This is a genomic window from Peribacillus sp. NPDC097197 (genome assembly GCF_050278025.1).
In the GTDB taxonomy this organism is placed as follows: domain Bacteria; phylum Bacillota; class Bacilli; order Bacillales; family DSM-1321; genus Peribacillus.
In genome coordinates, this window is record NZ_JBNNST010000004.1 from 115,343 (window position 1) to 322,152 (window position 206,810).

General features: G+C 42.1%; 193 protein-coding genes, 2 tRNA genes, 1 other RNA gene, 2 pseudogenes, 1 riboswitch and 6 other annotated features (1 of these 205 cut by a window edge). Of the genes and pseudogenes, 31 read left to right on the forward strand and 167 right to left on the reverse strand.

The window, feature by feature from the left end:
* The 7 genes from ACQKL6_RS07225 to ACQKL6_RS07255 form a co-directional block, all read right to left on the reverse strand.
* Window positions 1-576, reverse strand: the 5' portion of a protein-coding gene (locus ACQKL6_RS07225; protein ID WP_402986410.1) for a tRNA threonylcarbamoyladenosine dehydratase. 186 nt of this gene lie to the left of the window's left edge; the window shows 576 of its 762 coding nt (coding positions 1-576); the start codon lies at window positions 574-576; the stop codon falls past the left edge of the window.
* Between the two features lie 110 nt (window positions 577-686).
* The gene (locus tag ACQKL6_RS07230) at window positions 687-1,826 is read right to left on the reverse strand and encodes a M20 family metallopeptidase (RefSeq protein WP_427650903.1); all 1,140 of its coding nucleotides are present in this window, start codon (window positions 1,824-1,826) and stop codon (window positions 687-689) included.
* Between the two features lie 177 nt (window positions 1,827-2,003).
* Window positions 2,004-3,143: a nuclease-related domain-containing protein gene (locus ACQKL6_RS07235; protein ID WP_427650904.1), complete on the reverse strand. Its 1,140-nt coding sequence runs from the start codon at window positions 3,141-3,143 to the stop codon at window positions 2,004-2,006.
* A gap of 67 nt (window positions 3,144-3,210) precedes the next feature.
* Window positions 3,211-3,396: non-coding RNA, 6S RNA (ssrS, locus tag ACQKL6_RS07240), on the reverse strand.
* 83 nt (window positions 3,397-3,479) lie between these two features.
* Window positions 3,480-5,252, reverse strand: coding sequence for an aspartate--tRNA ligase (aspS, locus tag ACQKL6_RS07245; protein WP_402869808.1), 1,773 nt, complete (start codon window positions 5,250-5,252; stop codon window positions 3,480-3,482).
* Window positions 5,253-5,264: 12 nt separating this feature from the next.
* The gene (gene hisS, locus ACQKL6_RS07250) at window positions 5,265-6,536 is read right to left on the reverse strand and encodes a histidine--tRNA ligase (protein ID WP_402986416.1); all 1,272 of its coding nucleotides are present in this window, start codon (window positions 6,534-6,536) and stop codon (window positions 5,265-5,267) included.
* 74 nt (window positions 6,537-6,610) lie between these two features.
* Window positions 6,611-6,847, reverse strand: a binding site (T-box leader).
* Window positions 6,848-6,927: 80 nt separating this feature from the next.
* On the reverse strand, window positions 6,928-7,101 hold the full coding sequence (locus tag ACQKL6_RS07255; RefSeq protein WP_402869812.1) for a hypothetical protein: 174 nt from the start codon (window positions 7,099-7,101) through the stop codon (window positions 6,928-6,930).
* 128 nt (window positions 7,102-7,229) lie between these two features.
* Between ACQKL6_RS07255 and ACQKL6_RS07260 the strand changes: the two genes are divergently transcribed.
* Complete coding sequence (locus tag ACQKL6_RS07260) at window positions 7,230-8,993, forward strand: SH3 domain-containing protein (protein ID WP_402986418.1); 1,764 nt, start codon at window positions 7,230-7,232, stop codon at window positions 8,991-8,993.
* Window positions 8,994-9,079: 86 nt separating this feature from the next.
* Here the strand turns inward: ACQKL6_RS07260 and dtd are convergent, their stop codons facing one another.
* The 6 genes from dtd to ACQKL6_RS07290 form a co-directional block, all read right to left on the reverse strand.
* Window positions 9,080-9,523 carry a D-aminoacyl-tRNA deacylase gene (gene dtd, locus ACQKL6_RS07265; protein WP_402869815.1) on the reverse strand — a complete coding sequence of 148 codons (444 nt, stop codon included), beginning with the start codon at window positions 9,521-9,523 and terminating at the stop codon, window positions 9,080-9,082.
* A gap of 14 nt (window positions 9,524-9,537) precedes the next feature.
* Entirely contained in the window at window positions 9,538-11,736 is a 2,199-nt protein-coding gene (locus tag ACQKL6_RS07270) for a RelA/SpoT family protein (RefSeq protein WP_402869817.1), read from the reverse strand.
* Between the two features lie 317 nt (window positions 11,737-12,053).
* Window positions 12,054-12,566, reverse strand: a complete 513-nt coding sequence (locus ACQKL6_RS07275) for an adenine phosphoribosyltransferase (protein WP_402869819.1) — start codon at window positions 12,564-12,566, stop codon at window positions 12,054-12,056.
* Window positions 12,557-14,932 carry a single-stranded-DNA-specific exonuclease RecJ gene (recJ, locus tag ACQKL6_RS07280; RefSeq protein ID WP_402986421.1) on the reverse strand — a complete coding sequence of 792 codons (2,376 nt, stop codon included), beginning with the start codon at window positions 14,930-14,932 and terminating at the stop codon, window positions 12,557-12,559. Before recJ ends, ACQKL6_RS07275 begins: the two co-directional genes overlap by 10 nt.
* Before the next feature lie 121 nt (window positions 14,933-15,053).
* Window positions 15,054-17,306, reverse strand: coding sequence for a protein translocase subunit SecDF (secDF, locus tag ACQKL6_RS07285; RefSeq protein ID WP_402958227.1), 2,253 nt, complete (start codon window positions 17,304-17,306; stop codon window positions 15,054-15,056).
* 195 nt (window positions 17,307-17,501) lie between these two features.
* Window positions 17,502-17,807, reverse strand: coding sequence for a post-transcriptional regulator (locus ACQKL6_RS07290; protein WP_402869825.1), 306 nt, complete (start codon window positions 17,805-17,807; stop codon window positions 17,502-17,504).
* Window positions 17,808-17,973: 166 nt separating this feature from the next.
* Here ACQKL6_RS07290 and spoVB point away from each other — a divergent pair, with 166 nt between their 5' ends.
* Window positions 17,974-19,536, forward strand: a complete 1,563-nt coding sequence (gene spoVB / locus ACQKL6_RS07295) for a stage V sporulation protein B (protein ID WP_427650905.1) — start codon at window positions 17,974-17,976, stop codon at window positions 19,534-19,536.
* A gap of 20 nt (window positions 19,537-19,556) precedes the next feature.
* On the opposite strand, the gene ACQKL6_RS07300 is transcribed toward spoVB, so the two are convergent.
* Window positions 19,557-20,216: a DUF421 domain-containing protein gene (locus ACQKL6_RS07300; RefSeq protein ID WP_402958222.1), complete on the reverse strand. Its 660-nt coding sequence runs from the start codon at window positions 20,214-20,216 to the stop codon at window positions 19,557-19,559.
* 189 nt (window positions 20,217-20,405) lie between these two features.
* On the opposite strand from ACQKL6_RS07300, the gene ACQKL6_RS07305 reads away from it, so the two are divergent.
* On the forward strand, window positions 20,406-20,777 hold the full coding sequence (locus ACQKL6_RS07305) for a TIGR04086 family membrane protein (protein ID WP_427650906.1): 372 nt from the start codon (window positions 20,406-20,408) through the stop codon (window positions 20,775-20,777).
* Window positions 20,778-20,820: 43 nt separating this feature from the next.
* On the opposite strand, the gene yajC is transcribed toward ACQKL6_RS07305, so the two are convergent.
* The 10 genes and pseudogenes from yajC to safA all read right to left on the reverse strand — a co-directional run.
* Window positions 20,821-21,105, reverse strand: coding sequence for a preprotein translocase subunit YajC (gene yajC / locus ACQKL6_RS07310; protein ID WP_402869833.1), 285 nt, complete (start codon window positions 21,103-21,105; stop codon window positions 20,821-20,823).
* Between the two features lie 39 nt (window positions 21,106-21,144).
* A complete protein-coding gene (gene tgt / locus ACQKL6_RS07315; protein WP_402986425.1) occupies window positions 21,145-22,284 on the reverse strand; it encodes a tRNA guanosine(34) transglycosylase Tgt in 1,140 nt (379 codons plus the stop codon).
* 37 nt (window positions 22,285-22,321) lie between these two features.
* On the reverse strand, window positions 22,322-23,350 hold the full coding sequence (gene queA / locus ACQKL6_RS07320; RefSeq protein WP_427650907.1) for a tRNA preQ1(34) S-adenosylmethionine ribosyltransferase-isomerase QueA: 1,029 nt from the start codon (window positions 23,348-23,350) through the stop codon (window positions 22,322-22,324).
* Between the two features lie 39 nt (window positions 23,351-23,389).
* Window positions 23,390-23,593: a DUF2905 domain-containing protein gene (locus ACQKL6_RS07325; RefSeq protein ID WP_402958217.1), complete on the reverse strand. Its 204-nt coding sequence runs from the start codon at window positions 23,591-23,593 to the stop codon at window positions 23,390-23,392.
* Window positions 23,590-24,591 (reverse strand): Holliday junction branch migration DNA helicase RuvB, encoded by a 1,002-nt coding sequence (gene ruvB, locus ACQKL6_RS07330; RefSeq protein WP_402869841.1) that lies wholly within the window; start codon window positions 24,589-24,591, stop codon window positions 23,590-23,592. The genes ACQKL6_RS07325 and ruvB overlap by 4 nt, the downstream gene beginning before the upstream one ends.
* An 11-nt stretch (window positions 24,592-24,602) precedes the next feature.
* Window positions 24,603-25,217, reverse strand: a complete 615-nt coding sequence (gene ruvA, locus ACQKL6_RS07335; RefSeq protein ID WP_402958215.1) for a Holliday junction branch migration protein RuvA — start codon at window positions 25,215-25,217, stop codon at window positions 24,603-24,605.
* 239 nt (window positions 25,218-25,456) lie between these two features.
* Complete coding sequence (locus tag ACQKL6_RS07340) at window positions 25,457-25,957, reverse strand: BofC C-terminal domain-containing protein (protein ID WP_402986427.1); 501 nt, start codon at window positions 25,955-25,957, stop codon at window positions 25,457-25,459.
* A 128-nt stretch (window positions 25,958-26,085) separates the two neighbouring features.
* Complete coding sequence (locus ACQKL6_RS07345; RefSeq protein WP_402986429.1) at window positions 26,086-26,688, reverse strand: YhcN/YlaJ family sporulation lipoprotein; 603 nt, start codon at window positions 26,686-26,688, stop codon at window positions 26,086-26,088.
* A 108-nt stretch (window positions 26,689-26,796) separates the two neighbouring features.
* Window positions 26,797-27,633, reverse strand: a complete 837-nt coding sequence (locus ACQKL6_RS07350) for a phosphotransferase (protein WP_427650908.1) — start codon at window positions 27,631-27,633, stop codon at window positions 26,797-26,799.
* Window positions 27,634-29,686: 2,053 nt separating this feature from the next.
* Window positions 29,687-29,830: pseudogene (gene safA / locus ACQKL6_RS07355) on the reverse strand (SafA/ExsA family spore coat assembly protein); the annotation flags it as partial.
* Between the two features lie 284 nt (window positions 29,831-30,114).
* Between safA and ypfJ the strand changes: the two are divergent.
* Window positions 30,115-30,960, forward strand: a complete 846-nt coding sequence (gene ypfJ / locus ACQKL6_RS07360) for a KPN_02809 family neutral zinc metallopeptidase (protein ID WP_402986434.1) — start codon at window positions 30,115-30,117, stop codon at window positions 30,958-30,960.
* Window positions 30,961-31,112: 152 nt separating this feature from the next.
* On the forward strand, window positions 31,113-31,646 hold the full coding sequence (locus tag ACQKL6_RS07365) for a transcription repressor NadR (protein WP_402987346.1): 534 nt from the start codon (window positions 31,113-31,115) through the stop codon (window positions 31,644-31,646).
* 44 nt (window positions 31,647-31,690) lie between these two features.
* Here ACQKL6_RS07365 and ACQKL6_RS07370 read toward each other — a convergent pair whose 3' ends face one another.
* From ACQKL6_RS07370 to ACQKL6_RS07420, 11 genes are all read right to left on the reverse strand, one after another.
* Window positions 31,691-32,419 (reverse strand): DUF6944 family repetitive protein, encoded by a 729-nt coding sequence (locus ACQKL6_RS07370; RefSeq protein ID WP_402875768.1) that lies wholly within the window; start codon window positions 32,417-32,419, stop codon window positions 31,691-31,693.
* 328 nt (window positions 32,420-32,747) lie between these two features.
* A complete protein-coding gene (gene pheA / locus ACQKL6_RS07375; RefSeq protein WP_427650909.1) occupies window positions 32,748-33,623 on the reverse strand; it encodes a prephenate dehydratase in 876 nt (291 codons plus the stop codon).
* Between the two features lie 127 nt (window positions 33,624-33,750).
* A complete protein-coding gene (locus tag ACQKL6_RS07380; protein ID WP_402875772.1) occupies window positions 33,751-34,200 on the reverse strand; it encodes an ACT domain-containing protein in 450 nt (149 codons plus the stop codon).
* Between the two features lie 45 nt (window positions 34,201-34,245).
* Window positions 34,246-35,535 (reverse strand): GTPase ObgE, encoded by a 1,290-nt coding sequence (obgE, locus tag ACQKL6_RS07385; RefSeq protein ID WP_402875773.1) that lies wholly within the window; start codon window positions 35,533-35,535, stop codon window positions 34,246-34,248.
* A 48-nt stretch (window positions 35,536-35,583) separates the two neighbouring features.
* Window positions 35,584-36,123, reverse strand: a complete 540-nt coding sequence (locus ACQKL6_RS07390; RefSeq protein ID WP_427650910.1) for a Spo0B domain-containing protein — start codon at window positions 36,121-36,123, stop codon at window positions 35,584-35,586.
* A gap of 549 nt (window positions 36,124-36,672) precedes the next feature.
* Window positions 36,673-36,963, reverse strand: coding sequence for a 50S ribosomal protein L27 (rpmA, locus tag ACQKL6_RS07395; protein WP_402875777.1), 291 nt, complete (start codon window positions 36,961-36,963; stop codon window positions 36,673-36,675).
* A 12-nt stretch (window positions 36,964-36,975) separates the two neighbouring features.
* On the reverse strand, window positions 36,976-37,308 hold the full coding sequence (locus tag ACQKL6_RS07400; RefSeq protein WP_427650911.1) for a ribosomal-processing cysteine protease Prp: 333 nt from the start codon (window positions 37,306-37,308) through the stop codon (window positions 36,976-36,978).
* Between the two features lie 14 nt (window positions 37,309-37,322).
* Window positions 37,323-37,631, reverse strand: coding sequence for a 50S ribosomal protein L21 (gene rplU, locus ACQKL6_RS07405; protein WP_402875780.1), 309 nt, complete (start codon window positions 37,629-37,631; stop codon window positions 37,323-37,325).
* 13 nt (window positions 37,632-37,644) lie between these two features.
* Window positions 37,645-37,729 (reverse strand) — a sequence feature (ribosomal protein L21 leader region).
* A gap of 75 nt (window positions 37,730-37,804) precedes the next feature.
* The gene (locus ACQKL6_RS07410; RefSeq protein WP_402986436.1) at window positions 37,805-39,274 is read right to left on the reverse strand and encodes an Rne/Rng family ribonuclease; all 1,470 of its coding nucleotides are present in this window, start codon (window positions 39,272-39,274) and stop codon (window positions 37,805-37,807) included.
* A gap of 41 nt (window positions 39,275-39,315) precedes the next feature.
* Window positions 39,316-40,182, reverse strand: coding sequence for a M50 family metallopeptidase (locus ACQKL6_RS07415; RefSeq protein ID WP_402875783.1), 867 nt, complete (start codon window positions 40,180-40,182; stop codon window positions 39,316-39,318).
* Window positions 40,175-40,924 (reverse strand): peptidoglycan DD-metalloendopeptidase family protein, encoded by a 750-nt coding sequence (locus ACQKL6_RS07420; RefSeq protein ID WP_402875785.1) that lies wholly within the window; start codon window positions 40,922-40,924, stop codon window positions 40,175-40,177. The genes ACQKL6_RS07415 and ACQKL6_RS07420 overlap by 8 nt, the downstream gene beginning before the upstream one ends.
* A 272-nt stretch (window positions 40,925-41,196) precedes the next feature.
* Between ACQKL6_RS07420 and ACQKL6_RS07425 the strand changes: the two genes are divergently transcribed.
* Window positions 41,197-41,640, forward strand: coding sequence for a S1 domain-containing RNA-binding protein (locus tag ACQKL6_RS07425; RefSeq protein ID WP_402875787.1), 444 nt, complete (start codon window positions 41,197-41,199; stop codon window positions 41,638-41,640).
* 126 nt (window positions 41,641-41,766) lie between these two features.
* On the opposite strand, the gene minD is transcribed toward ACQKL6_RS07425, so the two are convergent.
* From minD to ACQKL6_RS07525, 20 genes are all read right to left on the reverse strand, one after another.
* Window positions 41,767-42,570, reverse strand: coding sequence for a septum site-determining protein MinD (gene minD, locus ACQKL6_RS07430; RefSeq protein WP_402875789.1), 804 nt, complete (start codon window positions 42,568-42,570; stop codon window positions 41,767-41,769).
* A 2-nt stretch (window positions 42,571-42,572) separates the two neighbouring features.
* A complete protein-coding gene (minC, locus tag ACQKL6_RS07435; RefSeq protein WP_402875791.1) occupies window positions 42,573-43,256 on the reverse strand; it encodes a septum site-determining protein MinC in 684 nt (227 codons plus the stop codon).
* A 116-nt stretch (window positions 43,257-43,372) separates the two neighbouring features.
* Window positions 43,373-43,891, reverse strand: a complete 519-nt coding sequence (gene mreD / locus ACQKL6_RS07440) for a rod shape-determining protein MreD (protein WP_402958195.1) — start codon at window positions 43,889-43,891, stop codon at window positions 43,373-43,375.
* Window positions 43,888-44,760 carry a rod shape-determining protein MreC gene (gene mreC / locus ACQKL6_RS07445; RefSeq protein ID WP_402958193.1) on the reverse strand — a complete coding sequence of 291 codons (873 nt, stop codon included), beginning with the start codon at window positions 44,758-44,760 and terminating at the stop codon, window positions 43,888-43,890. The genes mreD and mreC overlap by 4 nt, the downstream gene beginning before the upstream one ends.
* Before the next feature lie 154 nt (window positions 44,761-44,914).
* Window positions 44,915-45,934 carry a rod shape-determining protein gene (locus ACQKL6_RS07450; RefSeq protein WP_402875797.1) on the reverse strand — a complete coding sequence of 340 codons (1,020 nt, stop codon included), beginning with the start codon at window positions 45,932-45,934 and terminating at the stop codon, window positions 44,915-44,917.
* 148 nt (window positions 45,935-46,082) lie between these two features.
* Window positions 46,083-46,757, reverse strand: a complete 675-nt coding sequence (gene radC, locus ACQKL6_RS07455; protein WP_402875860.1) for a RadC family protein — start codon at window positions 46,755-46,757, stop codon at window positions 46,083-46,085.
* 58 nt (window positions 46,758-46,815) lie between these two features.
* Window positions 46,816-47,385, reverse strand: a complete 570-nt coding sequence (locus ACQKL6_RS07460) for a Maf family protein (protein ID WP_407407944.1) — start codon at window positions 47,383-47,385, stop codon at window positions 46,816-46,818.
* Between the two features lie 204 nt (window positions 47,386-47,589).
* The gene (locus ACQKL6_RS07465; protein ID WP_402986441.1) at window positions 47,590-48,573 is read right to left on the reverse strand and encodes a hypothetical protein; all 984 of its coding nucleotides are present in this window, start codon (window positions 48,571-48,573) and stop codon (window positions 47,590-47,592) included.
* 108 nt (window positions 48,574-48,681) lie between these two features.
* The gene (locus tag ACQKL6_RS07470) at window positions 48,682-49,116 is read right to left on the reverse strand and encodes a type II secretion system protein (protein ID WP_402875802.1); all 435 of its coding nucleotides are present in this window, start codon (window positions 49,114-49,116) and stop codon (window positions 48,682-48,684) included.
* Window positions 49,117-49,141: 25 nt separating this feature from the next.
* Window positions 49,142-49,984, reverse strand: a complete 843-nt coding sequence (locus ACQKL6_RS07475) for a hypothetical protein (protein WP_427650912.1) — start codon at window positions 49,982-49,984, stop codon at window positions 49,142-49,144.
* Entirely contained in the window at window positions 49,981-50,616 is a 636-nt protein-coding gene (locus ACQKL6_RS07480) for a PilN domain-containing protein (RefSeq protein WP_402986448.1), read from the reverse strand. The genes ACQKL6_RS07475 and ACQKL6_RS07480 overlap by 4 nt, the downstream gene beginning before the upstream one ends.
* A 2-nt stretch (window positions 50,617-50,618) precedes the next feature.
* Entirely contained in the window at window positions 50,619-51,617 is a 999-nt protein-coding gene (gene pilM, locus ACQKL6_RS07485) for a type IV pilus biogenesis protein PilM (protein ID WP_402986450.1), read from the reverse strand.
* Between the two features lie 24 nt (window positions 51,618-51,641).
* The gene (locus tag ACQKL6_RS07490; protein WP_402986452.1) at window positions 51,642-52,391 is read right to left on the reverse strand and encodes a prepilin peptidase; all 750 of its coding nucleotides are present in this window, start codon (window positions 52,389-52,391) and stop codon (window positions 51,642-51,644) included.
* 2 nt (window positions 52,392-52,393) lie between these two features.
* Window positions 52,394-52,858: a prepilin-type N-terminal cleavage/methylation domain-containing protein gene (locus ACQKL6_RS07495; RefSeq protein ID WP_402986455.1), complete on the reverse strand. Its 465-nt coding sequence runs from the start codon at window positions 52,856-52,858 to the stop codon at window positions 52,394-52,396.
* A gap of 113 nt (window positions 52,859-52,971) precedes the next feature.
* A complete protein-coding gene (locus ACQKL6_RS07500) occupies window positions 52,972-54,183 on the reverse strand; it encodes a type II secretion system F family protein (RefSeq protein WP_402986457.1) in 1,212 nt (403 codons plus the stop codon).
* Window positions 54,184-55,224 (reverse strand): type IV pilus twitching motility protein PilT, encoded by a 1,041-nt coding sequence (locus ACQKL6_RS07505; protein ID WP_402986460.1) that lies wholly within the window; start codon window positions 55,222-55,224, stop codon window positions 54,184-54,186.
* A 10-nt stretch (window positions 55,225-55,234) separates the two neighbouring features.
* Complete coding sequence (locus tag ACQKL6_RS07510; RefSeq protein ID WP_402986462.1) at window positions 55,235-56,893, reverse strand: GspE/PulE family protein; 1,659 nt, start codon at window positions 56,891-56,893, stop codon at window positions 55,235-55,237.
* A gap of 18 nt (window positions 56,894-56,911) precedes the next feature.
* Complete coding sequence (locus tag ACQKL6_RS07515) at window positions 56,912-58,348, reverse strand: VanW family protein (protein ID WP_427650913.1); 1,437 nt, start codon at window positions 58,346-58,348, stop codon at window positions 56,912-56,914.
* 17 nt (window positions 58,349-58,365) lie between these two features.
* Window positions 58,366-59,103 carry a PRC-barrel domain-containing protein gene (locus ACQKL6_RS07520; protein ID WP_402875820.1) on the reverse strand — a complete coding sequence of 246 codons (738 nt, stop codon included), beginning with the start codon at window positions 59,101-59,103 and terminating at the stop codon, window positions 58,366-58,368.
* Between the two features lie 33 nt (window positions 59,104-59,136).
* Window positions 59,137-60,837, reverse strand: coding sequence for a hypothetical protein (locus ACQKL6_RS07525; protein WP_427650914.1), 1,701 nt, complete (start codon window positions 60,835-60,837; stop codon window positions 59,137-59,139).
* 123 nt (window positions 60,838-60,960) lie between these two features.
* Between ACQKL6_RS07525 and ACQKL6_RS07530 the strand changes: the two genes are divergently transcribed.
* The 3 genes from ACQKL6_RS07530 to ACQKL6_RS07540 are packed head-to-tail and all read left to right on the forward strand — an operon-like array spanning window position 60,961 to window position 63,716.
* Complete coding sequence (locus ACQKL6_RS07530; protein ID WP_402986467.1) at window positions 60,961-61,452, forward strand: type II secretion system protein; 492 nt, start codon at window positions 60,961-60,963, stop codon at window positions 61,450-61,452.
* The gene (locus ACQKL6_RS07535) at window positions 61,407-62,060 is read left to right on the forward strand and encodes a PilW family protein (protein ID WP_427650915.1); all 654 of its coding nucleotides are present in this window, start codon (window positions 61,407-61,409) and stop codon (window positions 62,058-62,060) included. The genes ACQKL6_RS07530 and ACQKL6_RS07535 overlap by 46 nt, the downstream gene beginning before the upstream one ends.
* A gap of 12 nt (window positions 62,061-62,072) precedes the next feature.
* Entirely contained in the window at window positions 62,073-63,716 is a 1,644-nt protein-coding gene (locus ACQKL6_RS07540) for a hypothetical protein (protein ID WP_402986471.1), read from the forward strand.
* A gap of 18 nt (window positions 63,717-63,734) precedes the next feature.
* Here ACQKL6_RS07540 and ACQKL6_RS07545 read toward each other — a convergent pair whose 3' ends face one another.
* The 4 genes from ACQKL6_RS07545 to ACQKL6_RS07560 form a co-directional block, all read right to left on the reverse strand.
* Window positions 63,735-64,652, reverse strand: coding sequence for an ankyrin repeat domain-containing protein (locus tag ACQKL6_RS07545; protein WP_427650916.1), 918 nt, complete (start codon window positions 64,650-64,652; stop codon window positions 63,735-63,737).
* 59 nt (window positions 64,653-64,711) lie between these two features.
* Window positions 64,712-68,200, reverse strand: coding sequence for a DUF5057 domain-containing protein (locus ACQKL6_RS07550; protein WP_427650917.1), 3,489 nt, complete (start codon window positions 68,198-68,200; stop codon window positions 64,712-64,714).
* Between the two features lie 247 nt (window positions 68,201-68,447).
* Complete coding sequence (locus ACQKL6_RS07555) at window positions 68,448-70,172, reverse strand: sensor domain-containing diguanylate cyclase (RefSeq protein ID WP_402986477.1); 1,725 nt, start codon at window positions 70,170-70,172, stop codon at window positions 68,448-68,450.
* Window positions 70,173-70,393: 221 nt separating this feature from the next.
* On the reverse strand, window positions 70,394-71,680 hold the full coding sequence (locus tag ACQKL6_RS07560; RefSeq protein WP_402986479.1) for a bifunctional folylpolyglutamate synthase/dihydrofolate synthase: 1,287 nt from the start codon (window positions 71,678-71,680) through the stop codon (window positions 70,394-70,396).
* A gap of 99 nt (window positions 71,681-71,779) precedes the next feature.
* Between ACQKL6_RS07560 and ACQKL6_RS07565 the strand changes: the two genes are divergently transcribed.
* Together ACQKL6_RS07565 and ACQKL6_RS07570 are read left to right on the forward strand one after the other, a co-directional pair.
* Window positions 71,780-72,691, forward strand: coding sequence for an ATP-grasp domain-containing protein (locus ACQKL6_RS07565; protein WP_427650918.1), 912 nt, complete (start codon window positions 71,780-71,782; stop codon window positions 72,689-72,691).
* Complete coding sequence (locus ACQKL6_RS07570; RefSeq protein ID WP_427650919.1) at window positions 72,688-73,533, forward strand: ATP-grasp domain-containing protein; 846 nt, start codon at window positions 72,688-72,690, stop codon at window positions 73,531-73,533. Before ACQKL6_RS07565 ends, ACQKL6_RS07570 begins: the two co-directional genes overlap by 4 nt.
* A 55-nt stretch (window positions 73,534-73,588) precedes the next feature.
* Here the strand turns inward: ACQKL6_RS07570 and ACQKL6_RS07575 are convergent, their stop codons facing one another.
* On the reverse strand, window positions 73,589-76,240 hold the full coding sequence (locus ACQKL6_RS07575; protein ID WP_402958145.1) for a valine--tRNA ligase: 2,652 nt from the start codon (window positions 76,238-76,240) through the stop codon (window positions 73,589-73,591).
* A gap of 43 nt (window positions 76,241-76,283) precedes the next feature.
* Window positions 76,284-76,511: a binding site (T-box leader), on the reverse strand.
* A 276-nt stretch (window positions 76,512-76,787) separates the two neighbouring features.
* Between ACQKL6_RS07575 and ACQKL6_RS07580 the strand changes: the two genes are divergently transcribed.
* Window positions 76,788-76,940 carry a hypothetical protein gene (locus ACQKL6_RS07580; protein WP_402875862.1) on the forward strand — a complete coding sequence of 51 codons (153 nt, stop codon included), beginning with the start codon at window positions 76,788-76,790 and terminating at the stop codon, window positions 76,938-76,940.
* Window positions 76,941-76,997: 57 nt separating this feature from the next.
* Here the strand turns inward: ACQKL6_RS07580 and ysxE are convergent, their stop codons facing one another.
* From ysxE to hemA, 8 genes are all read right to left on the reverse strand, one after another.
* Window positions 76,998-78,068 carry a spore coat protein YsxE gene (gene ysxE, locus ACQKL6_RS07585; protein ID WP_427650920.1) on the reverse strand — a complete coding sequence of 357 codons (1,071 nt, stop codon included), beginning with the start codon at window positions 78,066-78,068 and terminating at the stop codon, window positions 76,998-77,000.
* 94 nt (window positions 78,069-78,162) lie between these two features.
* Entirely contained in the window at window positions 78,163-79,776 is a 1,614-nt protein-coding gene (locus tag ACQKL6_RS07590; protein ID WP_427650921.1) for a LysM peptidoglycan-binding domain-containing protein, read from the reverse strand.
* Window positions 79,777-79,962: 186 nt separating this feature from the next.
* Entirely contained in the window at window positions 79,963-81,252 is a 1,290-nt protein-coding gene (hemL, locus tag ACQKL6_RS07595; RefSeq protein WP_402875844.1) for a glutamate-1-semialdehyde 2,1-aminomutase, read from the reverse strand.
* A gap of 42 nt (window positions 81,253-81,294) precedes the next feature.
* Entirely contained in the window at window positions 81,295-82,287 is a 993-nt protein-coding gene (gene hemB / locus ACQKL6_RS07600) for a porphobilinogen synthase (protein ID WP_402875846.1), read from the reverse strand.
* A complete protein-coding gene (locus ACQKL6_RS07605; RefSeq protein ID WP_427650922.1) occupies window positions 82,284-83,084 on the reverse strand; it encodes a uroporphyrinogen-III synthase in 801 nt (266 codons plus the stop codon). Before ACQKL6_RS07605 ends, hemB begins: the two co-directional genes overlap by 4 nt.
* Window positions 83,084-84,016: a hydroxymethylbilane synthase gene (gene hemC, locus ACQKL6_RS07610; protein WP_427650923.1), complete on the reverse strand. Its 933-nt coding sequence runs from the start codon at window positions 84,014-84,016 to the stop codon at window positions 83,084-83,086. The genes ACQKL6_RS07605 and hemC overlap by 1 nt, the downstream gene beginning before the upstream one ends.
* 9 nt (window positions 84,017-84,025) lie before the next feature.
* Entirely contained in the window at window positions 84,026-84,856 is an 831-nt protein-coding gene (locus tag ACQKL6_RS07615) for a cytochrome C assembly family protein (protein WP_402986494.1), read from the reverse strand.
* A gap of 10 nt (window positions 84,857-84,866) precedes the next feature.
* The gene (gene hemA / locus ACQKL6_RS07620) at window positions 84,867-86,216 is read right to left on the reverse strand and encodes a glutamyl-tRNA reductase (protein WP_402875855.1); all 1,350 of its coding nucleotides are present in this window, start codon (window positions 86,214-86,216) and stop codon (window positions 84,867-84,869) included.
* Window positions 86,217-86,462: 246 nt separating this feature from the next.
* On the opposite strand from hemA, the gene ACQKL6_RS07625 reads away from it, so the two are divergent.
* Window positions 86,463-86,945, forward strand: a complete 483-nt coding sequence (locus ACQKL6_RS07625) for a LiaI-LiaF-like domain-containing protein (protein WP_402875857.1) — start codon at window positions 86,463-86,465, stop codon at window positions 86,943-86,945.
* Between the two features lie 76 nt (window positions 86,946-87,021).
* Here the strand turns inward: ACQKL6_RS07625 and yihA are convergent, their stop codons facing one another.
* From yihA to ACQKL6_RS07715, 18 genes and pseudogenes are all read right to left on the reverse strand, one after another.
* Window positions 87,022-87,603 (reverse strand): ribosome biogenesis GTP-binding protein YihA/YsxC, encoded by a 582-nt coding sequence (gene yihA / locus ACQKL6_RS07630; protein ID WP_402874633.1) that lies wholly within the window; start codon window positions 87,601-87,603, stop codon window positions 87,022-87,024.
* On the reverse strand, window positions 87,600-89,921 hold the full coding sequence (lon, locus tag ACQKL6_RS07635) for an endopeptidase La (protein WP_427650924.1): 2,322 nt from the start codon (window positions 89,919-89,921) through the stop codon (window positions 87,600-87,602). The genes yihA and lon overlap by 4 nt, the downstream gene beginning before the upstream one ends.
* A gap of 224 nt (window positions 89,922-90,145) precedes the next feature.
* On the reverse strand, window positions 90,146-91,816 hold the full coding sequence (gene lonB / locus ACQKL6_RS07640; protein WP_402874629.1) for an ATP-dependent protease LonB: 1,671 nt from the start codon (window positions 91,814-91,816) through the stop codon (window positions 90,146-90,148).
* 181 nt (window positions 91,817-91,997) lie between these two features.
* Window positions 91,998-93,266, reverse strand: a complete 1,269-nt coding sequence (gene clpX, locus ACQKL6_RS07645; protein ID WP_402874628.1) for an ATP-dependent protease ATP-binding subunit ClpX — start codon at window positions 93,264-93,266, stop codon at window positions 91,998-92,000.
* A gap of 419 nt (window positions 93,267-93,685) precedes the next feature.
* On the reverse strand, window positions 93,686-94,978 hold the full coding sequence (tig, locus tag ACQKL6_RS07650; protein ID WP_402958127.1) for a trigger factor: 1,293 nt from the start codon (window positions 94,976-94,978) through the stop codon (window positions 93,686-93,688).
* Window positions 94,979-95,164: 186 nt separating this feature from the next.
* Complete coding sequence (locus ACQKL6_RS07655) at window positions 95,165-96,196, reverse strand: tetratricopeptide repeat protein (RefSeq protein ID WP_402874622.1); 1,032 nt, start codon at window positions 96,194-96,196, stop codon at window positions 95,165-95,167.
* A gap of 166 nt (window positions 96,197-96,362) precedes the next feature.
* On the reverse strand, window positions 96,363-96,962 hold the full coding sequence (gene leuD / locus ACQKL6_RS07660; RefSeq protein ID WP_427650951.1) for a 3-isopropylmalate dehydratase small subunit: 600 nt from the start codon (window positions 96,960-96,962) through the stop codon (window positions 96,363-96,365).
* A gap of 30 nt (window positions 96,963-96,992) precedes the next feature.
* Window positions 96,993-98,402 (reverse strand): 3-isopropylmalate dehydratase large subunit, encoded by a 1,410-nt coding sequence (leuC, locus tag ACQKL6_RS07665; RefSeq protein ID WP_427650925.1) that lies wholly within the window; start codon window positions 98,400-98,402, stop codon window positions 96,993-96,995.
* 68 nt (window positions 98,403-98,470) lie between these two features.
* Window positions 98,471-99,583: a 3-isopropylmalate dehydrogenase gene (gene leuB, locus ACQKL6_RS07670; RefSeq protein WP_402874616.1), complete on the reverse strand. Its 1,113-nt coding sequence runs from the start codon at window positions 99,581-99,583 to the stop codon at window positions 98,471-98,473.
* Window positions 99,584-99,598: 15 nt separating this feature from the next.
* Window positions 99,599-101,134, reverse strand: coding sequence for a 2-isopropylmalate synthase (locus tag ACQKL6_RS07675; protein WP_402874613.1), 1,536 nt, complete (start codon window positions 101,132-101,134; stop codon window positions 99,599-99,601).
* The gene (gene ilvC, locus ACQKL6_RS07680) at window positions 101,121-102,149 is read right to left on the reverse strand and encodes a ketol-acid reductoisomerase (protein WP_402874610.1); all 1,029 of its coding nucleotides are present in this window, start codon (window positions 102,147-102,149) and stop codon (window positions 101,121-101,123) included. Before ilvC ends, ACQKL6_RS07675 begins: the two co-directional genes overlap by 14 nt.
* A 47-nt stretch (window positions 102,150-102,196) precedes the next feature.
* A complete protein-coding gene (gene ilvN, locus ACQKL6_RS07685; protein WP_402874607.1) occupies window positions 102,197-102,709 on the reverse strand; it encodes an acetolactate synthase small subunit in 513 nt (170 codons plus the stop codon).
* Between the two features lie 3 nt (window positions 102,710-102,712).
* On the reverse strand, window positions 102,713-104,428 hold the full coding sequence (ilvB, locus tag ACQKL6_RS07690) for an acetolactate synthase large subunit (RefSeq protein WP_427650926.1): 1,716 nt from the start codon (window positions 104,426-104,428) through the stop codon (window positions 102,713-102,715).
* Window positions 104,429-104,534: 106 nt separating this feature from the next.
* Window positions 104,535-104,794: a binding site (T-box leader), on the reverse strand.
* 226 nt (window positions 104,795-105,020) lie between these two features.
* Window positions 105,021-105,089, reverse strand: a pseudogene (locus ACQKL6_RS07695) (peptidoglycan-binding protein); the annotation flags it as partial.
* A gap of 154 nt (window positions 105,090-105,243) precedes the next feature.
* Window positions 105,244-105,519, reverse strand: coding sequence for a GNAT family N-acetyltransferase (locus ACQKL6_RS07700; protein ID WP_427590581.1), 276 nt, complete (start codon window positions 105,517-105,519; stop codon window positions 105,244-105,246).
* 241 nt (window positions 105,520-105,760) lie between these two features.
* The gene (locus ACQKL6_RS07705) at window positions 105,761-106,120 is read right to left on the reverse strand and encodes a YidH family protein (RefSeq protein ID WP_402874599.1); all 360 of its coding nucleotides are present in this window, start codon (window positions 106,118-106,120) and stop codon (window positions 105,761-105,763) included.
* 108 nt (window positions 106,121-106,228) lie between these two features.
* Complete coding sequence (locus ACQKL6_RS07710; RefSeq protein WP_402874596.1) at window positions 106,229-106,408, reverse strand: hypothetical protein; 180 nt, start codon at window positions 106,406-106,408, stop codon at window positions 106,229-106,231.
* Window positions 106,409-106,572: 164 nt separating this feature from the next.
* Window positions 106,573-106,851, reverse strand: coding sequence for a 2TM domain-containing protein (locus ACQKL6_RS07715; RefSeq protein ID WP_402874593.1), 279 nt, complete (start codon window positions 106,849-106,851; stop codon window positions 106,573-106,575).
* A gap of 316 nt (window positions 106,852-107,167) precedes the next feature.
* Between ACQKL6_RS07715 and ACQKL6_RS07720 the strand changes: the two genes are divergently transcribed.
* A complete protein-coding gene (locus ACQKL6_RS07720) occupies window positions 107,168-107,431 on the forward strand; it encodes a hypothetical protein (protein ID WP_402874590.1) in 264 nt (87 codons plus the stop codon).
* Window positions 107,432-107,503: 72 nt separating this feature from the next.
* On the opposite strand, the gene ACQKL6_RS07725 is transcribed toward ACQKL6_RS07720, so the two are convergent.
* From ACQKL6_RS07725 to ACQKL6_RS07790, 14 genes are all read right to left on the reverse strand, one after another.
* The gene (locus ACQKL6_RS07725) at window positions 107,504-107,704 is read right to left on the reverse strand and encodes a hypothetical protein (RefSeq protein ID WP_402874587.1); all 201 of its coding nucleotides are present in this window, start codon (window positions 107,702-107,704) and stop codon (window positions 107,504-107,506) included.
* Window positions 107,705-108,002: 298 nt separating this feature from the next.
* Window positions 108,003-108,076: transfer RNA gene (locus ACQKL6_RS07730), tRNA-Arg, on the reverse strand.
* A 157-nt stretch (window positions 108,077-108,233) separates the two neighbouring features.
* Window positions 108,234-108,307: transfer RNA gene (locus ACQKL6_RS07735), tRNA-Arg, on the reverse strand.
* 161 nt (window positions 108,308-108,468) lie between these two features.
* On the reverse strand, window positions 108,469-108,981 hold the full coding sequence (locus ACQKL6_RS07740; RefSeq protein WP_427650927.1) for a metallophosphoesterase family protein: 513 nt from the start codon (window positions 108,979-108,981) through the stop codon (window positions 108,469-108,471).
* Window positions 108,982-108,983: 2 nt separating this feature from the next.
* The gene (locus ACQKL6_RS07745; RefSeq protein ID WP_402874582.1) at window positions 108,984-109,595 is read right to left on the reverse strand and encodes an XTP/dITP diphosphatase; all 612 of its coding nucleotides are present in this window, start codon (window positions 109,593-109,595) and stop codon (window positions 108,984-108,986) included.
* Window positions 109,595-109,825: a hypothetical protein gene (locus ACQKL6_RS07750; protein WP_402874579.1), complete on the reverse strand. Its 231-nt coding sequence runs from the start codon at window positions 109,823-109,825 to the stop codon at window positions 109,595-109,597. Before ACQKL6_RS07750 ends, ACQKL6_RS07745 begins: the two co-directional genes overlap by 1 nt.
* Before the next feature lie 132 nt (window positions 109,826-109,957).
* Window positions 109,958-111,028, reverse strand: a complete 1,071-nt coding sequence (locus ACQKL6_RS07755; protein WP_427590586.1) for a GerMN domain-containing protein — start codon at window positions 111,026-111,028, stop codon at window positions 109,958-109,960.
* Window positions 111,029-111,166: 138 nt separating this feature from the next.
* Window positions 111,167-111,970 (reverse strand): glutamate racemase, encoded by an 804-nt coding sequence (racE, locus tag ACQKL6_RS07760; RefSeq protein ID WP_427650928.1) that lies wholly within the window; start codon window positions 111,968-111,970, stop codon window positions 111,167-111,169.
* A 283-nt stretch (window positions 111,971-112,253) separates the two neighbouring features.
* Entirely contained in the window at window positions 112,254-112,478 is a 225-nt protein-coding gene (locus ACQKL6_RS07765; RefSeq protein WP_402874572.1) for a helix-turn-helix domain-containing protein, read from the reverse strand.
* 124 nt (window positions 112,479-112,602) lie between these two features.
* A complete protein-coding gene (locus tag ACQKL6_RS07770; protein ID WP_402874569.1) occupies window positions 112,603-113,067 on the reverse strand; it encodes an acyl-CoA thioesterase in 465 nt (154 codons plus the stop codon).
* A gap of 184 nt (window positions 113,068-113,251) precedes the next feature.
* The gene (locus ACQKL6_RS07775) at window positions 113,252-114,337 is read right to left on the reverse strand and encodes a metallophosphoesterase (RefSeq protein WP_402958105.1); all 1,086 of its coding nucleotides are present in this window, start codon (window positions 114,335-114,337) and stop codon (window positions 113,252-113,254) included.
* Window positions 114,338-114,601: 264 nt separating this feature from the next.
* On the reverse strand, window positions 114,602-115,375 hold the full coding sequence (gene sdhB / locus ACQKL6_RS07780) for a succinate dehydrogenase iron-sulfur subunit (protein WP_402874562.1): 774 nt from the start codon (window positions 115,373-115,375) through the stop codon (window positions 114,602-114,604).
* Window positions 115,376-115,392: 17 nt separating this feature from the next.
* Window positions 115,393-117,144 carry a succinate dehydrogenase flavoprotein subunit gene (sdhA, locus tag ACQKL6_RS07785; RefSeq protein WP_402874559.1) on the reverse strand — a complete coding sequence of 584 codons (1,752 nt, stop codon included), beginning with the start codon at window positions 117,142-117,144 and terminating at the stop codon, window positions 115,393-115,395.
* Window positions 117,145-117,215: 71 nt separating this feature from the next.
* On the reverse strand, window positions 117,216-117,824 hold the full coding sequence (locus tag ACQKL6_RS07790) for a succinate dehydrogenase cytochrome b558 subunit (protein ID WP_402986521.1): 609 nt from the start codon (window positions 117,822-117,824) through the stop codon (window positions 117,216-117,218).
* 373 nt (window positions 117,825-118,197) lie between these two features.
* Between ACQKL6_RS07790 and ACQKL6_RS07795 the strand changes: the two genes are divergently transcribed.
* Entirely contained in the window at window positions 118,198-118,653 is a 456-nt protein-coding gene (locus ACQKL6_RS07795) for a YslB family protein (protein ID WP_402958103.1), read from the forward strand.
* A gap of 310 nt (window positions 118,654-118,963) precedes the next feature.
* On the opposite strand, the gene ACQKL6_RS07800 is transcribed toward ACQKL6_RS07795, so the two are convergent.
* From ACQKL6_RS07800 to ACQKL6_RS07820, 5 genes are all read right to left on the reverse strand, one after another.
* Entirely contained in the window at window positions 118,964-119,905 is a 942-nt protein-coding gene (locus ACQKL6_RS07800; protein WP_402986524.1) for an ABC transporter ATP-binding protein, read from the reverse strand.
* Window positions 119,905-120,948, reverse strand: coding sequence for an ABC transporter ATP-binding protein (locus tag ACQKL6_RS07805; protein ID WP_402986527.1), 1,044 nt, complete (start codon window positions 120,946-120,948; stop codon window positions 119,905-119,907). Before ACQKL6_RS07805 ends, ACQKL6_RS07800 begins: the two co-directional genes overlap by 1 nt.
* 17 nt (window positions 120,949-120,965) lie before the next feature.
* Complete coding sequence (gene opp3C, locus ACQKL6_RS07810; RefSeq protein ID WP_402874544.1) at window positions 120,966-121,994, reverse strand: oligopeptide ABC transporter permease; 1,029 nt, start codon at window positions 121,992-121,994, stop codon at window positions 120,966-120,968.
* Window positions 121,994-122,923, reverse strand: coding sequence for an oligopeptide ABC transporter permease (gene opp3b, locus ACQKL6_RS07815; protein ID WP_427650929.1), 930 nt, complete (start codon window positions 122,921-122,923; stop codon window positions 121,994-121,996). The genes opp3C and opp3b overlap by 1 nt, the downstream gene beginning before the upstream one ends.
* 109 nt (window positions 122,924-123,032) lie before the next feature.
* Entirely contained in the window at window positions 123,033-124,709 is a 1,677-nt protein-coding gene (locus ACQKL6_RS07820; RefSeq protein WP_427650930.1) for a peptide ABC transporter substrate-binding protein, read from the reverse strand.
* Between the two features lie 297 nt (window positions 124,710-125,006).
* Here ACQKL6_RS07820 and ACQKL6_RS07825 point away from each other — a divergent pair, with 297 nt between their 5' ends.
* Window positions 125,007-125,357, forward strand: coding sequence for a DUF3899 domain-containing protein (locus ACQKL6_RS07825; protein WP_403122131.1), 351 nt, complete (start codon window positions 125,007-125,009; stop codon window positions 125,355-125,357).
* A gap of 107 nt (window positions 125,358-125,464) precedes the next feature.
* On the opposite strand, the gene ACQKL6_RS07830 is transcribed toward ACQKL6_RS07825, so the two are convergent.
* The 14 genes from ACQKL6_RS07830 to zapA all read right to left on the reverse strand — a co-directional run bounded on the left by ACQKL6_RS07830 (window position 125,465) and on the right by zapA (window position 141,473).
* Window positions 125,465-126,697, reverse strand: coding sequence for an aspartate kinase (locus tag ACQKL6_RS07830; protein WP_402874533.1), 1,233 nt, complete (start codon window positions 126,695-126,697; stop codon window positions 125,465-125,467).
* A gap of 88 nt (window positions 126,698-126,785) precedes the next feature.
* A riboswitch (Lysine riboswitch) is annotated at window positions 126,786-126,963 on the reverse strand.
* Between the two features lie 61 nt (window positions 126,964-127,024).
* On the reverse strand, window positions 127,025-128,797 hold the full coding sequence (gene uvrC, locus ACQKL6_RS07835) for an excinuclease ABC subunit UvrC (protein WP_402874530.1): 1,773 nt from the start codon (window positions 128,795-128,797) through the stop codon (window positions 127,025-127,027).
* Window positions 128,798-128,896: 99 nt separating this feature from the next.
* Window positions 128,897-129,211, reverse strand: a complete 315-nt coding sequence (gene trxA / locus ACQKL6_RS07840) for a thioredoxin (protein WP_402874527.1) — start codon at window positions 129,209-129,211, stop codon at window positions 128,897-128,899.
* A 207-nt stretch (window positions 129,212-129,418) separates the two neighbouring features.
* The gene (locus ACQKL6_RS07845) at window positions 129,419-130,396 is read right to left on the reverse strand and encodes an electron transfer flavoprotein subunit alpha/FixB family protein (protein WP_427650931.1); all 978 of its coding nucleotides are present in this window, start codon (window positions 130,394-130,396) and stop codon (window positions 129,419-129,421) included.
* A 67-nt stretch (window positions 130,397-130,463) separates the two neighbouring features.
* Entirely contained in the window at window positions 130,464-131,237 is a 774-nt protein-coding gene (locus ACQKL6_RS07850) for an electron transfer flavoprotein subunit beta/FixA family protein (RefSeq protein WP_402874521.1), read from the reverse strand.
* Window positions 131,238-131,380: 143 nt separating this feature from the next.
* Window positions 131,381-132,154, reverse strand: coding sequence for an enoyl-CoA hydratase (locus tag ACQKL6_RS07855; protein ID WP_427590597.1), 774 nt, complete (start codon window positions 132,152-132,154; stop codon window positions 131,381-131,383).
* 111 nt (window positions 132,155-132,265) lie between these two features.
* On the reverse strand, window positions 132,266-132,853 hold the full coding sequence (locus ACQKL6_RS07860) for a TetR/AcrR family transcriptional regulator (RefSeq protein ID WP_402874515.1): 588 nt from the start codon (window positions 132,851-132,853) through the stop codon (window positions 132,266-132,268).
* A gap of 185 nt (window positions 132,854-133,038) precedes the next feature.
* The gene (locus ACQKL6_RS07865; protein WP_427650932.1) at window positions 133,039-134,736 is read right to left on the reverse strand and encodes an AMP-binding protein; all 1,698 of its coding nucleotides are present in this window, start codon (window positions 134,734-134,736) and stop codon (window positions 133,039-133,041) included.
* Between the two features lie 198 nt (window positions 134,737-134,934).
* Window positions 134,935-135,687 (reverse strand): GNAT family N-acetyltransferase, encoded by a 753-nt coding sequence (locus ACQKL6_RS07870; RefSeq protein ID WP_427650933.1) that lies wholly within the window; start codon window positions 135,685-135,687, stop codon window positions 134,935-134,937.
* A 195-nt stretch (window positions 135,688-135,882) separates the two neighbouring features.
* Window positions 135,883-136,290 carry a DUF350 domain-containing protein gene (locus tag ACQKL6_RS07875; protein ID WP_402874507.1) on the reverse strand — a complete coding sequence of 136 codons (408 nt, stop codon included), beginning with the start codon at window positions 136,288-136,290 and terminating at the stop codon, window positions 135,883-135,885.
* A gap of 65 nt (window positions 136,291-136,355) precedes the next feature.
* Window positions 136,356-138,710 (reverse strand): endonuclease MutS2, encoded by a 2,355-nt coding sequence (locus tag ACQKL6_RS07880; RefSeq protein WP_427650934.1) that lies wholly within the window; start codon window positions 138,708-138,710, stop codon window positions 136,356-136,358.
* Window positions 138,711-138,742: 32 nt separating this feature from the next.
* Window positions 138,743-140,461 carry a DNA polymerase/3'-5' exonuclease PolX gene (gene polX / locus ACQKL6_RS07885; RefSeq protein WP_427650935.1) on the reverse strand — a complete coding sequence of 573 codons (1,719 nt, stop codon included), beginning with the start codon at window positions 140,459-140,461 and terminating at the stop codon, window positions 138,743-138,745.
* A 213-nt stretch (window positions 140,462-140,674) separates the two neighbouring features.
* A complete protein-coding gene (locus tag ACQKL6_RS07890) occupies window positions 140,675-141,208 on the reverse strand; it encodes a CvpA family protein (RefSeq protein ID WP_402874498.1) in 534 nt (177 codons plus the stop codon).
* A gap of 4 nt (window positions 141,209-141,212) precedes the next feature.
* The gene (zapA, locus tag ACQKL6_RS07895; RefSeq protein WP_402874495.1) at window positions 141,213-141,473 is read right to left on the reverse strand and encodes a cell division protein ZapA; all 261 of its coding nucleotides are present in this window, start codon (window positions 141,471-141,473) and stop codon (window positions 141,213-141,215) included.
* A 173-nt stretch (window positions 141,474-141,646) separates the two neighbouring features.
* On the opposite strand from zapA, the gene rnhC reads away from it, so the two are divergent.
* Entirely contained in the window at window positions 141,647-142,606 is a 960-nt protein-coding gene (gene rnhC, locus ACQKL6_RS07900; RefSeq protein ID WP_427650936.1) for a ribonuclease HIII, read from the forward strand.
* A gap of 116 nt (window positions 142,607-142,722) precedes the next feature.
* Complete coding sequence (locus tag ACQKL6_RS07905; protein WP_402874489.1) at window positions 142,723-142,926, forward strand: TOBE domain-containing protein; 204 nt, start codon at window positions 142,723-142,725, stop codon at window positions 142,924-142,926.
* Between the two features lie 159 nt (window positions 142,927-143,085).
* Here ACQKL6_RS07905 and pheT read toward each other — a convergent pair whose 3' ends face one another.
* The 3 genes from pheT to ACQKL6_RS07920 form a co-directional block, all read right to left on the reverse strand.
* Window positions 143,086-145,500, reverse strand: a complete 2,415-nt coding sequence (gene pheT / locus ACQKL6_RS07910; RefSeq protein WP_427650937.1) for a phenylalanine--tRNA ligase subunit beta — start codon at window positions 145,498-145,500, stop codon at window positions 143,086-143,088.
* Window positions 145,501-145,528: 28 nt separating this feature from the next.
* Entirely contained in the window at window positions 145,529-146,569 is a 1,041-nt protein-coding gene (gene pheS / locus ACQKL6_RS07915) for a phenylalanine--tRNA ligase subunit alpha (RefSeq protein WP_407408221.1), read from the reverse strand.
* A gap of 60 nt (window positions 146,570-146,629) precedes the next feature.
* Window positions 146,630-146,872: a binding site (T-box leader), on the reverse strand.
* A 44-nt stretch (window positions 146,873-146,916) separates the two neighbouring features.
* Complete coding sequence (locus tag ACQKL6_RS07920) at window positions 146,917-147,675, reverse strand: TrmH family RNA methyltransferase (RefSeq protein ID WP_427650938.1); 759 nt, start codon at window positions 147,673-147,675, stop codon at window positions 146,917-146,919.
* A 123-nt stretch (window positions 147,676-147,798) separates the two neighbouring features.
* Here ACQKL6_RS07920 and sspI point away from each other — a divergent pair, with 123 nt between their 5' ends.
* Window positions 147,799-148,008: a small acid-soluble spore protein SspI gene (gene sspI, locus ACQKL6_RS07925; RefSeq protein WP_402874477.1), complete on the forward strand. Its 210-nt coding sequence runs from the start codon at window positions 147,799-147,801 to the stop codon at window positions 148,006-148,008.
* Between the two features lie 29 nt (window positions 148,009-148,037).
* Here sspI and ACQKL6_RS07930 read toward each other — a convergent pair whose 3' ends face one another.
* The 3 genes from ACQKL6_RS07930 to ACQKL6_RS07940 form a co-directional block, all read right to left on the reverse strand.
* A complete protein-coding gene (locus ACQKL6_RS07930; RefSeq protein ID WP_427650939.1) occupies window positions 148,038-148,841 on the reverse strand; it encodes a general stress protein in 804 nt (267 codons plus the stop codon).
* 171 nt (window positions 148,842-149,012) lie between these two features.
* Window positions 149,013-150,101 carry a YsnF/AvaK domain-containing protein gene (locus tag ACQKL6_RS07935; protein WP_402986567.1) on the reverse strand — a complete coding sequence of 363 codons (1,089 nt, stop codon included), beginning with the start codon at window positions 150,099-150,101 and terminating at the stop codon, window positions 149,013-149,015.
* 374 nt (window positions 150,102-150,475) lie between these two features.
* Window positions 150,476-152,167, reverse strand: coding sequence for an L-lactate permease (locus ACQKL6_RS07940; protein ID WP_402986569.1), 1,692 nt, complete (start codon window positions 152,165-152,167; stop codon window positions 150,476-150,478).
* Window positions 152,168-152,428: 261 nt separating this feature from the next.
* Here ACQKL6_RS07940 and ACQKL6_RS07945 point away from each other — a divergent pair, with 261 nt between their 5' ends.
* From ACQKL6_RS07945 to ACQKL6_RS07960, 4 genes are all read left to right on the forward strand, one after another.
* On the forward strand, window positions 152,429-153,160 hold the full coding sequence (locus tag ACQKL6_RS07945) for a FadR/GntR family transcriptional regulator (protein WP_402957697.1): 732 nt from the start codon (window positions 152,429-152,431) through the stop codon (window positions 153,158-153,160).
* Window positions 153,161-153,327: 167 nt separating this feature from the next.
* Window positions 153,328-154,044 carry a (Fe-S)-binding protein gene (locus ACQKL6_RS07950; protein WP_402874462.1) on the forward strand — a complete coding sequence of 239 codons (717 nt, stop codon included), beginning with the start codon at window positions 153,328-153,330 and terminating at the stop codon, window positions 154,042-154,044.
* Between the two features lie 21 nt (window positions 154,045-154,065).
* The gene (locus ACQKL6_RS07955; RefSeq protein ID WP_402874459.1) at window positions 154,066-155,496 is read left to right on the forward strand and encodes a LutB/LldF family L-lactate oxidation iron-sulfur protein; all 1,431 of its coding nucleotides are present in this window, start codon (window positions 154,066-154,068) and stop codon (window positions 155,494-155,496) included.
* Window positions 155,493-156,194 (forward strand): LutC/YkgG family protein, encoded by a 702-nt coding sequence (locus tag ACQKL6_RS07960; protein WP_402874456.1) that lies wholly within the window; start codon window positions 155,493-155,495, stop codon window positions 156,192-156,194. The genes ACQKL6_RS07955 and ACQKL6_RS07960 overlap by 4 nt, the downstream gene beginning before the upstream one ends.
* Window positions 156,195-156,248: 54 nt before the next feature.
* On the opposite strand, the gene ACQKL6_RS07965 is transcribed toward ACQKL6_RS07960, so the two are convergent.
* Together ACQKL6_RS07965 and ACQKL6_RS07970 are read right to left on the reverse strand one after the other, a co-directional pair.
* Window positions 156,249-157,334: a M42 family metallopeptidase gene (locus ACQKL6_RS07965; protein WP_402874454.1), complete on the reverse strand. Its 1,086-nt coding sequence runs from the start codon at window positions 157,332-157,334 to the stop codon at window positions 156,249-156,251.
* Between the two features lie 63 nt (window positions 157,335-157,397).
* Window positions 157,398-157,886 carry a dUTP diphosphatase gene (locus ACQKL6_RS07970; protein ID WP_402957700.1) on the reverse strand — a complete coding sequence of 163 codons (489 nt, stop codon included), beginning with the start codon at window positions 157,884-157,886 and terminating at the stop codon, window positions 157,398-157,400.
* Between the two features lie 106 nt (window positions 157,887-157,992).
* Here ACQKL6_RS07970 and ACQKL6_RS07975 point away from each other — a divergent pair, with 106 nt between their 5' ends.
* The gene (locus tag ACQKL6_RS07975; RefSeq protein WP_402874451.1) at window positions 157,993-158,373 is read left to right on the forward strand and encodes a sigma-w pathway protein ysdB; all 381 of its coding nucleotides are present in this window, start codon (window positions 157,993-157,995) and stop codon (window positions 158,371-158,373) included.
* A 37-nt stretch (window positions 158,374-158,410) separates the two neighbouring features.
* Here the strand turns inward: ACQKL6_RS07975 and ACQKL6_RS07980 are convergent, their stop codons facing one another.
* From ACQKL6_RS07980 to ACQKL6_RS08100, 25 genes are all read right to left on the reverse strand, one after another.
* A complete protein-coding gene (locus ACQKL6_RS07980) occupies window positions 158,411-158,983 on the reverse strand; it encodes a TVP38/TMEM64 family protein (RefSeq protein ID WP_402874448.1) in 573 nt (190 codons plus the stop codon).
* Between the two features lie 63 nt (window positions 158,984-159,046).
* A complete protein-coding gene (locus tag ACQKL6_RS07985) occupies window positions 159,047-159,319 on the reverse strand; it encodes a DUF1294 domain-containing protein (protein WP_427650940.1) in 273 nt (90 codons plus the stop codon).
* A gap of 67 nt (window positions 159,320-159,386) precedes the next feature.
* A complete protein-coding gene (gene rplT / locus ACQKL6_RS07990; protein WP_402874442.1) occupies window positions 159,387-159,746 on the reverse strand; it encodes a 50S ribosomal protein L20 in 360 nt (119 codons plus the stop codon).
* A gap of 35 nt (window positions 159,747-159,781) precedes the next feature.
* Entirely contained in the window at window positions 159,782-159,982 is a 201-nt protein-coding gene (gene rpmI, locus ACQKL6_RS07995) for a 50S ribosomal protein L35 (protein WP_034309070.1), read from the reverse strand.
* 34 nt (window positions 159,983-160,016) lie between these two features.
* Entirely contained in the window at window positions 160,017-160,517 is a 501-nt protein-coding gene (gene infC, locus ACQKL6_RS08000; RefSeq protein WP_402874439.1) for a translation initiation factor IF-3, read from the reverse strand.
* Window positions 160,518-160,615: 98 nt separating this feature from the next.
* Window positions 160,616-160,752, reverse strand: a sequence feature (ribosomal protein L20 leader region).
* A gap of 284 nt (window positions 160,753-161,036) precedes the next feature.
* The gene (locus tag ACQKL6_RS08005) at window positions 161,037-161,213 is read right to left on the reverse strand and encodes a hypothetical protein (protein WP_402874436.1); all 177 of its coding nucleotides are present in this window, start codon (window positions 161,211-161,213) and stop codon (window positions 161,037-161,039) included.
* Window positions 161,214-161,294: 81 nt separating this feature from the next.
* Window positions 161,295-163,226, reverse strand: coding sequence for a threonine--tRNA ligase (gene thrS, locus ACQKL6_RS08010; protein WP_402874433.1), 1,932 nt, complete (start codon window positions 163,224-163,226; stop codon window positions 161,295-161,297).
* A gap of 439 nt (window positions 163,227-163,665) precedes the next feature.
* Complete coding sequence (gene ytxC / locus ACQKL6_RS08015; protein ID WP_402874430.1) at window positions 163,666-164,502, reverse strand: sporulation protein YtxC; 837 nt, start codon at window positions 164,500-164,502, stop codon at window positions 163,666-163,668.
* A gap of 123 nt (window positions 164,503-164,625) precedes the next feature.
* Complete coding sequence (gene dnaI / locus ACQKL6_RS08020; protein WP_402874427.1) at window positions 164,626-165,564, reverse strand: primosomal protein DnaI; 939 nt, start codon at window positions 165,562-165,564, stop codon at window positions 164,626-164,628.
* Window positions 165,551-166,969 (reverse strand): replication initiation and membrane attachment family protein, encoded by a 1,419-nt coding sequence (locus ACQKL6_RS08025; protein ID WP_402874424.1) that lies wholly within the window; start codon window positions 166,967-166,969, stop codon window positions 165,551-165,553. Before ACQKL6_RS08025 ends, dnaI begins: the two co-directional genes overlap by 14 nt.
* Before the next feature lie 58 nt (window positions 166,970-167,027).
* Entirely contained in the window at window positions 167,028-167,489 is a 462-nt protein-coding gene (gene nrdR, locus ACQKL6_RS08030) for a transcriptional regulator NrdR (RefSeq protein ID WP_402874421.1), read from the reverse strand.
* A gap of 239 nt (window positions 167,490-167,728) precedes the next feature.
* Window positions 167,729-168,109, reverse strand: coding sequence for an adenosylmethionine decarboxylase (gene speD, locus ACQKL6_RS08035; RefSeq protein WP_402874640.1), 381 nt, complete (start codon window positions 168,107-168,109; stop codon window positions 167,729-167,731).
* Between the two features lie 316 nt (window positions 168,110-168,425).
* Complete coding sequence (locus ACQKL6_RS08040; protein ID WP_427590621.1) at window positions 168,426-169,463, reverse strand: glyceraldehyde-3-phosphate dehydrogenase; 1,038 nt, start codon at window positions 169,461-169,463, stop codon at window positions 168,426-168,428.
* A 157-nt stretch (window positions 169,464-169,620) separates the two neighbouring features.
* Window positions 169,621-170,220 (reverse strand): dephospho-CoA kinase, encoded by a 600-nt coding sequence (coaE, locus tag ACQKL6_RS08045; protein WP_402986579.1) that lies wholly within the window; start codon window positions 170,218-170,220, stop codon window positions 169,621-169,623.
* A gap of 23 nt (window positions 170,221-170,243) precedes the next feature.
* Window positions 170,244-170,876, reverse strand: a complete 633-nt coding sequence (ytaF, locus tag ACQKL6_RS08050) for a sporulation membrane protein YtaF (RefSeq protein WP_402874414.1) — start codon at window positions 170,874-170,876, stop codon at window positions 170,244-170,246.
* A 77-nt stretch (window positions 170,877-170,953) separates the two neighbouring features.
* Window positions 170,954-171,784 carry a DNA-formamidopyrimidine glycosylase gene (mutM, locus tag ACQKL6_RS08055; protein WP_402874411.1) on the reverse strand — a complete coding sequence of 277 codons (831 nt, stop codon included), beginning with the start codon at window positions 171,782-171,784 and terminating at the stop codon, window positions 170,954-170,956.
* A 19-nt stretch (window positions 171,785-171,803) separates the two neighbouring features.
* A complete protein-coding gene (gene polA / locus ACQKL6_RS08060; RefSeq protein WP_427650941.1) occupies window positions 171,804-174,431 on the reverse strand; it encodes a DNA polymerase I in 2,628 nt (875 codons plus the stop codon).
* A 128-nt stretch (window positions 174,432-174,559) separates the two neighbouring features.
* On the reverse strand, window positions 174,560-175,489 hold the full coding sequence (gene hflC, locus ACQKL6_RS08065) for a protease modulator HflC (protein WP_427650942.1): 930 nt from the start codon (window positions 175,487-175,489) through the stop codon (window positions 174,560-174,562).
* Window positions 175,486-176,499, reverse strand: a complete 1,014-nt coding sequence (gene hflK / locus ACQKL6_RS08070) for an FtsH protease activity modulator HflK (protein ID WP_427650952.1) — start codon at window positions 176,497-176,499, stop codon at window positions 175,486-175,488. The genes hflC and hflK overlap by 4 nt, the downstream gene beginning before the upstream one ends.
* A gap of 231 nt (window positions 176,500-176,730) precedes the next feature.
* Window positions 176,731-178,509 (reverse strand): two-component system histidine kinase PnpS, encoded by a 1,779-nt coding sequence (pnpS, locus tag ACQKL6_RS08075; protein ID WP_427650943.1) that lies wholly within the window; start codon window positions 178,507-178,509, stop codon window positions 176,731-176,733.
* Window positions 178,506-179,222 (reverse strand): response regulator transcription factor, encoded by a 717-nt coding sequence (locus ACQKL6_RS08080; protein ID WP_402874401.1) that lies wholly within the window; start codon window positions 179,220-179,222, stop codon window positions 178,506-178,508. Before ACQKL6_RS08080 ends, pnpS begins: the two co-directional genes overlap by 4 nt.
* 252 nt (window positions 179,223-179,474) lie before the next feature.
* Window positions 179,475-180,410, reverse strand: a complete 936-nt coding sequence (gene mdh, locus ACQKL6_RS08085; protein ID WP_402957714.1) for a malate dehydrogenase — start codon at window positions 180,408-180,410, stop codon at window positions 179,475-179,477.
* Between the two features lie 123 nt (window positions 180,411-180,533).
* Entirely contained in the window at window positions 180,534-181,802 is a 1,269-nt protein-coding gene (gene icd / locus ACQKL6_RS08090; protein WP_402874397.1) for an NADP-dependent isocitrate dehydrogenase, read from the reverse strand.
* Window positions 181,803-181,957: 155 nt separating this feature from the next.
* Window positions 181,958-183,073 carry a citrate synthase gene (gene citZ / locus ACQKL6_RS08095; protein ID WP_402874394.1) on the reverse strand — a complete coding sequence of 372 codons (1,116 nt, stop codon included), beginning with the start codon at window positions 183,071-183,073 and terminating at the stop codon, window positions 181,958-181,960.
* Window positions 183,074-183,616: 543 nt separating this feature from the next.
* A complete protein-coding gene (locus tag ACQKL6_RS08100) occupies window positions 183,617-184,078 on the reverse strand; it encodes a DUF441 domain-containing protein (protein WP_402874391.1) in 462 nt (153 codons plus the stop codon).
* Window positions 184,079-184,266: 188 nt separating this feature from the next.
* Here ACQKL6_RS08100 and ytvI point away from each other — a divergent pair, with 188 nt between their 5' ends.
* Window positions 184,267-185,409, forward strand: a complete 1,143-nt coding sequence (gene ytvI, locus ACQKL6_RS08105) for a sporulation integral membrane protein YtvI (protein ID WP_427590628.1) — start codon at window positions 184,267-184,269, stop codon at window positions 185,407-185,409.
* Between the two features lie 53 nt (window positions 185,410-185,462).
* On the opposite strand, the gene aceA is transcribed toward ytvI, so the two are convergent.
* From aceA to ACQKL6_RS08160, 11 genes are all read right to left on the reverse strand, one after another.
* Window positions 185,463-186,746 (reverse strand): isocitrate lyase, encoded by a 1,284-nt coding sequence (aceA, locus tag ACQKL6_RS08110; RefSeq protein ID WP_402986592.1) that lies wholly within the window; start codon window positions 186,744-186,746, stop codon window positions 185,463-185,465.
* Window positions 186,747-186,794: 48 nt separating this feature from the next.
* Entirely contained in the window at window positions 186,795-188,387 is a 1,593-nt protein-coding gene (aceB, locus tag ACQKL6_RS08115) for a malate synthase A (RefSeq protein ID WP_402874382.1), read from the reverse strand.
* Window positions 188,388-188,728: 341 nt separating this feature from the next.
* On the reverse strand, window positions 188,729-189,121 hold the full coding sequence (locus ACQKL6_RS08120; protein WP_427650944.1) for an FxsA family protein: 393 nt from the start codon (window positions 189,119-189,121) through the stop codon (window positions 188,729-188,731).
* 81 nt (window positions 189,122-189,202) lie between these two features.
* Window positions 189,203-190,963 (reverse strand): pyruvate kinase, encoded by a 1,761-nt coding sequence (gene pyk, locus ACQKL6_RS08125; protein ID WP_427650945.1) that lies wholly within the window; start codon window positions 190,961-190,963, stop codon window positions 189,203-189,205.
* Between the two features lie 83 nt (window positions 190,964-191,046).
* Window positions 191,047-192,006, reverse strand: coding sequence for a 6-phosphofructokinase (pfkA, locus tag ACQKL6_RS08130; RefSeq protein WP_402874373.1), 960 nt, complete (start codon window positions 192,004-192,006; stop codon window positions 191,047-191,049).
* Window positions 192,007-192,280: 274 nt separating this feature from the next.
* Entirely contained in the window at window positions 192,281-193,279 is a 999-nt protein-coding gene (gene accA / locus ACQKL6_RS08135; RefSeq protein WP_427590630.1) for an acetyl-CoA carboxylase carboxyl transferase subunit alpha, read from the reverse strand.
* A complete protein-coding gene (gene accD / locus ACQKL6_RS08140; RefSeq protein WP_402874367.1) occupies window positions 193,276-194,139 on the reverse strand; it encodes an acetyl-CoA carboxylase, carboxyltransferase subunit beta in 864 nt (287 codons plus the stop codon). Before accD ends, accA begins: the two co-directional genes overlap by 4 nt.
* 91 nt (window positions 194,140-194,230) lie before the next feature.
* The gene (locus tag ACQKL6_RS08145; protein WP_427590631.1) at window positions 194,231-194,860 is read right to left on the reverse strand and encodes a FadR/GntR family transcriptional regulator; all 630 of its coding nucleotides are present in this window, start codon (window positions 194,858-194,860) and stop codon (window positions 194,231-194,233) included.
* Window positions 194,861-194,865: 5 nt separating this feature from the next.
* A complete protein-coding gene (locus ACQKL6_RS08150) occupies window positions 194,866-196,107 on the reverse strand; it encodes an NAD(P)-dependent malic enzyme (protein ID WP_402874363.1) in 1,242 nt (413 codons plus the stop codon).
* A gap of 110 nt (window positions 196,108-196,217) precedes the next feature.
* Window positions 196,218-199,577 (reverse strand): DNA polymerase III subunit alpha, encoded by a 3,360-nt coding sequence (gene dnaE, locus ACQKL6_RS08155; protein WP_427650946.1) that lies wholly within the window; start codon window positions 199,575-199,577, stop codon window positions 196,218-196,220.
* A gap of 85 nt (window positions 199,578-199,662) precedes the next feature.
* Complete coding sequence (locus ACQKL6_RS08160; RefSeq protein WP_402874647.1) at window positions 199,663-199,935, reverse strand: hypothetical protein; 273 nt, start codon at window positions 199,933-199,935, stop codon at window positions 199,663-199,665.
* Between ACQKL6_RS08160 and ACQKL6_RS08165 the strand changes: the two genes are divergently transcribed.
* Genes ACQKL6_RS08165 through ACQKL6_RS08175 form a run of 3 tightly spaced genes read left to right on the forward strand, consistent with a single transcriptional unit; the run spans window position 199,820 to window position 201,002 of the window.
* The gene (locus tag ACQKL6_RS08165; RefSeq protein ID WP_402874635.1) at window positions 199,820-200,098 is read left to right on the forward strand and encodes a YtrH family sporulation protein; all 279 of its coding nucleotides are present in this window, start codon (window positions 199,820-199,822) and stop codon (window positions 200,096-200,098) included. The two genes, ACQKL6_RS08160 and ACQKL6_RS08165, sit on opposite strands and share 116 nt — an antisense overlap.
* Window positions 200,095-200,598 carry a sporulation membrane protein YtrI gene (ytrI, locus tag ACQKL6_RS08170; RefSeq protein WP_402874357.1) on the forward strand — a complete coding sequence of 168 codons (504 nt, stop codon included), beginning with the start codon at window positions 200,095-200,097 and terminating at the stop codon, window positions 200,596-200,598. The genes ACQKL6_RS08165 and ytrI overlap by 4 nt, the downstream gene beginning before the upstream one ends.
* A 20-nt stretch (window positions 200,599-200,618) precedes the next feature.
* Window positions 200,619-201,002, forward strand: a complete 384-nt coding sequence (locus ACQKL6_RS08175; RefSeq protein ID WP_427650947.1) for a VOC family protein — start codon at window positions 200,619-200,621, stop codon at window positions 201,000-201,002.
* A 19-nt stretch (window positions 201,003-201,021) separates the two neighbouring features.
* Here ACQKL6_RS08175 and ACQKL6_RS08180 read toward each other — a convergent pair whose 3' ends face one another.
* A complete protein-coding gene (locus ACQKL6_RS08180) occupies window positions 201,022-201,960 on the reverse strand; it encodes a DHH family phosphoesterase (protein ID WP_402874350.1) in 939 nt (312 codons plus the stop codon).
* Window positions 201,961-202,125: 165 nt separating this feature from the next.
* On the opposite strand from ACQKL6_RS08180, the gene ACQKL6_RS08185 reads away from it, so the two are divergent.
* A complete protein-coding gene (locus tag ACQKL6_RS08185; RefSeq protein WP_402874347.1) occupies window positions 202,126-202,428 on the forward strand; it encodes a YtpI family protein in 303 nt (100 codons plus the stop codon).
* A gap of 27 nt (window positions 202,429-202,455) precedes the next feature.
* Here ACQKL6_RS08185 and ACQKL6_RS08190 read toward each other — a convergent pair whose 3' ends face one another.
* The 3 genes from ACQKL6_RS08190 to ACQKL6_RS08200 all read right to left on the reverse strand — a co-directional run bounded on the left by ACQKL6_RS08190 (window position 202,456) and on the right by ACQKL6_RS08200 (window position 204,925).
* Window positions 202,456-203,775 carry a DRTGG domain-containing protein gene (locus ACQKL6_RS08190; RefSeq protein ID WP_402874345.1) on the reverse strand — a complete coding sequence of 440 codons (1,320 nt, stop codon included), beginning with the start codon at window positions 203,773-203,775 and terminating at the stop codon, window positions 202,456-202,458.
* A gap of 68 nt (window positions 203,776-203,843) precedes the next feature.
* Entirely contained in the window at window positions 203,844-204,071 is a 228-nt protein-coding gene (locus ACQKL6_RS08195) for a hypothetical protein (RefSeq protein ID WP_402874343.1), read from the reverse strand.
* A 173-nt stretch (window positions 204,072-204,244) separates the two neighbouring features.
* Entirely contained in the window at window positions 204,245-204,925 is a 681-nt protein-coding gene (locus ACQKL6_RS08200; protein ID WP_427650948.1) for a metal-dependent hydrolase, read from the reverse strand.
* Window positions 204,926-205,039: 114 nt separating this feature from the next.
* Between ACQKL6_RS08200 and ACQKL6_RS08205 the strand changes: the two genes are divergently transcribed.
* Window positions 205,040-206,137 carry a M24 family metallopeptidase gene (locus ACQKL6_RS08205; protein WP_427650949.1) on the forward strand — a complete coding sequence of 366 codons (1,098 nt, stop codon included), beginning with the start codon at window positions 205,040-205,042 and terminating at the stop codon, window positions 206,135-206,137.
* Window positions 206,138-206,220: 83 nt separating this feature from the next.
* The gene (locus ACQKL6_RS08210; RefSeq protein ID WP_402986602.1) at window positions 206,221-206,673 is read left to right on the forward strand and encodes a universal stress protein; all 453 of its coding nucleotides are present in this window, start codon (window positions 206,221-206,223) and stop codon (window positions 206,671-206,673) included.
* The last annotated feature ends 137 nt before the right edge of the window (window positions 206,674-206,810 follow it).

Consider the following 206,810-nt stretch of genomic DNA (forward strand, 5'->3'; position numbering starts at 1 on the left):
ATCGGAAAATACAACCGGAATTCCTTTTGTGATGCCTTCTTTACGCAATCTTGTGCGGATGACTTTCGCAAGCGGATCGGTATGTGTTTTGGAAATATCGGCAATCTGGAAGCGGGTTGGATCCATTTTATTTGCGGCACCCATACTTGCGATGATCTTGATATTTCGTTTCAGGCACTCTTTCATGACATGCATTTTGTAGATGACCGTATCGGATGCATCGATGACATAATCGAGATTATAACTGAAGAATTCCTCGAAGGTTTCTTCTGTATAAAACATCTTCAAGGCGATGACTTCACAGTCCGGATTAATATCCTGGATGCGCGCTTTCATCAATTCGGCTTTTGGCTGACCCACAGTCGAAAGAAGCGCATGGATCTGTCTGTTTACATTTGTGATGTCCACATCATCTTTATCGACAAGGATAATCCGGCCAACACCTGTACGTGCCAACGCTTCGGCTGAAAAAGAACCGACTCCGCCTACACCAAGGACAGCGACCGTCGTGTTTTTCAACCGGTCCATGCCCTCTTTACCAATCGCTAGTTCATTTCGTGAAAACTGATGCAGCATATATTTTCAACTCCAATAAATTCTGATCTTATTTGTGTTCCCAATTAACAATATATCATAAACATCGGGGATGACAAGCAAATATGACTAGTTTTATCGGAATTGGCAGGCTAGTTCATTCGAGACAATTTTTCGAGCAGGGTGGCTAATAGGAGTGTGCGTTCTAACAGACTTTCTATCTCTAAATATTCATCTTCGCTATGGGCATGGCCTCCAATCGGTCCGAGTCCGTCAATCGTTGCGATCCCTAATTCAGAGGGAAACGACGCATCCGAGCCTCCACCCGTTTCCGTATCGGTGATGGTGATGCCCAATTCCTCACCCGCTTCCCGGATGATTTCCAATAAGACGGTGGTTTTCTCCGTCTTTTCCATGGGCGGCCGGTCCATCTTACCGCTTAGGCTAGTTTTTGTTCCCGCTACAAACGTTTGGGCACAGATATCCTTCATTTGCTTAAAGACGAACTGCGCCTGGTTTCTTTTCGAGATTCGCACATCTATTAAAGCTGATGCATGGGGTGCAACTGTATTGACCGCCACCCCGCCTTCTATGATTCCAACATTTACGCCGATGCCTAGTTGATGATCCGTTAACCGATGCAGGGCGAGAATCTTATGAGCCAATTCTTCAATCGCACTCTGACCTTTTTCCGGTTCAACCCCAGAATGTGCAGATTTCCCTACAACCTCCACCTTGAATTGGCCGCAACCTCTTCTCGCGGTGACAAGTGAACCATCTGCTCTCGCTGGCTCTAACACAAGCGCGAACTTCTTGTCCTTGGCTTTTTCCGAAATGAGCGCGGCAGACGATGGCGACCCTATCTCTTCATCGCTGTTTAGGATGATCTGTATATGTTTATAGCCGGTTTGTCCAGTCAGCTTCATGCAAAAAATCGCATATAGAAGCTCGACCAAGCTTCCCTTCATGTCAATAACACCTGGCCCATATGCACGCGGGCCCACCATTTTGAACGGACGTTTCTTCGCCGTCCCTTCCGAAAAAACGGTATCCATATGGCCAACAATGAGAATATGCGGAGACATTGCTTCACGGTGCTGGATGACTAAATGATCGCCATATTTCTCCTGTTTAATTACCGTCACTAGAAAATTAAGATCCTCAAATTTCTTTTTTAAAATCGCTCCGATTTCATCAATGCCTTTTTTTGCATAAGAACCGCTATCGATATTCACAAGCTGCTCCAATAATTGGAGCATTTCTTTCCTTTTCGCGTGCAATAAGTCCTTCAAAGCCCTCACTACTTTCTATCCTCGCTAAAGATTTATACTCCTACTCATAATTTACGAACGTACATCACGGAATGTTCCATAAATAGTGCGGCTATCAGTCGGTTTAATGTTTTTATCGGTCAATTTTGCACTTTTATCGGTCTAATGTAACATTTATCGGTCAAAACTCACTTTATATCAGTCAACCTCCCATTCAAGAACATATTCTCGCCCTTTATATGATCCGTAATGATCGACATTCATTCCTGACAGGATACGATTGGCAACCGTTCCTGATTCAATTTGCAAAAACGAACGTACATCTTTATTCGTTACCGTAGGACGGACAAGGAGGGCAAAATCATGCAATGCTTGTAAGTGAGCATTCTTTGAGCTATGTGAACATGAAGGGCATATCCATTTTCCCCGCCCGCGTTTCATGGGAAGAGCCATACATTCCGGACATTGGACACCTTTCAATAATTCAGTTTCAGGGATTTGGTACACGTGTAGGATATTCTGATTAAGCGGGGTGTTTTTTTGGAGTAAGCTATTAGAAAGTTTGTTGAATTGCCTTTGCGTCAGTAAATGGGAAGGATACTCATTTTCAAGGGTTCGTATTCTAGCGTTGAGGGTTTCTTTACCAGTAATTTGGTTGAAAATCGAAGTGTGCCCAGGCGTAGTTTTGATGATGGCATTCGGGTTTGCATTGGCAATGAGGGTTTCTATCGGAATCTCCGGGAATTTATGAAGCCTCATCCAATCGGTTAAGCGGGATTTCTGGATATTCACCTGTAGAAGCGGGTCAAGGTAGGCTTGTTCCTGCCCGTCTTTCGTACGGATCAATTGAGGATAAAGTCGATCAAAATAAAGTGAACCGGCAAAGTTTTTCACCTCTATAATGATCATTACGTTTTTGGACAAAAGCAATAGATCCAGTTGAAAAAAACGGGTTGCGTCATGCTGTAAACGAAGATCATGAAAGATGTAAAATTCCCCTGTTAGATAGGCTAACTCAGCACCGATGGCTCGTTCTCCCTTATGGCCCGTGCGTATTTTCCGATAATCACTCGTTATAAGGTATTGCTTAGGATGGTGTTCAGGTAGCCTCCTGGTCAACGCTTCTAGTTTGAGCATCTTAATTGGCTTCTTGCATGGTTTTTTAATCAATTCATCACTCTCCTTACATGCTTTTTTCGACATGTCTGCAGATGAATCCTGCATAAAAGGGTTCTGCACGTCTTTTATCGGTCCGTTTGTGTTTTTATCGGTTAAATCAGCACTTTTATCGGTCAAATGAATACATTTATCGGTCAAAACGCCTCTTTTATCAGTCAAACCAAACCCCATCCAAAGCACACAAAAAAACCCATGTTTTCTCAACATGAGTTACTTTGTTATGAGTAAGAGTCCCAATTGTGCCGTTTATGCCTTTGTTTTGAACCCGCTCTCCGCAGGTGGGTGCTCGGTTCCTTGCATTTGTAAGTCCTCTACGAAGGAGGCATTTACGCGGCCTGGAAACTAGTGCTCCCGGTAACTATAAGTGTTCGGTCAAAACTTATAGGTTAAAGAACGAACACATCAGGACTCTTACTTGTTGAAATCATCATAGCATATCACTTAGCTCTGTTTCAAGAGAAAGCATCTAGGTATAATTTATCATTTTTTACCAATTTACTTACTTTTCTTTGCAGCCAATCTGATGCTTAGTTCTGCTAATTGCTTGTCGCTTACCGGACTTGGAGCATCTACAAGCAAATCGCTAGCGCTAGCTGTTTTCGGGAACGCGATGGTATCGCGAAGGTTTGAACGACCCGCAAGCAACATCACCATACGGTCTAATCCAAGGGCAATTCCGCCATGTGGAGGTGTTCCGTATTCAAAGGCATCCATTAGGAAGCCGAATTGTGCTTTTGCTTCTTCTTCAGTGAATCCAAGTACTTTGAACATTTTTTCTTGAACATCACGTTCGAAAATACGTAATGAACCACCGCCAAGCTCGTATCCGTTCAATACAAGGTCATAGGCTTGTGCGCGGACATTGGCTGGATCGGATTCAAGAATATCCAAGTCTTCACGGAATGGCATTGTGAATGGATGGTGGGCTGCGTAGTAGCGGCCTTCGTCTTCATCATATTCAAATAATGGCCAGTCTGTAACCCATAGGAAGTTGAATTTGCTTTCGTCGATCAAGCCTCTTTCTTTACCAAGCTTGTTACGAAGTGCACCAAGTGCATCCGCTACGATTCCTTTTTTATCAGCAACAAATAGGATAAGGTCTCCTACTTCCGCTTCCACTGCAGCTACTAGTTGTTGTTGATCTTCAGCGAAGAATTTAGCGATTGGTCCTTTTACGCCGTCTTCTTCGACTTTCAACCAAGCAAGGCCTTTCGCGCCGTAAATCGCTGCAAATTCTGCCAATGCATCGATATCTTTACGGGAATAGTCTGCATTTCCGTCCTTAACGACGATTGCTTTTACTTGTCCACCGTTCGCTATAGCTCCTGTAAATACTTTAAAGTCGCTATCTTTCACGATTTCAGATACGTCTTTCAATTCCATTGCAAAACGTGTATCCGGTTTGTCAGAACCAAAACGGCTCATCGCTTCGTTATACGTCATTTGCGGGAATGGAAGGGTAACGTCCATTCCTTTTACGTCTTTCATGACTTTTGCCATCATGTTTTCAGCCGTTTTAATGATATCTTCCTGGCTCATGAAGCTAGTTTCAATATCAATTTGCGTGAATTCGGGCTGTCTGTCAGCACGTAAATCTTCATCACGGAAACAACGGGCAATTTGGTAGTAGCGTTCGAAGCCAGATACCATCAACAGCTGTTTGAATAGCTGTGGAGATTGTGGCAAGGCGTAAAATTCACCATCATGGACACGGCTTGGTACTAAATAATCACGTGCGCCTTCTGGTGTGCTCTTTGTTAAAATCGGTGTTTCGATATCAAGGAATCCTTCTCCGTCCAAGAAATCACGGATTGCTTTAGTCGTTTGGTTACGCATTTTCAACGTTTCGAACATTGCCGGACGACGTAAGTCCAGGTAACGATATTTCAAACGGATATCTTCTGAGACTTCCGTTCTTTCATCAATGATGAACGGAGGTGTTTTTGCTTCATTCAAGATTGTTACGCTTTCCGCTTGAACTTCAATCGTACCTGTTGTCACGTTTGGGTTGATGTTCGCCTCATCACGTTTGATGACCGTTCCTTGGATATCAAGAACGTATTCATTACGGATTTTTTCAGCGGTTGCCAAGGCTGCTGCCGAGATATCCGGATTGAAAACGACTTGTACGACTCCGCTTCTGTCACGAAGGTCGATAAAGATGACTCCACCTAGGTCACGACGTTTTTGTACCCATCCTTTTAATGTAACCTTTTCACCAATTGCTGCTTCTGTTACTTCTCCATTGAAGTATGTTCTGCCAAACATGGTATTTCCCCCTTAAGCCTGTAGCTTTTTAAATTGTTCAACGAATGTAGCTAGGTCCATTTGGACCTGTTCGCCCGTTTCCATGAACTTTAGACTGATTTTATTGTTTGCCAATTCATCGTCTCCGAGAGTCGCCACGTATTTCGCTTCTAAACGGTCAGCTGATTTAAATTGGGCTTTTACTTTACGGTCCTGGTAGTCCTTTTCGACTTTGAATCCAGCATTACGCAATTGATAGGCAAGTTTGACGTTATAATCCTTAGCCGCTTCACCTAATGAAACAAGATAGCAATCGATGCCTTTCTTAATCGGAAGTTGAACATTTTCCGCTGAAAGCGCAGCAATGAGACGCTCGATGCTAAGGGCAAAACCAATTCCTGGCGTTTCCGGACCGCCAAGCTCTTCGGCAAGACCGTTATAACGTCCTCCACCACATAGAGTCGTGATGGCTCCAAATCCTTCGGCATCACTCATGATTTCAAAAGCTGTATGATTGTAATAATCCAAGCCGCGAACAAGTGTTGGATCTTCGATAAACTCGATGTCCAAATTTGTTAAGTGTTGCTTCACTTTTTCAAAATAGATACGTGATTCCTCATTTAAATAATCAATGATGGAAGGTGCCGTTTGCATCAATTCATGATCGTGGTCTTTTTTACAATCAAGAATACGTAGTGGGTTTTTTTCCAGGCGTTGCTGGCAATCACCACAGAACTCGCCGATGCGTGGCTCGAAATGCTGGATTAAAGCATTGCGGTGCGCTGTCCGGCTTTCTTTATCCCCTAAGCTATTAATGACCAATTTCAGTTTTTTCAATCCAAGTGCCTTGTACAGACTCATGGCCAATGAAAGAACCTCTGCATCAATGCCAGGATCCTTACTGCCCAAAGCCTCGATCCCAAATTGAACGAACTGGCGGAAACGTCCTGCCTGTGGTCGTTCGTACCGGAACATAGGTCCGATATAATAAAGTTTGACCGGTTGATTCGCCCAACCAAACATTTTGTTCTCAATGTATGAACGAACGACAGAAGCTGTTCCTTCAGGACGAAGCGTCAGATTCCTTTCGCCGCGATCCTGGAATGAATACATCTCTTTTTGCACGATGTCGGTCGTATCCCCTACACCCCGCAAAAATAATTCCGTATGTTCAAATATCGGCGTACGGATTTCTTTATACTGATAACGTTGACAAATTTCGCGCGCAGTCTTTTCAATATACTGCCAAATCTCCGTTTGTTCAGGCAGTAAATCCTGTGTCCCTCTTGGAATCTGAATCGACATAATTATTTCCTCCTTTACAGCAAACGCCATTTTATCCCAAACAAAAAACTCCCGTCCCTTGTAACATAATCGTTACAAGGGACGAGAGTTGAATATCCCGTGGTGCCACCCTAGTTGAAACACAATAAATACGTGCCTCCGCTTAAAAGCAGTTAACGCCTGCTTACGTCCATCTCCTACTAGTGAAATCGTTCAGAGTGAAACCTACGGAGGGTTCTTTCATTAAGTCATCATGTGGAATGCTTTCAGCCTCGGCATTTCCTCTCTTGTTCATGTGTTTCTTAATTACTCTTCTCCATCATTGGTTGTTACAGTAATAGTTCTGATATTGTATAATCATACGGACGTTGCCTTCAAATGTCAAGATTCCTTGAGAAATTTGTCGAAACTTTCATTGATTGAGATTCTTTTTCAAGTTTTTGATTGTCCGGACGTTCACTTCGAATTCGGATGCTAATTCAACAAGATTTGCAGTTTGTTCCTTTTGGATGAAATCATGAAAATCGACGCCTAATACTTGATTGCCTCCATTTAATGTCGTTTGGGCCTTCTCGCTGAATTTCATTTGTACCCCTCCATCGTTTAGATATGATTTAGTCTTTCCAAAAATAAATCTTTTTTGCATAATAAAGAGGGAAATTTTTTATTGAACGAGAATAGATACAGATAGACGGAAAAGGGAGAGAGACAGCCATGAAAAGGAAACCAGGATTCATTGCCCTTGCCCTGTTGCTGATGATGACGGCTTTTTCACCGGTACAACACGTACTTGGAGAAAGTGAAGGAGAAATTATCGTGACGTCAAAGGTGGTCAATGTCCGTGAAGGTGCGGGCCTTAGTTACCCTATCGTCAAAAGGCTTTCAAAGGGCGACAAATATGAAATCGTAAGTGAAAAAGATGATTGGTACGAAATACGGATTGGTACCGGTAGGACAGGCTGGGTGGCCAATTGGCTTGTGGAAAGAAATACGGAGTCGGGTCAAGTCAGGATGAAAACTGGTCAAGGTACCATTACCGGCGATTCCGTCCGTGTCCGTTTTGGTCCAGGCACCACATTCCAAACGGTAAGTACATTATCAAAAGGTACACCAGTGGACATAATGGAAAAGAATGAAAATTGGGTCCAAATTAAAAAAGGTGACATCGAGGGATGGGTCGCAGCTGACTATATTCAGCTTCCTTCTTCTTCAGCAGAGAACAAGGTGAATCAAGATGTTAAGGAAGAATCGGGAAAGAACCTGAAAACCGGTTTCGTCATGGTCGACAACCTTAATGTCCGTTCAGAACCATCCAAAAACAGTGCCTCATTAGGTAAGCTGAATAAGAGTGCTTCGGTCACCGTTTATCAAATCAATAATGAATGGGCTGAAATTAACTTTCAAGGCAAAAAAGGATGGGTCGCTGAATCATACATAGAAATTGGCAAGGATAAAGACGTTACCAAGGAAATCACGGCAGGCACGGCCATAGCAAGAATAACCGCCACAGGTTTAAATGTGCGGAAAAAAGATTCTTTGAATAGCGAAGTCATCGGTTCGGTCAATAAGGATGAGACTTATCCAGTTCTCCAACAAAAAGGACAAATGACACAGCTTCAACTTTCCGACGCAAAAAAAGGATGGGTCGTCAGCTGGTTCCTAGAAATTGAGAATGAGGAACAAACGTCCAAGGAAACGAACCATCCTATCAAAGGTACTAACATCACAACCATACATGACGGCACCATCCTTAGAAGTAAACCGAATACGGGCTCCGACATCGTTGGACAAGTTAATGCGGGTGAAACCTTCCACGTCCTTGGCATGGAGGGAGATTGGTACTCCATTAAGCTTAAGAATGGGGAAACCGCATATGTAGCAGGCTGGATTGTTAAAGTGGAGGGCAACGCCGATCAAGTTAAACGACCAGGTGTTGAAAAATATTTAGAAGATAAAGTCATCATCATTGATCCAGGCCATGGAGGCCGCGATAGCGGGACAATCGGAGTTGGTGGTACTCTTGAAAAGAACTTGACCATCCAGACGGCTGAGTTGCTTCGGGACAAGCTTCAGGCCGCTGGTGCAAAAGTCATCCTAACAAGAAGCTCCAATACGTATGTGGCTCTTCCATCACGTGTCAACATCTCTCATATTCATAATGCCGATGCATTCATCAGCCTCCATTATGATAGCACCATCGATCAGATCACAAGTGGGATAACCACGTATTATTATCACGGCTATCAGCAGGCCTTGGCCTCTTCCATAGCCCATTCACTCGGTTCCACCATGCAGGTGCCTAATCGCGGGTACCGGTTTGGGGATTATCATGTAATCCGTGAAAACAAACGAGTCGCTGCACTGATTGAATTAGGTTACTTAAGTAACCCTGTCGACGAATTGACGATTACAACGAACGAATACCAAGAAACTGTCACCTCTGCCATCTATAATGGTTTGGCAAGGTATTTTAAATGATGAAAAGCCGAGACTCCAATATGTGGGGCCTCGGCTTTTCCCTTTTCTTGAATACAAAAAAGTAAATCCCTGCACAATGCAGGGATTTACTTTTTACTTTCTAATAGCAACGTTACTGGACCATCATTGGTGAGCTGAACATCCATCATGGCACCGAATTCACCTGTTTCGGTATGGACGCCACGTTTGCGTAGCTCTTCATTGAATAGATCATATAAAGCTTTCGCCTCATCAGGACGGGCGGCGTCCATGAAGTTCGGGCGACGGCCTTTTCGGCAATCGCCGTATAAGGTGAATTGTGAAACGGAAAGGATCGAACCACCAACATCCAGTAGTGAATGGTTCATCTTTTCATTTTCATCTTCAAATATTCTAAGATTGACAATTTTCTCAGCCAATTGGACGGCGTCAGCCACGGTATCCCCATGGGTGACTCCGACTAAAAGCACGAGCCCTTTATCAATTTGACCAATTGTTTTGTCTGCCACAACGACCTTGGCAGCTTTGGAACGTTGTAAAACAACACGCATAGTGATAAAACTCCTTAGTTCATAATCCTTCTTACGGAATAGACATCTGGTATTTGTTTTATACGGACGACGACCTTTTGTAAATGGGCAATGTTATGAATGTAAATGGACATATTGATGGTGGCCACTTTATTACGGTCTGACTTACCTGAAACGGCTGAAATATTTGTCTTAGTTTCATTGACCGCTTGCAGGACTTCATTCAATAAGCCTCGTCGATCATATCCGCTGATTTCAATCTCAACAATGTATTCCTTGCGATCGTTTATGCTGCTTTCCCACTCAACAGGGACCAGACGGTGATCCGATTCGCCACTTTCCAAGTTAGGGCAGTCTCGTCTATGAACGGAGACTCCACGTCCTTTGGTAATATAGCCGACAATTTCATCGCCTGGGACCGGATTGCAACATCTTGATAAACGTATGAGCAGATTATCAATGCCTGGTACACGAACCCCAGAGTCACGTTTTTTCGATGAGCTAGGGAAGGTTTTGAGATCTGAAACCGCTTCTGTGATGTCCGCTTCTTGCTCGACCATTTTCTGCTTACGCCATTTTTCAGTAAGGCGATTGGCTACTTGAAGGGCTGTAATCCCGTTGTAGCCGACTGCTGCATACATGTCCTCTTCATTAAGGAAATTGAATTTATCCGACACGCGCTTAATGTTTTCGGGAGTCAGGATTTCCTTCAGGTCAAATTCCATTTCCTTGATTTCTTTTTCAACCAGCTCTTTGCCTTTTTCAATGTTTTCTTCGCGGCGCTGCTTTTTGAAGAATTGGCGGATTTTATTTTTCGCCTGGGACGTTTGGGTAAGTTTTAGCCAGTCCTGACTAGGTCCATATGAATGCTTCGAAGTCAGGATTTCAATGATGTCACCTGTTTTCAGCTTATAATCCAGCGGTACCATTTTCCCGTTCACTTTGGCACCTATCGTTTTATTACCGATTTCGGAATGGATACGGTAAGCAAAGTCAATTGGATTAGATCCTGAAGGAAGCTCAATTACATCGCCTTTAGGTGTGAAAATGAACACCATATCGGAGAAAAGATCGATTTTCAGGGACTCCATGAATTCTTCGGCATTTGTAGCGTCATCTTGGAATTCTAGGATTTCCCGGAACCATGTCAATTTTTCCTCTAGGGACGGCTGTTCACCGACATCCTTGCCTTCTTTGTAAGCCCAGTGAGCGGCTACCCCGAACTCGGCAATGCGATGCATTTCCGATGTACGGATCTGCACTTCAAGCGGATCGCCTTTTGGTCCGATTACCGTCGTATGCAACGATTGATACATATTCGGCTTTGGCATTGCAATATAATCCTTGAATCGGCCAGGCATCGGTTTCCAACATGTATGGATGATCCCCAGGACTGCATAGCAATCCTTGATACTGTTAACCACAATTCGTACCGCTAATAAATCATAAATTTCACTGAATTGCTTGTTTTGGAGAGCCATTTTCCGATAGATGCTGTAAATATGTTTCGGTCTGCCGGAAAGGTCGGCATTTATATGGACTTCCGTAACATTCTTACGCACTTCTTCAATAACTTCTTCTAAATACTCTTCGCGCTCCGCACGCTTTTTCTTCATGAGATTGACGATGCGGTAATACTGTTGCGGATTCAAATACCTTAGTGCGGTATCTTCCAGCTCCCATTTAATCGTGCTAATTCCTAGACGGTGTGCAAGCGGTGCAAAGATTTCCAGGGTCTCATTCGAAATCCTTCTCTGCTTTTCCTGTGGAAGATGCTTCAACGTCCGCATGTTGTGCAATCTATCGGCTAGCTTGATTAAAATGACCCGAATATCTTGAGCCATTGCAACAAACATTTTCCGATGATTTTCCGCTTGTTGTTCTTGCTGTGATTTATATTTGATCTTCCCTAATTTGGTTACGCCATCGACGAGCATGGCTACTTCAGGACTGAAATTTTCTTCGATATCCTTTAGCGTGATCTCCGTGTCTTCAACAACATCATGTAAAAAACCTGCGGCAATAGTTGCAGGATCCATTTCTAGGTCCACCAGTATACCAGCGACTTGAATCGGATGAATAATATACGGCTCCCCCGATTTACGGAATTGTTCTCGGTGAGCATGCTCTGCATATTTAAACGCTCTATGAATAAATTCAGCTTCTTCCGGCTGAAGATATAAGCTGGCCCGTTCTACAACCTGCTCGGCAGTCAATATTTGATCATTAGCCATTTAATCACCTTAACCCCACTTTAACTGCCACCGGATACTTTTCCGTCCGGATTGAGTATGATTGGTAACACTTTCCTTCTTTCAACAAAAACCTACATTATTTGCTAAAAAAATAAATCCGCCTAAACGGATACATGTGCAAATTGATTTAGTAGAAGAAAAACTCTTTATTATTACTATTATCGAAAAAAAATGCAAGGATGTAAAGGGTTAAACGTGTATTTTCTTTAGAATGCTTCTTTTTTTCATTGGAAATTCGACAAAATCACTGAAAATGATAAAAAAAAGAAGGCACTCTGGTCAGAGCGCCCTTGTTTTTAGAATGTCATTAATGTTAAAACATCATAACCTTCTAATTTATCTTTTCCATCTAGGTCTGTTAATTCAATCAGGAATGCAATTCCCGCTACAATTCCACCAAGTTCTTCTACTAATTTAATCGTCGCTTCGATTGTACCGCCAGTAGCAAGTAAATCGTCGGTGATTAGAATGCGTTGGCCCGGTTTAATAGCATCTTTATGGATTGTCAATACATCCGTTCCATATTCTAAACCATATTCGACTTTGATTGTTTCCCGTGGAAGCTTACCTTCTTTTCGTACTGGTGCAAATCCCACTTCCAAAGAGTATGCGACTGGGCAGCCGATAATGAATCCGCGCGCTTCAGGTCCAACAACTAAATCAATCTTCTTATCGCGGGCGTACTCCACGATTTGATCTGTTGCGTATTTATAAGCGGCACCATTATCCATTAATGTTGTAATATCTTTGAAGATAACACCCGGTTTCGGCCAGTCTTGCACAATCGTTACAAATTGCTTTAAATCCATTGCTTTGTTTCCTCCTCAAGGTCTATTGCCTCATGAATCAATATATGATTGAACCAATCGAATAATTGCTGATAGGAAGAATAAACTAGCTCTTGCTCGAGCTCAAATTGTTCTTTCTTTCTTATAAACGAAACAGATTCACTGAAATCGCGTTTTTTCGGGTTGGTCGTGAGCATAATTAATCCATTGTCTATTGTAACAAAATCAAGCTCAAAAAACACCTTAGAAATAAAATCCACTGTATCTCTTGACCAGCCGCGGTATTTGGCAAGGTCATCGCCATACCTTTTTATATCGAGCGGGCCCTTTTTGGAAAGAAATGCATAAAACCATTTGAAGTGGTCACGCGTCGGTAGCGTACTCAAAAAATGATCCTGCACATGAGAAAAATGAGCATAGATTCGTGCTGGTTTTTTATTTTCAACCACCTGTTTCAACAGGTTTCTCAGCGGTGGCATGTCCATGAATACGACATGGCCTTCATGACATTCCAGTTCCAAGGCATCCTTTTCGTCCTCTATATGGACAAGGTCAGGATGTTGTTGTAGAAATGGATAGGCTTTAAGGGTTTCCTCAGAGAAGATAACGATCTTCCGGTTATGTGCCGGAATGTCCGCCAGCCATTTATCAGCTTGTCCCTTGCCTCGATAGTCGAAAAGTTGCCAATGATTGACTTCTATATCTTGCACAAAGATTTGCGGCTTTTTGATGTTATTCCATTCATTGATGGAAAGTTCACCGATAACGGAAACCTTTGCGTGTGGGGCAATCTCTTCCATATAATGTCCAAGGCCGAACCCTACCCCATCCAGTTTATGATTCTCGCTATCCTCAAGCTGAACCTTCAAGTGGTTGTGGTTCGTGCCAATTTTGCGGACGCTCGCAAGCTGAACGGAATCTATTAAAATCTTCGGCTTAGGGTTCGTCACACCGAAGGGAGCAAGCAAACTCATTTCCTGGATCGTTTGAATGGAGGCTTCAGCCAATGTCGTCGCCCCATCCAGATTGGTAATCGGTGTGAAGTCCTCTTCGTTAAGTTGTTCGTTCGCAATCTTATTCATACGGTCCCGAAGCTCTTGAACGTCTTCGATTTTCAATGTCATCCCTGCAGCCATAGGATGGCCACCGAAATGAGGCAATAGTTCCCGACAGGTTGAAAGGCTTGCGAAAAGGTCGAAGCCGGAAATGCTCCGGGCCGATCCCTTTGCAAGTCCTTTTTCCTGGTCAAAACTTAATACGATGGTTGGTCGGTAAAAACGTTCAACGAGCTTAGAGGCTACAATCCCGACAACCCCCGCATTCCACCCTTCCCTTCCAATGATAAGGACACCATTGGTCTCAGGCGGATAGTTTTCCTCCACTTCCCGAATGGCTTCTTCAGCCATCGATGCAACCATCGTTTGCCGCTCTTTGTTAATATCGTTGATTTCCACAGCAAGCTCGGTCGCTTCTTCCAAATTATCCGACATCAGTAAATCGACGGCCGGATCGGCATCTCCAAGGCGGCCAACGGCATTGATTCGAGGCGCCATCCCAAATCCGATTGATTCTTCACTCAATGCCTCCTGCTGGATATTCGCCACTTTCATCAAGGCTACGAGCCCTGGTCGTTTGGTCAACCGCAGCTTTTCGATTCCTTTCGCAGCAATCAGACGGTTCTCCCCTTGTAAAGGGACCAAATCGGCAATGGTACCGATTGCCGCGATTTCCAGCAGATCCTCGGGCATTTCGCCAAGTAAAGCATGGGCCAGTTTGAACGCAACCCCCACTCCTGCAAGGTCTTTAAAAGGATAGGCGCTATCTTCAAGCTTTGGATGGATGATGGCCAGTGCTTCAGGCAGGATAGGACCTGGTTCATGGTGGTCGGTCAAAATATAATCCATGCCTAGCTCAGCTGCCAGCTTCGCTTCTTCCACAGCAGAGATTCCCGTATCGACGGTTATTAACACCTTAACGCCTTGATCTGCAGCCAGGCGGAAAGCCATTGGATTCGGTCCATATCCTTCCGTAAACCTGTTGGGAATGTAAAAATCGACATCAGCACCTAATTTAGTCAATGTCGTCATCATGACCGTCGTGGACGTTACACCATCCGCATCATAGTCCCCGAAAATCCTGATTTTCTCTTTATTTTGTATCGCTTCTCTTATTCTATATACCGCTTTATCCATATCTTTCATTAAAAACGGATCATGGAAAGTTTGATTTTTTACAAATAGAAATGAACGGGCACTTTCAATGGTATCTAGGCCCCTATTCACTAGTAATGTCGCAACCAAAGGTGTGATATGAAGCTCTTCGGCTAGTATAGCTACTTTATTTTCATCGACGGATTTTACGTTCCATCGAGTTTTTGGCTTTAACATGCATTCACCCCTTAACCTACTTATTATACAAAATCACAAGTTTGGTTTCAATTTTATATTATAGACTTTCTTGTTCAGAAAAAAAAGAAGGCCGGCAATTATGCCAGCCCCCTCTTAGTTATTAAACTTGACCTTCCATACTCTGTTTCTTTTCTTTTGCTGTATTCAATGGTCCTTTTTTCTTCAATTCTTTGATTTTTAAATCGAGCCAGAATTGAGAAGCAATCAATAGGGACGAGTAAACGCCACATAATAAACCGATAAATAAAGCAATCGAGAAGTTTCGAATAGCTTCACTTCCGAATATCGCTAACGCCACAACTGTCACAAGAACGGTCAAGACCGTATTGATCGATCTCGTCAACGTTTGTCTTATACTGATATTGGCAATATTCTCAAGCTCTTCGACCGTTTTGACCTTACGGCTAAATCGTAAGTTCTCACGGATACGGTCAAAAGTAACGATTGTATCATTGATGGAATAACCCACAATCGTCAAGACTGCTGCGATGAATGTGATATCCACTTCAAGGCGAAGCAAGCTGAATATCGTGATGATGAAGAATGCATCATGTATTAGGGCTACAACAGCCGGTAAAGCCATCCGCCATTCAAAGCGTACGGATACATAAAGGATGATGCCAAGTGATGCGATCAATAAAGCAATCATCGCATTTTTAGCAAGTTCTTTTCCGACTGTAGGAGAAACGGTGCTGACATTAGGTTCGGCACCATAATCCTTATTGAAGTGGTCCTTCAATTCAGCGATTTCCTGTTTATCAAGGACACCGACCGTACGAACGACAGCATTTTTATCATCTGTACCGGCAAGCCTGATATCCTTCGCTTCAATATCGAACTTGTCCATCTCCGTCTTAATCTGTTCAGTCGTAAGTGCCTCTTTCGAAGCGATTTCAATACGGGTACCACTGGTAAAGTCAATGCCCAGATTCAATCTGAATACGAACAAGAAAATGATCCCGATGAGCGTAACACCGATTGAAATGCTATAAAAGACTTTCCGATGTTTTACGAAGTCGATTTTATCAAAGCGAGTTGGCAATGACATTAAATCGATTTTCTCGGATAGATTGTGAATGTATTTTTTCTTCACGCCAAACCAAGATTTCCGTTTGTCCAGGAACCCACTTTTCACCCATAAGCTCATGAAAAGACGCGTACCATATACGGCGGTGACAAAACTCATTAAGATGGAAATGATCAACGTTGTGGCAAATCCTTTAACCGAGCTTGTCCCATAGAAGAATAGTACGGCTGCGGCCAACAATGTCGTCAAGTTAGCATCCATGATTGTGCCAAGTGAATTTTTCGTACCTTCTGTGTATGCTGCCTTCACAGATCGTCCAAGTTTTAACTCATCCCTGATTCGCTCATAGGTGATGATATTGGCATCGACTGCCATCCCAACACCGAGTACAAGAGCCGCTATACCAGGTAACGTAAGAACCGCATTCATCCAATCAAAGACTAATAGCGTTAAGAAAATGTAAATGCTCAATGTGACGATCGCAATGAAGCCTGGGAAGCGATAATACACAAGCATGAAGATAAAAATAAGTGCAATTCCGATGATGCCGGCAAAAATAGTATCATTCAAAGCCCCTTCACCAAATTGGGCCCCAACGGAAGTGGAGTACACTTCTTTTAAGTCAACGGGCAGGGCACCTGCGTTCAATAACCCAGCAAGCTCTTTTGCCTCTTCTACTGTAAATTGACCCGTTATGAATACTTTATTTGTACTGAAGACTTCACTGACAGCTGGTGCTGAAATCATATTGTCCTGTGAATCTACTTTTTTAATGGAATCTTTTCCTTCTTCAAAATCCAACCAGATAGCCAGTACATTCGTCGGGCTCTCCATGGAAGAAATCTTTTCAGTGATCTCTTTAAACTTGTTTGCATCTTTCAATGTGACTTCAACGACAGGTTTATTATCTTGGAACGTTTGCTTTGCGCCGCCTTCTTTCAGGTCAGCCCCTGTCATCATTTCCTTATCATTGTAGTCACGGAAGGATAGTTTTGCCTGAGTCGAAAGAATTTCCCTGGCATTATTTTGATCTTGGATACCCGCTAGCTGAACACGGATCCGATCATTTCCTTCAATTTGAATGATAGGTTCGTTGACCCCCAATACATTGACACGCCGATCGAGCGCGCTCGCTGTACTGCTCAAAACATCCTGGGTGATTTTTTCACCGGCAAGCGGTTTTACTTCATATAACACTTCAAAACCGCCTTGAAGATCAAGACCAAGCTTGATGTTCCCAAGGATTCCTTTTGAAGTCGTTCCCATCGCTGCGGCAATCAAAAGAACAATTAGAAAAAACGCAACGATTCTGCTTCTTTTTACCATTATGTAGTAGGCCCCTTTCTTTATTACGCCTGTTCTTGGAGTATAAATAACTGTTTATTTTTTCATGAATGATCTTGTTTGCTCTTTAGTTTGAGAAAAAAGGCACAGTTCTTTATGCTTTTTTCCAAAAAAAAGCATAACCATATCTATTATGATTCATTTACAAACGGCTGTCAATTTAAGTATATATCTCTTTTATTCTTTCAAAAGCTCTTTTAACTCTTCTTCAGAAAGGGGGGCGAATAGATTGGGTGATTTAAAAGCTTGGACCATTTGGAACGACATGAACTGATTGCTTGAAAACGTAACGATGTCAGCGACCAATTCGTGAAGATGGACGCTTTCCTGCGGTCGTTTCCATTTCATGTCTGTCAATGTACTCCAAAGGTCCTCCTCGGTAACAGCTTCTAATCCAATCATTTCGAACTCCTCGCATTTGCTTTTCAGGAATGGTCGTACCTTTAAATAATACCGCTGATACGGATGATTTTTTTTCTTCATCACTTTGCCTCCATTAAAATGATTCTCAATTGGATGCGTACATTTCTTAGAAGAGACTCAATCATTTGAGAGAACACAAACACTTTTGTCATGCTTTGTCCAAGTACAAGCATATAGATAATTGTATAGTATAACCGCTTTTTTGAGAAGGCAGGGAGGGAGTTCAATGTCTAAATTTTTGAAAGGGACGCTGATTTTATTAATAGCAAGCCTGATTACAAAGGTTCTTGGATTCATCAACCGCATCGTCATCGCCCGTTTCATCGGCGAAGAAGGCGTTGGTTTATATATGATGGCACTGCCGACATTATTTCTTGTTATCAATATGACTCAATTGGGTCTGCCGATTGCCATATCCAAATATGTAGCCGAAGCGAACGCCAGGGGCGATGAACGGAAAATCAAGAAAATTCTCGTTGTTTCTTTGGCATGCACATTTGGTTTATCGATGATTTTCACCCCGGCCATGCTCCTGTTGGCACCCGTTCTTTCTGAACACTTGTTCACGGACGGACGAACGGTTTGGCCACTTATGGCGATTGCCCCTATTGTTCCGATCATCGCCATTTCATCTGTCCTGCGCGGATATTTCCAAGGTAAGCAAAATATGAAACCATTTGCGTTCTCACAAGTGATTGAGCAGGTGGCCCGGATTACCTTCATCGCGGTGCTGACAAAAGCCTTTTTACCGTATGGAATTGAATATGCCGCAGCCGGTGCCATGTTTGCCTCAATCATTGGTGAACTCGTTTCTCTCGCATACCTTTTAACAAGCTTTAAATTCAAGAAGCATTTCAGATTCAGAAAGGGTTTCTTTCAAAATGTTAAATCGGGAAAAGGGACGTTTACCGAACTAATGGGAATTGCCCTTCCTTCGACAGGCAGTCGCATGATCGGTTCCATTTCCTGGTTCCTGGAACCAATCGTCGTTGCTCAGAGCTTAGCCCTGGCAGGCGTGACGGCTGCAGCGGCCACAAGTCAATACGGGGAGCTGACTGGATATGCCTTGCCCCTTCTCATGCTTCCCTCCTTTGTCACGGCTTCACTGGCTACAGCCCTCGTTCCTGCTGTTAGTGAAGCACGGACGACAGGAAATTATCTGCTAGTGGAACATAGGCTTCAGCAAGCACTGAAAATTACCTTCATTACCGGCTGTCTAGCCGTCGTCACTCTCTTCATCTTCGCTGAACCAATCTTACAGGTGATGTATGGTTCTTCTCATGCAGCCGTATTCATTAAGTTCCTGGCACCTTTTTTTATCCTTTTCTATTTTCAATATCCACTTCAGTCCATGCTTCAGGCACTTGACCTTGCAAAAGCTGCCATGTTTAACAGTCTGGCAGGAAACATCCTCAAGATCGGCGTAATCTGGATGCTGGCTTCAAAGGAGAATTTCGGCATCATGGGGGCTGCAATCGGAATAGCGGTAGGGACCATGCTCGTTACGTTCCTCCACTTTTCCACCGTTATAAAAGTCGTTCCATTCACGCTCCATTTCCGGAGCTACATCCTTTCTTTGATCATTGCTTTGATTTCTGGCTTTGGGGGTTATTATGTCTACGAATTCCCTCTCGCCTCTCTGCCATTGGGATCGCGCTTATTGCTCTCCGTTTCAGTATTGTTGGTGCTTTTCATCTTTTTCATGTTAGGGACGGGCAGCATAAAGAAGGTGGATTTGATTCGTATTCCTTTCATCGGTGGTTTCTTAGCAAAGTTTGCTTGGAAATAGAAATAACCAAGTTCCCTTGGTTATTTCCTCACTTCTTTTTTATCAATATAGATCTGACCATTGATGAAACCGCAAATCGAGACTTCTTCAAGCTTCAGGTATCCATGCCTTTTCAACTGATGCAGAAGCCAGTATTTGTCTTTTCCTATGTATGCTAGGTTGTTTTCCTGTATCTTTCCGTCGATGATAAGCGGGTATGGTGTTTCGATACTTTTTGACTTCTTCCCTTGGCTATTTTTAATGACAGAGAGCTTGCCCGAAGATTCAAGTATCGCAAATTGCACTTCATTCAAGTCACTGATTCCCTGTTCGCGGAGCTGCGTCAACAAATCATTAAAATTATACCGTTGCCTTCTCATTACTTTCTCATCTATTTTCCCTTGGTTGATGATGATTTGCGGCTGGCCATCCATGAGATAGCGGAACCTTACACTCTTCAATGAAAAGAATGCCAATATGATTTGAACAACTGCAAGGACCAACATCGGGAAAATCGTTCCAAAAAATGGTTCATCATTTCCTTCTAAGGCTAATACAGCAATGTCTCCTATCATGATGGAAACCACCAAATCCAGGATGCTAAGTTCCCCGACCTCTCGTTTTCCCATCAACCTAAAAAGGAGCAAAATGAATAAATAAACAAATAGGGTCCTTATTCCACTGCTTAAATAATCTTCCATACAAAGCACTTCCTTCACCATTATCATGGCTGGGATGACGAATAATTACTCTTTTTATTTTAAAAATTCACGGAAGGTTCCCAAACCTGGTCTAAAGCGGATAAAAGTGGAATATGCTTGTACAAACACATCAACAGGCTAGTCGATTCAGCCTTTTAAAAAGGGGGAATAAACATCGAAACAAAAAAAATGATCGTCGCCGTACTTTATGGCGTCGGCTCCATCTTTGCCATAGCTGTGATTGCAAGTTTTCTATTTTCGATTCTTCTTCGTTTCACTTCATTGACGGAATCATCCCTGACATACGTAATCATGATCGTGTCCTTTATATCATTATTCATTGGCGGGTTCATTTCAGGGGGCAAAGGTCAGAAACAGGGGTTATTCCTAGGTGGCAGTACAGGATTACTGTATCTCCTTGTCGTGTTCCTTTTTCAATACTTGGGACATGATGCACTGTTTACCTTGAAACAATGGATTTATTACGGATGCTTTGTCATTACCGCTATGATGGGTGGAGTACTTGGAGTGAATATGAGCTCAGAATCACGGACGAATTAATAGAAACAAAAAAACCGGGCACAGGGCCCGGTTTTCGTCTGTCTTATACTTGTGCTTCTCTAGCTGGTGCGCTTTCCGTAATTTCACGGATTGCAGCACGGTCAAACGTTAGTTTTGAACCATCTGTAGATTTAATGACGATTTTTAACTCATCGATAGCATCGATTGTTCCGTGCATTCCACCGATCGTTGCAACCTTGTCGCCTTTTTTCAAGCTCTCTTGCATGTTTCTTGTATTCTTGGCGCGTTTTTGCTGCGGACGGATAAGTAGGAAATAGAACAATACGAACATTAAGATTAACGGAAGTAATTGTGTTAAACCACCCATTTATATTCACTCCTTTCATTTTTTAAAGTATTTATGGAATTAGAAGTTTTTTGCATTTGGCTTATTGAAACCATATTGTTCAAAAAACTCTTCCCTAAAGTCTCCAAGGCGATCTTCTCGGATAGCTTGTCTGACCTGTTCCATCAAGTTTAACAGAAAATGAAGATTGTGATAAGTCGTTAGACGAATACCATACGTTTCTTCGCATTTAATTAAGTGGCGAATGTATGCCCGGCTATAATTTTTACAAACATGGCAATCGCAATTTTCATCGATTGGACCAAAATCACGCGCGTACTTCGCATTTTTTACGACTAATCGGCCAGTACTTGTCATCAATGTACCATTACGAGCGATTCGTGTTGGCAATACACAGTCAAACATATCAACCCCACGGATTGCACCGTCAATCAATGAATCAGGTGATCCAACCCCCATGAGGTAACGAGGCTTATTCGTTGGTAAGAGCGGACTCGTGAACTCTAGCACACGGTTCATGATATCCTTTGGTTCACCCACCGATAATCCACCAATAGCATAACCCGGGAAGTCAAGGGAAACAAGGTCTTTCGCACTTTGTTTACGGAGATGTTCAAACTCCCCACCCTGAACGATACCGAATAATCCTTGATCATTTGGACGTTCATGAGCATTCAAGCAGCGCTCTGCCCAGCGTGATGTCCGTTCGACAGACTTCTTCATGTATTCCTCGGTAGCCGGGAATGGAGGGCACTCATCGAATGCCATCATGATATCTGAGCCTAGTGCATTTTGGATTTCCATTGCCTTTTCAGGAGATAAAAATAGCTTATCACCATTGATATGGTTTCTGAAATGGACGCCCTCTTCCTCAATTTGACGGAATTTGCTTAGGGAGAATACCTGGAAACCGCCGGAATCCGTTAATATTGCACGATCCCAGTTCATGAATTTATGCAGTCCTCCAGCTTCCTTGATGATCTCATGCCCTGGACGTAGCCATAAATGGTACGTATTGCTGAGGATGATGCCTGCCCCCATTTGTTTCAATTCTTCAGGTGACATCGTTTTGACGGTAGCCATCGTCCCAACCGGCATAAATGCTGGAGTTTCGAAAGAACCATGTGGCGTATGAACGCGGCCAAGCCGTGCCCCCGTCTGTTTACATGTTTTGATTAACTCATATCGTATTGCAGTCAACGCAATAACTCCCTTCAAGAGCCTATCACTCTTTATATTACTTGATTAACATTGCATCTCCAAAACTAAAGAACCTGTATTTTTCTTCCACTGCCGTTTCGTAGGCATGCAGAACATGTTCCCTTCCTGCAAGTGCAGAAATAAGCATGATTAACGTTGATTTTGGCAGATGGAAGTTCGTGATCATTGCATCGATTCCCTTGAATTCGAAACCAGGATAGATGAAAATGCTTGTCCAGCCGCTTTCTTCCTTGAAAACCCCGTCATTACGGGATGCAATCGTTTCCAGCGTTCTTGTTGATGTCGTGCCGACTGTGATGATCCTTCCGCCGTTTCCTTTCACTTCATTCAACAACCGTGCTGTGCCTTCGGTCATTTGGTAAAATTCCGAATGCATTTCATGACTGTCGATGTCTTCCACACTTACAGGGCGGAACGTTCCAAGCCCAACGTGTAGCGTGATGAAAGCAATGTGAACCCCCATGTCTTTAAGCTTTTCAAGCAAATGCTCCGTAAAGTGGAGACCAGCCGTAGGTGCTGCTGCCGATCCACGTTCACGTGCATAAACCGTCTGGTAGCGGTCTTGATCTTCAAGTTGTTCTTTAATGTAAGGTGGCAACGGCATTTCGCCAAGTTCGTCCAATATTTCATAGAATATGCCATCATACTGGAATTTCATAATCCGGCCGCCATGATCCAGAATGCCTGTGCAGACTGCACGTAGCTTGCCATCACCAAAAACGATAGTGGATCCTTCTTTAATACGTTTTGCAGGTTTCACCAAGGTCTCCCAAACATCGTCACTCTCTTGTTTTAACAAAAGAACTTCAACTTTCCCGCCTGTTTCCTCTTTACTTCCATAAAGTCTTGCTGGTAAAACCTTCGTATCATTCAATACAAGACAATCACCCGGCTTCACATATTCCGTGATTGAACTGAACACATCATGCTGAATCTCACCGGTTTCCTTGTCCAATACCATCAATCTACTTGCTTCCCTGTTCTTCAAAGGAACTTGGGCAATCAATTCCTCTGGTAAATGAAAATCAAACTCTTCTAATTTCATCTGTTCCACTTCCTAATCTGTGTATCATGTAGTTAGTTATTATTTAAAACGGCTAATTAAATAAAAAATAGCCGACAGCACAATGCTGACGATGATCGAGGTCATGATAGGAAAATAAAAAGTCGTATTTCCCTTCTTGAAAAAGATATCCCCCGGGAGCCTGCCAAGCTGAATGAACTTCATCGCAAATCCAATCACAAAAATAATCACACCTAGAGTCATGATCGTCTTAGGCATATTCATCGCTCAGGCATCTCCATCCCGAAATGCTCGTAAACAAGCGAAGTTGCCATACGACCTCGAGGAGTCCTCTGTAAAAAACCAACCTGCAGTAAATAGGGTTCATACACATCTTCAATCGTATGCGCTTCCTCCCCGATCGTAGCTGCGATCGTCTCCAAGCCCACAGGACCACCACGAAACTTTTCAATGATTCCTTTAAGTAATTTATGGTCAATATGATCCAGTCCTAAACGGTCGACCTGCATTAATTCCAATGCATAATCAGCCAGTTTCGTCGTGATCGTGCCATCCCCGCGAACTTGGGCAAAGTCCCTTACACGGCGTAAAAGCCTATTGGCAATCCTAGGGGTCCCCCGCGACCTTCTCGCAATCTCACCGGCAGCTTGGTCATCCATTTCCGTATCCATGATTTGGGCGGTCCGGAGAACGATGTCGGTCAAGTGATGTTCCGTGTAATATTCCAAGCGGCTCAAGACGCCAAACCGGTCCCTAAGAGGTGCTGATAGTGAACCCGCACGAGTTGTAGCGCCAACAAGGGTGAACGGTGGAAGATCGATTCGGATTGAACGGGCTTCGGGTCCCTTACCGACCACGATATCCAGACAAAAATCCTCCATGGCTGGATAGAGGACTTCCTCCACGACCCGAGGCAAACGATGGATTTCGTCAATAAATAAGACATCCCCTGGTTCAAGGGCACTCAAAATGGCTGCCAAATCTCCCGGTCTTTCAATGGCCGGTCCAGAAGTCGTGCGGATATTGACTCCCATTTCGTTCGCAATGATGACGGCAAGCGTCGTCTTCCCAAGCCCCGGCGGTCCATACAAAAGCACGTGATCAAGCGTTTCTTCGCGCATCCGGGCTGCTTCGATGTACACACTCAAATTCGCCTTCACTTTATCCTGTCCAATGTATTGCTTTAAGTTTTGCGGTCGCAGGCTTTGTTCAAAGGATAGTTCGTTCAAATCGGCTTCCTGATTAAAAACTCTCTCCTCCATTGCGCCACTCCTTATCTTAACATCATTTGCAATGCTTTCTTAATGTATTGCTCGGTCGTCATTTCTTCCACTTGCAGCTTTTTCGCGACCTTCTGTATTTCTTTTTCCGAGTAACCAAGTGCCTTCAGGGCCAGAATCGCTTCGTCCAACTCTTCGGTATACCCATTTTGATTGATTGCCGTCGGAACTCCTTCATTGAATAAGTTCGGGAAAGCATCCGGGATGATATTCTCAAGCTTGCCTTTTAAGTCAAGGATCATTTGGCGCGCTGTCTTCTTTCCGACTCCAGGGAATTTTACAAGGAACGTCTCATCCTCATTTTCGATGGCTTGCACAACCTGATCCACCTGGCCCGACGCCAATATAGCAAGCGCCCCTTTCGGCCCGATTCCCGTCACATTCAATAGTTTCGTGAACAGAGCCTTTTCCTGCCGCGATTGAAATCCGTATAAAGAAATCATGTCCTCACGTACATAATGATATAGAAAAACTTGAGTCTCTTTCTTAAATTGGGCGGAGTAAATAAAAGGATTCGGAGTCAGCACTTGATATCCGATTCCCCCATTATCCACGACTATGTATTCAGGTCCAATATAATCGACCATGCCTTTTATATAATCATACAAATTAATTCTCTCCCTGATTTAGCTGTACCTCTCATTTTATCATAAAAGGAGAGGGAAGTTTATTAAAAGTTATTTAGCAATTGGTGGTGTTCACCTCCTATGCTTATTTATGTTCTTTTGAGATAGGCACCTTTTGCCCCGACCCTGGATATCCTGAATTCCCTACCCGTCAGTTTGGCGTTAAGTCACCCATCAATCCTTGGAAGGCAGACAAATAGGACGGGTGTATTTCTCCCATCCTAGTTAATCGAATACGGCTCATATTCCTTAATAAGCTGTTTATATTGATCCTTATTTACGATTGGAATCCCTTTTTGCAATTCTTCCTGCTTGTACACTTCCAATTTCCCTACATCCAATTGATAGAAAGTATGAATGATTTTGGCATGCTCCGGCTTCCCGATAAAAATGGATAGAGTCCCATCCTCCTTCATCCCAAGATAGCCGTTTGCTTTGAGTAAAGGCGATATATCATTCTCTATTTTATTCAATACAATGTGGTCATCATTTTGATCAACCACATTCCATCCTTGGTATTTCAACCAAAAGTCTTCCATCGTCCAAATCTTTTCCGTCAATTTTTCTTCACTTAATTCCCCATCGAGATACAAACGCTGGAGGATGACTTTTTGTTCGATTGGCTGACTTTCCTCTGGTTTTGCTTCCTCGGCAAAAGCAGTCAAACAGAACGGGATGACGAACAAGGCCAAGAAAAACTGGATTTTCAGTTGATTAATCAATGCGATCACCTCTTAAGGCGTTTACTTTTTACATAGTTTGACCTGAAATTCGATTATTAACCGAAAAAATTCCGTTGGTCTTTTTAAAGAAAAGAAGCTGACTCCATTCGAAGCCAGCTTGGATGCGTTTATTTTATATGATCTTTATGAATATCCAGGTTGTCGAACATATCATTGGCATCCAGGACAATTAATTCTTTTGTATCTCCGTCTCGCAGGTTATTATCGAGTGTCATCGTCCGGTAGTATACACCTTCATCCGTCGTTACATAAAGTGCCCGGCCCTCTGTTAGAGGTTCGATTTTCTTCCACACCGCTTCTTTGACCGCCGTCGCCTGATCATAATCATCTAGCAACAAAGCCACTAGCATTTCATCTTTCATGATGATGGCCCTGGCGTCAATGACATTGTCTACACGATTTGCAATCTTATCCGCTTGGTCGACCAATGTCCCTTCATAGGAGTTATAATAGGATGATTTAGCCCGAAGTGGTTTGCTTTCATGACCATGATAGTTACGGTCCTTCTTGCTGTATGCATCATCTTTTCCATACAAATCCTTTTCCATATCATCAAAATTGATTTGACGAACTAGTGCATTCTTTTCGGTTGTATGGTACCCCGTTTCATTCATAGGATTTTGATTCTCTGCCGTATCATTATTGGCACAGCCAATCAAACCCCCAACGAATACCGTGCAAAGCGGCAGTGCCCAAATTTTGTTCCGCACCAACAATCCCCCCTTTGCTAAAATGGATTGAGCCTATTTTCGCTCATAATTAGCATGGGTGTATTGAAGGGATTTCAATCTGTAAGTTATGCCCATATTAGATACTCATTACCTTTTGGAAATCATGTCCGCCAATTTTTCGTTCATCTCCATTCGCTTCGAAAACCCCTCCACCGTCATTTTCCAAACGGAATGGAATTGTGATGAACTTTTATTATTCCTGTTCCACTCGCGGAATATATCCGTAGGGAAAGCCAAAGCATAAAGAAATGCCCGATCTTTTTGATACTTTTTCAACTGTGGAACTTGCCAAAGCATCGTGGCAGCATCATCGAGATGGGGCGAAATCCGATTGGCATATTGTAAATAATCGATGCATCGTGGTGCCTTCGCCATTAAATCGAAATCGATTAAAGCAAGTGACCCATCTTCTCTTCTCAAAAAATTATGGTGGGCACAGTCACCGTGAATGATGACGTTTTTTTCCTTATCCCATTTTGATTGGTTTTTTTCAAACCCCTCCAAGGACCATTCCCCCCACCTTACCCACTCATTGATGATTTCATCTGAAACATATTGGCGAGTATACGAAATGTTCTTTTTAAATAATGACAATCTTTCTTTCCATTTTCTCACCTGATCAAATAGGGGAGCTTTGATTGACAGGTTTTCAGAAACATCGTGAAATCTTTCCAATAATTCAATGCCCTCCAACCGGTCTTTATGATGGGAAAAACGGAACTTTTTCTTGCTTGGAGGTATATAGTCCATACTGCCATACCATTTCCCTTTGAATTGGAACGGCATTAACTTCTGGTGAATCTGATACGTTTGTTCGAACCCTTTTTGACTTAACAAAGAAGTCAATTCCCTTTGTCGATCCCATTTTTCAAAGCTATCGAATCCTTTAAGAATGATGGGAGCGTCTTTTTTGAATGAAATCATATAGACATTGCTCTGAAGATGATGGACGTTCTTTGGTCGGCGGTTTAAATAAGAGAGGAGACGAGTGTAAAAAACACTGTCCCCCTGATAATTAGTAGTCATCACTTTCGTCCGCATACGTAGGCATTCCAAATGTTTCAGGTGCTTGAACGCCTCCGAATTGACCTGGTTGACCACCCATTTGTCCTGGCATCATTGCTTCAGGGTGACCTCCGAGCTGTCCACGCATCATTCCGGGCTGCCCGCCAAACTGACCTGGCATCGCACCTGGTTGGCCCCCTAGTTGATGGCCATATGGATTCCCCATCATGGCTCCCATTTGGTTGCCGGGCTGGTTCCCCATCATGCCTCCCATCTGGTTGCCGTATGGATTACCCATCATGCCTCCCATCTGATTGCCGGGCTGGTTCCCCATCATGCCTCCCATCTGGTTGCCGGGCTGGTTCCCCATCATGCCTCCCATTTGGTTGCCGGGCTGGTTCCCCATCATGCCTCCCATCTGATTGCCAGGTTGGTTCCCCATCATGCCTCCCATCTGATTGCCGGGCTGGTTCCCCATCATGCCTCCCATCTGATTGCCGGGCTGGTTCCCCATCATGCCTCCCATCTGGTTGCCGGGCTGGTTCCCCATCATGCCTCCCATCTGGTTGCCGTATAGATTACCCATCATGCCTCCCATCTGATTGCCAGGTTGGTTCCCCATCATGCCTCCCATCTGATTGCCGGGCTGGTTCCCCATCATGCCTCCCATTTGATTGCCGTATTGGTGGTTCCCCATCATGTCTCCCATCTGATTGCCAGACTGGTTCCCCATCATGCCTCCAGGAGGTCCTCCTTGATATTCTTGTATTTGAATTTCATCCACCGATTCTACTTCATATTGGATTGGTTGCTGTTTTTCCCCCATTAGACTTTGAATACTAGCTCCCGCATAGGATTCTGAGTATTGTGGTCTGCCTTTATGGAATTGATGATAATCAGGGTGATGGTGCGCCTTGCTTTGCGTTTCTTCCATAGCATAGTATTGGCCCTTCACTTCTTTCTCTGGTCCATATGTTCCTATTTCTCCCTTGTTGCAGCCACAATCCTCACTTTCGGCTTGCATATTGGACTGCATATAGGGCTGCTGTGGATAGTATTGGAAATTCGGAGCATTCGACGATGACGACTCGGAAGATGACTCATAATGGTGCGGCATATACGCACCTGCAACTTGTTGTGGAGTTCCGCCATACATATGATGTGGGACGGGTGCTGAAGCTTGATATGGATAGTATTGTTGACCGGCCTGGTTTTGACTGGCTCCTTGGACGGTACTTTGACCCATTGAATGCATATCAGGAGATTCTCCCCATACGTCTGAACTTTCTTCCATCATTTGATAGCCTTGCATGCCTTGAACACCTTGTTGATAGTGAGGGGCTCCCTGAAAAGCTCCTTGGACTCCATGCATGGGCATGGATGCCCATGGCGGTGGATCGATGCTAAAACCGCTTCCTGGCATGATAGGGGTGATTGGAATGCAATCGTCTACCGGTTCACATATTTCCTGAACAACTGGCTTCTTTTTTGATTTTTTCTTTACCGGTTTTTCTACTGGCTTCACCGCTTCAACCTTTTTTGGGGGAGTTGGCGGAGTTGGTGGCTTCTGTACACTCATGTTGGTCATATTGACCAAATAATAATTATTGATATCTATTTCTGGTATCACTTGTTTCGGTACCTGAACCTCTTTCGGGACAACGATTTGTTTTTCCTTAACGGGCATTTCCTTTATAGGCATTTGCTTTTCTTTAACAGGCAATTGTTTTTCCTTAATAGGCAATTGATATTCTTTTATCACAGGCTGTTGATATTTCTGCTGTTCTTTTATAGGTGCCTGATACTTTTGCTGTTCTTTTATGGGTGCTTGATATTTTTGTTGTTCCTTCATCACGGGTTGCTGTTGAATTTGCTGTTCTTTCATTTGAATCGGTTGAATTTGAGATTCTTTGGATTGATATGTCACTTGTGGCGTGCCCATCTCTTTTTTAATTGATCCCGATGTATTTCCAGGTATATTAATTTTCATGCCCGGCATCATCATATCCGGATTACTTAACTGAGAATTGGATTTTTTCAGTTGTTCATAACTCACGCCATATTTTTTTGCGAGCTTCCAAAGCGTATCGCCTTTTTGGACTATATGAATTTTCACGCTGATAACCCCTCCTGTGCATATGTCCATATATACTATGATGTAGTGGGTAAATTGCCATTATTATTTATCATGAAAACTTATGCTTGATGAAACTAAAATATGAATGAAAGCCACACAGTCAGAAAAACCCGTTCAAATGAGGGGGGTAGCAGGATTGACCGCTTTTTGCCAGCGTGCATCTCTGTCTAATCAATCCGAACTTTGGGTATAGGGTATAGGATTTATAAAATGCTGATTTAGATGGCACTACATAAAAAACAACAGTCTAGGAGGGTATCTGAATGAAATGGAAAGGAAGACAAAAGAGTTCGAACGTTGAGGACAGAAGAGGAATGGGTGGAAAGAGCATCGCCGGGATTGGTGGCGGATTTGGTATAGTTGTCGTTTTGATCGTTATGTTCCTAGGTGGCAACCCAAGTGATCTTTTGAATGGCCTTGGTTCCAATGATACTACAGACAATGACTCCTATGAGGAAACGGACCAGGAGAAGGAGCTCGCTCAATTTGTCTCGGTCGTTCTTGGAGATACCGAGCGGGTTTGGGCGGAAGAGTTTCGTAAGCAAGGTCTAGAATATAAAGAGCCCACTCTCGTTTTGTATACAGGAAGTGTCGACTCGGCCTGTGGAACGGCCGGTTCTTCAGTGGGACCCTTTTATTGCCCCGGTGATATGAAGCTTTATATTGACTTGAGTTTCTATCAGGAACTTCAAGATGAGTATCAGGCACCCGGAGATTTTGCAATGGCTTATGTCATAGCTCATGAAGTGGGACATCATGTACAGACCCTATTGGGCACGTCTAGAAAAGAAATGCCCGACCGGTCAAGGGTCAGTGAAAAAGAATATAATAAATATTCTGTTCGACTGGAACTTCAAGCTGACTATTTAGCAGGGGTATGGGCTCATCACGCTCAAGGAGAGAACTTACTTGAGGAAGGCGATCTCGAAGAGGCTTTGAGTGCAGCCAGTGGAGTGGGAGACGACACCATCCAAAAGAAAGCTCAAGGGTATGTTGTTCCTGACAGCTTTACGCATGGAACCTCCGAGCAGCGAAAGCGCTGGTTTAATAAAGGATTCCAATCTGGTGATATGAACGGGGGCAATACTTTCAAGGCAAGTAACCTATGATTGTACAAGATTAGGGCGGACGTTTCCATGTGCCTCCCTCTTTTTTGCTGCATTCACCCGCATGCATTTAAGGAACACCATGGGTAAATCGACTTTCATTCGATTAGCCCCTTTATTTTATGGTAAACTATTTGTACATAACGAGGTGAAGGATCATGCAAAAAAAGAAATTATTAGGCGAAGAAAGACGAACCAAGCTCTTACATATCCTACAAACAAGTTCACAGCCTGTTACCGGTAGCGAACTCTCCCAAATAACCAATGTGAGCCGGCAGGTCATCGTCGGTGACATTACCCTTCTTAAAGCACGAAATGAGCCGATTATCGCTACTAGCCAGGGGTATATCTACTTGCAAACCGAGACTAGACAAAACCCTGAACGGACCATCGCTTGCCAGCACGAGCCCACGCGAGCCCAGGAGGAATTATTTCTACTTGTCGATATCGGCATAACCGTCAAAGACGTGAAAATAGAGCATCCCGTGTATGGGGACTTAACGGCTTCCATCATGGTCAGTAATCGGAAAGAAGTGGCATCCTTCCTTTCAAAGGTTACTAAAACAAAAGCCACATTATTATCGGAACTGACTAGCGGCATTCACCTTCATACCATTAGTGCCGCTTCAGAAGACTTACTGGACGAAGCAGAAGAAGCATTGAATAAAGCCGGGATTTTAGTTAACTAAAATAGGACACTTCGAAGTAAAGGCATTCGAAGTGTCCTATTTTCTTACGAATCGCTCTCGTTTTCGCCTTCATCTCCACTCTCCCCCTCTTCATTGCTTATTAATTGAGCGATCAGGTTGAGAACGGCTCCTATCGCTTGAATCCAGCTCCCTAACGTTTGTAATGTTTCCGGGTCTAATTGTCCCTCATTATACCCTTGGTTCCCATTCCCTTGGCTTCCGTACCCTTGGTTCCCATTTCCCTGGCTCCCATTTCCTTTGCTTCCGTACCCTTGATTCCCACTCCCTTGGCTCCCATTTCCTTTGCTTTCCAGGCTTGGATTCGTATTTTCTCTTTTCAATTCAATAATCCCAGACAGTGCTTGTAATGAATTTCCCAACAGCTGCATTAAATTACCAACTATATTTATCCCTTCAGCTGGTGCATTTTCGGTTATATCCGCCGCAGATACGCCACCGCCTAAAGCCTGAATAAAATTTCCGTTTATAATCAATAGATCATTCGTGTCATCTGAAAAAGTACCTATCAATCCTGTAATAACCGTCGAATTTCCAATGGCCTGAACTGCACTTCCGATTTGATCTAAAGTGAAAGCTTCCTCTCCATCGGCAATTAAAGCATTACCTGTTCCCTGGAGAGTGTTCCCCACCACATCCAAGTTATTTGCAGAATCGTAATCCGATATAAGGGTTGGTGTATTTGCGATGGCGGATAAAACCGTTCCGATGGCTTGCAGCCAAGATCCGAACGTTTCTTTGAACTCATTACTCATCTTTACCGCACATCTCCCATCCCCTCTTTCATCTTTTTCAGTCTTTTACATTTAAATTCTGTAAGAGGATATTGTAACGATAAATCTGGTTTACCTCTTGGTATGTATTTCTCCCAACCCACTTCATAATTAACCCTATTAAATCCTATTATATGGGCTTAATAGCTTTACGTTCTTTAAAAAAGGCAGAACAATGTGTCACTCCCTATTTTTCTAATTAGATTCAAGGCCTCCTAAAAAAATCTCCTTGGACTTTTATCCAAGGAGATTTTTTAGGAATGTACTTTAAAGACCATTTAACTGTGTTTCCTTCTGTCTACATCTGTCCTTATCGGTGCACCAATCCATTTTGAACGGTAAAGCATGGATAACTGCCCAAGATTGACACGGTACATCCAAGGGCCTCAAGTTCAGAAATCGTGCCTGGGATGAGCACCTCGTCAAGTGCCATTTCTACATCGATAATGAAGAAATAATGACCTAGTCCTGTTTTCATCGGCCGAGATTCAATTTTGGACAGGTTGAGCTTTCTCCATGAGAAAGCGGAAAGGACTTGATGAAGCTGTCCCGAATGATCGGCTGGGAGCTGGATCATCAACGTCGTTTTACTGTCTCCCTCAGTAGTTAAATGCCCACTGAAATCGACTTCGCCGTTGGATACGACAATGAATTTGGTATGGTTATGCTCATAGTCGTGAATATTTCGTTCAAGAATCGTCAACCCATACTCCTGTGCTGCCATTTCGTTCGCGATGGCTGCAATTTTGGCATCCGGATTCTCCATTACCATTTTTGCTGCTGCAGCCGTTGACGTAACATATTCAAATGGGATGCCACTTAGACCTTTATGTAGGAATTTACGGCATTGTGCAATAGCGTGTGAATGGGAATAGACCCTATCCGGTTTAAAGTCAGGATTGGCATGATCCGGATGAACCATGTAATGCTGTTCGATAGGAATCGTGATTTCCCCTTTAATCGGAAGCCTCACTTCATGAACCAGGTAATCCATCGTTATATTTACCGAACCTTCCAACGCATTCTCGATTGGGACCAGCGCATGGCTTACTTCCCCATCGCGGACAGCGTCGAGACTGTCTGGAATCGTACTCATCGGAATTTTACTATCATTAGGAAATAAGCGAGAGACAGCTAAATCCGTGAACGTTGCTTTCGGTCCAAGAAATGCTATTTTTGAAGTCATATTATAATCCCCTTTTCACGGACAATCTATTGTTTATGTTATGCCATTTTCTGATTTATTACAATAGTTAATCTTTAATGACCACACATAAAAAAAAGCCTGTACAATGAACTGTACAGGCTTTATTCTATGCACCATTCCCAAGGATTTCGACCTTTTCGACGAATTCCATTTTACGCAATCTTGTTAAAAGATCATCAATATCCACCGTCATCCCACTCGTGTTGAGCGAGAGAGTGACGTTGGCACGACCCTGTAAGGGAATCGTTTGGTGAATCGTCATGATGTTGCAGCCAGATGAGGCGACCAGTCGTAAGAGCTCCGATAGAGTCCCGGAACGGTCTTCGAGGTAAAAGAACAGAGTGATTAGCTTTTCTTTGACAATCGTATGAAACGGAAAGACCGTGTCCCGATATTTGTAAAAGGCGCTTCTACTCAGATCCACTTTTTGTACCGCTTCCCAAACTGAATCTGCTTTTCCCCGTTCAATCATTTCTTTAGCATCCAGCGTTTTTTTCATCGCTTCGGGGAGGACATCCTCTCGAACGAGGAAAAATTTCTGATCGGCCTTATTCAAAGTCCGCACGCTCCTTTTGCCTACCACCATGGTTTTTACATATTATCAGTCAATAAATTCAAATTCATATTCAAGGATACGAACGATATCCCCGTTTTTCGCACCTTTTTGGCGCAATCCTTCATCGACACCGAATGAGCGAAGTTGTCTAGCAAAACGCTTGATGGATTCTTCACGTGTGAAGTCCGTCATTTTGAATAGACGTTCAATCTTGAATCCTTTAACAGCAAAGCTGCCATCCGATTCACGCTCGATATCAAATTCATCTGAAAGGGCTGTATGTTTATAAAGAACACGATGAACCCCGGTATTCTCTTCTTCATGATCAAGCGGGAATTCAGGTGTTTCTTCGATTTTATCGGCAATTGCATAAAGAAGTTCACGGATACCTTCACGTGTTACAGCTGAAACCGGGAAGACCGGGAATTCCTCTTCAAGCTTTTCTTTGAATGCCGCTAAATTATCTGCTGAATCAGGCATATCCATTTTACTGGCTACGATGATTTGCGGACGTTCAGTCAAACGAAGATTATACTCTTCTAGTTCCTTATTGATTGTCAGGTAGTCTTCGTACGGATCTCTGCCCTCAAGGCCAGACATGTCTATCACGTGAACGATGACTCTTGTTCTTTCAATATGGCGCAAGAATTGATGTCCAAGACCTACTCCTTCAGAAGCACCCTCAATTAGCCCCGGTAAATCGGCCATGACGAAACTGCGGTGATCTTCCGTTTCAACCATACCAAGATTCGGCACGATTGTCGTGAAATGATATTCGGCAATTTTAGGTCGGGCTGCTGATACGACTGAAAGCAATGTAGATTTACCAACACTCGGGAATCCTACAAGGCCTACATCAGCCAATAACTTCAGTTCCATGATAATATCGCGTTCTTGTCCTGGTTCGCCATTTTCACAAATTTCCGGTGCCGGATTGGCTGGTGTCGCAAAACGGGAATTCCCGCGTCCACCACGGCCGCCTTTAGCGATAATGGCACGTTGTCCATGTTCAACTAAATCTGCGATGACTTCTTTCGTTTTTTCATCAATGACAACTGTACCAGGTGGAACTTTAATGACCATATCCTTCGCAGTTGCACCATGCATATTTTTAGACATGCCGTGTTCCCCGCGAGGCGCCTTGAAGTGACGTTGATAACGGAAATCCATCAACGTCCGCAATCCTTCTTCCACTTCAAATACGACGTTTGCTCCATTGCCGCCATCTCCGCCGGCAGGTCCGCCTTTTGGTATGAATTTCTCTCGACGATAAGCAACGATTCCGTTACCACCATCTCCGCCTTTTATATAGACTTTCGTTTGATCGACAAACATGCTATCACTTCCTTGTTTTCTGCAAGTCATTTCTTGCTGTATACTTCTCTAAAACTTAATATCCATCTTAAAGAATAATTCATTCTCACTACAAATACGCATTTCTATTGATTGCTCCGCTGTTAAGGATTTTTCTATAAATTCCACCACCGCGGATTGATCATTGAAACGGCCCTGCAAATGAAAAGAACAACGCATATCACTTATTTCTTTTTTACACATAGAAACAGCCAGTACATTTTCTCCAAAAGGATCGAGATTCTTTTCTAAAACTTTAAAGTAATCGTTCGTCCAACGAGACATCAACTCGTCCAACTCATTGGAGCCCGCAAAAACATCGATAATTTCAAATTCACATTGAAATGTTGAATTACTCCAATTCGACGTCAACAGCATCTCGCTGAACTTTGGCATATTCAAACTAGAGAGCCTTGCCTCATTCTGGGTTTCAATTATGATCTCGTCAATGAATCCTTTGACGCGATCAATTCTATTCAACTCCAAATTCCCTTTTATAATTTGAATTCTATTCAGCCAATCATGTCTAGTCTGACGAAGCGTTTCAATAGTCGTCCAATTTTTATCCATTATTAACACCTTCAATTATGATAAAGAAACTTTTTTTGGCTCTATCATGTTGAATACTTCCATTTGTATCAGTATATCAAAAAACAAAACAAACAGGAAATGAAGCTCGATTCACATGCCTTCATATGAAAGCCCCCGTCCAAAAAATACAGCCACACACCCTGAGTTCTTTGGACGATGGTAGAGCCGTTTGAACTTGCAAAGAGAATGGGCTTATTCATGCAACAATTGGAGATATAATAGTTGAATTGAACAGTCTATTTAAATTCAATCAATGTGTTAGTTAGAGCAATCCAGGATTTTACCCCCTAAAGTATAAGAAAGCCCGCCAAAACTGGCGAGCCTTTTGTGAATCAGAGGTGGTTTTCCATACTAATTGACTAAAATCTCCTGCAAAACGCTGGTTATTCATCATATTTATAGTATAAATAAAGGGCCGGACCCCTTCTACACTATATAAAGCATACCATTATCAATAATGACGCGATATATAGTGTCTCATAGAAGGAATCAGACCCTTTTGAGTCAGCCTCTGTTCAAAGATGCCAATTATGCTTCTTGTGCAACTGGATATACGCTTACTTTTTTACGGTCACGTCCGAAACGTTCGAATTTAACAACACCGTCTATTTTTGCAAATAGAGTATCGTCTCCACCACGGCCTACGTTCTCACCTGGATAGATTTTTGTTCCGCGTTGACGGTAAAGGATAGAACCACCAGAAACGAATTGACCATCTGCACGTTTAGCGCCTAAACGCTTAGAGATTGAGTCACGTCCATTCTTTGTAGAACCTACTCCTTTTTTCGAAGCGAAGAACTGAAGATCTAATCTTAACATTTGTTCCACCTCCTACTGGTTGAGGATAATTTTCATATATTTACCATAATCACGTTCGATGGTTTGTAGCGATATGAGCATTGCGTTCAAGAGCAATTGCACCTTCTCTTCGGATTCCGGCGAAAGATTCCCCGGGATGACGCAGCGAAGGTAGCCGCCGTCTTGCCCTTGCTCTATCTCAGGTTCTACATCCGTTAAGGAAATAATCGCATTGACCGATCCAAAGGATACCGCCGATACGCCTGCACAAACGATATCGGAACCTTTTTTAGCAAAATCAGCATGTCCGCTTAATGTGAACGAAGTGATCCGTTCTTGCGGAGCATCAAAGATAACTTTAATCATCTTGATATCAGCCCTTACGCGTTGATTGCTTCAATAACAACTTTAGTGTATGGTTGACGATGACCTTGTTTTCTACGATTGTTTTTCTTCGCTTTGTATTTGAAGACAGTGATTTTCTTTTGCTTCCCTTGTTTCTCAACAGTACCTGTTACAGTAGCGCCTTCCACTAGTGGAGCTCCGACTTTCACGTCCTCGCCACCTACGAATAAAACTTTGTCAAATGTAACAGTTTCGCCTGCTTCAGCGTTTAATTTTTCAATGTAAACCGCTTCGCCAGCTGCTACTTTAATTTGTTTTCCGCCAGTTTCGATAATTGCGTACATACTTGCACCTCCTTGAATGTCTCAGACTCGCCAATCACAGGCGTTTTGTCCAGAAGACAAAAAACTTAAGACCTGTTGTTGAGCGGTTGTAGCACGGGTGCTACAAACATAACATTAAAATCCTATCATGAAACCTGAATGACTGTCAATACATTTGTTGGATTTCTTGTCCATCACTTTACTGACCGCTTGATTTCTTCATACCTTCCGAAGCGCCTGATGGAATATGTATGGACCGGGCCTGGAACATAAGAGATCACTAGCTTTTTGGATATTAGTTCTTCCAATGTCGCTTTATATGATTCCTTTTCCCCCAACAGGACATCCCCCACTGATTGGCTAAGTTCCACCCAAACGGCCTCATCGTCCGTTTTGCGGTGCTCCAGCAACTCCCGCTCCAAGCGGAAGGCAACGGTTTCAGCGCTTTCCACCTTTCCACTTCCATTGCAGGTTGGGCAAGGAACCGTCATGGTTTCACTAAGCGAAGGGGATGTCCGTTTTCTCGTCACTTGAAGGATTCCTAGTTCAGTAAATCCGACAACCTTCATCCGCATCTCATCTTTCGCGGCTTCCTTTTTAAACAGATCGATGATTTCAAGCCTGTGTTGCGGTTTCTCCATATTGATGAAATCAATCAAGATGATTCCACTAATATTTCTAAGCCTCAGCTGACGGGCGACTTCTTTTGCTGCCGCTGCATTCACTTCAAAAAGCGTCGCTTCCTTTTCCACCTTGCCTGTAAACTTCCCTGAATTGACATCGATTACGGTGAACGCTTCGGTTTCTTCGAAAATCAGATAACCCCCATTATCGAGCCAGACCACTTTTTTCATGGCCTTTTCGAACTGGTTATCTAGATTCCGTTCTGAAAAAATGTTCTTCGCACCAGTCTCATAGGATATACTCCATTCCTTACCATTAGCCAGCACCCACTTTTTCAACTCTTGACTCGCATCAAAATCGTCGATAAAGAGCTGACCTGATACCGTTTTCTCCATTTCAGCGATAACCATCTCCAGGAATGTATCTTTCTCATAGAGGAGGGCAGGTGCCTTCATCGTACCGGACTTTCCTTCCAGTTCTTTATACAGCTGCCTCAGTGTATTCAGCTTGTCGAGAAATGCCGACTCACTTTCCTTCTCCATCGAGGTGCGAACAATCACCCCCTCGTCCTTTTGCTTATATTCTGTTGCTTTTTCTCTCCAATACTTTTGCAAACGTTCATTTTTGAATTTCTTCGACACACCAACATAATCTATTCCATGTATGTAAACGAGGGAATCCGTCGAAAACTCGATCAGCCCCGTCAATTTCGCCCCTTTTGTACCCGTTTCATCACGGCTCACCTGAACGAGCAGCTTTTCACCCTGTTTAACATAATGATTGATGGGTGATTTTCCATCACGCTTCGTCAGTTGATATGCCGGAATTTCATCCCGATGCAGAAAACCATTCTTGTCTGCACCATAATCGACAAACACGGCATCCATTCCTGGCAAGACCTTAGTCACTTTGCCAAGATAAATATTACCTACCGTACTATGTTGATGAGGTGGCATGACTTCGACTTTCCGTAACACTTCATCTTCTAGGACAGCTACTCTCTTCTCACGCGAAGATAGGTTCACAATCACTTTTTTCATCAAAAAAATCCTCTCCTCAATTTGAAGAAAGGATATCATATTTAATAAGAATATAACAGGTCACCAATTTGCCCATTGGTCATTTTCTCGGAAAAATAGGCATGAAGTATTTCCGTCTCATCCAATGAGCCACTCTCTTTCCCATTTTTCATGATGATGACGGGATGCTTGCAGCCACGTTGAAACAATTCCAGCACTTTATAAATCGGTTCATGGGCATCCACCATGATGGGTTTTAATTTGGCCAGATCATTCGTGTTTCCGTAATGGCGCTGCAGAAGAAACCGCATGAACGCATAATATCGCTGTCGCCACTCCATGATTAGAGAAAGACTGATAAAAAAGATGATCAGCCAAATATTCAGGTTAAGCGGTTCGAGAAGAAGCCATGTTAAAAACGCCAATACAGCGAATGCACCAGAAAAATATAAGGTATATTTCTGAGCCTCAAGGAAGGTACAGTATAGGGAAACACCAATGAAGAGTAGCCTTCCCCCGTCCAATGGCCAAATTGGCAGCAGGTTAAAGAACAACAACATAAGATTCATATAGAAGAAGGAATGATACAGATCAGAAGAAACGACAGAAAAGAAATAGAGCAGGTAAGCCGCTCCAATGAGCCATATATGTTGCAGTGGACCCGCCAGTACGACTGCAAGATCTTCCTTCAAACTTTTATTGCCATATTCCTCGGTCTCGACAGCCCCACCAAAGGGGAGGAGCTGAATCGACTTGATCCGCCATTTAAAATACTGTGCACACGCAGCATGTCCCATCTCATGGATAAATACGATGAGTAAAAGCATCATCACTTCAATAAAGTGTGCCGTAAGGATGGCGATTCCTATGACGAACCACAGCGTCGGATGAATCTTGATTTTGGACAGTAAGTTCGCATATTCAGTCAAAGGAAATCACCTTTTTAGGATCGATGAATGCATCATTTTCTTTAATGGCTAAGTAAAACCTGCCTTTGGAACCATCCTCGCTTACGGTGACCTGTCCTACTTCTTTCCCTTTCTTCACCAGATCATAGAGCTTCACATCAATCTTTTCCAACTGGCCATACCATGACTCACTTTTATTGGCATGCTGTATGACCACAGTCTTACCGATTCCTTCTTTTTCTCCTGCAAAAATGACCACCCCCTCATTGATGGCTTCGACCTTGGACCCTAAGCTCGTTTCCATTATGATTCCCTCGCCGTTCGCCTCGAAGGTTTGGGTGATCTCCCCCGATGCAGGCATCGCATATTCTTCACCCGAATCCGCCGTTTCAGTAGTGGATTCAGTCGGTAAAAATGCGATAGGTTTGCCAAATGCATTTTCATACCAACTGGAAACCGATGCAAATTGGAACTCTTGGTTCATGTTTTCCGTAACAAAGCTTCTGGCTGAGTCCAAGCGAACGGAAGGGTGCTTGAACATCACGGCAACCACTAAGAATAGGCAAATGCTCACCAAGATTTTCAAAAAGAAATATTCCTTCTTAAAGAGCGGATGATCTTTTTCTGAATACCCGTCAAAAGATTCGAATTCGTACGGGTTCTCCTTTTCAATCTCCGTCCAAGTACTGTTAACCACTGGGCTATCCTTCACCTTTCGTCTCTTGGCGATACGATTGCGGATATCTTTCCTGCGATCATCCATTCCAAATCTACCCCCTGCTCATATCAAAGCGCTCATATTAAAACTTATGAGCAACCTGTCCAGACTATGACGAGGAATCGTTTTTCTTTACGACAGATGAATGGTTTGCGTTTTAAAAACGAATGGACGAAAGAAAAAAAGACTGATTTTCAAACGTTTTGAAAGCCTTTCCCTTTTAATAATGGAAGAGGTGAAAAATCCAATTGATATTCTCCTACTTTATTTGTTATAATGAAGTTGTTTTAACATTATTGAGGGGGAACAATTTTAATATGTCAATCGAAATAGGCAGCAAAGTACAAGGTAAAGTAACAGGTATCACTAATTTTGGAGCATTCGTAGAATTACCAGGAGGCTCAACAGGTCTTGTGCATATCAGTGAGGTAGCGGACAGCTATGTAAAAGACGTTAATGACCATCTTAAAATAGGCGACCAAATTGAGGTAAAAGTGATCAGCGAGAAAGACGGAAAAACTGCCTTGTCCATCAAAAAAGCTATAGATAGACCCGAAGGACAAACCTCTTCTTATACTAAACGCCCACCACGCCAAGGCGATAATCGTAATAAAGATTTTCGTTCTAAAGGCAATTTTCAACCTAAGGAAAACTTCGAAGATAAAATGGTCCGTTTTTTAAAGACTAGCGAAGAGAATTTATCTACGCTCAAACGTAGTACAGAATCAAAACGTGGCGGTAGAGGCGGAAGACGCGGATAACCTGTTGCATTTTTAATACTTTAGTACAATAGATAAGGTAAGCCTATTATGAGGCTTACCTTTTTTATATCCATTTTTCGATAAAAATAAAAAAAGCGAGGGCATGGAATGCTCCCGCTTACTAAATTAACGCACACTAAAGAATTTTTTCAATTTAGACATGAAACCTTTTTGCTCTCCACCAATTGGAGTCAACGGCACAGATTCACCGAGAATCCGGCGGGCAATGTTCCGATAGGCAATCGAGACCCTGTTGTCCGGATTGTAAGCTATCGGTTCCTTTTTATTCGCAGCCACAATGACCTGATCATCATCAGGTATAACACCGATAAGATCAATTTTAAGGAAATTGGTTACTCCGTCAATATCCATTTCTTCATCTTCATGTAAAAGATGTCCACGGATTCTATTGATGATCAATTGAGGAGGATCGATATGCTCTTCTTTCTCAAGCAGGCCGATGATACGGTCTGCATCACGGACGGCCGGTCTTTCAGCGGTGGTGACGATGATGGCCCTGTCCGCACCCGCTATCGCATTCCTAAAGCCCTGCTCGATACCTGCCGGACAATCGATCACGATGTAATCATAGTCCGGTTTCATATCACTGATCAGTTTCTTCATCTGTTCCTCATTCACAGCTGATTTGTCACTATTTTGTGGAGCCGGAAGCAAATAAAGCAAATCTTCGAAATGCTTATCTTTAATAAGTGCTTGATGAATTTTACAACGCCCTTCGACTACATCGACCAAGTCATAGATGATACGGTTTTCCAACCCCATAATCACATCTAAGTTCCGAAGACCAATATCCGTGTCAATCAAGCAAACCTTTTTGCCTAGAAGAGCTAACGACGTTCCTAGATTGGCCGAGGTGGTCGTTTTGCCGACACCACCCTTACCAGATGTTATAACTATTGCCTCTCCCACGATTAGAGACCCCCTTCTAATCTATTTAAATTAGGTCTATATTTCTTTAAAACTTGCAGTTTATCAATGATGATATTTTCTTCGTCGTCCATGAATGCACATTCCAAGTCATGTCCAAATTTCGTATATTGGTCAGGAGATAAATTCACTTTCCCCGCAATTCTCAATTGTGCAGGTTTCATGATGGATGCAGCGATGATGGCCTTTTTATTCCCCAAATAACCAGCGTGGGCAATGCCTCTCAGCTGTCCCATAATATAGATGCTCCCACCAGCTCGGACAGTACCATCTGGATTGACATCGCCAATGAGCAACAAATCGCCGGGCACTTCAAAAACCTGTCCCGATCTTATCACCCTGGTCAAAGTTGTCACTTGGTTTTCGTCTTTCCACTGTTTCGCATCTTCCTTTGACATGACATTCGAAATCAACTCATCGACGATAAGCTTTTTCTTTTTATGAATAACTTCTTTGATTTTTTCCTTCTGTTCTGCATCTAGATAGCGGTTCCCGGTATGTACTTTAACGGAAATGGACGGGTCGTTCTCTTGAAACTGATAGTTTGCCGAAAGCTTCACTTCTAACTCTTTCAATAATTCGGAAAATGAGCAAGAATCATCGAGATGAAGCATAAACCCGTCCTTTGTCCCCTTAATCATAACATTTTGCTGAATTCTTTTATTCATGACGTTTGTTTCACCTCAATGAAATATAATTCGACATAGGAAAACAATTTACCTTTTTCTACGCACATGTTAAAGAGAAAATACATTTTAGACCGCATCCAACAGTCCAGTGAACGTTATTCCATTTCTCCCTGCAAATCAAACTTTTCAATAAGTCTCTTTAAAGGGTAGCAACTAATAATTATAAAAATGAGATTCAATATGAGTGTTGGAATGAATCTCCGGTCCACAAATTCCCCGAATCCCATATCCGCAAAAGTAAGAATATGATTCATTTGATAAGATACACACTCTACAATTGCCGTAAAGACAAGTGCCATTAAACAGTTAATGAGAATATTGTTTTGAAGGATCTTCATACTTTTGGAAATCAAATATGCTAGAAAAGGTAAAAGGAACATATAAATCCCCAAAATCTCCGTATATACGACATCATAGGTCAGCCCCAAAATGGCTCCATACAACATCCCCAGCTTCCTTGAACCATACATGGTCAGGAAGAAGACGAAAATGATCATGAAACGGGGAACGAGAATGTTATTGCTTCCAAAGACATCCCCCGCGAATAGTTGCGCAAAGATACTTTCAAAAACGAAGAAGAGTAAGGCTACAAAAGAAAGGATGAAATGTTTCACTTAGCTTCATCCTCCCCTTCACTTTCTTCTTCAGCTCCCTCAACTTCACGTTTAACGACCATGACATTATTGATATCATAGAAATCCGTTGACGGCTCAATATATGCGGTTTGGTTCAACCCATATTGATCCACCTTCACGTCAACAACCTTACCGATTAGCAGACCTTTAGGAAAGATCCCGCCATAACCGGATGTGATGACCTTAGAGTTCTTCTTGATCTTTTTATCATAAGGAATCCGTTTCATTAATAGAAGATTCTTCTCATCATCGAACCCTTCTATCAAACCATATGCCTTATCATTACCCTGGACGATAGCTGAGACGCGGTTCGCTTTATCGATTGAACTCAAAAGCTGAACGGAAGCCGTGAATTCAGTCGTGGCTTTAACTTTACCGATCAAGCCATTGGCAGTGATGACAGCCATATTTTTTTCCACACCGTTACGCTCGCCTTTGTTAATTGTTAGCATTTCATGCCAGCGGTCCGGATTACGACCAATGACCGTTGACTGAATAGGTGCATACTTTCGCAAGTCATCTTCTTTTTTTAGATTATCACGAAGCTCTTCATTTTCTTCTTTCAAATCCTGCACCTGCGTTTTCAACAAGACGTATTCATCCAGACGAGCTTTTAATTTCTTGTTTTCATCGTATGTATGCTGAAGGTCTTTTAAATCCCCTACAAAACCTGTAATACCCGATACTGGTTTATTAAACACATTACCAACCCAACCGGTTGTATCCTTCAAGAACTTTTCGGGCCAAGTTAACTCTTCTCTCTCTTTTAATGAAAAACCGATCAATGCCACGAGAACGATAATACTAACGAGCAAGAGAAGGAGCTTTTTATTAAAAAACTGTGGCATGATGATCTGCACCTCTATTTTAATTTACTCTATTTGCATGAAGTATAATAATATCCTCTGTCAAAAAACTACACATTTAAGACAGGTAAAAAAATAGAAAAGCCGGCTCAAAATTGCGATCTTTTGTTGAGCCGGCCTTTTTTATAAGTACCGCTTAGCGAGAATCTCTAGATTTCGTCTTGAATAAGTGAATATGGTCCAAAGCTTTCCCTGTTCCAATCGCTACACAATCAAGAGGGTTTTCGGCAATAATAACCGGCATTTGCGTTTCTTCACTGATGACTTTATCCAAATTACGCAGTAAAGCACCGCCACCTGTTAGTACTATGCCTCTATCCATGATGTCAGCTGCAAGTTCCGGTGGAGTTTTTTCCAACGTGTTTTTGACAGAATCCACAATGGCTGACACTGTATCACGTAATGCTTTGGATATTTCCTCTGCCGTAATTTCAATCGTTTTTGGAAGACCCGTCAATAAATCACGACCACGAATTTCCATGTTTTCGATTCCTTCTGTATCACCTGCAGAACCGATTTCCATTTTAATAGCTTCCGATGTACGCTCACCAATCATCAAGTTGTAGTTTTTACGTATGTAAACGATGATTGCATCATCCATCTCATCACCAGCAATTCGGATTGACTGGCTTGTCACGATACCGCCAAGGGAAATGATGGCCACTTCCGTAGTACCTCCACCAATATCAACAACCATGCTGCCTGTAGGTTCCCAAACAGGAAGATCCGCTCCGATAGCAGCTGCAAATGGCTCTTCAATCGGATAAGCATCACGAGCACCAGCTTGTCTAGCTGCGTCAATCACTGCACGTTGTTCAACAGCCGTAATTCCTGAAGGCACACAAATCATGACATATGGCTTGTTGCCAAATACGCCTTTTTTCTGAGCTTCTTTCATATAATATTTCATCATCGTAGCCGTTGTTTCATAATCAGCGATTACGCCATCTTTCATAGGGCGAAGTGCCACTACATTTCCCGGTGTACGGCCAATCATGTTTTTTGCGTCTTTACCGACAGCAACGATCTGCTTCGTATCTGTCTGCACGGCAACAACCGACGGTTCACGGACGGCAATGCCTTTTCCTTTAACATAAACCAGCGTATTCGCCGTTCCTAAATCAATTCCTATATCTCTTGCGCCAATTCCAAACATTATGGTATCTCCCTTTCGTAAACAAAAATGCCTTTTTATAAGTTCAAATGATAATTTGTCGTTTTTTGACAATAGGTTTTTGAAAAAAGTTCCCTCTTTTAAAAATCATAAACAACATTATATCGTATCGTCAAAAATTTGGATAGTGTCATAAATAACCTTTTTCCTTTAAACTCACATATTTATGCTCCCCGATGATGATATGGTCCAGTACTTCTATCCCCATTATTTTACCACATTCTACTAACCTTTTTGTCACTTCAATATCTTCTCTGCTAGGAGAAGGATCTCCGGAGGGGTGGTTATGAAGACAAATGATAGAGGCTGCCGACCTACGGAAGGCTTCTTTAAATACTTCGCGTGGGTGCACAATCGAAGCGTTGAGGCTGCCTATGAAGACAGTTCGTTTATGAAGGACTTGGTTTTTCGTATTTAAGTAAAGACAAACAAAATGTTCCTGCGACAAAAAACGCATTTCTTCCATGCAATAATTGGCCCCGTCTTCCGGGGAACGGATCACATAGCGGTCTTGATCATTTAATTTATGGATTCGTCGGCCAAGCTCTACCGATGCTAGAATTTGAATTGCTTTCGCTTCCCCGATTCCCTTGATTTCAGTCAATTCCTCTACGGACGCTTCTTTCAAAAGCCGGAATCCCTCAAAAGCCTTGATAAGCCTATTGGAGAGCTGAAGCACAGATTCCTCCTTAGATCCCGTCCTTAACAAAAGCGCAAGTAACTCTTGATTCGAAAGGCTCTGGGGACCATCCTGCAAAAACCTTTCACGAGGCCTCTCTTCTTTCGGATAATCCCTGATTAACATCTTTTCACTCAAAGCATCCACCCTTCCTTAATAAAAGGGAGGAAATCAGTCCGAAATCTTACGTCCACGCGGATTCCATCATCTTTAATTCTCTTGCTAGCCTTGAAACTGGGAGTCCGACTACCGAGAAATAGTCCCCATTGATTTGTTTGACAAGAAGCGAACCCAACCCTTGGATCCCATAGCTCCCAGCTTTATCAAATGGTTCACCACTGTCCAGATAACGTTCGATTTCAGGTTCTGATAGCTCCCAAAAAGTCACTTCTGTTTTTTCTGCGAATATGCTGCTGTGCTCACCATATAGAATGGCCACACCTGTATAAACTTCGTGTGTTCTACCCGATAACATTTCAAGCATTCTTTTTCCATCAGCACGATTGGCCGGCTTTCCGAGGATTTGCCCGTCAAGTACCACGACGGTATCGGAACCGATTACCCAGCTGTCCGGATATCTTGTTGCAATGGCTTCCGCTTTCCTTACAGCTAATTCTTGCACTGCGTCCTCTGCCTGCATGTTTTCGTCAATACTTTCATCGACATTGGAATTCATACTTTCGAAGGGGATTTGTAGGAATTGTAGAAGTTCTTTACGGCGTGGTGATGAAGAAGCTAAAATTAATGAATGCATAATAAAAATTCACCTTTCTTTACTAGGAGAGATACCTTTTCATCCTATCAAATTATGAAGAATTCCACAATTATTGTTTACCAGGAATCGACAAAGATTCAGTCTTATTTCCTGGAAAATAAAAAAAGGTCCCTAATTCAAACAATTTCCTCCTAAAGGGGAACTTTTTCTTTAGAAAACAGCTTCCCCTTCACATACCTGTTCTTAACTCCCCATACTTTGAAAACCCTTTAGAAACTTCAATAGTTTTCCCTGTGCCTCTAATAGCTGTTCATCCTTTTCGGACGTCTCATACTCACTGATCAGCTTGGCTGCAGCCGCTAAATGGGTGTTCATTTGTGAAAGCTCTGATGAAAGTTTCTCATCCTTTAGCTTATCCATATCTTTTTTCAACGTTTCAGCATCCCATTTCGTTTCCTTCCCACGAAGCTCTCCTGATGAAATCTCTGATAGGGATGAATAAATCCCCTTCATGACATCCAGCGTTTTCTCTTCTTCTGCACTTATTCCCGACGCTTTTAAATCAATTTCCTTCCAAAATACTTCCACATCATAGGTCTTTAAAAATAAAGCTAGCTCTTTACTTGAAATCAAGCTTTCAGCTGAACCTAGGAATAAATAATAGCTGTCCTCCATTTTGAATATTTCAGCAGGAACCTGTTTTTCCACGATTTTCTCCTGGATTTGTTTCGCGGCATCCTCGCTACTGAATATCCCACCTTGAACCAGGAACGTTTTCAGTCCCATCCCCTGCCCTTTTTCACCCCCGCTATCATTCTTTACAACTGGGGATGCCGTCGTCGTGATAGCTGTTTCGACCGGAGAATCCGTTGCCTTTTCCTTCGTTATGGTATTTACGGCGATAAGGCCCAGTACCGATCCAAATAAAATCGCACAAAAAACAGCAATCACAAAAGTCTTTAAAGACCTGTTACCAGGACGTTTGCCCGTATGTGTATTAAAACCGATAAGCTTCGGCATTTTCTTCTTAGGTGGTGTAGGAACCAATACAACCTTGTTTTCTACGGAATCATCCGGCAAAATCCACTCGAAACTATCATCCGGTTGTTCCTTACTTGCAGCCTCTGGAATTTCCTCTGTAGACTCCCGCTTATTTTCACCCACAAATATTTTTTCTTCTCCATTTATTTTAATCTTTACCCCTTTACGTTTTTCGGACTTGTCCACTTTTCTTCCTCCTCTCTGCTTCATTTTTTTCATCCTAACATAGGGGCAAAAAAAAATAACAAGACTTTTGTCGTCTTGTCATTAATAGGTTTCGTCATTTTTCTCTTTTCATTTATCTGTCACTAATTCAGGTGATACATCTTCAAAAGGGATAGCTTTCCCATCTCCTTCATCACCGCAAAGTTTACGTTTCTCACCGTATAGACATATTCCTACGACCTTATTATCCAAGGCAGTCACATAGGATTCATTAATTGAAGGGTCCCAGTACTCTTTCGTATCAGGGTCTACCACCTTATCGAGAAATCCAGCTTCGACAAGCTCCTGATAGCTGATTTCTGTCACACGATCTCCACGCATGACTTTATCCTTTAAATAAAAATTCGAAGCATCCCTAAAAGCATAACCATTTGAAACGAACGCATTCGTCCGCGAATTCTGTATCACATTGAAAAAAATCGGGACGGCCACTGCAGCCAGTATCCCTAAGATGACAATCACCGCCAAGACTTCCATCAATGTCATGCCCTTCTCATTATCCACATTCCTATATTTTCGCACCATCTTCCTAATTTCCAGTATCCATATCAGCATCATCTCTTTCATTTGTGCTGAATGGATTTTTCTTTTCACTAGGTTTTGGTGTTGCGACAATCGGGGTCTGGTCTTGCAAATCCGTTAATGAGGGGTAGTAATAGGCAGACACAGTCAGTCCATACTCTAAAGGTTCTTGAATTTGGTCACGGGACCTGACTTCCTTAGCTCCCTCGAAGGTTAAGCTGTCTATCGTAAAAATTCGATTTGTTGCTTGAATGGAATGAATAAATTCCAACATTTCATCATAAGAAGACGATTTTACATTCATCGTCGCTGATAGCTTTTTCAAAATATTCGGCAGTGTTCCTGGTGCCTCAGTTACAATTTGATCCTGAGCTTCGGTCGTTGTTTCTTTTGAATCCGTTGCTTCCCCTTCAACTTCAGGATCTTGGTCATTAGTATCTGTACTTTCGGATGCCTCATCTGTCGCTGCAGGTTCTTTCGCTCCTGGTGCCTCAGTTGGTTCAGGCTCAACCGGAGTTTCTCCATCGGCAAATGCCATATCGACAATAAAGCTATTGGACATGACTTCTGCTTTTTCCAGGTTCAATACAAACTGATCAGTTAAGGGTTGCACAGGCAGTCTTTTTTGCAATTCTGTCGTCGATTCAAAATCAACACCCGTCCCTGTACCAACTTTCATTTGGACCATCTCTAAAATCTGTTCTTCATTTTTTAATTCGGATGTCTTAGAGGCCAGTTCTTTTTTTACCGGATTTAATAGATAAAAGTATAGTAGAATAAAGACCAAGGCAAAGACAAAAAGGGTGCCAGCTAATAAGAATAGTTCCTTTTTATTGAAAAACCTCATCATTCAGAAGCACCACCCTTTTCCCCGGCTTGTTCCTCATCGTCTTTTATAGCTTCTTTTACGGCAGATTTGTCGAGATTAATAGTATACACAGCCAGATAACGCGGAAGAAAGTCATCTGGCTCTTCTAAAGTGTTTTCTATATCTCTATCCATTTCCTCAGTGTTCACTGATACCAATTCAGCGGTACCTATCAGTTTAGACTTAGTCAATTCGCTCAAATAATAAGCAGCTTGCCTTGAGGTATCAAACTGGACGGTTAATTGGATGGATCCATCTTCATTATAGGAAAAAGCATCGAAGAAACCTCGTTCTGGAAGCAGGAATGTTAACTGGTTTAACACAAACACCGTATCGATTGGAAAAGTATCGGCCCAGTCAATGACACTATGTAATTCGGTAACGGAATTTCCAGACTTCTGTGTATTAATCATGTTTTGTTCGACGGTTGCTGTCGCTTCCCTCACTTGTAATATCTGCTTATCCATGCTTCTAATTCGGTCTGATTGCAAAGAATATTGCCAATAAAACAACGTACCCGCCGCTAAAGCCAGTATGAGTAAGAAAATGAAATAAATGAAGAAACGTGGATTTCTTTTTTCTTTCTTGGGGAGTAAATTAATGTCAACTAGCATGATTATTTCACCCCTTTGATGGCCAATCCAACGGCAGAGTGATAACGACGCAATAAAAGAGCATCATTCATTACCATTTCCATGCTCTCATTTAAAATAGTGATAGGAAGGTCCAAATGATCTGATAGTTTTTCGCAAATTTCTTCTAAATATGGATGATCTCCAGTCACTAAAATTGTAGAAACAGAGTCCCGACCACTGTTCAAATTGTATTTATAAAAAGTCAGCAATCGATCAATCTCTACATACGTATCCTCAATCGTTTGAAAATAGCTAGCTCTGTCACCTTGATAAACGAGTGTTTCCACTCCGCTGCTTGATGAGTGATTGACTTCCCATTCGGAAACCTCATCCGGAAGCAAAATATGACGCATAAATACCGGTTTATCTTCAACAAAAATGGTGGCCGTCACTGAAACCACATCTAATTCTAACAACATGAGCTGTTCGCTGGAATCCAGGTCTCTAGATACATCCCATAATCGATAGATTGCCAGTGAAGCGATATCAGCAGCCAAAGGCTCCAGTTTCGTGCTTTCCAGCAAATCACTATATTGCGAGACCAACTCTTCCGAAGCTGCAAACAAGAGAATTTCCTTACCTTCCGAATTATCCTGGAGGGATACCGTATCGAAAATCGGATCCTCAAACGGTAAATGAATGCTTGTGCCCAGCTCCAAATATAAAAATCCTTCGATTTCATCTTCTTTTATTTCTTCTGGAATCATCATTTTTCGAATCACGACAAACGGGTCCGGCACTAAAAAGCGCACTTGTCTTTTCAAAAGACCCCACTCTTCAACACATTGCTCTACAATCATCTGCAACGTTTCATAATCGAGGATTCTCCCTTCTTTAATGATGCCAGGAGGCAGATAACGTTCACCATAAGCATGCACGATAGGTGGATCCACTTGCTTTAGCTCTACATACCGGATTACATAATCTTTGAAGATCAAATTCACTATTCGGTTTTTTCCGCTAAAAAAAGAGAAAGCCATAGATAGATACCCCTTACTTTAAAGTCATCTTAAAAAGTGCAAATACCACTGTAAAATAGAATCGCCCCAAAAATAGGCAGTTAATGTGCCGAAAACAATATACGGTCCAAACGGAATGGCCGTTTTCTTCTTAATCATACCTGTCAGAATCCCGATGATACCAAGAAACGCACCATAGAAGGTGGCAAATAAAAATGATAACAGCACCAGTTTCAACCCTAGTGCAAAACCCAGTACGCCAAAAAGCTTGATATCGCCGCCACCCATGCCACCTTTACTTGCAACGGCAATCAAAAGCAGCAGGCCAAAGCCAACGACCGCGCCTAGAATGGAATCCCACCATGGAGATAGTGGATAAAATACTCGCAAAAATAAAAAAACCACTGCAAAAAAAAGCAGGATCTTATCTGGTATAAGCATATAAGCCATATCGGAAACGAAGATAATCATCAATAAAGAAATCAATGCCCAGGCCATCCATAATTCACTTGTCCATCCTAGGAATAAAGGAGCGACAGCGAACAAAATGCCTGTCAGTAATTCAACAACCGGATAAAGCGGGGAAATCCGGGCTTCACAGCCACGGCATTTCCCGCCTTGTATTACATAAGAAACGACCGGTATTAACTCGAACGGTGACAAGGTTCGTCCACAAGAAGGACAAGCCGAACGCCGATTCGTAAATGATTTGTTTGCCGGTACACTTAAACCGACTACGTTATAGAATGAACCTAGGATTAGACCTAGGATGAAGAGTAAGAGATAGGTAGTCATTTTTATAAGTTAATATCTTCTCTTTTTAATTCACTTGGGGTTTTGGTTCTTTCATCTGATTTAACGTAATTATGGCTGTCTTTTATCAAAGTAACTACATAGGTAAGATTTCCCGTATCAGAATCTTTTGTAATAGTTACTTTTGTTTCGTCATCATCATATTTATCTCCACTAGGATTATCTACATCTTCTATATACCCTTTAGCTTTTAAATCTTCTAGTGTAATTTCTCCTGTTATTGTTGTCGTACCACTAAACTCTATATCATTCCCCGCAACAGCTGTCCGCGCACCACTAACCATCTGCTGTGCATTGGCAATATGTGCATCTTTCTTCGAGTTATTGATCAATCCCCCGATGCTTGGGATGGCGATGGCTGCGATGATTCCCAAGATAACGACAACGGCCAATAGCTCGATCAAGGTAAGACCACGTTCGTTTTTAAGATGTTTTTTAATAAAATTCATATAAATCCTCCTCTTCTTAATTTCCATTTCGTTACTTTACTGCTACTTTTCTATTAGATTACTATATATTTCTAAAAAAATACAGCGTTTAGGGGTAATTATTCTTACATTTTTTACATATTATCCACTTGGTTGAAGATTTCAAACATCGGCACCATGATCGAGATGACGATCGTGCCGACAATTCCCGCAAGGAGGACGATCATAAGCGGCTCGATAAGCGATTTCAAGCGGTCTGTGCTTGCTTCTACTTCCTTCTCGTAAAAGTCCGCCACTTTCCCGAGCATCGCATCCAGGGCCCCTGTTTTTTCGCCAATCGATATCATCTGGGTGATCAATGGTGGGAACGCCCAATGTTTTTTCATCGGGTCCGTGATCGACTGTCCCCGCTCCAAGGAATCATGTGATTCCCGGATGACTCGGCCGACCACTTCATTTTCAACCACCTGTTCGACGATTTTCATCGCCTGTAAAATCGGTACCGAGCTACTGAACAGGGAACTGAGGGTCCGCGTCATTCTTGCCAATACTGCTTTTTGCATCATCTTTCCGAATAGGGGCATTCTCAGCATTGCAAAATCATAATAGTATTTCGTCTTCGGATTTTTCTTCACAGACATAATCGCAAAGAAAATCAAGAGTACACCCAAGATGACAAGGTACCAGGCTTTTTGCATGAACCCGCTCGCCCCTAAAACAAAGCGGGTTATAGCCGGTAATTCGCCACCAAAATCGCTGAACATATCAGCAAACGTTGGCACAACGGACGTTAATAAAAAGATGACCACGAAAAATGCTACAAAAGCGACGACAACTGGATAGGCCATGGCTGATGTGATTTTCTGCCTCGTTGCCTGTTGCTTTTCAAAATGATCGGCCAGCCGGTCCAGGGTGCTGTCCAAATTACCACCAGCCTCTCCAGCCTTGACCATATTGATATACATCGTCGAAAAGATTTTTTTATGCTTGGCACTTGCTTCAGAGAGTGCCTTCCCTTCCTGTAAATCCTGTTCGATGCTTTCTAGCGCTTTGCTTAAAGACTTACTCTCCGTCTGTTGAGATAAAATGCTCGTTGCGTCAACGACTGTGACGCCTGATTGCAATAATGTAGAAAATTGGCGGATAAAGATAACAAAATGCTGTAGTTTCACTGGGTTTCCGATGGAAAGGTCCCTTGTTAAAAATGTTTCGGGTATCATCGTCATTTCGATGACCCGAATGCCTTCCAGCTTTAACTTTTCCATGGCCTCACGCTTTGTATCGGCTATGACGACTCCCGCTTTTTTTCCTGATTTATTCCGACCTGAATATTTAAACCTAGCCATTTACTCCACCTTGTCCTGTAAAAATGCATGGGCGCTTTCTTTGGATATGAGGCCTTCTGCCAATAGTTCCTTAATGCTGCTTTCAAGGGTATGCATGCCTTGTGCCTTGGAAGTCTGCATAACATTGACGATTTGATGGATTTTTTCATTTCTGATCAAATTGGCCACAGCTGCATTATTGACTAGAATCTCGGTTGCTGCTTTCCTGCCTTTTTTATCGACGGTCGGAATCAAGCGTTGCGAGATGATGGAAACAAGGACGTTAGCAAGCTGGATTCGAACCTGAGGTTGCTGTGCCGGTTCAAAGACATCTATGATCCGGTCGATTGTCGTCGGGGCACTCGATGTATGTAATGTCCCAAACACCAAATGACCCGTTTCGGCTGCTGTAATCGCCGTCTGGATGGTCTCTAAATCTCGCATTTCCCCTACTAGAATCGTATCGGGATCCTGCCTTAGAGCGGCTCTCAGCCCATTTGCGAAATTATTCGTGTCGAAACCCACTTCACGTTGGTCAATGATGCAATTTTGATGCTTATGCAAATATTCGATGGGATCTTCCAAGGTTATGATATGCTTACGCATCGTCTGATTCATATATTGAATCATGGACGCGAGTGTTGTTGACTTTCCGCTTCCCGTTGGTCCCGTCAAAAGGACAAGGCCTTGGGGTTTTTCGACGATTTTCTTTAAAATGGACGGTAACTGCAGTTCATCTAAAGTAGGAATTCTTGTCGGCACGATTCGGACGGCCAACGCCACGCAGGACCTTTGCATATACGTGTTGATTCGAAATCTGGAAATCCCAGGAATGCCGTAAGAAAAATCCAGTTCACCATGTTCTTTAAATTGCTCCCACATCTCTTCGGGGATAATCGCTTTAGCCATCCCTTCCGTATCGGATGGAAGCAACAGTTCTTTTCCGTATTTCTTCAACTCACCATTCAAGCGCATAACTGGTGGCACACCCACCGTTATATGAATGTCAGATGCCTTTAGTTCAAAGCCAGCCATTAGTAAACTATCAATTTTAGCTCTCAAACTGACACCCCTATTCCAGAACTGCTACTCGAAGAATTTCCTCGGTAGTGGTCAGTCCTTGTTTGACTTTCAATAAGCCGTCATCCATTAAGAAAATCGTTTTATATTTCATGGCCACTTCACGGAGCTTGTTAAGCGGCTCGCCATTCATGATCAGTTTTCTCATCTCATCATTGATGACCAATATTTCTTGAAGGGCAATCCTTCCTTTATACCCAGTCATATTACAAGACGTACACCCGCGCCCCCGGTTAATGCTTTCGATTTTCATGCCTCGTTTTGCAAAAATATCGATTTCCCGCTTACTCGGCTCCTGTTTTTCGACACAATCCCGGCACACTTTTCTTACTAATCGCTGCGCCATGATTCCGCTCAAGGAAGAAGCGACCAAAAAAGGTTCGACGCCCATATCTATCAATCTAGTGATCGTTCCTAGTGAATCATTCGTATGGATCGTGCTTAATACTAGATGTCCTGTCAAGGATGCACGGATGGCCACCTCTACCGTGTCCTTATCCCTGATTTCCCCCACCATGATGATGTTTGGATCTTGTCGTAGGATGGAACGTAGACCGGTTGCAAACGTCATGCCGACATTCGTATTGACTTGAATCTGGTTCACACCTTCAAGCTGAAACTCAACAGGATCTTCAATCGTAATGATATTGACTTCCTCGGTATTCAGCTGATTTAAGGCCGCATATAAGGTCGAAGATTTCCCTGATCCAGTCGGACCTGTAATCAGGACAATTCCATTTGGCTGGGCAATCATGGATTCAAATCGCTGTAGGTTCAATTTATTGAATCCAAGTTGTTTCAAATCATTCAACTTATTGCCTAAATCAAGAATCCGCAAGACGATTTTTTCCCCAAAGACTGTGGGAAGAGTCGACACCCGTAGATCGACAGGATGATGGCCGAGGTTCACTTTAATCCGGCCATCTTGTGGAACTCTATGTTCGGTAATGTCCAATTTCGCCATGATTTTGATTCTGGCAATTAAAACGTTTTGCATATTCTTGGGTAACACCTTTTCCAACCGTAATACACCATCCACGCGATACCTGACGACCAATTTCTTTTCCTGGGGATCAATATGAATATCACTTGCCTTATGCGTCACGGCATTCGAAAGCAACTGATTGACAAGTCGTACGACCGGTGAATCCTGATCGACTGTTTCCTCTTGATTATTTACATCGCGATTAAGGGTAACCATCAATTCTTCTAGTCCGTCTTCATCCGTGTAATGTTTAGCAATCGCACGCAAAATATCATCTTTTGTCGCTATGGCTGGTTCGATTTGAAAACCGGTTGAGAGCCGTAGATCATCGATGGCATAAAAGTCCATCGGGTCAGCCATGGCGACATATAGTTTTTCGCCTTCTTTTTTCAAAGGAATCATTAAGTTCCGCTTAGCCATATCCTCCGAAATCAAACTGAAGATATTCGAATCGAACGGGTACCGATATAAGCTCACATGGGGGATACCTAATTGAAATTCCAATACTTCAATCAACTGTTGCTCCGTGATATACCCTTTTTGCAGCAATACATCACCAAGCTTTTGTGACTTACTTTTTTCTTCCAAGGCAATTTGCAGCTGGTCCTCAGAGATCAAACCAGCTTCCACCAATAAGTCTCCAAGCCTTTTTCGGGTTTGAGCCATATTTATCCCTGCTTTACCTTATTTTTGGGGAACGTTGGGATCTTCCACATATTTGGGGTATCCACCCGCTTCCTGGATACTATCACCCTTAACTTGATCACCATCTTGTTTACCTTTTTCGATGTCCTTATTGTTTTCTTTCCTATCGCTATTCCCACTGGCATCTTCGGGCGATTCATTCTCTGTTTCCCCCTGATCCTGCTCAGTGTCTTCGTCAATCCCTTGATCGTCTTTTTCCGTGCTCTCATCCTCCGCATCAGAGGCATCTTCATTATTAGAATCAGAAGGAGGTGGAATGACTTTGAGTTCCAATCCATATACTTCAATTCGATGAATCGGTGCATAGAAATCTTCAGATACGGTTTCCGTCTCCAGAAGATCTCCCGCAGAGGACTCGATGCGACGAAGAACCTTGACTGTTATACCGTCTTTGCCATCCTTTTTCACCTGCATGGCAGCAGGGGCCAACTCATCACTATACTGTTTAATCGTTTTCGGCGTGTACCTTTTTTCATCATTCGTCTTTACCTCATAGGAATTCAGGAAAGATTGCCCCTTTAATGTCGCCTTTAATTTCTTTCCTTCTACCTGAAGTTCAACCCGGTATGCATGATCATTCGAATTGGCAAAAACCAGATCATGGCCAATTTCAGAATCGATATGTGCCTCAAATCCCAATTTGGCATAACCAGGAAGTTGATCACTGATATTCCGCTCAAGAATCGTAAAGTTAGTCGGCAGGACCACACCATAAATCGCTGTCGCCAACCGGCTCAATGTGTCTGAGTTATATTTCTTTCCTTCAAGCTCCGACATTTTCTGCAAAAGAGAAAATTGAGTTTCCCCTTTCACTTCCATTGGCTGTATCAAGGGAATCAATTCCTTAATGGCAGTTGCAGCGTCTCCTACATTCACCGTAGCCTCAGCAATTACCTCGTCCTCGCCCACATCTCCATCGATGTAGTTTTCCAGCTCAAGGGTTTTGGTCCCTTCCGTTAAGAACTCCGCACTTACCGCCAGGTCATTGGCAAGTCTATCTATGTCCAACGTAGTAGATGCAAGTGATAAGGACATGTCATATAAATCTTCTAGCAAAGAATCTTTGTCGACCGAGACGACTGCTTTATTTTTCTTGCCTGAAAGCAAAGAAACAACCGTCTTTTCCCTTTGAAAATTGAAAATCCCATTATCTACGGTCATTTGACCTTCCTTATAAGTAATGCCCAAGACCGTATTCTGCGTCCACTTTTCAGTTGCCTCGCTCAGTAGCGTACTTACTTCCCGCTTACTTTGACCCTCTATATCCAGGCTCCCAATCGTCGTGTTTTCACCAAATTGTGCTGAATCTTTGAAAATCTGATTATAAGCCGACGCTCCAAAATGCGAAAAACTAAAAATATATGCGGTTGATAAAATAAAGACCAGAAAAATTTTCAGCATTTGTGGATTCTTCACATAAAGGCAACTCCTTTTTATGCTTCAACATTCATGGAAAGCCCGACCAATACACTCGGACCCGCCGATTGTGCGTTAATAATATCCTCTTTCGAAAGAACGCGACCTTCCGAGAAAAGGACTTTTCCGTCTAGGCCCGTTACATTATTCACCAATCGCTTTCCTTGAAGCAATTCAATTTGCTTATTCCTTAAATCAGCTTCCCCATTGGGGTTTTCTTCGCCGGCAGCCACTTCTGCCTCAGGGACTTGTTCACCCATCAACTGTTCCGCCTGCTCGAGGAAGCGGGATGAAGCATCCTCCGTCACGATCAAAATGTCCTTGCCAAAAGTCAAAACAGTTTCAGATGGGAGAATCACTTCATGATCCCCGACTTTCACCTGCATCCCGATGACTTGACCGTTATCTTCATCCGTAAAATACTCGCGGACGCTTCCTAATAATTCACCTTTTCGGGTCATCACTTTGGCATCGGTAATCTTGATCTTTTTATTCACGAGCTGATTTGCAATCGGGATTTCATTTAAATCGATGACAGAGTTTTCGGTTTCGATCGTTAAAGCGTATTCCCCAATCCCTATTACCTTTTTGAAGGGAATGGCCCTTACACTAACCTGCCAATCTTCATGTTCGATTGTGATAAAATCTAGTGAACCTTTTTCAGGATTGATCACTAATGATTTCACCTTTCCAATTTCCATACCTTCTGAAATGCTGATAATGGGCAAGCCTAAAATTTCTGTACTTTTTTTCATATTTTCACCATACCTATCTTCTGATTTTTCATCTTAACAAAAACGGTTTTCCATGAATGCTAACTCTTCTAGAAGAATTGGGTGCGCGCTGAACTTTTCCTTTAACTGCACGATCAATTCACGAAGCTTTTCCGTCTTTTTCGCTGTGATATACGTTTGAATTAAAAATGATGCAAATATGTAATACTGTTGATCCGGTATTTCCGGATGCAAATGGCTCATAACCAGTTGCTCGAACTCGCTATCATTCAACTGATGCTGTGCGATTTGAATATGGGAAACCATCGTTTGAAACATCTGTTGTTGCAATTCGCTGACATGTTCTGTTGGACTCTCAAGAGTTGTTTCTTCAGGCTTAGCAATGACTGACGACGACTCTTGCTCTTCTTTTGCTTTATCTATTTCTAGGACAAGCGCTTCAGGAATCTCTAGAAGGCTTTCCGGTTCTAAAGAATCTTCTAACTGAATATCTGGTTCTTCCACATTCATTTCCTGACTATCTTCACTACCTGTTTCATCGGACGTATTTTCAAGAGTTCCAGGCTCTTCGGGATTTTCCCCTAAACCATTTGATTCTAAGTAACCATGGAAATCCAGTTTCTCTTCCGCAGTATTCACTTCGATAGTTTCTGTGTCATTTTCCGGCTCTATTACTTCCGTTACCCACTCGCGTTCTTCAGGTAATACAGCCAGTTCTTCCATCTCTTCTAGATGAATAGGGTCACTCTCTTCGTCAATCTCCAGCTCCACATACTCATCATCAAGTAGCTTTTCAATCTCGCTTAAATCGTTTTTCATAGGCATTTCTATTTCTGGGATACTTTCTGTTTCTTCAGTTACCGGCTCCATGAAGTCTTCTTCTAGTAATCTTTCAATATCACTTATTTCACCTTTTACCGGCATTTCAATTTCTGGGATACTTTGTGTTTCTTCGGTCACCGGCTCCATAAAGTCTTCTTCTAATAATTTTTCAATATCACTTATTTCCCTTTTTGCCGGTACTTCTATTTCTGGAATACTTTCTGTTTCTTCGGTCACCGGCTCCATGAAGTCTTCTTCTAGTAATCTTTCAATATCATTTATTTCACTTTTTACCGGGACTTCTATTTCTGGGATACTTTCTGTTTCTTCAGTCACCGGCTCCATGAAGTCTTCTTCTAGTAATTTTTCAATATCACTTATTTCACTTTTTACCGGGACTTCTATTTCTGAAATACTTTCAACTTCTTCTAAGTCATTCGTTCTCGTATCCAAAAACTCTGCCTCAAAAACAACGATCTCATCATCAGCGAATTCTTGCTCTTCCTCCGTTTCTTGAACGCGTTCCTTAGATACCGCAACATGATGCTCGCTGCTCTCATATCCCATTTTTTCTTTCTGTTCCGCCTCTGACTCTTCTATTTTGGATAACGAAGCACGATCTCTCGACGTTTCAATCAAAACGGCAGAATCGTTATACCGTTCATAGAAGTCCGACGCTTCTTCTTGATTCGAGAGCATTAATGGCTCGATTTTTTTACCGATAAGGAATAAAGCGAAAAATAACAGCAAAGTCAAAAGTAATAAAGCCTGCCAAAGAGGATAGTTATTTGCCACAACTAGACCCGCCAGTGAAACGGCAACAGCACCCCCGATTATGACCAGCTTTCCCTTGAAAGTAAGGGACAATGGTAAAACATAAACAATCGGAATCAATAAAACGAGGGATATTCCAGCAAATACGATCGTCTCCAATAAATCACTCCTATACTATTTTATTATATATTTTCCGTTTTTCGAAAATAGCTCCTTAATTTGGGTAATAAATCCTAAAAATATTGTATAATACTTATAGATATTTTGAAAGAAGGGAAAAGTATGGAAGAAAATATTTTTTCGAAAAATCAAAAGGGATTCACCCTCGTTGAAGTACTTGCTTCTATCGCTATATTAGGAATTATTACCATAACGGTAATGACCTTCTTTACACAATCCTATGATTATACAAAAAGGAACCAGAGTAAGACAGTCGGAATAAATGTTGCGAGAAATGTGATCAATTACTTTGACCAACTTGAGTTTAATGAACTTTATAAACAATATGGAATCGCCTCACTAGACTCAGAAGGCATTAAAATATCTCTACCAGACTGCAACACTCGCCCTTCCCTCTATACAACAAGCTGTTCCGAAATCTTGCAACCTACCATAAATAATTACAAATATGATACAGAAATTACCCTTAAAAAATATGAAAATGTAGCAGTGAAGGATACAGGCTATGATCTTAATAAGAATTTGATTAGAATCGAGGTGAAGGTGGTTTGGGAAGACAAAGAAACAGCTGTCACCGGCCTTTTGAAAAAGTAAAAAAATCTCTCTCGAACGAGAATGGCCTGAGCCTGATTGAGATATTACTTGCTGTAACCATTACAACCTTCATCACAGGCGTTATCTATTCACTATTCATCACCGGCCTTAGCCTCTATCAAAAAATCCAAATTGAAGGCCAGCTTAGAGAAGATGCGGATTATATTGCCACCATGATTATGAATGAACTGACAACCAACCAGCCTAAATATGTTACCCCTCTTAATGAAGATGGAAAAAACGGCGTTACGTTGAACGTACAAGAAGAGAAAACGGTAGATGGATTCATCATAGAAGATAGCAAGGGAACGGAACCAGTGGATATTTATTTTAAAGATAGCCAGTTCATCATCGATAATAAAGGCGTGTTGACCACTCTTGATCTTTCCACTTCTTCTTTTATTGATATAAACGAAGGTACACAAACGGAAAAGAAAACGGGCATTAGACTCGATACGGATAGTTCTGACTGCACGAGGGACCCCTCAGGGACCTTATGTACGCATAGTACGATTCATGTCACGATGGTCATTGAAAATAATATTCATGCCAAAGGGTTCTTTGTTACTACTGAACCACTTGTATTAGAAAGCTCGTTTGGATTTTAAGGAGTGAAATTCATGAAATGGAATAACGAAGAAGGATATACCCTTTTATCCGTGTTGCTTTCTTTTTTGATTCTGACCACGCTTGGCATGGTACTTCTTGCTGCGAGCATTAATGGAGCAAAGAGAACGGAAATAAGGGAGACAGAGATTGTGGACGATATCGATGATATTAGTGCCGTAAAAGAGGGGGTTTCGATTATTGAGGATCATGTGGATACAATGGAAACACCTCTCCTTTCTGGTAGTAAGTCAGAATACAATAACGATTTAGCAACATTCATAAACGAGGAAAACTTGAAAGGTATTTTCACAATAGAAGATTTAACGAAAAATTATCCAACGATTGATGACCAACATGATAACACAAGAGTCTTTGAGGTAAGCAGCGGCAAATATCATCAAAAGGTCTACATTACGGCGATGCCAAGCTTTCTAAAGTATGCTCTTGGTGCCGGGAAAGATTTGACCATTAATGGTTCTCCCTTTATTGATGGAAATATCTACGCGAAAGAGCAATTTAATATCAGTAACCAAGCTTTATATATGTATAAATCTTCGCTTCTTTCAAGGAAGACAGAATTGCCAGCGGTCCAAGATTATAGTGAGTTGCATGCGAATCGACAAGGGATGAACATGTGTATATCCGCCCCCTCGTGCTACGGTGGTGCAGGACATGACAAGGAAGAGCTGAGATGGCAGCGATTGACTGTTCCTACCCTGAAAGACGCTTTTTTTTCTGGAAATATCCTTTTCAATGATGTCGACGATACATTCAATGATATTGATATAAAAGAAACGTTTATTGATAAACTATCATCTAGTAGTATTGGGATTCCCGGTCTAAATAAGGATATGTCGATTGAAGCCTTGAATCAATCCATTAATCAAAAAGATTCCCCTACAAATACAGAAGTCAGATTCGATGATTTATCGCAGTATGGTACAATATCGCCGATTATTCATCCAGGTGACGCCTATATAGATAGCTTCGATATCGAGCTTGGGGACAAGCAATGGCTAGTCATTTCCGGTAATGCAACGATTGAAAACTCTTTATTGGAATCTATGGATGTTAAAGGCAATATCTTAATTACGGGTGACTTGACGATTAAAGGGAAAGTAAGTTTTGATTCCGTCATCTATGTACTTGGTTCTACTACCCTAAATAATGCAGATATTCCTTGTTACAAAAACAAATGTGGAAATCAACCAGATGATTCGTCTTTAATCATAATGACACAAGGTAAGCTTAGCATTGCACGGATAAATAAATTTCAAAATGAAACCAATACAATCAATGGTTATTTTTATACAGAAAGTAAATCCTCCTGTGACTATCGCTTTGTTTCTGAATGTGGTTCCAAAGAGGTTTCGAATATAGAAGACCCGACGTCTTCTGAGATTTTTGCAGTGGGATCCATTCTGAATATTAATGGTGGGGTCTTTTCTAAGAGTTATTTAACTGTCAATAGTTATCGTGGAGACGTAGAAGATGATAAGGGTGATGGCGATTTAAGCTTTCCTGCAGTAAAAGAAGACGCCGAGTCAAGGTTGACCATAAAAAACAACAAAAGGCTTTTTCTAAATAAGACGCATGCCCTTCCAAAGGTGGAAGGATTGGATGTCATACCCGATAAGCTGAATAAAGAAAAATAAAACAGGAAGCTCCCTGTTTTATTTTTTCAATAGTTTAATAATCCCTTTATGGTCCCACTCTTTAGCGTAATCATAGGCAGTCTTTCCCTCTTTGCTTTTTATTGATTTATCCGCTTTGGCGTCGAGTAATAACTGGACTTGTTCTTTCTCTCCGAACTCGCTGGCATACATAAGGGCTGTCTTACCCAGCTCATTTTTGCTATCAACCGGAATCAATCCCGTACGAGTAAGCAACTTCACTATATCCGTTCTACCACCAATCACCGCTATAGTTAGTAAAGTATTCTTTTCATGATCCTGTATCTTTGTTAGTTCTTTATCGCTTTCTATCAACGCTTGACTAGCTTCGACATTCCCTTCCTGAACGGCAAGCATGAGCGGCGTTTCTCCTGCTTTATTTTTGGTTCCAGCGTTAGCCCCATACTTGATAAAAAGTCGTGCTAGTACATCATCCCCTTTTAGGGAAACGATATGGAGGGCCGTGTTTCCTTGTTCATCCTTTTCTTTTAGCTTTGCTTCAGCTTTTTTCAGCGCCATTTTAAACATCTCATTTTTAACTTTCTGCTTTTCTTCGACTTGCATCTGCTGGTAATGATCTAAAGAATAAGCAAGCTGAATGAATAGAGGGTTATCCGCTTTTGGACTCACATCTGCCCCTTGTTCTAAAAGTGTCCTAGATAAAGAATAAAGTTGCATGTGTAAGGCGTATTCCAATGGGGTCTCCCCTTCTTCCGATTCTTTATTGATGAATGCCTTCGTCTTATTCTTCTTTAACAGCTTTTCCGCTTTTTCTTCTTCGCCTGATTTTATATAGAAAAGCAACGATTCGTACTGTTCTTTCTTCTCCGCTTTAGCAGTCTTGTATTGATACACTCCACCAGCCACAATTAATATAGTTAAAACCATTGAACTGATGAGTATGATTCTTTTTTTCATAAGATGTCCTTTCCCGTTTAATATAAACGAAAACCGGGTTGCCCCGGCTTGATAAACGATCAGTATTTATCTTGATTGTCATTTGAACCTTCTTCTTTTTTTTGTGTAACGGTAACCTTAACGATAGCGTTATACTTTTTCCCAGTATCATCAGCCACCGTAACAGTAATTTCAGTTTTCCCTACCCTCACTCCATGAACGACTCCATTAGATATGGTTATATAATCATTCTTTAAAGGAGAGAAATCCGTTCTATCCACGTTTGTCGCATCTGCTGGACTATGGTGAACGATAATGGGTTGTGAAGTACCTTTTTGTAGCGTTATCTCTGGCACCCTAATTCCCTCAAGAGGTTGGCCTACTTGAACCTTAATTGTTGCCTTTACCTCAGGATTTGATTTTGAAGTAATTTCTATGTTTGCAGTCCCGGTACTGACCCCTTTTATTTTCCCATTTTCCACCACTTCAACAATACTCTCATCAAGTGATTTCCACTCTACTGTTTTATCGGTTGCGTTACTTGGAACGATAATTACTCGAATATCATTAACTACATCAAATTTATTCATGGTAACCGAGGACCGATCCACTTCAATACCTGTTACGGGTACCTTTCTCACCGTAATAATCGAAGTATGTTCTACTAGATTACCATTTGAATCAATTCCCGTAACAGTCATAAGGGTTTCACCAGTCGTTAACCCTGTTATGGTGAAGTCTTCTTTATTAACACGAGCTATGTCATTGTTACCCAATACAATCTCTAAGCTAGACTTGCCATCCTTTGGTGATATATTACTAACAGGTAATGGTAGTGTCTCGCCAACATGTAATGTTAGGTCCGTTAAAGTAAACGAATTGACCGGAATTCTTACTGTCAGAGGAACTCTCTTTTCAAAAACATTCCCGAAATTGTCCGTAACTTTCACTTTTAAGAATGTATTTCCTTCTTTTATTACTTTAGCCGTTCCTGAAGCAGGATTTAAATCCAAAATATTTCCTCTGCTTTCTTCACTCCATGAAATACTCCTGACTCCTGCATCTGCGGGCAACTTTTTCAAGTCAATCGAAAAGTTTTTTTCTGTACCCTTACTGAGTACGTAAGAATCAGGAAAATCAATCCCAGTTAAGGCGAAATCCGCATTGAACGTTAATGTATTAAACGTTAACTCCTTTTGGATATTAGTTAAATCCTTATATCTCAATATAGAATTAGCCAATATATACTGTTTTTTTGCAGTTGGCGTGACATGGACACTGAACGTCAAAGGACTAGCAACGAAGTCATTGCCCACTTTTTTGTAGACAATACTCAATGTCTTTTCTAGGGATATACCAGTTGATGCTGTCCCACTTTTCGTACCGTCACTAGTGACCTCCAAATCTGCCGGAAAACTTTCTCTCAATGCCATGGCTTCTAGAGTGACGGAATTGCCAGAAATGGCTTGAGCTTCTATTCCAGTGATTTTTTTCGGTGTTACCGTATATTCGATTTCTACAGGTTGTCCGACTTCCACTAAGTTATTTGATTTCAAAATCCTGCTTACTTCAAGATTGGCATTTATTTTTTGTACTTTTACTTTCACTTCTTTTTCACTGACTGCGCCAGATTGGTCTGTTGCTTGGACCTTGATCGTCACAACTTTACTATCCTGTAAATTATGAGGTAGAGACATATTGATTGTCGATCCATTTATCACATCTTTTTCTTCCGATACTTCTTTCTCGTCCATAAACACTTTAGTGGATAGATTTTTATCTTTTAAATCATAATCTTGTAGTGTGTAAGATAATTCGATGTTCTGGTTTAAAGGGATGACCTGATTTTCTGTTGGAGTATGAATGGTAATTTCAGGTGCATGATTCGACCCTAGGAACGCTCTGTACATCGTGTTAACGAATAACTTTTGCTCATCATCAGGGAAGCTATCACTCCCCCCCTTATGACCTGTTCCAGAGTACGTAATGTTCCCTTTCGAGTAGGTATAATAATGATTCCAGCTATCATTTTCATCCCGACTGTTTCCAGTGATATTATACCAAGGAATTATTTCTGGATCCTCCAAGTCAAGCGTGTAATACTGATTATGGGTTAATGCCACTGATAATTCATTTTTCAATGCATATGGATAGGTTGTCATTAAACCATCATTGATTTTTTTCGTCGTTCTCGAAGTATTGGGTGCACCATATCCAAGATTCGTCTGAGGACTGATTTGACCTGTATCATTCATGAAATTATTTACCCAATTATTATTATTTTCGAAAATGGTATCGTGGGTAAACATGATGCTTTGTTTAGAAGCAATAAACCTTTTCAATGAAGCCACTGCATTTGTATTTATATTCGCCGATCTATTATAAGAATCGGCAAATCCAAAGATGACCATGTCATATTTTCCATTGATGACCTCATGCGAATAACTCGTTTCTTCTTTTTTTGACTTATTAAAAGTGTCCATGCTCGTTGCGTCAATTGAGATACTATATTCGTTACTATTTAAATAGGATTGATTCATATTATTCGGGTTGCTATTCCTTTTTAACGAACTTTTTTCATTGGTGTAGACTTGGAGCACTTTTACTTCCACTTTTTTGTCAACGAACTTAATCATCCCTTTTTCATAACTCTTTAAGTTATTACCGGAATCCACAAGCTCCATTTTCCAATAACGTACCCCTGAATAACCTTTTGGTAGTTTGAAAGAGAGGTTCATTGATTTCGAAGTAACATTCTCTTCCAATACAATTTCATCTGTCGTATATTTGTCGTCAAAGTTGGAATCGATATAAAGCTTGGCTTTTAAGCTCCTCGAGTTGAAATCTGAAGGAGCGACTACATTCATCGTGAATTCCATGTTTTCATTTGGCTGATAAATCTTCTCTTTATCAGGAGATTTAGTTAATGTAAAGCGTGGGGACTGCTTGTACTTATCTCCTTTAAGGAAATTATTAAAAGCCTTTTCCATATTATCTTTATCTGTTTGTGTACTTTCATTATTATTTTTCCCACTTCCATACCAGAATTCGTTCCAGCGATCCCAAAAGCTTCCGCTTGAATTAGTACTAGTACTATCATAGTTGATGACATTACTTTTACTTAATAGATTTTGATCGTTAAACTTCGCTTTTAATTTTGAACCGGTCGCTAGACTTTTGGTATTCAGGATAACCGGTTGCCCTTTATTAATGAAGTCATTAATGATCTCATTCGCCTTTAGATTCGTAATATCATTCATGACCGCTGATGTATTATGTTCTTTATTTTTAACCGGATCAGAAGTATAATTCCCCTCCATAATCGCAATAACATCATATTTGCCATCCAGCTCTTCCCGCTGCGCGACAAACTTCTTCATCGTTATCAATGTATACTCATATGAATTCTCACCTAGGATCCCCCTTAACTGCGAATTTCCTGATGCTACAATCTCAAGGATTCTCAGTTTAGGACCAGACGTTTGAACAGCTGCTTCTAAAGGTTTAGGTAGAAATAGAAACGAAAATAGTAATACCAATGATAAGACTAACCCCACTGATTTTTTCATAATTTACACATCACTCTCATTTATAATTTATCTCTCCTCTGCCTTATACGAAGCAGTTCAGTTCCTGGTAATGTAAGTCTATATGTTTCTCTCTATCGATTGCTTATACCATTATTAGTTATATAGTCTTATTACTTAAGCATATTTTATCAAAAAATGCACAAGAATGGGCAATAAATCCATTAATTTTTAATATTGGTAAAATCACCCTTATAAAAAAGACAAGACTCCAAGGAATCCTGCCTTTTTACCCTCCATATACTGCCACTTTATTTCTCCCAGCTTGTTTTGCGCCTGTATACATGGCACGGTCAGCGTGCCTGATTATCGATTGGGCATCTTCGGCATCGACCGGTGCTGTTGCGACCCCGATGCTTGCTGTAATGGAAATGGACTCTTCCCGTCTATTTTCATTTAAATCCGAATGGACGGTGAAGGGTTTGTTGGCAATCGAGAGTCTGATGAATTCTGCGAATTGATAGACTTCTTCTTTTCCAACATTGGGTAAGAGGATAACGAATTCCTCTCCACCGTACCTTGCTGTTACCCCTAAATGACCAACAATGCCCTCTAGACGCTCCGCCAATTCACAAAGGATTTCATTACCGCTTTGATGCCCATATGTATCGTTAACCGATTTAAAATGGTCAATATCAAGAAGGATCAGCGACAAATGATTGAGTGATTGGTTTTGTAAACGTTCGAATTCCTTATGTAACACACATTCAAAATACCGAAAGTTATATAAATGAGTTAATGCGCATCGTTCACTACTATATTTGGTTTTTTGATAATGGCGAGCATTTTCAAGAGCCACCCATAGGTAGGAGGAGAGAATGTCCATAATCTTCGTTTGATGCGTACCATACGCCCTCTTCTTGGAAGATGTAACAATGATTACTCCTGCCACAACGGAGTTTCGAAGAATGGGAATGGCCATGATGCTTTCCACGTCTTCTGGAAAATTCCCATAATTGGACAGATGCTTCCATTCCTTTTTAGAATGAAAGACCTTGGCTTTTTTCAATTGAAAAAGGGTTGCATAGATTCCTTCTTTTATGGAAACAGGTTGAATCCTTTTTTCTATTTGTACGCCATTTTCTGCATAACGTAATATCTGGGCGTTTTCTTTTTCATCGAATATTTCGAAGACCAGCGTGTACTTAGAAAGGATGATTGCTGAACTACCATCAATAAATAGATCCAGTACCTCGTTCGCCTGTAGCCTTTGAGTCAACTGATGACCAAATTCACTTACCTTTTTTAAATGCCTGTTTATTTCCTTAGTAAAATAGTATTGTTTCATGATATAAGCCAAACTGATCAAAGCCGCCCCTACGAGCAAAATGGCCAAGGTCCCCATTTCGATATATAAAATAAATAAAATAATCCCGATTGGCATGGTCATGAGGCTTAAGAAACCGTCCCATAAAGCATCCTTTGTTTTCATCTCCATCTTTTTCCCATATAACAATGAATGGGAGACGGTGACAGCTAAATGATTGAATAAAAAATAAGAACACAGATAAACGACAATCAACAGAATGTCGAAAATATCAATACCGGAAGTGAAATCATGATCTCCACCTAAGCCATAATAGACCAGTCCACTCAATAGGCAAAATATAAATGACGTGATGGAATTAAGCGGAAACCGATACCAATCCTTTTTGGCTAATCGAAGCCTGACTATAATGAACATGAAGGTAACCTGTGTGACCAGAATTTCGATAGCTAATCCGAACACAAGAAAAACCGCGAGCGAAACGCCCTGTACGACTGTGATCGGGATATTGTTAATCATAATCGGCATCAAGGTCAATACACTTATGAGTACGAGAAAAGCAACAATGTCCCCCGTATTCCCACTCGTGATTGGCGGAAATACTTGAAAAGTCCCGACTAAACCAGCGGGTATAATAAGAAACCACATCACATAGACAGCCATTCTTTTTTTTCTAGAAATAATCATTTATTCTCCCCATCCCCATGAGTATCTTGACACATTAATCATACCAGTAATCAGTTACTTTAGCACTATACCCAAATTAAAAAACTTTAAAACTAATAGGTTAAAAGTCTTTGTTTCTTTGTTTTTGGAACCTAAAAAAACCCTTCTGTCTTAAAAGACAAAAGGGTATAAAGCTAAATATGATAGAAAAAATGGCTGCAATAAGTGGCACATGCTGATGATCACTCAGCACTGTATACAAATTTCCGGACAAGAGAAAGGAAATAGAGGGAACCCGTGATGACCAGTACTTCTCGTGCGTTTGTTCTTTGTTTGCCGATTATGATTGCTTTCTGCCAATCCTTCTCCAATTCCCGTTTCTCCTTAGAACAATGTTCATAAAGCGCTTCCGCGTTCGCTGCCCGTTCATGCTTGAATTCAGTAACGGTTATTTGGCTTGCTTCCGTGTCGAGTAGATGAAGCATTGTAGCATAATCCTTATCACGAAACGAACTGAATATAAACCGATAACTATGATCCGGATAGCGTGTCTTTAACGTGTCAAGTAGCACCTCAATACCGGCTGGATTATGCGCCCCATCAATGATGATCAACGGTTCATCGGAAATTATCTCAAAACGGCCATTCCACTGTGCTTCCCCTATCCCCTTCCGAATGCTTTGTTCATGGATGTCCTCTCTTACAATTGTAGCAGCTGCGATGGCCAGTGCCGCATTATTGATTTGATGGCGCCCTAGCATCTTTACCGCTATATTTTCGATGGTGGTATCCTTGAATGAAAAAGAGAAGCTTTGACCGAGTTCATCCTGCTTAATGGCATGTACATGAACGTCTTTATCGATTTGATAATAGGGAACGTCCATGGAACGTGCTTTATCTTCTATCACCTTTGCTGGCTCTTCGGTTGTCACTCCACTGATGATCGGTGCCCCTTTTTTAATGATCCCTGCCTTCTCAAAAGCAATTTCCCCTAGCGTATTACCGAGGATATTCGTATGCTCCAAAGAAATGGAGGTGATGATGGAAAGAAGTGGCTTGACGACATTGGTGGTATCGAGCCTTCCCCCAAGTCCCGTTTCCAGTAAAACCAAATCCGTGCCTTTTTTGCTAAAATAAGAAAAAGCCATCGCTGTCAGGATTTCAAATTGAGTGGGTCCATTTCCTTCACCATCCATCTCTTGTACGATTGGCCACAGTTCTTGAAATCCAGAGACAAAGTCCTCATCGCTGATTTCCTCCCGGTTTATCTTTACCTGCTCATTCAGTCGAATTAAGTATGGGGATGTGAAAGAAGCCACCCGTAGCCCTTCAGCTAAAAGGATTTCCTTTATGAATTGGAGCGTAGAACCTTTGCCATTGGACCCTGCAATATGTATATATTTAAGCCCTACATGGGGGTTTCCTAATTTAGCTAATAATGTTTCCATTCGTGACAAGCCAAAGTTCATACCTAATTGGACCTGTCTTTCTTCAAAAAATCGGTTGATTTCATTCATGTCCGTTACCATTTATCGATAAGCCTCCTCTTTCTTTATACCGCTCTTATGCGTTAAAATTATTTTATCAATATATTAACGATTTACCTAGATGAAAGGTAGTGATTGACCATGAAATCTTCTTCACTCCATTGTTGGATTGTCGTCAACGGCTATTTGCAACATGAAAAGTTTTCTAGCTTGGCTTTATTCATACAAGAGTCCGCTGAAAGAAAAGGGATATCGGCAACACTTGTCCGAAATTCCGACCTGGTTTCCGTTATTGAAAAGGGAACCCCGTATCTAAAAGGAACTGATGGAAAATTACCAGATTTCGTCCTGTTTATGGATAAGGATATTCATTTGGCACGCCATCTGGAACTGCTCGGCCTCCCCGTATATAACAGCAGCTCGGCCATCGATATATGCGATAGCAAGGCCAAAACGCATCAAGCTTTAGCGGGTCACGGCATCCCGATGCCAAAAACCCTGTTTCCCCCGTTTACTTATGAAGGAATAGAAAGAAAGAACCTGGATGCATTCAAAAAAATCGGCAATGAGCTTGGCTACCCCCTCGTTGTAAAAGAAGCATACGGTTCATTCGGGGAACAGGTGTATTTAATTCCTACGGAGGATGAATTTATGGAAACGGTGAAAAAGCTTGGGCACCGGCCTTTTATTATGCAGGAATTCATTGAGCATAGTAAAGGCCGGGATATCCGTGTCAATGTCGTCGGCAATCAAGTCATCGCTTCCATGCAACGGAAGTCCGAGCATGATTTCCGAGCAAACATGACAGCTGGTGGAACAGCCTTCCCCTACACACCCACCAAGGCAGAAAGTGATCTTGCCATCCGTTGCGCTACTCTATTGGGTGCGGATTTTGCCGGGGTAGATTTGCTGTTCGGAGAAGATGGCCCGCTATTATGTGAAGTGAACTCGAACTCGCACTTGCTTAATATTTACGAATGTACGGGCATTAATATTGCTGACAGCATGTTTGATTATGTGATGGATGCATTCGAAAGAAAGGGATTCCAATGAAAAAGCATACAGGCTGGCTGATTTATAACCAAGAAGATGCCGCAAAAAACAGGGGATACATAGATTGGATGCTGGAAGAGGCCAAAAGTCTCGACCTAGATTTGCGTTTATATTATCGCGACCACCTACAAATCGGCCACCGTTCGAATCAATTGTATGTCGTACATAAGCACGAACCGATAGATTTGCCTGATTTTGCGATAGTCCGGACTATCGATCCTTTCTTCACCAAACAATTGGAAAGGCTACATATCACATGCTTCAACTCTTCTTTCATCTCGGAAATCGTGAATGATAAAGCAAAGACGCATCAATATGTGACTTCTATCGGCATTCCAATGTCAGATACAGTTTATTGCTATGGCACTCCCTCAACAAGCGATATGGAATTACCATTCATTGCGAAAGACGTTCATGGACGTGGTGGAAAACAGGTTTACTTGATTGAACATGAAAAAGACTTGAGAGAACTGCCTAACGCAAAATGGATCGTTCAAAAACCGGGTGTATTCGGAAAGGATATCCGTGTCTTTGTCATTGGGAACAGAATCATTGCAGCTGTCCTTAGAGAGTCCTCTTCTAACTTCAAGGCCAATTACACGTTAGGCGGATCTGCTTCGTTATATGAGCTGTCAGCTGCCGAACGGACACTTGTAGAACGGGTAATCGCTGCCTTTGACTTTGGCATGGTCGGGATCGATTTCATTTTCGCCGAAGATGGCAGCCTCATGCTCAATGAAATTGAAGATGTAGTGGGAAGCAGAACGTTAAGTGCGCTCAGTAATCTTAATATTGTAAAAGAGTATCTATTGTTTATAAAAGAGAAACTATCGGTTAAGTAACAAATAAAAGGATGAACCAGCTTCTTACATAGCCGGTTCATCCTTTTTTGTTTTTTTAAAGCTGTTTCAATTCATTGATTCTATGAATGACAGAATCACGTTTCTCACTATAGTCTTTTTCTTTGGCACGTTCTTCTTCAATGACACTTGCTGGCGCTTTTTTGACGAAGCCTTCGTTGCCTAGTTTTTTCTGTACGCGTTCTACTTCTTTATTAAGTTTGTCGAGTTCCTTTTCAAGACGTTTCACTTCTTCGTCGATATTGATCAGTCCTGTTAGTGGAAGGATCAGTTCAACACCCGTAACCACAGCTGTCATGGCTTGTGCTGGTTCTTCGACATCGATGCCGATTGTCAATTGTTCAGGATTACAGAAGCGCTCGATATAGCTGCTGTTTTTTTCTAATGTTTCTAAAATGGACTCATCTTTTGCTTTTAGAATCAAGTTGATTTTTTTGCTTAAAGGCGTGTTGACTTCAGAACGGATATTCCGGACTGAACGGATGATTTCAACAAGCAGTTTCATTTCCTCCGCTGCAGCTGTATCCGTTAACTCTTCCTTCACTTCAGGCCATGCAGCAACCGTGATTGATTCGCCTTGGTGCGGAAGGTTTTGCCAAATTTCTTCCGTTATGAACGGCATGAATGGGTGAAGCAATCTCATCGTGTTATCTAGCACGTATGCAAGAATCGAACGAGTCGTTTTCTTCGCCGCTTCGTCTTCGCCATATAGCGGAAGTTTAGCCATTTCAATATACCAGTCACAGAAATCATCCCAAATGAAATTATAAAGCACGCGACCCACTTCACCGAATTCATAACGGTCCGCAAGTCTTGTCACGTTTGAAATCGTTTCATTCAATCGAGTAAGGATCCATTTATCAGCAACGGACTTTTCACCGCTTAAATCGATTTCATCATAGGTCATGCCATTCATGTTCATTAAGGCAAAACGGGAGGCATTCCAGATCTTATTGGAGAAATTCCATACCGCTTCCACTTTTTCCGTGCTGTAACGAAGATCTTGCCCTGGTGAGCTTCCTGTTGAAAGGAAGTAACGTAGCGAATCTGCACCATATTGGTCGATGACATCCATTGGATCGACACCATTGCCAAGCGATTTACTCATCTTGCGTCCCTGTTCATCACGAACAAGACCATGGATCAGAACGTCTTCGAATGGGCGCTCTCCCGTAAATTCAAGCGCTTGGAAAATCATCCGTGATACCCAGAAGAAAATGATATCATATCCTGTTACAAGTGCTCCGGTCGGATAGTAACGTTTGAAATCGATGCTTTCCTTGTCCGGCCAGCCCATAGTCGAGAACGGCCATAGTGCGGAGCTGAACCACGTGTCCAGGACGTCTGTATCCTGTTCCCAGTTCTGTGCATCAGCAGGTGCTTCCTGTCCCACGTATACCTCGCCTGTTTCTTTATGGTACCAGGCCGGGATGCGGTGACCCCACCAAAGTTGACGGGAAATACACCAATCGCGGATATTTTCCATCCAGTGCAGATATGTTTTCTCGAAACGATCAGGAACGAAGTTGACCTTTTCATCCTCGGATTTCTTTTGAAGGTCAACCGATGCATCAGCAAGAGGCTGCATTTTAACGAACCATTGAGTAGAAAGATATGGTTCTACAACTGCTCCGCTACGCTCTGAATGGCCGACAGAGTGAAGGTGGTCTTCAATTTTGAAGAGTACTCCAGCTTCTTGCAAGTCTTTGACGATTTGCTTACGGCATTCGAAACGGTCCATTCCTTCATATTTACCGGCCTTCTCATTCATCGAACCATCTTCATGCATGACAAGGATGCGTTCTAGATTATGACGGTTTCCGATTTCAAAGTCATTAGGGTCATGAGCCGGTGTAATTTTAACGGCACCCGAACCGAAATCCATATCCACATAATCATCGCCAACGATCGGAATTTCACGACCTGTGATTGGCAGACGAACCATTTTCCCGATTAAATGCTTGTAACGGTCATCTTTAGGATGTACCGCAACTGCCGTATCACCAAGCATCGTTTCTGGACGGGTTGTCGCAATTTCAATTTCTCCCGATCCGTCAACTAGCGGGTATTTCATATGATAGAATGCACCTTGAATATCTTTGTAGATTACTTCGATATCAGAAATGGCCGTTTTTGTCGATGGGTCCCAGTTAATGATATATTCGCCACGATAAATCAATCCTTTTTTATAAAGGGTAACGAATACTTCGTTAACCGCTTTAGAAAGACCTTCATCAAGCGTGAAGCGTTCGCGGGTATAGTCAAGGCCAAGACCAAGTTTTGCCCATTGTTCACGGATATGGCTTGCATATTCCTCTTTCCATTTCCATGTTTCTTCCACGAATTTCTCACGACCTAGGTCATAGCGGCTAACGCCTTCAGCACGAAGCTTTTGTTCCACTTTCGCCTGTGTTGCGATACCGGCATGGTCCATACCAGGAAGCCATAGCACGTCATATCCTTGCATACGCTTCATACGTGTCAAGATATCTTGTAGTGTTGTATCCCAAGCATGACCAAGATGTAGCTTACCTGTTACGTTTGGTGGAGGGATGACGATTGTATACGGTTCTTTTTTATCATCACCTGTTGTTTCAAAGTACTTCCCATCAAGCCACCATTTATAACGGCCTTTCTCTATCGTTTGCGGATCATATTTTGTTGGCATCGAAATTTGGTTTTCTTCCATGTTGTTTTCCTCCTTTTGGGCATAAAAAAAACTTCCATCATCATAAAAGGACGAAGGAAGTTGTTCGCGGTGCCACCTTTTTTCCGAAAAAGAAAGAAATCTTTTCTCGGCTCTCAAATCGGATAACGGCTCTTCACCGGCCTTCGCTACTAACTATTCACGAAGACTGCTCGCGGACGACTTCTGATGCTGCCTGCTTAGAAACCTCGCACCAATGGTTTCCTCTCTGAAAAGGGCATTTCATCTTACTATTTCCGGTCTTTACATTCATTTATATTCATATGTAAAATCATTAATTGCATATAGTATATAGTACAAAAAAAAGGGGGGTCGAGTCAATCATCTTTTCGTTTACTTTCGTAAGTATGGCCCTATTCACTAAGGGAGGCTCACAAGAACAGAGCGATCTTCCTATTATACCATCAACGTTTCATGATGTTCCGCATTTCTCACATGTTTCGCAGCCCTCCCATACAATAAAAGAAGTCCTACAAAGGAAGGTGCAATCTTGAGACGAAAATACTCACCTTATACGTTGCCACCTTGGATGAAAAAGTTCCGCGGTGTTTGTCAGCAATTCATTGTCCCCTTCATTGTTTTTCAAGGAATACGTACGTTAATATTTCCAACTTTCTTCGATATGCTCCTGTTGGTCGCCTTTATTTTCTTAGCCATGTCGCTATATTTAGAATGGATATAATTATTCCCCTACAACAAAAAAATATACATGATTGGATATTCATCCATTCATGTATATTTAGCTTGGGGGCGATTGTTCCTCTTTGGCCGCCTCGGCAGCCGCTTTTTTCTGTTTTTCGACTTCCTCGACCTTCATCACCATATATTCCACATTCTTCAAAAGCCAGAATTGTCGTTGCAGCTTCGTGACATTATACAGTTCCGTCCTTAGACCTTTACCCTCGGAATAGTTCTTCACCACATCCAGTGCTGATCCCGGGAAAGCCAAATAACTTTGCATCAGCAGCATTTCCTCTTCTTTCAAAGGAAAGAAACGAAGATAATTATAAAGCCAATCGACGCAATCATCACATTGGACTGGATAGGTCCTCGCCGTTTTGACGAGAAAAGGTAGTAAGTCAAAATGGGGAGGGGCCGTATTCGAATTCTCGAAATTGATAAAGTAACCATATCCTCGTTCATCATATACAAAGTGCTTCAATGAAACCTTTCCGTGGGTGAGGACGGTCCTTACTTTTTCGCTTTCCTTTGTCTTTTCGAACCATGTTTCAAACTTTTTGATAGAGTAGTTCAATGCCTGGGTGATATCCGTAAAAAAGGTGCAGACCGACATCTCAAATGGAGACATATACCACTTTCTTTCACAGGTGACAATGTACTCCTCCATAAAGTCCTTCTGCGTATTCCACTCACTCAGCGTTCTTTCATAATGAGCTTCCCGCTCCTCTGTATCCACCTCTGTTTCTTTCACAGACAGTGTATGCATCCGTGCAAGTTCCCTGAACATTTGCTTATGTTTCTCATCACGTTCGCCATTTTCTTCATTATTCAACCAAGGCATCAGGTAATATAATCGGCCATTATGAAGCACGGCATAGCGCTGGTCCATCGTTTGGTAAATAGGCACGATTCGGTTATATCCCCGGTGATACAATGTTTGGATATTTCGGATAAAGTCCATTCCATTGTGGGGCGTAATCGATTTCAAGGCAAAGGTTCCACGGTCGCTATACACTTTTTTCACTCGTCCAAAGTCCTCGATATATTGTACATAAAGCGCGTATTCTTTTAAGACATAGGCTGAATCACTATCCTGAATATTCTTTTGTTGATTCTCGTTTTCCCTCACGAGACTCACTCACTTTCTTTTAAAAAAGCTCGCCAATCGTTTGAAATGCAAGATAAAGCAGGAGCAGAGCCAAGGCCCTGCTTACTGCTTGTGATTAGTTTTTGTAAGCAATGGACTTTGGAATGTAAATGACTTGCCCTTCGGTAACGCTCTGATTGCCTTCTAGTTCATTACTAAGAAGCAAGGATTGTACCGTGACGCCATAACGCTGGGCCAGATCATCTATCGTTTCCCCCTGCTGTACAATACAGACCTTCATCCTGACCAATTCTTCTTCCTGCTTTCTTCCGAAAAGATCCATGATGGTGTGTTGCTTATCCGCATTATCCTGGTTTTCTTTTTCACCTTGTTCGGCATTTTGCTTTTTTCTGCCTTTATAATTTTTCATTTCTTTTGCCTGTTTTTCGGGTTTTTCTCTTCTTTTGAATAGATCGGTCAAAGATGAAAGGGATTCCGGATCCTTTTCGAGGCTTGAGGATTCATTCTCATCACTTAGATTGTCATCTTGCCTATTGACGATGACATCCTGTTCTTGATGAGGCGAACCCGGGATTTTAACCACTGGCACATTTTCCACATCGGTCAAATAAACGGAGCCTTCCTTTTCTTCTTCTATTTCAGCGACTTTTCTTTTCACTTCGGTTTCAATACGTTTTCCTTTTTTATCTTCTATCTCAGCCACTCTTCTTTTGACCTGTTCCTCGATGTTTCCTTTGTTCTCTGCATCTTTTTTTGCCTCGATTTCATCCACTCGCCTTTTGACCTGTTCCTCGATACTTTCTCCTTTTCCTCCCTCTATCTCATCCACCCTTCTTTTAACCTGCTCTTCAATTCTTCCTCCTTTTTCTGTCTCAAACGATGCTGGCCACTTTTCCTTGGAAACAGGAGTCTCATTTTTCTCTTCCTCAATTTCAATTACTCTTCTTTTCACTTGCGTCTCTATGTCGTTATCCTGTCTGTTGACCTCGGCTTCCCACTGCATCTCCTCAGGAAATGGGGATACAGGAATTTCAAAAACAGGGGCGTTATGTTGATGATTGCTTAGGTATACCGGTTCCTCTTCTTCATCCTCTTTTGCTTCCGCGACTCGTTTTGCTTCTGCGGAAAATGGCGTGTATAGATCACTTTGCTCGTCATTGCGGAAGACATGATGGAAATCAGGGACGGGTGGTTCTGCAGCCGCATATGGAACGTATGATTCATTTTCTTCATCTGATTCCTCAAGAAACTCAGTCTCCTCGGTCTCTTGATCTACTTCCATGCGCTCTTCCACATAGGAATCATTGTAAATACCGGTTATCAACAAATCCGCCTGTAATTTTAGGCAGTTATGTTCAGGCAGGGCATAGTCAAAACTCTGAATCGTGATATCGATTTCCTCCAATGAGGAGATTCGGTTATTCGGTATCGTTATATCAACCGGAAATCGGTGTGTGAATTCATTGAGACCATCTGGATGCCTCTCAACCTTTTGAACGGCTTTCGGCAAAAAGCTTTGAGGAAATTCCTCATAATCACCGTTTTGCGAGTCTTTGTATTCACCACTTAAATCTAATGAACCCCGGATAAACACATATTGATCGCTTTCCTGGATCGTCACATTTGGATCGAGGGATATGGAATAGAGCTCAGCCACTTCCTGTCCCTTATGAAACCAAACGGACTCTTCCAAAGAAAATCGCAAATACGATTCGTTTTCTTGCGACAAGACAACTCCTCCTTTCAGCTTCAGAAAAACAGTACCTATACCAATAACAATCTATGAGGAAAGGGAAATGATTATTCCTTTAATCAATGGGAAAAATGGATGAATGAATCGAACAAACGGTTGAACGGAGGGGGGAAATCATCACAAATAAAAAAGGGCTTCCCCGGAATGGGGAAACCCTTACGATTATTTTTTCAATGTAGCGAAAGCTTTTTCAGCTGCTGCGATTGTTTTTTCAATGTCTTCATCGCTATGAGCCGTTGATAGGAATAAGCCTTCGTATTGAGAAGGCGGAAGATAAATCCCTTGGTTCGCCATTTCCCGGTAGTACGATGCAAAAAACTCTAAATCAGATGTTTTGGCTGTATCATAGTTCACTACATCTTCATTTGTAAAGAAAAGTCCGATCATTGAACCGGCACGGTTGAATGTATAGGGAATGCCATATTGTTTCGCCGCTTCCCCGATTCCTTTTTCAAGCATATCGCCTTTACGGGTAAACTCATCATACGATTCAGGTGTCAATTGACTCAGGGTTTCAAGTCCTGCTGTCATCGCAAGAGGGTTACCAGATAATGTACCTGCTTGATAAATATTACCGCTTGGGGCTACTTGCTCCATGATTTTACGTTTGCCGCCGAAAGCCCCGACAGGTAAACCGCCGCCGATCACTTTACCTAGGCAAGTCAAGTCCGGATCAACGCCGAAATAACCTTGAGCACAGTTATAACCTACTCGGAAGCCTGTCATGACTTCATCAAAGATCAATAAGGATCCGTATTGGGTCGTCAAGTCACGTAGTCCTTCAAGGAAACCAGGTTGTGGCGGTACGACTCCCATATTCCCTGCAACCGGCTCGACGATTATACAGGCGATATCTTCACCAAACTGTTCGAACGCGTATTTAGTGGCTGCAAGATCATTATATGGTACCGTGATGGTATTCTTTGCAATTCCTTCAGGCACTCCTGGACTATCAGGTAAGCCGAGCGTAGCCACACCAGAGCCGGCCTTAATCAGCAAGGAATCACCATGTCCATGATAAGACCCTTCAAATTTCAGGATTTTATCGCGGCCTGTATAGCCACGCGCCAATCTCAATGCACTCATCGTAGCTTCTGTTCCTGAAGAAACCATTCGGATCATTTCGATTGAAGGGACCCTCTCGATGACTAGCTTAGCCAGTTCATTTTCAATCAGCGTAGAAGTACCGAAGCTTGTACCTGATTCTGCTACCTTTTTCAATGCCTCAACTACACGGTCATTCGTGTGACCAAGAATAAGTGGACCCCATGAAAGAACGTAGTCAATATATTCGTTACCATCAATATCATAGAGTTTGGATCCTTTACCCCGTTCCATGAAAATGGGATCCATATCCACTGACTTGAAGGCACGGACAGGACTATTTACGCCCCCTGGCATCAGGTCTTTAGCTTCGGCAAACGCCTTTTTTGAGTTTTCGTATGAACGCATGTATCCGTCCCCTTTTCTCTAATAAACTATATTATTTTTTCCTCACTTATTATCTTCATCTATCCAACGGGCTACATCTTTTGAAAAATAAGTAATGATCAAGTCAGAACCTGCTCGTTTGAAGCCTGTCATCATTTCCATTACGATTGATTTTTCATCGATCCAGCCGTTTTGGGCGGCAGCCTTCACCATTGAATATTCCCCACTTACGTTATAAGCCACAATCGGAAGTGTGAAGGTATTTTTCATGTCCCTGATGACATCCATGTAGGAAAGAGCTGGTTTCACGATTAAGAAGTCGGCTCCTTCTTCTACATCGGATTCTGCTTCACGGAAAGCTTCTAGACGGTTAGCCGGGTCCATTTGGTACGTTTTCCGGTCGCCGAACTGAGGAGCCCCATTGGCCGCATCACGGAAAGGACCATAAAAAGCGGACGAATATTTCACAGCATAAGACATGATCGGGATATCTTCGTAACCCGCTTCATCTAGTCCTGCACGGATGGCCGCAACAAATCCATCCATCATATTAGAAGGGGCAATGATATCTGCACCTGCTTCTGCTTGGCTGATGGCCGTTTTGGCAAGAAGGTCAAGTGACGCATCATTTAATATTTTGTCTCCCTCAACTACTCCACAGTGACCATGGCTTGTGTATTCACATAAGCATGTGTCGGCAATGACCATGACTTCAGGGTATTGTTTTTTGATGAGTCGGGTCGCTTGTTGGACAAGTCCATTATGATGAAAGGCTCCAGTGCCTTGTTCATCCTTATCATGTTCAAATGGAACACCGAATAAAATGACTGATTTAATGCCAAGACCCACGACCTCATCCATCTCTGCCGCTAGATTATCCATCGAAAGCTGGTAAATTCCTGGCATGGAGGCGATTTCCGTTTTTATGTTCTCGCCGTCGATGATGAAAATCGGGTAGATTAAATCCTCTTTATGTACGTATGTTTCACGGACCAAAGCCCTCATGCCGGCACTTGCACGCAGGCGGCGGTGACGATTGAATAAAATATCTTTCATTTTATGGTTCCTCCTTTAGGATTCTTTTTAATAATATATCGTACTACTTCCTCAACCATCGCTTCTGTTGTATAGACATCAGGACATATAGAAACATGTAAACCATTTCTCGATGCCGTCCTGGCACAAATCGGTCCGATACAAGCAATGACAAGATCTTTTATGTATGTATTCAATTCATATTGTTCAATGATCTGTATAAAGTGATTCACCGTGGAAGAGCTTGTAAAGGTGATGATATCCACTTTCCCGTTCAAGATTAATTGGACCAGTTGTCTTTCGCTCTCTTGTGGAAGTATGGTGTGATAGATAATCATTTCATCACACGATGCACTCGTTTCATTAATGGCCTCCGCTATGACCGTCCTTGCGAGGTTCCCTTTCGCAAGGAGGACACGTTCACCGGGTTCGAGGTGAGTAATAAACTCCGAAACAAAACTTTCTGCAACATATTCGGATGGAACAAAATCCGCTTCATATCCATACGCGTTCAAAGCCTCTTCCGTTTTGGATCCAATGACGGCTATTTTCGGAAGCACCACATGTTGTTGCTTGCCGAGCAGCCTGAACAAAAAATCGACACCATTCTTGCTCGTTAATATGACCCAGTCATAGCTGTTCAATCGATTCAATCGTTCTTGTACCTCTTCCAGATTTTCTGGAAGGGTAAACTCAAGCAACGGCACCATCAGAGGAGTTCCCCCATTTTTTTTCACTAAGGTTTGCAAACCCTCTGCCTGCCCTTTCCCTCTGGTGATTAAAACCTGATAATCTTTAAGAGGCAAAAACGGCTTCATTACTGATCAAGCTCCTCTTTTACACGATCAATCAACTCTTTGCCACCGAATTCACTAATCAGTCTAGCAGCCTCAAGGCCAACTGCTTCAGGATTTGAGCCCTCAGCCATTTCTTTATAAATCACTTTACCATCCGGGGAAGCGACTAAAGCTGTTAAGGAAACATCTCCATTGTCTTTTGCAACTGCCAATCCTGCAATCGGCACCTGGCAGCCACCTTCCATTTTATCTAAAAAGGCACGTTCAGCTTCTACGGTCTTTTTCGTATTTTCACACGTGAATTTAGCAAGCTCAGACAATAAATCATGATCATCTGCACGGCACTCGATGGAAAGGGCTCCTTGGCCAACAGCCGGTAAACAAATGTCTTCATCTAAAAATTCCGTTACGACGTCTTTTTTCCAACCCATTCTAGCAAGACCTGCAGCAGCTAGAATGATGGCGTCATACTCTTCATTTTTTAGTTTATCCAAACGGGTATCAATATTCCCGCGAATCCATTTAATTTCAAGATCCGGTCTTCTTGACAAGATTTGGGCACTGCGACGCAAACTGCTTGTTCCGACAATAGAGCCCGGTTTCAATTCAGAAAGCTTTTCATGATTCTTTGAAATCAATGCATCACGGTGATCTTCTCTTGGTGGAATGCAGCCAATCGTCAATCCTTCTGGAAGCACCGCTGGCATATCCTTCATGCTATGTACAGCCATATCAATTTCCTTATTCAGCATGGCCTGTTCGATTTCTTTAACAAATAGTCCCTTACCGCCTACTTTCGAAAGCGTCACATCTAGGATCTGGTCACCTTTCGTGACTATTTCCTTCACTTCGAACTCGTAGGGAAGGCCAAGTTCCTTAAGTTGATTAATCACCCAATTCGTTTGGGTAATCGCTAGTTTACTACGTCTAGAACCGACAATGATTTTTCTCATAGTTTCCTCCTATGTATTCCAAACATGGAATGATGAAAGACTTCCAAAAAGGAAAAAGTTAATTAATACAATCATGAAGAATCCAATATTCAAAAAGGCCAAAGCCCTGCCATAAACCTGTTTTCGGATTTTCAAGTATAAATAAACACTGTATCCTATCAATATAACAAACGAACCGATAATTTTCATATCCAACCAAGAAACACCTGGTAATTTAAGATTGGCCCACTGAATGCCCAGTATCAAAGATACCCCCAATAACGGAACGCCGATTACAGCGAGAACATACGACAGATTTTCAAGCTTCGTCAAATCACCCAGTCGAAGCAACCGCTTACCCCATTTCTTTCGCTTCAATAAGTCATATTGAATCAAGTAGAGTAAGGAAAACACGAATGAAAGAGTAAAAGCACTATAAGATAGTAAGGCAAACGTGATATGAATAAATAAAAGCTCAGAAACCAGCTGTTGTGCAAGGACTTCCGATTCTATCTGGACAGGGGCAAACGTATGGATAGCCATCACCATGAACCCAAGTAGATTAGTAAAGAATACGATAAAATCGACCCGTAACAACCGGTTAATAATCAATGATAATGAAACGAGGAGCCAAGCATAAAAATATAGCCCTTCGAAAATCGTCAAGATCGGAAATCTTCCCGTTTTCATTACATAAAGAAATAAAAAAATTGTTTGCAGTACCCAAACAATAGAAAGCAACCAGAAGGCGATTTTATTAGCCTTCTGGTTATTATTTAGAAAATCGAAGAAATATAACAGCATACTGACGGCATATAACAATACAGTACCTTCATGTAACCTTGTCATTAGTAATTCCATATCTACCTCATTAATGGACAGGAACTGGATTTAGTAGAGAAGACTTCGCATGTGCCTTTTCAGTTTCATTGTCCTCTACCATCTTTTCTTCAACCAATTCCTCTAAATGAAAGATTTTCACAAAATTATTCAATTGTTCTTTTGCATTTGGTTCCTCTGCCAGTTCTTTGGCATATAAAATCGGATCCCTCAGCATTTGATTAATGATGCTCTTCGTATGTTTGTTCAATACTTTTATATCACGTTCACTCAAGTGTGGGAGCTTTCTTTCAATGCTCTCCATCGTTTCCTTTTGAATCGATAACGATTTTTCCCGTAGGGACGAAATAACTGGCACCACACCAAGCAAATTCATCCACTGATTAAATTCAACAATCTCGAATTCAATCATTAAGCCAATCTTTTCAGCAGCTTTCTTACGTTCTTCGATATTCGCTTGTACGATTCCTTCAAGGTCATCGATGTCGTATAGGAATACGTTTTCCAGTTCAGCCAACGTTGGATCCAAGTCACGTGGAACAGCGATATCCACCATGAAGATAGGACGGCCTTTGCGAAGCTTGTTCACAAATGTCATCATTTCTTTTGTGACGAGAAGGTCTTTCGATCCAGTGGACGTAATTAAGATATCCGCTTCCACCAATGCACATTGCAGTTCCTGAAGCTGTTTTGCATCTCCATTAAATCTCTCAGCTAAATCAACCGCCTTCTGATAAGTACGATTGATGACAGTAATGCTATCCGCACCATTACTGTGAAGATTTTGAATCGCCAATTCACCCATTTTACCTGCTCCGAGAATCAGCACATTCTTGCCACTTAAGCTTCCAAAGATTTTCTTCGCCAATTCAACGGCCGCATAGCTCACGGAAACTGCATTCGTATTGATTTCCGTTTCCGAATGGGCTTTCTTGGCCAGTGTAAGGGCTTGCTTGAAAAGATGATTAGAAACCGTTCCTATTGTATCTTCCTTCTGTCCCAACATATAACTCGAGCGAACTTGTCCCAAAATCTGCGTTTCCCCAAGAATCATGGAGTTCAGGCCACATGTAACTGAAAATAAATGCTCAACAGCAGCGTCCCCTTCATAGAAAAACAGATATTTAGAAAACTCCTCTTTATCGATGTGAAACCACTCAGAAAGGAATTCCTTAATATAGTATCGGCTAGTATGAAGTTGATCACCTACCGCATATATTTCCGTTCTATTGCATGTGGAAATAATGACATTCTCCAAAATACTTTTTTTATTTTTAAGAGCTTTCATTGCCTCGGCAAGTTCGGCTTCATTAAACGACAATTTTTCCCGAATTTCTACAGGGGCAGTTTTGTAATTGATACCAACCGCTAGAATATGCATCTTTTCTTTTGCACCCCCAAAATTTTTCATGTACCTTCATTATACCATGTACAAAAACTGAAACAAAAAAATATATGAACAGTTTATGAACGTATGCTACCATAATAAGAAAGCTTGTTCACCCACTAATATAGTGAATGTATAAGCCGTATTTTTATATTAAATACATATTTCGACATTGTGTACAAAAGAACCATATCAAAAATACCAATAAACTTCAAGTAATCGAATTGATAGGAGGATAAAATGAAAAAGCAACGAATTTTTCCCGGAATCATTTTAATCGGTTTCGGACTTTATTTTTTTCTTGAACATTCACGAATTGAAATTTTCCCAGGTTTCTTTAGCTGGCCTACACTATTATGTATTGTCGGTATTGCCTTTTTAATCCAGGCCTACAGTGGGAGTGAGTATGAATCCATCCTTCCGGGTGTCATCCTGCTCGGATTCGGCGCCCATTTCCATATCGCCAATAACCTCGAGATTTGGCCGGATAGCCTTGGTATCTTTATTTTAATCATTTCTCTAGGTTTTATTCTTAGGACACGTAAAACGAATACAGGCATGATGCACGGGATGATTTTATTCTTCATAGCGATCCTCACTTTGTTTTATGACAAAATCACCTCATCTTTCGGAATACTGGAAACAGGAACCTATAATATAGAAAAATTTTGGCCATTTGTTTTAATCGCAATTGGTGTGTATATCTTACTTCGAAGAAAATGAAAAAGGCCTCCCCGATGGGAGACCTTTTTTCATTAAGAAGAGAAGGGCATTCCACTTAGGGAATGTCCTTTAGCTCTTACATGTATTTCTTCAAAACGCCCCAGACTTGTTCTTTACCTTCTCCGGTTTCACCTGAGAAAAGAAGCAATTCATCTTCTTTTTCCAGATTAAGCGTTTGGCGTGTGATTTTAAGATGTTTTTGCCATTTCCCTTTTGGGATTTTGTCCGCTTTCGTCGCTATCACGATTCTTGGCAAATCGTAATGCTTCAGGAACTCATACATGGCTATATCATCTTTAGTCGGCGGATGGCGTAAATCAACGACCAATATCGCTGCACGAAGCTGTTCACGGGAGGTGAAATATGTTTCAATCATTCTCCCCCACGCATCACGTTCGCTTTTAGAAACCTTTGCATACCCGTAACCAGGTACATCCACAAAATGCATGGCTTCATTTATGATATAGAAATTCAGCGTTTGCGTCTTTCCTGGCTTGGAAGAAGTCCGCGCTAAATTTTTTCGATTGATCAATTTATTGATGAAACTTGATTTCCCGACATTGGAACGACCAGCTAAGGCAAATTCCGGAATGGGGGTGTTAGGATATTGTTCAGGCTTAACGGCACTGATGACAATATCTGAACTTGTTACTTTCATTCGTCCACACCTACCAATGCATGTTCTAGGACTTCATCAACATGTGAAACTGGAACAAATATTAATTCTTTACGGACACTTTCCGGGATATCATCAATATCCTTTTCGTTATCTTGCGGGATGATGATTTTCGTAAGTCCTGCCCGATGAGCCGCTAAGGATTTTTCCTTAAGGCCCCCAATTGGGAGAACCCGTCCGCGTAATGTAATTTCGCCTGTCATGCCTACCTCTTTTCTGATCGGCCTATTAGTTAGAGCCGATATTAACGCTGTTGCAATCGTGATGCCTGCAGATGGACCATCCTTAGGAACGGCTCCTTCTGGAACATGGATATGGATATCATACTTTTCATGGAAGTTCGTATCGATGTGGAGTTTCTCGGTCTTCGAACGTACATAACTGAAAGCAGCCTGAGCTGATTCTTTCATGACGTCGCCAAGTTTCCCAGTCAAAATGAGCTTTCCTTTTCCTGGTGATAGAGATACCTCGATCTGTAACGTATCCCCACCAACGGAAGTGTATGCCAATCCATTAGCGACACCTATTTGGTTTTCTATCTCCGCTTGTCCATAATGGAACATCGTTTTCCCTAAAAACTCCTCGACATTCTTATCAGAAATCACGACTCGTTTTTTATCACCGGAAACGATGATCTTCGCCGTTTTCCTGCAAATACTGGCAAGCTGCCGTTCTAGACTACGGACACCGGCTTCCCGAGTATAATAACGAATGATCTTAGTAAGGGCTTCTTCACGGATTTGCAGTTGTGTCTTCAATAGACCATGATTCTCCAACTGTCTAGGCAGTAGGTGATCCTTGGCGATATGAAGCTTCTCTATTTCAGTATAACCTGCAATCGAAATGATTTCCATACGATCACGAAGCGGTCCTGGAATTGTTGAAAGATTATTGGCTGTCGCAACGAACATAACTTTAGAAAGATTATACGTCTCTTCAATATAATGGTCACTGAAGTTATGGTTTTGTTCCGGGTCAAGCACTTCTAACATCGCGGCCGATGGGTCTCCCCTAAAGTCATTGGACATCTTATCCACTTCATCCAGTAAAAATACCGGATTAATCGTGCCCGCCTTTTTCATCCCTTGGATGATTCTACCTGGCATGGCCCCTACATATGTGCGGCGGTGTCCCCGGATTTCCGATTCATCACGCACGCCACCTAGGGAAATTCGAACAAACTTCCGGTTCAATGATGAGGCAATCGACTTAGCTAAGCTTGTTTTTCCGACGCCTGGAGGACCTACCAAACAAAGAATCGGTCCCTTTAACGAATTAGTCAGCTGCTGGACAGCCAAGTATTCAAGGACCCGTTCTTTGACCTTTTCCAATCCATAATGGTCACGGTTAAGGATTTTTTCCGCTTTATGAATATTAAGATCATCTTTCGTGGCATTCGACCATGGAAGCGATATTAACCATTCGATGTAATTGCGGATAACGGAGCTTTCAGCTGAACTGGATGGTACTTTTTCATACCGGTCGAGTTCTTTTAAAGCCGTTTCTTTAATATGCGCTGGCATATCGGCTTCTTCTATTTTTTCAGTAAGGACGGTGATTTCTCCTGTCTTACCTTCTTTATCCCCTAGTTCCTTCTGGATGGCCTTCATTTGTTCACGTAGATAATATTCTTTTTGTGTTCGTTCCATGGATCGTTTGACACGCTGACCGATCTTTTTCTCCAGGAAAAGGACTTCCTTTTCGTTATTGATGATTTCAATCACCCGGCTTAAGCGCTCTTTCATATCAATGGTCTCAAGCACTTCTTGCTTCTCTTTCAACTTAAGAGGCAAATGGGAGGCGATGATATCAGCCAATCTACCCGGTTCTTCAATATCTGAAGTGGAAGAGAACGTTTCACCGGTTATTTTCTTGGACATCTTTATGTATTGTTCAAAATAATCCAGCAAGGTGCGCATTAACGCTTGATGTTCCGCATCTTTTTCATCGCTGTCTTCATATATTTTAACCTTCGCACCATAGTGTGTCTCATAATCATAAAATTCACTAACCTCTGCCCGGTTTAAACCTTCCACTAAAACACGGATGGTACCATTTGGAAGTTTCAGCATCTGTTTTACTTTTGTTAATGTACCCATGGTAAATAAATCTTCTTCACCAGGTTCATCCAACGTCACATCTTTCTGTGTCGTCAAAAATATAAGATGGTCTTCCACCATTGCTTTCTCAAGGGCTTGTACCGATTTATCTCGGCCCACATCTAAATGAAGTACCATTGTTGGATATACAAGCAGTCCTCTTAGCGGCAGGAGGGGAACGATGATTTCTTGATCAGTCATTTCCTGACACCTCCAAATTTAGTATCGTCGTTGTAAACTAATTACCCAAGTTATCAACCTTTTAACAATTCTATCCTATTTATATAGAAGTGTCTATTTGTTTACCTTAACAGGTATAATTGCTTTTATTATCTCCAATTTCCGAGGAAAAAGCACGCCTGAATTCATGATTATTTTTTTCGGCCAGAAAACGCCCCGGTCTTTTTCAAACCGGGGTTCTCCTGTTATACGCTTTCTTTTTTCGAAGGGTCCAAGGAGGCTAATATCTGATCGGATATTATCTCTTTCTTCAGCGCCCTATCCAATACTTCTTTTACATTCGTAACAGGAATGATCTCGATATCTTTTATTTCCAGCAGCAGCGGTTGCATGTTTTCAGCTGGAATAATGACAGTCTTTGCCCCAGCCAGTTTTGCGGCCTTTATCTTCGGAATGACGCCTCCGATTGGTTTAACGCCACCATGAATACTAATTTCTCCCGTCATCGCTACCGTATGATCCACAGGCATTTTATAGATGGCCGAGTATATGCCCGTTGCCATCGCTATACCCGCTGATGGACCGTCCACAGGGCTGCCGCCTGGGAAGTTAACATGGATATCGAATTGGTCGGCTGGAACGCCCATGGAACGCAGGACCGTGATGACATTTTCAATCGACCCCTTGGCCATGCTTTTGCGACGAATGGATTTCCCATTTCCACCACCAATGCTTTCTTCTTCGACTATCCCTGTAATATTGATTGAACCTTTATCATCGTTAGCAGCCATCACAGTCACTTCGATTTCCAACAAAGCCCCACTGTTAGGACCATAAACGGCAAGACCATTAACCAGTCCTATTTTTGGACTTGACTCTATTTTCCGGTCCATCCTCTGTGTAAGTTGGCTGCTATGAGCCATCCAATCAATATCTTCTTCCCTGATGTAGCTTCGATTTTCATTAATGGAGATACCGGCCAATGTTTGAATCATATTGACAGCTTCCCTTCCATTTCGGGCGTAATCCGAAATCGACTGAAGTCCCTTTTCACTAATAGTGATACCTACCTTATCGGAAGCATTTTTGGCAACGGATACGATTTCCTCACGGTCCAGTTCACGGAAAAACACTTCAATGCACCTTGAACGAATGGCTGGGGCAATTTCATTAGGCGTTCTTGTTGTAGCCCCAATCAAGCGAAAGTCGGCAGGAAGTCCATTTTTAAATATATCATGGATATGGGTCGGAATATTTTGATTTTCCTCTTGATAATAAGCACTTTCGAGAAACACTTTCCGGTCTTCCAGCACCTTTAACAACTTGTTCATTTGAATGGGATGGAGTTCCCCAATTTCATCTATAAACAGTACGCCGCCATGAGCATTACTGACAGCCCCTTGTTTGGGTTGCGGGATACCCGCCTGGCCCATGGCCCCGGCGCCTTGATATATAGGGTCGTGCACTGAACCTATTAACGGATCGGCTATTCCCCGTTCATCGAATCTAGCAGTCGTTGCATCCAGTTCGATAAAGACTGCCGACTTCTTGAAAGGAGACTTCCCATTTTTCTTGGCTTCTTCTAGAACGATCCTTGCAGCTGCCGTTTTCCCCACTCCTGGAGGGCCATAAATGATCACATGCTGGGGATTCGGACCGCATAAAGCTGCTTTTAGAGATTTGATGCCGTCCTCCTGACCGATGATATCCTTAAATGTAATCGGCCTCACCTTTTCTGACAATGGCTCTGTTAGGGAGATGGACCTCATCCTTTGTAGCTGATCCATTTCCTTTCGTGAATCACGGTTAATCGAAACTTTTTGTGTCCGTTGACCTTTTAATAAATTCAAAAAATACAAACCAATCACAATACCAAAAAACAACTGAATAAATAACGCTATTCCTGTCCAGTTCATCGTTTTCCCTCCTGCTACTGCCTTGTCATTTCTGATAGTATCTCCTAGGGGAGGGCGAAATAATCCAATAAATATGGGATGTAAATTTTGGTGTTTTGAGATATAAACTTAGAAGCACTGAGGTAATGAAAAAGAACATAAAAAAACTGCCAGAAGAACTGGCAGTTTTTTCACTAATCGATTAAGCAGATGTTTTCTTCCCTTGTCCCTGAATGGTTGTACCATCTTTCAGGACAAGCTTTGGTGTTTCGTTTTTCGCGATTGTGCTTCCTGTAATTACACATTTGGCAACATCATCACGTGATGGAAGATCGAACATCACTTCAAGGATAATTCCTTCAATGATGGAACGGAGTCCACGCGCACCTGTTTTACGTTCAATCGCCTTTTTAGCAATTTCACTAAGTGCTTCCTGTTCGAATTCCAATTCCACGTCGTCAAGCTCAAGCAATTTTTGATATTGCTTCACAAGAGCATTTTTCGGTTTTGTAAGGATTTCAATCAAAGCGGCTTCGTCCAATTGCTCTAGTGTAGCAATGACAGGAAGACGACCGATGAATTCCGGAATTAGACCGAAACGCAGTAAATCTTCTGGAAGAACTTTAGAAAGCAATTCTTTTTCTGCGATATCATCTTTTTTAACATCAGAACCAAAGCCAATGACTTTTTGGCCTAAACGGCGTTTGATGATTGGTTCAATGCCGTCAAAAGCACCACCACAGATGAATAAGATATTAGTCGTATCGATTTGGATGAATTCTTGATGAGGATGTTTACGTCCTCCTTGTGGCGGAACGCTTGCCACGGTACCTTCAAGAATTTTCAATAAGGCCTGCTGTACACCTTCACCGGATACATCGCGTGTAATCGATGGGTTCTCGGATTTACGGGCCACTTTATCGATTTCATCGATATAAATGATGCCTTTTTCCGCTTTTTCCACATCATAATCAGCCGCTTGAATCAGCTTAAGAAGGATGTTCTCTACATCTTCCCCAACATAACCAGCTTCCGTTAATGAAGTTGCGTCAGCAATGGCAAAAGGTACATTCAATAGACGCGCCAATGTTTGGGCAAGTAGCGTTTTCCCGCTTCCTGTCGGTCCAATAAGAGCGATATTACTCTTGGATAACTCGACGTCATCAACTTTGCTATTGGAATTGATGCGTTTATAATGATTATAAACAGCGACGGCCAAAGACTTTTTAGCCTGTTCTTGTCCAATTACGTATTCGTCTAGTATCGCACGAATTTCCTTAGGTTTAGGTACATCTCTAAATTCTACTTCTTCATCAGTACCTAGCTCTTCTTCAACGATTTCAGTACAAAGTTCGATACACTCGTCACAAATATATACACCTGGACCAGCTACCAGTTTGCGGACCTGTTCTTGAGTTTTTCCGCAAAAAGAACATTTTAATTGTCCTTTTTCATCATTAAATTTAAACATGAACGTTCACCCCTTTAAATACTCTTCCAACTCTAGTGATGTAAAGGTGTCAAATCCACTATAGGAAAGACACACAAATACTTAGCGTTCCAAAATTCCTAGTATGTTTTGCATTCTATCACGTTCTTGGAAATTTTGTAACAAAAACGCTCACCCACAAGTTGTCCAATAAGTACAAATTTTCATTTCATATGTATGTTTCCATTTACCAGTATGTCCAAACTTTTCGGTTTTTAAAATAAGGTTTTTCTGTATAAATATGTATATGCAGCATTAGAATTAATCTACACTGAAATGAAAAAAAAATCAATCAGAAACTATCAATTACCAACAAATTCTTAATATGTATAAAACAAGGCACGATTACTCGCGCCTTGTTTCTTTGAAGAAAATATTAGTAAACACTTACTTAAAATAAATTATTTTGCTTCAACAGTTTTGCTGTTTTCCACTAAGAAGTCAATTGCTTTCTTAATTTTAAGATCGCCTTTGATGCTTTCTAAGTTTCCAAGAGCTTGTTTGATTGCTTCAACTTCCATGTTGTACATTGTAGCCATTTCTGCAAGTTCAGCTTCAACGTCTTCATCAGTTGCTTCAATTTTTTCAGCTTCAGCGATAGCTTCAAGAGTCAAGCTTGTACGAACTTGTCCTTCAGCTTCTTCTTTCATTTGTGCTTTTAATGCTTCTTCGTCTTGACCTGAGAATTGGTAGTAAAGTTCTAAGTTTAGGCCTTGAGATTGAATGCGTTGAGAGAACTCATTCATCATGCGGTCTACTTCGTTAGAAATCATAGCTTCAGGAATGTCCATTTCTGCACCTTCAACAGCTTTACCGATTACAGTGTTTTGTACGAAGTTTTCTTCTTCATGTTTTTTGTCATGCTCTAATTTATGTTTTGTTTTTTCTTTAAGTTCAGCTAACGTTTCAACTTCTTCGTCAACGTCTTTCGCGAATTCATCATCCAACTCAGGAAGTTGTTTTGTTTTGATTTCGTGAATTTTCACTTTGAATACAGCTGGTTTACCTGCAAGTTCAGCAGCATGGTATTCTTCAGGGAATGTAACTTCGATATCTTTTTCAGCGCCTGTTTCAAGACCAACAAGTTGCTCTTCGAAACCAGGGATGAATGAGTTAGAACCGATTTCTAGTGAATGGTTTTCTGAAGCTCCGCCTTCGAATGCTTCACCATCAACGAATCCTTCAAAATCAAGAACGACTGTATCGCCTTCTGCAGCTTGCCCTTCTTCTTTAACGACAAGTTCAGCTTGACGTTCTTGCATTGATTTCAATTCGTTATCAACGTCTTCGTCAGTTACTTCAGTATTGAATTTTTCCACTTCAACACCTTTGTAATCTCCTAATTTAACTTCAGGCTTAACTGTTACAGTAGCCGTGAAGATTAGGTTTTCACCTTTTTCCATTTTCTCGATGTCGATTTCTGGACGATCTACAGGCTGAATTCCAGCTTCTTCGACAGCATTTGCATATGCATCAGGAAGGATGAAATCAAGAGCATCTTGATATAATGATTCTACGCCGAATTTCTTTTCGAACATTTGACGTGGCATTTTACCTTTACGGAAGCCAGGTACGTTTACTTGTTTAACTACTTTTTTGAATGCTGCGTCTAAACCTTCGTTTACTTTTACAGCTTCTACTTCGATTGTTAATACGCCTTGATTACCTTCTTGTTTTTCCCATTTTACAGACATGTGTTTCCCTCCAAAAAGATCTATATACTTCAATAATAAGCATTGGATGAATATGCTTTGCAAGTGTTAACAAGTCATCCTTCAAATATACCCAAGAAAAAAATTGGGAATTCGTCAAAATTAGACGATTATACATTACAACCACTACATTATAACACAGGTTCAAACCGTTACAACAGCAATAGGTTAAATAATGGGATAAGAAATTTCTTCGATTTCTTTTATAGTGGCTAGAATATTCGTAACCGCTTCCCCATCAACGGAATAACTATTCGCTATTTCTTGGATCCTATCTTCCCCTGTCATGTACTCTTCGGCTAACGCATGATAGGCAGCCGCCCATGCCGGTATCATATCTGATTCTGGTTCGAATGGATACAATAAAAAGGAATGCCGCTCAATTAGGCTGTGCACCATTTCAAATAAACTCGGATTTTTATGACTGATTTCCTCTTCTGTCAGGTTCATGATCGTTTTATGGAAGCTTGTTTCCTTCAAGGTCACCAGCTCTTTTGGATTGACAATCTTGGACTGCGTGAACTTCCAAACGGTTACTTCTTCATTATACTCCTGGTCTATAAGGATGTTTAATAGCATCGTTTTAAAAAATGGGTGTCCATCACGGTCTTGAAGAAACTGCTCGATTTGGGGGACAAAAGGTCGAATATTAAGATTCGTAAGTTTAGAAATCACAAGTAGCATTTCTTTATCCGATTTCCCTGCGAATAACTCTTCCTTCTGTAATTCTTCTTCCCGCAGCTGTAATTCCCTTTCGGTTTCCTCTTTTTTATCTTCAAGGGCCCGCTTGCTGAAGTGAAGCATCTTTTCAAAATGCTCCTCTTTGTCGAAGGGGATCTGGTTTTCATCAAATAAAAGTTCAATTGTCGTAATCATTTCCTGATGTTCATTCAATTGGAGTAGCACCATTAAATAGATGTTAATCAATTGGAAATAGTCACCGATTCCTTTATTAAGCATCTCTTGGCACAATTCTTTGGACTCTTCATAATACTCGAGCTCAACCAGGGAAACGACAAGGCCCATACATACTTCATCATTATCCGGCTCAAATTCCCGTGCTTGACTGAAGAGCCGGGCTGCGTCTTTAAAGTTCCTTTTTCCAAGCTCGTCGAGGCCCTTTATGATTAACCGTTCCCCTAGATTAGGAAATGGGACGACCTTCGGATCCTCTGTGCTCTTTCCATGTTTCCCAACCATCAATATTCACCTCGCCGTTCGCTTTTGGAAAATAGTTTAGCATGTAATAGAATGAAATTCAAAAAACAGTCACCTTCCAAGGTATCCGTTCCACTTATATGTAATTTAAAACTCCACAAAAAAGAGCTTCCTATTTTATTGGATAGGAAGCCTTTTTTTGAATTCATTACGCATTAGAAACTGCATCTTTTTGCTTTTCATAAGCTGCTATTTTCTCATCATATTGAAGGGTGATCGATATTTCGTCCCAGCCTTTGACGAGCATTTCCTTCCAATATGGATGAATCTCGAAGCTTGCTTCAAACCCTTGGCCATCTTTCACCGTTTGATTCGGTAAATCGACAGTCAGTTCATAATCAGGGGAAGCGGCCCTCTCCATCAGGTACTGGACTTGCTCATGGTTTAATGCGATGGGAACCATTCCATTCTTCATGCAGTTACTTTTGAATATGTCGGCATAAGATGGTGCGATGACAATATCGAAACCATAATCTTTCAACGACCATGGTGCATGCTCCCTTGATGACCCGCAGCCAAAGTTTTCACCCGCAATCAAAATCGAGGTATCACGATTTTGAGGCTGATTCAATTCAAAATCAGGGCGTTCATTTCCTTCTTCATCAAAGCGCCAGTTATAGAACAGGAATTCGCCAAAGCCGCTTCGTTCAATCCGTTTTAAAAATTGCTTTGGAATGATTTGATCGGTATCCACATTTTTCCGATTTAGTGCCGCCACTCTTCCTTTATATATAGTAATGGGTTCCATTTCCATTGTGCACCTCCTATTAATTTGTATTTACTGAACTCTCTCAGCCTTTTTCAAGTTTCTTATATCAACGAATTTCCCGTATATGGCCGCAGCCGCTGCCATGGCTGGACTTACTAAATGGGTCCTGGCCCCTGCCCCTTGTCGTCCCTCGAAATTCCGGTTACTCGTGGAGGCACAGTGTTCACCAGGAGGCACCGCATCCGGGTTCATGCTCAAGCACATGCTACAACCTGATTCCCGCCATTCAAAGCCTGACGATTTAAAAATTTCATCCAATCCTTCATCTTCCGCTTGCTTCTTGACACTTTGTGAGCCTGGTACCACCATTGCTCGAACACCTTTATGAACCGTCCTGCCTTCAATCATTTCAGCAGCCTGACGTAAATCTTCAATTCTGGAATTGGTACAAGAACCGATAAATACATGTTGAACCGGGATATCCGTAATCGCCATTCCTTCTTGAAGTCCCATATATTCAAGCGCGCGGCCGAGTTCCTTCGAATTAGTGATATCCTCTGCAAAAGTCGGTACCCGTTCATCCACTCCACTAGCCATGCCCGGATTTGTTCCCCAGCTGACCATTGGCGAAATCAAACTGCCATCAAGGACGATTTCCCGGTCATAAACCGCATCCTCGTCACTAACAAGTGCCTTCCAGTCCTGAACGCAACGCTCAAACTCTTCACCTTTTGATACATATTTACGACCTTTCAAATAGGAGAAGGTCGTTTCATCTGGTGCCACTAGCCCAGCACGAGCACCGCCTTCGATTGACATATTACATACGGTCATTCTTTCTTCCATTGACATGGCATCGAAAACTTCCCCACAATATTCAATGATATGTCCTGTCCCAAAGTCGACACCGAATTTGGATATAACATATAAAATGACATCTTTCGCCATGACTCCATGACCGAGTTTCCCATTAACCTCAAGCTTTAGCGTTTTTGGTTTAGTCTGCCATAGGGATTGAGTGGCCAAAACATGCTCCACTTCACTTGTTCCGATCCCGAAAGCAATCGATCCGAACGCCCCATGCGTAGATGTATGGCTGTCCCCGCAAACAATCGTCATACCAGGTTGTGTAAGACCTAATTCCGGACCGATGACATGAACGATTCCTTGTTCTGGGCTGTCTAGGTCAGCAAGACGGATACCGAATTCCTTACAGTTTTTATCGAGTGCCTCCAACTGTTTTCTTGCAATATCATCCGAAATGAAATGGCGATTTATAGTAGGCACATTATGGTCCATTGTTGCGAAAGTCCGGTCGGGCCTTCTTACTTTACGTCCTTTCAATCTCAAACCTTCGAATGCTTGAGGGGATGTTACTTCATGAATATATTGAAGATCTATATACAATAAATCCGGTTTATTTTCCTCTTCATATATAATATGGCGATCCCATATTTTTTCAATTATAGATTTACCCACTTATATCCACCTCGATCAATTTTATATTTTTTAAAAAACACGGCCTAGATTTAGGCCGTGAAAGAAGGTTATGCATAAGCTCCCATGATGTTGGAGATGGCTTCCTGGTCTAATAGAGTTGCTTTTATTTGGGCAATCATTTCTGTCGTCGTCGTGATTGATGATTGACCATTAGCAATATCACCGGTTCTTAGTCCATAGTTCAGTACCGTTTCCACCGCTTGCTCGACCGCGTCGGCCTCATTTTCCAATCCGAATGATAGGCGTAACAACGATGCTGCCGATAAAATCGTCCCAATAGGATTTGCCAGGTTTTTTCCTGCAATATCAGGGGCAGATCCGTGGATCGGTTCATATAAATTGGGACCTTCCGTAGAGATCGAAGCGGAAGGCAACATGCCAAGTGAACCAGTCAAGACGGATGCTTCATCGCTTAAAATGTCACCAAACATATTTTCCGTCACGATAACGTCAAATTGTTTCGGATTCTTTATGAGCTGCATCGCAGCATTATCAACAAGCATGTGTTCAAGTTCCACTTCCGGATAATCTTTGGCGATTTCTTCAGCCGTTTCACGCCACATCCGACTGGATTCCAGGACATTGGCTTTGTCGACCGATGTCACTTTTTTCTTGCGGTCAGAGGCTAATTTAAATGCAAGTTCAATGATGCGCTTCATTTCATCTTTCTGATAAAAAAGGGTATCGACGACCGCATCCTTCCCCTCTCGTTCCACCCGCTCACTCGGCTTCCCGAAATAAAGGCCACCCGTCAGCTCGCGTACAATAACGAAATCGACATCTTCAATGAATTCCTTTTTAAGAGGTGAAGACTCCGACAAGCTGGAATAATAGCTAATTGGCCGGATGTTAGCATAGAGATTCAGGTCTTTGCGGATTTTCAACAAACCACGCTCTGGCCTTAGGTGCGCAGGTTGAGTGTCCCACTTCGGTCCCCCGACCGCCCCTAATAATACCGCGTCGCTATTCTTGCAAATCTCTACTGTCCCGTCCGGTAGTGGCGATCCCGTGTTATCGATAGCGCTACCACCAATTTCGCCATATTGAAATTCAAAATCATGCCCATACCGTTGAGCAACGGCTTCAAGAATTTCTACAGCGCCTCTAGTCACTTCTTTACCGATGCCATCTCCTTGAAGCACCGCAATATTCCTTTTCATCGAAATCTCCCCTTCCTACTGCATGACTGCTTTTTCTTCTAATTCCTTCATGATGACTACACGGTTCACCGCGTTTAAATAAGCTTTTGCCGAGGCTTCCAATACATCCTGGTCCAGTCCACGTCCACTCGTTTCCACACCGTTGTAATCGATTTTTACGAAAACTTGTGCTAAGGCATCCATCCCAGCTCCCACAGATTGGATTCTGTAATCCTGGAGGTTGATTTGACTACCCAAACATCTTTCAAGCGTGTTATAGAGGGCCTCAACACTACCAGCACCCGTTGCCGCTTCCTGTATTTCTTCACTATCGCCTTTTTTCAACGTAACCGTTGCCGTGGCAACTTGATGGGTACCATGAGATATTTGGAAGGAAATCAGGTCATAAAAACTGATATCCGTCGCTTTTTCTTCAAGGACAAGAGCTACGATATCTTCGTCCGTCATGGTTTTCTTGTTATCCGCCAATTCTTTGAACTGGACAAATAAAGAATTCATTTCTTCATCCGTTACAGAGAAATTCAATTCTTGTAATCTCTCTTTGAAAGCATGCCGTCCAGAATGCTTACCTAGAACAAGCGAATTGGCAGACACACCGACCAGATCCGGTGAGATAATTTCATACGTCGTTTTTTCTTTCAACATGCCATCTTGGTGAATCCCGGATTCATGCGCATAGGCATTGGCCCCGATAATGGCTTTATTTGCAGGTACCTGCATTCCCGTTAAACGACTAACCAGATCACTAGCTCTTTTGATTTCATTCAAGACAAGACCCGTCTCCGCCTGATAGAAATCCTTTCGGATATAAAGAGCCATCGCCACTTCTTCAAGGGCCACATTGCCAGCACGTTCGCCAATTCCATTTATCGTTCCCTCGACTTGGGTAGCCCCACCTTCAATGGCAGCCAATGAGTTAGCTGTTGCCATTCCAAGATCATCATGGCAGTGAGCCGATAGGCTCACCTTATCGATGGAAGGAACATTTTCACGTAGGTAACGGAAGATGTTTCCGTATTCAATCGGGGCGGCATATCCCACTGTATCCGGAATGTTGATAACCTTCGCCCCCGCCTGAATGACCGCTTCGACTATTTCAGCCAGATAGTCAAGTTCAGTTCGACTGGCATCTTCGGCAGACCATTGTACGATTGGGAAACGCTCTGCCCCATACTTGACCATGGCAACTGATTTTTCAATCACTTGTTCTTTTGACATTTTCAACTTGTATTGACGGTGGATCGGAGACGTGGCGATGAATGTATGCAACCTTGGTTCTGCTCCGACTTTCAATGAGTCCCACGCAGCGTCAATGTCTCCCTTTACAGCGCGCGCCAGCCCTGTAACAGAGCTGTTTCTGATTTTGCGCGCGATTTCCTGTACGGAATTGAAGTCCCCTTTGGATGCTGCCGGAAAACCGGCTTCGATGATATCCACACCAAGCCTTTCAAGCTGATAAGCAATTTCCAGCTTTTCGGTAAAATTCAAGTTCACACCGGCCGATTGCTCCCCATCACGAAGTGTTGTTTCAAAAATATTAATTTTTCGCAACGGCTACCACTTCTTTCTCTGTTTGTTGAGGTTTGACGAATGGCATCATTTTTCTTAATTCACGACCTACCACTTCGATTTGGTGTTTGTTTTCACGGTTATTGATAGCATTGAAGACTGGACGATTCGCTTGGTTTTCTAGGATCCATCCTTTTGCGAATTCCCCGTCTTGGATGTCTTTTAAAATGGCTTTCATCGCTTCTTTTGTCGTCTCTGTCACAACGCGTGGTCCTGAAACGAAATCTCCCCATTGAGCCGTATCAGAGATGGAATAACGCATATTTTCCATACCGCCTTCATACATAAGGTCGATGATTAATTTCAATTCATGTAAACACTCGAAGTATGCAACTTCCGGTTGGTATCCAGCTTCCGTCAATGTTTCAAACCCAGCTTTTACAAGGGAAGTCAATCCGCCACAAAGCACTGCCTGTTCTCCAAAAAGATCTGTTTCTGTTTCTTCTTGGAATGTCGTTTCCAATCCACCCGCTCTTAGTGCTCCGATTCCTCTAGCGTAAGCAAGTGCCAATTCTCTTGCTTCACCCGTCACATCTTGGTAGATTGCGAATAATGCCGGTACCCCTGCACCTTGTTCATATGTACGGCGAACAAGATGTCCTGGACCTTTTGGAGCCACTAATAATACATCCACGTCGGCTGGTGGGACAATTTGGTTAAAGTGAACGTTGAATCCGTGTGCGAACATTAATGCTTGACCTGCATGCAACACAGGTTTGATTTCTTCTTGGTATACTTTTGGTTGCGTTTCATCTGGTAAAAGGTTCATGATTACATCTGCTTGTTCTGCCGCTTCTTTAACTGTATATACATTGAATCCATCTTCTACAGCTTTATCGAATGATTTACCTTTTCTGATTCCGATGATTACATCCACACCGCTATCACGTAAGTTTTGAGCATGTGCGTGTCCTTGTGAACCGTATCCGATTACCGCTACCTTTTTATTGTTGAAAAAATTCTCGTTTGCTTCTGCGTTATAATATACTTTTGCCATTATTAATACATCTCCCTTTTCATATCCATAGTTTTTTTTGGTTGTTTTTATACGATTGTTGCGCTTTTTGCATGTGACAACTGCATTCCGCGAGGGAAGGCCGCCGTCCCGGTTCTTGCCAACTCTTTGATGCCATACGGTTTGATCAGTTCAATGAAGGCTTCGATTTTGTCTGATTCCCCAGTGATTTGAACCGTCAGGCTATCTTTACTTACATCTATAACAGAGGCCCGGAAAGGCTCAATTACCGAATAGATTTCAGGTCGGGTCTGGCTTGTCACCAATATCTTGATGAGCGCCAGTTCCCTGGCTACAATCGATTGATTCGTGATATCAATCACTTTAAGCACTTCTATCTGCTTATTTAATTGCTTTGTGATTTGCTCAATGACCGTTTCGTCATCAACATCGACCACGAAGGTCATCCTTGAAATGCCCTCCTGCTCGGATTGCCCGACTGTCATGCTTTCAATGTTATAATTCCTTTTCGTGAACAGGTTCGTGATCCGGTTAAGGACGCCTGGTCTATTGTTCACGGTAAGGCTAAGAATTCCCCTCATTGCTTAAACTCCTTCCATTTCATCCAGCCCTTTTCCTGATGCTACCATCGGAAAGACATTTTCCATTTGTTTGACACGGAAATCGATCAAAACCGGTCCATCTATCGTGAATGCTTCATCGAGGCATGCATTGGCTTCTTCCTCGGTAGTAGCTTTAAACCCTGGAATTCCATATGCTTCAGCCAATTTAACGAAATTGGGTTGAGACTGGAAAACACTGTGTGAAAAGCGATTGTCATGGAAGAGTTCCTGCCATTGCCTTACCATTCCAAGCGCACCGTTATTAATGATGATGATCTTAATCGGCAGATTCATTTCCGCAATGACCGAAAGTTCTTGAAGGCACATCTGAAAACCACCATCGCCAGATATCGAAAGAACTGTCGCTTTTGGATTGGCCATTTGTGCTCCAAGTGCGGACGGTAAGCCAAAGCCCATCGTACCCAGGCCACCGGATGTGACCCATGAATTAGGCTTGTTAAATGGATAGTACTGGGCCGCCCACATTTGATGCTGACCAACATCCGTCGTGACAATGGCTTCCCCCTTCGTTTTTTCATGGAGCATTTGAATGACACGTTGAGGTTTCAGCACCCCTTCTTCTTGGGTATAACGTAATGGGAATTCTGCATTCCACTCATTCAACTGTTCAGTCCATTCCGTAATGTCAGGCTTTTTACCACTTTGGGCAATCAACTCCGTTAAAGCTTCTTTCGCGCTGCCGACTACAGGAATCTTGGTTGGTACATTCTTTCCGATTTCCGCTGGATCAATATCGATATGGGCAACAGTTGCATATTGTGCAAATTTGGCTAAGTTTCCGGTCAAACGATCATCGAACCTTGCCCCCACATTAATCAACAGATCACATTTCGATAACGCCATGTTTGCCGCAAAACTACCATGCATGCCACCCATTCCAATAAATTGCGGATGCTCGGCTGGGAAACCGCCAAGGCCAAGGAGGGTGTGAACTACTGGTATGCCTTGTTGTTCGGCATATTCCTTCAAAAGATGAGATGCCTTTGCATGAAGGACACCTGCTCCAGCAAGGATGACGGGCCTTTTCGCACCACTTACCGCTTCAACAAGCTTTCTTATTTGCAAGTAATTCGGCTTTGTCGTTGGCTGATAGCCTGGCAGGTCCATCACTGGATCCTCTTCCGTCGCTATCCCTTCCAAGATTGCCATGTCTTTAGGAATATCTATTAAAACAGGTCCCGGTCGTCCGCTTGAAGCGATATAAAATGCTTCTTTGATGATACGTGGGAGGTCTTCCGGCTTTCTCACTTGATAGTTATGTTTTGTAATTGGGGTTGTAATCCCGAGTACATCTGCCTCCTGAAAGGCATCCGAACCAATTACGCTAGTAGCTACCTGACCCGAAATAACAACAAGTGGAAGAGAATCAATCATTGCGTCCGCTAGGCCGGTTACAATGTTCGTTGCTCCAGGACCGGACGTGACGATGACCACTCCCGGTTTGCCAGTAATCCTGGCGTACCCTTCTGCTGCGTGGATTGCACCCTGCTCATGTCGTGTCAAGATATGAAAAAGCTTTGAACTATAAAGCTTGTCATATATCGGCAATACAGAACCACCAGGGTACCCAAAGATGACTTCAACATTTTCCTTTTTCAATGCTTCCATCAAAAATTCGGCACCACTATAATGTGTCTTTCCACTTTTTCGATCAGCCACTACTGCTTTTTGTGTCATTCGTAAAGACCTCCTCCGCTTTCTCACTCGATTAAATTCATAATATTCGGATTTTTAGGCATACAAAAAAGCCTTTTCACCCCAAATGTACTTGCACTTAGCAAGTTAAAGGGGTGAAAAGACTTAATCAGCCGCTCCACGGTACCACCCTTTTTCGCATGAACTTCCATGCGCACTTTGAATAGTATACAACTATTCTCTGTTTTGGTAACGGGTACTGGTACGCACCCGTTCAGCCCTACTAGTATAACGTTCAAGCTGAAACTCCAAGGTGAGTTCATCTTTTGGGACAATACCGGTTCTCAGCAACCCGGCTCTCTGTGAATGTCTTGAAAAAAGACTACTTATCCTTTTCAATGTTTTCTCATTATTCATATTTTTTTGAAACGCTAATGTTTGATGTCTTGTATTTGAGATTATCTTACTCGCATTTTGGAGTGTAGTCAACAGGCATTCAATGAATTTTTAGACAATTCTAAATTATAAGTTTTATTGTATGCGCTTTCATCCCTACCATTATCCTATTTTCACATTTTAAAAAAATATTTTTTTAGTTTGAAAATAATGAGAAAAGAATAGAAAAGAAATATACTTAAGCAAATAATGCACTCCATGTATTCTTACCTAGAATCCCATCTGCCTGTAAACCATGTTTTTTCTGAAAGGCTGTTTCTGCATTTTATTGGTAATTACAAGAAGCGGTGTCCCCTTGACACCCTCCCCCCAGACACTTTTTAAAAAAATAAAGGGAAAGGGCTGAATACACAGGCTCGGAATGTTTATCCATTCCTTTCCTAGTATCCAGCCCTATACTGTTACTTAGCCAATACATCTTCATATGCTGCATTTTTTTCAAATTGCTTTTGAACGAACGTACATTCCGGAACGATTTTAAGATTCTCATTACGCGCTAGTTCAATCACTTTTTCAACAAGTGCATTCCCAACCTTCTGTCCGCGTAGTTTGTCGGATACAACCGTATGATCCACCGTGATTTCGTGATCACCTGATTTAAAGAACGTAATTTCAGCCAGCTTTTCACCAGAGTCCTTGACAAAAAATGACCCTTCACCTTTTTGGATATCTACCATCTTGATGACCTCCTTTTATACCCCTTATCATATATCATAATCTGGTTACTAAACAAATAATTGGAATTCACATAGACTTTATAAATCTGAGTGAGCCCTCCCCTTACTTCTAACCTATACTAGAGGATTGTAAACAGAAAAAAGTTTTCTTTCTTTTATTTAGCCAACTTCCGTTATCACGTAAAGAAAATAACCAGCAACACCCCATAAAAAAAAAGCCCTAACAAATAGGGACAAATGGTTATAGTTTGATAAAAAGAAAATATAAAATGACCATCAATAGTAAGATGAGCATAAAGACCGCAATGAGAATGACTTGGGCCGAGGAAGGCTTGAAGGTCTCCTCATTAATTTGCTTCTTCTTCTGAAGATAACTAACCGTTGCCAATATGGTGATCACTAGACCTAAAAAGCAGGTGAACATCCCAAGCACGATACTGATCAAATCGATTCGGGCATCTCGGTACACACCTATCGTAAAATGCAAACTTGTTGTTAGAAAACCCACCCCCACAATTGCAATCACAGTTCGGATCCACGCCAAAAAAGTTCGTTCATTGGCCAAATGCTGCTGTGCATATTTCAATTGGTTCTTGTCCATTTTTCATCACCTTATTTTTTTAAAAAATCTCCCCTAAAAAAAGGCTGATATTTAGGATACTCCCCAATTGTACATAGAGACATCCCACTATATCAACCCAACCGGTCATTATTCGCTTCTCTTAAGAAGGGAAAAGGCCCTAAACATAGATCCAACGAACATAAGACCCGATCCTCCGAGCAGTAAATATATGCAAACTGTTTTACTGATAACATTCAAGGGGTAAAGAAGGGCAAACAATGCGATCAAAACCCCGATTCCCGTTACAAACCAACCAAACTGTTTCATGAGCAACTCCTATAAAATGATTATTTATTAAGCTCTTAGCCTCCATTTTACTATATTCAAAAGACAAATGGTCCAAAATCTTGATAAAGTCAAAGTTTCAACTTTTATTATCGAGCCAAATTAAATAAAGAAGCCAATATAGCCTCCTTAGTTACAAGTATTTATTAAAGGTCCTTATTATCTTTTTTCATATATTCTTTAATTTTTCTTTCTTCCCATTGCGACCCGAAGTTCCCGCTCGCAAACGTTGTTAAACCATGTATAAGGATTCCGATTCCCCAGCCGCCAAGGGGATAGAGAAACCACAAATAACTAGCATCGGTCAATAAGTTTATCATTATAAGCAAAAGATTCACCAAGATGTAAACGATTAAATGGATATAAAAACCCTTTAATTTCTCCACCCTTTTTTTTGCTTTCAAATAGCTTTCATCCTTTTCCATCGCTACGCCTCCTTCATCAAAACTCAAACTCACTTTTTCATTATACTTTTAATTTACTTTATTTACCATTATTGAAATCAGATCTATATAACCGACGCCTTCCCGTTACTCACTCAAGAAAGGATTTCATCCCTTTCACACCCTCTTGATGAAATTAGCAGCTGGCCTAATAATATCCTCCTATAATATTTTATTCTGCATGAAATCCAAATTGAGTTTAATTCCCCATGAAAAAAACATGTCTTCCATGTATAATTACCATATCTCAATAATAAGCTATGTATATTCACATCAAGCTTTAGAGGAGGATATATTATTGAACTCTGATTCCGGAAAGGTTGTTTCTTCTATCCAGAACCCTGAAATACATAAAGCCCTACAAGGCGTTTCGGAAAAATTCAATATATCAATGCTTCAGTTACGCGATACCATTGATATATTATTGAAAGATCAATCTAATCTCACACCATTTGAAAATGAACAAGATGTCATCCGAACACCGCTTGAAGAAATAAATACCGCCATAATCAAAAACCGTGAAATCATCAATAAAAACCGCGAAACGTTAAATAAGAATTGAATGAATCAGACACAGAAAAAAGCATCCAACTCGTTGGATGCTTTTTTCCTCTTCCTAACTGAACCGATGGTATTAACTAGGAATGAATTTAAGGATGCCTTCAAGGTAAACGCCTTGATTTTGCGACTTACACTCTCTTAGTTTGATTCTGCCTTCTTGTTCTAACTCCTTGGCCATTTGAACTACTTTGGTTCCATCTTGGGCTATCTCTACTGAAAAGAAATTCCCTCGCGTGGAAGTTTGAATGAATTTAAATAAGCTATCTTTATTCATCTAAACATCTCCCTTATTCTTATACAGTTCGACATAAAAGAGAATCCACCTTCTCTAAAAATAGAAATATAAACAAGTTAGAAAAGAAACTAAAAGGCAATAGATCTATGGCCTCAAATCATTGTCTCCATGATCAACAGTATTCTTCATCCATATCCTCTAGTGAAATGTTCCCCTCTTGAATCCTATGGGAATAATGATAGGGGAAACAAACATATCATTATAAAATGCCATGACAAACCTTTATATAACGAAAAAACAGCCAAACCCTATAAAAGGCCTTGGCTGTTTTTGATAGTGTCCCAGGAGAGATTCGAACTCCCGACCGACGCCTTAGAAGGGCGTTGCTCTATCCAGCTGAGCTACTGAGACATTGTGTAACACTATGTATGAAAATTCTTGGTCATTTAAGACAACTCTTATTATAGTGAAATATAATAGAAAAGTCAACATTTTTTTTATTTTCACCAGAAGATTTATATTCAATAAAAAAACAGCCAAACCCTAAAAGGATTTGACTGTTTGGTAGTGTCCCAGGAGAGATTCGAACTCCCGACCGACGCCTTAGAAGGGCGTTGCTCTATCCAGCTGAGCTACTGAGACATTTTATGATATAAGTTGCGGTAACACTTATGTATTAACCTTACTTAAGATCCCTTAGGACAATTCTTATTATATTAGCATATTAAAAGAAAGTCAATGGTTTTAATAATTTTTTTTGCAGACAGGAAGCACAGAATGCTTCCTGTTCATTATACCTTAAGTCAGTTGGTTTTATAAGCTTTATTTAGTTCCTCGACCGTGTTTCCTTCAAGATCGTAATACGTGATTTCAAGTACGTTTTCTTCAATAGACAAAATTACATACGTTTTTTCTTTTCGCCCCCGAGGCTGGCGAATACTGCCAGGATTGATGAATAACCTTCCATCGATACGTTCAGATCCCGCTGCGTGAGAATGCCCAAAACAAACGATATCAGCACCGGATTCTTCACTTTTATATAATAAGTTCATAAGTGTCATCTTAATATTATACAGATGTCCATGGGTAATGAAGAAGCGTTTGCCAGCAATGTCTTGAATGAGATCGTTAGGAAAGGCATGATCATGGTCACAGTTCCCACGTACCGCTAAATACCCTCTCAAAAGTGGATCCTTGCTTTCAAGTTCCGAATCTCCACAATGTATCATCGCTGTGACTTCTTGTTTATGACGAGCGGTGATCATGCTTATTTCATGAGTAAGCCCGTGACTATCACTCATTATCAGGACCTTCATGATCACATTCCTTCTTCCCGTTTAAGGAATTCTTCCAATTTCTCATCCAACGCTTTCAATGCGTTTGCACGGTGACTGATATTATTTTTTTCTTCTTTTGTCAATTCAGCATTTGTTTTGCCCTGTTCTTTCACAAAAAAGATTGGGTCATAGCCAAATCCATTGGTTCCTATCGGTTGCTTCGTAATGAAACCTTCCATCGTACCTGAAACCGTTATCGTTTCTTGATTGGGAGAGGCCAATGCCAATGCGCAATAGAACCTAGCCGTTCTTTCCTCCTCTGGTACACCCTCTAGTTCCCTCAATACTTTTTCCGTGTTCGCTTCATCAACCTTATCTTCACCGGCATAACGGGCAGAATATACGCCAGGTCGGCCGTCTAACGCATCTACGATCAGCCCCGAGTCGTCTGCGAGGACAAAGTGGCCTACCTTATGGGCAATCGCTTCCGCTTTAAGAATTGCATTCTCTTCGAACGTCGTTCCAGTTTCCTCGACATCCGGTGCATCCGGCAGGTCGAGGAGAGTCTTGACTTCATAACCTTTTGCCGCAAACATGTTCTTGAATTCGTTGGCCTTTCCTTTATTCTTCGTCGCAATAATCACTGTTTTCATCAATTCATCTCATCCTTTTCGTTTATCTTCACTGAGTTCCCTCTTGCCCCTTTGACTTCCGAATACGATATGGACTTATTCATCGTTCGAACAAGTAAATTGGGTGCTTGTCTTATGTAAATATTAAGTATGTTCCTCACTCGTAGTTCACTTCGTTCTCCGCTTCCTGTCGGGACAGCTTGATGACCACAAGGAAGATCGAACTTTATTTGATAAGTTAATTTTATCACAAATTCAGCTTCTTCAATAATCCGGAAACTTATGAGGTTGCTTTTTAGAAATAAATCCTCTCTATTTTGAAAAATAGAATAAGAGGCAGCTGAAAGCCTGCCTCCATTTTTTATAGGTATCAACTCGTTTCTTTAAAAACTACCTGTGTTCACCTTTTCAGGACGGATTACTGGTTCCGATAATGGCTTACCTTCTTCATTTAGAAGGTCTGCACTCCCCTTAACATGAACTTCCACGCTTTCAATTCCTTTTTGCTCCGTTAGTGATAAAACCAGGGCATCAAGTACATCCTGGGAAACCTTTTTCTCCTTGAAGCTTCCAAGTATATTTTCATTGAAGTTCAGTACAACCTTACCATCCGCAACCTTAGGCTGATCAAGCAACGCTACGTCACTCATGAAGCTTGTTTGCAAGTTAGAACCTGCCGGCCCCTTCGTTAATTCCTGAATGGCCGCTGTCACGTTATCCGACTCCGTTTCACTGACCCTGCGTGTCACTGGTACATAATAAGAATACTCCTCGTCCCCGCCGATGTAATAGACCGTCACAGCTTTCGAGTTAGAGATATCGACCACATCACTTGCATCGACATTGATTCCTGAAGCACGGGAGATATTATCATCGATTGGCGTACCATTTACCGGCATTTCCGATATATCTTCCCCATTGATCCTCAATTGGATTTTATCGACCGAATCAAATTGGGTCAATGTCCAGGTGATGGCTTGCAGGATCTTGAGTTCGTCCTCTTTTTGATAGTTTTTAAACTCTGGTGAAAAATCGGCAACAGCCACACCTTCCTTTATGTTTACACTAATCGACGTATCTGCCGGAATCACTGCGCGGAACCCATTTGGCAGCTTATCTGTGACAGGTCCATTATTTACCAAATAGTCCAATGCCTGTTTTGCGACCGCTTCGGATTTAGGAAGCTCCATTGTCTGCGGAACTACATATCCACTTTTATCAATTAAATAAAGCTCGGTCTTAACTGTACTTTCAGTCGACGCCTCTTCTCCTTCAGCTACAGGCTGTTGCTCCCCTTTTGGCTCTTCCAATGAAGATTCATCCTCCACTAAAGACACATCCTTAGGGGGATCGATTTCCGTTTTCTCGCCCGCTCCGAACAAGCCACAGCCAGAAAGAAAAAGAGAAGAAGCCAGGATTGTCACTGCTGCTGTTACTTTTGATTTATTGGACATAAAATCACTCCTAGGACAGTTTGTACTCTTATTTATACGAGCCCTAGGCAAAAATAGACCAATTATTTTCCTTTCTCTTTAGGCAACTACCGCCACCCGCCCATTTATCCAAACCAAAAAGACCTCCATATGGAAGTCTTATAGATGGTCGATCTTGATGGTATCTATCGTATCAATTTCTATGCCAAGCCAACTCGATGCGATTGCACCAAATATATCTTTAGAACCCGTTGTATAGAAACGGTGTACAGGAACCCTTTTGCTTCTATTGCTTAGTCGATAGTAATCCAAAATGACACTTGCTTCACGTGCCGTCTCTTCCCCGGAGGAAATGACTTGTACCTTGTCCCCCATGAACTTCGAAATCACGGGTCCTAAGTGAGGATAGTGGGTACAACCGAGAATGAGCGTATCAATATTGATTTTCTTTAACGGCTTCAACGTTTGCGCCACGACCCTTTCGACGATTTCCCCCTGAAACTCTCCGCTTTCCACAATTGGGACAAATTTCGGACAGGCTAAACTATCCACTTCCACACCCGAGTTTATGGAAACGAGTGCATCGTCATAGGCTTTGCTCTTCACCGTTCCCTCTGTACCAATCACGCCAATATGTAGGGAATTAGAAACCTTTAAAGCTGCCCTTGCCCCTGGAAGGATGACACCGAGTACAGGAATCGGAAGAATCGCCCTGATTTCATCCAGCACTGCTGCAGTTGCTGTATTACAGGCTATAATTAGCATTTTGATATCCTGTTTCATCAGGAACCGGGTCATCTGCCATGTGAAGTTTTTGACATCCTTTTTTGACCTTGGTCCATACGGGCATCTGGCCGTATCGCCTAAGTATATTATATTTTCATTCGGTAACTGGCGCATGACTTCTTTAGCCACAGTCAAACCACCGACACCCGAATCAATAATTCCAATTGGTTGTTTCAAAAATCTCGCCTCATTTTTCTTTCATTTCATGATGATATTCTCTATGAAGAAAACCTATACCTAAGCTTCTCGCTTACTTCATGAAACTTATCATACTACCATTTTGGGAGAAAGTGAAATAAATTTCAAGACAGAAGTTTTACGAGCCCTGGAAAACCTTCTCATAAAAAATAAGCAGCATCCAAAGAAGTGGAAACATGGAAATGTTTCACCCTTCCTTATATGCTGCAAATGAACGGGAGAGTAAAGATATATAAGGCTTACGTATTAATAAAGCAACACATTATAGCTTAAGTTCTCCCATACGAAGGAGCTCTATAACTGCCTGTGAACGTCCTTTGACTCCAAGCTTCTGCATCGCATTCGAAATGTGGTTTCGAACTGTTTTTTCGCTAATAAACAATTCACCTGCGATATCTTTTGTTGTTTTGTCTTGTACTAGTAACTCAAATACTTCTTTTTCTCTTTTGGTGAGTAGTGGCTTATGAGTGAATTCGTTCTCCTTCAAGTAATGTTACCCTCCTTGCCTTCACCAGCATAAAACCCGGAGTGGGTGTCTATTTAGTCAAGATATAGTATGTCGGCTAGGGCAAGGGAGTGACTCATTTACTTGTCTAATTGAAATTTTACTTTTAAAGTTGTTTGACACTTGTTTTTGACATCCACTTTTTCATTTCTTCAGCCAGTGGCACCGGCTTCCCGGTCGTTTTCGATACTTGGACGACCGTTCCCCTGCCAGTGAGGCAAATCGTCCCATCCTCTTTCGTTCCCATATAATGAATATCCACCGATGAGTTGCCCACATGGGCCGCTTTCACATGGATCGTCAGTTGTTCGTTAAAAAACACCTGCTGAATATAATCACATTGTAAATCGGCAACAACCGGAATTTCATCACTTTCTGCCGAAGACCAGTCCACCATGAAACCCATACTATTGAAATACTCGATCCGTGCCTCTTCAAAGTAAGTGAATGGAACCGTATTATTGAGGTGTCCGAACATGTCAGTTTCTGAAAAACGGACTTTAATCTCATGCTTAAAAGAAAATCCATTGCTCCACTCTTTTATATTATCGATATATGATATTCTACTCACTGTGAGAACTCCCCCTTAATGAATGACTATTCATTCATTTTATAAGAAAAAAGAAAAAATGGGAAGATATTTCTATCCATAATTAATTTACTTCAGAAAATTAATTAAAAAGGAAGAAATAACTCCTTCCTTTTTTGACTTACTTATATAGAGAGTAATAAACAATCCCACATTATCTAATACCTTATTTTTCATGAACCCTTTTTTTCTTTTTTATTTCCTTGATTGGCACGCTAAGCTCTTCAAGAAAATACTTGGCCCACTTATCTTCTTTATAAATAAATTCTCCCTTTTCATTTTTATCCGTTATATCAAGGAGTTTTCCGTTCCACATTGTCAATTTCCCCTTATCATCAAACGTAACATCCAACTGGCCAAGAAATCTCCCATACCTACCCGCTTGTACTATTAGGGTCGGTTTCTTTTTTTGATTAATGACGTCAGGTTCTTTCAGTTTATGATGTGAATGACTACCAACAATAACATCTATTCCGTCAACTGTATTAGCTAACTTTTTATCGTTGCTGTAACCAAGATGTGAAAGGACAATGATTTTATTAACTCCCTTAGCTTCAAGTGCGTTAATTGTTTCTTTCGCTTTCTTGAAAGCATCTTCAAACACGATATCCTTATTAGGATTTGATAAAAGGGTCGTCCTCTGCGTCGTAAGACCAATAATCCCCACTCTCTGCCCTTTGATTTTCTTGACTACTGAAGGATGGATAGTACCCTTCCATCCTGTTGTATCGATTTCTATTCGAGACAGATCTTTTAATTCTTCATCTTTAGAAAAATCAATATTAGCACCAACAATAGGAAATTCTGCAGCTTTTATAAAGTCCCTTAGTATGACCGATGACTTATCAAATTCATGATTACCGAGTACCATTGCATCATATCCGATTTTATTCATAAACTGTATATCTGCTTGACCAAGATATTGCTTAAAGTAAAGAGAGCCTGTAAAAACATCTCCCGCATCGAGTAAAAGGACATTTTCTTTTACATTCCTTATTTTATTGATTGCTGTAAACCTTCGTGGAATATCTTTTAGGTGAGCGTGAGTATCGTTCGTGTATAAAACTGTCAAGTCGAGTTCCTTATTTTCAGATTTAGAAGAAGCATCTACTCCACTACCTCCTTTTGGATCTTCCACCATTTCCAACAAGACCGTAGCTTTTGCATTGCCTAAAAGGAGAAAAGCACTTATAAACACCAAGCTAAATATAACTAAAAAGAAAGAAATTTTTTGAACAGAGCCGTTTTTCATACTTCTGACCCTCCTATAAAGGTAGAATCTCCTTGAAAACGGAAAAAATACTGCTTATTATTTGAAACTTATAAGACAGAGCTATTATATTGAAATGTATTCTTCAGGTAAGATACCCCAGAGGGAAATTTACTTAACCCCACTTCACCTATATTCATCTTCCGCTTCTAATAAATACAGGCTTATTCTTTAAAATTGATGAGTATTTTTTGTAGAGCTAATATAAAAAAACCCCCTATCCAAAGGATAGGGGGTTACTACTTATTAAACTTCGTCGCTTCCGAAGAAGTTACGGAATTGTTGAATCGCTGTATCACGGTTTAACGCTGCAATCGAGGTTGTCAATGGAATACCTTTAGGGCAAGACTGCACACAGTTTTGTGAGTTACCGCAGTTTGCAAGGCCGCCATCTGACATGATTGTGTTTAAACGTTCTGCTTTGTTCATTGCACCAGTTGGATGTGCGTTGAATAAACGAACTTGTGATAATGGTTGTGGTCCCATGAAGTTGGAGTTGTCATTTACGTTCGGACAAGCTTCCAAACATACGCCACAAGTCATACATTTAGATAATTCATATGCCCATTGACGTTTCTTTTCTGGCATACGTGGTCCTGGTCCAAGATTATACGTACCATCAATTGGAATCCAAGCTTTTACCTTTTTCAATGAATCGAACATACGGCTACGATCGACTTGAAGGTCACGCACAACCGGGAAAGTACGCATTGGAGCAAGACGTACAGGCTGTTCTAACTGGTCAATAAGGGCTGTACAAGATTGTCTTGGCTTACCATTGATGACCATTGAACAGGCACCACAAACTTCTTCAAGACAGTTCATGTCCCATGCGATTGCAGTTGTATGTTTACCTTCTACCGTTACCGGATTACGACGAATTTCCATCAAAGCGGAAATGACGTTCATATTCGGACGGTATGCTAATTCAAATTCCTCATCATAAGGAGCTGAATCCGGTGTATCTTGGCGAGTAATAATAAAACGAACTGTTTTAGTCTCAGATTTAGTTTCAACCATTTTTATGCTCCCCCTCTTTAATGTGTAGTCGTGTAATCACGTTTACGTGGTGCAATCAGTGATACATCAACATCTTCATAATGGAATGCAGGAGCTTTGTCTGCTCCTTGGAATGTAGCCATTGTTGTTTTCATGAACTTTTCATCATTACGTTCTGGGAAGTCAGGTTTGTAATGCGCTCCACGGCTTTCATCACGGTTAAGAGCACCGATTGTGATTACACGGGCCAATTGCATCATGTTTTGAAGCTGTCTAGTAAAGGCAGCACCTTGATTGCTCCATTTAGCCGTGTCATTGATGTTGATTTTTTTGTAACGTTCCATCAACTCAAGAATTTTATTGTCTGTTTCTTTAAGTTTGTCATTGTAACGAACTACAGTAACATTGTTTGTCATCCATTCACCAAGTTCTTTGTGAAGGATATATGCGTTTTCATTACCATTAAGAGACATGATAGAATTCCATTTCTCTTGTTCTTGTTTTTGGTAGCCTTCATATAATGAAGAAGGAAGAGAATCTGATGTTTTATCAAGTCCTTGAATGTATTTAACAGCATTCGGACCAGCCACAGAACCACCATAAATGGCTGAAAGAAGTGAGTTCGCACCTAAACGGTTACCACCATGTTGTGAATAATCACACTCACCAGCAGCGAATAGACCTTTGATGTTTGTCATTTGGTCATAATCTACCCAAAGTCCACCCATAGAATAGTGAACCGCAGGGAAAATTTTCATTGGCACTTTATGAGGATCTTCACCGACGAATTTCTCATAAATTTCAATGATTCCGCCTAATTTAACATCTAGTTCATGTGAATCTTTATGTGAAAGGTCAAGGTAGACCATGTTTTCTCCGTTAATACCCAATTTCATATTAATACATACGTCGAAAATTTCACGTGTTGCAATATCACGAGGTACCAGATTACCATAAGCCGGGTATTTCTCTTCTAGGAAGTACCATGGTTTTCCGTCTTTATATGTCCAGATACGTCCACCTTCACCACGAGCGGATTCACTCATTAAGCGAAGTTTATCATCACCAGGGATTGCTGTCGGGTGAATTTGGATGAACTCACCGTTCGCATAATGTGCACCTTGTTGATAGACGATAGATGCTGCTGAACCTGTATTGATCATAGAGTTAGTAGATTTACCGAAAATGATTCCAGGGCCACCGCTCGCCATGATGACTGCGTCGCCAGGGAATGATTGAATTTCCATTGAAGTCAAGTTCTGAGCTACGATACCACGTGCTGTTTGATCATCATCGATAACAGCTCCAAGGAATTCCCAGCCTTCATATTTCGTTACAAGGCCTTGTACTTCGTAACGACGAACTTGCTCGTCCAATGCATAGAGTAATTGCTGACCAGTTGTTGCACCAGCAAATGCAGTACGGTGAAATTGTGTTCCACCAAAACGGCGGAAATCAAGTAGACCTTCCGGCGTACGGCTAAACATAACACCCATACGGTCAAACATATGGATAATAGATGGTGCTGCATCACACATTGCTTTAACTGGAGGTTGATTTGCTAAGAAATCCCCACCATATACTGTATCATCAAAGTGAAGCCATGGAGAATCGCCTTCACCTTTCGTATTTACTGCCCCGTTGATTCCGCCTTGCGCACAAACAGAGTGAGATCGTTTTACTGGAACTAATGAGAATAAATCAACATGTTGTCCTAACTCTGCTGCTTTGATCGTAGCCATTAAACCAGCTAGACCTCCACCGACGATAATAATTTTACCTTTACCCAATTGTGTCACTCCCTTATTCCATTAGAAAAGCTATGTTTTTCCTAGTACGTATAATTAATTTCTTCTGCTACTTATACGAAAGCGAAAACTGCACTAATTCCTATATAAGAAAGAAGAACGAAAATGATCAAAGTAACATATGTCATAACTCTTTGCGATTTAGGTGAAACTGTTAGTCCCCAACTTACTGCGAATGACCATAATCCATTGGCAAAATGGAAAATAGCAGAAACAATACCAACAATGTAGAACGCGATCATGAATGGATTAGAGAAAATCTCAGCCATCATATCAAAATCTACTGTTGCCCCAAATGCTGCTTGAACCCTTGTTTCCCAGATGTGCCAAACAAGGAAAATCAAAGTTATGATTCCTGATAAACGTTGTAGCATGAACATCCAGTTACGGAAGAAACTGAATCTTCCTAAGTTGTTCTTTGCCGTAAAAGCGATATAAATCCCATAAATAGCATGGAAAATTAATGGTAGATAGATAATTACACATTCCACCACGATTTTCAATGGAGTAAATTCGATTAAATGAACTGCCCCATTAAATGTCTCTGCTCCCTTTGTTGCCATAAAGTTAACCGATAAATGGAAAATTAGGAATAGACCGATTGGTAATACCCCTAGAAGTGAATGAAGCCTACGATTCCCAAACTCACGATTCTTTGCCACTAAGTGCCCCCCCTTAATTTGTCAAAACTCATACGAAGATGGTTATCTTTTATCTCCGCGTGAAAATAAAGTATAGAGTTAAACCGCTCTCTATACTTTCTTACAATTATGTGACAAGTCCATTTTACTCCTGACTTCAATGTGCGTCAAGAAAACGGATACAAGATTTCTCTTTTTTAGAATAAATATTATCAATAAATTAATAAGGTTTTGGGTGTTCATTTACAAGTAATATGAAAAAACTAACTATTTTTTTAATATATTGAGATAATTTAACATATTTTTACATTTTTCTGTTGAAATATTAAAAAAAACTGTATAAATCGCAAAAGGAAAACGTTTATAATAGATTTACAGAAAGAGGCGATAATACATGAAAAAAAATATTGCTGCAGCTATAGAAGAAGAAATCCAAACAGATGAATTCCAAGTTCCAGCTTTCGGGTATGAACTGATCAGGGAAACTTTATTGAACGATATCCTGGGGAAAGATTCTTATCAGATCTTATATTGGGCGGGTAAACAACTCGCAAGGAAATTCCCTTTGAATGGCGATCAGGAATTGGTTGCATTTTTCCATAATGCAGGCTGGGGCCATCTTGAAATCATAAAGCTTTCCAAATCCGAGATGGAGTTATCCTTGTCAGGAGAAATGGTCGCCCGTCGTCTGGATCTATATCCCGACAGTCATTTTCAACTTGAAGCAGGGTTTCTTGCCGAACAATTTACCTTACAAAAAAGGTTCATCAGTGAAGCTACGGAAGAAGTCAAACGTCGTGCAAAAAAAGTCGACTTCACCATCTGCTGGGATCCGAAAGATCCCATTTAACGACTTCATCAAAATGGTTGAAATGTAAGGAACCTAGGTCAAGTTTGACTATTTCCAAGTGGTCTTCTTCCATGAGTGATTCTTTAACTAGTACTCACATCCATAACACAAAACAGCATATACGATACATAAAATAGAAATTATTGGTGTGTAATTCCAAATCTTCTTTTCCTAATGGCTATATAATAAGAAGAAAGTAATCTTTTTTTGGATAGATTGTACCCTAATTTAAACAAAAGGAGTCAAATAACCTGAGTCCCCCTCACTCTCGGACTCAGGTTATCGGACTCCTTTTTTTCATGACCGATAATCATTTAACACCATTACTTTGAAATTGAAGGAATTCTCGTTCTGAACATAACACGAAGTGTCCTGGTTTCACTTCTCGCATTTTGACTTCCTCATCCGCCGTATAAGCATGTGTAGCGGGATTATAGCCCTTCCGTTGCCTAGTCCGTTCCAATTCTGGATCCGGAAGCGGAATCGCAGATAACAGGGATTGTGTGTACGGATGTATCGGGTTGTTATAAAGCTCTTCACTTGGTGCAAGCTCCACTAACTTCCCAAAGTACATGACGCCGATTCTGTCACTGATATACTTGACCATCGATAAATCATGGGCAATGAATAAATATGTTAAGTTTTTTTCTTTTTGAAGCTTTTTCAACAGATTGACTACCTGTGCCTGAATGGACACGTCCAGTGCTGAAATTGGTTCATCCGCGATGATGAATTCCGGTTCCACGGCAAGTGCCCGCGCAATTCCAATTCGCTGGCGCTGTCCCCCTGAGAATTCGTGCGGATACCGATTTGCATGTTCGCGATTTAGCCCGACTGTTTCGAGTAAATGGTAAACCCGTTCCATGCGCTCTTCTTTTGTCTTAGCCAGCCCATGGTTATCGATGCCTTCTGCGATAATATCGGCAATCTTCATTTTAGGATTCAAGGATGCATATGGATCTTGAAAAATCATTTGCATCTTTCTGTTCATATCTTTCAATTTTTTCCTCGATTTCTTTCCATGGACATTTTCCCCTTTGAAAAGCACCTCGCCATCGGTTGCATCATACAGGCGAATGATTGTACGTCCTGTTGTCGATTTACCGCAACCTGACTCCCCAACAAACCCAAGCGTTTCCCCTTGATAAATATCAAAAGAAATATCATCGATTGCTTTCACCATATTAGGCTTTCCGTTATTGAAGTATTGTTTTAAATGTTTGACTTCCACGAGTTTTTCACGTTGTTCCATTATTTAGCGACCCCCTGAACGAACTGCTTCATGCGTTTTTGTACAGCTAGAGGCGGTGTCACCTCAGGTGCATCCGGATGTAAAAGCCATGTGGCTGCATAATGCGTTTCGGATACTTTGAATACGGGTGGCTGTTGTTCTAAATCAATCTGCATTGCATATTCATTTCTCGGAGCAAACGCGTCACCTTTTGGCGGATTCAGCAAATTGGGCGGAGTGCCCGGGATCGTGTACAATTCATGTTCCCCCGTATCTTCGAGGCTAGGCATGGAACTGATAAGTCCCCATGTATAAGGGTGCTGCGGATTATAAAAGATTTCATCCGCCGTACCTATTTCAACGATTTTCCCTGCATACATCACAGCTACACGATCCGCTATGTTCGCAACCACTCCCAGATCATGGGTGATGAAGATAATCGATGTTTCTATTTTCTTTTGTAAATCCTTCATCAATTCAAGAATTTGAGCTTGAATGGTCACATCCAATGCAGTCGTAGGCTCATCCGCAATCAATACTTTGGGGTTACACGCCAAAGCTATCGCGATGACCACACGTTGTCTCATTCCTCCCGAAAATTGGTGGGGATATTGTTCGAAACGTTGCTTAGCATTAGGAATTCCCACAAGTTCCAATAGTTCGATTGAACGTAACTTCGCCGCCGCCTTACTGACGTTTTGATGCTTTAAAATGGGCTCCATTATCTGTTTGCCCACCTTGATTGTTGGGTTCAATGAAGTCATTGGATCTTGGAAAATCATCGAAATATCTTTACCTCTGACCTTTTGCATATCCTTATTAGAAAGTTTGGCCAGATCCTTTCCTTCAAAAAGGATTTCACCACTTTTAATTTCTGAATTATTTGCTGGCAATAATCTCATGATTGATTTGGATGTCACGGACTTACCCGATCCGGATTCTCCTACAATCGCCAAGGTTTCCCCTTTTTTCAGTTCAAAATTCACACCCCGGATTGCCTGGACTTCACCAGAAAAGGTATGAAACGATACATGTAAATCTTTCACTTCCAATAAGTTTTCCATTTCATTTCCTCCTTCTCTTAATCTCGCATTTTTGGATCCAATGCATCACGAAGCCCATCGGCGATCATATTGAAGCAAACCATGATCAGACTGATGAAAAATGCTGGGAATAACATCAGATGTGGGTATAGTCTAAGCGTTTTGAATCCATCGTTGATCAACGTCCCAAGGGATGCGAGTGGTGATTGTAGACCCAGTCCAATGAAACTCAAGAAAGCTTCGAAGAATATCGCACTCGGAATGGTGAACATTGTATTGATGATGATGACGCTCGCTAAGTTTGGTAGCAAATGTTTTAAAATGATCTTGAAATTTGAGCTTCCCAATGTCCGCGAAGCCAAGACGAATTCTTGTTCTTTTAATTTCATCACCTGAGCACGAACGACACGGGACATGCTTGTCCAGCTCGTAATGGCTAGGGCAATCGTGATGGACATGATCCCAGGCTCGAAAACAAGGATCATCAAAATGACCACAACTAGGTTAGGGACACCTGAAACGACTTCGACAATACGTTGCATGACATTATCAAGTTTCCCGCCGTAATATCCGGAAATGGCTCCATACGCTACACCGATAAGCATATCAAGCAAAGCCGCTAAAAAGGCGATATACAAAGATATTTGAATCCCCTTGGCCACTCGGGTAAGTACATCCCGGCCAAGTCCGTCCGTTCCGAACCAGTAATGTTCTTCAATGTTTTTTTGTTCGTAAACATCCACCACATTACCATTGGCCATTGTCCTTGTACCATCAAAAGGAAGCCAACTTACATTTTCCAATCCTGGAATTTTCGCTGGTAAATTGGTTCTCTTTAAATCTTGTTCATCTAATCCATGTCCACTAATAAGGGGACCCACCCAAGCAAAAATAAAGACCAAAGCAATTAAAACCATACTGACTAGGGCTGCTTTATTTTTACGGATACGCATCCAAGAATCCTGCCAGAAACTTATGCTTGGTTTATTGATCGCTTCGCTTATGGTGGCGTCCATAATGGCAGGCGCAAATTGACTTTTTGACATTCTCACTATTTTGTTTGCCATTATTTTTCCCCCCCTGCTAACCTAATACGTGGATCGATAATACCGTAGAGAATGTCGACCAATAGAACGATGACGATAAAGAGGAATGAAAACAGCAATGTCGTTCCCATGATTACCGAGTAATCATTCACCGTTATCGATTTAACGAATTGTTCCCCGATTCCAGGTATACCGAATATTTGTTCAATGACGAGTGAACCAGTCATAAGTGACACTGTTAATGGTCCGAGTACAGTTATGACAGGAATCAAAGCATTTCGCAGTCCATGTTTAAACGCCACTTCAAAATTACTTGCCCCCTTCGCTTTAGCGAGGATGATATAATCCGAACCGAGTACATCGATCATTTCCGTCCTCATGAAACGTGCAGATGTGGCTATAGGGAACATCGCTAAGGCAAGCGTTGGCATAATGCTATACTCCCAACCCTTCCAGAACATGACGGGCAGCCATCCCATCTTCACTCCAACATAATATTGCAGCAAACCGGCAAACACGAAACTTGGTATCGATTTACCCAAGACCGCTATGAATGTTGTTCCATAATCGACCCATGTATTTTGTTTGAGGGCTCCTATCACACCCAGAATAATCCCAAATATCGTTCCGAAAAACATCGCTTGAAATCCTAATACCAAGGAAGGCTGAATCCTTTCGCCCAGCAATTGCGTAACTGGTGTATTATTGAATTGAAACGAAACTCCTAAATCTCCCTGAACTAGGTTCAGCATGTATTTCCCATACTGGACAGGCACCGGCTCATTCAATCCATACTTGTTCTCCATGATTTGGAATTGAGCCTCCGATAACTTGCTTGCATTTGCAAATGGAGAGCCCGGGATCAACTTCATGAGGAAGAACGTCAAGCTCGCGATGATAAACAAAGTAATTAACATATATATGATCCGTTGCGTTAGATATCTGGCCATTTGTACACCTCACAAAATAAAATTCTCACTTTTTCGACAATAGTTTTATAGTGAAAAGAGAGTATATACTAGTGATATACTCTCTTTTCTAGTTTGTTTTAGAAGATGCTTATTCTACTACTGTTACGCCTTTGTAGTAATAATGTGGTCCTAAGTCACTCTTAACAATTCCTTTGACTTTAGGATTTACTAGGATGTTCTCTACTCGTTGGTAAATTGGTGCGATTCCGAAGTCTTCAGTCAAGAAAAGCTTTTCAGCATCTTGCATGGCTTTCGCATATGCTGCCGGATCGTCCGTCAATTCGTTTGTGGCTTTATTGATCAGTGCATCGTATTCTGGATTAGAATAGTCCATTTCATTATTTGTTCCACCTGTTAACCAAAGATCGGTAAATGAGATGGCATCTTTATAATCCGGTCCCCAACCTGATACGACCAAGTCATAATCGCCTTTTTTCGTACGGTCCAATCGAATCGAGAATGGAACGCTTTCGACTTTGATTGTTAAACCAGGAAGGTTTTTCTCTAATTGGTTCTTCATATACTCACCGATTTTTTTCGCAGAATCGGTTTCATCCCCCATATATCGAAGGGTAAGTTCCTTCACGCCCAACTCTTTTAATCCTTTTTCCCAAGCAGCTTTTGCTTCTTTTGCGTTAAACGTAATCAAATCTTCATTTGCCGAACGGAAATCTTTTCCATCATAACTAACGAAATCTTTTGGCACGAAGTAGTTGGCTGCTACTGAACCATCGCCCAACACGCTTGATGCAAGATCTTCTTTATTGAAAGCTTTTGCAAGCGCTTCGCGGATATTGACATTCTTAAGTGCTTCATTTTTCTGGTTCATCTTCATCCAGAATACCGTTGGTGCCAAGTTGGTTTGTAACCGCTCGTCCCCTTCATATTGTGGGACCAGTTCAGATGTCAGTAAATCCGTAATGTCTGCTTCACCAGCTTCAAATGCATTAACTTGCGCATTGTTATCTTTTGAAACATTGACCGTGATTTTCTCTAATTTAACTGAATCTGCATCGCGGTAATTCTTGTTCTTTTGAAGTTCCCATTCTGTCGCAGTTGGGCCATTCCAAGAACTCATGACAAAGGGACCATTGTATAAGAGCGTTTCTGCACTTGTAGCGTACTTGTCACCTTGTTCTGTAACGAACTTTTCGTTTTGCGGGAAGAATGTCGCAAACGATAAATACTCTTTCCAGTATGCAAGTGGTTTTTCAAACGTAATTTCCAATGTTTTGTCGTCAACCGCTTGCACACCAAGGCTGTCTAAATCGTATTTTTTCTTTTCAGCAGCTGCCTTCGTAATTTCTGTTGCACCTGCGATTTTGCCATTCATCATATATGGACCATATTCAGAAGCTACTTCAGGATCCATCGCCCGTTTAAAAGCAAAAACGAAATCATTTGCCGTAACTGGGTCACCGTTCGACCACTTTGAATCTATTAATTTAAACGTATATGTTTTTCCGTCTTCACTGACTTCAGGTTCTCCGTCAACAAGAGCCGGCACTGTCTCTCCGTCCTTATCAATAGTATATAAGCCTTCGTTCACATTGTTCAAATAGTTGAATCCTACTGTATCTGTTGTTTTAACGGAATCCATGACTGGAATTTCCGATTTACTCATAATACTAATCTCTTGTTTTTCAGCTAATTTCGTTCCATCTGACTTCTTCTCAGAATTATCTGAATTGCCGCCACATGCTGCTAGAATGACGCTAAGAACTAGCATAAGACCAGCAAAGATTGTGATTTTAGACTTTTTCATCTACTTTGACCTTCTTTCTATATTTTAAAATCATATTTTCATTATACTGATTTTTTTGATTTTGTATATAAGTTAGAATAATAAATTATTTCTAAAAAATTAAAAATACTCAAAAACCAAGGAAAACCTAGGTTTTTACTACTTTAAGGCTTTAAAGTGCTGCTTACGCCGTTTTATCGGATTTTTTAGAATACTATTATGTTTTTTACTATCGCTTTTTCATACTATTTCAAAAAATCATTTTTGTTTATTTAGTGTTTTTGATATACTTATAAAAAGAAAATCGAGGTAAAAAGAATGAAAAAAATACTTATAGGTACGGGATTTGGTATCGTGCTATCCATTTTGTTATCCCTTATATTCCATCAAGCTCTCTCTCTATTGAATTTTATTAATATGACCTTTTACATCAGTGGAGGACTGATTCTTCTAGCATTGGTTACTTTCGTCGTCCAACGAGGATTTTTCGACGTAGTCTTTTATAGTTTCCGGAGAGTATTCCAAATACAAAATCAGCATGTAGGGGAGGAAAAAGAAGACATCCCTAAACTTTCCGATATCATCTCCCTTTCCTCTTCCTTCACCCTTGTCGTAGGTCTTATCCTATTTTGCATCATGCTACTCTCTCTAGCCGTCTATTATCTTTAATCTTAATCTTTCCATAGAGTCCGGGCACCGAAAAAGGGCAACCTTTTTTTAGGTGCCCTTTTTCTTTATAAAAGCATTAGGTACATCTTTTCATCAGTTTTAATCAATCAGGCAAGGACTTTGGCGTGCTGTCCCAGTTTGAACGCCTCGTGAAGCGCTTCGACCGCTTTGACCATTTCCTTTTCGTTTACGACGGTAGAAACTTTGATTTCCGAAGTGCTGACCATTTTCACTTGGATCCCTGTATTCGCCATGACTTCAAACATCTCTGCGGCCACTCCGGGATTGGAAACCATTCCTGAACCGACGATAGAGACTTTAGCCAACTCGCCTTCCGTTTCTATACCATCAAATTCCAACTGGCTTTTATTGTTTTCAAGAACCATTAAAGCTGCTTTTGTATCTTCGCTTTTAATAGAGAAAGAGAGATTGGTCGTATCTTCTGATGTCATGCTCTGGATGATGATATCTACATTTATGTGATTTTTCGCCAGTGTCGTGAAAATCGTGGATAATACACCAAGTGACCGAGGCAAGCCGTTCACTGTAACTCTTGTGATGCTATCCTCAAAAGCAATACCCCGTACAATTAAATTCTCTTCCATATTCGCTTCCTCCTCAATGATGGTCCCAGATTCTTTTTCTAAGCTTGAACGGACTTCAAGCGAGATTTGATAGTTTTTTGCATATTCAACGGCCCGTGGGTGCAGGACCCCAGCCCCTAAATGGGCCAGCTCCAACATTTCGTCATAAGATACGGATGTTAATTTCCTGGCGTTTTTTATGTAGCGTGGATCTGTTGTGAAAACACCGGTTACATCGGTATAAATATCGCATCGGTTTGCGTGTAGTGCTGCGGCTATGGCAACCGCCGTTGTATCGGAACCGCCCCGACCCAATGTCGTGATTTCCCCATGTTCATCCATTCCTTGAAAACCGGCAACGATGACGATCTTTTTTGCTTGTAACTGCGCTTGAATTCTGGAAGCATCGATATTTAAAATTCGCGCATTTCCGTGAACGGACTCTGTCTGCATCCCAGCCTGCCAGCCCGTAAAGGATACGGCTTCATGCCCCTTTTCCACCAATGCCATCGTTAACAAGGCAATCGTAACTTGTTCCCCGGTCGTCAATAACATATCCATTTCCCTCTTACTCGGGGATGCGGAAATATCTCTTGCCATGGAAACCAATTCATCCGTTGTCTTCCCCATTGCCGAAACAACGACAACGACGTCATTACCTTTTTCAGCTTCCTCGATTACACGATTAGCGACATGTTTGATTTTCTCGACACTCCCTACAGAAGTACCGCCAAATTTTTGTACAATCAGTGCCATTCTCATGCACCCTCTCTATCTTTTTTAGGCAATAAAAAAAGCAATGAGAATATCTCATTGCTGTGGTTACGTATCCGTTCAGTAATCACAGTGAGATAGCTCTCCAAGGTATCAACCCTGACAATCTGCCATCTTTTAAATGGTCAGACCAGAAAAACAAGGTATGAGTCTTGTTTTCCTTCGGCGTCATTCCCTTTCAAAACCCTTCATTGAAGCTCATACTTCTCTAGGTTTTTACTATTGAATTCCGCACCTCTATCAGCACTTTAAATTGTCTTGTTTAAAAATCCCTTTTAAGCATAGCATAGGAAAAAGACACTCGCAAGGTCATTCTTGTAATTTTCTAAAGATTCCATCCGCTACATTTTTAGGCATTCCCGCTTCGATTATCTGTTCGACTGAGGCCTCTTTCATTTTTTTCAATGACCCGAAATGCCGTAACAGCTGCTTTCTTCTTTTCTCACCTACACCTGGAATATCATCCAGAAGTGAATGAATGGCATTTTTCCCACGAAGCTGGCGATGGAAGGTAATCGCGAACCGATGCACTTCATCTTGGATTCTTTGTAGCAAGTAAAATTCCTGACTTCGCGAATCAAGTGGAATCAGTTCGAGCGGGTTTCCAATCATCAATTGGGATGTCCTGTGTTTTTCATCCTTAATAAGGCCAGAAAGCGGAATATCGAGACCGAGTTCATTTTCCAAAATGTCCCGAACGGCCTCCACATGTCCTTTCCCTCCATCGATGATGATCAAGTCAGGAAGTGGAAGGCCATCTTTTAAGACGCGTGAATATCTTCTTCGGACAACTTCACGCATCGATTCGTAATCATCAGGCCCTTTCACCGTTTTAATTTTATACTTTCGATACTCCCGCTTTTCCGGCTTGCCATCAATGAAAACGACCAAAGCAGATACAGGATCACTTCCTTGAATATTCGAGTTATCAAAAGCCTCGATACGATGTGGAGTGTAGATGCCTAACTTATCCCCTAAATTCTCCACTGCCTTGATCGTTCTTTCTTCATCCCGTTCAATTAATGAGAACTTCTCTTGAAGGGCGATGGAGGCGTTTTTATTTGCCAATTGCAGCATATCCTTTTTCGCGCCCCTTTTCGGATGAAGCGTTTTTACACCAAGCAAGCTCTCCGCCAGCTCGGCATCAACAGACTCCGGCAACAATATCTCTTTTGGCTTAAAGTGATTGGCCTTTTCATAAAACTGTCCGAGATACGTAAGAAGCTCCTGTTCCGGTTCATCGTAGACCGGAAAGAGCGAAACATCTCTTTCAATCAGTTTCCCTTGTCGCACAAAAAATACTTGTACGCACATCCACCCTTTATCATAGGCAAAACCGAATACGTCCCTGTCAATGAAATCAGTCGTCATCATTTTCTGTTTTTCCATTGTAATCTCGATGTGGGCAATTTTATCCCGATATTCCTTCGCCCGTTCAAAATCGAGCATTTCAGAGGCTTCAAGCATTTTTTCCGTGAGTTCTTTCTTTATCTCGGTATGACCGCCATTTAAAAATCGGTTAATATCATCGACGATTTGCTTATATTCCCGTTCCTCTACATCATAAACGCAAGGGGCCAAGCACTGGCCAAGGTGGTAATATAGGCAGACACGGTCTGGAAGCGTATTACATTTCCTTAATGGATAGATCCGATCCAGAAGTTTTTTCGTTTCATTGGCCGCAAAAGCATTGGGATAAGGACCAAAGTATTTCCCTTTATCTTTTTTGACTTTTCTCGTGATGATCAAACGCGGGTGTTTTTCAGCCGTCAACTTGATGAATGGGTAGGTCTTGTCATCCTTCAACATGACGTTATATTTTGGATCGTGTTTTTTGATTAAATTCAGTTCTAAAATAAGCGCCTCGATATTGGAGGAGGTAACGATATACTCGAAATCCTCGATTTCATTTACGAGCCTGAATGTTTTCCCATCATGTGAGCCCGTGAAATATGAGCGGACGCGGTTTTTCAATACTTTCGCCTTGCCAACATAAATGATCGTTCCCTGACGATCCTTCATTAAATAACAACCAGGCTGATCAGGGAGAAGGGCAAGTTTATTCTTTATCCGTTGATTCATGCATTCAGCCTCCTGTTCTCCCATTCTACAATCAATTATATATCAAGATACAAAAAAAAGCTTCAAGTCCGTAGACCTGAAGCTCTTCCTTCATTCAAATTAAGCGTGTTTAGCAAGAAGTTCAGCAAGAGCTTCCTTCGGTTGGAATCCAACCACTTTATCCACAACTTCACCGTCTTTAAGAACGATTAAAGTAGGGATGCTCATAACGCCGAATTTTCCAGCTGTTTCTTGGTTTTCATCAACGTCCACTTTTACGATTTTTGCTTTGTCGCCAATTTCTTCATCTAACTCGTGAAGAACAGGAGCGATCATTTTGCATGGTCCACACCATGGAGCCCAAAAGTCTACAAGAACGACACCTTCATTAGTATCTGCTGTGAATGTTTGATCAGTTGAATTTACGATAGCCATATATTTTATCCTCCTAAAATGTACTCAAATAACTATAGACAGTATAACATTGTAACAGGAACAGATGCTATTATTTTGCTTCAATGGTAGCATGTCCATAAACAGAGAAAAAATACTGCCTAGAACCTAATAGATTGTCATAAAAAGAAAAGGCGCTTGCCAGTTCATTCCCTGACAGACGCCTTTTCTTTTATATCAACTTACAATTCAAGCATTCACCTTTAACTTTTTGAATTCTTCCGTTAACAATGGGATAACTTCGAATAAGTCCCCGACGATTCCGTAATCGGCCACATTGAAAATATTGGCTTCAGGATCTTTATTGATGGCTACGATGATTTTGGAGTTGGACATCCCTGCTAAATGCTGGATGGCTCCGGAAATTCCGCAGGCAATATAAAGGTCAGGCGTAACAACTTTACCCGTTTGTCCGATTTGCAAAGAGTAATCGCAATAATCAGCATCACACGCACCACGAGAGGCTCCAACTGCTCCCCCAAGAACTTCAGCAAGCTCTTTCAAAGGTTCGAAACCATCTTCACTTTTCACACCTCGCCCACCGGCGATGACCACTTTCGCTTCTGAAAGGTCGACCCCTTCACTTGCCTTTCTTACTACATCCTTGATAATTGTACGTAAATCTTTAATATCCACATTTAATGTAGATACATCCCCAGAACGGGACTCATCTTTCGATAGAGGTTCAATGTTATTCGGACGGATTGTCGCGAATACAATACCGTCTGTGACGATTTTCTTTTCAAAGGCTTTACCTGAATATATCGGGCGAGTGAAAACAATATTTCCGCCTTCTTCTTCAATGGACGTCACATCTGAAATCAAACCTGATTCCAGCTTGCCAGCTAATTTAGGAGCCAAGTCTTTCCCTAATGCCGTATGACCGAAGAAAATGCCTTCTGGTTTTTCTTGCTCGATAATAGCTAGTAAACTTTGAGCATATCCATCTGATGTATATTGTTTTAATTGATTGTTTTCGACCACTACCACTCGGTCGGCACCATACTGAATCAATTCACTCCCAAAAGACTGAACACTGTCACCAACTAAAACACCTACGATTTCTCCGCCGTCTGCAGCAAGTTTAGCCGCTCCGATAGCTTCGAACGATACATTTCTAAGAGAACCATCGCGTACTTCGCCCAATACAAGAAACTTTCTAGCCATTTTTAAAAACCTCCTGTGCTCTATTTTATCTTTTTGTTGTGTTTTATTTTCAATAGAAATCCTTCTATTAAATTACTTTTGCTTCACTGCGTAATAATTGAACAAGTTCGCTAACTTGGTTCGGAATCTCACCATTCAATACTTTACCAGCTTCTTTTTTGGCTGGAAGGAAGATCTCAATCGTTTTTGTTTTTGCCTCGACATCGTCTTCTTCCAAATCCAAATCATCCAATTCCAACTCTTCAAGCGGTTTCTTCTTCGCTTTCATGATCCCCGGTAAAGATGGATAACGAGGCTCGTTCAAACCTTGCTGCGCCGTTACCAGCAGTGGAAGTGAGGCTTCGATTGTTTCTGAATCCCCTTCTACATCACGGATAACGCTTACATTTCCACCTGAAATGCTTAATTTCGTAATGGTTGTGATATAAGGGATATCCAATATTTCTGCTACACGCGGTCCTACTTGTCCAGATCCACCATCAATGGCCACGTTACCTGCAATGATCAGATCAGCTTCTTTATCTTTTAAGTACTCTCCAATAATTTTGGCAGTCGTGAATTGATCGCCATTTTCTATGTCGTCTTCGATATTTATTAGAACAGCTTTGTCAGCACCCATAGCAAGCGCTGTACGCAATTGTTTTTCAGCCTCTTCAGAACCGACGGAAATAACCGTTACTTCTCCACCTTGAGCATCACGCACTTGGATGGCTTCTTCTACGGCATACTCATCGTATGGATTGATGATGAATTCTGCTCCATCCTCATTAATTTTCCCGTTAGAAAGCGTAATTTTTTCTTCTGTATCAAATGTTCTTTTCAGTAGCACATAAATGTTCACGATAATACCTCCCGAATAATTTGAGTTTTGAAGATTGTGTTTTTTAGGCATACTTATAATGGTATTCTTCAGAATTCCTTAAAATCCTGCATTTTTTTTAAATATAAGTAATAAATTTACTAATCAAAAGGATGGCTTAAGGATCATTCTCCTTTAAATACCGGTTCCCTTTTATTTATAAAAGCATCGATTCCCTCTTTTGCATCAGCGCTGTCAAAGGCTTCTCCGAATAGGACGGTTTCCTTTTCTACACCTTTATAGTAGGAATCACCCTTCGAATAATTCAATAGTTCGATAGCGGACTTCAAGGCTAGCGGGCTTTTCTTGACAATCTTAGCGGCCAATTCCTTAGCTTTAGGCAATAATTCTTCATCAGTGTAAGCGTGGTTTGCCAATCCCCACTGTACAGCTTGTTGACCCGTTATTGGCTCACTCGTAAATAGCATTTCAGCAGCTTTTGCCGTTCCAACATACCGTGGTAGGCGCTGTGAGCCAGCATATCCAGGAATCAATCCAAGTTGCAGCTCAGGCAAACCTAATTTTGCACGTTCAGTTACTAACCGAATGTGACAGGCCATGGCCAGTTCCAGTCCTCCGCCAAGAGCAGCTCCGTGAATGGCTGCAATTACCGGCTTTGGAAACGATTCGATTCTCTCAAACACAGATTGACCATTTTGGGCTAGTTTCACAAAGGCTTTACCGTTTTCCACACTAGTGAATTCTTTAATATCCGCTCCAGCAGAGAAGAACCTTCCCTCACCATGGAGTAACACCACACGCACTTCTTCATTGCTTTCGATTTGATCGAAAGCCTGTGATAATTCTTCCACAATAGCGGAAGAAAGAGCGTTAGCAGGTGCATGGTTTATCGATATAATAGCAACGCGATCTTCGATTGCGAGTGTAAGGTATTCCATATTGATCTCCCCCATCATAGTCAAACTTTTTTGAAAATTCGTTATGTACTTCGGTAAAAGGCAGGTAGCCAAATGGCTAGAGGATGGGTCTGGCCATCCTCTATTTTGTCTTTACCGTTTCGTGCCACAACCACCGAGTAGAAGGCGATGAACATCTGACGCAAGGTCAGCAAGTGAATATTTTTGTTCATTCATCACCCAAGTTGTTGCCGTTTCATCAATCGTTCCAAAAATCATTTGCCTTGCGAGTAAGTTATTTAAATCAGGCAGGAATTCACCATTTTCTTTCCCATCGGTAATGATTTGATCAATTACATTTAAATATCCTTTTAATACTTCATTAATCCTAAGTCGTAATTCTTTGTTTGACTGTCTTAATTCCAATTGAGTGACAATTGCTAAATTCACGTCTTCTGAAAGGATTTGAAAATGTTTTTGAATTAATAGGAACAGTTTTTCTGAAACTGATGTCTTACCCTTTAATTCTTCTTCAATTTGTTCTACAAAGTAGCCCATTTTTTCATGAAATAATGATATTAAAATATCTTCTTTATTCTTAAAATAAAGATATATAGTACCATCTGCCACGCCTGCTTGCTTGGCAATTTTTGATACTTGCGCTTGGTAATAACCATTTTGTGCGATGACGATAACAGCTGCATCAATAATTTGGTTATACTTTGGTTTGTTGCGTTTCACTGGATGTCCCCTTTCAGAAAATGAATGAATCATCATTCATATTTCTATCATAAAATGATGACTCTCTACTGTCAAGCAAAAACTTCCATAGAGTCATAACATCCTTTTTCCATTCTACCCCTCATTACTTAAGGTTGTCCAGTTGTTCCGCAAACGGAGCTCACTATTACAGCTCCGTAAGATGTTTACGCCTCCTTTTTTTCTGGTGGGATTTTTTTCTTTTCCTCATCAATTAGGACTCTCCTCAAGATCTTACCAATGGTCGTTTTAGGTAGTTCCTCTCTAAATTCATAAAGACGTGGTACCTTATAGGAAGCTAAGCTCTTTCTCACAAACTGATTCAATTCCTCTTCCGTTACACTTGCCCCGTTCTTCAATACAACATAGGCTTTGACGGTTTCCCCACGATATGGATCAGGAATTCCTGCCACTACTACTTCCTGTATGGCCTCATGTTCATACAGAACCTCTTCCACCTCACGTGGATAAATATTAAATCCACCTGCAATTATTGTATCCTTCTTGCGTTCCACTACATAAAAGAACCCTTTTTCATCCATATAACCTAAATCACCCGTAAGAAGCCAGCCGTTTTTAAATGTGTTTTCCGTGTCTTCAGGACGATTCCAATAGCCCTTCATAACCTGGGGCCCCTTAATCGCTATTTCACCGATTTCATTTGGCGGAAGTTCTTCACCCGTTTCCAACGAAAGGATCACTGAGTCTGTATCCGGCCAAGGCAAACCGATGCTTCCTTTGACCCGAGGTTGATCCCAAATGAAATTGGCATGGGTAACTGGAGATGTCTCCGAAAGACCAAAACCTTCAACTAGCTTTCCACCCGTCACTTTCTCAAATTGCTCCTGAACTTCTAATGGTAGGGGTGCCGATCCACTCATGCACGCTTCAATGGAGGACAGGTCATACTTGGAGACGTCAGGATGATTCAATAGGCCGATATACATCGTAGGTGCCCCTGGAAACAATGTCGGTCTCTGCTTTTGAATAGTTTTCAATGTAGACTCGACATCAAACTTCGGCATGATGATCATCGTATTCCCTTCCATAACGGAAAGAATCAAAACTGTCGTCAATCCGTACACATGAAAGAATGGTAGGATAGCCAGAATCCGCTCTTCGCCTCGTTTACATCTATAAAGCCAAGCATTGCACATTTTCGTATTCGCAAGTACATTCTTGTGGGTAAGCATGACACCTTTAGGGAAACCGGTTGTCCCCCCGGTATATTGCAAGAGCGCCAAGTCATTCTCCACATCGATTGGCTCTGCTATTTCTTCTGACATTTTCCGCTTCATGATTTCCGTGAATAAATGATGATTTCCTTCATGCTCCACTTTGACCACTATGCCATATTCCTTCTTTTGAATGAACGGATAGATAAGATTCTTCGGGAAAGGCAAGTACTCCTTGATAGCGGTTACAATAATATGTTCGATTTCCGTACTCCGGGCGACTGCGGTGACACGAGGAAATAATATGTCCATCGCTATGATGATCTTCGCTCCAGAATCCTTCATTTGATGTTCTAATTCACGTTCCGTATAGGTAGGATTCGTTTGGACGACCACTCCACCAGCCATCAAAATTCCAAAAAAGCTGATGACTCCCTGTGGGCAGTTAGGAAGCATGACCGCAACACGCTCTCCCTTTTGGAGACCGATGCTCTTTAAGTAGGATGCAAACTTCGTAGCAGATTCATAAACTTCTTTGAAAGTTAATTCCTTTCCCTGAAAATGTATGGACACCTTATCTGGAAATTCATCTGCAGCCTCCTTCAATAATGAATAAAGAGGTTTATCATCGTAGGTTAAAACGGTTGGTATTTGTTCCGGATACATGGCTTGCCATGGCTTATTGCTCATTTGCCCCCTCCTTCTGAATATTCTTAATACTCATACTCATTATAATACAACCGGTATTTTCTTACAATTACTGTATTCAGAAAAAATAAGCATAAAGGAGGATAATCGGTTGAAGAGGATTTAACTCCTTCGTATTAAAAATATTCATGAGGGGATTTTCGATTCAATTAACAGTTAGGATTAGGCATGACTCCTCGTTCAGTTTCTAACTCTAAACCAATAACGATAGAGTTCTTTAAAACCTAATGTTGCATAAAGATTCCGTGCAGGTTCATTCGTTAACACCACTTGAAGATAGGCGTTATTCGCTCCATTCTCCTTTCCCCAATACAGGAGATTTGTAACGAGTTTCGTTCCATAGCCCCGGTTTCGGTAGGCCTCCTCGGTGGCGATATTAAATAGACCTATGTATTCATCCTCCAGAATACCGAGTCCACATGCTAGCGTTTTCTCCTTTTCATCCGTCAAAAAGATAAAACAGGTAGTTGGAATGATTTGTTCCAGCACCTTCCTGAAAATGGGCTGATTTCTTTTGTGTATGTTATTTAATCTACAAAAATCTGCAAACCGCGCTTCTGGCATCTCTTTATACATGAGCACATTGGTTAAACTCGGTGCTTCCATATGTGCTAATGACAAAGCTTGCACACTGGTCCTACTTTCGATACTATAATTCAAGGCTTCAAGGGTATCGTCTAAATCGTCCGGACTAGCCAGTGGAGTGATTTTATAAGACACCTGGATGTTCCGTTCCAAGAAAGCTTTTTCACTAGATTCTATTTTTCTATTCAGATCTTCATAAGAAGGATAAAGGGGATTTACCGAATTTGCCCTTTTGGTATACCCATCGGCAAAGCGTAAAACCCACCCATCACACAACTGCGTTTGCAATGCCGGCAAAGCGTTCATTGATAGCTCTTCAATTTTCCTTATCAGTTTAGGCTGAACCATTATTTCTTCCTCCATGTACTAGGCTTCGTAAATAATTATATAAAAAAAGAACCCAAATAAAGAAGCGACGCAACGGCCGCTTCTTTTCAGGTCAAGAATACCATATAGATGATTCCGAGCAGAAAAAAAATTCCGCAACAAATAATTAAAACTTTTGCAAGCTTCTCCACAGTTTTCTCCCTCTCATGCAGGACATTAAGATATTCCAGCGCCGATGACAAAGGATAGGGCGATTGAAATGATCATCGCAAGAAATCCCACTGCCCGATTATCTTTTTGTATCTCTTCATCTATTTTAAATCCCGGGGTCATAAATTCAAAAATAAAATAACCGATGAGTAGCAGGATAAAACCGTATACACCCCAGCCTATCATTGTAAGTAGCGAGTTCTGATGGAGAATGGACTGTTGGAACACATAGGCGATTCCAAAAATCTTGCCCCCGGTGGCCATCGCGACAGATAAATTCCCCTGTTTGATTTCCTCCCAGTTTTTGTACTTGGTGACAAGTTCAAAAACGGCTAAAAAAACAATTATGCATAATATAACGACACTATATCTGGCTGCTATATACACATACTCATTTTCCCATATGTTCTCCATGAGACAACTCCCTAACGGTATTCGACCATTCCTGCTAAGCAGCGTGCCTGAATGGCCACTTTCCTTTATTTAAATTCTACGACCGTCACACCAGTTCCGCCTTCTCCAGCTTCCCCGAAACGGATTTTCTTGACTGATCTGTGATTCTTCAAATATTCTTGGACCCCGGACCGGAGCGCACCCGTCCCCTTACCATGAATGATGGACACACGCGAATATCCTGCCAGCAATGCATCATCGACATACTTTTCGACCCTCGACAATGCACTTTCATATCGTTCCCCACGAAGGTCTAGCTCCAGGCTAACATGATAATCTCTTCCTTTGATCGTGGTTAACGGCTTCGTTTCTTTCGCCTTTGTCGTTTTAATGAATTCAAGGTCGGACTCTTTCACCTTCATTTTCATGATGCCGATTTGTACCTGCCATTCATTATTTGAGACTTTTTCAATCAGACTACCTTTTTGTCCAAAGCTTACAACCTTCACTTCATCTCCAGGTTTCAGAGTTTTATCCAAAGGCTTAGCTGCTTTTTTGGTTGACTTCTTCACTTTTGGCGCTGCTTCTTCCAGCCGTTTTTTCGCATCGATCAGTTCGTGCTCTTTTACATCGGCATGCTTTTCAAAACGGAGTTGGCGCAAGTCAGCAATAATCGCTTCCGCTTCTTTTTTCGCTTGTTCAACGATTGCCTCTGCTTCTTTGGCCGCTTTTTCACCCATCGCATCTCGTTCTTCATTATACTGTTCCATTTGCTTTTGAAGATCCTTGTGCAGAATGTCGGCCTGTTTTAGAAGCTCGGCTGCTTCTAGTTCCTCTTCTTCTGCCTTCTTACGGCTATCTTCAAGAGAAGCTATCATATTCTCGACTTTATTCGTATCCTCGCCAATATGGCTACGGGCATTGCTAATGACGCTCTCTTCCAAACCAAGACGCTTGGAAATTTCAAATGCATTACTCCGACCAGGAACACCGATAAGGAGCTTATAGGTCGGGCTCAAAGTCTCGACGTTGAATTCGACGCTTGCATTAATGACGCCTTCACGGTCATACCCATAGGCTTTCAGCTCAGGATAGTGAGTGGTGGCAATCACGCGCGCACCACGCTTGTAGACTTCATCCAATATGGAGATCGCCAGTGCGGCACCTTCTTGAGGATCGGTTCCCGCTCCAAGTTCGTCGAACAATACAAGGCTTTCATGGTCGACATTCTTTAATATATCGACAATATTGACCATATGGGAAGAGAACGTACTCAAGCTTTGTTCGATTGACTGTTCATCCCCGATATCTGCATAGATGGAGGAGAATACGGCCGTTTCAGAACCATCAAGAGCAGGGATTTGCAGACCTGCCTGGGCCATTAACGTACAAATGCCTATTGTTTTGAGTGTTACCGTCTTACCTCCTGTATTCGGTCCGGTGATGACAATCGTCGTAAAATCTTCTCCAAGGAAGATATCATTGGCAACGACTACATCCGCTGAAATAAGCGGGTGTTTCGCCTTGAATAGTTTCACGCGGCCTTCATTGTTCAAACGTGGTTTCGACCCTTTTATCGCTTTGGCGTATTTTGCCTTTGCAACAAGGAAATCCACATGGGCAAGCACCTTGACGTTATGGAATAGTTCTGGAGTGAACTCGCCTACTTTTTCGGAAATCTCGACCAAAATGCGTTCGATTTCCTGTGTTTCCTTTACACGTGTTTCCTGAAGGACATTATTCAATTGGACAATCACCTGTGGTTCAATGAACAGGGTTTGTCCTGATGAAGATTGGTCATGGATGATTCCACCATACACACTACGGTATTCCTGTTTTACAGGAATGACAAAGCGGTCATTTCGAATCGTAATGATGGCATCTGACAACATTTTCGTTGCATTCGAAGAACGAATCATGCTTTCGAGTTTTTCACGAACCCTGCTTTCATTCGTGCGAATCTGGTTACGAAGCGTGCGCAACTTATCACTTGCCGAATCCATCACTTCCCCATGTTCGCTAATAGCATAGGTAATTTCCTGTTGCAAATCAATCAGGGGATGAAGCGAATCGATAAACTCAGCCAATAGCGGAACTTCAATCTCCTGTTCCGCGATTTCTTCGAAAAATCGAGTCAAGATCCGACCAGCACGAATGGTGCTAGCCGTTTCCATCAATTCCATCGGGGATAACATGCCACCGATTTGCGCCCTTTTAGCCTGCAGGCGGATATCGAATATCCCTCCCAATGGAAGATTACCTTTTAACCGGACAATTTTAGCCGCCTCATCCGTTTCATCCTGCCATCTCGATACTTCCTCGAAGTCGGTGGAAGGCATTAATTGCTGTGCCTTCTCCTTCCCGATTGCAGACGAAGCATGGGAAACCAATTGTTCTCTAATTTTATCAAATTCCAATGTCTTTAAAGCTTTATTATGCATGGAGTTAAGACTCCTCCTCAGTGAGTAAATAATTAGTCATTTCTCTTTAAAAACGTCAATAAACCATCCGTATCCATCGCGTTAAGAACCGTTGTTTTTTTAATCCATCCTTTTTTAGCAGAAGATACGCCAACCGGCATATGTTCAAGCATATCAATACTATGGGCATCAGTATTGATCACAACCGTTACTCCCGCTTCCTGCGCTTTACGTAGATGAGGCGGAGCCAAGTCCAAACGGTTCGGGTTTGCATTCAACTCAAGTGCCGTATTCGTCTCGCGTGCCAGTTCAATTAGCATATCCATATCGACATCATATCCCGATCGTCTGCCGATGATTCTTCCTGTCGGATGGGCAATAATATCGACATGCGGGTTATTCAATGCCGTTTTTAATCGTTCCATGATCGTTTCCCGGGGCTGAGAAAAGCTCGAGTGGATGGAGGCGATGACCAAGTCCATCTCTGCCAGCAATTCATCATCGTAATCAAGGGTTCCATCTGGAAGGATATCCATTTCGATTCCTGATAGGACCGTAAAATCATCATATTTTTCATTAATGTCATGAATGATCTGTTTTTGTTCGCGCAACCGCTCTGCAGTCAAGCCATTCGCCACTTTCAAGTATTGTGAATGGTCAGTGATGGCCATATATTTATAGCCTTTGGCCCGACATGCTTCAACCATTTCTTCAATCGAATAAGCACCATCGCTCCAAGTGGTATGCATATGCAGGTCACCCTGAATATCTTCTACCGTTATAAGCGGTTCACTTTCATTGTACTGTTCCACTTCCGTCCCATCTTCACGTAATTCGGGTGGAATGAGCGGGATGCCGAAATGATTGTAAAATTGCTCTTCTGTTTCGAAGGTCAGAATTTCTCCCGTTTCAGCTACCTCCACGCCATATTCACTTATCTTTTCTCCCCGTTCTTTAGCCAACTGGCGCATACGGACATTATGTTCCTTCGAACCGGTGAAATGGTGAAGAGTCGTGGTGAACTCTTTATCCTGCACGATCCGGAAATCGACAGAAATATCATATTCATAATCAAGGACGACCGAAACCTTTGTATCACCTGCGGCAATGACTTGCTTAATGCCAGGCAATGAAAGAAGCTGTTCCTTCACCTCTTCGGGGTGGTCCGTGGATATGATGAAATCAAGATCTTTAACCGTTTCCCTCATTCTTCGCATACTGCCGGCTCTTGATGAGCGCGTGATATGCTCCATATTGCCAATCGCCATCTCGATATCGTCAGCAATCGGTCTCATGAAAGCAAGTGGAAGACGGTCAGGCCTTGATCCAGCCTCGGCAATGGCTGATAAGATCTTTTCTTCTGTTTTTTTACCGAAACCGGTCAGAGCCGCGACACGCCCCTCCACACATGCCAGTTTAAGGTCATTCACATCATTAATATGTAATTCTTTGTGTAGCTTGGCGATTTTTTTACCGCCTAATCCCTGAAGTTGTAAAAGCGGTATCAAGCCCTTCGGCACCTGCTCCTGAAGCTCTTCAAGAACGGTCGACTTCCCTTCATTGATAAATTCTTCAATGACGGATGCCGTCCCTTTCCCGATGCCATTCAACGCCGTAAAGTCATCGATGGCCGTTAGACTCCGGTCATCGGTTTCCAATGCACCAGCCGCCTTGCGGAAAGCCGATACTTTAAACGGATTTTCTCCTTTAAGTTCCATGTATATGGCTATCTTTTCCAATAATTTTATAATATCTTTTTTATTGATTGTCATTTTTTTCACCACCAAAATTAGTAGGGAAACTCCCTTGGATACTTTCTTAAAGATACCTTTCTTAACGCCAAAGTACAAGCCGTTCGATTATTACTTATACGAATCAACGATTAGGTAATCCCAGGCTGATCCACAGAAAAGGGCCCGCCCTTCCAAAGATGACGGTTTACAACTTTGAAAGGTAATGGACCCCAATTTAATGCGCTTATGAATTTACTTATTAAACCAAAGGTCTTCCACCTGTTCGGATAGGAACGGAGTATGTTTCACGATTGATTCTGCCAGGAAGGAGCCGGTAAGCGGTTCCTGGATGGAATCCATTGGCAGCAAGGCACCTATGTATAATATAATAAACATGATAAGATAGACTTCGGCAAATCCCAATATCGCGCCTCCCCAACGATTCAACTGTTTTAGGATCGGCAGGTAGGTGATGAAATTGAGCATTGATCCAAGCATTTGCCAAAGAATCTTAGTGGCAAAGAACACGATGGCAAAGGCGATGGCATTGTAATAAGCCGTCTCAAGCCCAACCGATTCGAAAAACATATTAAGCGTCGAAGAATCACCTATGGAAGGGAATGGAATCCACATTTTCAAGTTGGGGGCAAGATCCCCATAGAAGACATAGGCAATAATGAAGGCTACGATAAAACCTGTCATATGAACCAGTTGTAAAATAAAGCCACGCTTCAAACCGATTAATACACCGATTAAAAGAATGGCCAGAATTGCTAAATCAAGCATGTACTCAGTCCTTCTCTCTCTTTAATTCCAGTTGAAGCTGGTCCAGTTCATCTTTTAATTTAATATATTCGTGGATCGTGTTCACTGCGGTCAGTACCGCAAGCTTACTCGTATCCAAATGTGGGTTTTTCATACTGATTTCTCTCATTTTCTCGTCGACCATCGAAGCAACTAGGCGCATATGACTCGCGCTTTCCGTACCGACGATTGTATATGGTTGTCCGTATATGTCAACTGTCGTTTTATTTCGTTTATCGTCTGACAAAATGATGCCTCCAATCTAAACAATCCTATTTCTATCATATCATGAACTTTTTCGTCATGAAAGAGAGTACATCGTCATTTCTCGCATAAAAATTGCAATAATTTGTAAGTTATAAATTCCTTTAGTATGAATGATCCCTTAATAAATCAAATTGAGCGAGGAGTCCATTAATTATGTCCCATGTTGTATTACTTACAAGTCCTATCCAAATCCAAGCAATGAAAGCCCATTATATGAATAGCTCAGTTGCAAAGCTTCCACCTGGGAGTATATTTTCAGCCAAGCCCCCGCTCTGTACCGTAACCGGTTATAAATCCGGAAAGGTCCTGTTTCAGGGAAAAAATGCAGAATTGGAAGCTGCAAAATGGCAAAAGGATGCAGTAGCACCGAAGAAGAAGCCGGACTCTTCATCCACTTCCACAGTCAAAGTTCATCGTTATTTGCCGCCGGCCAACATTGCCACGATGTCGGTTATTGGTTCCGATGAAGTCGGGACCGGCGATTATTTTGGCCCCATTACCGTCGTTGCTGCCTATGCAAAAAAAGAACAGTTACTTTTATTGAAAGAACTTGGTGTTCAAGATTCAAAAAACCTGAAAGATCCACAAATCATCGAAATTGCTAAACAAATCAAGGATGTTGTCCCATTTAGCCTGTTGACGTGTGATAATCCGAAATACAATATGCTTCAGGCAAAAGGGATATCTCAAGGAAAGATTAAAGCACTCCTCCATAACCAAGCCATCAAGCACCTTATTCAAAAAATACAGCCAGAGCAAGCGGAGGCGGTCCTGATAGACCAATTCGCCCAGCCAAATGTATTTTTCAATTATTTGAAAGGCCAGGAGCCCTTTCAGGCTAACGCTACCTATTTATGCACGAAAGCGGAAGGCATTCACCTTTCCGTTGCGGCCGCTTCGATTCTCGCTCGTTACGCATTTGTGAAACGCTTTGACCTATTGAGCGAAAAGGCCGGTTTTAGAATCCCCAAAGGAGCAGGCTTTGCCGTCGACGAGGCAGCGGCACGCTTAATCCATGAAAAAGGGATCGACGCCTTGAATGACTTTACGAAAACACATTTTGCCAATACGGAAAAAGCAAAAAAAATATATCACAAGAAATACGGGAAATGAGAACGGGAATTGGAAACGTAAATGCCTTTGGGCTTGCTTCTTATGATAGTAAGATGAATGTATTCAGAAGATCTTGTCGACTATAAGAAAGTACATATTATTAGGAGGCGGTCTTCATGCAATTATCAGCAAGAAACCAATTAAGTGGAAGAATCACTGAAGTTAAAACAGGACCTATTTCAACGGAAATAACCATGAGTATCAATGGTGTAGACATCGTATCCAGCATTACAACGGCTTCTGCAGAATCGATGGATCTAAAAGTGGATGATCAGGCGACAGCAATCATCAAAGCAAGTTCCATCATGATTGCAAAGTAACTGATACATATCCTAATAGAAGACTCTCACCCACCTTTCATTCTAGAGAAGTGAGTGAGAGTCTTCTTTTAAATTTGCATCCTATCAAACGAAGGCGTTACACCCAGAAAAACAGCCTCCTGAAATGCCAGGAGGCTGCCTTTTTTGATGCGATTTATCTTATCCTCGTAATTCTGCTCCGGCTTTTTCTTTAACCGCTGCAAGCACTTTTTCATGCGCTTTGGTGATATCCTCGTCCGTCAATGTACGTTCCGGATCGAAGTATTTCAATGAGAAAGCGATGGATTTCTTGCCTTCTTCCATTTTTTCGCCTTCGTATAAGTCAAAGATGTTGACTTCTTTCAATAACTTGCCACCCGCTTCCAAAATAATATTTTGGATGTCGCCGGCTTTCGCTGCTTGCTCGACTACTAACGCGATATCGCGTGTGGTCGATGGATAGCGTGGGATCGTTTGATATGCAATCGGCGCCACTTCCGCTTCAGCCATAGCTTTGAATGAAAGTTCGAAGATGTATGTTTCCTTTATATCCAAATCCTTCTGAACGGTTGGATGCACTTGGCCGATGAAGCCGATTACCTCACCATGCAACAGTACTTCCGCTGTCCGTCCTGGATGCATATCTTTGATTTCCGCTTGGCGATAGCTGATTTGATCAGTTAACCCCAGCGTATCGAAAATTGCTTCGATCACGCCTTTTGCTACATAGAAATCAACCGATTTCTTTTCGCCTTGCCAAGGTTGAGATTCCCATAGTCCTGTAATAACTCCAGCTACATGCTCTTTCTCTTCAGGAAGCTCTTGATTGTCTTTTTTGAAGAAGACAGAACCAATTTCATATAGAGCAAGTGAGTCAAGCTGGCGAGCATTATTATATTTCACGACTTCTAATAATTGTGGAACGATGCTTAAACGCAACTGGCTCCGTTCTTCACTCATCGGCATGGCCAAACGGATGGAATCACGGGCGTTCAATGCAAATTGAGCCGCTTTGTCCTCGCTTGTCAACGAATACGTAACCGCTTGATACAGTCCTGCTCCTTCAAGGGTACGGCGGACTTTACGACGTTTCATTTGATAATCCGTCAATTGGCCAGGAGTCGCGGCACCAACCGGCAATGTTGCTGGAATGTTGTCATATCCATAAAGACGGGCAGCTTCTTCCACTAAATCCGCTTCAATCGTAATATCTCCACGGCGTGTAGGAACGGTGATCGTGAACGTTTCATTGTCCAGAGCCACTCCAAATTGAAGACGTTTGAAGATGGATTCCACTTCAGCGACAGACATATCCGTGCCAAGAAGCGTATTGATTTTTTCAAGGGTAATGCTAATGACAGCTGGCTCCATTGTCAGTTCATCAACCTCTGCCGTTCCTTGAAGAATCGTTCCGCCTGCATATTGTGCAATCAATTGAGCTGCACGTTCTCCAGCTTCACGCACGCGAGCTGGATCGACACCCTTTTCAAAACGGGCACTTGCTTCACTACGTAATCCATGATCTTTCGAAGCTTTACGTACAACCGTCCCGGCAAAATAAGCACTTTCGATAATGACGGTCGTTGTATCATTCTTCACTTCTGAGTTTGCCCCGCCCATTACTCCTGCAATCGCAACTGGCTCGGTGCCGTTCGTGATGACCAGATGATCTGGCGATAATGTACGTTCCGTTTCATCCAAAGTAACGATCTTTTCGGCTTCGTTCGCTTTACGGATGACAATTTCCTTTGAACCCAAACGATCATAATCAAAGGCATGTAGTGGCTGACCATATTCAAGTAAAATGTAATTCGTAATATCGACCACGTTGTTATGCGGACGAATGCCTGCTGACATAAGGCGGGTCTGCATCCAAAGTGGAGATGGACCTACTTTTACGTCCTTGATGATTTTAGCGATGTATAATGGATTATCTTCTTTTGCTTCCACTTTGATGTTGATATAATCAGTGGCTTTTTCCGTTGCTTCTTCTTTTTCGATAACTGGCCATTTCACGTCACGACCAAGAATGGCTCCGACTTCATAAGCAACACCGAGCATGCTTAAAGCATCTGAACGGTTTGGCGTTAAACCAAGTTCCAGCACTTCATCGCTTAAACCAAGCTCTTCTAGTGCATCTTTGCCAACTTCCACATCATTAGGGAATACAAAAATGCCTGTTGCATAATCTTTAGATACAATCTTGGATTCGAAACCTAATTCTTGAAGCGAGCAAATCATTCCGTGAGATTCTTCTCCGCGAAGCTTGGCTTTCTTGATTTTAAAGTTACCTGGAAGTACAGCGCCAACAGTCGCTACGGCTACTTTTTGGCCTTTATCCACGTTCGGGGCCCCACAGACGATTTGTACAGGAGCCTCCGCTCCAATATCAACCAGGCATTTATTCAGTTTATCGGCATTCGGATGCTGTTCGCGTTCTAGTACGTGTCCGATGACAATCCCTTTAAGCCCTTCACTTTTCTTTTCTACCCCTTCAACCTCAATGCCGCTCTTCGTGATTTTATCCGCAAGCTCAGTTGCATTGATGCCGGAAAGGTCTACATATTCCTGCAACCATTTATATGATACAAACATGGTAGGTCCTCCTCTTTAAAATTAAAATTTATGCTTCATGATGATGGAATTGTTTTAAGAAACGAACATCGTTTGTATAGAAGTGACGGATATCATCCACGCCGTATTTTAGCATCGCGATCCGTTCTACACCGATTCCAAAAGCGAATCCGGAGTATTTCTTCGAATCGAATCCAGCCATTTCAAGGACATTCGGATGAACGATTCCTCCACCCAGCACTTCGATCCATCCTGTTTGTTTACATACATTACAACCTTTACCGCCACAGATTTTACATGAGATATCCACCTCTACTGATGGCTCCGTGAAAGGGAAGAAACTTGGACGAAGACGGATTTCCCGGTCTTGGCCGAATACTTTCTTAGCAAATACATCAAGTGTTCCTTTCAGGTCGCTCATGCTGATGTTTTCATCGATGACCAAGCCTTCAATTTGCTGGAATTGATGCGAGTGCGTTGCGTCATCATTATCACGACGATACACTTTACCTGGACAAATGATTTTAACCGGACCTTGGCCTTTATGTTTTTCCATCGTTCTTGCTTGTACTGGAGACGTGTGGGTACGCATCAAAATCTCATCCGTTATGTAGAATGAATCTTGCATATCACGTGCTGGATGGCTCTTCGGCAAGTTCAATGCCTCAAAGTTGTAATAGTCCGTTTCGACTTCAGGACCTTCAGCCACTGTGTATCCCATACCGATGAATAGGTCTTCAATTTCCTCGACGACCCGTGTTAACGGATGAAGATTTCCTTTCTTAACCGGACGGCCTGGTAATGTCACATCAATCGTTTCTGTTGCAAGCTTCTTATTAACGGCAGCTGTTTCTAATGCCGCTTGTTTTTCCTCGATTTTCGACGCGATGGCTCCACGGACCTCATTAGCTAGCGCTCCGATTTTCGGACGTTCCTCAGCTGATAATTTCCCCATTCCGCGTAATACCTCTGTAATCGGCCCTTTTTTCCCTAAATAAGCAACACGGACTTCATTCAGTGCTTTTAGTTCGGAAGCTGCGGCAACTTTTTGCAACGCTTCTTCCTGCAGTTCTAGTAAACGTTCCTGCATCATGTCTTCCTCCTTTAGTTTTCCTTTTGTAAAAATGAACACAAAAAAACCCCACTCCCAGAAAGGGACGAGGTTTATGTATCGCGGTACCACCCTTATTAGTGCCATCTGCTAAAAAGCATGAAGCACTCACTCATAAAAAATAACGGCTCTTCACCGGAACATTTTTCAGACACTCTGTCTTCCCAATGCCAACTCGAAAGGTGAATTCCCTTAAGCAGTGCCATAAAAATGCTTTCAGTCACGGCATTTTTTCCCTGGTTATGGATGTCTTAAGTTACTACTCTTTGTCATTGTTGTTTTCATTATAAAATTCTGTTTCATTATATTATAAATGAACGGCCGTTTCAAATTGATTTTCTTAAATAGTACATTAAAATACCGGCCGCGATCCCGACATTCAGTGATTCACTTTTCCCGTAAATCGGAATATAAAGGTTTTTGGTCGTTTTCACCAATAATTCCTTGGAAACTCCTTGGCCTTCATTACCGACGAGCAGTGCAAATCGCGAAGACCTTTCCACCTCTTCAAAGGGCGAGCCACCTTCTAAGGCCGTGCCATAAACCGGCATGCCTTGTTGCTTCAGTTCATCAATGATCTCGGAAAGATTCCCTTTAACCACCGGCATATGAAACAGGCTTCCCTGCGTGGAACGGACCACTTTCGGATTATACAAATCGGCACACCCTTCTCCTAGAATGACAGCATCGATTCCGGCTGCATCAGCTGTCCGGATCATCGTGCCGATATTGCCTGGATCTTGCACCGCATCGATCAACAGTAGTTTGTCCGGATTGATGGAAGACATGCTCATGGTTTTCTGTTCACAGACAGCGGCTATTCCTTGTGGGCTCTCCGTATCGCAAATCGCCTTCATGATATCAGTTTTCACATAGATGACATCCGTGCCTTCAAGCGAAAAATGGGCCGGCATTTCTGTTTCTTCATTTACGATTACTTCCATGACGATTTCTGCCTTCAATGCTTCTTCAACAAGATGAAAACCTTCTACTAAATACGTACCGGTTTTATCCCGTTCTTTTTTGGTCAATAATTTTTTCCACTGCTTCACCTGAGGGTTTTTTACAGACTCAATATATTTCAAGGTAAACGCTCCTTTAATATTTCACGCTAATTATCCTATTATAACGTAATTCGTATACATATTGAATGCCTGTTTGTGAAATGCTAGTTATGTGAGTCATTATGTGTTAGAGGAGGAAAAATCATGAATTTAAATTTACGCAATGCCATTATTCAGAATGTATCCGGAAATACGCAAGAACAGCTAGAGGATACGATAGTCGATGCGATTCAAAATGGTGAGGAAAAAATGCTACCAGGTCTTGGCGTATTATTCGAGGTCATCTGGGAAAATTCATCCGAACAGGAAAAGCAGGAAATGATTACGGCTCTTGAATCTGGATTAAAAAAATAACAGCCATCCACGGCTGTTATTTTTTCGGCTCATAAGTGATCCGTATTAATGCGATTTTTGATGTATGGGTCCGTTAAGTCAGGGTTCTCATCGCTATCTTGTGGCACCTTTCCGTCCCCGGGAGCCGTGGTCCGATTCAGTGCGTCTCCTACATCCAGTGAATGTTTGGTGTCAGCGGAAAACGGATCTGCATGGGGATCGCTCGCTATCGTTCCCTCATAATCCTCTGGTCTTGGTTTCTTATACTGCTCCGTGGAATTCGACTTCATCTCTTTCTCCTGTGCCCGTTTCGATCCCATCTCTTGATTATCATAGATGTTGGTTGAATTCCCATGAAGTTCTTCGCCTTTACCTGGCTGTGCCTCTACTTCACTTGCTTGATAGGCATTCGCCGTCGTTTCAGGGAAAAGATTCGGATCCGGATTATTCACGATACCGGTTTTAAGTGGGTTATTCTCTTGGGAGGTAATATGATCTTCGGTCTCTATTGGGGTCTCGTCGTCAAGAAGAATCAAGAACTTCCCGGCTTCAACTTCATTTATATAAGCCGTGGCTTCACTATCGGCTAAACCCAGATTCCCTAAACGATTTCTGATATCACCGGATCCTTCATTCAAGAAGAAGTGTTTCACTTTTTCTACGAATGAATCATCATCCTGGTTCGTGATAATATCGACGTCCTCATTCTGGCTATTGTTCACAAAAGCCACATCTTCTTTTTTATTCGCGATTACGGTGATTTTCTCACTATCCCATCCTTTTAAATGAAGCGCCTGGATTTCCTTGTTTGCTTCGGAACTAGAATCATAAACACCATGCAATGTTTTTCCCATGAATTATTCCTCCTTTTGTAGCATTACTATTTAATCTTGTTATACCCTTACCATCCAAAATTAAACAAAAATCAGGCTCTAGCCAGTCGATAAGGATTTAATTCCACTCGTCATGAACCTAAAAAAAAGACCTGCCGTCTCGTAAACGGCAGATCATTCTCTATTAATCCCTTAACGAAGTTTTTGTTGTTCTTCAAGGGTTTTCACATTTCTCTTTTCTTCTAATGGGTCATGCCCTACTCCGGTATTGACCCCAGTATTGACTCTTCCGGTATTGAGAGAATCGCGATTCTTCACTGAATCCGTTTTATTTAAAGCATCTCTCTTGGTCGTTTCACCTAGATTTTTTTCACGTACGATGGATGAATCACTACTATCAAGCTGGATATCTTCTTTTTTAAGAGTATCCTGAACTTGTTCAGTGTCTTGTACCACTTGTTTCTTGATGACAATTTCATCAGTGACCACCGGTTTTTTGGTCACTTCCAATTTTTCCTCAACAACTGGAATTCTTACAGTTTCCCCATCTTTAATGCTTCCTGCTTCCAGTCCGCTTTCTCTACCTGTAACAGGCCGACGTTCAATCGTTACTTCTTCGTGCTCAACCGGAACATTAATGGTTTTTTGCTGTTCCTTCACTTCTTTATCGATGACGACTTCGCCTGCCTGAACTCTTTCTTTATCAATATTCAACTGTTCTTCACGTAGTCGAATCGTTTTTTCATCTTCTGTCGTTCCACGACCACGGCCATTCATGACAGAAGTATCCTTATCGTTCACTAAACCATTCTGTACAGTTCCGTTGGTTCCGTTGAAACGCGGGTTTTCCGAGTTGCTATCCAACGTCTTTCCAACCGGACGGGTGCTTCCTTCTGTTCCAGCCTTGAATGAATCTCTTGGTGCAGTTAGATGACCTTTGCCTTCTTCAACTAAAACCAACACTTTTCCTCGTTCTACATCATACACATATTCAGCTGCTTCACTATTAGAAAGCCCTGCATCCGCTAGTTTCGTTGAAAGGTTCGCATGCTCATCTGGCATGAAGAAGCGTGCCACCTTGTCCATAAAGCTATCATCATGTGATGCATTCGTAATGGTATGGACATCCGTTTCCCTTTGTTGATTCGTAAAGTCCAGTGTTTCTTCTTTGTCTGCTACAACCGTTATATCTTCCCCTTCATAGCCTTTCGCTTTAAGTGCATTGATTGCTTGGATCACTTCTGCATTAGATTCATATACTCCATAAACTGTCTTATTCATATTAAATTCCTCCTCGTATTTTATCGATGTATTTGGTAGTTGGTATATTTAGAATGTACCCGTTAGTATGCGAACTAAACGAATAAGCCATATTACATTTGTGTTATAACATTACATTACGTTCTCAAAAACGAATGCCTTTTCCCTCCAGACCCCATCTGGACTAGGGATGCAAGCATTATATAAATGTAATGTTTAGAATCAATACCCCATTTTACTAGTTTTCATAAACTCAATAGATTCGCTTTCTTCTATATATAGGCGTCCTACCTACTAAAGAAGTGTCTCCAAATCTCCCCAACTGGAATTTTAGAAACAAAAAAACCCCCTCCTGTTTAAGATTATCCTTAAAGCAGGAGGGGGTTTTACTCTCATTATGGAATCATCCAAGAAAGGATGCCATTTTGCAAGAACGTGATAATACATACAAGAAGCAATAAGAACAAACTATGCTTGAGGGTGAATCTCAATAATTCGGACTCCCTACCAGCCAGTCCGACAGCCGCACAAGCGATGGCAATCGACTGAGGGGAAATCATCTTTCCGGTTACACCCCCGGAGGAATTCGCCGCGAGCGCCAATACCGGCTCCATTCCAATCTTTAAAGCGGTAACTTTTTGCAGGCCGCCAAATAATAGATTGGCAGATGTATCCGAACCTGTAATGAACACACCTAACCAGCCAAGGACCGGTGCGAAAAACGGGAAGAAGTCTCCGGTCTTTGCAAGTGTCATTCCCAAGGTCGTCGACATCCCCGAAGAATTCGTCACATAAGCGAAAGCAACGACAGAGGAGATCATCAAGATTGGCTTGGCTAATTCTTTCATGGCTTCCACAAATGTATCCAAGAATACTTTTGAAGACATATGTACGATGAACTTTGTCACAATGGCCGCCAGTAAAATGGCCGTTCCTGCTGTACCGAGCAGTTCGATTTTATAAAAAGCTGCAATGGGCAGGCCATTGCTACCAATAATTTCATTATGCAAACCAGGCACTTCAATTTGGAAAGTTAATAGTTTACCAATTTCATTAATTCCTTTTAAAATGGCATTCGTTCCCTCATAATGACCGGATAATGCCGGCTTTATTGGATTCAATCCCCAAATGGAAATGAAACCCGTCAACAGAAGGAATGGGGACCACGCATGGAATATCTGCCATTTCGTATACTTTTTCTCTGGTTCTTGTTCGGAAGCGAATTCTTCAACAGCTGCTGCCGTTTCTTCCGACTTGAATCGAAAAATCGTTTTTGGCTTCCAGAATTTCAGGAAGATGGCTAAGGCAAACAATGATACTAATGCAGAAAGAATATCCGGTAATTCAGGTCCAAGGAAATTCGAACTTACATATTGGGTAATAGCAAAAGATAGACCGGAAACGATGACAGCCGGCAACACTTCAATCGTCCGTTTCCATCCAGACATGATCATGATGAGATATAGTGGGATGAAAGCCGACAAGAAAGGTAACTGGCGACCGACCATTTTGGATATTTCCATAGCCGCAATACCAGTAGGTCCTTCCATCGCAATAATCGGAATCCCTACCGCACCGAATGCAACAGGTGCCGTATTGGCGATTAAACAGATTCCCGCTGCATATAGCGGATTAAATCCAAGTCCCACCAGAAGAGCTGCAGAAATGGCCACTGGTGCACCAAATCCAGCCGCCCCTTCTAAAAAGGCCCCGAATGAGAATGCCACCAATAAAGCTTGAAGGCGGCGATCTTCCGTCAAGGACAGGACAGAAGATCGGATAATGTCAAATTGCCCACTTTTCACAGTCATCTTGTACAAGAATACGGATGTGATGATGATCCATCCGATAGGCAACAGTCCGTAAACGGCCCCTTGAGAAGCTGACATCACGACTTTTCCTGCCGGCATCCCATACGCGAAAACGGCAGTTACAAAAGCAACAAGCAAGGTTGTCAAACCCGCTAGGTATCCTTTCATCCGTTTGATGGTAAGAGCCCAGAAAAAGTACAAAATGGGTATAAGCGCTACTAGAGATGATAGTACCAGATTATCAAGAATCGGTGTAAAGTTCTGTGTCCATGTCATTCGTTTCGACTCCATTCACTATATTTTTCAAACTTTCAGATATTTATATTCAATGAAAACCCTTTCACATTTATATTTCTTCATATTGCTGGAAGTCATCAGATGACTTGATGATTATTTATTTAAGGTAAATGATTAGAAATGGAAAATCAAGGTTTTTTTATTTTTTGATCATATTTCCTTATCGACAGATGAGAAACCAACAATGTGTTATATAATAAAGATAACTAGAAAAAGCAAAGAAAATCGGGGTGTTCCTACTTGACCTACAAAAAAATCAAACCAAAGAAAATTTATGAAGAAGTCAGTGATGAACTGTATGAAATGATTCGTTCCGGTACTTTGAAACCGGGCGATAAATTAGATTCCATTCAACAGCTTGCGGAAAATTTCCAGGTCGGCCGCCCGGCAATTCGTGAAGCATTAAGTGCCCTTAGCTCGATGGGGCTCATTGAAATTAAGCAGGGCGAAGGAACATTCGTGAAAACTTTCGACCCTAGCATCATGAACTACCCATTGACTACAGCTCTGTTGATGGATAAAGAAAATATTAAAGATTTACTGGAAGTCCGAAAAATACTTGAATCTGGAACTGCCGAGTTAGCCGCGAAAAAGCGGACCGCTGAGGACATTGCCGAAATGGAGACGAAGCTTGCGGAAATGCTAAAGGTAGCCGACGATGAAGCATTGAGTGATAGAGCTGATATAGGCTTTCACGTGACCATTGCGAACGCTTCTAAAAATGAGTTGCTCATTACATTGATGAGCCAGGTGTCAGTGATGATGACCGAAAAGATGCGTGACATTCGACGTCTTGCTCTCTATTCTGAAGAAATGTCCCTTAAACGGCTTTATCAGCAACATACCCAAATTTACCAAGCAATCGTCGACAAGGACGAAGCCGGCGCCCGCCATGCCATGCTTTTCCATTTGCAAAATGTCGAGGAATCTTTTGATAAATTCATCCTCCAAACCAGTGAGAAAAATCAATAATACGCACGGTTACTAAAAATGAACTATACAAATTATACAGAATTTGATATATTATTCTGAAAAAGATTCCATGTTTCTAGGGAAAATGGCAAGTTATTCAACCATTTCCTTTTTCTGTTTTAGTCATCAGATGACCTGTTAACTCATTTGGAAAAGGAGGAAAAATTATGAAAGTGACTTTATTCGCCACATGTTTAGTGGATTTATTTCAATCCAATGTCGGAAAAGCGACGGTGGAACTGCTCGAAAGGCTTGGTTGTGAAATTGACTTTCCGGAATCACAGATTTGCTGTGGACAACCGGCTTATAATAGCGGCTATACAAAGGATTCAAAAGAAGCAATGAAAAAGATGATCCATACATTTGAGGATGCACAATATATTGTCACCCCTTCTGGTTCCTGTGCAGCTATGTTCAAAGAGTACCCGGTTCTTTTTAAAGGAGATCCGGTTTGGGAAAAGAAAGCTGTTGCATTGGCAGAAAAAACATATGAACTGACTCAATTCATCGTGGATGTACTAAAGGTGACGGATGTCGGTGCTAAGCTTGAAGGTAAAGCGACCTATCATACATCCTGCCATATGACTCGATTGCTCAAAGTGAAAGAAGCTCCTGCCATTTTATTGAGCCATGTTAAGGGACTGGAAATGACACCGCTTCCGGACGCCCAAAACTGTTGTGGCTTTGGGGGGACCTTTTCAGTCAAGATGGGAGACATTTCCGGACAAATGGTAGAGGAAAAGGCTTGTAATGTGGAAGATACCGGAGCCGACTTTCTTATCGGCGGAGACGCTGGTTGCTTAATGAATATCGGGGGCCGTATCCAACGTAAAGGGCAACCCATCAAGGTTTTACATATTGCGGAAGTATTAAATAGCATTTAAAGAAACCGAGGAGGCAAAACGATGTCTATGAAAACGAGTTCTGCCAAGTTTAAAGACCGGGTGGACGAAGGAATACAGAATGACTTTATGCGATTGGCCGTTTCGAGTGCCCAAGAACGTTTACATGGACGCCGCCTAACGGCCGTTGATGAATTGGGAAACTGGGAGGAATGGCGCTCCCTTGGGGAAGAAATCCGCCAACATGTACTAAGTAACCTTGATTTTTATTTACATCAGCTTGCCGAAAATGTATCCAAAAGGGGCGGTCATGTCTTTTTTGCGGAAACGGCGGAAGAAGCTAGTGGGTATGTTAAGGACGTCATCGAAAAAAAGAACGCAAAAAAAGTCGTGAAGTCGAAATCCATGGTCACGGAAGAAATTAACCTGAACGCAACACTAGAATCAGCGGGAGTCGATGTCATCGAAACGGACCTAGGCGAATATATCCTGCAGCTTGATAACAATGATCCGCCTTCACATATCGTGGCACCAGCGCTTCATAAGAACAAAGAACAAATTAGAGACGTTTTCAAAGAAAAGCTCGCCTATACGAAAACTGAAAAGCCTGAAGAGCTGACGGACCATGTCCGGGGAATCCTGCGGAAAGAGTTCCTGAGTGCCGATATTGGAATTACTGGCTGTAACTTTGCGGTTGCTGAAACGGGCTCCATCGGTTTGGTAACGAACGAAGGCAACGCAGATTTAGTGACGGCCCTTCCAAAAACCCAGATTACGGTGATGGGGATGGAACGTCTCGTACCGACGTTCGATGAATTTGAAATCCTTGTCAGTTTATTGACGAGGAGTGCGGTCGGCCAGAGATTGACCAGTTACATTACCGCCCTTACCGGACCAAGAGATGAAGGGGATATTGATGGCCCCGAAGAATTTCACCTTGTCATCGTGGATAATGGACGTTCCAAGATTTTAGGGACTGAATTCCAATCGGTACTCCAATGCATTCGCTGTGCCGCATGTATTAATGTTTGTCCGGTCTATCGTCAGGTTGGCGGTCATTCCTACGGTTCGATTTATCCAGGCCCAATCGGGGCGGTACTTTCCCCTCTTCTTGGTGGATATGAAGATTATAAGGAATTGCCTTATGCATCGACGCTTTGTGCAGCCTGTACAGATGCCTGTCCAGTAAAGATCCCGCTTCATGATCTATTGAGGAAACATCGTGAAGTCATTGTCGAAAAAGAAAAAATGGCTCCTTTTTCTGAAAAAATGGCGATGAAGGCATTCGGAATTGGCGCTGCCTCCCCGATGCTTTATAAATTCGGATCCAAAATGGCTCCTTCCGCCATGTCTCCTTTCAAGACTGGGGATATTATTTCAAAAGGACCAGGACCACTTAAGTCTTGGACGGAAAGCCGTGAATTTCCTGCCCCTAATAAGGAAAGCTTCCGAGATTGGTTCAAGAACCGTGACAAAGGAGGGCAATCATCATGACCGGAACCATTCAAAACGAGGATACATTTTTAGCGAAGATAGCCAAGAACTTGGGGAGGTCCCCCATTACGGAAGGCATATCCCGCCCCGTATGGAAACATGCCCCACAGATGGAAGTCTTGAAACATGCAACACAAGAAGAGCTCGTCGAGGAATTACGAGAACAGTGCACCCGGATTCATACTCAGGTCCATCTTACGGATTCAAGTCAGACTGCACATGTTTTGCAACAGGTCATGGAAGAACTTGGACATGGGCCTGTCATCATCCCGAAAGACCAAAGATTCACAGACTATCAATTAATGGATGTATTGAATGATACAGGCGTCCATGTTTGGGATCATCAAATCGGGAGAAAGAATATTGAAATGGCGGAACGTGCCAACATCGGCATAACGTTCAGTGAAATCACGCTGGCCGAATCTGCTACAGTCGTTCTGTATAGTGATAAGGACCATGGCCGCTCGATTAGCTTCTTGCCCGCTTGCCATGTTTCCATCATTCCAAAGAGCAGCATCGTTCCGAGGATGACCCAGGCCGCTATGGCACTCCGGTCCAAGGTTCAGCAAGGTGAGCTTGTTCCATCCTGTATTAACTTCATTACAGGGCCAAGCAATTCCGCTGACATCGAAATGGATTTGGTCGTAGGCGTTCATGGCCCAATCAAAGCAGTCTATATCATCGTTGAGGATAAATAAAGAAAAAATGGAGAGCTCCTTTTAGTAGGAAGCTCTCCATTTTCATCTCATTGATTATTCATAGATAATCCGGTCCACCGTTTCCCGGTCGAGGCGTTTGATCACTTCAACTATGAGTTTGACGGCATTCTCATAATCGTCACGGTGTAACATCGCAGCATGGGAATGAATATAGCGCGTCGCAATCGTAATGGCTAATGCGGGTACACCATTTGCGGTTAGGTGAATGGAACCGGCATCCGTTCCACCGCCTGGAATCGATTCATATTGATAAGGAATGTTCATTTCATCAGCTGTATTCGTAACGAAATCCCGTAATCCTTTATGGGCCACCATCGATGCATCATAAATGACAATTTGCGGGCCATTCCCCATTTTACTCATCGCTTCTTTATCACTTACACCAGGTGTATCCCCTGCAATCCCTACATCAACGGCAAAACCGATATCCGGCTGGATCTTGAATGTCGATGTTTTAGATCCACGCAGGCCCACTTCTTCTTGGACTGCTCCAATTCCATACACTACATTCGGATGTTCACTATCTTTCAATTGTTTCAGAACATCGATCGCGATGGCGCAACCAATTCGGTTGTCCCAAGCTTTGGCAAGAAGCATCTTATCATTATTCATGACCGTGAATTCGAAATAAGGCACCACCATGTCTCCTGGCTTGATTCCCCACCCCTGTGCTTCTTCCTTACTGGTCGCTCCGATATCAATGAACATATCCTTTATCTCAACCGGCTTCTTCCTCGCTTCCGCCGTTAAGATATGCGGCGGTTTTGACCCGATGATGCCTGTCACATCGCCTTTGCTCGTCACGATCGTCACACGCTGTGCAAGCATGACCTGTGACCACCATCCCCCTACCGGCTGGAAACGTAAAAATCCTTTATCGTCGATTCGTGTAATCATGAAACCGACCTCATCCAAATGGCCCGTCACGACAATCTTCGGCCCATTTTCCTCACCTGTTTTCTTAGCAATCAAACTACCCAATCCATCCGTGGAAATTTCATCCGCATATGGAGTTATGTATTCAGTCATGACCTTTCTTACTTCACTTTCATTCCCGGCAATCCCTTTTGCATCCGTTAAGTCTTTCAACATCTTAAGCGTTCCATCTAATTGAACCATTCCCGTTCCTCCTCATTCATACACTTCAACTTTCATTATACAAAATATGGGTATAACCCACAATTAATAGCCATTCTTCTGCCGTTCATAATTCACTTCATTCTTACTGACATACGCGGCCTCTACATCCACCGCAGAAAAGCCAAGCATCTCCCCTAAGCGTAAGTACTCGGTAAATACCGCTTGAAAGGCAGGCTCCTCCTGCTGTACACGAAACTCATTGATGGATCCATAAATCTTTATAAATTGCGCAGTTACATCCTCCCCTTTCAGATGGGAAGCTGATTCCACTTTGGGCATAAACCCTTTTTCAATGCCAAGTGACAGAATAAAATGTATGCCATCGACATATTCAGCTAAAACCGTATCCTTATCCGAAGGGCCTTTAAGACTCCAAAACTTAAAACATCTTGTTTCGTTCGCCAGCTCGCCAAGCTCTACTAATAGAGCCAGAATCTTTCTCTCAACAAGATCCTCATTATGTAATGCATGTTTCTTCTCAATATGTTTATCCAAGGCAGCCTGCATGTCCATCAATTTTTCGATATTCATTTCATCACTACTTTCATCAGTCATGCTTAAATTATATCAAATAAATGAAACTTATTAAAAACCTATACGTAAAAGAAAGGAATCACTCTGTTTAGGAGGAAACATGATGGTATTAATACTACGGATCTTGCTTTTGGCTCTTATCATCTTTTTCATATACACGACAATCAAATATTTATTTAATCCGAAACGAAAATTGGAACTTGCACACGAACAGAAAAAGTTCTTTTTGCTCGATGATACATCGAATATCCGCAAGAATTTTTTATTGACCTACAACGGGGTGATGTTTGAAGGGGAAAAATATTTAGGTACGACCGAACGTTCCTTTGAGGTGATCTCCATTTTCATCTGGCCGAAGAAAACTTCCGCTTTGAAAGGCTTAAAGCGTGATGATTTCTTAAAGATTGAAAGAGCCATAAAAAAACAATATCCAGATGCCATGATTGACTGGAAAAGTCCGGTTAAGGAGTTTTTGACCGACTAAAATGGCAATGACCTTGAGTGACTTCCACTCAAGGCTTTTATTTTTCATGCGATTGAAAAAATTCTTTCCATGGCACGACCGTCTGCTTTTCCCTCAATAAGTACAGCAATAAGGTAAGCGATAATAAAATGATGATGATGAGTGTCGGGCTGAAATCCGCAATATAATGACCGAAAACCGTATAGACGAAGGCAACGGGGATATTTGTCATGAAGGATAAATAAAAGTAGTTCTTTAATCCTTTATTCGATTCCAAAAGACAGAGGGATAATAAATAGTAATGGATGAACGGAATGAGCCGCAATACCGCAATTTGACGGCTGTTAAGTTTCCGATTTCCGAATAGCTTATTTTTAAGACGAAACAGTTTTTCCTGCATTTTAGGAAACTTTTCAATGACGAAATAAAAAATCATATTAGCAAGGGTCAGACCGATGATGGAGTAGATGGTTCCAAAAGCTGCCCCAAATAAAATGCCCCCTGAAATGCAAACGACTATCACAGGTATGAATAAAAACTGTCGTAACAAATGGAAAGTGATGAAAATTAATGGTGCAAACACACTGCCGGATTGAACGTAACCCATTAAAAGTGTCAGTTTTTCATCCATGTTCTCCCTCCAGCTAATTCTTGCTGCTTCTACAAGCATATACGCAATTTCAGTAACATATGACTAACGAATGATGTTGGTGAGTAATAGCACAATCTGGATAACCATTAAACCAGGTAGCCCCCATTTAAAAGTGAAATGCTTCGTTTTATGGCGGAAATGACGCATCCCCATGAATGCTCCCGTTCCCCCGCCAATGATGGCCCAGGTCCAGAGTGTCTTTTCACTGATCCGGTATTCCCTCTTCCGTGCCTTCTTTTTATCGATGCCCATCAACACAAACCCGATGATGTTGACCATGATGAAATAGGCAAGAACGAACCATATCGCTTCCATCTTCTTTCCCTCCTTGCATATAAAAAGCCGCCCTCTTAAAAAAGAGAGCGGCTTATATCAGTCAGACTTATTTGTCTAATTGTTGTTTAGCAGCAGTTGCTAATTGAGCAAAAGCTTGTTCGTCAGCTACAGCAAGATCAGCAAGCATCTTACGGTTCACTTCGATACCAGCTAGCTTTAAGCCATGCATTAAACGGCTATAAGATAGTCCGTTGATGCGAGCAGCTGCGTTGATACGAGTGATCCAAAGTTTGCGGAAATCACGTTTTTTCTGACGACGGTCACGGAAAGCATAGTTTCCTGACTTCATTACTTGTTGGTTAGCTACTTTGAAAAGAATATGTTTCGAGCCATAGTAACCTTTAGCTAATTTTATAACCTTTTTACGACGTTTGCGAGTAACAGTACCGCCTTTTACACGTGGCATGTTATTTCCCTCCTATTTAACTCGATAAATCGAACTTATTTAATGTTATCTAACATATGACGAATACGTTTGAAGTCACCTTTGCTTACAAGGCTAGCTTTGCGAAGCTTACGCTTTTGCTTAGTAGATTTGTTAGCAAATAAATGGCTTGTGTAAGCGTTAGAACGCTTAAGTTTACCGGATCCAGTTTTTTTGAAACGTTTAGCTGAACCGCGGTGAGTTTTCATTTTAGGCATAAGGTATTCCTCCTCATTACAAAATACTTAATAATTACTTTTCGGCTTTTGGTGCTAAAATAATGAACATGCTGCGTCCATCCATTTTTGGATGTTGCTCGATTGTAGCCACTTCTTTACATGCATCTGCAAAACGAACCAATACGCGTTGACCGATTTCCTTATGCGTGATAGCACGACCTTTGAATCGGATAGAAGCTTTTACTTTATCGCCTTTTTCAAGGAATTTGATTCCGTTGCGAAGTTTCGTATTGAAATCATGTTCTTCAATCGTCGGGCTCAAGCGAACCTCTTTCAGACTGATGACCTTTTGATTCTTACGAGCTTCCTTGTCTTTCTTTTGCTGCTCGAAGCGGTGTTTTCCGTAGTCCATAATCCGGGCTACCGGAGGCTTTGCATTTGCAGCAACTAAAACTAGATCAAGATTTACACGAGCGGCTATTTCCATTGCCTCGAATTTCGTTTTAATTCCAAGTTGTTCTCCGTTTTGGTCAATAAGACGAACTTCACGGGCTCGGATGCCCTCGTTTACCATCGCGTCTTTACTAATAGTTAGCCACCTCCAAAGATATTGGCGAATACGAACGTTTGAATCAATTAGGTCACGCTCACAACTCGCTTACAGGATATAATAAAATAAAAAAAGTGTGGATGCATGCAGCACCCACACTGATAGACTAATTTAGAAAGATCCAAATAATCAAATCATGACCTGTTAACTGCATTGCTTGCGTCAACCAGGTGAGAAGCGGGTGCCTCTTCTTTCCTCAAACCGTATTCAATTCACTTTAGAAATATATCATAAACACTGATGACTTGTCAAATACTTAATTCGTTTTAATTCGTTCGTTTTTCACAACAGAATTAATCTTATCAAACATTAGGAGATTTGACAATACATTTTCCTAAAGTATTTTGAATAAATAACATTCACCATCATACGACCACGTCAAAATGGGAGTGCTTCACTACATCCTCGAATTCATAAACCCATCTTTTGATTCACCGATGCTCAGGCCTACCATAGCCTGTCACTCCATTTCCTGCATGATCATCACCTGTTAGGATTTTCTTTTGCCTTTTTCTTTTTCTCAATCGAATCCCACGAAAATAGAGCGATCCAAAACAGCAGGACTGGGAAAATGGCATATTGTCGGTAATCATCCAACATCAATAAAACGATGACTAACAAAAAAGCCGGTGCAAATAAATAGGAAAATTTCTTTTTCATGATGTCACTCCTTATTCTTCGTTGTCTTTATCATGCCTTAATTAAAAGGGAGACACAACAATATGTGCCTCCCTTTTTTTGTTAACGACTCACTTCTGCTTTAATGGCTGAAACGAAGTCTTCGAAAGATACCGTTTCGGATTTTTGTTCGCCGTATTTACGGACGTTTACACTGCCTTCGTTTACTTCATTATCACCAACGACAAGCATGTAAGGGATTTTTTGCATTTGTGCTTCACGGATTTTGTACCCGATTTTCTCATCACGAGTGTCCAAATTAACACGGATGCCTGCTGCCTTCAGTTTATCTTGGATTTCTTTTGCATATTCAAGATGCACTTCAGGTGAGACTGGAATCACTTGTGCTTGGATTGGGGATAACCAAGTTGGGAAAGCCCCTTTGTATTCTTCGATCAAGTAAGCGACAAAGCGTTCCATGGTAGAAACTACGCCACGGTGGATAACGACCGGACGGTGATGTTTACCATCTTCACCGACATAGTTTAAGTCAAAACGTTCAGGAAGCAAGAAATCAAGCTGAACAGTCGATAATGTTTCGTCTTTTCCTAAAGCCGTCCGCACTTGGACGTCCAGTTTCGGACCGTAAAATGCCGCTTCGTCTTCCGCTTCGAAGTAATCAAGGCCAAGCTCGTCCATCGCGCCTTTTAACATGCTTTGCGCTTTTTCCCACATTGCATCATCGTCGAAGTATTTCTCAGTATTGTTTGGATCGCGGTAAGATAAACGGAATGAATAATCCTTGATATCGAAATCCTTATAGACTTCTAAAATCAGGTTCACGACACGTTTTAATTCATCTTTGATTTGATCCGGACGGACGAAAATATGAGCATCATTCAATGTCATTCCACGTACGCGCTGCAATCCTGACAATGCGCCTGACATTTCATAGCGGTGCATCATGCCAAGTTCAGCAATCCTGATCGGAAGTTCCCGGTAGCTATGGATGCTGTTTTTATACACCATCATATGATGTGGGCAGTTCATCGGACGAAGAACAAGCTGTTCATTATCCATGTCCATCGCTGGGAACATTCCGTCTTGATAGTGGTCCCAGTGTCCAGATGTTTTGTAAAGGTCGACACTACCCATAACAGGTGTGTATACGTGGTCATATCCCAGGCGTTCTTCCTTGTCCACAATATAACGCTCAATCGTACGGCGGATTGTTGCACCTTTTGGCAGCCACATAGGCAGCCCTTGGCCGACTTTTTGTGAAGTCATGAACAGATCCAATTCTTTACCGATTTTACGGTGATCACGCTCTTTTGCTTCCTCTAAGAAACGTAGGTGGTCAGCCAGGTCTTCTTTTTTGAAGAAAGCCGTACCATAAATACGTTGCAACATTTTGTTCTTGCTATCGCCTCTCCAATAGGCCCCTGCAATGCTTAACAGCTTGAATTCTTTGATTTTTCCAGTGGAAGGTACATGAATTCCCCGGCAAAGGTCAAAAAACTCACCTTGTTCATAAATCGTTACTTGCTGTTCAGCTGGAATCGCATCGATCAATTCCAATTTATATTCGTCGCCAATCTCTTTAAAACGGGAAATGGCTTCATCACGGGTTACTTCAATACGTGAGATTTCCAGGTTTTCATTGACGATCTTCTTCATTTCTTTTTCAATCGCTGAAAGGTCATCAGGAGTCAATGATTCCTCAAGATCGATATCGTAATAAAAACCGCCCTCGATGACTGGGCCGACACCGAATTTAGCGTTTTTATAGAGACGTTTGATGGCTTGTGCCATTAAATGGGCGGTACTGTGGCGAAGAACTTCAAGTGCTTCCGCAGCATCTTGTGTAACGATTTCAATGGTACCGTCTTCTTCGATTGGACGTTTCAAATCATATAGTTCACCATTGAATTTACCTGCAATGGATTTTTTTCTTAGTCCTGGGCTGATGGATGCTGCGATGTCTTCAGTTGTTGTGCCTTTAGCAAACTCCTTCACCGCTCCATCAGGAAAAGATATTTTCAGTTGTTCTGACATTGTAGCTTCACTCCTTCTTTTAGTTACCATCCGTTTCAAGTTTCAGGGGGATACCAAGCAATTGCGCGGATTAAAACACAAAAAAGCCCGCCCCTGTATAAAAACAGGGACGAGCTTAGTAATTAAATTAACCCGCGGTTCCACCCTCGTTCCACTCTGCTTTTCACGGCAAAGTGACACTTGTAACTAGATAACGGCAGCTTCCCGTCAGCTCATAGTCGCAAAAAAATTGCTTTCCGAACCGAAGTTTAAAGGTGGTAAGTGTTCTATGCTAATAGGAAGCTTACAGCCTGCTGGCTTCCCTCTCTGTAAATTGGCGACTAGAATACCCGTGTCCTCATCATAACTTTTTGTTTTTAATAGTATGTAGGAAATTATAATTCGTTATGCATTGAAAATCAAGGTTAAAATTAGGTTTTACCCAAAATCCCCAAGATAATCATTCAGTGGCCTGCTTAAAGGCTGAAAGCGGCAGGACGGTCGCCCTTTCCTCGAAGATTCGTGTCATCGTTTGAATCAGGCCTTCCTCCTTATTATCCGTATAAATATATAAGCTAGCCGGTGCGATGGATAAGAGTGGTGCCCAAAGGACCGTATCAAGAAAGAATGAAATATCGGCCAGCAACTTCCTGTCAATCATGCTTGTCAGTTTTCGGCGATCCATCCTGCCGAGCTCATGATCATAGAATTGAAACCCGTCATGATTGACAAGGTGAAGCCTTGGTACCTTCGATTCCTGTTCATGCAGGCAATCCCTGAGCATCGCAATGAAATTTTGGTAATCCTGCTCGAGCTTATATTCATCGATGGCCCGAACTGCATACTTTTCCAACGCATGCTGAAAAGACCTTAACCGAAAGGTAGTGAACGAATCGAATGAAAAAGACACCTTTCCCGCCAATATACTCTGAAGGCCTTCTTCGATCAATTGCTTTTCCCTACTGAATAAACTGCCTCCACATTCGGTGTTTTCCGCTTCAATGATGGAAGAAGCTATCTCGATGATGGCATCGATTTCTTCTTGTTCTCGATAGAAAAATTTGCCGATGATGATTTGTTTAAGAACAGGAAGCGTTTTTTCTTCAAGTAAAAAGGAATGAAATGTTTCACTGAGCAGTGTCAGCCATTTATCGGTTTTTAGTTTGGACATATCGATAACGAGACCTTGTTGTGGGGAAAATTCAATATATGGTTGAACTTCTGTCCCCAAAGGATGGACAGAAACGAAATTCAGCAGTTTTAAAGCTTCCGAATCATTTTGGAACGTAATTTGCACTACGACATCCCCCCTTCCCCCTTGCTTTACTTTTTTCATGTATATGGGAATAGGGGCTTATTTAGAAGTAAGATGGTGTGAAAGGGCAAAAAAAAGCAGCCTCTTTGTAGAGACCACCTTCCTTTACCTTCTGCGATTGATACCATCAAGCTTTACAGGTTCCGCTAAATATTGAATCCTCTCCAATACCCTTGCCGCTTTCACTTCTTCTTTCTCACCGCGTTGGGAATAAGTCAAGTGATTCTCCAGACCCTTCATATCAAAATTGGAAGTGAAAAACGTCGGTAAATTTTCAAGCATTCTAAATTGCAGGATGGGCCCTATGACTTCATCCCGTCCCCAGCTTGTCATCGATTCTGCCCCAATATCATCAAGCATCAGGACAGGCGCCGTTTTGACCATCTCTATTTTCTCGTTGACGGTATTATCACCGATTGAACCTTTCAGTTCCCGTAAATAATCAGGAACATAGACGATCATCGAAGAGATTTGCCTTTGCGCAAGTTCATTGGCGATCGCACCCAATAAATACGTCTTACCAACGCCAAACTTTCCGTATATATACAATCCCTTTTGACGTTTGCCAGGCTCATATTCCATGATGAACGATATCGCTTTTCCTAGGACGCCTAACCGTTTATTTTCATCGTCCGTTTGTGAAAAGTCTTCAATCGTTGCCTTCAATATATCCTTGGGAACGTATAGACTGCGAATGAGCCTCTCCCGTTTCCGCTTCTCATCCTCTGCCAATTTCCTCGGACAGATTTCATAATTCAAATTAAGGGCCTTCCCTTGAACAACGAGCTTTGGATAATACCCATGCATCATATTGATGCACCCATCCAGGCTTGGACATCTATCACACTTGTTGCTCTGAGAAATGAATTCGTAAAGCTTACCTAAATTCTTATCGATCATTTCCTCTGTGACCGTTGAGCTATTGGCATTCAGAAAAAGACGTACCTGTTCATTTTCAAAGATTTCCTGCTTCAACTGTTCATACCGTTTCTGGAAATCACCCGTATTGGCCAGTTTATTAAGCGATCTATTAATCTTTTCCATCGTTTATTTCACCTCCAGCTTTCCACTGCTTCCACTTCTCTTGAAGCTCACGTTTTTGTTCACTCAGTTCAGGCTGTTCCGCTTTCTGTTCAGGCTGTTTCTCCTCGTCCTGTTCAAGCCAGTCCGGAACCACTTCTTCTCTGATCGATTTTTTCCGGCCGCCTTTGGCAACGTTCTTGCTTCCTTGTGCCCACTCTTGGTATTTCCGGTGTTCATTTTTAGCCAGTTCCATCGCTTCTATGACTGTGGAAACTTTCAATCGTGCCCAATGACCTGCCAGTTTTTCCACATATCCCTTTGTGAATTTCATGTCTGTCTTAAGCATAACGTATTCGATTAAAACATTCACGACTCCAGGATTCAGCTTCTGATTGATCATTACACCTTCCACCACTTTTAAATCACCACTGGTCGGTTCCGCTCCTCCGGATAATTGCATGAGCCGATCACGCGGGGAAGTAGTCTCCAAATGGCGAATAAGCTCTTGCTCCTGTGTTTTCGGTTCATCCTTTTGCGTCCGTTCCCGTATAGGCTGTACACGATTGATCAAGGAAGGCATGTCGGCCTGGCGTTCAATTTGGTACCAGTCCCTTGCCGCTTTCCGAAGCAGCTCTTCATCGATCTCATCGTCCAGCGTTACGGCATCCATTACTAGTTTTTGCATTTCAAGCGGATTGATGCCATATAAAAAAGCTAGTTTGGCGATGGTATTTCTAATTTTAGGCGTAAAGGCCTTCTTGGGTACAATCGAGCTCTTCATCCCAGCGAACAAAAGATCAAAATCAAACAGGCCATCGAACCCCGAAGGCTCGACACCGTCAGATTGATCGATAAATTGCTGTTTAGGCAATGGGTTCCATTCGTTTTTGGCTTCATCCGTAACATAGAGGGAATCTAGATGATCTGATGAAAAAACCTCTGCAAAGGATTTCGTCACATATTCAAACTGGTCCGTTGCAATCGTGTCCACACAAAAGAATCTCTTCAGCCGGTTGAATTGGACTTTTCCTATTTTTTTATATAAATAGATATTCAGCATGCCATCCGTGAAAAACTGCTGCGGGGATAGGGGCGGATTCAATTCATAGATGAATTCCTTCGTATCCCCTTTCGATTTCTTGTACACATTCAGCAATCCGATTCCTTCAAGTAAAAGACGTGCTTCATATATATCGCCTAATTTCAGGCCCATGGTATTCATCAATTGATAATGGGAGGAAGCCTCCGACCAAAGCCGGTTCTCCTCCAATTCGCTCCATAACGTCATGTATAGGCTAATACAGATCGGTCCAATAAGAGGTTGGTACAGCCGTGTCAGTATTTTCCGATCATAATCATGAAGTAGCCCCGCAGAGGACACCATGTACGAATCCGCGGGGAGCAGTTCCTGCCAATGCATTGACATCTTCATTCAAACCTTTCAAAAGATATAGTGAAAAAAGAGCCAAAGTAAATCTTCAGCTCTACTTTCTTTCTTTATTTATTAAATCTTTCAGTTCATCGATAAATACATTAATATCTTTAAATTGTCGGTATACGGAGGCAAATCTCACATAGGCCACTTCATCAACTTCAGCCAGTTGGTCCATCACCATTTCACCGACACTGTCACTTTTCACTTCCGAAATACCCTGATTGCGCAATTCCTTTTCTACATAACTCGTGATTTGTTCTAGTTCCTTCAATGGAACCGGACGCTTTTCACAAGCCCTGATTAGTCCACGCAGGATTTTATCACGGCTAAACTCTTCCCGAGTCCCGCCCTTTTTCACGACGATCAACGGCGTCTCCTCGACCTTTTCAAAAGTAGTGAATCGAAACCCGCATGCCTCGCATTCCCGGCGTCGTCGAATCGATTTACTTTCATCGACAGGCCTGGAATCGAGCACTCTCGTTCCGTTATATTGACATGATGGACATTTCATCATTACCAGCTCCGTATTTTAAGTGATACTCCTAATCAAACTTCCCTAAGGAATACTATTTTATCTTAATCTTATATAAAAGGGACAACCAGTACAAGTAAAAAGTGAAACTTCAAGTAAAGGATGTGTGTACTTACTATGTAAATGCCTGTTAATGGAGCTTTTCCATGAGGGAAGAATGGCCATTTCATGGCATTAAAAAAGAGATGCATATATAGCATCTCTTGTTAATCCGTTTATTATAAAGCACCCATTTTAGTTTTTTTCATTTGCACGGGACCAAGTCCACGTGGAAGTTCAATATTCTCGCGCGTTTGTGCATTCAAAGCCTCCGCGATATAATCGGCTGCAATATTAGGATCTAAGTTGCCGCATGTATAAACATCAATGCTGGCATATCCATGTTCCGGAAAGCTATGAATGGTCAGATGTGATTCAGAGATAATGACGACCCCGCTCACTCCTTGTGGAGCAAACTTATGGAATGCCACCTCGCGAACCTCAGCACCCGATTTCAGTGCAGCATCGACGAAGATTCTCTCAATTAAATCAATATTGTTCAGTTTTTCAAAGTCACAACCCCAAAGTTCAGAAATGACATGTCTTCCCATCGTTTCCATCGTGTAAGCTGTTTCCATATTCTGTTCCCCCTTACATAATTAAAAATTCTGAATCCTTAACAACTACCACGGGGGAAAGTTAGTCCAAAGAGGTCCTAACCCTTTAAGTAGCCATTACGCAAACTCCCTTTTTAGGAAGTTCACGATTCATAGTATATAATGTATGGATTTCTTTTGCAACTGCATTTTGCATTTTTGGAAATTTAATCATTAATTGTTAATCTGACAGGACCAAGGAATTAATACCCAAGGTTCCGTAACTTTCCTAAACGTATCCATAAAAATAGCCCGTTAAACATATAACGGGCCATTACTCTTATTTAACTGACATTTGAACTTCAGAAGCCTTCGTCAACTCCGAAGCCACCAATTTTACAAGATCGACTACTCGATTGGAGTAACCCCACTCGTTATCGTACCAAGCCAGAATTTTCACTTTTCTATCACCAATCATCATCGTCGACAGACCATCGATGATGGCTGAATGCGGATTGGTCTTAAAATCACTTGAAACAAGCGGTTCTGTTGTATATTCCATAATTCCTTTAAGCTCATTTTCTGAGGCATCTATGAAAGCCTGATTCACTTCATCAATCGTAACATCACGGTTTAAATCCACAACAAGGTCGACTAAAGAGACGTTCGGAGTCGGTACACGTATGGCCATACCATGAAGTTTGCCCTTCAATTGAGGCAACACCAATGAAAGAGCTTTAGCCGCCCCTGTAGTCGTAGGGATGATGCTTTCTGCAGCCGCACGGGCACGCCTTAAATCCTTGTGCGGGTTATCGATGTTATTTTGGTCATTCGTATAAGAATGGATGGTTGTCATCAAACCATTGTCTATGCCGAACTTTTGATCAAGTACTTTGGCAACCGGTCCAAGGCAATTAGTCGTACACGACGCGTTCGAAATGACGAAATGCTTGTCAATTTCTAACGCTTCCTGATTTACGCCCATCACAATGGTAACGTCTTCATTTTTACCCGGCGCGGAAAGGATGACCCTTTTTGCCCCTGCTTCTAAGTGCATGGCGGCTTTAGAACGCTCATTGAATTTACCCGTAGCTTCAATTACAATATCTATATCCATCTCTTTCCAAGGCAATAGCTTTGGATCGCGATTATTTATCAGTTGTACACGTCGTCCATTCACTACAAGAGAATCATTTTCGGCAACGATTATGCCGTCAAACTTCCCATGAATTGTATCATACTTCAATAAATGGGCTAACGTTTCAGCGGGATAGCTTGCATTAATGGCAACGATGTCCAGACTCTCATCTACTATTGCCTTACGGAAAACCATTCTTCCAATTCTTCCAAATCCGTTAATCGCTATTCTTGAATTCATTTATCGGACCCTCCTGAATATATTAATGTTATACTTAATACCCTTCATATGTAATTAGTATAACACATTACTCTTGAAATGTGTTAATAAAAAAGCGGATTTCTTCCTTTTTCAAAACAAAAAGGAAGAAACCGTTAAAGTCCCTTCCTTTTCCACTCTATAGGATCTCCCATTTCTTAAGTATTTCAACAACCTGCTTTTTGGTTTCTTCTATATCGCCATTATTATCGACGATGGCATCCGCTAGTTCCTTTTTATCTTTCAAGGGCATTTGCGAATGGATTCTCGCTAAAGCGTCGGTTTCCGTCAACGCATTCCGGTTCATTAATCGCTCTAGTTGAACCGATTCATCCACGTATACCAAAAGTGTCCTTTCCACCATGAACGTCAGCTTGCTTTCGAACAGGAGTGGAATATCCATGAATACCGTTTCCGCTCCAGCAGCAAGGGCCTTTTCCGTTTCTTGGCGCATCCAATTTCTCACGGCAGGATGTACGATACGATTTAAAAGCAACCTTTTTTCTTGATCGTGAAATATGATCGAGCCTAACTTTGCCCGGTCGATCCTTCCATCAGACAATAAAAGATCTTCCCCGAAAGCCTTCACCACTTGTAGGTAGGCCTCTTCCCCAGGTTCCACGACTGCACGGGAAGCCACATCCGCATCCACTATCACGAAACCCAATTCTCTTAAATACTGACTGACACTACTTTTCCCACTGGCAATTCCACCAGTGATCCCGATGATTTGTCCCATAAGCTCCCCCTTTTCCCCGTTCTTTATAACTTGAATAATCCGATTAAAATCAGTAATACCCCCGGAAGAAAGGTCAGATGCTGCACGATTTTATTATTGGAAAGCAATTTACCGGATTGAAGTCCGCTCCCGATAAAGATGAAGCTCATCACGGCAATGCAAAGTGCAAGAATGATTGGGGAAATCCCCATCATGGCAGCTCCCACTCCGGCACCGAAGGCATCTAGCGATAACGCGAAGCCCAGTACAAGCGCCTCGATACCAGTAATCGTCCCTGATCTATCAAAATCGGCATTCATTGGTTTTTGTAAGATATTGATAGCCACTCCAAGTGATTTAATTTCAAAATTGAAGATGATTTTTTCGTGATATCGTTCATCATTCGTTTCCTTCTCGGGCCTAAAATATTGGTACACCATCCACGACCCCAAAAGTACGAGGATAATGCCCCCTGTTTTTTCTGCGGCCCCGACAGAGATAAGCTGACTGATGAATTCACCGATGACCATCGCAATACCCAAACTCATTGCCGAACAGACCGATACGACAGCAATGGATTTCAAGGGTATTTTCACCTTGCGCATACCGAATGTCATGCCCACACCGAAACCGTCAATACTTACTGCAAAAGCAAGAAAAATAATTTGTAGCCACATCGGAATGAATGCTCCTTCCCATCTAGTTGCTACCCCAGTATATGGAAAGAGCCCATCCGATGTGTTTTCTCGAATGATTACTTATTTGGCTGGCAAGTCGGGCATATATGTGTGCCCCGTCCTGCGACGACTAGCTTTTCTAACGGGGTACCGCAAATTTTGCAGTTTTCCCCTTTGCGTCCGTATACATTCAGTTCCAACTGAAACATGCCGATTTGACCTTGTGAGTTGACGTATGAACGTATCGTGCTCCCGCCTTTTTCCACCGCTTCGCTCAAAGTGGCGATGATTTCGGCATGCAGTTTTTGAATTTCTTCCAGTGTGAGGGTGGAAGCCACTCGTTCCGGATGAATGCCTGAACGGAATAAGGATTCGTCCACATATATATTACCGATCCCGACCACGACGGTTTGGTCGAGTAGAACAGGTTTGATCTTCCTGCTCGTTTTCGCAAGTTTTGCACGAAGTCCCTCGACGGTGAACTCTTCCGATAGTGGTTCAGGACCTAAATGCAACAGAGGCATTTGCACCATTTCTTCTCCTTTACGAAATAAATGCATCGTTCCAAATTTGCGGACATCCCGATACCTAAGCTCACTGCCATCCGTGAAGGTGAAGATGACATGGGTATGCTTATCGTAAGGTTCCTCTTTCGAATGGACCCCGTATTTCCCTTCCATCCTTAAATGGGAGACCATCGCATAGTCGTCCATGTTGAAAATGAGGAACTTGCCCCGACGGCCAATGCTGTGGATCGTCTGACCCCTTAATGCATCTTGAAACTGTTCAACTGGCTCAGGTGCCTTTATGATTTTGGGCCAGAAGACGGAAACCTCCAGGATTTCCTTTCCTAAAACAAGCTGTTCCAATGTTCTTCTGACGGTTTCCACTTCAGGAAGTTCTGGCATTATAATCACCTATCTTCATTTATTTAGCATCGAACCATGTTGGTCCATATGCATAATCCACTTTGAGTGGAACGTTCAATTCAATCGCATTTTCCATTTCTTCCGGTACGATTTTCATCAGGATCTCGAGCTCCTCCGGTGGTGTTTCGAAAATCAATTCATCATGAACCTGCAGAAGCATCCTCGTTTTAAGCCCTTCTTTTTTCAGGCGTTCGTTCATATTGATCATCGCTAGTTTAATGACATCTGCGGCACTTCCCTGAATTGGGGTATTCATCGCTGTCCTTTCAGCAAAACTTCTGATATTGAAATTACGGCTCGTGATTTCGGGAATGTAGCGCCTTCTTTGCAGTAATGTTGTACTGTATCCGTTCTTACGTGCTTCATGAATGCTTTCTTCCATATAATCCTGCACACCAGGGAAGCTTTTGAAGTACCTCTCGATGAACTCCCCAGCTTCCTTACGTGTTATCCCAAGACTTTGAGAAAGTCCATAGTCACTTATTCCATAAACGATTCCGAAGTTTACGGCTTTAGCGTGTCTACGCATATTTGATGTGACTTCCTCGGAAGGCACATGGAATACATCCATTGCCGTCCTTGTATGAATATCCATCCCGGCCCTGAACGCTTCAACCAATCCACTGTCATTGGCGATATGCGCCAATACGCGGAGCTCGATTTGCGAATAGTCGGCTGCGAAGATAATCCAATCCTTTTCGGAAGGAATGAATGCCTGTCTGATTTTCCGACCTTCCTCTAGACGAATCGGGATATTTTGCAAGTTAGGGTCCGTTGAACTAAGGCGGCCCGTTTGGGTCAACGCCTGATTGAATCGGGTATGCACCTTATCCGTTTCCTGGTTCACCACTTTGAGCAAGCCCTCGATATAAGTCGATTGCAACTTGCCCAATTGCCGGTACAACAGGATTTCCTTTACGATATCATGCTGGCTTTCCAGTTTTTCCAGTACATCCGCTGACGTGGAGTAGCCCGTTTTCGTCTTTTTGTACACGGGGAGCTCCAATTTTTCAAATAAGATTACCCCGAGCTGTTTCGGGGAATTGATATTGAAGGCTTCCCCGGCCAAATCGAAAATTCGTTCCTCAATGCTTCTTAAGCGGACAGCCAATTCCTGTCCCATCTTTTTCAGCCTTCCGATGTCCACCTTTACGCCCTGCCACTCCATATTTGCTAGGATGATGGACAATGGCAGCTCAAGGTCCGTTAACAAATCGTATTGTTCGAACTCACGCAACTTTTCGATCATCGGTTCCTTCAATGCAAAAATGCCCTTCGCTTTTCTGGCAATATGCTCACTAAGTTCTGCATCTCCAGGTATCTTCCTCTTTGCCCCTTTTCCATAAAAGACATCATCGCTCTCTAGCCGCACAAGCCCTTGCGTTTTCGTGATTTCCGCCACTTCATCTACAGACTCTCCGGGATCCAAGATATAGGAAGCTAGAAATACATCAAAATCAATGCCTTTTATATCGATTCCACGGTGGCGCAGAAGTACAACCGTACGCTTCGCATCAAAGACCGTTTTCTTTTTAGTATCATCCTCCGCCCATGTTTTGAATACTTCAGATGTCAGTACGGTTTCCCCCGGGAAATAAAAATTCCCATATTCATTACTGATGGAGATACCCAGGATTTCTGCACGATGGTAGTTATCCTCAAGAATTTCAATGTATAGGGCATTCTCATCGGCAAGCATATCCATTGTCAATTCTGAACCCGTCTGAACATGGATGTCTTCCTGTTCTAGCGGTTCCCGTCCTGATACGTCCAGTTTTTCCAGAAGAGTCGAGAAACCTAACTCTTTATAAAAGTCAATGACCTTTTCCTGATCCATTCCGTTATATTCCGTTTCGTCCACACCCACTTCAATGGGAGCTTCTCGTGTGATTGTCGCAAGCTCCTTACTTAGTAGCGCAAGGTCTTTATGCTCCTCGATCTTTTCTTTTAACTTCTGTCCGCTAACCTCATCAATCGATTGCAGCAGGTTTTCGACCGTTTCGAATTGATGCAGCAATTTAAGTGCCGTTTTCTCGCCCACACCGGGGATGCCTGGGATATTATCGGATGCATCGCCCATCAATCCTTTAAGATCAATGATTTGTACGGGGGAAAGGCCATACTTTTCATGGATATGCTTCGGTGTATACTCCTCTATTTCAGTGATGCCCTTCTTCGTAATCGAGACGGTCGTGTTTGGCGAAGCTAATTGTGTTAAATCCTTATCCCCGGAAATGACCTTCACCTCGAACCCATCTTTCTCGGCCTGAAGGGAAAGCGTTCCGATAATATCGTCCGCTTCATAATTTTCCAGTTCATACCGTTTTATTTGAAAGCAATCAAGCAGCTCCCTTATGAAGGGGAACTGTTCAGATAGTTCCGGTGGCGTTTTCTGACGGCCACCCTTGTATTCCTTAAAGGACGCATGTCTAAACGTCGTTTTGCCGGCATCAAAGGCCACGAGTATATGGGTCGGCTTTTCTTCCTCCAGAATGCGATTGAGCATCATGGTGAAGCCATATACAGAATTCGTATGGACCCCTTTGTCGTTATTCAATAGCGGAAGCGCAAAAAATGCGCGGTAAGCTATGCTATTTCCATCTATAAGTACTAACTTTTTATTCAAAATTGTCTTCCTCCAGTCACACCCGTTTTATGTAGGTCGGCTTCTATTAATCACACAAAAAAACCGTTCATCGTCTCTTTCCATTCTACCATGAGTGGAAGTGGAAAGAAAAATGAACGGCTATGCTGTTATTTAGTATTTCCCATTAACAAGCTTGCGTACGGCGAGTCGGATGGTAAAATGATAACCGTTTGATTACCGACCGTTTTTTTGTAAGACTCCAGCGTCCGGTATAGTTTATAAAACTCAGGATCCTTGGAGAATGATTTATTATATATCTTAGCTGATTCTCCTTCTCCTTCAGCACGGATGACTTCTGCATCGGCTTCCGCCGATGAAAGCATTTCCTTCACTTTTCGGTCAGTGTTTGCGATGGTCCGGTTTTTCTTCGCATCCCCTTTTGATAGATATTCCTGCGCTTTACTTTCCCGCTCGGATATCATCCGCTTATAGACCGACTCCTCATTTTCAGCAGGTAAATCCGTCCGTTTGATACGAACATCAGTAAGACTGATTCCATAGTTGTCCTTCACTAACAGTTCATTTACCTTATCTGTGATGCGGTCATTCAAGCTTCCCCTCGATGACTTCTCGTTAATGATTTCATCATAGTTCAGCTGCCCCAACTCTGAACGGACCGCAGAATAGATGAACTCTTCCATCCTTGTTTCGGCGTTTTCCAGTGTCCTCGCATTGGTAATCAATTTTTTCGGGTCTTCAATCCGCCAGACCGCATAATTATCGATCAACATCCGTTTTTTATCTCTTGTATTGATTTCGGCCTCGGATACATCGGAGCTCATTTGATACTTGGGCAAGGTCACAACGCTTTGAATGAATGGCACCTTGGCTTTCAGTCCTGGTGTATTATCAATCCTAACCACTTCTCCAAATTGGCGGACGACTTTGTATTCCCCTTCTTTGACAATATACACATTAGTGAAGATGATCAGCATGAGGATGATAAAGATGATGAAGAATATCCCTACTTTCACATAACCTCTCCAATGAAAATCACCCTTTTTTAGCTCATTGAAATCAATCACTTTTCCACTCATGGCTGGGTGCCCCCTTTCACTGCCGACTCTTCGTTATCCGGTGCTTTTGCTTCTTCTTCCTCAGGGACAGGCACCGTTTTCGTTTCTTCTTTTTCTAATGGGCGCAACGGTAGATACTTCATTGTATTGCCATCATCATTCATGATATAAATATCCGCATTCGGCAATACCTGTTCAAGCGTCTCAATAATCAGACGGTCCCGGGTGATATCCTTATTGCCTTTATATTCACTATATAGCTTTTCAAATACTGCCACATCACCGCGGGCCGCTTCCGTACGGGCTGCTTTATCGCCGTTCGCTTTTGAAATAAGGGCATCTTTCTCCCCTTCCGCTTCATTAATCCTTTTGTTCTCGTATTTATTGGCTTCATTGATTTTCGTATTCGCCGTCTCCCTGGCATCCGTTACGTTCGTGAAAGCTTTACGCACTTCTTCGTTGGGCAGCTCGACATCCTGCAGTTTAACCGCGGAGATGGAAATGCCCACGTCATATTTCTTCATCAATTCCGACAGCAATTCACGAACATCCGCTTCAATTTTCGCCTTACCGGAAGTGAGGGCATCGTCGATTTTCGTACTTCCGATGATGCTCCTTAAAGACGCGGAAGTCGTATCATATAAAATCTTCTGTGGATCATCCGAATTGAAGAGATATTTAGGAGGGTCGGTAATTTTCCATTGCACCACCAAGTCAGCCAGTACAATATTCTCATCACCTGTTATCATCTTGGTCTCTCTCGGATACTCCTTCACTTTTCCTCCTTCTTCCTTATACCCGAATTGGAGGCTGAATGTTTCCTTGGATAGTTTATGGACCGATTGAATCGGCCAAGGTAATTTAAAATGAAGACCTGGCTCTGTTATCGTCTCCTCCACCTTACCAAACGTCATAATGACGGATTGATCTGATTCATCCACCGTATACCAGGTGGAAATGGCCACCACTCCAAGTATTAAAATAAGTAAAACAAGTCCCGTTACCGTATAAATCCTTTTTAAGCTTACGATATGTATCACCCCTTCTATTTGGTGTTATATCTTATTTACGCAAAGAACGGACCAAAGTTTCGTAAAATTGGAAATTTTTAATAATTAAGTGGTGACTCCCATTTCCATACAGAAAAAGGCAGGGACTAAAATGTCCCTGCCTTACTTAACTCCTTGGATGAGGGGTTGTACAATCATTGTACCCCTCCATTATGAAGCTTGTTTAAAGGAAGTGTAAAGTCTGTGTAAACTCTACCTATTCCCTTTCAATTTTTTATTCAATGTGACGATGAATGTCGTGCCGGTACCCGGTTTACTCTCTACGTTAATTTTGCCTTTGTGAACTTCAACGATATGTTTGACGATCGCAAGTCCAATCCCGGTTCCACCTGAATCTCGGCTCCTTGCCTTGTCGATTCGATAAAATCGTTCGAAAATCCTCGGAAGCTCTTTCTCCTCAATCCCGATTCCGTTGTCCTGCACGATCACATCCACGGTTTGTTCCTTCTCCGCAACCGTTACAGTCACAATCCCACCATTTGGTGTATAAGCTAAGGCATTGGTAATCAAATTGATGAACACTTGTTTGATCCGATCTGATTCCCCTTCAATAACCACTGAATGCGAAGGCACTTTGACTTCGAGTGAGATTTCTTTTTTTCGTAGTTTACCCATGAGCATTTCCTGAATTTCTTTAAGGATGGTAGTCATATCTACCTTGTCCGTTTTCAGGACAAATTCCTGCTGTTCCATTTTGGATAAATTAAGAAGTTCCTGAATGAGCTCTTGAAGCCGATCGCTTTCGTTTAAAATGATCGATAAAAAGTGCTTTAAGGTTTTCTCATTCTTCCAGGCCCCATCCAGCAATGTTTCCGAAAAGCCTTTAATAGAAGTAATCGGTGTCCTCAATTCATGAGAGACATTGGCCACAAAATCCTTCCGCATTTGTTCCAGTCTTTTCAGTTCAGTGATGTCATGGAAAATAAGCAGGATTCCCTTCCATTCATCATAATCACCGATAATGGGAGCTCCATAGATTTCGAAATGCTTTCGTTTAAGGGCAAGCGGAATTTTCACCTGACGTTTTATCGTTTTTTCCGTCCTGAAAATCTCTTCTATTAGAGCTATGACTTCTTCATCCTTTATCACAGAATAATAGTCTTGATATAGGAATGTATGCGAATCTACATCAAAGGTTTTCTTAAATTCCCGGTTGATTAGCGTTGTATATCCTTTGCTGTCAATTAACAGCACACCACTCCCCATATTTTCGACGAGCGTTTCCAAACGATCCTGGTTCATTTCCCTCGCCATTTCGGTTTCTTGGAGGTTCCTTGCCAGGATATTCAACGAGTTCGTCAACATCCCCGTTTCATCTGAATGTTGCTCGAATTTTCGGGTACGGTAATTTCCTTTTGCCAGGTCAATCGCTGCCATTGTGGCCTCTTCAATCGGCCGTGTGTAATAGGAAGTGATTTTACTTGCCAGCATCAGGATGATGATCAGGGCTGCACCCAAGCAAATGACCAATATGCTCCACATTTGCCGGTTGACTTGTTGAATTGCCTCGATTTCATTACTATGGATGACAAATCCTTCAATCTCGCCATCCTTTTCAACGGCGCTCCAGTAATAATGAAGGTCCGAATCCCCCTCCACCACTTCATAGCCTTCACGCTGCTCCCCCGTTTTTTCAAGGGTGATTTTCCGAAGGACTTCTGCATGGCTATCAAGCAACTCATTTGAAGAGGACGAATCATATAAAACCTCTCCATCTGTCGAAAGAATGGTTAAGTTGGATTCAAGCAACGGCGTTAGTTTCGACGTTTTACCTTTTTCCAAAAAGGAGGTGATACCGCCATGCTCTTTAATATATGTAGAAATGAAAAACGTTTCATTTTGAATTCGTTCGTTGAATGTTTTAATATAATAGCTTTTGAAAAGATGGCCCAACAAAAAACCAACGGCCATCAGTACGACCATCACCAGCGTGATGAGGGTAAATAGCAGTTTCTTACGGTAGGTCGTCATTCTCTTTTAGGCTCCTCGAACTTGTAACCCAAGCCCCTTATCGTTTTGATATACAGAGGTTTCTTTGTGTCTGATTCAATTTTCTCCCTCAGATGGCTGATATGGACATCTACGATACGAGAATCTCCGGCAAAATCATAATTCCACACCGTGCTCAATAATTGATCCCTCGTTAACACTCTTCCTTTATTCTTCACGAGGTATAAAAGTAATTCAAATTCCTTTGGAGTCAATTCTAGTTGATTCTCCTCGAAATAGGCTTCATAGCGTTCAGGGAAGATCTTCAAGTCGCCTATTTTCAGTGAATCATTCTCTGGATCATCATTATTTTCAGTACTATTAGAATGCTGTGATCTTCTTAGTATCGCTTTAATCCGGGCAACTACCTCACGTGGGCTAAAGGGCTTCGTTAAGTAATCATCTGCTCCTAATTCCAGGCCAAGCACCTTATCAAATTCATCATCTTTAGCTGTTAACATCAAAATCGGGATATTTATTTTCTGTTGGCGAAGCTGTTTACACACTTCAAGCCCATCCAATTTGGGTAGCATTAAATCCAATACGACCAAATCAGGACAAAGCTCAACAGCTGCCTGTAAACCTTCTTCCCCGTCCAATGCTGTAATTACAGAGTAACCAGCCTGCTCTAAATTGTATTGAAGTAAGGTAACAATTGATTGTTCATCATCCACTACGAGAATTTTCTTTGACATTAGATCCTCCTGAATTATGTATTACCCCTAAGACATGCTTTTGTCTACTCATCCAATTCTATTATAAAGAATATTATCTGTAATTCACACTTAAAATTCTCTCGTCCTCCCAAAATCACCAATTCCTTTTACTGCCTCAAGTAAGGTAAGGACGAAAAATCCGGACCGATACATAAAAAGACCACCTGATAGGTGAAAGGAACACAAGCATTCCTGTCACGTTTCGGGCAGTCTTGTTATGAAACGGATGAGTTATCGTAAGATTTTCATGACTGCTTTAACGGAATCGACTGATTTCGAAAGGGCAGCTTTTTCAGATTCCGTCAATTCAAGTTCGATGATTCGTTCAATTCCATTGGCACCTAAGACCGTAGGCACACCAAGGTAGATTCCTTCGAATCCATATTCACCTTCAAGGTAGGCGATTGATGGAAGAACGCGATGTTGGTCTTTCAGGATTGCTTCCGCCATTTCCACAAGGGATGCCGCAGGTGCGTAATAGGCACTACCATTGCCAAGTAGGTTGACGATTTCCCCGCCGCCAGTACGAGTACGGGCAACGATTGTGTCTAGACGTTCTTGGGGTATTAATGTTTCCAAAGGAATGCCTCCGGCGTATGAGTAACGTACTAAAGGCACCATGTCGTCACCATGCCCACCCAGGACGAAACCGGTTACGTCCTTAACCGACATATTCAATTCTTGAGCGACGAACGTACGGAAACGGGCAGTATCAAGCACGCCCGATTGTCCGATTACTCGTTCTTTTGGAAAACCCGATTCTTTGTAAACCGTATAAGTCATTGCATCTACTGGATTGGTTAAAACGATGATGGTTGTATGTGGAGAGTATTTGACCACTTCTTTCGTTACAGCTTTCATGACTTTTTGGTTCGTCTGAACTAAATCATCACGGCTCATGCCTGGTTTGCGGGCGATCCCGGCAGTGATGATGACGACGTCTGAGTCTGCTGTATCTGAGTAGTCGGAAGTGCCGATGATAGAGGCGTCAAATCCTAGGACAGGACCTGCTTCAGCCATATCAAGTGCCTTACCTTTTGTAGGGTTTTCTGATTGTGGAATATCAACTAAAACGATGTCACCGAGTTCTTTTTGAGCGGCAAGGAATGCTGCGGTAGCTCCAGTGAATCCTGCACCAACTACTGTAATCTTTTTACGTGTAGACATGTTAATTCCTCCTTAAAATATGCAAATATTTCGGAATACTTTTAACATCTGTATACATAATTATACGCCTCCCGGAAAAGGAGCTGAAGTCAGCTCTTTTCCTGAAGGCGTCATTAGTAAAAATTAAAGGTTTTTGATTAGCTCGTCAGCGAACTCAGAACATTTAACTTCTTTTGCACCTTCCATTAGGCGGGCAAAGTCGTATGTAACAACTTTAGAAGCGATTGTTTGTTCTACTGATTTAGTGATGCTGTCCGCAGCTTCATTCCATCCAAGGTGTTCAAGTAAAAGAACGCCTGAAAGAAGAACTGAAGATGGGTTAACTTTGTCAAGACCAGCATATTTAGGAGCAGTACCGTGAGTTGCTTCGAAAATAGCATGTCCAGTTTCGTAGTTGATGTTAGCTCCTGGAGCAATACCAATTCCGCCAACTTGAGCAGCTAGTGCATCAGAGATGTAATCTCCGTTTAAGTTCATTGTTGCAACAACGTCAAACTCTCTTGGACGAGTTAGGATTTGTTGTAAGAAGATATCGGCAATAGAATCTTTAACGATGATTTTGCCTTCAGCTTCTGCAGCAGATTGTGCTTTGTTAGCAGCTTCTGTTCCTTCAGCTTCTTTGATTTGATCATATTGGTTCCAAGTGAACACTTTGTCAGCGAATTCAGTTTCTGCAACTTCATAACCCCAAGTTTTGAATGCGCCTTCCGTGAACTTCATGATATTACCTTTATGAACAAGTGTTAATGATTTACGGCCTTCTTTGATTGCATAGTTAAGTGCAGCGCGAACAAGACGTTTTGTACCTTCTTCAGAAATTGGCTTGATACCAATACCAGAAGTTTCAGGGAAACGGATGTTTTTAACACCGAACTCAGTTTGCAAGAAGTCGATAAGTTTTTTCGCTTGGTCAGAACCTTTAGCATATTCGATACCAGCATAGATGTCTTCAGTATTTTCACGGAAGATAACCATGTCAGTGTCTTCAGGACGTTTTACTGGAGAAGGTACACCTTCGAAGTAACGTACTGGGCGTAGACATACGAATAAGTCTAATACTTGGCGTAATGCTACGTTCAATGAACGGATACCGCCACCGATTGGAGTTGTAAGTGGTCCTTTAATAGCGATTAGATATTCGTTGATGACATCAAGAGTTTCTTGTGGAAGCCATTCGCCTGTTTGGTCAAATGCTTTTTGTCCAGCTAAAACTTCTTTCCATTCGATTTTCTTTTCGCCATTGTATGCTTTTTCTACAGCTGCGTCTAAAACGCGTACTGCTGCTGCCCAGATATCAGGACCGATTCCGTCACCTTCAATGAAAGGAACGATTGGATTGTTTGGTACGTTAAGAACACCGTTAGTAACTGTGATTTTTTGGCTTTGTGTCATGTCTCTTTACCTCCGATTCAAATTCAAAGGCTAGTTGGTCTGCCTTATAATTCTTGGCAGAACCACTAACCTCGTTTACTCACATCTTTTAATTTACTACAAATCCGATGAAATTAAATATAAATTTTGAAAAAACTTTTATTTATTCAAAAATTTTATCGATTTTCAATCGGAATGTACTTTTGCATACCTGGTCCAACATACTCTGCACGTGGACGGATAAGGCGGTTGTTTGAATATTGCTCAAGGATATGAGCGATCCAACCTGATGCACGGCTAACAGCAAAGACTGGTGTGAATAGGTCATGCTCGATACCTAGGCTGTGGTATACAGAAGCTGAATAGAAATCTACGTTTGGCGGAAGATTTTTTTGACCAGTCACGATTTCGTGAATTTTAGTCGACATTTCATAATATTGAGGCTGACCAGTAAGCTCAGTCAATTTTTTAGACATTTCTTTAAGGTGTTTAGCACGTGGGTCACCTTTACGGTATACACGGTGGCCAAAGCCCATGATTTTTTCTTTGTTAGCTAGTTTTTCGTTGATATAAGGCTCAACGTTTTCTACTGAACCGATTTCTGTAAGCATTTTCATAACTTGTTCGTTAGCTCCGCCATGAAGTGGGCCTTTTAATGCGCCAATGGCAGATGTAACGCCAGAATAGATATCAGAAAGAGTAGCAACGCAAACGCGTGCAGTGAAAGTAGAAGCGTTTAATTCATGGTCAGCATGTAGTACCAATGCTTTGTTGAATGCTTCTTCTTCGATTGCAGTTGGCTCGTTACCACTTAACATATATAAGAAGTTAGCAGCGAAGCTTAGATCTTTACGTGGTGCAACCGCTTCCTTACCTTGACGGGTACGGGCGAAAGTTGTTACCAACGTTGGGATTTTAGCTTGGATGCGAATGGCTTTACGATAGTTAGCTTCTTCACTCATTACGTCAGCTTCTTCATCATATAGACCAAGAAGTGATACCGCTGTGCGAAGAGCACCCATTGGATGTACTTTATCAATTGGGTATGTTTTGAAATGATTAACAACTTCTGCAGGAAGTTCTGCGTTTTCAGCTAGTTGTTTAGTTAATTCAGCTAATTGGCTTTTGTTTGGAAGAGCTCCATGCCATAAAAGATAGATTACTTCCTCAAAAGTGGCATTTGTAGCTAAATCATCGATATCGTACCCAACGTAAGTTAGTGTATCGTCGATAATCGAGCTTACGGATGAAGTGGTTGCTACCACACCTTCTAGACCTTTTGTTGCTGTCATATAAAATCTCTCCTTTTTCTAAAATTCCCCTATATCCTTGCTCATTACGTATAAATATAGCGCTTCCAAGAGTAAGCTATCCTACCCAACCATCTATTTTTTAGCTGAAGACATGCGTCACCCATCGATAAGTATTCACTGATGTGAATGCCAATCAAAGGAGCATGCACGACCTTTTACAATCGCTTATACGAATTCTAAAAATTAATGCTTGTAGTTTCGCTTCCTAGTGAGCGCTTGCTCAAATAACTACACTCTTTTTTTAGATCATCAGAAACTACTATTTCTAAATCCTAATATAATGACTCGGAGTAGTTACAACATTATTATAAACAATAATCACTTTTTTGGGAATGAAAAGCGCTTAAAATATGAAAAAATTATTATTTCATTAGAAAAATCTCTATTCCTAATCCACCTTTTTTTTCAGCTTTTTCCACCACATTCTTACAAAAAAATGAAATGAAGCAGAATAAATCTAACATAGAAAAGAAAAAAAGATTCCAGAAAAATTAAACAATTACTATTCATTCCCTGTGTCAATTATTTAAAAAAATCAAAAATCTGCATGCATAAATAAGCAATTCCAGCACCAATCAACGGACCTACAGCCACACCTTTGAATAATGCGACGGCTAGAATCGTCCCAAAAACCAATGCGGTTGTAATATGTGGATCGTGAGAAAGCAAGGTAATTCCATTTTTCGCAATCAAGGCAACAGCTATACCAGAAGCCAGCGCAATCCATGCATAGGGCGATTTAATCGCATCCCCCAGTTCCTTGAAGCCAATCGCTCCATTAGCAATAGGGATGAGCACTGCAATCGTAATGATCGTAACGCCTAGGTTGATTCCCTTTGCTTCTAAATAAGGGAACACTTTGGCATCAAGACCAATGATTTTCATGAGTAAAAGAAAACCTGCTGCGGCAATAAGGGATGTGTTTTTCCCAAACCAACCGATTGCCGCAAGTAAAATTAAAAACACGACCGGGCCGTTTATCACTTCTCCTCCTCCTCTTTCCTTTTTGTTATTTTAACATAACAAACCGCCTGTTTACCTTTGTCAAAATCCATGGTATTTATTTGGCTACCAATAGAAATAGTTCATATTGGATCCAAAAGGAACTTTCCTTTCTTTACCATTGTCGTTACAATTATAATACAATGCAGCCGTTAGAAGGAGGGAATGTCTTGAATCCTGTTTACATCTACCGTTTCATTCGTTTCATATCAGTCATCGGAATCATCATTTTGGGCGGGATCGCCTTATTTTATTTATCTAAGTATACGTATCCATTCATTATTGCCATGATCATTGCTTTCTTGATGAACCCCCTTGTGACTTTCTTCGAAAAGAAAGCTCACTTGCCACGAGGACTTGCTGTATTTGTCTCCCTATTACTCATTTTCCTTATTTTTGCCGGACTCATCACCCTATTAGTTACCGAAATCATATCAGGTACTAATTACCTTGCGGGTGTGATACCGGAACATATCGAAACCATCGTAGATTACATAGAAACGCTCATTGCCACCAAGATCATTCCCCTATATAACCAAACCACAGCCATGTTCAATACATTAGATCAAGATCAGCAGGACACCATCCTAAAGAACATCCAAAATATTGGTGAATCCATCACTACCGGGGTCAGCGGTTTCATTCAGGCATTCCTGAAAAATATCCCCGCCATCATCGGCTGGTTTCCAACGACGGTGACAGCACTACTCTTTACCCTACTGGGCACTTTCTTCATCAGCAAAGACTATGACCGTTTCGGACGAATGACGGGAAATGTATTGCCAAATAAACTATTTTCCGGGGCCAAACGTTTATTCCGTGATTTAAAACGAGCATTATTCGGATTCATTCGCGCTCAATTCACTCTAGTTTCATTAACGACCGTTACCATTTTAATCGGATTTCTTATATTAGGGGTCAAGTATTCGATTACCATCGCTTTAATTTGCGGCTTAGTCGATATCATTCCTTATTTGGGTACAGGGACCATCTTCATTCCATGGATCATCTTCGAATTCATCTCTGGGAATACCAGTCTTGCCATCGGGCTGTCTGTGCTTTACATCATCGTTGTTGTCCAGCGCCAACTAATTGAACCAAAAGTTCTTTCTTCTAGTATTGGCTTGGATCCACTTGCTACTCTCATCGCCTTATTCATTGGTTTTAAATTAATCGGGTTTCTTGGATTGATCGCCGGGCCAGTAACCCTAGTCATATTCAATACCCTTCAACGTGCTCATGTCTTTCAAGCCATTTGGTCGTACATCATGGGACCGGATACGAAAAAACCCACTCCAAACAAATTTCTTTAAAATCAAAGAAAAAATCCGCCCGATATTCGGGGCGGATTTTTTCTATCTATCTCTTATTTTGAAGTTTCGAATTGTTCAGCTTCAGTAGAACCAGCAAGTGCTGTTGTAGAAGAAGTTCCACCAGATACAACCTGTGCCACTTCATCGAAGTATCCAGTTCCAACCTCGCGTTGGTGACGAGTTGCCGTATAGCCGTCCCCTTCACTAGCGAATTCTGCTTGTTGAAGTTCTGAGTATGCTGCCATTCCACGGTCTTTGTATCCAAGAGCAAGGTTAAACATGCTATGGTTCAATGAATGGAATCCAGCAAGTGTAACGAATTGGAATTTGTAACCCAGTTTCCCTAATTCGACTTGGTAGCTCGCAATTTCCTCATCACTCAATTTCGCTTTCCAGTTAAACGATGGCGAGCAATTGTATGCTAGTAGTTTTCCTGGGAACTCAGCATGAATCGCTTCGGCAAAACGACGGGCATCTGCAAGGTTTGGCTCGGACGTTTCACACCAGATAAGGTCAGCGTATGGTGCATAAGCCAGGCCACGAGCAATCGCTTGGTCAAGTCCCGCTTTCGTGCGGTAGAATCCTTCTGGAGTACGTTCGCCTGTGATGAATGGGGCATCGACTGGATCGATATCATCCGTGATCAAGTCAGCGGCGTCAGCATCCGTGCGAGCAATCAATATAGTCGGTGTTCCCATTACGTCTGCAGCCAAGCGGGCAGAAATCAGGTTACGTATGGCAATTTGTGTTGGAAGAAGCACTTTCCCACCTAAATGGCCACATTTTTTCTCGGAGGAAAGCTGATCTTCAAAGTGAACACCGGCAGCTCCAGCTTCGATCATCCCTTTCATTAGTTCGAAAACATTAAGGGCTCCACCAAAACCTGCTTCCGCATCAGCTACGATAGGGGCAAACCAATCGATATCGTCTTTTCCTTCAGCAAAGCTGATTTGATCGGCCCGTTGCAGTGTTTGATTGATGCGTTTAACGACTTGTGGTACAGAGTTTGCTGGGTATAAGCTTTGATCCGGGTACATCTGGCCAGCGATATTCGCATCTGCAGCCACTTGCCAACCACTTAGATAGATGGCCTTTAAACCCGCTTTTACTTGTTGCATCGCTTGGTTACCAGTCAATGCTCCTAGTGCATTGATGAAATCTTCTTGTTTCAGGAGATTCCATAGTTTTTCAGCTCCCCGACGCGCTAAGGTTTGCTCGATGTCAATGGACCCTCTTAATTTGATAACTTCCTCAGCTGTATACGTGCGTTTAATTCCATTCCATCTTGAATCAGTTTCCCAGCTTTGTTGTAATTGCTCTACTCTTTCGTTCGTCATTATATTTTCCCCCTAATAGTTTATAGTACGTTCATAATTGATAGAATATTAAGATAATTTTTCGTATGCTGGATTCGTTAAGAAATCAGCGAAGTCTTCAGCCACAATCAATTCTTCGAATAGTTTAGTAGATTCTTCAAATTTCCCTGTTTTGAAAGCTTCTTCACCAATCTCGGATTTAATGACTTCCAATTCTTCCTCTTTGATTTGATGGAATAATTCTTCCGTCACTTTCCTGCCATCTTCTAGTATGCCTTTAGGATGACGAATCCACTGCCACACTTGAGCGCGGGAAATTTCTGCTGTAGCGGCATCTTCCATCAAGTTATTGATAGGAGCCGCTCCTCTACCACATAACCAGGAAGCGATATACTGAATGCCGACGTTTATATTTGTCCGTAAGCCAGCCTCCGTAATGGATCCTTCTGGGACTTCCAGCAAATCTTTAGCCGTCACTTCTACATCTTCACGTTTGCGGTAAATTTGATTCGGTTTCGGAACAAGAAGGTCAAACACTTCTTTCGCAGTACTGACCATGCCTGGATGAGCGACCCATGTACCGTCATGCCCATCTCTCGCTTCACGTTCTTTATCCGCACGAACCTTCGCGAACGCCTCATCATTCTTGACCGGGTCATTCTTGACCGGAATTTGGGCAGCCATTCCACCGATTGCCGGAGCATTACGGGTGTGGCAAGTCTTGATTGCGAGAAGGGAGTAAGCTCTCATGTTCGGAACCGTCATTGTAACCTGTAATCGATCTGGGAAGATTACGTCCTCTGAGTGACGGAATTTCTTCAGGAAGCTGAAGATGTAATCCCAGCGACCGCAGTTTAGGCCTGCTGAGTGTTCTTTCAACTCATACAAGATTTCGTCCATTTCGAATGCTGCAAGAATCGTTTCGATTAGTACCGTCGCTCTAATTGTCCCCTGCGGAATTCTTAAATCATTCTGGGCATAGACAAAGATGTCATTCCATAATCTGGCTTCGAGATGACTTTCCATCTTCGGAAGATAGAAGTATGGACCGCTTCCATTTTCGATCAATGCTTTCACATTATGATAAAAGTAAAGACCGAAGTCGAATATGCTGGCGGATATAGGCTGTCCATTTAATAGAACGTGTTTTTCTTCCAAGTGCCAGCCACGGGGTCTGATTTTCAAGACTGCCGTTTTTTCATTCAATCTATATACTTTACCGTTTGGATTTTCAAATGAGATGGTACCGCGGATGGCATCCCTCAAGTTCAGTTGCCCATCTATGCAATTTTCCCAAGTAGGCGAGTTGGCATCTTCAAAGTCTGCCATAAACACGCAAGCCCCTGAGTTTAATGCATTGATGATCATCTTACGATCAACCGGCCCTGTAATTTCAACCCTGCGGTCTTGCAAGTCCTTCGGGAGGGGAGCGATTGTCCAATCACCTTCACGGATATGTTTCGTTTCCTCCAGGAAATCAAGCTGCTTTCCTTGGTTTATTTCCTCTTGGACCGTTTTACGTCGCTCTAACAGTTCCCTTCTCCTTGCACCGAACTGCCGTTCAATCCGTTCAATGAATTGAAGCGCTTCCGTAGTAAGTATTTGTTCATATCCAGGCTTGATATCCCCTGTTATTTGTAAACCTTTTGCTTCAGTAATCATGTTGCTTTCCACATCCTTTCAAACTCTTATATGTTATAATACAGTTATTTTATTTCCTGTTTGTATTATATAACACGTTGTATAAATTTGTCACCTACTTTTCCAATTTTTTTAAAAAAAGAGATTAATTGACTATAAAAAGCCTGGTATATAGGCGTTTCTATTAAAAAAAATAATTGCAAAGATTCTGTTTTTTCCATTTCATTTTTTCTTCCTTGTCCACTTTTTGCATGAAACAGTTAAGATTTTGAGTGGCAAGATTTCCTTCGTATGCTGGATTCGTTTATGGGGCGAACGCAAAAAAGGCTATCCACATTCTTATCTTTGTGGATAGCCTTTTTCTATTTATGTTGAATGATCGTAACTTTTCCTTTATTCATCCTGTTCATCATGATCCGAATAACAATTGGTTTTAAAAGATTACGGGTGGGTGGAAATACCAGGATCAATCCCAAGATATCCGAAATCAGTCCGGGTGATAGCAACAGAGCGGATCCGATGAAGATACAGATTCCATCGACGATTTCATTTCCAGGCATCATCCCTTGACGAACCTGACCCTGTGCCTTTTTCCATATTTCCATTCCTTGGCTTTTAGCCAAATAAGCTCCGATTAAACCAGTGGCTACAATTAGGAACAGCGTTGGCCAAAACCCAATCAGATTGCCAGATAATAAGAGGACAATAATCTCAATGATCGGCATCGCAATGATAAACAATAAAAAGTACTTCATTTACATTCCTCCTGCACAGCCCACTTCTGGTGCGGTACACCTATCTTACATCAACGATTGGATTTCATCCAAAATTTTGTTTTACAAAACTTTGGCATGACCATCATAAATGATTCCACGGCTGGCATCGACCGTTATTCTCTGTCCATCCTTAAAGGCCTTTGTCGCATTATCAGCCCCGACAATGACAGGAATGCCTAAGGTAACGCCGACAACTGCCGCATGGCTAGTCAAACCGCCTTCTTCAGTAATCAATGCGGCACACTTTTCTATTGCCGGCATCATTTCACGATCCGAACCGATTGTAACCAAAACAGATCCTTCTTGTACTTTTTCTAAGGCTTCCTTGGCATTCTTGGCAACGACCACTTCACCCTTCGCTGTTTTCCTACCGATTCCTTGAGCCTTCAATAGAACCTCTCCTAACACATGAATTTTCATCAAGTTAGTCGTCCCTATTTCACCTACAGGCACACCAGCGGTAATCACCACTAAATCCCCATGGGAAACGATTCCGGATTCCAGGCTTTGGTCAATCGCTGTTTGGAGCATATCATCTGTCGTCTCTGCTTTAGGCCCCATCTGCGGATAAACGCCCCAGACCAATGCAAGCCGTCTGGATACATCTTCATTAGAGGTAACGGCAATAATAGGCGCTTTTGGACGATACTTAGAAATCATCCGTGCCGTATGACCGCTTTCAGTCGGTGTAATGATTGCACCCGCATTAAGGTTAAGCGCAGTATGTGCAACGGATTCCCCAATGGCATCTGTCACATTATGTCGATCCGACTTGCTATTTCTTGTAAGGATATCTCGATAATTCAGCGCTGTTTCTGCACGTGAAGCAATGTTATGCATAGTCTGAACGGCTTCGACTGGGTAAGTCCCCGCAGCTGTTTCACCAGAAAGCATGATGGCATCCGTTCCATCGAAAATCGCATTCGCCACATCACTTGCCTCAGCTCGTGTCGGACGCGGATTACGCTGCATCGAATCAAGCATTTGTGTAGCGGTAATGACCGGTTTGCCTGCATTGTTACATTTCTTAATCATATCTTTTTGAACAAGTGGCACTTCTTCTGCAGGGATTTCCACACCTAAATCACCACGCGCAACCATCAAACCATCAGCTACTTCTAAAATTTCGTCAAGACGGTCCACGCCTTCCTGGTTTTCAATTTTAGGGATGATTTGAATATGTTCTGCTTTATTTTGTTGCAACAATTCCCGGACTTCCAGTACATCCGACGCCCTGCGGACGAAAGAAGCGGCCACGAAATCGATTCCTTGTTCGATACCGAAAAGGATGTCCTTTTCATCTTTTTCCGTGATCCCTGGCAAGTTTACGGAAACGCCAGGAACGTTGACGCCTTTTTTATTTTTCAATGTACCGCTGTTTAGGATTTTCGTATGAATTTCTTTTTTTATTTCATCAATTGCTAACACTTCAAGACCAATCAAGCCATCGTCCAGCAAAATTCTAGATCCAGCTTGTACATCATATAGAAGCCCTTCATAGGTAATGGAGAATCTCTCTGGCGTCCCCAAAACTTCTTGCATCGAAATCGTTACTTCTTTACCTGCAGTCAACTCGATCGAGTCATTCTCCATGTTATTCGTCCGTATTTCAGGACCTTTTGTATCAAGCAAGATAGCGACCTGTTTCCCCGTTTTCTCTGATGCTTCTCTTATATTGCGAATTCTTGCAGCATGTTCCTCATGATTACCGTGGGAAAAATTAAGACGTGCTACATTCATCCCTGCCTCGATTAATTGAGCCAACTTTTCTACACTTTCACTAGCTGGCCCAATGGTACATACAATTTTAGTTTTGCGCATGGTGTCAACCTCCTAAAGAAACTCGTCCTCTACCGCCATATGACGGAGAGTGACGTAGTATTAAACATATTTTTTTCAATCATTTAAATAGACAATTCTTCTGATAGGTCATACATTTTCTTATCAATCGTGTGCTTCTTCGATAAGGCATCGATGATATCGTAATCAACCAGTTTATTTTCCTCAATGCCAACAGCCCTGCCACCTAAACCTTCAAGAAGCAATTCGACTGCGCGGGCGCCAAGCCTGCTTGCCAACACACGGTCAGACGCAGTAGGAGAGCCACCACGTTGTACATGACCCAGAACCGTAACACGCGTTTCGAACCCTGCTTTCGCTTCTATCTGTTTGGAAATCTCCATAGCACTGCCTACACCTTCTGCCACAACGATGATACTATGCTTTTTCCCGCGTTCATGTCCCCGGTTCAGCTTTCCTATCATCTCTTCCATATCGAAATCGTATTCCGGGCATAAAATGGTCTCAGCCCCTCCTGCAAGACCGGCCCAAAGAGCAATGTCACCGGCGTTTCGGCCCATCACTTCAACCACATACGTCCGTTCGTGGGAAGTAGCTGTATCCCTGATTTTATCAATCGCATCGATGACCGTATTAAGGGCTGTATCAAAACCAATCGTAAAGTCCGTTCCCGGAATATCGTTATCGATCGTTCCCGGAACGCCAATGCAAGGAAAACCTCGTTCCGTCAATGCCTTCGCTCCAAGGTAAGACCCGTCACCGCCAATGATGACGATGCCCTCAATACCCACTTTTTTCAGTTGTTCGATTGCCTTTAACTGTCCCTCTTCCGTTTTGAATTCAGGACAGCGGGCAGTATGTAACATCGTGCCTCCGCGGTGTATGATATCCCCGACAGAACCAAGCTCAAGACGTCTTATGTCGCCATTGATCAACCCTTCATAGCCATGGTAGATGCCATAGACCTCCATTTCATGAAAAATCGCTTTCCGGACGACTGCCCGGACTGCAGCATTCATGCCTGGAGAATCCCCTCCACTTGTTAATACCCCTATTTTTTTCATTATGTTCACCTCTCCTACTGCGCTAATGACATAAAACTTTTCAATAACCTCATTGTACCCTTTTTTCACCTAAGATAAGCAAGGAACTCTTCTTACTGCTTAATCCAATGTATTAAGACTAACGTATTCTGAACAGAAATTGAAGTAAATTGCGTTAAAGATTGTTTTATTTCCCAAAATAGGAATCAATTTAGTCACCTGGGTATTTAAGTATCATATTAAGGTTGAAAAAACGTGTTGCCTGCCGGCAGCACGTTTTTTCTTGGCCATGTATTTATGAATGTTGTTTTACTTCCAGTATCGGTCCTTCTGGCTGTCCTTCAAATTCATATTCACCGATATTTTTAAATTTCATATAACGCTGATTGATCAGTTCCTCACTATTCAGGGAAAGAAGCTCATTGATTGATTGCTTCAATATATCCTTAATCGCTTTGGCTTGCTCCTCGGCATCGCGATGGGCCCCGCCTTTCACTTCAGGGATGATTTCATCAATGACTCCCAATCGGTTGAGGTCAGGAGCCGTGATTTTCATGGTTTCGGCTGCACGCTTGGCTTGGGAAGCATCCTTCCACAAGATAGCGGCTGCTCCTTCAGGAGAAATGACAGAATAGGTGGAGTTCTCCAGCATATAAATCCGATCCGCTACTCCTAGAGCCAAAGCACCACCACTTCCACCTTCACCAATGACAATACTGATAACAGGTACATTAAGTCCTGCCATTTCAAAAAGGTTTTTTGCGATGGCTTCACTCTGGCCACGCTCTTCCGCTGCTTTACCAGGGAAGGCACCCTTCGTATCTATGAAACAAATGATGGGGCGATTGAACTTTTCGGCCTGTTTCATCAGACGTAAAGCCTTTCGATAACCTTCAGGATGAGGCATACCAAAATTACGACGGATATTTTCCTTTGTATCCTTACCACGCTGATGGCCGATGATGGTCACAGCACGTCCATCAAATTCCCCGATGCCGGCTACGATGGCTTCATCATCACCATAGTATCGGTCACCATGGAATTCCATGAACTCATTAAATATAAGAGGGATATAATCAAGTGTTGTCGGACGGGCTGGGTGACGAGCGATTTGCACGCGATCCCATGGCTTTAAGTTATTATAAATGTCCGTTTCCAACTTCTCGAGACGCTGTTCCAAGCTTTCAATTTCAGCTGTCAAATCAACATCTGCTCCCTTTGTTATTTCCCTTAGTTCTTTAATCTTGCTTCGAAGCTCTGTGACAGGGCGTTCAAATTCCAATTCGTAAATCATAACCATTCACCACCCGGGGCATGAATTTTCAGGATCGTTGTCAAGGTATCTTTCATTTCCGTCCGTTTAACCACAGCATCCAATTGGCCATGCTTCATCAAAAATTCAGCTGTTTGGAAATCTTCAGGAAGATCTTCATGGATCGTTTGTTCAATGATCCGTCTTCCAGCGAATCCTATCAGGGCACCAGGTTCTGCAAGGTTAATATCCCCAAGAGATGCAAAGCTGGCTGAAACGCCACCAGTTGTAGGATGGGTCATCATCGAAATGATCAATCCACCTTCATTGCTGAACATTTTAAGGGCAGCACTTGTTTTGGCCATTTGCATGAGGCTCAGAACACCTTCTTGCATTCGCGCCCCACCAGATGCGGTAAAAATGATGAACGGTATCTTCAATTCGCCGGCCCGTTCAATCGCCCGTGTGATTTTTTCCCCAACGACGGACCCCATACTTCCCATCCGGAAATTGGAATCCATGATGGCCGTTGATATTTGGAAACCATTTATGCTTCCTACCCCTGTAACCACTGCCTCATTAATTTTGGCCTTCACTTTATCCTTTTCCAGCTTTTCCAGATAATCCGGGAACTGAAGGGGGTTAACGGAAATCATTTCTTTATCAAATTCAGTGAAACTATTGGCGTCGAAAAGAAATTCTATGCGCTCATGAGAGGACATGGAATGATGGAACCCACAATGCAAACAGACTTTTACGTTTTTCACTAATTCTTTTGTATACATGATTTTTTTGCAACCTGGGCACTTCGTCATAATTCCTTCAGGTACATCCTGTTTTTCACGATCTAAAGGAACCGTTGCATATTTCTTCTTAGATTTTGCAAATAGCTCTTTAAGCAAGTCTAATCCTCCCTTTGCCACCAAACCTCTTTTTAAAGAAACTTTGGTCCAAACTATATCAGAAATATATTCAAAATCGTGTAAAATGCTGTCACTCTTCCTTCGACAAATTTCTGATTTTAGTAAGGTATGCTTCGATGGCTTTTTCTTCATCACGTTCAAGCAAATATGTAAGCAACAAAAGATAATCTTCTTTTTTCGTTTTTGTTTTGATTTGCTCTGATGCTCTAGCATAGCTGTTGACAATACGCCAAATTCTTTCAAGCAAACGATTGCGATTTAATATGGCGATCCTCAAGAAGAAATCATCATCATGGAATTCTTCTACCTTGACCCAGTCCATTAACGATTTAACCTCTTGGGCCGTGGCGAAGAAGGCCACGATCTTCAAACAATCGATTTCAATTAACCGTTTGGTCTCGGCTAAATCTTCTTGAACTTTTTTATCTTGCAAAAAAAAGGTTCCCAGAAGCTCGACTAACTTATGCTCCTGGAAATCCCTAATAAACGTTCCTTCACCACGTCTAGTTTCTATCAATCCTAAAAGCTCTAGTGCTCGCAATGCTTCACGGACAGATGAACGTCCAACATTCAGACGGTCGGATAACTCCCGTTCAGAAGGAATTTTATCGCCCGGTAAGAGGTTATCCGATTCAATCATGCTCCGTAGGCTTTCCACAACATCGAGATAAATTTTGGTTGAAGAAGTACGTTCTGCCAAATTAGTTATTCCTCACTTTGTCCAATGTTTGCTAGTTTTCTTGTTTTTTCTTTAATTTGTTCTGGATCCGCGTGAATTCTTGCAACCCCGGTTTCCATAGCCGCCTTTGCCACAGCTGCAGCGACTGCAGGTGCAACTCTAGCATCAAAAGGTGCGGGAATAACATAGTCTTCATGAAGTTCATGCTCTTCTATTAAACCTGCAATCGCCTGTACAGCCGCCACCTTCATTTTTTCATTGATATGTGTGGCACGTACATCTAAAGCGCCTCGAAAGATTCCAGGGAAAGCCAGTACATTATTGACCTGATTTGGGAAGTCAGAGCGACCTGTCCCCACCACTTTGGCACCCGCAGCTTTCGCTTCCTCCGGCATGATTTCAGGATTGGGATTAGCCATGGCGAAAATGATTGGATCTTCGTTCATGGAAGAAATCATATCCTTATTCAAAGCTCCCGCCGCAGACACACCGATGAATACGTCCGCTCCCTTGATAACAGTCGCAAGGTTTCCTTGAACCTTATCCCGGTTGGTTACTTTCGCTACTTGTTCTTTTATATCATTCATACCTAACGTACGCCCTTCATAGATGGCACCTTTCGTGTCACACATGATAATGTCACGCACTCCATAGCTATAAAGCAACTTTATGATGGCAATGCCTGCCGCTCCGGCACCACTGGCCACGACTTTAATTTCCGTTATCGATTTTCCTACAAGACGCAAAGCATTTACAAGACCGGCCACGGTTACAATTGCTGTACCGTGCTGATCATCATGAAATACAGGAATATTCATTTCTTTTTTTAATCGTTCTTCGATTTCAAAACAATTCGGTGCTGCAATATCTTCTAGGTTCACTCCGCCGAATGTCGGTTCGAGCAATTTGACGGTCTCTACAATCTTATCCACATCCGTCGTTTTTAAACAGATTGGAAATGAATCCACTCCCGCAAAACTCTTGAACAAGACAGCTTTGCCTTCCATGACAGGCAAGGCGGCTTCAGGACCGATATTGCCTAGGCCCAACACTGCCGTTCCATCAGAAATAACGGCTACCGTATTCCCTTTCATTGTATAGTCATAAACGGTTTCAGGTTTTTCGTAAATTTCCTTACATGGTTCGGCGACACCAGGAGAATAAGCCAAGCTTAAATCCACTGCATTCCTAACTGGTACTTTCGAAACGGTTTCTAATTTCCCTTGATTCAAGCGATGCATATGTAATGCTTCTTCTCTTAATGTCATATTCTCACTCCTAGAACGAATTGGGCAACCCGGAAATTATGCTGAAATCTAGTGGTCAGACCACATGGGCCTGCATTCAATATAACATACCTGATAAAGTTGTAAAATAGTTATTCTCTCTTATAAACGACATTTCCTTTTCCTAACAATCCATTTAAAAGATCGATTAACTTATCGCTCGGGTTGACCCAATCCCAATAGGATAGCTGTACATAGCGGTTTTCCCGCTCATAAAATAGCATGACCTTCGTTTCGCCAGTATGCTGGATTAATATTTTTTTTATTTTTTGAAGAGTGTCTTTTGTTTGCTTTTCCGCTTCAATCTTCAAGAAAAGCGTTCCGTTTTTTTTCTGTGCCATATCTTTCACTTGGTCCAACGGATAGACATATTGGATGATGAGCTGCGTTTTTCCGCTCCGCTCCTCCAATGTACCTTGAAGCATGGCCAACTGTCCGTGATTCAAGATGGCAGAGTAGTTTTTATACACATTGGGGAATACGACGGCTTCAAGATCGCCTTCTTCATCACTGACAGTCAAGAATGCCATGACATCCCCCTTTTTCGTACGAATGGTCTTAACCGCCGTGATGTACACGCCAAGCAGGATTTTTGCCTCTTTCTTACTTAATGCTTCATCGATGGTCAAGCAACCGAAGTGGCCGAAAATTCCTTTATAGCTCGTCACGGGATGATTGGAAAGGTATAGGCCAAGTACACTCTTTTCAAAGGATAACTTGTCCTCCACCGGAATGGGATCGACATGATTGTATTTAGGCTTTAGCGAGAATTCGCCATCCGAAAACATATCGAATAAATCATCATCCGGATTGACCAATTCGGTATGGCTGATTGCGACATCCAGGCTAGCTAGCAAGGTGGCACGGTCTTCGCCAAATTCATCAAAGGCACCTGAATGCACCAATGCTTCCAATACCTTTCGATTGACAATTTTTCCCGACACCCGCAAACAGAAATCGAATAGGTCCCCGAATTTCTTTTGGCGTCTAGCCGCAAAGATTTCCTTCAGGACCGTCCCACCGATTCCTTTTATGGCACCAAGACTGAATCGAATCCCTTCTTTCTCCGGTAAAAAAGGATAGCCGCTTTCATTAATGGAAGGAGGCAGCACGGAAATGCCTTTCTTCTTGGCTTCACGGACATACTGGGCAATCTTATCATCATTTCCGACGGCAGAGGTCATGAGGGCAGCCATGAAATACTCATGATAATGGGTTTTCAAATAGGCAAGCTGATAGGCAATGACACTGTATGCTACAGCATGGCTCCTGTTGAATCCATAATTGGCGAACCGGACGATCAGGGTATAGATGTCGTCCGCTGTTTTCTCGGAATACCCTTGCTTCAAGGCACCATTCACGAAATGCTCCCTCTCCTGGTCCAATACTTCCTTTTTCTTCTTCGAGACGGCACGCCTTAATAAATCGGCCTCTCCCAGGGAGAAACCGGCAAGTCGTGATGCAATCTGCATGATCTGTTCCTGATATACGATGACGCCGTATGTAGGATCGAGAATCTCCTTCAAATCCGGATGGTGATATTCTATTGGGACCAGCCCGTGTTTGCGCTCGATGAAAAGTGGAATGTTTTCCATGGGACCTGGACGATATAAGGCATTGACCGCGACGATATCTTCAAAACGGTTTGGCTTCAGGTTCATTAACACCTTCCGTATCCCATCCGATTCGAACTGGAACACGCCCGTCGTTTCACCCCGTCCCAGCATGGACAGGGTCTGCGGATCATCCATGGGTATATGGGACAAATTCAGTTTTTTCCCCATCCCCTTTTGGATGTTTTTCAAAATATTATCCAGGAGCGTTAAATTGCGCAGACCTAGAAAATCCATTTTCAGAAGGCCGAGTTCCTCGAGGAGGTCCATTGGATATTGAGTCAGGTGGATGCCATCATGCCCTTCCTGAATCGGGATATGCTCAGTGAGCGCCTGATCGCTTATGACGACACCAGCCGCATGTGTGGAGGTATGGCGTGGAAGCCCCTCAAGCAGAAGTGCCGTTTCAAAAAGCTTCTGGTTCCGCTCACTTTCCTTTATGAAGTCCTGTAATCGCTTGGATTCTTTTAACGCTTCAGGCAAGGTGATCCCAAGGCGTCCCGGGATCATTTTCGATACCATTTCCTGCTCTTTTGTATTCAAACCGAAGACGCGTCCGGTATCACGCAACGCCGCCTTTGCGGCTAAAGTACCAAATGTGATGATTTGGGCAACATGCAATTCCCCGTATTTCTTCGCGACATAAGCAATCACTTCCTCGCGGCGGTTATCCGGGAAGTCAATATCGATATCGGGCATCGTTACCCGCTCAGGATTTAGAAATCGCTCGAACAGCAGAGAATGTTCGATTGGATCGACATCCGTAATCGACAGAACGTAGGCGACCATCGATCCTGCTGCAGACCCCCGTCCCGGCCCCGTCAAAATCTGGTGGTCCCTTGCAAATTTCATGAAATCCCAAACGATTAAGAAATAATCGCTGAATTTCATTTGCTTAATGACAGCCAATTCAAAGCGCAGACGCTCTTCATATTGGATAGATGGTTCAGGTATTCGTTTCTTCAAGCCCTGGAAGCAGAGGGTTTCGAGCATTTCTTCAGCCGTAACTCCAGTTGCTGTAGGGTATTTGGGTAGCAGGGAACGATGAAAAGGAATAGTAAGATTGCATTGCGCGGCTATATGTAGCGTATTTTGAAGGGCATCCGGCAAGTCACTGAACCGTTCAGCCATTTCAGCACGGCTTTTCATATAAAACTGTGTGGATGGAAGCACCACCCTCGTTTCGTCCGCCAGCTTGTCGCCATTACCGATGGCCAGTAGCGCTTCATGTGCCAGTGCATCACTTTGGTTCAAGTAATAGACCGGGTTCGTCGCTACAAGCTCGATTTTCAGCTCTTTGGCCAATTGACAGATTGCTTGTATTTGCTGCTCCTCCTTGGCAATATCCAGCCGTTGAAGGGATAAATAAAAGTTATCATGTCCGAACACTTTCAAAAATTGCTCGGCAGCTTTCCTCGCCTCCTCGGGCCTTTCTTCTTCCAATAACCTTTCGATTTGCCCTTCCGCACCCGGGGAAAGCGCAATCAATCCCGTAGAATAGGCTTTAAGCCAATTAAATGGAATGCCCGACGGAGATTTCGTTTTGATAGCACTGCTTATTTTCAGCAGGTTTTGGTAGCCTTGAAGATTTCTTGCTAGTAAAAGAAGAGGATGTGCGGCATCTTGTTCATCTAGAACATCCGCGAGAATCCCGATAATCGGTTTTATCCCCTGTTTTTTGCATTCCTTATAAAAATAAACCGATCCATACATAACATTTCGGTCGGTTAATGCTAGACTCGTACAGCCATCCGCTTTCGCTTTAGCCACAAGTTCACGAATTTTCACCGTACTGCTCAGCAGGCTGTATCCGCTCTGAATATGGAGATGTGTATACACGTTTTTTTCTCCCACCTTTGAAAGGGCATGTTTCTTTTTATTATAGTGTTTATTTCAAAAAAAGAAAATATGTTCTCATTGCCAATCAGGTTCGTCCACTTTGATTTTCACAGGCTATCATATTACCTCCGCGCTTCCCATATAAATAGAGTAGAAGAATATCAAGCCAAAAAGGATGATGATACATGAACGAAGCCTTTGTTCCGGCATTTATCAACAGTTTTTTCATCGCGCTCGGCGTTTTGCTTGGCGGGTCGATCATTGGCGGACTGGCGGCTTTTTTCACGGGACAAGCCCCGATGACGACCGTTTTCCGCTTATCGGACAGCCTAAGGATTTGGGCGATCGTCGCTGCCATCGGAGGGACCTTCGATATGGTCTATAATTTTGAACGTGGCATTTTCCACGGACAAACAAAGGATATCGTGAAGCAGGTGCTATTGATCCTCTCCGCCCTCGGGGGTGCACAGACAGGAGCGTTAATCATCAATTGGTTCACACAGGAGCATATTTCACCATGAGGATCCCCCCTTATCATCGGCTTCCCACCTGGCAGCGTTTTTTTGCCGGTGCAGCATTAGGCGGACTGCTCAGCTGGGTGATTTTCTTTTACATGTACGGAGTGCAGCAGGAAACGCAGATCCGGATCATTCATGAGCAAAGAGAAGAGATGAAGGATTTGACCGAAAAAATCGCGATTTGGGAGCAGGATTACAAAAAATTAAATCAGCAAAACGAAGAGATTTTAACGATTCAAGAAGTCGAGGTGAAAATCACCAACGGGCAATTTTACAGCCTCGATAAGCTGAGTATCGCCGATGCCGAGGATGTCATAGAAGATGACCTCTCTTCCCTTCTCGCTAAAGATGTCGTAAGTGTATATAACGGAAAAGTGCTGCTTAAGAAGTCGATTGAAAACAAAATCATCGAGATTAATAAGAAACGGTACGAACTGGAAGTCAATGAAATTATGTTTTATACAAAAATGAATATTGAACTCACAATCAAGAGGGCGAAATGATGCTATTGGAGAGGTGAACGATGAACCCAATCTTAAACCAAATCGGTGCGGTCTTTATCCCGGTTCGTAATATTGAAGTGGCCCGCGATTGGTATTCTGACCTGTTGGGCATCCCGGTGACCGGGGATATTTTATTCGGGCACCTGTATGCCTTGCCTATGATCGGAACGGGCATTGTTTTGGACAGTAAGATATTTTCCGAAGATCGCATTTTCAAAGTCCCTCCCTTTCACTTCAACACGACGAACGTCATCGAAGCGTACGAATATATGAAAGGGAAAGTAGAATGTACAACAGGAATCGAACATGACCGATGGTTCAATTTCAAAGATCCCGATGGCAACCAGCTAAAAATTTCCCAACATCGTGAATATCTACATGGCAAAAGACCAAATTCAAGATGATTTGGTCTTTTTGCTTTTCTTATTCGGCTTTGTTTACCTCTTCTAGATCAGCCAAAATATCATCCACTGCATCCCAAGAATAAATAGAGGCCCCTGCTGCAAATGGGTGTCCGCCACCATTGTATTTCCTGGCGATCATGTTGATGATTGGACCTTTAGAACGGAAACGAACCCGGATCTCCTTTTCTTCTTCAATGAAAAAGACCCAAGATTTCACGTTTTTAATCGAACCCAGCGAGGAGACAAGCTGGGAGGCTTCTGAAGGCGTCGCATGAAATTTTTCCAGGATATCCTTCGTGATGATCATCTTCCCTGTTCCGTTTGGTAGAATCTCGAAGTTTTGCAGCACATAACCATTCAGGCGGGTAATGCTTTCATCGACATCATACATCTCTTGATATAACTGTGGACGGGAGAATGAATAATGAATCAACTCACTTGCATAGGCGAATGTTTTCTCGGTCGTGCTTTGAAAAAGAAAACGTCCCGTATCACCAACGATACCTGCATAAAGTAGACGGGCTGCCTCATCGCTCATCTTCAATCCTTGATCTTTACCAAATAGATAAAATTCATAAATCATTTCACTCGTCGAGCTAGCGGACGTATCGACCCAACGCATGTCTCCATAGGGATCTTCGTTTGGATGGTGATCAATCTTGATCAGCTTATCCCCTGTCGGATAACGGCTGTCGCAGATTCGGTCAGTATTGGCGGTGTCACAAACGATGACCAAAGCCCCTTGGTACATTTCATCCGAAATCACATCAAGCCTCCTTAAATAATGTAACGAAGGCTCTTCTTTCCCGACCGTGAAAATGCGCTTCTCAGGAAATGACGCCTTCAGAATTTCAGCCAATCCCCCTTGCGAACCATAAGCATCCGGGTCAGGCCGGACATGGCGATGAATGATAATCGTATCATAACGCTTTATATCTGCTAAAATTTCAGCCTTCATATAAATCTCCTTTTTATATATGTTATTGTACAAATTAAGACGATATATTTTATTTAATCAAAAAATTGGCGAAATAGGAAGGCTCATCTTGTTTTAGGTGGCAATCTCTAGAGTTTCCCGCTACAATAATAAGGTACATATGTTAAATTGGGGGAATTATAAACCATGCCTATCCTTGTCACCTTGATCGTTCTGTCACTAGGGATTTATGTATTTTACAAAATTAAAATGGTACGCACGAAAATGCCGATGGAGAAAAAGTGGATTTCAGGAAAATCATCCATTGCCCTCGGTGCCTTTGTAGCCTTATTTGGAGTCAATCAGCTTTTCCTTTTCCAAACGACCGTTACATACATCATTGCTGCCGTATTCATTGTTGTCGGACTATTCAGCGTTTGGGGCGGTTACAAAATGTATAAGTTCTACCTCCCACATGCCATTGAAGAAGCCACAAATCAAAGAGGATAATCGAATTCGATTATCCTCTTTCGTTAGTTAAGAACGATCAAGCAACTGACATGTCAGCATGGCTTTCCCTACAAGCTTGCCTTGGTTAAATACCTCGACATCCACTTTCCCGAACTTACGCCCCACATCCAGGACACGCGGATGAATTTCAAGCGTACTGTCGATCTGAACAGGCTTGATGAAGTAAATCGTCATATTTTCAACGACTAAATCGCCGCGTTTGTAGCCTCTGAGTGCACGATTGGCTGAATCCGTAACCAGTGTCGTGAACACCCCACTTGAAATCGTACCAAGATAATTGGTCATTTGAGGTGTAACACCATAGCTATACACTTCTTGTCCCTTGCCTTGGTTTGACGTCATCACCAGCTGGCTCGTGATCGTATCGTCAATCGTTTCACCGACCTGTGGCTGTCTTTGGCTCATCTGTAACGCCTTCAGTACATCCTGCCTGCTCACGATCCCTTTCAGGATGTGACTGTCACTAACGACTGGAATCAACTCGATTCCTTCCCACACCATCATATGGGCAGATGAGGCAACACTCATTTTATCGCCTACGGTCATCGGATTCTTCGTCATCACCTTATCAATGAGCGTCGTTTCTTCTTGGCCCATGACATCTTTTGAGGTGACCATACCCTGAACCTTCATGTTTTCATCAACGACAGGGAAACGGCTATGACCCGACTCCTGATTCAATTCATGCCAATTTTGAACCCGATCACCCACGGTTAAGAAGGTCGTTTCCTGAACGGGCGTCAAAATATCCTCTACCAATAGGATTTCCTTTTTGATCAATTGGTCATAAATGGCCCGATTGATCATGGTCGCGACAGTAAAGGTATCGTAACTCGTTGAAATGACCGGCATCTCCAATTCATCGGCCAATATCTTAACGGATTCTTCGGCATCGAACCCACCGGTAATCAGCACCGCTGCACCTGCTTTTAATGCGTGCTCATGCGCCTGGGTACGATTCCCTACAATCAACAGGTTTCCTGCACCCGTATATCTCATCATCGCTTCAAGCTTCATCGCACCGATAACGAATTTATTTAACGTTTTATGAAGACCCGTTTTTCCACCTAAGACTTGTCCATCAACTATATTGACTACCTCGGCAAACGTTAGCTTCTCAATATTCTCTTTTTTCTTTTTCTCAATACGGATCGTGCCGACCCGCTCAATGGAACTTACATAGCCTTGATTCTCCGCCTCTTTAATCGCACGGTATGCCGTGCCCTCACTTACATTCAGGACTTTGGCAATCTGGCGGACGGAAATCTTTTCACCAACCGGAAGTCCATCGATATGTTTTAATATTTGTTCATGCTTTGTAGCCAAGCGCTTCACCCTTTTCACGGTATTCCTATATCCCATTATAAGGTCAAAGAGCCTAGATTATCAAACAACTACTGATATTCACGCAACCTTTTCTTTTGATGCTGCCGTTTCACTTTCCGTTTTGCAGGTGAATACAGAATGCCTGTCAAATTCCCCGCCACGGCTAATAGCGCGAACAAAAGCCAAGTTCCCCCAAACAAACTCTCTGGGCCCCCGCTTTCCAACGATAGGCGCGGAACTGCATAATACAGCATCACACCGCATAAAAGCAAACAGAGCAATAACCTTTGCTTCATCCAACCCCCTCCTTCATTCCATCCCTTAATTTTATGCAAGAGGATGAATAAAAAGAATGGAGCCTACAGGGGATTTTTAAGCTTGTCGACGAGACATACTACATCCATGCTTCTTGATCATTCATTTCCTATATAAAAAGGAGCCTCCGAATCAGGCCCCTGTTGTTGTGTCATTATAAATCGATTGCATCTCCGGGTTCCATAACCAGTCCATTTTTTGCTTCTAGTATATCGATGAATTTGTTAGGATCCTGTTTGATGACCGGGAACGTGTTGTAGTGGATCGGCACGACCTGCTTCGCCTGGAGGAATTTTGCGGCAAGCGCTGCATCATCCGGCCCCATTGTGAAGTTATCGCCGATAGGCAGAAATGCCAGGTCAATCGGATGTCTTTCCCCAATCAGTTTCATGTCGGAATAAACGGCCGTGTCACCAGCATGATAGATCGTTTTTCCTTCTACAGTCAACAATACGCCGGCAGGCATCCCTAGATAGATGATCTGACCATCTGCCGTATTGAATCCGGTTCCATGAAATGCAGGGGTCAATTTCACAGTGCCAAAATCAAATTCATAAGCACCACCAATGCTCATGCCATGTGTCCTGACGCCTTGATTTCCTAAATAAACGGCTATTTCAGCAATTCCGATGACAAGGGCATCGTGCTTTTTCGCTAATTCCACCGTGTCACCAATGTGATCATTATGACCATGTGTTAAGATGATTACATCCGGCTTTACGTCCGCCACCTTTAGATCCGTTAGTTCATTTCCAGTGATGAATGGGTCAAAAAGAATCGTCTTGCCATTGGTCTCCACTTTCACGATGGCATGTCCATGAAAAGATACTTTCATTAAATGATGCTCCTTTCCGATACACACTTTTTTGAATTTTTTCAAAAGCTTTACCATTTACTATTTAAATAGTTATTGCTAAGGTAATTATATCCTATCTATGGAGGAATCGTCATGAATAAACATTTGAAAGAACTACAAAACTGGTTGCAAACCAATGAGTTGGACGCAGCCATTCTAACTTCTACCGAAAACGTCTTTTATTGCAGTGGATTCTTTAGTGACCCGAATGAAAGACTGCTGGCACTAGCCATTTTCACGAATGCAGAGCCATTTTTGGTTTGTCCGCAAATGGAAGTGCCTGATGCCAAGAATGCTGGATGGCAAGGCGAGATCATTGGCTACACCGATATCGAAGATCCATGGTTGAAAATCCAGAAAGCGGTTAGTCAACGTGGATTATCCTTGAAGAAAATCGCGATTGAAAAACAACATATGAATGTGGAACGCTATGAAAACATACAGCATCATTTTGATGCGCCGGTACTCGTTTCAGCCGAGGAGAAGCTACAAAAGATGCGAATGATCAAATCCGAAGATGAAATGGTCAAGATTCGTGAAGCCTGCCGACTTGCCGACGTGGCTATCGAAGTCGGAGTCAGCGAAATCCGTGAAGGGAAAACCGAAATGGAAATCCTGGCTGCAATTGAATTCGAAATGAAGAAGGTCGGCGTTAGCCAAATGTCATTCTCTACAATGGTCCTGACTGGAAAGAACGGAGCTTCGCCTCATGGAACACCAGGGGCATCGAAAGTTCAGCGTGGTGACCTCGTTCTTTTTGATCTAGGTGTCGTATATGAAGGGTATTGCTCAGACATCACCAGGACCGTCGCGTTCGGGGACATCAATGACAAGCAAGCCGAGATCTATGAAACGGTTCGAAAAGCGCAGGAAGCTGCCATTGCAGCAAGCAAACCCGGTGTTGCTTGTTCCGAGATCGACCGGACTGCCAGAAGCATCATCCAGAACAAAGGCTACGGCGACTATTTCCCACACCGTCTTGGGCACGGACTTGGCATTAGCGTCCATGAATATCCATCGTTAAAGGAAACGAATTCACTTAAGTTGCAAAAGGGCATGGTTTATACAATCGAACCAGGTATCTATGTTCCGGAGGTGGCAGGCGTGAGGATAGAGGATGATCTGTATATAACCGAAACAGGTTGTGAAGTCTTGACCAAATATCCGAAAAGCCTCCAAATATTAAGATAGACTTCACCAAAAATTCGTAAATTTGTTACAATTGAATAAGGAAAATTATAGTATAATGGGAGTGAAGTAGAAGGAGGAGATTCATGATGGGTACGATAGATTATAAAAATATCCTTGTAGCGGTGGACGGTTCTGAAGAAGCAGAATGGGCCTTAAAAAAAGCGATATACCTTGCAAAACTAAGTAACGCGACTCTAGTTCTGGCTCATATCGTCGACACCAGGAATTTCCCGACTATCGAAGCTTACGATATGACTATCCGCGATCGTTCTGAAACCTTTGCCAATGACTTATTGGAAAAGTATAAAACAGAAGCGGTTGCCTCTGGCATCACTAACGTAATTACGGAAGTGGAGTATGGTTCTCCTAAAGTCAAAATACCAAGAGACTTAGCGAAAAAACATACGATTGATTTAATCGTTTGTGGTGCGACTGGACTTAATGCCGTTGAACGTTTCTTGATTGGAAGCGTATCAGAAGGTATTGTTCGCCACTCAAATTGTGATGTCATCATTGTCCGTACTGATAAAAACTAAAATTTTTAAAAAAAGATCGTACACCAAATCGGTGTACGATCTCAGTTTGTCGACAAAAGGGGTCCGGAATGATTTCATTCCGGACCCCTTTTTGATATTTTCTTGAAATTTCGCTCAAAATTTAGAATATAGGTCTC

What these genes read in the sequence shown, in the direction of transcription:
- aspS (WP_402869808.1), bottom strand. Translation starts at nt 5,252, where the DNA reads ATGTTTGGCAGAACATACTTCAATGGAGAAGTAACAGAAGCAGCAATT.
- hisS (WP_402986416.1), bottom strand. Translation starts at nt 6,536, where the DNA reads ATGTCGATTCAGATTCCAAGAGGGACACAGGATTTACTGCCTGAACAA.
- ACQKL6_RS07255 (WP_402869812.1), bottom strand. Translation starts at nt 7,101, where the DNA reads ATGAAATTCAGCGAGAAGGCCCAAACGACATTAAATGGAGGCAATCAA.
- ACQKL6_RS07260 (WP_402986418.1), top strand. Translation starts at nt 7,230, where the DNA reads ATGAAAAGGAAACCAGGATTCATTGCCCTTGCCCTGTTGCTGATGATG.
- dtd (WP_402869815.1), bottom strand. Translation starts at nt 9,523, where the DNA reads ATGCGTGTTGTTTTACAACGTTCCAAAGCTGCCAAGGTCGTTGTGGCA.
- ACQKL6_RS07270 (WP_402869817.1), bottom strand. Translation starts at nt 11,736, where the DNA reads ATGGCTAATGATCAAATATTGACTGCCGAGCAGGTTGTAGAACGGGCC.
- ACQKL6_RS07275 (WP_402869819.1), bottom strand. Translation starts at nt 12,566, where the DNA reads ATGGATTTAAAGCAATTTGTAACGATTGTGCAAGACTGGCCGAAACCG.
- recJ (WP_402986421.1), bottom strand. Translation starts at nt 14,932, where the DNA reads ATGTTAAAGCCAAAAACTCGATGGAACGTAAAATCCGTCGATGAAAAT.
- secDF (WP_402958227.1), bottom strand. Translation starts at nt 17,306, where the DNA reads ATGGTAAAAAGAAGCAGAATCGTTGCGTTTTTTCTAATTGTTCTTTTG.
- ACQKL6_RS07290 (WP_402869825.1), bottom strand. Translation starts at nt 17,807, where the DNA reads ATGAAGAAAAAAAATCATCCGTATCAGCGGTATTATTTAAAGGTACGA.
- spoVB (WP_427650905.1), top strand. Translation starts at nt 17,974, where the DNA reads ATGTCTAAATTTTTGAAAGGGACGCTGATTTTATTAATAGCAAGCCTG.
- ACQKL6_RS07300 (WP_402958222.1), bottom strand. Translation starts at nt 20,216, where the DNA reads ATGGAAGATTATTTAAGCAGTGGAATAAGGACCCTATTTGTTTATTTA.
- ACQKL6_RS07305 (WP_427650906.1), top strand. Translation starts at nt 20,406, where the DNA reads ATGATCGTCGCCGTACTTTATGGCGTCGGCTCCATCTTTGCCATAGCT.
- yajC (WP_402869833.1), bottom strand. Translation starts at nt 21,105, where the DNA reads ATGGGTGGTTTAACACAATTACTTCCGTTAATCTTAATGTTCGTATTG.
- queA (WP_427650907.1), bottom strand. Translation starts at nt 23,350, where the DNA reads ATGAAATTAGAAGAGTTTGATTTTCATTTACCAGAGGAATTGATTGCC.
- ACQKL6_RS07325 (WP_402958217.1), bottom strand. Translation starts at nt 23,593, where the DNA reads ATGAATATGCCTAAGACGATCATGACTCTAGGTGTGATTATTTTTGTG.
- ruvB (WP_402869841.1), bottom strand. Translation starts at nt 24,591, where the DNA reads ATGGAGGAGAGAGTTTTTAATCAGGAAGCCGATTTGAACGAACTATCC.
- ACQKL6_RS07350 (WP_427650908.1), bottom strand. Translation starts at nt 27,633, where the DNA reads ATGATTTCATTCAAAAAAGACGCTCCCATCATTCTTAAAGGATTCGAT.
- ypfJ (WP_402986434.1), top strand. Translation starts at nt 30,115, where the DNA reads ATGAAATGGAAAGGAAGACAAAAGAGTTCGAACGTTGAGGACAGAAGA.
- ACQKL6_RS07370 (WP_402875768.1), bottom strand. Translation starts at nt 32,419, where the DNA reads ATGAGTAATGAGTTCAAAGAAACGTTCGGATCTTGGCTGCAAGCCATC.
- pheA (WP_427650909.1), bottom strand. Translation starts at nt 33,623, where the DNA reads ATGACTTCAAAAATAGCATTTCTTGGACCGAAAGCAACGTTCACGGAT.
- obgE (WP_402875773.1), bottom strand. Translation starts at nt 35,535, where the DNA reads ATGTTTGTCGATCAAACGAAAGTCTATATAAAAGGCGGAGATGGTGGT.
- ACQKL6_RS07390 (WP_427650910.1), bottom strand. Translation starts at nt 36,123, where the DNA reads ATGGATAAAAATTGGACGACTATTGAAACGCTTCGTCAGACTAGACAT.
- rpmA (WP_402875777.1), bottom strand. Translation starts at nt 36,963, where the DNA reads ATGTTAAGATTAGATCTTCAGTTCTTCGCTTCGAAAAAAGGAGTAGGT.
- ACQKL6_RS07400 (WP_427650911.1), bottom strand. Translation starts at nt 37,308, where the DNA reads ATGATTAAAGTTATCTTTGATGCTCCGCAAGAACGGATCACTTCGTTC.
- rplU (WP_402875780.1), bottom strand. Translation starts at nt 37,631, where the DNA reads ATGTACGCAATTATCGAAACTGGCGGAAAACAAATTAAAGTAGCAGCT.
- ACQKL6_RS07410 (WP_402986436.1), bottom strand. Translation starts at nt 39,274, where the DNA reads ATGAAAAAAGTGATTGTGAACCTATCTTCGCGTGAGAAGAGAGTAGCT.
- ACQKL6_RS07420 (WP_402875785.1), bottom strand. Translation starts at nt 40,924, where the DNA reads ATGGATGATCGCAGGAAAGATATCCGCAATCGTATCGCCAAGAGACGA.
- ACQKL6_RS07425 (WP_402875787.1), top strand. Translation starts at nt 41,197, where the DNA reads ATGTCAATCGAAATAGGCAGCAAAGTACAAGGTAAAGTAACAGGTATC.
- minC (WP_402875791.1), bottom strand. Translation starts at nt 43,256, where the DNA reads ATGAATAAAAGAATTCAGCAAAATGTTATGATTAAGGGGACAAAGGAC.
- mreC (WP_402958193.1), bottom strand. Translation starts at nt 44,760, where the DNA reads ATGCCACAGTTTTTTAATAAAAAGCTCCTTCTCTTGCTCGTTAGTATT.
- ACQKL6_RS07450 (WP_402875797.1), bottom strand. Translation starts at nt 45,934, where the DNA reads ATGTTTGGAATTGGCGCAAGAGATATAGGAATTGATTTAGGAACGGCG.
- radC (WP_402875860.1), bottom strand. Translation starts at nt 46,757, where the DNA reads ATGTTAATCAGGGATTATCCGAAAGAAGAGAGGCCTCGTGAAAGGTTT.
- ACQKL6_RS07460 (WP_407407944.1), bottom strand. Translation starts at nt 47,385, where the DNA reads ATGCATTCATTAATTTTAGCTTCTTCATCACCACGCCGTAAAGAACTT.
- ACQKL6_RS07475 (WP_427650912.1), bottom strand. Translation starts at nt 49,984, where the DNA reads ATGATGAGGTTTTTCAATAAAAAGGAACTATTCTTATTAGCTGGCACC.
- ACQKL6_RS07480 (WP_402986448.1), bottom strand. Translation starts at nt 50,616, where the DNA reads ATGCTAGTTGACATTAATTTACTCCCCAAGAAAGAAAAAAGAAATCCA.
- pilM (WP_402986450.1), bottom strand. Translation starts at nt 51,617, where the DNA reads ATGGCTTTCTCTTTTTTTAGCGGAAAAAACCGAATAGTGAATTTGATC.
- ACQKL6_RS07490 (WP_402986452.1), bottom strand. Translation starts at nt 52,391, where the DNA reads ATGACTACCTATCTCTTACTCTTCATCCTAGGTCTAATCCTAGGTTCA.
- ACQKL6_RS07495 (WP_402986455.1), bottom strand. Translation starts at nt 52,858, where the DNA reads ATGAATTTTATTAAAAAACATCTTAAAAACGAACGTGGTCTTACCTTG.
- ACQKL6_RS07500 (WP_402986457.1), bottom strand. Translation starts at nt 54,183, where the DNA reads ATGGCTAGGTTTAAATATTCAGGTCGGAATAAATCAGGAAAAAAAGCG.
- ACQKL6_RS07510 (WP_402986462.1), bottom strand. Translation starts at nt 56,893, where the DNA reads ATGGCTCAAACCCGAAAAAGGCTTGGAGACTTATTGGTGGAAGCTGGT.
- ACQKL6_RS07520 (WP_402875820.1), bottom strand. Translation starts at nt 59,103, where the DNA reads ATGAAAAAAAGTACAGAAATTTTAGGCTTGCCCATTATCAGCATTTCA.
- ACQKL6_RS07530 (WP_402986467.1), top strand. Translation starts at nt 60,961, where the DNA reads ATGGAAGAAAATATTTTTTCGAAAAATCAAAAGGGATTCACCCTCGTT.
- ACQKL6_RS07540 (WP_402986471.1), top strand. Translation starts at nt 62,073, where the DNA reads ATGAAATGGAATAACGAAGAAGGATATACCCTTTTATCCGTGTTGCTT.
- ACQKL6_RS07545 (WP_427650916.1), bottom strand. Translation starts at nt 64,652, where the DNA reads ATGAAAAAAAGAATCATACTCATCAGTTCAATGGTTTTAACTATATTA.
- ACQKL6_RS07550 (WP_427650917.1), bottom strand. Translation starts at nt 68,200, where the DNA reads ATGAAAAAATCAGTGGGGTTAGTCTTATCATTGGTATTACTATTTTCG.
- ACQKL6_RS07555 (WP_402986477.1), bottom strand. Translation starts at nt 70,172, where the DNA reads ATGATTATTTCTAGAAAAAAAAGAATGGCTGTCTATGTGATGTGGTTT.
- ACQKL6_RS07560 (WP_402986479.1), bottom strand. Translation starts at nt 71,680, where the DNA reads ATGGTAACGGACATGAATGAAATCAACCGATTTTTTGAAGAAAGACAG.
- ACQKL6_RS07565 (WP_427650918.1), top strand. Translation starts at nt 71,780, where the DNA reads ATGAAATCTTCTTCACTCCATTGTTGGATTGTCGTCAACGGCTATTTG.
- ACQKL6_RS07570 (WP_427650919.1), top strand. Translation starts at nt 72,688, where the DNA reads ATGAAAAAGCATACAGGCTGGCTGATTTATAACCAAGAAGATGCCGCA.
- ACQKL6_RS07575 (WP_402958145.1), bottom strand. Translation starts at nt 76,240, where the DNA reads ATGGAAGAAAACCAAATTTCGATGCCAACAAAATATGATCCGCAAACG.
- ACQKL6_RS07580 (WP_402875862.1), top strand. Translation starts at nt 76,788, where the DNA reads ATGAAAAAGTTCCGCGGTGTTTGTCAGCAATTCATTGTCCCCTTCATT.
- hemL (WP_402875844.1), bottom strand. Translation starts at nt 81,252, where the DNA reads ATGCGTTCATACGAAAACTCAAAAAAGGCGTTTGCCGAAGCTAAAGAC.
- hemB (WP_402875846.1), bottom strand. Translation starts at nt 82,287, where the DNA reads ATGAAAGATATTTTATTCAATCGTCACCGCCGCCTGCGTGCAAGTGCC.
- ACQKL6_RS07605 (WP_427650922.1), bottom strand. Translation starts at nt 83,084, where the DNA reads ATGAAGCCGTTTTTGCCTCTTAAAGATTATCAGGTTTTAATCACCAGA.
- hemC (WP_427650923.1), bottom strand. Translation starts at nt 84,016, where the DNA reads ATGAGAAAAATCATTGTCGGTTCTAGACGTAGTAAACTAGCGATTACC.
- ACQKL6_RS07615 (WP_402986494.1), bottom strand. Translation starts at nt 84,856, where the DNA reads ATGGAATTACTAATGACAAGGTTACATGAAGGTACTGTATTGTTATAT.
- hemA (WP_402875855.1), bottom strand. Translation starts at nt 86,216, where the DNA reads ATGCATATTCTAGCGGTTGGTATCAATTACAAAACTGCCCCTGTAGAA.
- ACQKL6_RS07625 (WP_402875857.1), top strand. Translation starts at nt 86,463, where the DNA reads ATGAAAAAGCAACGAATTTTTCCCGGAATCATTTTAATCGGTTTCGGA.
- yihA (WP_402874633.1), bottom strand. Translation starts at nt 87,603, where the DNA reads ATGAAAGTAACAAGTTCAGATATTGTCATCAGTGCCGTTAAGCCTGAA.
- lon (WP_427650924.1), bottom strand. Translation starts at nt 89,921, where the DNA reads ATGACTGATCAAGAAATCATCGTTCCCCTCCTGCCGCTAAGAGGACTG.
- lonB (WP_402874629.1), bottom strand. Translation starts at nt 91,816, where the DNA reads ATGAACTGGACAGGAATAGCGTTATTTATTCAGTTGTTTTTTGGTATT.
- clpX (WP_402874628.1), bottom strand. Translation starts at nt 93,266, where the DNA reads ATGTTTAAATTTAATGATGAAAAAGGACAATTAAAATGTTCTTTTTGC.
- tig (WP_402958127.1), bottom strand. Translation starts at nt 94,978, where the DNA reads ATGTCTGTAAAATGGGAAAAACAAGAAGGTAATCAAGGCGTATTAACA.
- ACQKL6_RS07655 (WP_402874622.1), bottom strand. Translation starts at nt 96,196, where the DNA reads ATGGTTGGGAAACATGGAAAGAGCACAGAGGATCCGAAGGTCGTCCCA.
- leuD (WP_427650951.1), bottom strand. Translation starts at nt 96,962, where the DNA reads ATGGAACCCATTACTATATATAAAGGAAGAGTGGCGGCACTAAATCGG.
- leuB (WP_402874616.1), bottom strand. Translation starts at nt 99,583, where the DNA reads ATGAAAAGGAATATTGCGGTGCTTCAAGGAGATGGCATCGGTAAAGAA.
- ilvC (WP_402874610.1), bottom strand. Translation starts at nt 102,149, where the DNA reads ATGGCAAAAGTATATTATAACGCAGAAGCAAACGAGAATTTTTTCAAC.
- ilvN (WP_402874607.1), bottom strand. Translation starts at nt 102,709, where the DNA reads ATGAGGGGAATTCTTAGCCTTACCGTGAACAATAGACCAGGCGTCCTT.
- ilvB (WP_427650926.1), bottom strand. Translation starts at nt 104,428, where the DNA reads ATGACACAAAAAGCAGTAGTGGCTGATCGAAAAAGTGGAAAGACACAT.
- ACQKL6_RS07700 (WP_427590581.1), bottom strand. Translation starts at nt 105,519, where the DNA reads ATGGTAGATATCCAAAAAGGTGAAGGGTCATTTTTTGTCAAGGACTCT.
- ACQKL6_RS07705 (WP_402874599.1), bottom strand. Translation starts at nt 106,120, where the DNA reads ATGGACAAGAACCAATTGAAATATGCACAGCAGCATTTGGCCAATGAA.
- ACQKL6_RS07710 (WP_402874596.1), bottom strand. Translation starts at nt 106,408, where the DNA reads ATGAAACAGTTTGGTTGGTTTGTAACGGGAATCGGGGTTTTGATCGCA.
- ACQKL6_RS07715 (WP_402874593.1), bottom strand. Translation starts at nt 106,851, where the DNA reads ATGGAAAAGGATGAAAGCTATTTGAAAGCAAAAAAAAGGGTGGAGAAA.
- ACQKL6_RS07725 (WP_402874587.1), bottom strand. Translation starts at nt 107,704, where the DNA reads ATGAATAAAGATAGCTTATTTAAATTCATTCAAACTTCCACGCGAGGG.
- ACQKL6_RS07740 (WP_427650927.1), bottom strand. Translation starts at nt 108,981, where the DNA reads ATGAAGGTCCTGATAATGAGTGATAGTCACGGGCTTACTCATGAAATA.
- ACQKL6_RS07745 (WP_402874582.1), bottom strand. Translation starts at nt 109,595, where the DNA reads ATGAAAACAGTGATTATTGCGACGAAGAATAAAGGAAAGGCCAACGAA.
- ACQKL6_RS07755 (WP_427590586.1), bottom strand. Translation starts at nt 111,028, where the DNA reads ATGTCCAATAAATCAAAAGTAACAGCAGCAGTGACAATCCTGGCTTCT.
- ACQKL6_RS07775 (WP_402958105.1), bottom strand. Translation starts at nt 114,337, where the DNA reads ATGAAAAACGGCTCTGTTCAAAAAATTTCTTTCTTTTTAGTTATATTT.
- sdhB (WP_402874562.1), bottom strand. Translation starts at nt 115,375, where the DNA reads ATGGTTGAAACTAAATCTGAGACTAAAACAGTTCGTTTTATTATTACT.
- ACQKL6_RS07795 (WP_402958103.1), top strand. Translation starts at nt 118,198, where the DNA reads ATGAAAAAAAATATTGCTGCAGCTATAGAAGAAGAAATCCAAACAGAT.
- ACQKL6_RS07800 (WP_402986524.1), bottom strand. Translation starts at nt 119,905, where the DNA reads ATGGAACAACGTGAAAAACTCGTGGAAGTCAAACATTTAAAACAATAC.
- ACQKL6_RS07805 (WP_402986527.1), bottom strand. Translation starts at nt 120,948, where the DNA reads ATGGAAAACTTATTGGAAGTGAAAGATTTACATGTATCGTTTCATACC.
- opp3C (WP_402874544.1), bottom strand. Translation starts at nt 121,994, where the DNA reads ATGGCAAACAAAATAGTGAGAATGTCAAAAAGTCAATTTGCGCCTGCC.
- opp3b (WP_427650929.1), bottom strand. Translation starts at nt 122,923, where the DNA reads ATGGCCAGATATCTAACGCAACGGATCATATATATGTTAATTACTTTG.
- ACQKL6_RS07820 (WP_427650930.1), bottom strand. Translation starts at nt 124,709, where the DNA reads ATGAAAAAGTCTAAAATCACAATCTTTGCTGGTCTTATGCTAGTTCTT.
- ACQKL6_RS07825 (WP_403122131.1), top strand. Translation starts at nt 125,007, where the DNA reads ATGAAAAAAATACTTATAGGTACGGGATTTGGTATCGTGCTATCCATT.
- ACQKL6_RS07830 (WP_402874533.1), bottom strand. Translation starts at nt 126,697, where the DNA reads ATGGCACTGATTGTACAAAAATTTGGCGGTACTTCTGTAGGGAGTGTC.
- uvrC (WP_402874530.1), bottom strand. Translation starts at nt 128,797, where the DNA reads ATGAATCAACGGATAAAGAATAAACTTGCCCTTCTCCCTGATCAGCCT.
- trxA (WP_402874527.1), bottom strand. Translation starts at nt 129,211, where the DNA reads ATGGCTATCGTAAATTCAACTGATCAAACATTCACAGCAGATACTAAT.
- ACQKL6_RS07845 (WP_427650931.1), bottom strand. Translation starts at nt 130,396, where the DNA reads ATGGCTAGAAAGTTTCTTGTATTGGGCGAAGTACGCGATGGTTCTCTT.
- ACQKL6_RS07855 (WP_427590597.1), bottom strand. Translation starts at nt 132,154, where the DNA reads ATGGAATACCTTACACTCGCAATCGAAGATCGCGTTGCTATTATATCG.
- ACQKL6_RS07865 (WP_427650932.1), bottom strand. Translation starts at nt 134,736, where the DNA reads ATGAGCAATAAGCCATGGCAAGCCATGTATCCGGAACAAATACCAACC.
- ACQKL6_RS07870 (WP_427650933.1), bottom strand. Translation starts at nt 135,687, where the DNA reads ATGGTTCAGCCTAAACTGATAAGGAAAATTGAAGAGCTATCAATGAAC.
- ACQKL6_RS07875 (WP_402874507.1), bottom strand. Translation starts at nt 136,290, where the DNA reads ATGGAGAACATATGGGAAAATGAGTATGTGTATATAGCAGCCAGATAT.
- ACQKL6_RS07880 (WP_427650934.1), bottom strand. Translation starts at nt 138,710, where the DNA reads ATGCATAATAAAGCTTTAAAGACATTGGAATTTGATAAAATTAGAGAA.
- polX (WP_427650935.1), bottom strand. Translation starts at nt 140,461, where the DNA reads ATGACAATCAATAAAAAAGATATTATAAAATTATTGGAAAAGATAGCC.
- ACQKL6_RS07890 (WP_402874498.1), bottom strand. Translation starts at nt 141,208, where the DNA reads ATGCTTGATTTAGCAATTCTGGCCATTCTTTTAATCGGTGTATTAATC.
- rnhC (WP_427650936.1), top strand. Translation starts at nt 141,647, where the DNA reads ATGTCCCATGTTGTATTACTTACAAGTCCTATCCAAATCCAAGCAATG.
- ACQKL6_RS07905 (WP_402874489.1), top strand. Translation starts at nt 142,723, where the DNA reads ATGCAATTATCAGCAAGAAACCAATTAAGTGGAAGAATCACTGAAGTT.
- pheT (WP_427650937.1), bottom strand. Translation starts at nt 145,500, where the DNA reads ATGTTTGTATCATATAAATGGTTGCAGGAATATGTAGACCTTTCCGGC.
- pheS (WP_407408221.1), bottom strand. Translation starts at nt 146,569, where the DNA reads ATGCAGGAACGTTTACTAGAACTGCAGGAAGAAGCGTTGCAAAAAGTT.
- sspI (WP_402874477.1), top strand. Translation starts at nt 147,799, where the DNA reads ATGAATTTAAATTTACGCAATGCCATTATTCAGAATGTATCCGGAAAT.
- ACQKL6_RS07930 (WP_427650939.1), bottom strand. Translation starts at nt 148,841, where the DNA reads ATGGGAAAAACATTGCATGGTGTTTATGATTCTAGTTCCGAAGCAAAC.
- ACQKL6_RS07935 (WP_402986567.1), bottom strand. Translation starts at nt 150,101, where the DNA reads ATGAATAAGACAGTTTATGGAGTATATGAATCTAATGCAGAAGTGATC.
- ACQKL6_RS07940 (WP_402986569.1), bottom strand. Translation starts at nt 152,167, where the DNA reads ATGACATGGACACAGAACTTTACACCGATTCTTGATAATCTGGTACTA.
- ACQKL6_RS07950 (WP_402874462.1), top strand. Translation starts at nt 153,328, where the DNA reads ATGAAAGTGACTTTATTCGCCACATGTTTAGTGGATTTATTTCAATCC.
- ACQKL6_RS07955 (WP_402874459.1), top strand. Translation starts at nt 154,066, where the DNA reads ATGTCTATGAAAACGAGTTCTGCCAAGTTTAAAGACCGGGTGGACGAA.
- ACQKL6_RS07960 (WP_402874456.1), top strand. Translation starts at nt 155,493, where the DNA reads ATGACCGGAACCATTCAAAACGAGGATACATTTTTAGCGAAGATAGCC.
- ACQKL6_RS07965 (WP_402874454.1), bottom strand. Translation starts at nt 157,334, where the DNA reads ATGGTTCAATTAGATGGAACGCTTAAGATGTTGAAAGACTTAACGGAT.
- ACQKL6_RS07970 (WP_402957700.1), bottom strand. Translation starts at nt 157,886, where the DNA reads ATGAATATCGAAAAATTGATGGACATGCAGGCTGCCTTGGATAAACAT.
- ACQKL6_RS07975 (WP_402874451.1), top strand. Translation starts at nt 157,993, where the DNA reads ATGGTATTAATACTACGGATCTTGCTTTTGGCTCTTATCATCTTTTTC.
- ACQKL6_RS07980 (WP_402874448.1), bottom strand. Translation starts at nt 158,983, where the DNA reads ATGGATGAAAAACTGACACTTTTAATGGGTTACGTTCAATCCGGCAGT.
- ACQKL6_RS07985 (WP_427650940.1), bottom strand. Translation starts at nt 159,319, where the DNA reads ATGGAAGCGATATGGTTCGTTCTTGCCTATTTCATCATGGTCAACATC.
- rplT (WP_402874442.1), bottom strand. Translation starts at nt 159,746, where the DNA reads ATGCCACGTGTAAAAGGCGGTACTGTTACTCGCAAACGTCGTAAAAAG.
- rpmI (WP_034309070.1), bottom strand. Translation starts at nt 159,982, where the DNA reads ATGCCTAAAATGAAAACTCACCGCGGTTCAGCTAAACGTTTCAAAAAA.
- infC (WP_402874439.1), bottom strand. Translation starts at nt 160,517, where the DNA reads ATGGTAAACGAGGGCATCCGAGCCCGTGAAGTTCGTCTTATTGACCAA.
- ACQKL6_RS08005 (WP_402874436.1), bottom strand. Translation starts at nt 161,213, where the DNA reads ATGAAAAAGAAATTTTCCTATTTATTTGCACCGGCTTTTTTGTTAGTC.
- thrS (WP_402874433.1), bottom strand. Translation starts at nt 163,226, where the DNA reads ATGTCAGAACAACTGAAAATATCTTTTCCTGATGGAGCGGTGAAGGAG.
- dnaI (WP_402874427.1), bottom strand. Translation starts at nt 165,564, where the DNA reads ATGGAAAAGATTAATAGATCGCTTAATAAACTGGCCAATACGGGTGAT.
- ACQKL6_RS08025 (WP_402874424.1), bottom strand. Translation starts at nt 166,969, where the DNA reads ATGTCAATGCATTGGCAGGAACTGCTCCCCGCGGATTCGTACATGGTG.
- nrdR (WP_402874421.1), bottom strand. Translation starts at nt 167,489, where the DNA reads ATGAAATGTCCATCATGTCAATATAACGGAACGAGAGTGCTCGATTCC.
- speD (WP_402874640.1), bottom strand. Translation starts at nt 168,109, where the DNA reads ATGGAAACGATGGGAAGACATGTCATTTCTGAACTTTGGGGTTGTGAC.
- ACQKL6_RS08040 (WP_427590621.1), bottom strand. Translation starts at nt 169,463, where the DNA reads ATGAATTCAAGAATAGCGATTAACGGATTTGGAAGAATTGGAAGAATG.
- coaE (WP_402986579.1), bottom strand. Translation starts at nt 170,220, where the DNA reads ATGGGACAAATCATCGGGATCACTGGTGGAATTGCCAGTGGGAAAAGT.
- ytaF (WP_402874414.1), bottom strand. Translation starts at nt 170,876, where the DNA reads ATGTGGCTACAAATTATTTTTCTTGCTTTTGCAGTAAGTATTGACGGT.
- mutM (WP_402874411.1), bottom strand. Translation starts at nt 171,784, where the DNA reads ATGCCAGAACTTCCTGAAGTGGAAACCGTCAGAAGAACATTGGAACAG.
- hflC (WP_427650942.1), bottom strand. Translation starts at nt 175,489, where the DNA reads ATGAGTGGAAAAGTGATTGATTTCAATGAGCTAAAAAAGGGTGATTTT.
- pnpS (WP_427650943.1), bottom strand. Translation starts at nt 178,509, where the DNA reads ATGACGACCTACCGTAAGAAACTGCTATTTACCCTCATCACGCTGGTG.
- ACQKL6_RS08080 (WP_402874401.1), bottom strand. Translation starts at nt 179,222, where the DNA reads ATGTCAAAGAAAATTCTCGTAGTGGATGATGAACAATCAATTGTTACC.
- mdh (WP_402957714.1), bottom strand. Translation starts at nt 180,410, where the DNA reads ATGTCTACACGTAAAAAGATTACAGTAGTTGGTGCAGGATTCACTGGA.
- icd (WP_402874397.1), bottom strand. Translation starts at nt 181,802, where the DNA reads ATGACACAAAGCCAAAAAATCACAGTTACTAACGGTGTTCTTAACGTA.
- citZ (WP_402874394.1), bottom strand. Translation starts at nt 183,073, where the DNA reads ATGACAGCAACAAAAGGTCTAGAAGGTGTGGTAGCAACCACTTCATCC.
- aceA (WP_402986592.1), bottom strand. Translation starts at nt 186,746, where the DNA reads ATGACGAACGAAAGAGTAGAGCAATTACAACAAAGCTGGGAAACTGAT.
- aceB (WP_402874382.1), bottom strand. Translation starts at nt 188,387, where the DNA reads ATGATTACTGAAGCAAAAGGTTTACAAATAACAGGGGATATCAAGCCT.
- ACQKL6_RS08120 (WP_427650944.1), bottom strand. Translation starts at nt 189,121, where the DNA reads ATGAAGTACTTTTTATTGTTTATCATTGCGATGCCGATCATTGAGATT.
- pyk (WP_427650945.1), bottom strand. Translation starts at nt 190,963, where the DNA reads ATGCGCAAAACTAAAATTGTATGTACCATTGGGCCAGCTAGTGAAAGT.
- pfkA (WP_402874373.1), bottom strand. Translation starts at nt 192,006, where the DNA reads ATGAAAAAAATAGGGGTATTAACAAGTGGAGGGGATTCTCCAGGCATG.
- accA (WP_427590630.1), bottom strand. Translation starts at nt 193,279, where the DNA reads ATGATTTACGAATTGGAATTTGAACGCCCTGTCACAGAGCTTCGAAGC.
- ACQKL6_RS08150 (WP_402874363.1), bottom strand. Translation starts at nt 196,107, where the DNA reads ATGACATTAAGAGAAGAAGCATTACATATGCATCGCTTGAATCAAGGG.
- ACQKL6_RS08160 (WP_402874647.1), bottom strand. Translation starts at nt 199,935, where the DNA reads ATGGCAGCGACGATCGCCCAAATCCTTAGGCTGTCCGATAAGCGGAAA.
- ytrI (WP_402874357.1), top strand. Translation starts at nt 200,095, where the DNA reads ATGAGGATCCCCCCTTATCATCGGCTTCCCACCTGGCAGCGTTTTTTT.
- ACQKL6_RS08175 (WP_427650947.1), top strand. Translation starts at nt 200,619, where the DNA reads ATGAACCCAATCTTAAACCAAATCGGTGCGGTCTTTATCCCGGTTCGT.
- ACQKL6_RS08180 (WP_402874350.1), bottom strand. Translation starts at nt 201,960, where the DNA reads ATGAAGGCTGAAATTTTAGCAGATATAAAGCGTTATGATACGATTATC.
- ACQKL6_RS08185 (WP_402874347.1), top strand. Translation starts at nt 202,126, where the DNA reads ATGCCTATCCTTGTCACCTTGATCGTTCTGTCACTAGGGATTTATGTA.
- ACQKL6_RS08195 (WP_402874343.1), bottom strand. Translation starts at nt 204,071, where the DNA reads ATGAAGCAAAGGTTATTGCTCTGTTTGCTTTTATGCGGTGTGATGCTG.
- ACQKL6_RS08200 (WP_427650948.1), bottom strand. Translation starts at nt 204,925, where the DNA reads ATGAAAGTATCTTTTCATGGACATGCCATCGTGAAAGTGGAGACCAAT.
- ACQKL6_RS08205 (WP_427650949.1), top strand. Translation starts at nt 205,040, where the DNA reads ATGAATAAACATTTGAAAGAACTACAAAACTGGTTGCAAACCAATGAG.
- ACQKL6_RS08210 (WP_402986602.1), top strand. Translation starts at nt 206,221, where the DNA reads ATGATGGGTACGATAGATTATAAAAATATCCTTGTAGCGGTGGACGGT.